This is a genomic window from Microvirga terricola, from assembly GCF_011777495.1.
In the GTDB taxonomy this organism is placed as follows: domain Bacteria; phylum Pseudomonadota; class Alphaproteobacteria; order Rhizobiales; family Beijerinckiaceae; genus Microvirga; species Microvirga terricola.
On record NZ_JAATJS010000003.1, the window covers coordinates 57,672 to 283,934 of the forward strand.

Here is a 226,263-nt window from a genome sequence, read left to right on the forward strand (position 1 = left end):
ATGCCACTCGCCAGCGGTGGCATAGCGCGACACAGTTGAGGCGGAAACGCCCAGCTCCTTGCCGATGCGCTTGTAGGATCGGTCAGTGCCCTCCACCATTTCGCGGATGGTGGCAATGCGGGCGTGGGTGAGTTTTTCCTTTCGTCGAACATCGGAGGTCGTAGTCGAGGGTTGTTTGGGCATGGGGAATAGAAACAATAAATATATAGAACAAAAGAAGAACAAAATAGCAGGGGGGCCGACAATGTCAAGGTCGAGCCGAGGAGACGCGCTCTTTGCGTCTCACAGCGAACTCCGGCCCTGGGGCGCAGGCGATAAAGGTGTGTGCCTCTCAGCCGGCGGAGTAGTTGTCGAAGGAGAGTCAGATCCGTTGTGGCATCGGCAGATGCGGAGAAGGTGCCGATGTGCCAGCCAAGAGGCTGAGCAACGGGATGATAGAGGCAGCCGGCTAGAACGACACTCCATGGATCCATCTGGTTGCGTGCCGGACGGGGTGATCCAATTGAACTGCCTTGGAATGAGCTCAAGCGAAGAGGTCGGCAATGCCTCAGGATGGGACCGCCATGTACTCGCATCTCCGGACGCCAAGGGCGGCGGCCGTTGCCGGAATCGTCTTTTCCATCCTGCTGGTCATCATCTTCTGGGTCTTCCGGAGCACAGTTCCGGCCGACCCGTTGGACCCGGGTGCCTGGCTCGCCTATGACTCCGGGCGCGTGGCACTGGGCTGAACCTCATTCCCTTTGCGGGTATCGCCTTCCTCTGGTTCATCGGCGTGCTGCGCGACCGCCTCGGTTCGGAGGAAGATCGCTTCTTCGCGACGGTGTTCCTGGGCAGCGGCCTGTTGTTCCTGGCTACCCTATTTGTGGCGGCAACGATTGTCGGCGCCTTGCTGCTCATGGCCCCGTCAACCGAGCTGACCGGGACGGGTGCCGCCCCGACGTTCCACTTCGCACGCGCGGTCGCCTATATCCTGGTCAATATCTATGCGATCAAGATGGCCGGCGTCTTCATGATCTCGACATCCACCGTCGTGATCTACACCGGAATCGCTCCCCGATGGATGGCCGGGATCGGCTTCGCGCTGGCGGCGCTTGTGCTGCTCGGCAGCCTCTATCTCAACTGGAGCATCATGGTTCTGCCCGTCTGGGTGTTGCTGATCAGCGTGCATATCCTGATCAATAACTTGCGCCGGAAGGACAGCACCCCCCATCAGCCATAGGGCTGGAGCCATGTCGTGTCGTTGCAGGTTGATAACGGCTTGGGGGACGTGGCGATGCGAACGAGTGATAGCGATGATCTGTCTTCGACCGGTCGGATATGCTAGTCTGTATGTAGGCAGTGAGCATTAGAGAGACCCGCGATCCGAACGAGCAGGAGGGCCGAGATGCCGCTTTTTGCCGAGCTTGTTTCACCGGAGCGCCTCGTATTCTCGGGTGAGGTGGAATCCGTCGTGCTCCCGGCCGTGGACGGCGACATGACCATCCTCCCTGGGCACCAACCGCTGGTGACCCTGCTCAATCCGGGATTTCTGTTCGCAACGGACACCGAGGGACGCGCTCGCCGCGCATTCGTCCTTGGCGGCCTGGTTGAGGTGACAGGGTCGACAGTCACGATCTTGGCTGACCGCGTAACGGCTCTTGAGGAACTGACGCATGAGCTCCTCGATAAAGAAATTCTTCAGCTCACCATGACCCGAGACGCAGCGGCGGATCCGGCTGCACGGTTGCAGGCGGATATCGCCATCGCGCGCTTGGAAGAGTTCATGGCGAGTCTGAAGCAATAGAGGCATGTCACACCCAACGGAGGCGCCGCAGAGCGATGGCTGGCGCCACCTGGGCAGCGGACAAGCCACGCTGGCTCCGGATCGAGACCACCGTTTTGAGGATCATCGCGGTCGTTGCGCTGGCCGCGCAGGTGGTGGCGTTGGTGACCGTGATCCATCAGATCGTCGGCGGTGCCGCGCGGCCCTCCGGACCCACCCTCCTGACCTCCGGTCTCAACGTTTGGACCAGCACCGTACTCGCCTTTGCCGTGCTGTTCTGACAACTCGACCGCGACGGGCCCGCAGGCACCGGTCAGCGGATCGGTGGGATCAATGGCCGGGATGCAGGGCGTCGTTCAGGTAGATGCATGTCAGGACCGTGAAAACGTAGGCCTGCAAGGTTGCGACCAGGAACTCGAACGCAGTCAGCGCGACCGTCATGAACAAGGGCAGGGGAGCCAGCAACGCGTAGCCTAGGCCCGCCGCGCCGAGCGACACGACGAAGCTGCCGAACACCTTCAGGGCAATGTGCCCACCGAGCATGTTGGCGAAGAGACGCAGGCTCAACGAGATGGGACGCGCCAGGAACGAGATCATCTCGATGACGACGACGACCGGCAGCAGCCACGTGGGCACTCCCGACGGGACGAAGAGCCTCAGGAAGTGCATTCCATGCTTCATGGTCCCGTAGATGACCACGGTCGCGATCACCAGCAGGGCGAGGGCGAAGGTGACGATGACCTGGCTGGTGACGGTGAAGAAGCCGGGAATCAGGCCAAGCAGGTTGCACGTCAGCACGAACATGAAGAGCGAGAATACGAAGGGGAAGAACCTCATGCCCTCCTCCCCTGCCGTGTCCCTTATGGTCCCGGCTACAAAGTCGTGCAGCAATTCGGCCATCGACTGGGCGCGACCGGGAACGACGGCGCGCTTGCGGGTGGCAAGCAGCAGGCCACCCACGATGACCACCACGGCGGTTATCATGAACAGTGCCGCATTCGTGACGGCGAAATGCTGCCCCAGGGGAATGACAGGCTTGACGACAAACTGCTCCATAGGGCTTGCCATTGCTGCGTCTCCTGACAGCCACGCCTCAAATGCGATCCGCACCTCATCGGCGACAATGTCCGGCAAGGAGGAATATCGAACATCGCCGACGGTCCTTGAACGTCTCAAATTGGCACATCAGAGACACCGGGACCCTACAACACGTTTGTAGAGAGGGCATTCCAAGGGAAACGAAGGAATTACTGGAAACGAAGGAATTACTTGGAACGTTTCATCAGCGTTCCAACAGAGATTGATAATATTTCATCATTTGCGCTGATGGCTGTTCTGGCGTAACCCGGTTGCCCGTAACTGGGCCATAAACACCATGACGCAAGCCACAGCCATGCCCTCCGCCGCGTCGGCGCGGATCGACGGCACCACTCTCGGGCTTTACGCCGCGACGGTCTTTCTGTGGGGCGTGAGCTGGATCGGCATTCGCGCGCAGCTTGGTGTCGTCGCGCCGGAAATGTCGGTGCTGTGGCGCTTCCTGCTGGCGGCGCTCGTCACCTGGGGCTGGGTGTTGGTGGCGGGAAAACAGGTGCGCTTTTCGCTCAGCGATCACCTGCGTTTCTTCTTCACCGGTTGCTGCCTGTTCTCCTTCAACTTCATCAGCTTCTACTACGGCGGGTTGACGGTGCCCTCGGGGCTTTTATCCGTCGTGTTCTCGCTCGCCTCGATCTTCAACCTCGTTCTCGGCTTCGTGCTGTTTCGACAGAAGGTGGAGCCGCGCGTGGCGCTTGGTGGCGTTGTCGGCGTGAGCGGCATCGGGCTTCTGTTCTGGCCGGAGATTGCGGGCGCGGGTTTCAATGCCGGCGCAGCGTGGGGCCTCGCGCTCTGCACGCTCGGCACGCTGTTCTTCTGCTCCGGCAATATGATCTCGACCATCGTGCAGCGTCGCGGCGCGCCGCTGATTTCGGCCAATGCCTGGGCCATGACCTATGGCTGCTGCATTCTGCTCGCGCTCAATCTCGTGCGCGGGAATGCCTTCATCATCGAGCCGACCTTCAAATATATCGGCTCGCTCATTTATCTCGCGATTGGCGCGTCGGTGCTGGCGTTCGCGTCGTATCTCACGCTGCTGCGCCGGCTCGGCGCGGCGCGCGCGGGTTATGCGACGGTGCTGTTTCCCATCATCGCGCTCGGCGTCTCGACATTGCTCGAAGGCTATGTGTGGACGCCGCTTGCCGTCATCGGCGTGGTGCTGGCGCTGACGGGCAACGTGCTCGTGCTGCGCCGTCCTGCGCCGAAGGCGTGAGAACTACTCCGCCGCCACCGGAAAGACGGTGCGCGTCGAGCCGAGATTGTCGAGCGACTGCTTGATGTGAAAGCCCAGCGCATCCGCCAGCGGGTTCTCCTCGCGGCGTGCGCGGATCAGGCCGATCTTGCACGAGGGCAGGGCAGGGAAGCCGTCCGAGGGACCTAAGATCCGCATGCCGGGACGCACCGCGCTCTCCGGCAGAACAGACACCGCGAGCCCCGCCAGAACCGCCGCGCCGACGGCGTTCGAGTTCCAGCTCACATAAAGGATGCGGAAGGCGCGGTCCGCGCTCTCGAGAGCCTCGGTCGCGGAGTGGCGCCAGTCGCAATTCGGGCGGCCCATGGCGAGCGGGATCGGGGTTTCCTCATGCACGCCGTGGCGCGCCGACGTCACCCAGAGCAGCTGCTCGATGCGCACGATCTCGGAGGGGCCGCGCCGGTCCACATGGGTGATGATCGCGAGGTCGAGGTCGCCGTTCTGCACGCGCTCGATGAGGTGGTGCGTCGGCTCGCAGATCACCGTCACCTCGGCCTTCGGGTTGGAGCGCGAGAAGCGGGCCAGAATCTCGGGCAGGTAGCGGTCTGCATAGTCGTCCGGCAGGCCGAGGCGCACGCGGCCGATCAGCTCCTTGTCGTTGAAGGAGGCCATGCACTCCGAATTCAGTCGCACGATGCGACGCGCATAATCGAGAAGCCGTTCGCCCTCGTCGGTGAGCTTCGACAAGCGCCCGTCGCGCTCGAAGATCGCCCGCCCGACCCGGTCCTCCAGCCGCTTCATCTGCATCGAGACCGCACTCTGTGTCTTGTGCACGATCTCCGCCGCCCGCGTGAACGACCCCGTATCGGCAATGGCGACGAATGTCCGGAGCTGGTCGATATCAAGCAAATGCATGGTTCAGGCCCTACCATCAATATGAATGATGATACGCATCTAAAACAATCGTTTCAAGTGATGTCTGACCTATGTTACATCTAATTTGAGAGCGGGAATTAAATGTAATTATATCAATAAATTACATTGATTTTTCGTCTCAAAACTGGCCTCGATGGGCGCGACAGCCTTCTGATGTTCCAGGTTCATGCCGAGATAAGGAAGCACAAGGAGACCTCCAATGACCCGGTCCACGACCTTTGCTATGAACGTCCCTGCTGCGACGTTTGCAGCGTCGGTGGCCCGAGCTGTCGCGAGCCTGGTCCGCGCGCTCAAACATCGCCGCGAGGTCATGCATCTTGCAGAGTTTGACGATCGGATGCTCAAGGACATCGGCCTGACGCGCGCCGATGTCGAAGGCGCGCTCGCTGAGCCCTTGGTGCGGAACCCGTCATCGGTGTTGGTTCGATGCGCGGCCCGGCGTGCCTGGTCCGAAAGGATGGTGAAGTCGGAGCGCAACGTCCACCTGGTCGCTCCCACCGTGAATTCCGTCCGCCTTTGCGCGTGACCCTGACTTAGGGGCGATGATCGAGAGTTTGATGATGCGGCTTTGAAGCGCGATCAAACTCTCGATTTTCTGTTGTCGCTACTCTCGATTTCTTATTGCCGCATGATCCGGGCGAACAATCGGTGTCCGCTTGTTCTGATCATGCTTTAGCGCTTCGCTTTCCCCGTTTTCCCGGCTTCTCCGAAAATCGATTGAAGAGACGTGAGGTACTGCTGCTGCATCTCCTGCCCTGCAGCCATCATCTCTCCCCAAGCGGCCCAAGGCTGCGCCGTGTTTTTCTGCTCTGGTTTTGCGAAGCCGAATGGCCGGAAAAATGCTGCCGTCGCTTCCTCGAAGGGGTTTTGCGCGGGCTTCTCCTTTGGCGACATGGCATTCAGCCAGGCATCCCAGAATTCGACCCAGGGAGCGTTGGCGTCTTCCTTATGGGCGGCCTTCGCATCGCCCGCCGCGCCCTGAAGGGCTCGCGCTTGCGCACTCATCCATTGATACATGCTGCCGGCCATGATCCCCGCCATGATCGGCATCATCTGCTGCATGAGATCGATGCTCAGCCCGACGAAGTCGGCGGTCTGATGGGCGATCCGCAGGCTCGTTTCGTCGGAGCCGAACAATTGGTCCAGAAGCTTCCGCCCTTCCCGTTGCGCTTGGGTCGAGAAGGACTGCCCCGCTGCTTGCCAGAAGGTTCGCGAAGCGTCGCTGATCATAGATTGAAGGGCGCGGCTTGGGTCGTTCGGGTCGGTCGAACGCTGCAGGCCCAGGGCGAAGGCCGGCAGGAAGGCCGCCATCGCCTTGCGGGATTGGTCATCCGAGAGATTGAATTGGCGCCTGAGCGTGCCGAATCCCGCACTCTCCTGGGCCTGCTGCATCAGATCGAACCAGTTGAACATGGCTGCTCCCCGAGGTCGCTGCCATGTTGGCCCGACCGGCTACAGAGACGTCTTAGCTTGCCTCTCTAAACGTCTGATTGTCCAGAACGCAGTGAAGATGGCGGCAATCCCGAAAGCGATAGAGCCGACGCCGATCCCGAGGAGAGCCCCTTTCGGCCCTCCGATCTGGGCCCCGTAATAGGCAAACGGGATCATGCCCAGCGTGGCCCGTCCCCAATTGAAGAAGGTCGAGAACAGGGGGAAGCCGAGGTTGTTGAATGAGGCGTTGGCGACGAAAACGAGGCCGATGAAGAACCAGATCAGGCCGCTGAGTTCGCAGAAAAACTCGACAAGCTCGGCCGTTAGCCCTTGGGCGCTAAAAGCCTGGGTTAACGGCGTGCGGACGAGGAAGAGCACCAGCCAGACGCAGCCGACATAGATGACGGTGAAAGTCAGCGAGTCTTTCAACACCTGCCTCATGCGGTCATAGCGCTGCGCACCCCAGTTCTGGCCGAGCACGGGGCCGATGGCGCCCGCGAGCGCGAACAGACCGCCGAATGCAACCGGGGTAACCCGGTCGATGATGGCCGAGGCGGCGATGGCCTGATCGCCGAACCGCGACATGACGCTCGTGAAGAAAAAGTTCGCGACGGGAGCCGCGATGTTGGTCAGGATCGCCGGAATGGCGATGGCGAAGAAGGGCCGCGCATCGGCGCGAAGGCTCGGGATGCTGGGGCGCTCCAGGAGGCCGTGGTTGCGCGTCACAAAGCGATAGGCGATGTAAAGATAGGCGATGCGCGAGATATTGATCGTCATCGCCGCGCCGTCGGAATTCAGCCCGAGGCCAAAGATCAGGATCGGATCGAGCACGATGGTGACGGCGGCGACGGACAGCGTCGCATACATACTCCGCTTGGCATCGCCTGCGGCGCGCAGAATGGTCGAAAACGCCATGCCGAACGCCATCAGGACGTTGGTCGGCAGGCAGATCCAGAGAAAGCTGTACGCGACCTGATAGGCTTTTTCAGGCGCTCCCAGAAGATGAAGGATCAGTGGCAGAAGCGGCAGAACGATTAGGCTGACCAGCGTTGCGACGATGGCCATGAGGATGCTGCCCGATGTCGCAAGCCGCCGCGCCTCCTCGCGTTTGCGTGCGCCCAGCGCCCGCGAGACCATCGCGCCGATAGGGATCATCAACCCGACATTGATCGAGATGGTGAAGAACATCATGACCGTCGCGAGGCCCACGCCCGCGGTCATGCTCGGGTCCTTCAGCCACGAGATGTAGAGAAGGGAAATCAGGTCCACGATGAAGATGGCGATGAGACCGGCGGTCCCCGTTCCGGTCATTACCAGAACGTGGCGCATGGTCGAGCCGACGACGAAGCGCGGTACCGGCGCCTGTTCGTCGGGCGCTTTCCTCGCGGTGGTCGCATCCATAATTAGACTCCTTCGCCCAGGATATCCCGGGTCTCGGCGCTGAGGCCGCGTGCTTTGCCGGTGGGGGCGCTTAAGGGCTCGGGCTCGATCTTCGCGCCGACCACAAGTTCGGCGCCTCCCATCGTGCCGCCTTCTTTTTGCAAGATCAGACGCGCGATGTCCCGCTTGCGCACATCGTCCGCCGCTGCCGCCGCTTCTTGCGTCGTCGCACCGAGTTCTTCAAGCGCTGCCCGGCTGAAGGCGATGGCGGATTCGAAGCTCTCGCGCAACTGATAATCCACGTCCATCTTCATCAGTGCGACGGCATGAATGCGGTCGTAGGCACGAACGAAGCTGCGTGCGTTGGCGAAATTCTCGTGAATGATCTCGACGATCTTGTTGGTGACTTCGGGATTGTCCGTGCAGACGCAAATCATTTCTGCCTTGTCCGCGCCGGCAGCGCGCAGCACGTCGAGGCGCATGCCGTCGCCGTAATAGACCTTGAGGCCGAACCGCGCCGCATCTCGAATACGTTCCACGTCCCTGTCGATGACCGTCGCATCGATACCCTGGGCCAGAAGCACCTGGTTCACGATTTGCCCGAAGCGCCCGAAGCCGATCACGAGGACACGGCTTGACCGCTCTCCCTCCTGGGTCTGCATGTTTTCGAACTCGGGAGAAGGTTCGCTTGCGATGTGGTTCGCCAAGACTCGTTCGAGCACCGTCGCGATGATCGGGCCGAGCAGCATCGTGATAGCGGCAAGGGCCGTAACGAGTTGCGCGTCAATCGACGTGATCAAACCCAACCCAGCACCCACGGGGAGCAGCACGAACGCGAACTCGCCGGCAGGGCACAAGAGGATGCCGGAGCGCAGACCATCGCGCCACGTCGCGCCGAACAGTTTTGAGAGGATCGTCAGCAGAAGCGTCTTGCCGAAAATGACGGCGGGCGCGGCAAGCGCCAGGAGCACCCAGTTCTCACGCACCAGCGCGAGATCGATCGACATGCCCACGCTCATGAAGAATAGACCGAGCAGGGTGCCGCGGAAGGGCTCGATATCCGCCTCGAGCTGGTGGCGGAAGTTCGATTCCGCGAGCAGCAGGCCAGCGAGGAACGCCCCCATTGCCATCGACAGGCCCACTTCCTGCATCAGCAGGGCGGCGCCCAGCACAACGAGGAGAGCCGAGGCTGTCATGACCTCGCGTGCGCCGCTGCGGGCCAGGATGCGGAAGAACGGGTTCAGCCCATAGCGACCGATCAGTACGACGGCGGTAATAGCTCCCACGGCTTCACCGACCTTCAGCAGGCGATCGTAGAGCGAGTTGTCCTCCAGCGTCGTTGCGCCCGAGGCCAAAAGCGGCAGGATCGCTAGGATCGGCACCACCGAGATGTCCTGAAACAACAGGATCGCGAAGGAGCGTTGGCCGTAAGGCGTTTGCAGGTCATTGCGCTCGCCGAGCATTTGGAGCGCGATCGCGGTGGCTGACAGCGCCACCGCGATGCCGGTGACGAAAGCGGCCTGCGGCGTGAAGCCGATGGCCACCGCCGCGCCGCCAACGCAAAAGGCGGTCACGGCAAGCTGAGCAAAGCCAAGGCCGAAAATATCCCGCTTCATGGACCAGAGATGCGAGATCTTCAGCTCAAGCCCGACGATGAAGAGCAGCAGGACGACGCCAAGCTCGGCCACGGTCACGATGGATTCAGGGTCGCCGATAAGCCGCAGGCCGGATGGCCCGATGACGATGCCCGCCGCCAGATAGCCCAAAACCGCGCTCAGGCCCACGAATCGGAAAAGGGGCACGGCAACCGCTGCGGCCCCGCAAAAGGTCAGAATCGGGGGCAGAAAACTCACGTGGGAGGCTGGGTTTGCCATCGTTCTTCGAAAAAATGGTTCAGGGGGCCCCATTTCTAAGGGGTAACGGGCCGAAGGGCGAGCCCTTCTTGGGGCCTGATCCGCCGCGAATAAGCGTCACTCCCGCTTGACAGGAAGCCTGCGCTTTCGCCACATCGCGGCATCATGACGAAGCCATCGCTCGACATCCTGCTCTGCGCCCCGCGCGGCTTCTGTGCCGGGGTGGTCCGTGCCATCGATGCGGTGGAAAAGGCCCTGCAGGTCCATGGTGCGCCGGTCTATGTGCGCCACGAGATCGTCCATAACAAATACGTGGTGGAAAACCTGAAGCGGAAGGGCGCAGTCTTCGTTCGGGAACTCGACGAGGTTCCGGATGGCGACGCCCCGGTGATCTTTTCCGCGCATGGGGTGCCCAAATCGGTTCCCGAGGCGGCCCTGGCGCGCCGGCTCTTTGCCATCGACGCGACCTGCCCGCTGGTGACCAAGGTCCACCGGGAGGCGCAGGTCCACTACAAGCGGGGCCGGCATATCATCCTGATCGGCCACGCGGGCCATCCCGAGGTTGTCGGCACCATGGGGCAACTGCCTGAGGGGGCGACAACCCTTATCGAGACCGTGGACGACATCGCCCGGCTTCAGCCTGCAGACGAAAGCAATCTCGCCTTCGTCACCCAGACGACCCTTTCCGTCGATGACACGCAGGATGTGGTCGATGCGCTGAAGGCGCGCTTCCCCGACATCGTCGGTCCGCATAAGGAAGATATCTGCTACGCCACCACGAACCGACAGGGCGCTGTCAAACGCGTGGCTCCGCTCGTCGATGCGATGATCGTGGTCGGCTCGCCGAATTCGTCGAACTCGCAGCGCCTGCGCGAAGTCGCCGAGCGGGAAGGCTGCCCGGTGGTACGGCTCATCTTGCGCGCGGACGATATCGACTGGTCCCTGTTCGGAGACATTCGCCGGCTCGGCATCACGGCGGGGGCTTCGGCTCCCGAGGTGCTGGTCGAGGAAATCATCGATGCTTTTGCCGAGCGCTATGAGGTATCGGTCGAGAGCGTTTCGACGGCGGATGAAAGCGTGTTCTTTCCCTTACCTCGCGAGCTGCGCGAGCAGGCTGCGGAGTAAGCGGTGGCTGTTTATACGGAAGTGACGGACGAGGAGCTTTCCGCATTCCTCGCCACCTATGACATCGGCACTGTTCTCTCCTACAAGGGCATCGCCGAGGGCGTCGAGAATACGAACTACTTTCTCCATACGACGCAGGGCTTCTACATTCTCACGCTCTATGAAAAGCGCGTGAACGAGGCCGACCTGCCGTTCTTTCTCGGGCTGATGCAGCACCTTGCGAAGAAGGGCCTTAATTGCCCGCTGCCGGTGAACAATCGGCAGGGCGTGGCTTTAGGGCGGCTGGCCGGACGGCCCGCTGTCATCATCACTTTTCTGGAGGGCGTTGCTGTCCGTCGCCCGACGGCGCAGCACTGCGCAGCGCTCGGTGGCGCGTTGGCGAGGCTGCATCTCGCGGGCCGCGACTTTGCGATGACCCGGCCGAATGTTCTGTCTCTCAGCGGCTGGGGACCCCTTTTCGCCCAGGCTGAAAAGCAGGCAGACACAGTGTCTTCAGGGCTGGCCGCGAGGACGCGGCGCGAACTCGAGAATCTTGAAAAGGACTGGCCGCGCGATCTGCCCGCCGGCATTATTCACGCAGACCTTTTCACCGACAATGTGTTCTTCATCGGCCCGGATGTGTCGGGGCTGATCGATTTCTATTTCGCCTGCACGGATGCTTTGGCATACGACGTCGCGATCTGCCTGAACGCGTGGTGCTTCGAGGCCGATGCGTCGTACAACCTGACGAAGGGCCGGGCGATGCTCGCGGGCTATCAGGCGGTGCGCGCGCTGGAGCCAGCTGAAATCGAAGCGCTGCCGGTTCTGTGTCGCGGCTCCGCCATGCGCTTCATGCTGACCCGGCTGGTGGACTGGCTCAACGTGCCGCCCGGCGCGTTGGTGAAGCCGAAGGACCCGCTTGAATACGACCGTAAGCTCAATTTCCATCGGCATGTGAAGCATGCCCGCGAATACGGTCTCGACTCATGAGCGAACGCATCCTGATCTACACCGATGGTGCCTGTTCGGGAAATCCCGGTCCGGGAGGCTGGGCCGCCATTCTCGCCTTCAAGGGAAGCGAGAAGGAAGTTTCCGGCGGCGAGGCGCACACCACCAACAACCGCATGGAGCTGATGGCGGCGATTGAGGGCCTCAAAGCCCTCAAGCGGTCTTGCGCCGTCGATCTCTACACGGACTCGCAATATGTCCGGCAGGGCATCACGCAATGGATGCATAACTGGAAACGGCGGGGCTGGCGCACGGCCGACAACAAGCCGGTGAAGAACGAGGATCTGTGGCGCGCGCTCGACGAAGCCGCATCCCGTCATCAGGTGAGCTGGCACTGGGTGAAGGGCCACGCGGACGACCCGACCAATATCCGCGTCGACGAGCTGGCGGTCGCCGCGATGCAGCCTTTCAAAAATGGCGGTCGGGGACCAAAAGCAAAGCCGACGCCCACGTGAGCGTCGGCTTCGTTCTTATCGTTCAGAGACTTTGAAAATCAGAGGCTCTTGAGGAGGTTTTCCGCTCCCGAGACCTGGGCCTTGGCGGGCGCGTCCTCGACGTTGAGCGTCTTCACGACGCCGTCTTCGACGAGCATCGAATAGCGCTGCGAGCGCGTGCCGAGGCCGAAGCCCGAGCCATCCATGGCAAGGCCGAGGGCCTTGGCGAAATCGCCGTTGCCGTCGGACAGAAATTCGATCGCTTGTGCGCCGGTCGCCTTCGACCACGCATCGAGCACGAACACATCGTTGACCGACGTCACGAGAATGGCGTCCACACCCTTCGCCTTGATCGCATCAGCCTTCTCGACATAGCCGGGGAGGTGATTGCGATGGCAGGTCGGCGTGAAGGCTCCCGGAACCGCGACCAGGACCACCTTGCGGCCCTTGAACAGATCGTCCGTGGTCTTCGCCACGGGACCGTCCGCTGTCATGATGCGGAAGGTGACCTGGGGGAGGCTTTCTCCAACCTGAATGCTCATAGACAAATTCTCCGAAGCTGTGCGCGCTTCTTCACTAGCGTGGCTTTAGGATCTCGTCGAGGCTCACCTCGGTTTCAACGGCCCGCTCGCCGGCGACGAGCGTCAGGCGCAATGTCGTCGGGCCGGTGGCGTTTTGCGGCTTTTCCTCGATGGTCACGATGAAGCGGCTGGGGTCGTCGGTCTTCGAGGTCGAAAAATACCAGTTCTCCGGCCCTTCCGCGAAAAGAACCGGCTGGCTCCCGGCAGGGGCACGGGCCAGTACCGAGAAGGCGGCCTGAGAGCCCGACTTGGGCTCGATGCTCACGAGGGACACTTCGCCCGGTGCGCCGAGAGGCTGTGAATTCGGCACCTTCGCCAGGGCTTGTTCGATCACCGCCCGCTGCTCGGCACCCGACAGGGTTGCGGCCAGCTCCGCACGGGCGGGAATGCAGATGTCCTTGCAGATCCCGTAATCGACCGTCAGGGCGAGCTTGAGGGGCTTGCCCGGCTGCGAGGCTTTGACGACGACGGGTAGGATGATGTCGTGACTATAGCCGTAGGCAACGCCTCCAGCGTCTTCGAAGAGCGACGGCGCGGGCCAACGGATCTCGACATCGGCAACGTTCTCCGAACCGGACCAGTCGAAGCGGGGAGGCAGGCCCGATTCCCCGGGAGTGCGCCAGTACGTCTTGAAACCGGGGTCCAGCGCGATCTCGATACCGGCGAGGGCCTCGCCGGTATCGTTCACGCCGCCGGAGATGAGGCGGACGCGGGAGTGGAGCCCGACCGCCCATGCGGGCGCGGATTCGGGCTGGGCAAAAGCCGCGAACGGGAACAGGATCAGAAATGTGATGATCGGAACGACGCGGAGCAAAGTTGCCATGGAACTGACGCCTCCCTGACGCGCTTCCTTTATGCGGTTCTCGTCGGGCTCGCCATCCACAATTCCGTGATAGCTTGTCCGCCGACCCTCTTGATGGTGAGGTACGAGTATTGACGCCGAAACCGGACGACGCTCCCACCTATCTCGACGGCCAGTTTCTGGTCGCCATGCCGGGAATGACGGATGAGCGCTTTGCCCGCTCCGTCATTTATGTCTGCGCCCATTCCGCCGAAGGCGCGATGGGGATCGTCCTCAATCGGCCTGCCACCAACCTGAACCTTCCAGATCTCCTGGTTCAGCTCGAAATCATTCCCGAACACGAGCGGATCCAATTGCAGCAGCGGGTTGGTCCCGTTCCGGTGTTGATGGGAGGGCCGGTGGAGACGACGCGCGGCTTTGTGCTGCACTCGCCCGATTTTCACATTTCGCAATCGACCCTGCCCATCGACGATCAGGTGTGTCTGACGGCGACCGTCGACATCCTGCGCGCCATCGCCCGCGGGGAGGGGCCTCAGCGGGCCATTTTGGCCCTCGGCTATGCGGGATGGGGCGCGGGGCAACTGGAGCATGAAATTCAGGCCAATGGCTGGCTCAACTGCCCTGCGGACGCGGAACTGATCTTCAGCACCTCGGTCAGTGAGCGCTACGAACTGGCCTTGCGCCTGATCGGTATCGATCCCGGCATGCTCTCCGACCAGGCCGGTCACGCCTGAAGGGCCAATCAGGCTGCCTCGGGCGCCGCGCCGACGAGCTGGCGGGCTTGAAGCATCGACATAGGCTCACCGAAAACCGGTCCTTGTGCGTATTCGCAGCCGAGTTGGTAAAGCTCGATCGCTTCCGACTCCGTCTCCGCGCCTTCAGCGACGATCTCCATGCCAAGTTCGTGCGACATCTTGATAATCGAGCGCAAGATCACCGGCTTGCCCGCCGCCATCTGACGCACAAAAGACTCGTCCACCTTGATTGTGTCGAACGGGAACCGCAGCAGATAGGACAGCGCAGAGTACCCGGTTCCGAAATCGTCGAGCGAGAGGCCTGCTCCGAGGTCGCGCAGGCGAGCGAGCACCTGCGCGGAATATTCCGGATTCTCCATGACCAGGCTCTCAGTCATTTCGATCTTGAGCGAGCCGGGGAGGACACCTGTGCGCGCAATGACGGCTTTCACATCCTGCAAGAGATCGTGCCGCAGCAGATGGTGGCTCGACATGTTGACGCTGGCGAAGATCGGAGGATCGACTTCCAGCGCGCTCTGCCACGCGGCGAGTTCGCGCGCAGTCTGCTCCAGCAGGAAGAAACTCAGATTGACGATGAAGCCTGTCTCTTCGGCCAAGGACATGAAGTCGTCGGGACTCATGCGTCCAAGGCGGGGATGATCCCAGCGCAGCATCGACTCGAAGCCGGCGATGGTCCGGTCCTCCAGCCGCACGATGGGCTTGAACAGAACCTTCATCTCGTTGCGTTCGAGCGAGTGACGAAGATCGGTTTCCATCGTGAAATGATCGCTGCGGTCCGAACGCATGGTAGGCCGGAAAACCTCGATCCTATCGCCGCCATGGCGCTTGGCGTGAGCCATCGCAATTTCCGCATTGCGCAGCACTTCTTCGCGTCGCGCGGCGATTTGCGGATCGTGGAGCGCGAGGCCGATGGAGGGCGTGAGAAAAATCTCGCGCTCCGCATAGGTGATGGGCGTCGTCACGGCGCGGCGGACATGGTCTGCGAAGGCGATGATACGGTCTGTCTCGCGCTCGGAGAGCAGGATGATGGCGAATTCATCACCCGCAATGCGTGCGAGCGTATCCTGCGGCCGCAGCAGGCGCCCCAAGCGGCGCGACAGGGTGAGCAGAATGGAGTCGCCCGCAGCATAGCCGACGGAATCGTTCGTGTTCTTGAACTTGTCGATGTCGATGACGAGCACGGTTGGACGCAGGTTGTCGTCCTGGCTCGCAAAGGTGAGCGCGGCCTCCAGGCGGTCATAGAACAGCTGGCGATTGGGCAGGCTGGTCAGGTTGTCATGCACGGCATCGTGCAGCAGACGCTCTTCCGCGGTCTTCGTATCCGTGACGTCCGACAGCGTTCCGATGATGCGGATCACCTCGCCGTCCGAGCCGATGATGGGGCGGGCCTTGAGGCGGAACCAGTGATGCGCGCCGGAAAGCGAGCGCAGGCGGAAATCCTGAGATAGTCGGCCCCGGCGTTGTTCGATCACCGCATCGAGGGATGCGCGGTAACGATCCTTGTCGAAGGGATGGATCAGGTCGAGCCACGCGGAGGCGGGGCCTTCGAGCGTCCCGCGCTTGAGGCCGAGCTGGTGCTCCACTTCGGGGCTGACGAAGATCTTGTCGGACACCACGTCCCAATCGAACACGATGTCGCCCGCGCCCGCGAGAGCCAGCGCCCTGCGCTCAGTGTCGTTCACGAACCCTTGCGCGAACGCGCCCCCCGCAAAGGCGTGCTGCATCACGGTGAAGCCGATGAGCATGACGATGAGGACGAGGCCGCCGACGAGAGCGGGCGGCACGAGTTCGGAGGTCAGGTGCCCGGTGACGGTAAAGCTTGCGGCCACGACCCATGCGATCAGCAGCAGCCAGGTCGGAACCAGCATGACGGCACGGTCATAGCCGTGGGTCGCCAGATGGATCACAAGGACAAAGCCGATGCCGGCGACCGCCGCGATGGAAACGCGGGCCACGCCCGACGCGACCGGCGGGTCGAAGACGGCGAGCGCCACGAGGGCTCCTAAGAACGACAGCCAGAAGGCCGTCACGTGGCTGTAGCGCACGTGCCAGCGATCGAGGTTCAGATAAGCGAAGAGGAACACCAGCAGGGTTGCCGCCAGCACCGCCTCCGCGCCTGCGCGATAGATCTGCTCGGCGGTTTCGGTGATCGGGAAGATGCGCTGGAAGAAGCCGAAATCAATGCAGGAATAGGCCAAGACCGCCCAGGCCAGCGCCGCCGCCGCTGGGAAGATCAGCGCGCCCTTCACCACGAAGACGATGGTGAGGAAGAGGGCCAAGAGCCCCGCGATGCCGATGATGATGCCCTTGTAGAGCGTCAGTCCGTTGACGCGCTCCTTGTAGGCATCCGCATCCCACAGATGAAGCTGGGGCAGGTTGGCGGATTTGAGCTCCGCAACGAAGGTCACCGTCGTGCCGGGGTCGAGGGTGATGAGAAACATGTCCGATTCGCGGTTCTCATCGTTTTCAGGGCGGATGCCCTGGCTCGCGGTGATGGCGGCGATGCGTGACGAGCCGAGATCGGGCCAGAGCACGCCGGAAGAGGTCAGTCGGAAATGCGGCGCGACCAGCAGGCGGTCGATCTGCTCGTCGGAGTCGTTGGTGAGCGCGAAGACGATCCAATCCGGCCGGGTGCCGGCCTCTCGGGCCTTCACCGCGATGCGGCGGACGATGCCGTCTCGCCCCGGAGCCGTCGAAATGCGGATTTCGTCCCCGTCCGAACGGTAGCGCTCGACCATCGGAGTGAGGTCGATTGCCTTCATCTTGGGGTCGACGCGCACGGACTCGACCGCCCAGCCGCCAGTCGGCCAAGCGAGGCACATGAAGGTCGCCACAAGAGCGGTTATGGCGAAAGAAACGATCCGCAACGCTTCGGTCTTTCGTCCGGCACTAGAACGAGGGAACCGGATTGGTACCGGTCGGAAAGCTTGAGGGCAAGGCGAACTCGGCCGTCGGGCTCGACTTGTCCGCAAGACTCAACGGTTGAGCTTACGTAAGCGGCCATGAGGCCACTTTGCGGCGGGATTGAGGAGACCGGGCTCATGACCTTGCGGCAGAGGTCGTCAGCGGCGCAGGGCGGAGGCAATGGAATCCAGGGCGGGTAGGCCTTTGAGGGGGCCAATCGCCGCCAAGGTCGGCGCCCCCTGCAAAAGACGATGCCCGGCCTCGCGCACCTGATCTGCCGTAACCGCATCGACCTTGCGCACGATTTCGTCGCTCGGGACGATCCGGCCCCAGGAGAGCAACTGGCGGGCGATGCGCTCGATGCGCCCGCCGGGCGTCTCGAGCGCGGTCAGCAGCGCGACCTTCATCTGAGCCTTGGCGCGGACCATTTCGATCTCGCTGATGTCCAGCGTGGCTTGCCGCGTGCAAGCAAGCGTCACGTCCATCAATTCGGCCACGTCGGAGCCGGCCGTTCCAGCGCCGATGCCGAACAGGCCGCAATCGGAGAAGGGCCAGTGGAACGCATCGATGGAATAGGCGAGCCCCCGCTTCTCGCGCACTTCGTGCCAGAGTCGGGAGGTGAGGCCGCCGCCCAGAATATGGGCGAAGAGGTGGGCCGCGTAATAACCGGAATCCTTGAAGGACAGCCCCGGCAGGCCGAGGACGATATTCGCCTGTTCCAGCTTGCGGGACAGGCGCTTCTCGCCGCCGAGATAGAGACCGGGCTCCGGCTCGCGGATGTCCGCTGTGGGCATCGCGCCGAAGAGCCGCTCGGCGGCTTTGACGATCTGGGCATGGTCCACGTCGCCTGCGGCAGCCAGAACCATTTTGCCGGGCACATATTCCCGCGCGAGAAAGGCGCGGATCGTCGCCTCGTCGAAATTCTTGATCGTCTCGGGCGTGCCGAGGATCGGGCGGCCGATGGGCTGGCCGGGATAGGCCATTTCCATAAAGGCGTCGTAGATGAGATCGTCCGGCGTATCCTCGACCGCCGCATGTTCCTGAAGGATCACGCCCTTTTCGCGCGCGAGTTCCGCTGCCTCGAAGGCGGAATGAATCAGGATGTCGCCGAGAACGTCGAGGGCGACATCGATGTTCTCGCCCAGCACGCGGGCGGTGTAGCTCGTGTATTCGACGCTCGTTGCGGCATTGATGTCGCCGCCGACATTCTCGATGTCTTCCGCGATCTGGCGCGCGGAGCGGCGCGCCGTGCCTTTGAAGGCCATGTGCTCGATGAGGTGGGATAGGCCGTGCTCATGAACCATTTCATGGCGCGAGCCCGTGCCGACCCAGACGCCGAGGGTCGCGGTTGCGATTTCCGGCATCCGCTCGGTCGCAACGGTCAGCCCGTTGCCGAGACGCGTGATGTCGATGCGTTTCTCGCGAACGAAATGCTCGTTCATGCAGCCACGCCTTTGACCGCGCGGGCGCGGTCGCGGATGAAGCGCTCGACGGCCGCCTGGTCATTAGGCAGCACGGAGAAGCTTTCCTTGCGCTCCATCAGGTCGGCCATGTGCGCGGGAAGCGCGGGGCGCACGCCCGTGGCCCGTTGAACCGCATCGGGGAATTTGGCCGGATGCGCGGTCGAGAGCGCAATCACCGGGATTTCCGGGCGCTTCTTCAGAAGCGTCCGGCCTGCGCGGGTGCCGACCGCGCTGTGCGGGTCGAGCACATAGCCTGTTGCCTTGTAGGTCTTCGCCATCTCGTCTGCGACATTCGTCTCGTCTATTGCGAGGGCAGAGAACTCGTTGCGAATGCGCGCCAGCGGGCCGGGGTCGATGGTGAAGGATTGCGATTGCGCGAGATTGCCCATCAGGCGGCGGATCGCGGCGCCGTCCCGTCCGTAGGCCTCGAACAACAGCCGCTCGAAATTCGACGAGATCTGAATGTCCATCGAGGGCGACGTCGTGGGCTCGACGCCTTTGATGTCGTAAGCTCCCGTCGCCAGCGTGCGCGCCAGGATGTCGTTGGCATTGGTGCCGATCATCAGGCGCTCGATGGGGAGGCCCATCTGCTTGGCGACCCAGCCCGCGAGAATATCGCCGAAGTTGCCCGTGGGCACGGAGAACGAGACTGGCCGGGAAGGCGAGCCCAGAACGGCGGCGGCGGTGAAGTAATAGACCGCCTGCGCCGCGACGCGGGCCCAGTTGATGGAGTTGACGCCGGAGAGCTGCAACTCGTCGCGGAACCGGGCATGGTTGAACATGCCCTTCACCATGGTCTGGCAATCGTCGAACGTGCCCTCGACCGCCAGCGCATGAACGTTCGGCGAGTCCACCGTCGTCATTTGACGCCGCTGTACGTCGGAGACGCGGCCGTGGGGGTAGAGAATAAAGATGTCGACCTGATCGAGGCCTTTGAAAGCCTCGACCGCCGCGCTGCCGGTATCGCCCGAGGTCGCGCCGACGATGGTCGCCCGCGCCCCGCGTGCCTTCAGGACGTGATCCATCAGACGGCCCAGAAGCTGCATCGCCACGTCCTTGAACGCCAGCGTCGGGCCGTGGAAAAGCTCCAGCACGAAGAGGTTATCGTCGAGCTGGGTCAGGGGACAGACGGCCGAATGCCGGAACGAGGCATAGGCTTCATCAATCATGCGACTGAGATCGGCCTGCGGGATATCGCCATCGACCAGCGGCCCCAGCACGGCTTTGGCCACCTCCGCATAGGGCAACCCGGCGAAGCCCTTGATCGTCTCATGCGGCAGGAACGGCCAGGTTTGCGGCAGATAGAGGCCACCATCCCTGGCGAGGCCGGTCAAAAGGGCATCGGCGAAGCCGAGCGCGGGGGCTTCTCCCCGGGTCGAAACATGCAGCACGTTCGATCTCCTGAAATTCGGGCGGACATTAGGAGCCATGACCGGCCGCGGCAAGTCGCAACCGGTCAAGAGTCTTAGGGTTTCAGGCGCGCCATCGCATAGGCGTCCACGAATGCGCCTTCGCGATAGGCGAAAGCCTTGTGCGTTCCTTCGATCACGAAGCCGTTGCGCTCATAGAGCGCGATGGCAGGCGCGTTGTCGGTGTAGACCGTCAGTTCGACCCGCTTCAGGTCGTGCCAGTCATCGGCGAGGACCAAAATTTCGCGCAGCAGGTGCGAGCCGACACCACGGCCACGATAGTCGTCATGGATCCCCATGCCGAGCATGGCGGCGTGGGCGCGCCGGCCTTGATATCGGCCGAAGCCACCATTCCCGACGATCTTGCCGTCATAAACCACGACGAGGCTCGCATCGGCGACTGATGTTTTACTCTCAATCCACTTTCGCGTTTCCTCGGGTGAGGGGTAGGGCAGGCGGAGCGTCCCCCAGCGATAGCCGGGCAAACTCGCGAGCGCTGCGATTTCCTCGAAGTCTGCCGGCCGAACGGATCGGATTGTCAGATCGCGGGCGTCGATTTTTGAGTTTTGTGTCGGTGGCGTGTCCATGTCGCTCTCCTTGAAGTTATCGGAGGCGAACGGACCTTTGATGAAGCCCTGCTCGTCTCCGCAGGGCTTGGGAAATGCTTACGCTCTTATGCGCGCGCAGCCGCTCCCCCGCACCCTGCAAGGTGCGTGGTGACGTGCATGACGACCATGGTGAGGCGCGTAAGCATGTGTGACATGATACACTCGATGCGCCGAATGGCAACGCTTGCCTCACTTTCGGAGGGCCTGCCCGATGAAGATGACGCGGATCGATTGGATGCTGCTGCCGATCCTTGTCGGCGTACTGGCCCTCGTGGTCTATGGCGCTTTTCTGCTCGGAGGCTTTTTCGGATTGGGGCTTCTGGGCCTGATCATCGGCGTCATCGTCCAGCGGATCGAGCTGGAGAAGGATGGCGCGGTCAGCAATTTCATGACCACGTCGCTTTATGCCGAGCAGATCAAGGCGCAGGAAAGGATGACCCGGGCCGAGAAGGCGGAACTGCGTGCCGAGCAGCAGGCGACGGAGAGGTATCGCTTTGTCGCCAAGGTGGTGAGCGCCGGCCTTGTCATCCTCGGCTTCGGCTTCTTCGCGTTATTTCAGCTCCCCTGAACCGCCTTTGAGCCGCCGCCAGGCAAAGGCGCTGAAAACGCCAATGAGGGTCAGGGCGATCCCGAACCACGTGAAAGCGTATTGCAGGTGGTCGTTGGGCAGGTTGAGCCTGGTCTGCCCACCGCGCGGCCAGTCGCCCGGATTGGGAGTTGCGTCCGCCTCCACATAGAAGGGCGCGGCGCGCTCGAGGTTATAGGCCTTGGCGATGGCTTGCGGATCGCGGGTGAACCAGCTCTGTCGGGCTGGATCGTCCGCCGGGGTAAAGGTGTTGCGAGCCTCGGGCGCGCGCACGAGGCCGACGATGATGGCCTCGTCGGCCGGTTGGCTCTGCGGGCGAGTCGCCGGGGCGCGCAATTCGGTTGGCACGAATCCGCGATTGACCATCACGATCGCTCCGTCGGAAAGCCGGAGCGGGGTCATGAGATAAAAGCCCTGGGCCGGTGCGCCGCGCATGGCCGGGGCGAGACCGTAAACGGGCGTCTCGTACTGATAGAGGAAGGTGCCCTTGATCCTGACCTTCCGGAACTCGTCCTGATCGGGACGCCACGTATTCCAGGTCGTCTCGGGAAGGATCTCGCCCGGCTCGCCATAGGCGCGGGCTTCGATCTGGGCGATGAGGTTTTCCTTCCACGCCTTGCGTTGCAATTGCCAGACGCCGAGCCCGAGGAGGATGGCGAGCGCCACCAGCGTCGCGATGCTGGGCAGAAGGAGCGAACCTCGGGAGGAAAGGGACGCGTTGGTCACTTCTGAAGACGCCCTTCCTCGGCCTTGTGATGATATTGAAGCGCTACAAGCACGCCCTTGAGCGGACGCACCAGTGCGAGGCTCAAGATCCCGGTCAGGCTGAACCACATCACGAGGTGCAGCCACAGAGGCGGCTCGTAGGTGAATTCGACCCACAGGGCGAGTGCGACCACGACGAAGCCGACAATCGACATGACGAAGAACGCCGGGCCGTCTCCCGAATCCGCGAAGGAGTAATCGAGGTCGCAAACCTCGCAGGCGGGGCGCATGGTCAGGTAGCCCTGAAACATATGACCCTTTCCGCAGCGCGGGCAGCGGCCCATGAGGCCGGTGATGATGGGAGAGGGTGCGGAGTGGTCTTGCGCCAAGATTGCGCCTCCAATGGGCTTCCCGTCACGGAAGCGTTGCCGGAGAAATAAGTTCGGCAGCCGGAAAAACGAAGGGCGGCCTAAAGCCGCCCCTGTTTGATCGATTGGTTGGAGCGGCGCTAGTGACCGCCCGCTACGTGTCCGCCGAAGCCCCACACATAGATAGCGGCGAACAGGAACAGCCACACGACGTCGACGAAGTGCCAGTACCAGGCCGCGAATTCGAAGCCGAGGTGCTGCTTCGGCGTGAAGTCGCCGCGGTAGGTGCGCAGCAGGCAGACGGCCAGGAAGATCGTGCCGATGATGACGTGCGCGCCGTGGAAGCCGGTCGCCATGAAGAAGGTGGCGCCGTAGATGTTGCCCTTAAAGCCGAAGGCGGCGTGGCTGTACTCGTAGCCCTGGAGCGTGGTGAAGATCATGCCCAGGATGACCGTGAGCCACAGGCCGGCCTTGAGGCCGTTGCGGTCGTTCTGGAGGAGCGCGTAATGCGCCCAGGTGACCGTGGTACCCGAGGTGAGCAGGATCAGGGTGTTGAGCAGGGGCAGGTGCCAGGGATCGAAGGTCTCGATGCCCTTCGGGGGCCACACGCCGCCGAGCGCTTCCGTGCGGGCGTACTGGATGGCCTCGTGCGGGAACAGAGCGACGTCGAAATAGGCCCAGAACCAGGCGACGAAGAACATCACCTCGGAGGCGATGAACATCATCATGCCGTAGCGGTGATGGAGCTGCACGACGCGAGTGTGCGAATGGCCGTCATTGGCCTCGCGAATCACGTCGCTCCACCAGCTGATCATGGTGTAGAGCACGCCGATGATGCCCGCGCCGAACACATAGGCGCCGAGATGCATCCCGCCGATTTGGACGTCCTTCCACCAGGTGACGAAGCCGGAGGCCATCAGGAAGGCGCTGAAAGCGCCAACGAGCGGCCACGGGCTCGGGTCGACAAGGTGATAATCGTGATGTTTGGCGTGGGCCTCGGCCATTCGTGTCGTCTCCGTGCCTCGAAGGTGTCTCGCTTTAAGACGTTTCTGTCTAGCTTGTCACGTCCGTTATTGAACGAGGGGTTTTGTGGATGTCCCCACCTCTGCGACCGGCTTGCCCCCCTTCGAGGGGAAGTAGGTGTAGGAGAGGGTGATGGAATTGATGTTCTTGATGTCAGAATCCTCGACGAGGCGGGGATCGACGTAGAAAACAACGGCCGATTCCAGCGTCTCGCCGGGCTTCAAGATCTGCTCGGTGAAGCAGAAGCATTCGAGCTTTGAGAAATAGGAGCCCGCAAGGTCCGGCTGGACATTGTAGGTGGCGATGCCGGTGGTCGGCTTGTCGCCCACATTCGTGACTTTGTAGAGAACGGTGGTCGTCTCGCCGAGCTTCACCTTCACCTCGGGGGTTTCAGGTGCAAACTGCCATCGGAGGCCGGGAGAAACGTTGGCGTCGAAACGAACCGCGATGGTTCGGTTCATGACGCTGGAATCGTTGGCGTCGCGGACGATAGGGGTGCCGCCGAAGCCGGTGACCTTGCAGAACAGGTCATAGAGCGGCACGGAAGCGTAAGCCGCGCCCACCATGCCCACGACGATGCCGACACACCCGAGAACAGTGCGGCGTATCTTGCGGTCGAGTTCCGGAGTGGTGCTCATCTCAGCCTCACAGCGGGCGGTTCAGGACGCCAGGTCCGAGTTTGGCGATGGTGACCACATAGAACAGCAAGACTAGCGCGCCCAGAGCCAGGCCCAGAGCGACCGAGCGCCGGCGACGGCGCTTCTGCTCCTCAGGGGTCAGGTGGGGAAGAGGGTTCTGCTCCATCGGATCACCCGAAAACCGGCCGGAAGAGGCCAAAACCATGCTCCGCGAGAAGGGTCGCGAAAAGCAGGAAGAGGTAAAGGATCGAGAAGGCGAAAAGCTGCTGCGCCACCCGCATGGCCGGCTCACCCTCGCGGAGGCGATAGACTTGAACGGCAAGCGCCAGCATGCCTAGCCCGCCAATCGTCGCGATGGCGGCATAGGCAAGACCGCCGAAGCCGAAAGCGACAGGCGCAAGGCCGAGCGGGGCCAGGAAAACCGTGTAGGCCAGGATCTGGCGACGGGTCGAATCGGGACCGGCGACGTTCGGCATCATCGGAATGCCAGCGCGCGCGTAATCGCTCGACTTGACCAGGGCCAGCGCCCAGAAATGCGGCGGTGTCCAGATGAAGATGATCGCGAAAAGGATCAGACTTTCCCAGCCCACGTGGCCGGCAACGGCGGCCTGCGCGACGACGGGGGGCAGGGCGCCCGCTGCGCCGCCGATGACGATGTTCTGCGGCGTCGTGCGCTTCAGCCACATAGAATAGATGACGGCGTAGAAGACGATGGTGAAGGCCAGAAGCCCGGCGGCGAGCCAGTTGCTCACGAGCCCCAGCACGATGACCGAACCGGCTGACAGGGTCAGGCCGAAAGCCAGTGCCTCACCCGGTGCGATCTTGCCGGCGGGGATCGGACGCTTGCGGGTGCGGGTCATGACGGCGTCGATATCCGCATCCCACCACATGTTCAGGCAGCCGGAGGCTCCAGCCCCGATGGCGATCATGAGCAGCGAGGCGAAGGCGACCACAGGGTGAATCGTCGGGTGCACGACGACCATGCCGACGAGCGCCGTGAACACGACCAGAAACATCACCCGCGGCTTCAGCAGGGCGAAGAAGTCTGACACGTCGCCCTGCGACAGCCCCACCGTCACGGTGGGCTCGCTGCGAGTGTCGGTCAAACTGTTGGATGCACTGGTCATACTGGTGATCTTTCGACGCGCCCAAGCCGGAGCTTAAGAGCCTTTCGACAGTCAACTCCTCGCCGGAAGGCTTCGCTCGGAAGCCCTCGGGGGAGGAGCGGGCGGCTCGCGCCGCCCGTCCGAAATTTAGTGGCTCGAATCCGCCGCGATGCGCGGCAGGGTTTCGAACTGGTGGAACGGAGGCGGCGAGGGCAGCGTCCATTCCAGCGTCGTCGCGCCTTCGCCCCACGGGTTTCCAGCGGCCTTCTCCTTGCGGACGAAGGCGTAGATCACGCCGAAGATGAAGACGAGCAGGCCGAACGCGAAGATGTAAGAGCCGATCGAGGACACCTTGTTCCAGCCGGCGAAGGCATCCGGATAGTCGGCATAACGACGCGGCATGCCGGAGAGGCCGAGGAAGTGCATCGGGAAGAACAGCACGTTGGAGCCGATGAAGGCGATCCAGAAGTGCAGCTTGCCGATCCATTCCGGCATCACGTAGCCGGTGATCTTCGGGAACCAGTAGTACATGCCGGCGAAGATCACGAAGACCGCGCCGAGCGACAGCACGTAGTGGAAGTGGGCCACCACGTAGTAGGTGTCGTGCATGTAGCGGTCGACGCCTGCGTTCGCGAGCACGACACCGGTGACGCCGCCGACCGTGAACAGGAAGACGAAGCCGACGGCCCAGTGCATGGCCGCGGTGAAGCGGATCGAGCCGCCCCACATGGTCGCGATCCACGAGAAGATCTTCACGCCCGTCGGCACCGCGATCACCATGGTGGCGAATACGAAATAGGCTTGCGTCTGGAGCGAGAGACCAACCGTGTACATGTGGTGCGCCCACACGACGAAGCCGACGACGCCGATGGCCACCATGGCGTAGGCCATGCCGAGATAACCGAAGATCGGCTTCTTGGAGAAGGTCGAGATGATGTGGCTGACGATGCCGAAGGCCGGCAGGATCATGATGTAAACTTCGGGGTGACCGAAGAACCAGAACAGGTGCTGGTAGAGCACCGGGTCGCCACCGCCCGACGGATCGAAGAAGGTGGTGCCGAAGTTACGATCCGTCAGCAGCATGGTGATCGCGCCCGCGAGAACCGGCAGCGAGAGCAGCAGCAGGAACGCGGTGACGAGCATCGCCCAGGCGAAGAGCGGCATCTTGTGCAGCGTCATGCCCGGAGCGCGCATGTTGAGGATCGTGGTGATGAAGTTGATCGCGCCCAGGATCGAGGCCGCACCGGCGAGGTGCAGGGCGAGAATGCCGAAGTCGAGCGCCGGGCCGGGATGGCCGGAGACCGACAACGGAGGATAGACCGTCCAGCCGCCGCCGAAGCCGAGCGAGCCGGGCGCGCCTTCCACGAAGAGCGAGCAGATCAGCAGGCCGAAAGCCGCCACCGTGAGCCAGAACGAAATGTTGTTCATGCGCGGGAAGGCCATGTCCGGCGCGCCGATCATCAGCGGGACGAACCAGTTGCCGAAACCGCCGATGAGGGTGGGCATCACCATGAAGAACACCATGATGAGACCGTGGCCCGTCACGAAGACGTTGAAAGCCTGCGGGTTCGAGAAATACTGCAGGCCCGGCTCCTGAAGCTCGAGACGCATTGCGATCGAGAGGAACGCACCGACGAGACCGGCCGTGAAGCCGAAGATGAAGTAGAGCGTACCGATGTCCTTGTGGTTCGTGGAATAGAACCACCGCCGCCAGAAGGTCGGATGATCGTGGTGATCCGCATGAGCGGCATCAGCTGCATTTGCCATGATGAGACCTCTATGGTCCTTCGTTCTGAAATTACTGAGCGTTGGCGAGCTTGATCGGAGCAGAGACGTCGATCGAAGCGTACTTCTTCTTCGCGTCAGCCAGCCAGGCGGCATATTGCTGCTCGCTCACGACACGGATCGTGATCGGCATATAGGGGTGGCCGTTGCCGCAGAGTTCCGAGCACTGGCCGTGATAGACGCCTTCCTGCTCGGCCTTGAACCAAGACTCGTTCAGGCGGCCGGGGATGGCGTCGATCTTCACGCCGAAGGACGGCATGGCGAACGAATGCAGGACGTCGGCCGCGGTGACCTGGACCTTCACGACCTTGTTCACGGGAACGACCATCTCGTTGTCGACGGTCAGAAGCTTCGGGTGGCCGGGCTTCAGGTCCTTGGTCTCGACCATGTTCGAATCGAACTTGAAGCCGCCACCCTGGTCGGCCGGGTACTCGTAGCCCCAGTACCAGGCATAGCCGGTGACCTTCACCACCATGTCAGCGGGAGGCGTGACGAGCTGGAGACGTAGAAGACGGAAGGAGGGGATCGCAATCGCGACCAGAATCAGCACCGGGACGATGGTCCAGACGACCTCGAGCAGGGTGTTGTGGGTGGTCCTCGACGGAGTCGGGTTCTTCTTCTCGTTGAAGCGGGCGACGATGATGAGGATCAGAGCGAGCACGAAAACGCAGATCGCGGTGATCAGCCAGACCAGGTAGGTGTGGAAGGTGGACAAATCACGCCCCACCTCCGTCACCATGCCTTGCATGGAGTATTCCCATGGGGAAGGTGCGCCGGTACCCGCGGCCGCCTCACTTATGCCCAACACAAGTGCGACCGCCGCCGTCGAGAGGGCAGTCACCGATCGAAGTCCTGAGGTCTCGATCCGCATCGGTGTTCCAAGCTCCTAAACATAGTGATGGCCCATAAGGGGCCACGAAAGCATCGGGGAGGGCGGGGACGTGCAAAAAGCGGCGCCCGGCCTGCGCCATCACCTTTGATCTGCGTCTATGACCACAGGACGCGCATAAGCGCAACGGTGCAAGCGTTGCTATTTGTGCGTCATAACCGCCAAAGAGCAAATTCCGTTCCTAGATTGCGTCCCCTCGCTTGACATTGCGGCCCCAGCCATGGTCCGAACGGGCAAAAGCCGGGCCGGCAGGAACCGCCGCCGGCGTTCAGAAAACGGAGATTCCGATGGGCGTGTCACGATGGGTCCGCTGCGCAGCCGCCGCATTCGTCGGATTGGCGGCCTGGTCCGTCGCGGACGGGGCCAATGCGCAGGGCATGGTGAAAAGCACCTACGGTGACTGGCAAATGCGCTGCGAGACCCCTGCCGGGGCGACCGCCGAGCAATGCGCCCTGGTGCAGAACGTCGTGGCGGAGGACCGCCCGAACGTCACTCTCGTCATTATTGTGTTGAAAACCGCGGACAGCAAAAGCAAGCTTCTGCGTATCGTCGCGCCGCTGGGTATCCTTCTGCCGTCGGGGCTTGGCCTCAAGATCGACCAGACGGATATCGGCCGCGCCGGTTTCGTCCGCTGCCTGTCCACCGGCTGCGTCGCGGAAGTCGTGATGGAGGACAGTCTGATCTCGCAGCTGAAAAGCGGGCAGGCGGCCACCTTCATCGTCTTCCAGACTCCTGAGGAGGGCATCGGCATTCCGGTGTCGTTGAACGGTTTCGGAGCCGGGTTCGACGCGTTGCCTTGATTGATCATAAGGAAGCTCGCAAGAGCGACCAATTGGGGGATCTCATGGGAAATGGATTGCGCGCTAAGGCCGGTTTGGCCCTCGCAACACTCGGCCTGACAGCGCTTGCGGGCTGCGGAGCGCCAGGTGAGAGCGGCACGCTCGGCAATATGGTCCTTTTCGCCGGACCGACCGTGCCACCGCCGCAGAAGGCTGCCGTCGAGGACGTCTATTGCCCGCCCGTCGATATTGTCGACGGCGGCTCCGCCATTCAGGCCTTTGCGGGCGGTCGCGTGGGAGACACGGGCGGTCTGCGCAGCCAGATCGCCATCAGCCAGCTCGCGCGCGAATGCACGGGCCGCCCGGACGGCACGACCGTGGTCAAGGTCGGCGTGGAGGGGCGGGCGCTTCTCGGCGTCGGCGGCGGCGCCGGGCGTTATGACGTGCCGGTCCACATCGTGGTCAAGCGCGGCTCGACGGTCATCGCGAACCGCTCGAAGCAGGTCGCTGTGGCGATCCCCGCCGGCGACAACCAGGCGACCTTTGCCGTTGTCGAGGAGGGGATCGTCGTCCCATCCTCGGACGTCAACAGTTTCGAGATTGAGGTTGGTCTCGGGGGCCAGAAAGCCGCGACTGGCCGCCGTCGCGGCTAAGCTTCTTGCCGGGCCGGGAGGCCCGGTCTCATCTTAGTGCAGGGTCTCGCCCGTTCCGCGTCCGAGCGGCGCGGCGAGTACCTTGTCGATGCGCCGCCCGTCCAGATCCACCACTTCGAAACGCCAGCCGAGGGTGTCCACGTGCTCGCCCGTATTGGGCAGACGCTGGATTTCGCTGATCACCAAGCCGCCGACCGTGTGGTAGTTGCGATTCTCGGGCAACGAAACCCCTAAGACCTCCGCCATTTCGTCAACGGCCATAGAGCCTGACAGCAGCCATGAGCCGTCGTCGCGGCGCACCGCGTCCGGCTCCTGTGTCTCGGCGTCCGAGCGGAACGCGCCGACGATAGCCTCAAGCGCGTCGGCGGGCGTCACGACTCCTTCGAAATGGCCGTATTCGTCGTGGACGAGCGCCATAGGCACCTCGGCGTTGCGCAGCGCCGCCAGGGCATCGAGCGCATCGAGCGTGTCGGGAATAATGGGGGCGGACCGCACGTATTTGCGGACATCGAGGGACTGACCTTCAAGCAATGCCGCCAGCAAGTCCCGCGATTGCACGACGCCAATCATGTTGTCCGAGGCGCCCTCGCTCACTGGCAGGCGTGAATGGGCGGTCTCGATGAGGATCTTGCGGATGGTTTCGATGTCGTCTTCGAGATCGATCCAGTCCACGTCAGTGCGGGGAGTCATGACGCCGCGGACTGGCCTGTCCCCGAGGCGAAGCACGCCCGAGATCATGCGCCGCTCCTCCTCCTCGATCACGCCGGCGCTCTCCGCTTCCCCGACGAGGTGCTTGAGCTCCTCTTCGGTGACGGCGCTTTCGACGTCGGACGACGCGCCCAGCAGGCGGAAGATGAGGCGGGTCGAGGCATTGAGCAGCCACACCGCCGGGGCGGCGACCTTCGACATCACCGCCATCAGCGGGGCGACGAAGCAGGCGATGCCCTCGGCATTACGCAGGGCAAGCTGCTTGGGCACCAGTTCGCCGATCACGATGGACAGGTAGGTGATGAGGCCGATCACGACGCCGTAGCCGACGGGCTCGGCCGCGCCGCGAGGCATCCCCTCCGCGGCCAGGATCTCCGTCAGCTTTTCGCCAAGAGCCGCGCCCGAAAAGGCACCGGCCAGGATGCCGACGAGGGTAATGCCGATCTGGACAGTGGAGAGGAACCGGCCCGGATCCTCCATGAGGGAGAGCGCCGTATTGGCGCCTCGGCGGCCCTGCTCGGCCATCACCTTCAGGCGAGGGCGGCGGGCTGAGACGATGGCAAGTTCGGAAAGAGCGAAGACGCCGTTGAGGGCGACGAGAACGAGAGCGATGACCAGTTCGAGCAACGATGTCAGGAGCTGCCGACCGGTCTGGCCGCGCTTCTCCCCTTCTGTGAAAAGATGCTGCTATACATGGAGCTTCTCGGGCTTGGCGTCAATTAAGGCGTGAAGAGGCCGCTTGCGGTGGCCTGTTTTGTTGACAGGGAGGCGATTCATCGCCAGAGGTTGAGGCTGCCGATGATCCCCGCGGAAGAGACCGGCCCGAAAGGGTCGGCGCCGAAGGCGCAACCGCCCCGGAAACGCTCAGGCAAAAGGACCGCGCGGGAGCTGGCACTCTGGAAAGTGGTGACGTCGCAAGGCGTCGCCCACCGACGGGCGTAACCTTCGCTTTTCGACTGCAGCGCAAGGGAAATCTCTCAGGTCTCGGGACAGAGGGGGCGCGAACGGGCCGTGAAGGCCTGACGAAACGCGCGCCTTTTGAGGGAACCGATGGCCGAACAAGCCCATTCCGACGAGCCTCTTCTCGTCACTCCGCTCCACGCCGAACACGTGAGCCTCGGCGCCCGCATGGTGCCCTTCGCGGGCTATGACATGCCGGTGCAATACCCCACCGGCATCATGACCGAGCACAACTGGACCCGCGAGCATGCGGGCCTGTTCGATGTCTCGCATATGGGCCAGGCACTTCTGGTGGGACCGGATCACGAGACCACCGCCAAGGCTCTCGAAGCGCTGGTTCCCGCCGATATCGTGAATCTCAAGCCCGGCCAGCAGCGCTATTCGCAGCTTCTGAGCGACGATGGCGGCATTCTCGACGACCTCATGGTGACCCGCTCGGCCGATCCGGCTGACGACGGCAAGCTGATCCTCGTCGTCAACGCCTCCATGAAGGAGGCCGATTACGCCCACATGCAGGCGCGTCTGCCCGCCAATGTGAAGCTCGTGCGTGCCGACGACCGCGCTCTTCTTGCCATCCAGGGGCCGAAGGCCGCTGAGGTGGTGGCGCGTCTTGCGCCCGACACCGCCGACATGGCCTTCATGGCGGTCAAGGCGACGAAGGTGGCGGGGCTCGACGTGCATCTGTCGCGCTCCGGCTATACGGGGGAGGACGGCTATGAGATTTCCGTGAAGGACAAGGACGCGGTCGCGCTGTGGCGCGCGCTCCTCGCCGACCCGGAAGTGAAGGCCATCGGTCTTGGTGCGCGCGACTCGCTGCGCCTCGAAGCAGGCCTTTGCCTCTATGGCCATGACATCGACACCACCACTTCGCCCATCGAGGGCGGCCTGATCTGGTCGATCCAGAAGCGCCGTCGCGAGGAAGGCGGTTTCCCTGGTGCGGCGCGCATCCAGCGTGAGATCAAGGAAGGCGCTTCGCGCGTTCGCGTCGGCCTCAAGCCCGAAGGACGCGCTCCGGCGCGCGAGGGCACCGTGATCACGACGCCCGATGGCCGCGAGGTCGGCATCGTGACGTCCGGCGGCTTCGGCCCGACGGTCAACGGTCCGGTCGCCATGGGTTATGTTTCAAAGGACGTTTCCGCTGTCGGAACGGACCTTCATCTTGTGGTTCGCGGCAAGCCGATTCCGGCGAAAGTCGCGGCCATGCCGTTTGCACCACATCGCTATAAGCGTTGAACCTCAGGGGGATCTCACAATGACCACGCGTTACACCAAGGATCACGAATACATCCGCGTCGAGGGCGACTCCGGCGTCGTCGGCATTTCCGACTACGCCCAGAGCGCGCTCGGAGACGTCGTGTTCGTCGAGCTGCCGGCCGTCGGCAAGACGCTTGCCAAGGGCGCTGAAGCCGCCGTCGTCGAAAGCGTGAAGGCCGCGAGCGAAGTTTATGCGCCGGTTTCCGGCGAAGTGGTCGAGGTCAACAGCGTCCTTGAAGACGCCCCCGGCACCGTGAACGAGGATGCCGCCGGTCGCGGCTGGTTCCTCAAGCTGCGCCTCACCAACCCGAGCGAACTCGACGGTCTGATGACCGAAGAGCAGTACCAGGAATTCGTGAAGTCGATTTCCTAAAGGCGAAAGCGATGTCGCACGAATACGAAGCAACGGTGACCTGGACCCGCGAGGGAAGACCTTTCGCGGGCGGCGATTACAGCCGCGGCCATCGTTGGCGTTTCGATTGCGGCATTGAGGTCGCGGCGTCGGCATCACCCTCGGTGGTGCCGCTGCCGTTTTCGCGCGAGGACGCGGTCGATCCCGAGGAAGCATTCATTGCGGCTATTGCAAGCTGCCACATGCTCACCTTCCTCGGCATTGCAGCGAAGAAGCGCTATGTGATCGACAGCTACGACGACCGCGCGGTCGGCGTAATGACGCCGAACGCCAAGGGCAAGCCTTTCGTCTCGAAAGTCACCCTCGATCCGGTCATCGAATTCTCCGGCGACAAGCGCCCGACGGCGCAGCAGATCGCCGAGCTTCATCATCTTGCTCACCAGGAATGCTTCATCGCGAATTCCGTGCTCACGGAAGTCGTGGTGGCGGGCATTGAAAGCCACTAACGCAGAAGGCAAAACCGATGCGCTATCTTCCTCTCTCTGATACCGACCGCGGCGAGATGCTCGCGCGGGTCGGCGTCAAATCGGTCGACGATCTCTTCGCCGACATCCCCAAGGACAAGCTTCTGAAAGCGCCTGTCGACCTGCCGCGCCGCAAGGGCGAGCTGGAAGTCGAGCGCGTTCTCTCCCGCATGTCGTCGAAGAATATCGCCGCATCGAGCGCGCCGTTCTTTGTGGGCGCCGGTTCCTACAAGCACCATGTGCCCGCGACCGTGGATCACCTGATCCAGCGCTCCGAGTTCTTGACCAGCTACACGCCGTACCAGCCGGAAATCGCGCAAGGCACGCTGCAATATCTCTTCGAGTTCCAGACTCAGGTGGCCGCGCTCACCGGCATGGAGGTGGCGAACGCCTCCATGTATGACGGCTCCACCGGCACGGGCGAAGCGGTGCTGATGGCGCATCGCGTCACCAAGCGCCGCAAGGCGGTTCTCTCTGGCGGTCTACATCCGCACTACGTCGATGTGGTGCAGACGCTGTCGAAGATGGCGAGCGACGAAGTCGTCGCCCTGAAGGCCGATGTCGCCGGCACCGAAGACATTCTCTCGCAGATCGACGACAGTGTGTCCTGCGTCGTCGTGCAGTCGCCGGATGTGTTCGGCAACGTGCGCGATTTGAAGCCCATCGCGGAAAAGGCGCACAAGCATGGCGCGCTGCTGATCGCGGTGTTCACGGAAGTCGTGTCGCTCGGCCTCCTGCAATCGCCGGGAAGCCAGGATGCGGACATCGTCGTCGGCGAAGGCCAGTCCATCGGCAACGCGCTGAATTTCGGCGGGCCGTATGTCGGCCTCTTCGCCGCGAAGTCGAAATACATCCGCCAGATGCCGGGCCGCCTCTGCGGCGAGACGGTGGACGCGGACGGCAATCGCGGTTTCGTGCTGACGCTTTCGACCCGTGAACAGCACATCCGCCGTGACAAGGCGACCTCGAACATCTGCACCAATTCGGGCCTCTGCTGCCTAGCCTTCACCATTCACATGTCGCTGCTCGGCGAAACCGGGGTCAAGCGCCTCGCCCGCGTCAACCATGCGAACGCGATCAAGCTCGCCGATGCACTTGCCGGTGTGAAGGGCGCGGAAGTGCTCAACAAGACGTTCTTCAACGAGTTCACCGTGAAGCTTGCAAAGCCCGCGGCGGAGGTCGTGGAGCGTCTGGCGGAGAAGGGCATTCTCGCGGGCGTGCCGGTGTCGCGTCTTCTGCCGAAGGCAGGACTCGACAACCTGCTCGTCATCGCCTCGACCGAAGTGAACACCGATGAAGATCGCGCGGCCCTTGTCGCCGCCTTGAAGGAGGTTCTGTGATGTTGAACCGTCAGGGACGCCCCACCGCAGCCGGTGAAGCCGGCACCAACGAGCATCCGACCTTCACCGGCAACAAGGCGCTGGCGCAGGTAGAGCCTTTGATCTTCGAGATCGGCCGTCTCGACGTGACCGGCGTCGATCTCGACGAGCCCGCCGCCTTCACGCCGCGCCTCGGCGGTCAGGAGCGCAAGGACGCCATCAACCTTCCCGGCCTCTCCGAGCCGGAGGCGATGCGCCACTACGTGCGCCTGAGCCAGATGAACTACGGCATCGACACGGGCCTCTTCCCGCTCGGTTCCTGCACCATGAAGCACAATGCGCGGCTCAACGAGCGCATGGCCCGCTTGCCGGGCTTCTCGGACGTGCATCCGCTGCAGCCGGTTTCCACCGTGCAGGGTGCGCTCGAGCTCATGAAGGAGCTTGCGCATTACCTCATGACGCTTACCGGCACGAAGGCGGTTTCGCTGTCACCGAAGGCGGGCGCGCATGGTGAGCTTTGCGGCATGATGGCGATCAAGGCAGCCATCGAGGCCAAGGGCGAGGGCAAGACCCGCAATGTGGTGCTCGTGCCCGAATCCGCGCACGGCACGAACCCCGCCACGGCTGCGCTCATCGGCTTCGTCGTGAAGCCGGTGCCCGCGCGTGACGACGGCTGGGTGCATGTGGACGACGTGAAGAAGCTTTTGGGGCCCGACGTCGCCGCGATCATGCTGACGAACCCGAACACTTGCGGACTCTTCGAGCCGCAGGTGGTGGAAATCGCCAAGGCGCTTCACGATGCCGGCGCGTACTTCTATTGCGATGGCGCGAACTTTAACGCCATCGTCGGAAAGGCGCGTCCTGGCGATCTCGGCATCGACGCCATGCACATCAACCTGCACAAGACCTTCTCGACGCCGCATGGCGGCGGTGGTCCCGGTGCTGGTCCGGTGGTGCTCTCAGATCGTCTCGCACCTTTCGCGCCTGTGCCGTTCGTGCGCGAGGGCAAGAAGGGTCTCGAACTCGTCGAGCATGAGAGCGATGCGGCAGAAAAGCCGTTCGGCCGCATGACCGCGTTCCACGGCCAGATGGGCATGTATGTGCGCGCGCTCGCTTACATGCTGTCGCATGGCGCCGACGGCATGAAGCAGGCTTCCGAAGATGCGGTGCTGAACGCCAACTACATCCGCGCTGGTCTGTCCGACCTGCTCTCGCTGCCTTTCGGCGACAAGCCGTGCATGCACGAAGTGCTGTTCGACGATGCGTGGCTGAAGGACTCGGGCGTTACGACGCTCGATTTCGCAAAGGCCATGATCGACGAGGGCTATCACCCGATGACCATGTACTTCCCGCTGGTGGTACACGGCGCGATGTTGATCGAGCCGACGGAATCGGAATCGAAGTCGTCGCTGGATCTCTTCATCGCTACCCTGCGCGATCTCGCCATGGCTGCGACTTCCGGCAACGACAAGAGCCGCTTCACCGGCGCGCCCTATCACTCGCCCCGTCGCCGCCTGGACGAAACCCGCGCCGCGCGCTCGCCGGTTCTCAAGTGGACGCCTCCGGCTCCGATTGCGGAAGCGGCGGAGTAAGAGCAAAAGCCGAACGCAAAATGGCCGGGCATGTCCCGGCCATTTTTATTTTGGGCGAACTCAATTGCGAGAGCGCGCCGCCTATAGGCGCGATACGCGTCCTACAGCGCTCTCCAGATCTCGCATGTGTTCGATAATATCGAGCGCGCCCGCGTCACGAAGACGGTCGGCGTGTCCTTCTCTGCAATGGCCGCCGCCGGTAAAGCCGATGACGCGCATTCCTGCGGCTCGCGCACCCGTCACACCGGCGGGTGAATCCTCGATCACGATGCATTCCTGAGGATGTGCGTTCATCCGCGCCGCCGCATGAAGGAAAAGATCCGGTGCAGGTTTGCCGCGCTTCACCTCGACCGCGCTGAACACGCTTTGGAAGAGATCGTCGAGGCCCGTGATTCTCAACGACAGTGCGATGCGGTCGGGCGTCGAAGACGATGCGACGCAGCGTGGATGGGGGAGGGAGAGAATGGCGTCGCGAACGCTGGTGATCGGCTGCAAATCCGTCTCGAAGCGCGCGAAGAGAATTTCATTCGCCCTTGCGCTGAAATCCGGCGGGAGAGGTCGCCCATGATCACCCTCGATCTGCCGGATTGCGTCCGCCAAGCTCTTGCCGACGAACTCGCGCAGAATGTCGTCGAGCGTGTAGGGAAAGCCGAGTTCGGTCAGGAACTCTGCATCGACCTGACAGGCCAAAAGTTCGGAATCGACGAGCACGCCGTCGCAGTCGAAAATCAGCAGCATGGCTTCACATCATCCCAACAAAAAAGCCGCCTCGAAAGGCGGCTTTTGAATTTCGGTCCGGAGCAAGCCGCTTATTGCAGCTTCGAGCGCACGTCGCCGAGGCTCTTGCTCACGAGCGCGGCAGCGGCCGAGCCGGTGATCTCGTTCTTCAGCACGTGCTCGGAGGCCTTCACGGCGGCGTCGACCGCAGCGGCGCGGACTTCGGCGGAAGCCTGAGCCTCGGCCTGCGCGATCTTCGCTTCGGCGGAGGCGGTGCGGCGCTTCACGAAATCGGCGAGCTTCTCCTGCGCGTCGCGGGCGAGGCGCTCGGCCTCTTCCTTGGCGGCAGAAACGATCTCGGCGGCTTCGCGCTCGGCGGCCTGGCGTTTGGCTTCGAACTCCTTCAGGAGCTTTTCTGCGTCCTGGCGCAGGCGGCTGGCCTCCGCGAGTTCATCGGCGATCCGCTTTCCGCGGGAATCGAGTGAGCTCAGGATTTTCCCGGGCACGCCCTTGTAGAACAGGATGCCCCAGAAGATGACGAAGGCGACGGCGACCCAGAATTCAGCGCTCTTAAGCATCTTGGATCTCCTTAAGCCTTGGATTGGTCGAGGGCGGCTTCCACCGTCTGGGGAGCCGGAGCCTTGCCGGTCAGACGCTCAACGATGGCTGTCGCCGTCTCGTGAGCGATGCCGCGCACATTGGACATGGCCGCAGTCTTCTTCTGAGCGATGGTCGCCTCAAAATCGGCTAGGCGCTTGGCGAGGTCCGCCTCAAGCGTCTTGCGCTTGGCGTCGGTCTCGGTCGCAGCCTTGGCGCGGGCGTCCTGTGCGAGGCTCTGGGCGCGACCCTTGGCCTCGGCGAGAGCCTTCTCGTAAGCGGCACCGGCCTCTTCCGCGCGGGACTTCATGGCAGCCGCCTCGTCGAGATCGCCGGCGATGGTCACGCGACGGTTCTCGATGATGCCCGACAGGCGGGGCAGCACCAATTTCGAAATGAGAGTGTAGAGCAGCACGAAGGTGATCGTCAGCCAGATGACCTGACCGGCGAAGGTTTCCGTCTTGAACGGCGGAAAGCCGACGTCTTCGTGAGCGCCGCCATGCGCTTCCGTGGTGGCATGGGTCGTCTGAGCAGCCTGAGCCATTGAGCTGATCCTGAGAGGATTCGTGAATCCTAGAAACAATGAATGACGGCGGTGGACCCGCCGTCACCTTTTGTCGAAGCGAAGCGCGTAATGCGCTTCGCCCTCCCGATCACCGATGTGTCTTAGGTGAAGAGCAGGACGAGGGCGACGACGAGGCAGAAGATGCCGAGACCTTCCGCGAGCGCCGCGCCGATGAAGGCGCGAGCGAACTGGCCGTCGGCAGCCGACGGGTTGCGCAGAGCACCCGAGAGGAAGTTACCGAAAATGTTGCCGACGCCCATAGCGGCGAGGCCCATGCCGATGCAGGCAAGGCCCGCGCCGAGGTATTTGAAAGCAATCGGATCCATCGTGATCTCCTTGAGAGGGGTGTTGACCGGGAGGGGAGGGGTTAACTCAGCGCTGACCTAGTGGCCCGGGTGCAGTGCGTCGTTGAGGTAGATGCAGGTCAACACCGTGAAGACGTAGGCCTGCAAAGCGGCGACGAGGAACTCGAGCGCCATGAGAGCGACCGCCATGAGGAGCGGAAGCGGAGCGAGGATCGAAATCATTCCGCCAGCGCCCAGAAGCGCGACGACGAAGCCCGCGAAAACCTTCAACGCGATATGCCCCGCGAGCATGTTTGCGAAAAGACGCAAGCTCAGCGAAATCGGCCGCGAGAGGAAGGAGATCAGCTCGATCACGACGATGAAGGGCAGAAGCCAGGCCGGCACGCCCGACGGCACGAAGAGGCCGAGGAAATGGGTGCCGTGCTTGACGAAGCCGTAGACGACCACGGTGCCGATGACGAGGATCGCCAGCGAGAAGGTAACGATGACTTGGCTCGTGACCGTGTAGAAGCCCGGGATCATGCCGAGCAGATTGGCGGTCAGCACGAACATGAAGAGCGAGAAGACGAGCGGGAAAAACTTCATTCCCTCGACGCCTGCGGCGTCTCTCAATGTCCCGGCGACGAAATCATGCAGAACTTCCGCGACCGACTGGGCGCGGCCCGGAACGACGGCGCGCTTGCGGGTGGCAAGCAGGAGGCCGCCGACGATGACCGCCACGGCGCCGACCATGAACAGCGATGAATTCGTGAAATTGATGGCAGGAATGATGGGCTTGATCTGGAATTGCTCGATCGGGCTCGCCATGATCCGCTCTTAAATATCGCTGTTGTCTATCGCCGTACGGCGGGTGGATTCGAGTACATCACTGCTTTTGATCATACCGGGCGCCTTTCAGCAGCCCTGCAGCTCGTAGGAGATTGAGCATCCCGGCGCAGAAGCCGAGCATGAGGCAGATGATGAGCCCCCAGGGAGAGACGCCGAACAGCCGGTCGACGAGCCACCCGACGATTCCACCGGCAACAACACCGGAAACGAACTCCGCCGAGAGCCGGAAGGCCTGGCCGAGTGCGTTCGAATCCGATGTCGAACGAGCGGGCGATCCCGTTGTCTTGCTGCGCTGCGCAGTGGCTTGATCCAGCTGCGCATCGAGAGATTTCAGTCTCGCTTTCAGGTTAGCATCGTCGGAGCTGGACGGTTCCTTGCCGTTTTCATCACTCCGCTTCGTGGGATCCGCCATGGCGTTCTCCTTATCAAAGCAGTGCGGGAAAAAGTCTTGGATTCCCGGCCCCGAAAGCCGCGCGAAACATATGGGCGAGGGTCCCCCCTGTCAAGGACCGTCAAGAAAGAGTTAAGTATTTGATTTATAAGAAGAAAGTGCCTTTTGCGGCAGCTCTGTGCGAAATCGCCCATGTTTTTGGGGCCGAACTATGACCGAGCGCTGAAAGCCGACGCCCCCGATCATGCCGGATTGAGGCCGATTCCGACCGGTCTTCAGGAGCTTGATCATGTCCCCTTGAAACATGATCAAGCTCCTGATTCCTTATTGCCGCATGATCCGGGCGAACAACTGGTGCCCACTTGTTCTGATCATGCTCAGGTCGTTTCGAGAATGCGCTCGGCGCTACGCAGATCGACCGAGACGAGCTGCGACACGCCCCGTTCCGCCATGGTCACGCCGAACAGCCGCTCCATGCGCGCCATGGTGATCGGGTTGTGGGTGATGACCACGAAACGCGTCTCGGTCTGGCGCGCCATGTCGTCGAGAAGGTCGCAATAGCGCTCAACGTTGGCATCGTCGAGCGGCGCGTCCACCTCGTCCAGCACGCAGATGGGCGAGGGATTGGTGAGGAACACGGCGAAGATCAGAGCGGTCGCGGTCAGCGCCTGCTCGCCGCCGGACAACAGCGTCATGCTTTGGGGCTTCTTGCCGGGGGGGCGAGCAAGAATCTCGAGGCCGGCTTCGAGCGGATCGTCCGAATCGACCAGAGTCAGCTCTGCGGTGCCGCCGCCGAAGAGAGTGGTGAAGAGGCTCTTGAAGTGGCCATTGACCACGTCGAAGGCTGCGAGAAGGCGCTCGCGCCCCTCGCGGTTAAGGCTGCCGATGGCCTGACGCAGACGCTTGATGGCCTCGACGAGATCGTCGCGCTCGGTGGTGATTCCCGTGTGCTTCGCTTCGAGTTCCGTCAGTTCTTCGTCTGCGCGCAGGTTGACCGCGCCGAGGCGTTCCCGGTCACCCTTCAAGGCGTGGAGCTTCGCCTCGATCTCGGGCTGAGACGGCAATTCCACGCCGTCCTTCAGCCCCGCGAGTTCGATCAGGCCGGCCGGAGTCGTCTCGAGATTTTCCGCGATGGTGCGGGTGATCTCGGCCAGACGCTGAACGGCGGCCTCATGGCGAGCCTGAGAGCCTGCGCGCGCCTCACGCGCTGCGGAGAGTGCTTCCAGCGCTTCGCGGGCGGTGCGGTCGGCCTCGGCGAGTTGTGTCTCGGCATCGGCCAGATGGTCGGCAGCTTCTTTGCGCTTCGCCTCGGCTTCTTCGACTTCGGAAAGCAGGGCGCGGCGGCGCATGAGATAGGTGTCGGGCGCTTCCAGCAGGCGCTGATGCTCGTCCTGCGCGCGCTCCAGGCGCTCGCCCAGGTCTTCGAGCGCCTTGGCGGCGCGGGAGGCGCGCTCGGCCCACAGGCGGACGTCGGCGGCAAGCGATTCCTGCCTGCGGCGGCGCAGGTCTGCCTCATGGACGAGGGATTGCAGGGCGGCGCGCGCTTCCGACGCGGCGGCGCGATGCTCGGCGACGCGGGTGCGCTCTTCGAGCAGCCGACTCTCCAAATCGGGCGCGGGCGCGAGGTCCTGCAAAGCCGCTTCGGCGTCGCGGACGCGTTCCTGCGCTTCGTTCTCGCTGGCGGAAATGCGGGCAAGGCCTTCCTGCAGGGCCGAGAGGCGCTGGCCAAGTTCCGCTTCCTTGCGCTCGGCGGCAGCAAGCCGGGTGCGGGCGGCATCAATTGCTTGGCGCGCCTGCCGTGCCGCCTCGATGGCCTGCATCTCATGCGATGCGGCGCGACGGACGGCCTCCAGTGTTTCCTCAGCCTGCTGGCGCAGGAGCTCGACCTGCTCGCGAGCTGCTTCGGCCTCGCGTTCCAAGTCTCCAAGACGGTTCTTTTCGGCCAGGCGCCGTGCGGCCGCCGAGGGCGCTTCCGCCGCCGTCGTGAAACCGTCCCACCGCCACAGGTCGCCTTCCACGGAGACGAGGCGCTGGCCGGGTTTCAGCAGGCTGCGGAGGCGAAGACCGTCCGCCTTGCTCACAATGCCGATCTGCTTCAGGCGGCGCTGGAGCGCGGCGGGGGCGTTCGCGACATCGGCAAGGGATCGGATGCCTTCGGGCAGCGCCGGATCGCCCGCGCCTGGGCCGGTTTCTGCCCAGTGGGCAGGAGCAGAGGGGTCGGTCGAAGCGTCGAGGTCGTCGCCGAGCGCTGCGCCAAGCGCAGTCTCGTAGCCCTTCTGAACGGTGATCTGGTCGAGCGCCGGGGGCCACAGGTCGCCGGAGGCGGAGGTGAAGAGCTTGGCGAGAGTCCGGGCCTCGGTTTCGAGCCCTTGCGCCTTGCGCTCAGCCTCGTTGAGCGGCTGGCGCAGACGGTTTTCGGAATCACGCGCGGCGCTCAGCGCCTCGCGGGCACCGATGACGGCTTCTTCCGCAGATTGAGCCATCTCTTCAGCGATGGCCGCTTCCTCGCGCAGCATGTCGGCAGAGGGGCCATCATCGGAGACTGAGGCCGACAGGGCTGCAATATCGCGCTCGATCCGCTCTTTCTCGGAGGCGAAGCGCGCGGCGCGCTCCATCTCCTCGCGCATGCTGCGTTCCAGCGCGGCGCGGCGGGCGTTGAGGTCGGAGGTCTGGGCCTGGAGGGCGCTCAAGGCGGCTTCCGCCTCGGCAAGCTCAGCCTCGACGTTCTGGAGCCGCTCCTCGCTCTCGGCGCGGGCTTCGCCTGCGCCGTCGGTCGAAAGCGCGATTTCCGCTTCCTCGGCCTTCAGACGCTCGATAGTGGCCTGTGCGTCCGTGCGCTGGGCCGCCTCGCGGGCGAGGTCGCGGTTGAGGTCGGAAATGTGCCGCTCCAGCTCCGTCACCCGGTCCTTCGAACGGCGCTCTTCCGATTCGAGTTCGTTGCGAGCATGGGTGAGACGCTGAAGGGCCGCTGCAGCAGCGGCTTCGGCCTGACGTAGGGCAGGGATCGCATGGGCCGCGACGGCCTGGGCGGTTGCGGCTTTCGTCTGTTCCTCGGTCCGGTCGGCGACGGCTTTCAGGGTGTCCGTTGCCTGCTGCTCGGCGGCGGCGGCCTGCTCGCGCGCTTCGGCAAAGCCGATGGCGTACATAAGCGCTTCGAGCCGGCGGATTTCGGCGGAGAGATTCTTGTAGCGCGAGGCCTGACGACCCTGGCGTTTCAAGCTGTCGACTTGGGTCTCCAGCTCGCGGATCACGTCCTCGACGCGCAGGAGGTTGTCTTCCGCGCCTTTGAGCCGGAGCTCGGCCTCGTGACGGCGGGCGTGAAGGCCGGCAATGCCGGCGGCGTCTTCAAGGATACGGCGGCGGGCCTGGGGCTTCGCCGAAATGATTTCGCTGATCTGGCCCTGGCGCACGAGGGCGGGCGAGCGCGCGCCGGTGGCGGCGTCGGCAAACAGAATCTGCACGTCGCGGGCACGGACTTCCTTGCCGTTGACGCGATAGGTCGAGCCTTCCTCGCGCTCGATCTTGCGCGAGATCTCGAGGGTGTCCGTGTCGTTGAAGGCGGCCGGGGCGGTGCGCTCGGCATTGTCGATGGTGAGCATCACCTCGGCCGAGTTGCGCGCCGGCCGGTTGCCGGAACCGGAGAAGATGACGTCGTCCATCCCCGTGGCGCGCATGTTCTTATGGGAATTTTCTCCCATAACCCAGCGCAAAGCCTCGACAAGGTTCGACTTGCCGCAACCGTTCGGCCCGACCACGCCGGTCAAACCCGGCTCGATCAGGAACTCCATCGGCTCGACGAAGGTCTTGAACCCTGCGATGCGAAGGCGCGTCAGCTTCATGGACACGCCTCTCCGATCCGCCTCAAGAGGGCGGTTTGAAGGGGATTACTCTCCCAGCAAAGGCTTGATGATCTTCTCAAGCTCATCGATCGACATGCTTCCCGGATAACGCACACCATTGATGAAGAAAGTCGGCGTCGAGTCCACCTTGAACGTGTCCCCCGCCCGGTTCTTCACCGCATTTACCGCGTCATAAAATTTCTGGTCCCGCAAGCAAGCATCAAATTTCTCTTGTGAAAAACCTGCCTGTCGCATCAGCTGACGCAGGGCATCGAGGGGCTTCTCGGTGAAAGCCCAGTTTTTCTGCTGGTCGAACAACATGTCTGTGACGGGGTAGAACTTGCTGTCCCCATCGCAGCGGGCCAGCATGAAACCGGCGGTGGCCAAGGGGTCCAGCGGGAATTCGCGCAGGATGAAGCGCACCTTGCCCGTCTCGATGTAGCGCTTCTTCAGCTCCGGCCAGGTGCTGGCGTGGAAGGCCGCGCAATGGGAGCAGGTCAGCGAGGCGTATTCGACGATCGTGACCTTGGCGTCCGCCGGGCCCATCGTTACATCGCCGAGCGGGCCTGCGACGGCGAGGTCCTTCACCGCGACGTTCTGGGCCGAAGCGGGCAGGCTGGAGGCCAAAAGGGCCGCCGTCGCGGCGGTTCCGAAAAGCTGAAGCGTCTGACGCCGGGTGATCATCTTGAGATTGCTCCGTGAGATTTAATCCCATGCGGTAATGGGGGATCGGTTTCGAGGCAAGCGCCTCACAGCTCACGCTTTCGTGGGCGAGGGGCCTTCGCGGTTCCAATCACCGCTTCGCCCAAACGCCCGAGAGCGGCTTTCAGACCATCGTCGTCGATGGATTCGACGGCGCCGCCGATACGCTTGCGGTCTTCCTCCCCGACCTTGGGGGCAGGCCGGGAAACTGGCTTTTCACGCCGCACCGGGCCTTGCTTCAGCACCAGCTTGCCAATGCAGCGCCAGCCGTAATGGGCGTTGACCCGCTCCATCACGACGGGCGTGAGGTGCTGAAGCTCCAGCGCGAAGGCGCTTTCCACACGAACGATGAGGGTCGCAGGGTCGGGGCGCGCCTCAGGATCGGCATTCGCGCTCCGGCGTTTCCACTCGATTTTCAGAGGTTGAGTGAATTCGGCCAGGCGCTCGCCCACGATCTCCGGCCACGCCACGATGATGTCGGACGTGGCAAAGCCTTGGGCCGCAAGACTCGGGCCGAGGCAGAGGTCGATGAAGTCCGCAAGCGGCTTCGAAAACGGCTTTTGCCGAGAGGCGGGCTGTCGCATGGTCGCTGTCCAAGGATCCCGCCGAAAGCGGTGCTGGAATATTCCTGCAGGATCGGTATTGCAGAGAGCATGTTAACGCCCGCGCCGCACGCCACCAAGCCTCGCGCCGATGATCTTTTGAGCTGGTACGACCGCCACCGGCGCGATCTGCCATGGCGCGCGAAGCCAGGCGAGGCGGCGGACCCTTACCGCGTCTGGCTGTCGGAGATCATGCTGCAGCAGACGACGGTCGTTGCCGTCAGGCCGTTCTATCTCAAGTTCCTCGAGCGTTTTCCCACCGTTCACGCCCTGGCGCAGGCGCAGGACGATTCGGTCATGCAGGCCTGGGCGGGGCTAGGATACTACTCCCGCGCCCGCAATCTTCATGCCTGCGCCAAGGTGGTGGTGGCACGCTTCGGCGGCGTTTTTCCCTCCACCGAGGAGGAATTGCTGAAGCTGCCGGGGGTCGGGGCCTATACGGCAGCCGCGGTCGCGGCCATCGCCTTCAATGAACGGGCGGCCGCCGTCGACGGCAATGTGGAGCGGGTCATGTCCCGCATGTTCGGCATCGAAGAGCCGCTCCCCAAAGCCAAGGCGCAGATCAAAGCGCTGACGGAAGAGCTGGTGCCCACGGATCGGCCGGGCGATTTCGCGCAGGCGCTCATGGATCTCGGCGCGACGATCTGCTCGCCGAAGCGGCCCGCCTGTGCGCTGTGCCCCTGGATGGCGCCTTGCCAGGCGCGCGAGCAGGGTTTGCAGGAGAGCTTTCCGAAAAAGCAGAAGAAGGCGGAAGGCCAGTTGCGGCGCGGCGCGGCCTTCGTGGTGCTGCGCGCCGACGATACGATCCTACTCCGGACGCGCCCGCCGAAGGGGCTTTTGGGCAGCATGGCCGAGCCGCCGACGAGCGAGTGGGACCCGGCCTATGAGCCGTCCCGCGCCGCGCTCGACGCGCCGTTGGAAGCGCGCTGGCAGCGCCTGCCGGGCGCTGTCCGCCACGTCTTCACACATTTTCCGCTGGAGATGACAGTGCTCTTCGCAAAAGTTCCGCGCGAGACGCCCGCCCCGGAAGACATGCGCTGGACGCCGCGCCTACGGCTTTATGAAGAAGCCCTTCCCGGCGTAATGAAGAAGGTGCTGGTTCACGCCCTCGGCGACCTGCCGCCTGAGCCCGCTGGAAAGAAGGCGGCGGATTAAACGGCCTCTCCGTTCAACAGCGCGCTGTGGCGCTTGAAGAGCGCGACAAGCGCATTCGCGACGCGGGCCACATGGGGCCGGTTGCGGGTCCTCGCGTGCCGCATCATGAAAACCTCTTCGACGAACTCGTCGGGGGCTTCCAGGCGCACGAGGTCCGGGTCGCTGTCGCCGAGCCAGCAGGGCAGGAAGGCTGCGCCAAGCCCGGTTTTCGCCGCCTGATAGCGGATCGGCATGTCGCCGATTCTCGCGACGATGGGGACAGGGTGAACCTCGAGGAAGCGTTCGAGGAACGCGGCTTGATAGGACAGGCTCGGGCTCTCCGATGGGGCGATCACCGCCGACGGCGTAGCGGAGCGGTCATACATGCCGAAAGCGATCTGCCCGATACGCCGAGCAGTGAGGTCCGGTTCGTCCGGCAGACGGCGCATACGCAGCGCGATGTCGGCCTCACCTGACACCAGATCGAGCTTGCGGCGGGTAGGAATGTAGACGATCTCGACCGGGCCCGCCGCTTTCGCCAGTTCCGCCCCATGCACGGACAAAAACATCGTGACCGACGCGGTCGCCGTGATTCGCACTGGCGCCGAAGGGTCCGGGCGGTAGGCGGCGGCGACGCGGGGTACTGCGCGGGCAGCTTCCGCCATCGGCGCGGAGGATTCGAGCACTGCGCGTCCGGCTTCCGTCAGCTCGAGCCGGTTCGGTCCTCTCTGAAACAGCGCGACGCCAAGATTTTCCTCCAGAGCGCGAATGCGCCGCGCGACGGTGGGCTGTGTTTGGCCCGTGGCGCGCGCGGCTCCATTCATCGATCCATGAGCCACCACAGCCAGGAAGGTCCGTAGGTCGTTCCAGGATGCTTCCTCGGAAGTGGCCCAGGATGCGTCGAGAGAAGGAGAAGCCATGAGACGATGCTAAAGCTCTTCGGGCGGCCGGCGATAGGGAAATGTTCTGGTCTGTTGTGGGGCGCTGTCATATCCCCACGATCTTTCACTGGGTGAAACAGTGCAGCCCGCTAATTTCGTGGGGGTCTTCTTCATTGCCGGAGGAGTGAGGCCGCGAAAGAAAAAGGCGCGGACCGCTTTGAGGTCGCGCCTTCGGAAATGTGCAGTGCGATGGAGTTTAAGCCGCGAGTTCGGCCCGAATCTTCGCGCGGAATTCGTCGATGCAGACGAGCTTGCCTGCGCGTTCCACGTGCCAGAAGGTCCAGCCGTTGCAGGCGGGCAGGCCTTGCACGAGTGAGCCGACTTTATGGATCGAACCGATGATGGCGCCGCCGAGCGCGAGGGTGCCATCCGCCCGCACGGTCGCGGAATAGCGGCGGCGTTCGTCGACGAGCGTTTCGCCCGCTTTAACGTGGCCGCCTTCGATCAACGACAGGAAGGGCACACGCACTTCTGCGCGCTTTTCGGGCGGCGCGGCGATGGAGACATCGTCGAGCGGAACCACAGCATCGATGCGGGCGCGTGCCGCCTTGGCATAAGTCGGATCACGCTCGAGCCCGATGAAATGACGGCCGAGCTTTTTCGCCACCGCACCCGTGGTGCCCGTGCCGAAGAAGGGATCGAGCACCACATCGCCAGGGTTTGACGAGGATAGAAGCACTCGCGCGAGCAGCGCCTCCGGCTTCTGGGTCGGGTGAACCTTGCGGCCATCCGCGCCCTTCAGGCGCTCTTCGCCCGTGCAGAGGGGAAGGTACCAGTCGGAACGCATCTGCACGTCTTCATTGGCGGACTTCATCGCTTCGTAATGGAAGGTGTAGTTCTTCGCCTCCGGGCTTTTGGACGCCCAGATCATGGTTTCGTGCGCGTTGGTGAAGCGGCGTCCCCGGAAGTTCGGCATGGGGTTCGCCTTGCGCCAGACGATGTCGTTGAGGAGCCAGAAATTCAGATCCTGCAATGTCGCGCCGACGCGGAAAATGTTGTGATACGAGCCGATGACCCACAGCGTCGCGTTCTTCTTCATTACGCGGCGCACGCCCAAAAGCCAGGCGCGGGTGAAGGCATCGTAATCGGCAAAGCTCGCAAACTTGTCCCAGTCGTCGTCGACGGCATCGACGAGGCTCTGGTCCGGACGCGTGAGCGCCTGTTCGAGCTGGAGATTGTAAGGCGGGTCGGCAAAAACCACGTCCACGCTCTCGGCCGGCAGCTTTTCCAGATTGGCGATGCAATCGCCAAGCAGGATCTGGTCGAGGGGAAGGGTGGGCGAGACGGAGAGGGGGCTTTTGAGCCCCGTCCGAGGCGCCGGCGCAGGCCGCCCGGTACGCGAGACAGGAATCCGGGAGGCGGCGCCGGCGGCCCCGGTACGCGAGGTACCCATGGGTGATCACCGGTTACGCAACTGACGATCCGGATCATGGGGCCGTTAAGGTAAAGATGTGGTTTAGAACGCGCGATGAATGCGAATTTTTTAGATCGGCAAACTTTGCCTACCTATTGAATTTATTGGATTTTTTGAGTTAACGACTGTTAAGCTCGGTTACAGGTCCAGTAACCCTTGGCGTAGTGGCGAAAAACTGAGTCGATGGAACGGGCAAGGCCCTTCGCTCGCGAGCACCGAAAGATGGGTTTTGGTGCTGTAGCCCGCATTGCTGGCGAATCCATAGATCGGATAGGCGTCGCTCAGCCGCGTCATCAGCCGGTCTCGCACGACCTTTGCGACGATGGAGGCGGCGGCGATGGAGGCGATCAGCGAATCGCCCTGGATCACGGCCTCCGTCTTGCAGGGCAGCTTCGGCGGATCGTTGCCGTCGACGAAGGCCATGTCCGGAATGCACGGCAAAGCCGCGAAGGCCCGGCGCATGGCAAGCAATGACGCCTGCCGGATATTGATGGTGTCGATCTCGACGTGAGACACGGACGCGATGCCCACATGGGCCGTGGCGAGGATTTCCGTAAACAACGCCTCGCGCTTCGGCGCTGTCAGCACCTTCGAATCGTTGAGGCCCTGCGGCACTGTATTCAGATCGAGCACCACAGCCGCCGATACGACCGGCCCGGCCAGTGGCCCGCGACCCACTTCGTCCAGCCCCACGATACAGGAATAGCCCGCTACGCGGGCGGCAAGCTCCCGGTCGATGCCGGGACCGGAGGGGGCAGGGCGAATCGGCGCGTTCATGGGTCGATTAAAAGCGGCAAAGCGTCGGTATTTCCAGCCCCGGCAGCGTCGCGCCTAAAACTCTCCCGTCATTCCGGGCACGCGTGCGCCCCCGGAGTGACGGAGTACAGCATAGACCCGCAAACGCATCGCTTCATCAAAACAGCGACAACTGTCCTTTATCCCTCGCGGGTGGGGTGAAAAGGTCCGTCCGCATCGCCAGCGAGCGGCGCCTGTTGAGGCCAAGGCGCGCCGCTGCGCTTTCGAAGCGGCGGCCGATCATCCAGGCGTAGGGGCCGACGCCCTTTTGTCTCACGCTCCAATCGGCATCGTAGTCCTTGCCGCCGCGCGTTTCGCGCAGGATCGAGAAGACGTGGTTGAGCTTGTCCGGGTAGTGCTCGGCGAGCCAATCGCGCATCAGGTCCTTCAGGTCGTAGGGGAGCCGCAGCAGCACGTAGCCAGCACTGGTCGCGCCCGCCTGATGCGAGGCTTTCAGGATCGCTTCGATCTCGTGGTCGTTGATCGCCGGAATGATCGGGGCCACGAGCACTGTCACCGGAATGCCGGCCTCCGACAACTGACGCACGGTGTCGAGGCGCTTCGCGGGCGAGGCGGCGCGGGGCTCCATCTTGCGCGCGAGCTTCGGGTCGAGCGTGGTGATGGAAATCGCAACTTTAACAAGCTGGCGCTCGGCCATCTGGCGCAAGATGTCGATGTCGCGTGTGACGAGCGCCGATTTGGTGACGATCCCCACCGGGTGGTTCGTCCGGTTCAGGACCTCCAAAATGCCGCGCGTGATGCGCAACTTCTTTTCCACCGGCTGATAGGGATCGGTGTTGGAGCCGAGCGCAATGGTGGAGGGCTGATAGCCGGGCGCGCGAAGCTCCTTCTCCAAGAGTTCCGGCGCGGTGGGTTTGATGAAAATCTTGGTTTCGAAATCGAGCCCCGAGGACAGGCCCTGAAAGGCATGGGTCGGGCGCGCGAAGCAATAGGAGCAGCCATGCTCGCAGCCGCGATAGGGATTGATCGACTTGTCGAAGCTGAGATCCGGTGAATCGTTTTTCGAGATGATGGTGCGCGGTTTCTCGACGATGAGCTCGGTCTGGAGCGAGGGCAACCCCTCCTCGACCTCCCAACCGTCGTCAAAGCTCTCCTTCTGCATCGGCTCATAGCGCCCGGTTGGGTTCGCCACCGCGCCGCGGCCCCGGCGGCGCTCGGAATCGACGCGATAGGCGGGGTCGTCCTTCCGGCGGCGCGCGGCCTCCGCCGCCTCGGCCGCGCTGCGGGGCGCGGGCTTCAGGCGGGCGGCATCGCGGGCGGGTTCCTTGGCGCGGATATTCATGACGACCTCCAGCGAAAACGAGCTAAGGCCATTTAAGAACAAAAAGTGAACAAATGCAAGTCTCGTGAAGGAGGACGAAAAGCAACGGAGGCGCTATGCTGAGGTCCCATGATCACCGTTCTCATCCGCGCTTCGCGCGGTCCCGAAGCCTTGGCCGTGACCTTGAGCGCCCTCGTCCCCGCCGTCGCGGCGGGGCTGGTGGGGGATGCGGTCGTCCTTGCCGCGAACCAGGACGACACCATCGCCAAGGTCGTCGACGCCGCGGGCGCGACCTTGATTGACGGATCCTGGGCGCAAGGCGCGCGGACCGCGCGGCGGGATTGGCTGCTCTGCCTCGAGGACGGCGATATCCCCCAGGAAGGGTGGATTCAGGCGCTCGAGCGCTTCGCTGCCTTCGGCAAGCCGGAGCAGCGGGGTCGGTTCAAGCGGCGACGGAGGCCGGTCGAGGCGGCGCTGCAATTCGTGCTCGGGCTTTTCGGGCGTGATGCGACCCGCGCGGGCGAACTCGTACACAAGCGCGTGCTGCTGGGCGAGGTGAAGGCGCGCCCGACCATCAGCCTCGCCGCCTTCATCGAGCGCGATCCCTTCTTCGTCTGAGATGGACGAATTCGCCGCCGGGTCTAGTTTTCCGAATAGGGGAGGCGAGGTGATGATGGCGGCACCGCAGGTCTTGATCGTCGGCGCGGGGTCAACCGGCCTCGTTCTCGCCCTGCGTCTTGCAAGTCACGGCATCCCTTTTCGCATTATCGATCACCATTCAGGCCCAGGCTAGGCGTCGCGCGCCATGGCTGTTCATGCGCGCACGCTCGAATTCTACGAACAGCTGGGGCTGGCGCAGGAGGTCGTCGATCTCGGCATCGTCATGAATGCGATGCATCTCTGGGATCAGGGGAAGCTGAAGGCCGATATCCCCATCGGCCATTTCGGCAGGGACCTTAGTCCTTTCTCCTTCGTGCTGAGTTTTCCGCAGGACGATCACGAGCGGTTCTTGAATGAGAAGCTCGGATATTCCGGCATCAGCATCGAATGGGACACGGAGCTGATCAGCTTCGCCGATGACGGCGAGCGCGTCCGCGCCACACTCAGAAAAGATGAGCACGAGGAGGTTTGCGAGGTCGCTTATCTCTGCGGCTGCGATGGCGCGCACAGTGCCGTGCGGCATGGATTAAAGCTCGACTTCATCGGTGGCGCCTATGAGCAGACCTTTTATGTCGCCGATGTGCAGGCGACCGGCGCTGCGACCGCGACAGGCGGCGTCAATATGTGCCTGAACGTCAAAGATTTCTGTCTCGTGCTGCCGATCAGAAGCACTGGCATGCAGCGTCTCATCGGCATCATCCCGGATGCGGTGAAGGATCGGGAAAACATCACCTTCGATGACATCCGCCCGATCACCGAAAAACTCTTCGGCATCAGCGTCCATCAGGTGAACTGGTTCTCGACCTATCGCGTGCACCATCGCGTCGCGGAGCACTTTTCGAAAGGCAGCGCCTTCATCGCGGGCGATGCGGCGCATATTCATAGCCCTGCGGGCGGACAGGGGATGAATACCGGCATCGGCGATGCGGTGAACCTGTCATGGAAGATCGCGCATGTGCTGCAAGGCCGCGCCGATGCTTCGCTTCTGGCGACCTATGAGCCGGAGCGCATCGCGTTTGCGCGCACGCTTGTGAAGACAACCGACCTTGCATTCCAGATCATCGTCAGGCGCGATTTTGCCGGACGTTTCTTTCGTACCTTCGTGATGCCTTATGTGCTGCCGCCACTGTTTCACTTTCGCGCCGTGCGGCGATGGATGTTCAAGACGATCTCGCAGATCCGCATCACCTATCGCGACAGTGCGCTCAGCGTGGGCGAGGCGGGGACGGTTGCGGGTGGTGATCGCCTGCCGTGGGATGGCGTCGGCGGCAGCGACAATTTCGAGCCGCTGAAATCCCTCGATTGGCAGGTGCATGTCTATGGCGAGGCTAACATGGCGTTCAGAGGGGCCGTGTCGGAGCGCGGCATCGCGCTGCATGTTTTCGCGTGGACATCCATGGCCGAGAAGGCGGGGTTGAAGCGCGACGCGTTTTATTTCATCCGCCCGGACGGGCATGTGGGGCTAGCGCATCCGGCGCAGGATATCGCCGTGCTTGATCGCTATCTCGCACAACACGGCATCAGGATGAAGCCGCCTCTCACGCCTTGATCTTTTCGCGCTTCAGATGCTCGTTGAGCCGCGGCATGATCTCCACGAAATTGCAGGGGCGGTGGCGATAATCGAGCTGTCCCGCCAGAATGCCGTCCCACGCATCCTTGCACGCGCCGGGCGAGCCCGGCAGCACAAAGATGAAGGTTGCACCCGCTACGCCCGCCGTTGCGCGGGACTGGATTGTCGAGGTGCCAATGGTGTCGAACGAGATGCGGTGAAAGAGCGCCGAGAAACCATCCATCCGCTTTTCGAACAGCAGCTCGATGGCCTCGGGTGTCACGTCGCGTCCGGTAAAGCCGGTGCCGCCCGTCGTGATGATGACATCGATGGCGGGGTCGAGAATCCAGCTCTGCACCTTGCCGCGAATGGCGGCGACGTCATCGGGCACGATGGCGCGCCCGCCGAGATGGTGGCCGGCCTTGGTCAGCCGCTCGACGAGCGTGTTGCCGGAGCGGTCATCCGTTTCGCCGCGCGTGTCGGAAACGGTCAGCACCGCGATGGTCAGCGGCACGAAGGGGAGGTTTTCATCGATGCCGGGCATGAGGAACACTCTGGCTGTCGGAACAGTGCGTTTATAACCGGCTTGCCCGGAAGGTGTCACAGGCTTGAATCGATCCGCTCTTCAAGCCGGTCGTGAGCCAACGTGTGCGCTGGGCGGACGAGCCGTGCGTGAAGGAATCGGGAACCACTCGGCCCTGCGACTGACGCTGCAGGCGGTCGTCGCCGATGGCCTGTGCGGCGTTGATGGCGTTCTCGATATCGCCCGGCTCGAGCGACTTCCAACGCTGCTCCGAATGGTTCGCCCACACGCCCGCCAAGCAATCGGCCATCAGCTCGACGCGAACGGACAATTGGTTGCGTTCCGTCGGTCCCACTTCCTGCTGGCGCTGCTGCACGCGCGGCAGAATGCCGAGCTGGTTCTGCACATGATGGCCGATCTCGTGCGCGATCACATAGGCATAGGCAAAGTCGCCGCCCGCGTCGAACTTGCTCTTCATGTCCTGGAAGAACGATAGGTCGAGATAGACCGTCTGATCGAGCGGGCAATAGAACGGCCCCATGGCCGATTGCGCCGCACCGCAGCCGGATCGCGTCGCGCCGGAGAACAGGACAAGCTTGGGCGGCTTGTATTGCCGATCGGTCTGCGTGGGCAGAACGTCTTTCCACACGTCTTCCGTATTGCCGAGGATCGCGGAGGCGAAGCGGCCCATCTGGTCCTGCGGCACGCCCTGCTTGCCCTGCTGTTGCTGGTAGTTCTGCTCGCCCTGTCGCGACAGCATCTCCGCGCCGCCGATGAGCAAGCGCGGATCGATGCCGAGCGCCCAACCGAGAAGGCCTAGCACGACGATGGTGCCGATGCCGAGCCCGCCCGCGCCACCGGGGATGGGGAGACCACGTCGGTCTTCCACGTTGTCGGAGGTTCGAAAATCGTCCCAGCGCATCAAGTCATCCTATGGACCGTAAAATCTAAAAGCAGGATCGCCCGAGCGGGTTCCCGCCGCACGCACGGAGCGTTTCTAGCTCGTACCGTCGAGAGCGCGCCTGAGCGCCAAGATGTCCCGCCATGCGAGCCGTTTCTGCAAAGGCTGGCGCAGCAGATAGGCCGGATGCAACGTTGCCAGAGCCTTGATGTCGCGGCCGCCCTCGGTGCGGTAGGAGAACCAGCGGCCGCGCGTACGCAGAATGCCGTCCTTCACGTCCAGAAGGTTTTGCACTGATGGACCGCCGAGGCAGACGAGGATGTCGGGATTGGCGAGCTCGATCTGTCGGGCGATGAACGGCTTGCAGATCGCCACTTCCTGCGGGGTCGGCGTGCGGTTCCCCGGCGGACGCCAGGGCACGACATTGGCGATGTAGACTTGGGTCCGGTCGAGGCCGATGGCGGCGAGCATCCGGTCGAGCAACTGGCCGGAACGCCCGACGAAGGGCTTGCCGATCCGGTCCTCATCCGCGCCGGGAGCTTCGCCCACCAGCATCACCCGGCTTTTCGGGGTGCCGTCGGCAAAGACGAGATTCTTGGCGCTGAATTTCAGGGCGCAGCCGTCGAAGTTGCCCAAGATAGCTTCCAACTCTTCGAGCGATTGCGCGTGGCGCGCCTGCTCGCGGGCCTGGAGCGCAGCATCGTCAGGCGCAAGCGCTGCCGCCTGTGGTATCGCGCGGGGAGGGGCGCTGGGCGCTGCGTCGAGGCGAGGCGCAAGCTGGAGGTCCGGCATCCTGGCCGGAACCGGCGCGGCCTTCGGCTCAGCGAAGCGGTTCTGCGGCGTCTCGTCGAGGGCAAGATCCACCCCCGCCTCGACATGGAAGTCGAGGAGCGCCATCAACGCGTCGCGGTGGGGAGTGAGATCCTGCATGAAGCGTATGTAAGCTGCCCGAGAAGCGTGGACAACTCGATACCGCAAGCGCCCACGCCCTTGTCGCCGGTCGCATTTCGCTCAAATGGAACTCTTTCAACCTTTCCAGTAAGGAAAGTTGAGAAAATCGTCGGGATGGTTCATGTGTAAACCATCCGCCCAAAAGCGCTGTGTTGCGTGCCAGGAGAAGGCCATGGATCTGCCCGCCCGTGAATCGATGGAATTCGACGTCGTGATCGTCGGCGCCGGTCCTGCGGGTCTGGCGACCGCGATCCGGCTCAAGCAGGACGCCGCCGAGGCGGGCGCGGATGTTTCCGTCGTGGTGGTGGAGAAGGGCTCCGAGGTCGGCGCGCATATTCTCTCCGGCGCGGTGATCGACCCCATCGGCCTCGACAGCCTGTTGCCGGATTGGCGCGAGGATCCGGATCGCCCGCTCAAGACCCAGGTCACAGGGGACGAGTTCCTTTATCTCGGCCCGGCCGGCGGCATGCGCATGCCGAACATTCTCATGCCGAAGCTGATGGACAATCACGGCAACTTCGTCGGCTCGCTCGGCAGCGTCGCCCGTTATCTTGGCCGCAAGGCCGAGGAATTGGGCGTCGAGATCTATCCCGGCTTCGCGGCCGCGGAGGTTCTGATCGAAGACGGCAAGGTCGTTGGTATCGCCACCGGCGACATGGGCATTAGCCGCAACGGCGAGCCTAACGCCAATTTTACCCGCGGCATGGAGCTGCGCGCCAAATACACGATTTTCGGCGAAGGCGCCCGGGGCTCACTCACCAAGCAGATTGTCGATACCTTCAAGCTCAATGCCGGCCGCGATCACCAGAAATACGGCATCGGCATCAAGGAGTTGTGGCAGGTCAAGCCGGAGAAGCACCGTCCCGGCCTCGTGCGTCATACCATGGGCTGGCCGCTCAAGAACGAGACAGGCGGCGGGTCGTGGCTTTACCATTTCGACGACAATCTCGTCTCCGTCGGCTTCGTGGTGCATCTGAACTACAAGAACCCGACGCTCTCGCCCTTCGAGGAATTCCAGCGCTTCAAGACCCATCCGATGATCCGCGACGTCTTCGAGGGCGGAAAGCGCATCGGTTACGGCGCGCGCGCCATTATGGAGGGCGGCTGGCAATCGGTGCCGCGCCTGTGCTTCCCCGGCGGCTGCCTGGTCGGCGATTCGGCGGGCTTCGTGAACGTGCCACGCATCAAGGGCAGCCATAACGCCATCCTCTCGGGAATGCTCTGCGCCGACCACGTCTTCGCGGCGCTGCAAGCCGGGCGCTCCCATGACGATGTGACGTCATACGAGGAAGCGTGGCGCGCCTCGCCCATCGGGACGGATCTCAAGCGCGTGCGGAACGTCAAGCCGCTCTGGTCGAAGTTCGGCACGGCTATCGGCGTGGCTCTGGGCGGGCTCGACATGTGGATGAACCAGCTCACCGGCTGGTCGCCCTTCGGTACGATGAAGCACGGCAAGGCGGACTACGAGAGCCTGCTGCCGCTCTCTTCCGTGACGCCGATCCAATACGACCGCCCCGACGGCATCCTGACCTTCGACAAGCTCTCCTCGGTGTTTCTGTCCAACACCAACCATGAGGAGGACCAACCGCCGCACCTTCAGGTGATGGACCCCACGCTCCAGCAGGCGTCGGAGCACGACGTCTATGGCGGCCCCTCGCAGCGTTACTGCCCGGCCGGTGTCTATGAATGGGTCGAAGGGGAGGGCGGTCTACGCTACCAGATCAATGCGCAGAACTGCGTCCATTGCAAAACCTGCGACATCAAGGACCCGAACCAAAATATCAACTGGGTCCCGCCCGAGGGCGGCGGGGGGCCGAACTACGTCAATATGTAAGACGTAAGCCTTTCCCCCGAAGGCGGGCGGCGGGCCGTCTGCCTTCCTATGCGGCAATAGCCCGCTTACAATTTCTTCACGAGAACACGATCTCGTGCGACGTTCCCCTTGCCGCCGCGCCGGGGAGACGCCATTCTCCGGCCTGATTTAGCGCACATCTCCCCTCTCCCCCTTGAGATGTCGCGATGATTGGAGCCGCGCTTCGTGCCCACTTTGAGATTGCCCTCGGTCCGTAAGGGCCTGCCCGCGCTTGTATTTTCGGTCGCCGGCCTTTTGGCCGCGCCCTCTTTCGCGGCCAATACGGATTCGAGCGAAACACTGAAACCGGCGTTGAGCCTCGAGGGCAATTACCTGTCCGCCTATGTGGCAGGAACCGCGCGCGACACGGCGGCGGCCTCGGTCTTTTTCCGGCGGGCCATTCAGGACGACCCGCGGAACCAGGAACTTTTGGAGCGCGCCTTCGTAGCCTTCCTGGCCAATGGGTCGATGCAGGAAGCCTATCAGGCTGCGGAGCGGATTGCGGCCCGTGACGGCTCCAACAACCTCGCCCAGTTCGCCCTGAGCGTCCGGGCTCTGAAAGCGCAAAAATACGCCGATGCCCGCGCCCGGCTGACCCGTGGCGCCAAGGGCCGCGCGGCGGACCTGACGGCGACGCTTCTCGCCGCCTGGGCCTATGCGGGGGCGAAGGACGGAAAGCAGGCGCTGGCCACCGTCGACAAGCTCAAGAGCGAGCGCGCCTTCAACCAGTTTCGCGAATATCACGGCGCGCTGATCGCGGATCTCGTCGGCAACGCCGCCGAGGCCGAGAAGCGTTTCAAGGCGGCCTATGAGGGCGAGCGCAATACGCTCCAGGTCGTGGATGCCTATGCGCGCTTCCTCGCCAAGCGCGGTCGCCGCGACGAGGCTCTGGCCCTCTACAAGTCCTTCAACGAGGCTGTGCCCCGCCATCCGATGGTGCGGGCGGCCATGGACACCCTGAATGAGGGTAAGCCCCTGATGCCGATCATCGCAACGGCGCAGCAGGGGGCGGCCGAGTTGCTTTACGGCCTCGGCGTCGTCGGCAGCAGCCAGAGCGACGAGCTGACGGCCATCATCTATCTCCGGCTCGGACTCGATCTCGATCCCGGTCATTCGCTCGCCCTCGTGACGCTCGGCGATGTCTATGAGCGCTTGAAACAGTATGAGCGGGCGAATGACGTTTTTGCGCGGGTGCCGAAGGATGCGCCGGTGCGGGCAAGCTCCGACATCGCCATCGGACAGAATCTCGAATTGCTCGGCCGCGGCGACGATGCGATTGCCTATCTCCAGAGCCTGATGAAGGAGCGGCCCGACGATGTCGAGGTCGTGATGGCGCTCGGCAATGTCCAACGTTCGCGCAAGCAATTCGCGGAGGCGGCAGAGACTTACAGCAAGGCCATCCAGTTGATCGGCAAGCCCGACCGCGGCCACTGGATCCTCTTCTTCTATCGCGGCACATCCTATGAGCGCTCGAAGCAGTGGGAAAAGGGCGAGCCCGATCTGAAGAAGGCGCTGGAACTGGTGCCCGACACGCTTCCCGCGGCCAAGGCGCAGGTTTTGAACTACCTCGCCTATTCCTGGGTCGACCAGAGCATGAATATCGACGAGGCGTTCAAGATGCTCACGCGCGCCGTCGAACTCGCCCCGCGCGACGGCATGGTCATCGACTCGCTCGGCTGGGCCTATTATCGCTTGGGCCGTTATCCCGACGCCGTGCGCGAGTTGGAAAAGGCCGTCGAACTGAAGGCGGGCGATCCGGTCATCAACGATCATCTCGGCGATGCCTATTGGAAGGTCGGGCGCAAGCTCGAGGCCAAGTTCCAGTGGAACCACGCCAAGGATTCCAATCCCGAGCCGGAAGATCTGACGAAGATCATCAAGAAGATCGACAACGGCATGGATGACGCCGCCCCCGCCGCCGACGGCGCGGCGGCGCCTGCCGCTCCGCAGCAGAGCGGCGGCTAACGCTTCAGCTTCGCCCTTTCCATCCCGCTTCGTCTCGGGCATGGAGAGGGCATGTCTCTCGCGACCCGCGCCCCGGCCAAGATCAACCTGACGCTGCACGTTCTGGGGCGGCGGGCGGACGGTTATCACGCGCTGGAAAGTCTTGTCGCCTTCGCCAGCACGGGCGACGATCTGCGGCTTGAGCCGGCGGAGACGCTTTCCCTCACAGTCAGCGGGCCGACTGCGCCGCTTGCGGGCGTTGACGCCGACAATCTCGTTTTAAAAGCCGCGCGCCTGCTTGCCGAGCGTGTCCCGGATCTTCGCGTCGGCCATTTCCATTTGACCAAGCGGCTGCCCGTTGCGGCCGGGATCGGCGGCGGCTCATCCGACGCGGCGGCCGCCTTGCGGCTGCTCGCCCGCCTCAACGGACTTCCCCTGTCTCATCCTGCCTTGCGGGAGGCGGCGCGCCTGACCGGGGCCGATGTGTCGGTCTGCCTGGAGCCAAGAGCCCGCATGATGCGTGGCGTGGGCGAGGAGCTGGGACCGGCGCTCCATTTGCCGCGTCTCTTCGCCGTGCTGGTCAATCCCCGCGTCCCGGTCGAGACGCCTGCCGTGTTCAAGGCGCTTGGGTTGCAGCCAGGAGACGATCTGCCGGGGGCGAGGCATCCCGATATTGCGGAAGCATCGCAGGCTTCTTTGCTGGAGGTTTTGAAGACGACTCGCAACGATCTCGAACCGGCGGCCTGCCGTATTCTGCCTGTCATCGTCGAGGCGTCGAGGCTCGTGTCCGAAACAAAGGGCTGCCGCCTCGCGCGCATGTCGGGCTCGGGCGCGACGGTGTTCGGGATCTATGACGATGGCAAAACGGCCGTTGCCGCCGCAAGATGGATCGCGCGACGGCAGCTGGATTGGTGGGTGAAGGCGACGATCCTTCGTTGATGGGCCTGGCTTACCAGGCCGGGATGATCGAGCCCTTGAAGCGGGTATCGAGGAAGGCCGCGACTTCCGGCGATTGATAGGACGCGACGAAGGTTTTCACCTCTTCACGGTTCTCATCGCCCTGACGAGCGGCGATGAAGTTCGCGTAGGGATTGCCCTCGCGCTTCTCGACCGCAATCGTGTCCTTGCGGATGTCGAGCCCGGCATTGATGGCGTGATCGGTGTTGATCACGGCGGCGTCGAGATCGGGCAGGGCGCGCGGCAGCTGAGCGGCATCGAGTTCCGAGAACTGAATGTTCTTCGGGTTCTCGGCGATGTCGAGGAGCGTCGGCGAGAGGCCCTTGCCCTCTTTAAGCTTGATGAGGCCCTGTGCAGCGAGAAGGTTTAGCGCCCGGCCGCCATTGCTGGGGTCGTTGGGAATACCAATCTTCGCGCCCCTCTGTAGGTCGGCGACCGCTTTCAGCTTCTTCGAGTAGAGCCCGATCGGCTGCACGAAGGTGAAGCCCACGGGAACGATCTTGTAGCCGCGCGCCGCGATCTGCGCATCGAGATAGGGCTTGTGCTGGAACGCGTTGGCGTCGAGATCGCCGCGGGCCAGCGCCTCATTGACGAGAGCGTAGTCGGAGAACGGGACGAGCTGGACGTTCAAGCCCTTCGTGGCGGCGACCTTCTTGACGACCTGCGCCACTTCTTCTTCCGCGCCGGACATGACGCCGACCTTGATGGTCTTGTCGGCAGCTACGGCTGGAAGCGTGGTCGCGAGCGCCGCGCCCAGGGCAAAGGACGCGGACAGAAGGGTGCGACGGGTAAAATCGAACATGATGAGACCTTTCAGGCAAAGTTCGTCCACGGCTCGAGCAGAGCCGGGCATGTGGTTCAGGAGGTGAGGGGAGAGGATTAAGCCGTGAGGCGACAGCACCCGCAGGCAGGCCCGAAAGTGGGACCCGGTGCGGTCATCGGCATCTGCGAGATAAGGCGCGTCATGGCACATCGATCCTGTGAACCACGAGGCGAAAGTACGCTCCGTGGCGCTTTAGCGTTTGATGACGCGGGGCAAGCTGCTCGTCTCAAATCACCGCGGCTTCCAGGCGGCGGGGCCGTCCGGAAGCAAGGGCACTTTCGCACCGGAGGGATGTGCTGTCAATCAAAACGTTCTTTTAAAAGAACGATCGAAGAGAGAAGGAAGGCGCTCTGAGCCGAAAATTCGGAGAAAATGGCTCTCGCCTTGGCTGCTGGCAGGCTGTCAGGCGTAAAAGTCCCCCGACTTGGCCGAGAATCGACTCGCAGCCAGAATCGAGCGTTTGTCCGAGAGAACGATTGGAAAAGAGTTAGTGCGCCCGCGCGATGCAGAAATCGACCGTTTCCAGAAGCGCCTGCTTCATCGGACCGTTCGGGAAAAGCTCCAGGGCGTCTCGCGCCATGGCGCCGTAGTGGCGGGCGCGTTCGATGGTGTCTTCCAGCGCGCGGTGGCGGCGCATGATGGCGACGGCCTGATCGAGGTCGCCGTCCTCGATCTCGCCGCGTTCGAGAACCCGCTTCCAGAACGCGCGCTCCTCATCCGAGCCGCGACGGAAGGAGAGGACCACGGGCAACGTGATCTTGCCCTCGCGAAAATCGTCGCCGACATTCTTGCCGAGTGTCGCGGCCTTGCCGCCGTAATCGAGCGCGTCGTCGACGAGCTGGAAGGCGATGCCGAGATTCATGCCGTAGGAGCGGCAGGCGGTCTGCTCGGCCTTAGGACGCTCGGCGATGACCGGGCCGACTTCGCAGGCGGCGGCGAAAAGTTCGGCCGTCTTGCCGCGGATGACGGCGAGGTACTCGTCTTCCGTTGTCTCGGTGTTCTTGGCGGCGGCGAGCTGCATCACCTCGCCCTCCGCGATCACGGTGGCGGCGGCGGAGAGAATGTCGAGGGCGCGCAGCGAGCCCACTTCCACCATCATGCGGAAGGCCTGGCCGAGCAGAAAGTCGCCCACCAGCACGCTCGCCTCGTTGCCCCACTTGATGCGGGCGGCGATCTTGCCCCGGCGCATGTCGCTCTCATCCACCACGTCGTCGTGGAGGAGGGTGGCGGTGTGCATGAACTCGACGCTGGCCGCGAGCTTCACATGGCCGTCGCCGCGATAGCCGGACAGGCCTGCGGTTGCCAGCGTCAGCATGGGGCGCAGGCGCTTGCCGCCGGACGAGATGAGGTGGTTCGCCACCTCCGGGATCATGGTGACATCGGAGCCGGTGCGCGACAGGATCATCGCATTGACCCGCTCCATGTCCGAGGTCACAAGGGAGACGAGCCTCTCGATGCTCGCATTCTTCTCGGGATGCTTCTCTTCGAAAGGAACGACGACGCCCACGCCTCAAACCCGGGTTGCCGGCCAGCGATGGCCGGTGGAAACAGAAGTGCACCGTGGCATGATGCCTTCCATGCTGCAATGCAATGATTGCCGGAAAGGAACCAGGCTCAGATGGTCGAAATCGTCCGCACCAACGATCTCGTTCTGATCGGTTTCCTACAATCCTTATTGGAGAACGCCAATATCCCTGTTTTCGTGGCGGACGCCCATATCAGCGCGCTGGAAGGGATGATCGGCGCTTTTCCTCGCCGAATCCTGGTGCCGGACGAGCACGCCGCCCAGGCTCGCCGCCTGATCCGGGAGGCCGGCCACGGGGCCGAGTTGAGGCCATGATCGAGACGACGGACGATTCGCTCCTCGGGGGCCGGGTTCGGCTGCTCCAGCCGGCCAAGGGGCACCGGGCGGGAACGGATGCGGTGCTTCTGGCTGCCGCCGCCCCGGTCAAACCCGGCGACGTGGTGGCCGATATCGGCGCGGCGACCGGCGCGGTCGGGTTGATGGTGGCGGCTCGCGAAAAGGCCGCAAAACTCATCTTCGTGGAGCGCGATCCCGATCTTGCGGACCTTTGCCGTCGGAACGCCGTGGCTAATGGCGTGCAGGCCCATGTGGCGCAGGTCGATCTTTTGGATCGCGCCTCCTGGCCGGAGGTGGGGCTTTTGCGAGAAAGCGCCGACCTTGTTTTGACCAATCCGCCCTTTCTGGAGGAGGGGAGGGCCAGGCTCTCGCCCGATGCGCGCCGCGCCGCCGCCCATGCCCTGCCCGATGGCGGGCTCGAGGCCTGGATCAAGGCCTGCGTGTCGCTGCTGAAACCGAAAGGTCGTCTCGTGGTCATCCACCGCGCCGACCGCACGGCGGATTGCCTGTCGGCCCTTGGCCGGGGCCTCGGCGGCGTCGAACTGCGCTTCGTTCATCCAAGCGCGGACCAGCCTGCGATCCGGGTGCTTGTCTCGGCCACCAAGGGCAGCCGCGCGCCCTTGAGCGTCCTGCCGCCCGTGATCCTCAATGCGGAGGGCGGCTTCACGCCTCAGGCGGAGGCGCTGCACCGGGGTGACGCTCTCCTCACATGAAAACGGGCGCTCTGGAGCGCCCGTATCCCTTCCTATCTTAACGGCAGACCCGAATGGGCCGATCGACCCACACGAAGCCGTTCCAGTAACGCTGCATCCGAGTCCAGCAACGCGGGTAACCGTGAACCGGGCGGTAGTAGCGATAGGGCCGATAACCGGGTCGCTCATAGACGACGTGCGGGCGGTGATGGCGATGCCCGTAGGCATGACCACGACCATGACCGTGATCGGCCGCAGCAGGCTGCGCGGCAAGTGTGCCGAGACCGAGGGCGGCGAAACCAAGCAGGCCAAAAAGCAATTTACGCATATCAAAATCTCCTCAAATGCAAGCCGGCGGGCCGAAATCGCCCCGCGGGCGCGACCGGTATTCCAGGCGGGACTTTAGACAAGCTTAACTGAACGGAACCCGACGCTTTCCCTAAAGGCACGTTCATCTTGGGAAGCCCCGCTGCCTGCACTACATGAAGGCCATGCCTCCCGTGACCCTTTCCGCGATGCTGCCGGAGCGCGTGCAGTTTATCCTTCCCTCCCGTTTCCGGGCGCGTCATCCGCTGGTGCCGGTCGTGCGACTGGCAGGGCCCATCGGTTCGATTCTCCCCTTTCGGACGGGGCTTGCGATTTCGACCGTCGCGCCGATGCTGGAGCGGGCTTTTGATGTCGAGGGAGCGCGGGCGGTGGCCATCGTGGTCAATTCGCCCGGCGGTTCTGCGGCGCAGTCGCACCTAATCTTCAAGCGCATCCGCGACCATGCCGAGGAAAAGAAGCTGCCGGTCTTCGCCTTCGTCGAGGATGCGGCAGCCTCCGGCGGCTACATGATCGCCTGCGCGGCGGACGAGATTTTTGCCGATCCCGCCTCGATCGTCGGCTCCATCGGAGTTTTGTCGGCGAGTTTCGGATTGGACAAATTCATCGAGCGTTTCGGCATCGAGCGACGTGTCCACACCGCCGGCGCTCGAAAAGCGATGCTCGACCCGTTCAGGCCGGAAAATCCCGCCGATGTGGAACACCTGCAGGGTCTGCAGCGCCGGATCCACGAGGTTTTCGTCGATCTCGTCAAAGCACGGCGCGGCGGGAAGTTGAAGGACGAGAACGGGTATCTCTTCTCCGGCGCGTTCTGGGTTGGCACGGAGGCGGCGGAGCTTGGGCTCGTCGACGGTCTGGGCGATATACGGTCCATTATGCGCCAGCGCTTCGGCGAAAAAGTTCAGCTCCGCCTTGTCGAGCCGCCGCGCCCCGCCTTGCTCGGCCGCTTCTTCGGCCGCCGCTCTTTCAGCCAGGGCGGCCTGATCGACCCGGCCGAGGCGCTGGGGGCCTTGGAGGAACGCGCTGCGTGGTCGCGCCTGGGGCTGTGAGACCGCCTCCCGCGCTTGACTTGAGCCGCCCCGCATCCCAAGGGTTCGACCTGACATTTCAACACCCGGACGCCGCTATGACGAGCCAACCCGCGCACATGAATCCCGCGCGCTCCTTCCAGGGCCTGATCCTCACGCTCCAGCGCTATTGGGCGGAGCAGGGCTGCGTCATTCTTCAGCCCTATGACATGGAAGTCGGCGCGGGGACGTCTCATCCGGCGACGGCTCTGCGGGCGCTCGGCCCCAAGCCCTGGCGCGCGGCCTATGTGCAGCCCTCCCGCCGCCCGAAGGACGGGCGCTATGGCGAGAACCCCAACCGGCTCCAGCACTATTACCAGTTCCAGGTCATCCTGAAGCCGAACCCGCCGAACTTGCAGGAACTCTACATCAAGTCGCTGGAAGCCATCGGCATCGACACGGGCGTGCACGACATCCGCTTCGTCGAGGACGACTGGGAGAACCCGACCCTCGGTGCATGGGGGCTTGGCTGGGAATGCTGGTGCGACGGCATGGAGGTGTCGCAATTCACCTACTTCCAGCAGGTCGCGGGCATCGAATGCGTGCCGGTTGCGGGCGAGTTAACCTACGGTTTGGAACGTCTCGCCATGTATCTGCAGGGCGTGGAGTCGATTTACGATCTCAACTTCAACGGCCTCGAAGGCGACCAGAAGGTCACCTACCGCGATGTCTTCCTGCAAGCCGAGCAGGAATATTCGCGCCACAACTTCGAGCACTCGGACACGGAGATGCTCTTTCGCCTGTTCCGCGATGCTGAAGCCGCGAGCAAGAAGTATCTCGAAGCGGGCGATGCGGGAGAGCGCCACCTCATGGTGCTCCCCGCCTACGACCAGGCTCTCAAGGCGGGCCATGTGTTCAACCTGCTCGACGCGCGCGGCGTGATCTCCGTCACCGAGCGCCAGAGCTACATCCTGCGCGTCCGTGAGCTGGTGAAAGCCGTGGGCGCGGCATGGCTGAAGACGGAAGGGGGAGGGGCCGCCGCGGCTTAAGCCGCAGGTCAATCGCGTCCTCCCTCAATTCACGAACAGAACATTCCAATGCCCGATCTTCTCCTCGAACTTTTCTCCGAAGAAATCCCCGCCCGCATGCAGCGCCGTGCGGCGGAGGATTTGAGGAAGCTTGTCACTGACGCTCTCGTCGAGCGCGGTTTCGTCTATGAGGGCGCGAAGGCCTTCTCGACGCCGCGCAGGTTAGCACTCAACATCGTTGGCCTGCCCGTGAAGGGACAGGACGTGCGCGAGGAGCGCAAAGGTCCGCGTGTCGGCGCGCCCGATGCTGCCGTGCAGGGCTTCTTGAAGAGCGCCGGTTTGACGAGCCTCGACGAGGCGAAAATCGAAAGCGATCCGAAGAAGGGCGAGTTTTACGTCGCCATCATCGAACGGCCCGGTCTTCCCACGCAGGACGTGCTGGCCGAAATCCTGCCGCAAATCATCAAGACTTTCCCCTGGCCGAAATCCATGCGCTGGGGTGCGGCTTCCACGCAACCGGGATCGCTGCGCTGGGTGCGTCCGCTTCACTCCATCGTCTGCACCTTCGGGCCTGAGACGGAAGAGCCGGAGGTCGTACGCTTCGAGGTCGACGGCATCGCTTCCGGCGACATCACCTATGGCCATCGCTTCATGGCGCCCGATGCGATCCGCGTGAAGCGCTTCGACGATTACGTGGCGGCGCTGGAGCGTGCGAAGGTCGTGCTCGATGCTGACCGCCGCAAGGACATCATTTTGCACGATGCGAAGGACCTGGCCTTCGCGCAGGGGCTTCAGCTCGTCGAGGATGAGGGCCTGCTTGAAGAAGTCGCGGGCCTCGTCGAATGGCCGGTCGTGCTGATGGGCTCGTTCGACGAGAGCTTCTTGGAAATCCCGCCGGAGGTGATCCGCACCACGATCCGTGCGAACCAGAAGTGCTTCGTGCTGTTCGATGCACGCACCGACAAGCTCGCCAACAAGTTCCTGCTCACCGCAAACCTGATCGCGAAGGATGGTGGCAAGACAATTGTCGCCGGCAACGAGCGCGTGGTGCACGCGCGTCTCTCCGACGCCAAGTTCTTCTGGGAAACGGACCAGAAGACGAAGCTGGAAGACCGCCTCGAAAAATTGAAGCAGATCGTCTTCCACGAAAAGCTCGGCACGCAGTTCGAGCGCGTGGAGCGCATCGCGGCGCTCGCCAAGGAACTCGCCCCCATCGTCGGTGCCGATCCCGCTTTGGCTGCACGCGCCGCGCGTCTCGCGAAGGCCGATCTTGTGACCGAAATGGTCGGCGAGTTTCCGGAATTGCAGGGCCTGATGGGGCGCTACTACGCCGCCATCGAAGGCGAGAACCCATCCGTCGCTCTCGCAGTGGAAGAACACTACAAGCCGCTCGGCCCCTCCGACCGCGTGCCGACCGATCCGGTGTCGGTTGCGGTGGCACTGGCGGATAAGATCGACACGCTAATGGGCTTCTGGCTCATTGATGAGAAGCCGACGGGGTCGAAAGATCCTTACGCGCTGCGCCGCGCGGCGTTGGGTGTGATTAGGCTGACCTTGCAAAACGAGTTCCGGCTTTCCTTTGCCACCGCTGCCCTCAGGGCGATCGCTGCGTTGAAGGCGGACGGCAGGACTGAAAGCGTCGTGATTGGGGCAGACCTCCTCTCCTTCCTCGTCGACCGCCTCAAGGTCTATCTCCGCGAGCAAGGCGCACGGCACGATCTCATCGACGCCGTGCTCTCGCTCGACGGCGAGGACGACCTGCTCATGCTCGTCCGCCGCGTCGAGGCCCTCGGGCGCTTCCTCGATACGGAAGACGGCGCAAACCTTCTGGCGGGGTATCGCCGCGCGACAAACATCCTGCGCATCGAGGAGAAGAAGGACGGCCGGGCTTATGATGGCGAGCCGAATCGCGTGCTGATCCACGAGCGCGGACTCCCTGAGGAGAGGGTGCTTTTCGAGGTTCTGGAGGCGGCCACCCGCCATGCTCGCGAACATGTGAGCAAGGAGGATTTCGAGGGCGCGATGAAGGCGCTGGCCGAGCTTCGCCCCGCCGTCGACGCCTTTTTCGACAAGGTGACGGTCAATGCCGAGGATTCCGCCCTGCGCGAAAACCGTTTGACGCTCCTCAACGCCATTCGCGAAACGACGCGCAGCGTTGCAGATTTCTCAAGGATCGAGGGCTGACAATAAATTCCGGTCTGGCTGTTGCGCGAAGGACACAGCCAGACCGCGCGCTTCGCGTTAGGCAGGCGGCAACACCGTTTCTCCCCAGGACTGCCATGATGCTCCGCCGACTTCTGCTTGCTGCTCTTTTGGGCGCGCCGCTTGCTGCCTGCCAGACCGCACTGCAAGATCCCCAGCCGTTCGAGGTCGCCGCGACCGACGATTCCGGCTGGTATATCGGCTCGATCCCCGACAAGCCCTTCGACGTGCCGGTGGTCGACCGCCGCAAGATGGATGCGAAATACGAGCGCCAGGTCGTCGAGTACAAGGGCGGCGAGAAGCCGGGCTCTATCGTCGTCGATATCGACGAGCGCATGCTTTATCTCGTGCAGTCGGAAGGCAAGGCCGTGCGCTACGGCGTCGGCGTCGGCAAGCAGGGCTTCTCCTGGAAGGGCATCGCCTCGGTCGGCCGCAAGGGCGTGTGGCCCGCATGGTCGCCCACCAAGACCATGGTCGGCATCAAGCCGGATCTGCCGCGCCACCTGGAGGCCGGCCTCGAGAACCCGCTCGGTGCGCGCGCTCTCTATCTGCACCAGAACGGCGCGGACATTCTCTTCCGCATCCACGGCACCAACGAGCCCTGGAGCATCGGCGAGCAGGTGTCCTCCGGCTGCGTGCGCATGCTCAACGAGGACATCGTGGACCTCTACGAGCGCGTTCCCGTCGGCACCACCGTCTATGTGAAGCGCAACGGGCGCTATCGGGTGTAAGAACCCGGCACTTGCATTCGTCGCCGAGCACGAGGAGTGAGGAATGCTTGCCGCGACGATCAAGGCCCTGGCCGCAATCATCATCTATGCCGCGGTGAGCGGCTTTGCGGCCTGGAACGGGGCTGAAATCCTCGGTCGACTCGGTCTTTTCGGCTCCGGCCATGAGAGCGGAAAGGAACTCGGCATCATTTTTGTCGGGTTCCCGGCACTCTGGTTCGTTTTATTCATGCTCCTCTTCGCTGTCCGGGGCTGGCCATTGGTCGGCTTTCTCGAGGGCTGGCGCGGCTTTGCCTTCGCTATCTTGGCATTCCTCGTGATCTGCGTCGCCTTCTATGCCTGGATATTGAGCCGGCCCTGATTAGCGGGTGAAGACGCTGCTTGGCGGCAAGGACGCCAGCCTCGCAAAAACGTCCAAACGACAATGGCCGGGCTTCTCCCGGCCATTGTCGTTTGAGCCTCAGATCACGAAGAAATCGGCGGCGGTCATTTTGAGGTTTTTGGTCAGCTGCGCGATCATGACGGGCGCGATCTTGCCGGTTCCGTCGGCATCGTAGAACAGCGCGCCCGATGCTTTGTTGTAGATGATGCGATCGGAACTATCGTGTGCTTGCGCCCCAACCCAGAAAGCAGCCGATTTGAGTTTCGCCGGTTTGGCGATTGATCCGGTAGAACCCAGCCCCTTGAAGACCGCATCGTCGAGCCAAATGGAATCGTCGACGACGTTGTAGTCGGTGATACGGTCGAGATTCTTGGCCTTGTTGGGTTTCGTCGAAAAGACAAACACGTCCTTGCCGCTGCCGCCGGTGAGAATGTCATTGCCGAGGCCGCCGACAAGTCGATCGTCGCCCGCTTCCCCGCTCAAACGATTGGCGCCTGCGTTGCCGGTGATGACATTCGCAAAAGCGTTGCCGGTGAGGCTGATGGCGGAGGTGTCGTTCGCATTCGCCGTTTGCAGGACCTCAATCGAGGCCGCCGCGCCAACGGTATAGCTGATGCTGCTGATGACTGTGTCGGTGCCTTCGCCTGCTATCTCGACCACAATGTCGAAGGCGTTGTCGACTTTGTAGATGTCGTCGCCCAAGCCTCCAACGAGCGTGTCGCTGCTGCCGCCACCATCGAGCACGTTGCTGAAATCGTTGCCGACGAGCCGATTGGACAGCTCATTTCCAGCCAAGGAGATGCCACCCGCCGCCGTGTCCGCGACAAGCTCCTCGACATGCGTGTTGACGCCGAGTTGATAGCTCACCTTGGTGATTGCGGTGTCGTATCCGCCGCCGGCCAGCTCAACGATGGTATCGAATGCATTGTCCACGACATAACGATCGCTTCCGCCGCGGCCGATCATGAGATCGGCTCCGGCGCCTCCGTTGAGCGTGTCCCTGTGGTCGCTCCCCGGCAGGGTGTCATTGCCGAGGCCGCCGTTGAGGATGAGTTTCGCCCCCTCGACGTCATCGTTAAAGGCCCGCCGCAGCAAGGTATCGGGCGTCATATCCATGATGCCCGACACCCCAATTCCGCCGGTCCGAGAGGTGTTCTCGCCGAGCTCGAAGGTCATGTGCGCCAATTGGCGGGGCAGAAGAACGTCGGGGAAGTGCACGGCGAGGACCGCCGAGCTGAGGACGCCGCCGATGCCGGCATCCCACTCGCTCGCAGCGTGGAATAGCTTACCAGCAGCGATAATCTCGTAAGCTCGCCCCAACTCGTAAACGCCGTCGCGCACCATGGAATAATTGACATGGGCAGACGTGCTGGTGAACGTCATATTTGCGGGCGCCGTCGCAACAAGTCCAGGGAAAAAGAGCGAGAGATCGACAGCCTCTGCGTCGTCGACAGAAACTATAACGGTTGCCATTGGCCATATCCTGCAAGTTGAGACGCGCCATCGGCTCGGCTTTTTGCTGCGCGATTCGGCTTGGATTTTATATCTTTACTTAAGGCGCTCAAGTTTTGATGGTGATGTTACTTCATTACTGTGCATAAGTTCATCGAGCGAGCGGGGCCTCGGGTCGGCTCGGAACCGTGGCCGTTCAGCTTGCGTTTTGGTTCGGCATGCTTCAAGCCATCACCCGTGCCGCAGCACGGGCATCAAAGCCAAAAGGTCGAAAGATGACGCAGTGGGTCTATTCCTTCGGTGACGGCAAGGCTGAGGGCGCGGCGGGCTTGAAGAACCTGCTCGGCGGCAAGGGCGCCAATCTCGCCGAAATGTCCAACTTAGGACTGCCGGTGCCGCCCGGTTTTACGATCACTACGGAAGTCTGCACCTATTACTACGACCACGGCCATAGCTACCCGCAGGAGCTTAAAGGGCAGGTCGAAAAGGCGCTCCTCTTCGTCGGGAAGCTCACGGGGCGCACCTTCGGTGATGCCGAGAACCCGCTTTTGGTTTCGGTGCGCTCCGGCGCGCGGGCCTCGATGCCGGGCATGATGGACACCGTGCTCAACCTCGGCCTCAACGACGTGACCGTCGGGGCGCTGGCGAAGGGCGCGGGCGATAAGCGCTTCGCCTATGACAGCTACCGCCGCTTCATCACCATGTATTCCAACGTGGTGCTCGACATCGGCCATCACCACTTCGAGGAAACCCTCGACGCCTACAAGGACCGCAAGGGCTATACCCTCGACACGGATCTCTCCGCCGACGACTGGAAGGCGCTGATCCCGCAATACAAGGCCATCGTCGAGAAGGCTTTGGGCAAGCCTTTCCCGCAGGACCCGCACGAGCAGCTCTGGGGTGCCATCGGCGCCGTGTTCGGCTCCTGGATGAATAATCGCGCCATCAAGTACCGCGAACTGCACGGCATTCCCGCAAGCTGGGGCACCGCCGTGAACGTGCAGGCGATGGTGTTCGGCAACATGGGCGAAACGTCCGCCACCGGCGTCGCCTTCACGCGCAATCCCTCGACCGGCGAAAAGGAACTCTACGGCGAGTTCCTCATCAATGCTCAAGGAGAGGACGTGGTGGCGGGCATCCGCACGCCGCAGGACATCACGGAAAAAGCGCGCATCGGCTCGGGCTCAGACAAGCCCTCGATGGAACGCGCGATGCCGGATGCCTACAACGAGTTGGTTCGCATCTACGGCATTCTTGAGAAGCACTACCGTGACATGCAGGACATGGAATTCACGGTCGAGAAGGGCAAGCTCTGGATGCTCCAGACCCGCAACGGCAAGCGCACGGCAAAGGCCGCCTTGCGCATCGCGGTGGAGCTGGCATCGGAAGGTTTGATCACGCAGGAAGAGGCGGTGACTCGCGTCGAGCCCGCTGCGCTCGACCAGTTGCTGCATCCCACTATCGACCCGAAGGCGGAGCGCAAGGTTCTGGCGACGGGCCTGCCCGCTTCGCCGGGCGCGGCTTGCGGCGAGATTGTGTTCTCGTCGGATGACGCGGAAGCCGCGAAGAAGGCGAACCGCAAGGTCATTCTGGTGCGTGTCGAAACCTCGCCGGAAGACATCCACGGCATGCATGCGGCCGAAGGCATTCTGACCACGCGCGGCGGCATGACCTCGCACGCCGCCGTGGTGGCGCGCGGCATGGGCAAGCCCTGCGTCTCCGGTGCCGGCGCGATCCGCGTCGACTATGCGGCGCAGACGCTCACCGTCGCCGGACAGACGCTGAAGAAGGGCGATATCATCACCGTCGATGGCGGCAACGGACAGGTGTTGCTCGGCCAGGTGAAGATGCTCCAGCCGGAACTCTCCGGCGAGTTCGCAACCCTCATGGGCTGGGCCGATAAGGTGCGCCGCATGAAGGTGCGCGCCAACGCCGAGACGCCGCTCGATGCGCGCACCGCGCGTTCGTTTGGGGCGGAAGGCATCGGCCTGTGCCGCACGGAGCATATGTTCTTCGAGGGCGACCGCATCGTGGCGGTGCGCGAGATGATTTTGTCCGACGACGAGGCGGGCCGCCGCGCGGCTTTGGCGAAGTTGTTGCCGATGCAGCGCGCCGACTTCGTCGAGCTCTTCACCATCATGAGCGGCTTGCCGGTCACCATCCGCCTGCTCGATCCGCCGCTGCACGAGTTCCTGCCGCATACGGAAGCGGAGTTGCAGGAGGTCGCGAAGGCGATGGGCGCATCACCCGACAAGTTGAAGCGCCGCGCGACGGAACTGCACGAGTTCAACCCGATGCTCGGCTTCCGCGGCGTGCGCCTCGCGATTGCCTATCCCGAAATCGCCGAGATGCAGGCGCGCGCCATCTTCGAGGCGGCGGTTCAGGCGGGCAAGACGACCGGCCAGCCGGTCGTGCCCGAAGTCATGGTGCCGCTCGTCATGACGAAGGCCGAACTCGACCTCGTGAAGGCGCGCATCGACGCCATGGCGGCGGCGGTGATGAAGGAAACGGGCGCAAAGATCGACTATCAGGTCGGCACGATGATCGAACTGCCGCGCGCGGCGCTTCGCGCAGGAGACATCGCGCAATCGGCGGAGTTCTTCTCGTTTGGCACCAACGACCTGACGCAGACGGCGCTCGGCATCTCGCGCGACGACGCGGCCTCATTCCTTGGCGCTTATACGCAGAAGGGCATTCTCGCTGCCGATCCGTTCGTCACGATCGATCAGGAAGGTGTGGGCGAACTGATCAAGATCGCAACCGAGCGCGGCAAGGCCGTGCGTGGCAAGATCAAGCTCGGCATCTGCGGCGAACATGGCGGCGATCCGGCTTCGATCCAGTTTTGTGAAATCACCGGACTCGACTACGTCTCCTGCTCTCCCTACCGCGTGCCGATTGCGCGTCTTGCGGCAGCGCAGGCGGCTTTGGGCAAGAAGAGCGCAAGCCTCGCTTGAACATGACGAGGTCACGCTCGCGTCTTCTCTATATCGCGGCGGTGCTGGTCTCCGGCATCGCCGTCGGCTTTCTCGTTCGGCTCAATCCCGATTGGCGGCAGGCATCCTTGCCACCGGTCATATGGCCTTTGGCGATCTCATTGGTTGTCGATCTCTTTGTCGGCCAGTTGGCGGCGCGAGGCAGGGCTGAACCCCTCACGATGAATGACCGTCTCGTCGCCGTGATCGGCGCCGGGCTCATCGTGACGCTGATGACGACTTTGTAACCGGGAGGAAAGGCACATGACACTGCATCAAGGTTCGTGCCACTGCGGAAAAGTGGCGTTCGAGTTCGAAGCCGAGATCGAGCAGGTCGTCGAGTGCAATTGCTCGATTTGCGCGCAGAGAGGCTATCTGCTGACCTTCATTTCGCACGAGGCGCTGAACCTCAAGCGGGGCGAGAGCGATCTCTCCACCTACACCTTCAACAAGCATGCCATCCGCCATCGTTTCTGCTCAACTTGCGGATCGGGGACGTTCGGCGAAGGTAAGACGCCGAACGGCGGTGAGATGGTGGCGATCAACGTGCGCTGCGTCGAGGGCATCGACCTGACGCAGATCAAGCGCATTCCGTTCGACGGGCGCAGCCTCTGAGAAAAAGCAAGGCGAGCGCTGGATGCGCTCGCCTTGATGATTCATGCCGTCGCGGCGGATGAACGGCGCAGGCCGATGATTTGCAGTTCGGCATACATCAGCACGACCAGCGCCTGCGCAATGACGAAGGCAAAGCCTGCATGGGTCGGCGCGACCCAGCCGCTGACCAGCAGCAACGCGCTGTCCGCCGCCCAGACGAGATTGCCGATCACCACGGCCCAGACGATGGGCCGGGACAAGCGTTCTTTCAGGCCGAGAGTGGCGATCAATGCCGCATAGGGCAGAAGCGCAGCGCCGGAAATGCGCAACAGCGCCTCCGGCAACGCGAGTATTCCGCTCATCGGGTGGGCCGCCAGCAGCATCAGCAATCCGCAGGCCGCGCTCGTGGTGGCATCGGCCAGCAGCGCCTGACGGAGAAACGGGGAGGGGTGAATCATCGACATGATGGGCTCCTCTTTGAAGGGCGTTGCGGTCGGCGGATTGTCCATCGACCTTGCCATCATGATCTGCAGCCTGTGGATCGAAGTCGATTACCTGTGAGGTGATGGAACAAGGACGCCGATCAGGCTATCGTCCGGTCATGACGAACACGACCAAATCTGTCGGCGATTACTTGCGCGAATGGCGGCAGCGCCGGCGCATGAGCCAGCTCGATCTTGCTTGCGAGGCCGATATCTCGACGAAGCATCTGAGTTTTCTCGAAACCGGCCGCTCGCAGCCCAGCCGCGAAATGGTGCTCTTGCTCGCCGAGAGGCTGGAGATCCCCTTGCGCGAACGCAACATGCTGCTCGTCGCTGCCGGATATGCGCCGGTTTTCTCGCAACGATCGCTGGACGACCCCGCGCTGCAAAGCGCACGCCAGGCGGTCGATCTGGTACTGAAGGGGCATGAGCCCTATCCGGCTCTCGCAGTCGACCGCCATTGGTCGCTGATTGCGGCGAATGATGCGCTCAACGCATTGATTGGCGATGTCGATCCCGCTTTGCTGAAGCCGCCTGTGAACGTGCTGCGCCTGAGCATGCACCCGGCAGGCATGGCGCGTCGGGTCGTGAATTTTTCCGAGTGGCGGCAGCATCTCATTGCGCGCCTGCGCCACCAGGTCGATGTCACGGCCGATGCGGCGCTGGAGGATCTAATCCGCGAGATATCCGCCTATCCGACGCCCGACCGTGCGACGCGCGGGCCGGCCGTGAAGCCTGATCCTGCTGCGGTCATCGTGCCGCTTCAGCTCATGATCGAGGAGGGCGTGTTGACCTTCATCAGCACCACAACGGTTTTCGGCACGCCGATCGACGTCACCCTGTCGGAGCTTGCCATCGAAACCTTTTTGCCGGCTGACCCGGAGACGGCGGCGACGCTCGCGCGCATGGCCGAGCGTCGTCGCTCTTAACCACCCATCAACCTTAATCGACGATAACCATACGCAGCCGGAATCTTCCTTCGGAGGTTTCCGAGATGGGCTTCTTGTAAGGTTTGAGTCGCGTGCGTCGTCGGTATTGTCGGTCTCGGATGAAATGGATTTGCGCCACCGTGGCGCCCTGGGCGCTGGCGGCGGGATTATTGATCTCGTTCACCGCATCGGCCAGCAACGACGCGCAATCCGGTGTGAGCTTTGCGGGTGCAGCCCTGCCACGTCCTTGACCAAGGGCGTGCTCGTCCCACCCGTCGCAATACCTTTGCGCGACATTCTCCGCAGCCTGCCGTGCTATGACCTTCCCGTGAGGGAGGCTCTCAACGCCGCTCCGCTTCGCGAGGATAAAAAGGCCGAGGCCGTTGCTGCCTATCCGGCTGCGAACCGCACGCTCAAAGGCGATCCGGTCGTTGAGCCGCGCGCGACCCTCTCTCGCCGCTACAAGTCGCTGCCGGGGCGGACGTGACCCTAGCGTAGCACGCGCTGTCAGTTGGTGCCTTCATCGAATGAAAAAGGCGCCTCGCACTTTTCTGGGTGTCATTTCGCACTTCTTGCCATATTAAACGATATATCATGTAGAGATCGGGCGCAGCGTCCGCGATGCCCGAGATGGGGCTGCGCAACTGGGTGGTGGACAATGGCTGACACAAAGAACGTTTCCGGCTCCGGCTACGGCAATGTGTTCCTGGACGCGCTGATCTGGGGTGGAAAGGCCTGGGATCAGAATACGACGATCAACGTCTTTTTCGGTGATCCGACCGACTATGACGCCTCGGAAGCTTGGATCCCGAACCGGACCGACGCCGAAGACAATGTGGCCATTGGCGTCTTCACTGCAGACAACGTCAATACACTGACGTCATGGGAAGCGGCCCAGAAAAAGTCTTTCGTCTATGCGCTGAGCCTCTATCAAAGCGTTAGTGGGCTCAAGTTCAACATCACTACCAGCATACAGGATGCCGACATCGTGTGGTGGAAGGTCGATCTGGGCCGGGGCACAGACGCTATCCATGAAACCCGCGCATCGCAGGACGTGAAGCAGGTCTGGGGTTATTTCAGTGACTACTACTCCTATTCCAACAATTGGTGGTTTGCTCAACAATTTGGCGGATATGGCCTGAGCTCGCTCATTCGCGAGATCGGCCATGGATTGGGGTTGGCCGATGCACACACGGGAGGGAGCTCGATAGACACTCCGCCCGATGCGACGATCTTTCCGGGCATCGCGTTGGGAGAGACCACGAATTCCGGCGACTACGGCTACAATCGCGCCGTCTATTCCGTGATGTCGCCTCTCATGGGCGCGCCCACGCAGAACGCGGGGACCGACTACGGCAACCAGGGTGGTCTGGGAGCTTTCGACATTGCGGCCCTGCAGGTGCTGTATGGAGCCAACAACAGCACGGCGGCCGGCGACAACGTTTATAAGCTGCCTGTCTGGAACAGTCGTACCGGTTACGACTCGGTTGACTCGATCGTCCCCGGCCTGCTTGACGGCGCCGGCAGGGGCTCCGGTTGGCGGTGTATCTGGGATTCCGGCGGCATCGACGTCATCGACGGGTCGGCGGCATCGGCTCACGTCAGAATCGATCTTCGCTCTGCCACATTGGTTTCCGGAGATCCCGGAGCGGGAGGCTATCTCTCCTATGAAGGGGGGCAGGCGGCCGGGTTCACCATTGCCAAGGGCGCGGTGATCGAGAACGCGATCGGCGGGCCCAGTGCCGACACCCTGATCGGCAACGCTGCCGCCAACCGGCTCATTGGCAATGACGGTGGTGATCAACTGAATGGCTTGGCCGGCAACGATTACCTGTCCGGAGGCGCAGGCATCGACTGGTTGAGGGGCGGGGCCGGCAACGACACGCTCGATGGCGGCGCAGGAAACGATTACTTTATTTTCGACTCGAAGCTCGGCACGTCCAAGACGAACCGGAAGGTGAATTTCGACACGATCAAGGCTTTCACCGTGGGGCAGGACAAGATCTGGCTCGACAACGCCATCTTCACGAAGCTCGGCAAGGGCTCCGAGGCAGCCCCCGGAAAGCTCAACAAGAACTTCTTCAAGGTCGGCATCAAGGCCGCCGACAGGGACGACTATCTCATCTACAACAAGAAGACTGGCACTCTCTCCTACGATGCGGATGGCTCCGGTTCAAAAGCAGCAGTCGAGATCGCCCAACTCCAAAAGAACCTGAAGCTCACCTACAAGGACTTCTTCGTCATTTGATCAAGCGTTTGCGGACGCTCGCTGGTTTCCAGGCTCTGGCTCGGATCACGGCTCAGGGGGAGCAGCGGCTACCTGCGCAACGCCAACGCTCCTCAATCCTGAAATCTGGCCGAGCGCAACGCCTCCGCCAGCGCATCCATGTGACATAAATCACATGATATATCGCTTACCTATAGCATAGGCCTCCCGCAACGAATTGCGGAGGCGGAAATGGCGCGAAGCCTTCGGCCGACCGGAAATGGTGTGAGTATTCGTAAACGTGTGTGATGAAGCACGCGAACGTCATTACGTGTCGTGCATAAAGGAATAGGTCAACATTCTTCGGCAGGTGCAGCGTGGCTGGCGTCAAAACCGTCCCTGGTTCCAATTACGGTAATATTTACGTCGACTCTCTGATTTGGGGCGGGACTGCGTGGGATCCTGCAAACGGGCCGATCAAGGTCTATTTGGGCGAGAGCTGGAATTTTGCGGCCGCAAGCGCCGTTCACGGCCCCAGCGATTATCTGAAGGTGGCGGACACCGCCGTAGACTGGGCACAGGCGGAGGTCGATGCCCTCAACTACGCACTATCCGTTTATTCGAGCGTCTGTGGACTGACCTTCGACGTGGCTAACAGCGTGGAGGACGCAGACATCGTCTGGTGGAAAACAGACCTTGGCGCTGGGACGCTCGGCGTCCACGAGACTCCGACGGGGCACCAAATCTGGGGCTATTTTAACCCCTATGAAACCAGCTCCTGGGACCATCTCGATCCAGGTGGCGATGGTCTCGACACCATCATTCACGAGATGGGCCACGGAATGGGCCTGGCTCACCCGCATGACGGCGGGAGAGAGGACGACGCCACGACGTTCCCGGGAGTGGCGAATTCGAGTGATACGGGTGAGTTTGGTCTCAACCAAGGCATCTGGACCGTCATGTCCTACAACGCGGGTTGGGATTCGACGCCCTACAACACGACCTACGGTGCGCAGGGCGGGCTCGGCGCTCTCGACATCGCGGCGCTGCAAGCACTCTATGGGGCGAACACGACGACCGCGCAGGGCGACGACGTTTATGAGCTTCCGAACGCCAATCAGGCTGGGACAGGCTGGCGCTGCATTTGGGACACCGGAGGGATCGACGCGATCAGCGCTGCCGCTTCGCAAACCGACGTCATCATCGATCTGCGCGCGGCAACTCTCGAGCCCCACACTTCGGGCGCGGGCGGCTATGCGTCTTACCAGCTCGATGTCAGCGGGGGCTTCACCATCGCGAAGGGCGTGGTGATTGAAGATGCCTTTGGTGGATCCGGCAGCGACTATCTCATCGGTAATGCCGTCGATAACGACCTTTTTGGCAACGATGGTGCTGACGAGCTCGCGGGGTTGGACGGGATGGACACGCTGCACGGCGACAAAGGCAACGATATCCTCGAAGGCGGGGCGGGGAGCGATAAGCTCGACGGCGGAGATGGTTTCGATGCGGCCAGCTATGCCTATGCCAAGGGCGCAGTCGTGGTGGATCTCGTCGATCCGTCGCAAAACACGGGCGATGCGAAAGACGATATTTACATTTCGATTGAGGATGTCACCGGCTCCGATTTCGCTGACAAGATCTTTGGTAGCGACATCGCCAACATCCTCGACGGAGGCGCTGGCAACGACACGATCGATGGTCGAGAAAGCGACGATACGATTGATGGTGGCACAGGTGCCGATGTGATGAACGGCAGCGCGGGAAACAACGTCTATTACGTGGACAATATCGGCGACAGCATCAACGATGCTGGCGGTATCGACACGGTCAATGCGTCAATCTCCTACACCATCTCCGCCTTCATTGAGAACCTCACCGCGGGCGGTTTCGCAGCCATCAACCTCACTGGCAATGACTTGTCGAACCTCATCACGGGCAACTCGGCGGCCAACAAGCTCTCGGGCGGGAATGGCAACGATAAGCTTTCAGGCGGTGATGGCGACGACACGCTTGCAGGTGGCGCCGGCAAGGACGTTCTGACCGGCGGCAAGGGCAAGGACTTTTTCCGTTTCGACACCAAGCCGAGCAAGACGAACATCGATCAGATCGTCGATTTCAACGTCAAGGACGACACGGTGCATCTCGCTCGCTCGATCTTCACGAAGCTCGCGAAGAAGGGCGGATTGTCGAAAGCTGCCTTCTGGATCGGTCCGAAAGCGCACGACAGCGATGACCGGATCATTTACGACAACAAGAAGGGCATCCTCTCCTACGATGCCGACGGTTCCGGTAAGGGCGCTGCCGTGCAGATTGCGGCCCTCAACAAGAGCCTGAAGATGACCGCGCTCGACCTCTACGTGATCTGAGCGTCTATTCGACAAATTCTGAATTCCGCGAGCCGCAGCGCGGCTTCTCGGGATGAGATTGGGGAAAGTCTCAACGGCCCGGGCGCGTCTGCGCCCGGGCTTTTCGTTGAGGAAGATCTCGCGCATCCGCCCTTATCCTTAGTAATTACCTAGATATAGTTAGGGAAAATTTTGCTATATCGCGCGTTGTTTCTTTGTCGGGACGATAGCAACTAGTGAATTTTGCAATATAACGATGTAATACATTTTATGTTGCAGCGTTGCGTGCCATTTTAATCGTGTCCCGGCATCGGGTGATGCCATGGCTACGATACGCACGTCCGTTCCCGGGTCGGCTTACGGAAGCGCCTATACGGACGCCTTGATCTGGGGAGGAACCGCCTGGGATGTCACAGGCGGGCCGATCAAGGTCTATTTTGGCGAAGGCAGTGACTATGGGCGGGCCATCACGGCTCATGGGAGCAGCGGCTATCTGCGCAACGCCGACGCTCCGCAGTCCTGGAATCCGACCGAGCGCAATGCCTTCGCCTATGCCCTCTCTGTCGTCTCCAGCGTTTGCGGGTTGACCTTCACGGCGGCGGCCTCAGTGGCGGAGGCCAATATCGTCTGGTGGAAGACAGATATGGGAGGTGGCATCCTCGGGGCCCATGAGATCCCCGCCGCTACGCAGATCTGGGGCTATTTCAACCCCACCTTCACGTGGTCCTGGAGCAATCTGGGGATCGGAGGAGACGGCCTCTATACGATCATCCACGAACTGGGACACGGCCTCGGCCTAGCCCATCCGCATGACGGCGGCGTGCAACCGGATGCCACGCATTTTCCCGGCGTCGTGACATCGGACGACGTCGGCACTTTCGGCCTCAACCAAGGGCCCTGGACCGTGATGTCCTATAACTCGGGATGGGACCAGGCCCCTCGCTCGCCGAGCTTCGGCGCGCAAGGGGCGCTGGGCGCGTTCGACATCGCCGCGCTGCAGGCGCTCTACGGCGAGAACACCTCGACGGCCACTGGAAACAACACCTACATCCTGCCGACGCGAAACGCCGTCGGCACGGGCTGGATGAGCGTCTGGGATACGGGAGGCATCGACGCGATCAACGGCTACAAGGCTACGAGCGGGGTCGTCATCGATCTGCGGCCGGCAAGTCTCGTTGCGGGGGATCCCGGTGCGGGCGGCTACGTTTCGCGGCAATGGGACATCGGCGGCGGCTTCACCATCGCCCACGGCGTAACGATTGAGAACGCTTATGGGAGCCGCCTGGGCGATGACCTGCTCACCGGCAACGACGTCGCCAACATTCTCCGCGGCTACTCCGGGGACGATATTTTGCGGGGGCTTGGAGGCAACGACCTTCTCCAGGGCGGCAGCGGCGAAGACCGGCTTCTTGGCTATGACGGCAACGACACCCTATGGGGTGGGTCTGGCTGCGATGTCATGGCTGGGGGAGCGGGACGCGACGTGTTCGTCTTCAACACCAAGCCGAGCGTTTTCTACAACCGCGACAAGATCAGCGATTTCAACGTGAAGGGCGACACGATCTGGCTCGACAAGGCGATCTTCAAAGCGCTCAAGGCGGGCAAGCTGGCGAAGAGTGCGTTCTGGATCGGCGACAAGGCCCACGATTCGAACGATAGGATCATTTACGATAACAAGAAGGGCGTTCTCTTCTACGACGCCGATGGCACGGGGCTCGGAGCGCCGGTTCAATTCGCGGTACTGTCCAAGCACCTGAAGATGACCGCTGCCGATTTCTTCGTGATCTAACCCTGCCCACGACCTATCACGCCGTCTCATGGCTTACGCTAAAAATATTCAATGTTGCAGGCGCTGGGCATCGGCTATTGTGCGCTCCCTTCTCGCTAGGAGCGCGATCATGCCCGCACAGCCTGTCCGATCCCGCGTCGCTCCGGAAATCATCGTTCTTTCCGGTTGCCTGATCGCGCTCATCACCTTCGGCCCTCGGGCCTCAGCGGGGCTGTTTCAGATCCCCATGACGGTCGAGCACGGTTGGGGGCGCGATATCTTCGGCCTGGCCATTGCGGTGCAAAATCTCCTTTGGGGCGTGGGGCAGCCTTTCGCGGGCGCGGTGGCGGACCGGTTCGGGGCTTTCCGCGTTCTGTGCGTTGGCGCCATTCTTTACGCGGTGGGCCTGGTCGTGATGGCCTATGCGACAACCCCCGGCATGCTTCAGCTCGGTGCGGGCGTTCTCATCGGTTTCGGCCTGTCGGGCTGCTCCTTCAATCTGGTGCTCGGCTCGTTCGGCAAGCTTCTGCCTGAAGAGTGGCGGCCCATGGCCTTTGGTGCAGGCACGGCGGCAGGCTCTTTCGGCCAGTTTTTGTTTCCGCCAATCGGCAACATCCTCATCGATTCCATGGGTTGGCATCAGGCGCTCGTGATCTTCGCGGGCAGTGTGCTGCTGGTGCTGCCGCTGTCGCTTGCCCTCGCAACACGGCCTGGCGCGAAGGGTGCCTCAGCGGGGCCTGCCGCTGCGCCCGGTCAATCGATTGCGCAGGCTCTGTCCGAGGCGTTCCGGCATCGCTCCTACGTGCTGCTCGTTCTCGGCTTCTTCACCTGCGGTTTCCAGCTCGCTTTCATCACGGCCCATCTGCCGGCCTATTTGAAGGACGCAGGCCTTTCCGCCGCCATCGGCGGGTGGACGCTCGCCGTTATCGGTCTTGCCAACGCGTTCGGTTCGCTCACGTCCGGCTGGTTGTCCACGCGCATGTCGAAGCGCTGGCTTCTCGCGTGGATCTATTTGGGGCGCTCGGTTGCGATTGCAGCCTTCATTCTGCTGCCGGCGTCACCCGTGACCTCGATCGCGTTCGGCATTTCCATCGGCCTGCTCTGGCTCTCCACGGTGCCGCCGACATCCTCCCTCGTGATGCTGATGTTCGGCACCCGCTACATGGCGATGCTCTATGGCTTCGCGTTCTTCTCGCATCAGGTCGGCGGCTTCCTGGGCGTGTGGCTCGGCGGGGAACTCTATGAGATCTACGGCAACTATACGCTGGTCTGGTGGCTCTCAATCGGGCTTGGCATCGCGTCTGCCCTGATCAACCTGCCGATCAAGGAAGTGCCGGTGGAACGCACGCCTGGCCTGCAGCCCGCGGAATAACCCTCCGCTTCGCCGAAGGAATGAGACCACAACGCTTGCCGTGGGCACCTTTCACGCCACAAATGTCGAGGCGTGATTGGGGGGTGCGGAATGGGCGTGTTCAAGGCGGTCGTGATCGACAAGACCGATTCCGGTCAGCATGTCGAATTGAAGATGGTCGACGATGCCGACCTCATGGACGGAGATGTCGCTGTTCGTGTCTCGCACTCGACGCTTAACTACAAGGACGGCCTCGCGCTCACCGGCAAGGCACCGGTGGTGCGCCGCTGGCCGATGATTCCTGGCGTCGATCTCGTCGGCACCGTCGAGTCCTCCTCCCATCCGGACTTCAAGCTGGGTGACGCGGTGATCCTCAACGGCTGGGGGTTGGGTGAGACGCATCTTGGCGCCTATGCCGAAAAGGTGCGTGTCAAAGGCGACTGGCTCATCCCGCTGCCCAAGGGACTGGCGCCGCATCAGGCCATGGCTATCGGCACCGCAGGCTACACGGCGATGCTGTGTTTGATGGCGTTGGAGCGCTATGGCCTCTCACCGGACCGCGGCCCCGCCATCGTCACAGGAGCGGCGGGCGGCGTCGGTTCGGTGGCGGTCGCGCTTCTTGCGAAAGCCGGATGGCATGTCATCGCTTCCACCGGGCGGCCGCAGGAAGCGGATTATTTGAAGAATCTGGGCGCCGCGGAAATTCTCGACCGCAGCGAATTGTCGAGCCCCGCGCGTCCGCTCAACAAGGAGCGCTGGGCCGCCGGCATCGATACGGTCGGCTCGCACACATTGGCGAACCTCTTGTCCATGACGAAGTATGCGGGTGCAATTGCGGCCTGCGGTCTTGCGGGCGGCATGGATCTGCCAGTGACCGTCGCGCCTTTCATTTTGCGCAACGTGGCACTGCTCGGCGTCGATTCCGTGATGACGCCGAAGCCGCGTCGGCTCGAGGCGTGGCGACGTCTCGTGAACGAACTCGATCTCGACAAGCTCGCCTCGATGACCACGAGCATCACGCTCAATCAGGTGCTCGAAGCAGGCCGCGCCATCGTTGAAGGGAAGATCCGTGGGCGCGTGGTGGTGACCATCACGTGACGCAACTCATCGGCGCTTCGCCGAGCCCTCAATCCATTTGCGCTGCTTGCCGATTTCCGTCGCCATGAAATCCATGAAGGCGCGCACCCGCGCCGATTGGCGAAGGTCGGGATGGGTCAGAAGCCATAGGCCCGCCGAGAAATCCGGGTTGACGTCCGACAGGCGGACGAGACTGGGCTTCGCATCGGCGATGAAACAGGGCAGGGGGCCGATGCCCGCGCCCGCTTCGACGGCTTCCGCCAATCCGAGAACCGTGTTGACGCGATAGGCGATCAGTTCCGGCGCGACCCGGTCGCGCACGAAACGCGTCGCTTTCAGCGCAGCAAGGTTATCGCCCAGCGCGACCCAGGGGCGCTCATAGAGCTCGGGCGCATCGATGGAGTCCGGTGGGTCCGGGAAATCGACGGCGCGGCCATAGACCGCCCAGGCGATGGTCGCCACGCGCCGTCCCACCAGTGTCTCCGGTGGGCTATCCGTCGCGCGAATGGCGACATCGGCATCGCGCTTCGACAGGTTCAGTGCCTGGTTGGCCAGAACCACGTCGAGCAGCATTTCGGGGCAGGCTTGCATGAAACGCGTGAAGATCGGCGTGAGTAGGTGAATGAGCAGCGTGTCGTTCGTCGTGACGCGCAATTCGCCCGCCGGGGCGACGGCCTGTCCGGCAAGCTTGCGCGTAAAGGCGGTGACGTTCTCATCCATTTGCTCTGCGAGCGTCGCCATTTCCTCGCCGGCAGGCGTAAGCACGTAGCCGGTCCGATGACGCTCAAAGAGCTTTACGCCCAGGCCCTCTTCCATCTGCCCCAGGCGTCGGAAAACTGTCGAATGGTTGACCCCGAGACGATCCGCCGCGCCGGCAAGGCCATTGGCTTCCGCGATCACTTTCACAAGACGGAAGTCGTCCCAGTCGAGGTTCTGTTGCTTTGCCATACGCTTGCATCCGCGCAATGAAACCAGTGCATATCTACCACTGGCCTTGCGTCGAGGAAAGCGTATCGTCCGGCTGTCTTTTGTTCGCCGCAGGATCGTTCTTGGCCCGGGAATATTTGGGTTGCTCAAACGTTTTGCCTGCGGCTTTGACCGTTGGAGATGACGATGACGAAGGTTTTGGTGCTGTATTACTCGGCTTGGGGTCACATCGAGCAGATGGCCTATGCGGCCGCTGAAGGAGCCCGCGAGGCAGGGGCCGAGGTTGTGGTGAAGCGGGTGCCCGAACTCGTCCCGGCGGAAGTCGCAGCAAAGGCGCATTACAAGACCGATCAGAAGGCCCCCATCGCCACGATTGAAGAGTTGCCGGAGTACGACGCCATCATCTTCGGCACGCCGACCCGCTACGGCAACATGACCGCGCAGATGAAGAATTTTCTGGATCAGACCGGCGCGCACTGGGCCAGCGGAGCGCTGGTGGGCAAGGTCGGCTCGGTGTTCAGCTCGTCCGCGACCCAGCATGGCGGTCAGGAATCGACCATCCTCACGTTCCACCCGGTGCTGCTGCACCTCGGCTTCGTCATCGTTGGTCTGCCTTATTCCTTCCAGGGCCAGATGGGCTTGGAAGAAGTGAAGGGCGGTTCGCCTTACGGTGCGTCCACCATCGCAGGCGGCGATGGCTCCCGCCACCCGAGCCAGATCGAACTCGACGGCGCGCGCTTCCAGGGCAAGCACGTGGCGCAGATCGCAGCCAAGCTCGCTGCGAAGTAAAGACTGATATTTGGGGCTGATAGTGTGAGCGGACTGCGATGATAGCAGCCTGCTCACGTCTTCAGAGCGCAGCGCTGGCTGCAATATCTTTTTGCAGCCTCAAAAAGCCGGGTATGACTCGGTACAGATAGATGAAAAATTGGATCGCTGCTGCCGCGGCTATGTAGCCAAAAAGGCTATATCCTGTAAGTTTCGCGGCTAAGAATGCGGACGTCAAAGCAAGTATGTCGAAAACTGCAAGTATCCAAATTGTGTCCAAGATGTAATTGCAGTGGTAAGAGGTTTTTGACCTGTCTTGTGGATCAATGATGATTGCGACAATCCCGGCTATGAAGGGTACGACTGGCAGAATAATGCCGGAAAACATCAGCGCATAGGCTAATTTCAATTGGCGAAGAGACTGCATTGGTGGATCTGTAACTTAAGGGCTGCGACGTTGATTATCACATATAACATTGCAAATCCGTCGTAAACGGATCGTGGTATAGCCTCCTTCGGCTCCTATCGCTCCGCCGCAGCCCGCCTCAGGCGGTCGTTGATGGCGTCTCCAAGGCCCGTTTCGGGAATGGGGGAAACTGCGATGATCCCGGCGCCCGAGGCGTCGAGTTGTCTGAGGTAAGAGAAGAGATGAGCGGCGGCCTCCTTGAGGTCGCCGTTTTTACTGAGGTTCAGCGCAGCTTTTGCGCCATCGACGCCGTCGAATGGCGATGCGCCGAACAGGAGAGCGGCTTCGCCTTCTTCGATCCGCGTCGCGTTCAAGCGTACCCGCGCCCGCGGCGCGTAATGGGAGGCAAGCATTCCCGGTGCGAGCGGATTCTCCCCCTCATCCGATGCTGCCTCGAGTTTTTGGCCGATCAGGTCTTCAATTGCTTCACGCGGGATTCCGCCGGGACGCAGCAGACGCGGCGCGCCACCGAGGCAGGCGATGATGGTGGATTCGACGCCCACCTGCGCATTCCCTCCGTCGAGCACCGCATCGATGCGGCCGTCGAGATCACCGAGCACATGGTCAGCGTTCGTTGGGCTTACCCGTCCCGACCGATTGGCGGAAGGCGCGGCGATGGGGCGACCGGCTTCGACGAGAAGTGCATGGGCCAAGGAATGGGCCGGCACGCGCAGGCCCACGCTGTCGAGGCCCGCGCGGGCGAGATCCGAAACGGTGCAGGTTTTCGCCACCGGTACGACGAGCGTGAGCGGCCCCGGCCAGAAGGCTTCAGCAAGTTTCCGGGCCGTCTCGTCAAAGAGGCCCTGAACCTGCGCGGCCTCGAAATCCGCCACATGGGCGATCAGCGGGTTGAAGCTCGGGCGCTCCTTGGCCGCATAAATGCTTGCGACTGCATCGGCATTGGTCGCATCCGCGCCGAGCCCATAGACGGTCTCCGTCGGGAACGCGACAAGGCCGCCCTGCCGGAGGATCCCCCCCGCGCGGAAAAGGCCCGCCGCATCGGCGGAAAGGCGCTCGGTCTTTGCCATTGACCCGTGATCGTTCACGTCTAAACTATCCTTTATCCCAAGACTATCTTTGTCCCAAGGGATCGTCGCTTTTGGCGGGTTTAGAGCATGATCCTGAAAAAGTGGAATCCGGTTTTCTTGAAAAGAACCGCCCCGAGCCCGAGGCCGGAATGCCCCTGCTGACCTAGAATCGTCCTGATCCGCCACCTGCCGCCTACAACAGAGCCGAAAGCTGAGGAAACACGATGACCTATCGCGCCCCTGTCTCAGACATCCTCTTCACCATGCGCCATGTTGCGGGCTTCGACCGGGCGGCGACCGACGGCCTTTTCGACGATCTCAGCGCCGATCTCGCGGCAACGATTTTGGAGGAGGCGGGCAAGTTTGCGAACGATGTCATTGCCCCCCTCAATCGCGAGGGCGACAAGCGTGGCGTGACCTTCAAGGACGGTGCTGTGACCACCACTCCCGGCTGGAAAGAGGCCTACAAGGCCTGGACTGAGGCCGGGTGGAACGCGCTGCCGGCGCCGGTCGAATACGGTGGGCAGGGATTGCCGGTGCTCCTTAACTCGGCCTGCGTCGAGATGTGGAACGCGGCCTCGATGGCCTTCGGCATCGGCCCGGTTCTGACCCTGGGCGGCATTGAGGCGCTGCACGTCCACGGGACGGAGGATTTGAAGAGCCGCTATCTCGCAAAGCTCGTCTCCGGCGAGTGGACCGCAACCATGAATCTCACGGAGCCGCAGGCCGGTTCCGATCTCGCGGCATTGCGCGCCCGCGCAGAGCCTGCGGGCGATGGCACCTACAGGATCACGGGCCAGAAGATTTTCATCACCTATGGCGAGCACGATATGACCGACAACATCGTGCATCTCGTGCTCGCGCGCCTGCCCGATGCGCCTGCGGGCACGCGCGGCATCTCGCTTTTTTTGGTGCCCAAAATCCTGCCAGATGGAACGCACAACGACGTGCGCTGCCACAGCATCGAGCACAAGATGGGCATCCACGCCTCGCCGACCTGCACGATGATTTTTGGCGATCATGGCGGAGCCGTCGGCTGGATCGTCGGCGGGGAGAACCGCGGTCTCAATTGCATGTTCACGATGATGAACAACGCACGCCTTGCCGTCGGCTTGCAGGGCGTCGCGATTGCGGAGCGCGCCTATCAACAGGCGCTCGCTTACGCGCATGAGCGTCGCCAGGGCCGGGCCGTCGGCAGCACGCAGGAAGGCATGAGCCCGATCATCGAGCACCCGGACGTGCAGCGCAGCCTTCTCACCATGAAGGCGCTCACCGCCGCCGCGCGCGCCATCTGCTATCTCACGGCGGAAGGCATCGACCGTTCGCATCGCGACAAGAGTGAAACGCGCCGCCGCAAGGCAAACGAGCGTGCCTCGCTGCTGACGCCGGTGGCGAAGGCCTTCTCGACGGATATTGGCGTCGAGGTCGCCTCGCTCGGCATCCAGGTGCACGGCGGCATGGGTTTTATCGAGGAAACCGGCGCGGCGCAGCACCTGCGCGACGCGCGCATCGCGCCGATCTATGAAGGCACCAACGGCATTCAGGCCATCGACCTCGTCGTGCGCAAGCTGCCGCTCTCGGGCGGTGAGACGGTGAGGGCGCAGATCGCCTCCATGCGCGCGACGGTGACGCGCGTGATGAAGGAGGGCACCAGCGCCTTCGGCGCCACCGCGCCGCGCCTGCGCGATGCCATCGAAAGCCTTGACCGCGCTACGGGCTATCTTCTCAAGGCCGTGGCCTCCAACGCGCCTGCCGAGGCGCTTGCTGGTGCGACGCCTTACCTGCGCCTCTTCGCGCTCGCTCAAGGCGGCGCTGCCTTGGCGGATGTGGCGCTTGCCGCACATGCGCTGATGGAAGGCGGCGACAAGGATTCGGCGCATGCCGCTCGCATCGCGCTCTGCCGGTTCTTCGCGGAAAACATCGCGGTCGGCGCGAAGGGGCTGGAAGAGACGATCCTGAGTGGTGCCGATTTCCTGCAAGACGCGTCCCTAGCCTTGGCGAGCTGATCCCATGACCCTCAACGGCAAAACCCTCTTCATCACCGGCGCATCGCGCGGCATTGGCCTTGCCATCGGTCTTCGTGCGGCGAAGGACGGCGCGAACGTGGTCATCGCGGCTAAGACCGCCGAGCCGCATCCGAAACTGCCGGGCACGATCTACACGGCGGCTGAAGAGATCGAGGCGGCGGGCGGCAGGGCCCTGCCGCTCGTGGTCGACGTGCGGGACGAGGAGGCGGTGAAGGGCGCAATGGAGAAGACCGTCGAGACCTTCGGCGGGCTCGACATCGTGGTCAACAACGCCAGCGCCATCAGCCTGACGCCGACGCCGCAGACGGACATGAAGCGGTTCGATCTGATGCACCAGATCAACACGCGCGGCACCTACATGGTGTCGAAATATGCCATTCCGCATCTGGAAAAGGCCGAAAATCCGCACATCCTCATGCTCTCGCCACCCCTCGACATGAAGGAAAAGTGGTTCGCGCCGCATCTGGCCTATTCGTTGGCGAAATACGGCATGAGCCTGTGCGTGCTGGGGCTCGCGGGCGAGCTGCGGGGCCGGGGTATTGCGGTGAACGCCCTTTGGCCGCGCACGACCATTGCGACGAGCGCCGTCAAGAACCTTCTGGGCGGCGACCAGATCGTGCGGGCAAGCCGCACGCCCGAGATCCTCGCCGACGCTGCCTATGCGATCTTCCAGAAGCCCTCACGCGCCTTTACCGGCCATTTCCTTATCGACGATGTTTTCCTGACCGGGGAGGGCGTCACCGATTTTGAGACATATCGCGTCGACCCCTCGGTGCCCCTGATGCCGGATTTTTTCGTGCCGGATGATGTTTCGTTGTCCTCACAATCGTCATAAAGTGTGCGCTACAACCGCAGTACAATAAGCGGAGAGGCGCATGATCCTGATCCATCGGCCGGCGGGGCACACAACGGCTTCGAACGAATCCCTTGACCGATACCCGCTACAGCCGGGTGAGCCGATCCCTGACGATACCCTTTGGATCGATATGATCGAGCCGACCCGCGAGGAAGACCGGCTGGTCGAGCGGCATCTCAACATCGAGATCCCGACCCGCGAGGAGATGGCGGATATCGAGCCGTCCGAAATTCTCTACAACGAGAACAACGCCCGCTACATGACCGCGCGCGTGCTGTGCAGCTCCGACACGGACACGCCGAAGCTCATCGATGTGTCGTTCATCCTGACCGACAGGGCGCTCGTGACCGTGCGCTATGGCGAGCCGCGCTCCTTCACCATGTTCATGGCCCGCGCCGTGAAGCCCGGCGGCTGCCGCCACCAGCCGGAGGCAGTGCTCGACGGGCTAGTCGAGACGATCATCGACCGCGCGGCGGAGATTTTGGGCAATGTGGGCAGCCGCATCGACCGGCTCTCGCAGACGATTTTCGAGAACGAGCGTCAGGGCACGCGTCGCGCGGCTTCCTTCCGCGCCGCGTTGAAGTCCATCGGCCGCAAAGGGGATATCATCTCCAACGTGCGCGAGAGCATGGTGTCGGTCGAGCGTCTGCTGCTGTTCCTCTCCGCCAGCATGCCGCGCCCGCAGCGAACGCGCGGCTATCAGGCGGAATGGCGCACCGCCTTGCGCGACGTGCAATCCATCGAGGAACACGCGACGTTCCTGTCAAACAAGATTCAGTTCCTGCTTGATGCGACGCTTGGCCTCGTCACCATCGAGCAGAACGACATCATCAAACTGTTCTCGGTCATGGCCGTGATCTTCCTGCCGCCGACGCTGATCGCGTCCATGTACGGCATGAATTTTCACACCATGCCGGAGTTGCAATGGGAATACGGTTATCCCTTCGCGATTTGTCTGATGATCCTCGCCGCTGTGCTGCCTTACGTGTTCTTCCGCTGGAAGCGCTGGCTCTGATCACTGAATATGTGCGGCCGCTATTCCATCGTTCTGGCTCCGGAGGCTTATCGCGAGTTCTTCGAGTATTCGGAGACGCCGAACTTTCCGGCGCGCTACAACGTGGCTCCGACGCAGCCTGTTCCCATCGTGATAGAGGAGAACGGCAGGCGTTCTTTCAAGCTCGTGCGCTGGGGCTTTCTGCCCGGTTGGCTCAAAGACCCCAAAGATTTTCCGCTCGTCATCAATGCGCGCGGCGAAACGTTGGAGACAAAGCCTGCGTTCAAGGCGGCGGTGAAGCGGCGGCGCTGCGTTTTCCTCGCCGACGGCTTTTACGAATGGCGGCGTGAAGGGCGTGACAAGACGCCGTTTCTGATCCGCATGCGCACGCGCGGTCCGATGCCTGTTGCCGGTTTGTGGGAAACCTACAGCGCCCCCGACGGCAGTGAGATCGACACAGCTGCCATCGTCACGACCGACGCCAACGGTGTTCTCGCCGCCGTGCATGACCGGATGCCGGTCATCCTCTCGCAGGAGGAGCTTCGCCTGTGGCTCGATGCGAGCGACGAGGACACGAAGGCCGCCATGCGCCTCGTGCGGCCGTGCCCCGAGGACTGGCTCGACTTAGTGCCGGTCTCAAGCCGTGTGAACAAGGTCGAGAACGACGATGCGGGTTTACAGGAGCCGTTGGCGGAGCCGGAAGAGAAGGTGGTTGTGCCGAAGCGGAAGAGCGCGAGAGCGGCGCCTGACGATGATGCGCAGGGGAGTTTGTTTTAAGGGCTCAAGAAACGAGCTGAGACTATTCTCTTTGTCATCACCGGGCTTGTCCCGGTGATCCCGATGAGAGGAGCTTTTCCGATCGAGATGGCCGGCACGAGGCCGGCCATGACAGGTAGTGGTGTAATGCGATACTACCGCCGCTTCTTCACAGCTTCGCGCTTGAGCACGCCCACCACTTCCACATGCGGGCTGTACTTGAACTGATCGACGGGGATCACGCGTTCCAGGCGATAGCCTCCCGCAATTAGGATCGTGGCGTCGCGGGCGAAGGTGGCGGGGTCGCAGGAGACGCTGACGATCAGTGGCACCTTTGACGCGGCCAACTGGCGTGCCTGCGCTTCGGCTCCGGCGCGCGGCGGGTCGATCACGACGGCGTCGAAGGCGTTCAACTCGGGACCGAGGAGTGGACGGCGGAAGAGGTCGCGCGCTTCGCTCGTCACGCGACGAAGACCCGGCGTTGCGCGGGCGGCTTTGTCGAGCGCGGCAATCGCGCCCTTGTCGCCTTCGACCGCATGCACTTCCATTTTCTCCGCGAGGCGCAGCGCGAAGGGGCCGCAGCCGGAAAAGAGATCGGCGACGCGCTTTGTGCGCTCACAGGCTTCCAGCACGAACCGCGCCAGCGTTTCCTCGCCAAGCCGCGTCGCTTGCAGGAAAGAGCCCGCAGGCGGTACCACCGCCGCGCGGCCCATAGGGATAGCGGGCGGGCGGCGCTCGACGATCACGTCGCCATGAATCGACAATCGCGCGAGATCGAGGTCGGCCGCGAGATCGATGAGGCTGAGCCGATCCTGATCTTTCAACGGACCGTGTCCGCGCACATCCACATCGAAGCCCGTTTCAGCAGCGGTGATCTGGATATCGAGCGGCTTGCGAGCCGCGCTCAAGTGTTTGCCGATGGCGCGTGCAATAACAGGCGCCTGCCGCTGCAACGCCGGCACGGCGATGGGGCAATGGTCGATCTCGATCACATGATGGCTGCGCGCCGCCATGTATCCCACATGCATCGCCCGGTCGGGAAAGCGCACATGCAGCGTCACACGCCGCCGACCCTCGCCATGCGCGTCGACAAGCGGCTCGATGGAGGTTTCGATCCGCGCTTGGCGCAAGGTGTGCGCGACGATGCCGTGCTTCCAGGATCGATAGAAACCCTCACGCATATGCTGCGTCGCGCAGCCGCCGCATGTGCCGAAATAGGGGCAGAACGGCGCGCCGCGTTCGGGCGAGGGCGCATCGACGCTGACAAGGTTCGCGCGCGGGCCGTCGCGTTCGATGGTGACCGTTTCGCCGGGCAGCACATAGGGCACGAAGACCGGGCCGCTCGCGCTCTCCGCAACGCCGTCCGCCTTCGCGCCAAGGCGGGTGATGGTGATTTGTTCAGTCACGGCGCGCTCCCAATAAAAATTCCTTGTTGCCATCGCCGCCTTCGATGGGCGACGGGATCAGTCCCAGCGGCGTGAGGCCGAGGGACGAGACGAAGGCCGTCATATCCTCGCAGACCGCGCGATGCACGGCCTCATCCCGCACGATGCCCTTTTTCACGTGATCGCGCCCGGCTTCGAACTGCGGTTTCACGAGCACCGCGAGCGCGGCGCGGGGCTTCAACAAAGCGACGGCAGCGGGAAGAACGAGCTTCAACGAAATGAAGCTCACATCCGCCACGAGAAGATCAGCGGGTTCGGGGATCAGTGTTGAATTCAGCGTGCGTGCATCCGTGCCTTCAAAACTGATGACGCGCGGATCGTTCGCGACCTTCGCGTGAAGTTGACCATGTCCGACATCGACCGCATAGACACGCGCTGCGCCGCGCGACAGCAGCACCTCCGTGAAGCCGCCGGTCGAAGCGCCGATATCGAGACAGGTGCAATCCTTCGGGTCGATGTGAAACGCATCGAGGGCAGCCGCGAGCTTCACGCCGCCGCGCGAGACATAAGGGTGCGGCTGTTGGGCTTCGATGACAGCGTCGTCCGGCACGCCCTCGGAGGCTTTGCGCACCTTCACGCCGTTCACGGTCACCAGCCCGGCGGCAATGGCCTCCTGCGCCCGTGCGCGGCTTTCGAAAAAGCCACGCTCGACCAGAACCATGTCAGCGCGTTTGCGGGTCATGTGGGCCTCAAGGTCATAACGCTCGTCTCATCCTCATGATGACAGTCGCTGGAGCCGCCCTATGTCGCTTGCGGGAGCCAAGGGAGGAAACCATGTCGACGATCAGCCGCCGCAACTTTCTGGTCGGTGCAACGGTGTTGAGCGCCAGCGCTGCCATTCCCCGCGCCCGGGCGCAAGCCCCCAGCGGTCCCTATCGGCTCGAACCGCTCCCTTACGCCTTCTCCAAGAACGAGCCGTGGATCGATGCCTTGACCATGGAACTGCACCACGACAGGCATCATGCGGCGTATGTCGCCAATCTCAACGCTGCCCTCAGCCAGCATGGCGAAGCGGCCAAAATGCCGCTTCAGGACCTTTTGGCCAATCTGGCGCAACTGCCTGAGACCATTCGCACCTCCGTTCGCAACAATGGCGGCGGACACGCCAATCACACGATGTTCTGGCAGCTCATGGGCGGTTCGGGTGGGATGCCCGATGGCGAGGTGAAGGCCGCCATCGACCGCGACCTTGGCGGGTTCGAGAAGTTCCAGGCCGATTTCGATGTCGGGGGCCTCGGCCAGTTCGGCTCGGGTTGGGTTTTCGTGACCGTTTCGTCGGAAGGCCGGCTCGCCATCGTCGCGAAACCGAACCAGGACACACCTCTCATGCAAGGACAGCGCGTTCTGATGGGAAACGACGTGTGGGAGCACGCCTATTACCTCAAATACCAAAACCGCCGCGCGGATTACCTGAAAGCGTGGTGGAACGTGCTCGACTGGAGCAAGATCAACCAGCGCTATGCCGCTGCGAAAGCGGGTACACTGACGATTTGAGAGCGCCGGACCTGCCCACCTCTGTCTGTCATGGCCGGGCTTGTCCCGGCCATCTCGATCCTCGACCTGCGGCGGGAATGAAATCGAGATCACCGGGACAAGCCCGGTGATGACAAGGGAGAGGAGAGTACGGACGCTGGAACGGATTGCTGTTAAGCCCGCGCCTTGTGCGGCGCTTGGCGTCCGAGCGCTTCGAACACCTTGGTGACGATCCCCGCTGCATCGAGCCCGGCGGTCGCGTACATGCGCTCCGGCTTGTCGTGATCGAGAAACACGTCGGGCAGAACCATGGAGCGGACCTTCAGCGTGCCGCGGTCGAGCGCGCCTTTGTCCGAGAGAAGCTGGAGCACATAAGCGCCAAAACCGCCGGCTGAGCCTTCCTCGATAGTGATCAGCACTTCATGCTCGCGGGCGAGGCGTAAGATGAGCTCCTCGTCGAGGGGCTTCGCGAAACGGGCATCCGCGACGGTGGTCGAGAGGCCGCGCGCTTCAAGATCCTCTGCGGCCTTGAGCGATTCCGCGAGGCGCGTGCCGAGCGAGACAAGCGCGACACGGTTGCCTTCGCGCACGATGCGGCCCTTGCCGATGGTGAGCGGCACGCCCTTTTCGGGCAGCTCGACGCCGACGCCTTCGCCGCGCGGATAGCGGAAGGCGATGGGGCCGTCATCATAGGCCGCGGCAGTCGCGACCATGTGGACGAGTTCCGCCTCGTCGGCGGCGGCCATCACCACCATGTTCGGCAGGCAGCCGAGATAGGCGATGTCGAACGAGCCCGCATGGGTCGGGCCGTCCGCGCCCACAAGACCGGCGCGGTCGAGTGCGAAGCGCACGGGCAGATTCTGGATCGCCACGTCGTGCACGATCTGGTCGTAGGCGCGCTGCAAGAAGGTGGAATAGATGGCGCAGAACGGCTTGTAGCCCTCCGTCGCCATGCCCGCCGCGAACGTCACGGCATGCTGCTCGGCAATGCCGACATCGAAGGTGCGGGTGGGGAATTCCTTGCCGAAAAGATCGATGCCGGTGCCGGAGGGCATCGCCGCCGTGATGGCGACGATCTTGTCGTCCTTGTGCGCTTCCTTGATCAGGCTTTCGCCAAAAACCTTGGTGTAGGAGGGGGCGTTCGCCTTGGCTTTCGCCTGCGCACCCGTCACCACATCGAAGGTGGCAACGCCGTGGTACTTGTCGGCGGAGGCTTCCGCCGGCGGATAACCCTTGCCCTTCTGCGTCACCACATGGACGAGGATCGGGCCGGTCTCCGAATCTCGCACGTTCTTCAGGATCGGCAGCAGGTGGTCGAGATTGTGCCCGTCGATGGGGCCGACGTAGTAGAAGCCGAGTTCCTCGAACATCGTGCCGCCGGTCCAGAACCCGCGGGCATATTCCTCGGCGCGGGCCGCCTTCTCGTAGAAGAACGTCGGCAGCTTCTTGGCCAGCTGCTTGGCCGCCTCGCGGATGCTGCGATAGGTGCCGCCGGAAACGAGGCGCGCAAGGTAGGACGACATCGCGCCGGTCGGCGGCGCAATCGACATGTCGTTGTCGTTGAGAATGACGATGAGGCGCGAATGCATAGCGCCCGCATTATTCATGGCCTCATAGGCCATGCCCGCCGACATGGCGCCGTCCCCGATAACGGCGATGACGTTGTTGGTCTTGCCCTCGAGATCCCGCGCCACGGCCATGCCGAGGCCAGCCGAGATCGAGGTGGAGGTGTGCGCCGCGCCGAAGGGGTCGTATTCGCTCTCCATCCGCTTGGTGAAGCCGGACAGTCCACCTGCCTGGCGCAGAGTGCGGATGCGGTCGCGACGGCCGGTGAGGATTTTGTGCGGATAGGCTTGATGTCCCACATCCCAGACCAGCCGGTCGCGCGGCGTGTCGAACACGTAATGGAGCGCAACCGTCAGTTCCACGACCCCGAGACCTGCGCCAAGATGGCCGCCGGTGACGGAAACGGCGTTGATCGTCTCGGTCCGCAATTCATCCGCCAATTGCCGAAGCTGGTTTTCGGGGAGCTGGCGCAGATCGTCAGGAACGCGGATCGTGTCGAGAAGAGGTGTGGACAACGGTGTTCTCGCTTGGCCTTGGCAAGCGGCCTGATAGTGGAAATAGGGAATCAAACAAGCTTGGTCAAACGGCAGGCTTGGCCGTTTTCCGCGAAAAACAAGCTATTCGGGTACGTCGAGCGGGGTAGTCCCAGCGGCTTGGCCATCCGGGCCGATGGTGATCTTCTCGATCCGGGCCTCGGCCTTCTTCAGAAGCTGCTCACAATGCTTCTTCAGGGCCTCGCCGCGCTCGTAGATCGCAATCGAATCCTCGAGGGGCACGTCGCCGCGCTCGAGCCGGCGCACGATTTCCTCAAGCTCGGCCAGAGCCTTCTCGAAGGGAAGGGCCTCGATGGAAGTGGTATCAGTCATGCCGTGATCCGCCATTCTCGTGATCTGGCGTTATGCGGATTGCGGGGCCTCATGGCAAGTTGTCCGGTCAAGCCGCCTGCATCGCGCCTTTGGTCAAGGGCAAGGCAAACGGCGTCCCCTCATAGGCATCCGCGCCGCGGCCGATGCGTGAGATGGCGTCGACCATACGGCCCTGGCGGCTCAGAATATCGTCCGCGAGGGCGACAAGCCGGGGATTAGGGGTCGCGCTTGCGGAGGCCCGCCGCAGGGCTGCCGCCACGGCGGCTTCGTCCTGGTCGGGCCCGAGGGCACAGGCCGAGATATAGGCCGCCGCCGTCGAGCGGCTGATTCCCGCGAAGCAATGGAAGACGAGGGGGCGTTGCCGATCCCAAGCGCGGACGAAGGTGAGCAGCTGCTCGATATGATGGGCCTCCGGCAGGATATGGCCCTCCAGCGGCTCCACGATATCGCTGATGCCGATGAAGAGGTGCCGCTCGGCCAGGATCGTCGCCGGGCGCTCGACGGGCGATCCCACATTCATCAGCGTCACCATATGGCTGGCGTCGGTGGCGGCGACAGTCTCGTGCAGGCGCGAAAGAGGGCTCACATACAGGCTCGACATGGTGTGCATCTTTATTGTCGTTTGTCGTTGTGCGCGGCGTACCCGATTTCGATGGCCGTATCAGGGCGGCGTGGCCGTGACCTCGAGAGCCCGGGCGCGAAAGCGCTCCTGCGCCTCCATGACGGGCCAAGGTTCGAGATAGGTCAGGATCGAGCGAGGCAGGGGCTCTGGCCGACCGAAGAACTTGATCGCCTCCTCGCGGGCGAAGCCTGCAAGCGTAGTCGCTTCCAAGAACGCCGCCTGCCTATCCGCACGCTTGATGAAGCGTTTGAGGATCGCCGAGGGCTCCGGCGGCAGGCCGTAATGGATGTGAATGGCCGCGAGCAGCCGCCCCTCGACGGCCTTGTAGGCATCGCCGATCACCGCCTTGAAGGGCGAGATGATGTCGCCGATCACGTATTCCGGCGCGTCGTGCAAAAGCACCGCAAGCCGCCAGGCGCGCGACATGTCGGGGTTCAACTCGTTGGCGATGGCTTCCACCAGCAGGCTGTGCTGCGCCACGGAAAAGATGTGCGTGCCGCTGGTCTGGCCGTTCCAGCGTGCGACGCGCGCAAGGCCGTGAGCGATATCGTCCAGCTCCACATCGAGCGGCGAGGGATCGAGCAGGTCGAGCCGCCGCCCCGAGAGCATGCGCTGCCAGACGCGCGGTTCTTTTGTCATCACAGCTTCTCGGCGAGCGCCGCACATTCCGCGTGGCGGTAGCAGCCGGTCAGGTGATCGTTGACCATGCCGACCGCCTGCATGAAGGCATAGACGATGGTGGGGCCGACGAAGTTGAAGCCTTCCGCCTTCAGCGCCTTGGAGATTTTCCGCGATATATCGGTCTCAGGCTGGATCTGCCCCCGATGCTTGAGGTTGTTCTGGATCGGACGTCCGTCGATGAAATCCCAGAGAAAGTCCGAGAAGCCGCCGCGCTCCTGAATCGCGAGCCATGCACGCGATCCGGCGATGGTCGCCTCGATCTTCGCGCGGTTGCGCACGATGCCAGTGTCCAGCATCAGCGCCTCGACCTTGGTCGGGTTGAAGCGGGCGATCTTCTCCGGCGCGAAGCCGACGAAAGCTTTGCGGAAATTGTCCCGCTTGCGCAGAATGGTGATCCACGAAAGACCGGCCTGGAAGCCGTCGAGGATCAGCTTCTCGAACAGGGCGCGGTCGTCGAATTCCGGCACGCCCCATTCGGTGTCGTGATAGGTGACATAAAGAGGGTCGGTGCCGGGCCACCAGCAGCGGGTCTTGTTGTCGGGGTGAAGGATCAGTCCGTCTGTCATGACCGCAGATGTAGCCGTCTTGCAGACGAACGGGAAGACACCCCCGGCTAGCTCTTCGCGCCCCGAGTCTCCACGAGGTCCGCCATGGCGTGCGCTTCCTCATGCGCGTCGTCCCGCAGGCCCGCCGCCACGCGCTGGCGATCGGTGTCCGACCGGTTCTGGCTGACCTTCCACTTGCCCTCGATGCGGGTGACCTCGATCTCCACGCCAACGATGCCCTTGAGCTGCGCGGCCAGGAAATCGGCGGGGGCATCGGCGGTCGACCAGGGCTCTGGCCGGCCGGCCTCCTGATGGCGGGTCACATCGCTGATCTGGCGCAGCAGCCACTCGGGATCGTCGATGGCGCGCATGCGGCCATAGGCCTGCACGATGACATAGTTCCACGTCGGTACGACCTTGCCGGTCTCGCGCTTCGCCTCGTACCAGGACGGCGTGATGTAGCTCTCGACACCCTGGAAGACGACCAGCGCCTCCTGCGCCGGGTCAAAGTCCCGCCATTGCTGGTTCGCCCGCGAGAGATGCGCCCGCAAGGTTCCGAGTGGCGAGGCCGAGGCATCGAGCGCGAATGGGATCGGGTTGGCGATGAGGCCGCTGCTGCCGTTGGTGACGAGAAGCCCGAGCGGATGCGCCTGGATCAGTGCGTGCTGAACGTCGAGGCGTTCTTCTTTGAAGTGCGGCGGTTGGTACATGGCGGGCCTGCAATGGTGTTATGGACAGGCTAAAGGCAAGCGCCTGCCCCTGACCAATCAAAATTCCCGATTGCCACCATCACACGCTGCGATGGATGTTAAACCTCACCGGGGAAGGGAAAGCCGATCCAGCTCGGCTTTTGCAATTGCACCGGAATGCCGCCTGCGCGGATCGTCTCGCCCGCCGCCAGCGCATCGGAGGCCCGGTCGAGGCGGATCATTAGCAGGCCCTTGCCGTCCGCGCCGGTGCCCGTCTTGCCGAGGGATTTGTCGCCCGCCATCACCTCCGCGCCGACCTCGGCGGCAAAGCCGCCTTCGTAGGTTGCGGGCACCATGCGGGTGCGGGCGGTGCCGCGGTGCTGCATGCGCGACACGACCTCCTGGCCGACATAGCAGCCCTTGTCGAAATCGACGCCGTGGAGCTGATCCATCAGCGCCTCGTGCGGAAAGGCATTGCCGAACAGGAAATCCCGCCCGCCTTCCGGCACGCCGAGCGCGATGCGGTGGGCGTGGTACTGCTCAGCCGGGACTTTCGCGAATTCGGCGGCGTCCTCGGCGGCAACAAGCGCGCGCCAGCCGAGCGCGGACAGGCGCGGATCGCCGGCGATCAGCCCCGCTTCGTCGCCAGGCTTCGGCGCATCCCAACCCGCAATGACCGCAAGCTTGTCCGAGAGATCCTCAATCGCGACCTTTGCCCGCAACTTGTAGAAGGTGAGGCGCTTGGCAAGGTCAGCGGCATAGCCTTTCAGCACATCGAGATAATATCCGCCGCCGATCTCAGCAGGGGCCTCGAAGACGATGAAGTCGAACAGGATTTTTCCCTGCGGCGTCAGCAAGGCGCCGAGCCGGGCCGTCTGCGGCGAGACCCGGTGCATGTCACAGGTGACAAGGTTGTCCAGAAAAGTCTTGGCGTCCTCGCCGGAAACCCGTACCACGCCCCGGTCGGCCAAATGAGCTGACGGCATGTCCCGCTCCAGTTGCTCTCACTGCCTGCGTGACATATGCCTGCCTGGCTCAGGGCTCAAGAGCTTTGCGGCGGCATGCTCTGGAAAGCGTGACCAGCCATCGGTTCGGCGATTGGAGTGAAAAGCGTGTCCCAGACCTTTGATCTGATCCTTAAAGGCGGCGTCGTCGTGAATCACGATGGGCGTGCCGAGCGCGATGTCGGCGTGAGGGGCGGGAGCATCGCTGCCATCGGCGACCTGTCGCGCGCCTCCGCCGGGCGAGAGATCGATTGTCGCGGCCTGCACATCTTGCCCGGCGTCATCGACACGCAGGTGCATTTCCGCGAGCCCGGTCTCGATCATAAGGAAGATCTCGAATCCGGCTCCCGCGCCGCCGTCATGGGCGGCGTCACGACCGTGTTCGAAATGCCCAACACCAATCCGCAGACCACGAGCGCGGAGACGCTCGCGGACAAGATCAAGCGCGGGCATCACCGCATGCATTGCGACTTCGCCTTCTGGGTCGGCGGCACGCATGAGAACGTGAACGACATTCCCGATCTTGAGCGCCTGCCGGGCGCCGCGGGCATCAAGGTGTTCATGGGCTCCTCCACCGGCTCGCTGCTTGTCGAGGATGACGAGGGCATCGCCAACATTCTGCGCCGCACGCGCCGCCGCGCCGCCTTCCATTCGGAAGACGAAGCGATGCTGCGCGAACGCAAGAACCTTCGCATCGAAGGTGATCCGCGCTCGCATCCCGTCTGGCGCTCGGCGGAAGTCGCGCTCACCTGCACGCAGCGCCTCCTGCGCATCGCGAAGGAGACCGGCGCGCGCATTCACGTGCTGCATGTGACCACCGCAGAAGAGATGGCGCTGCTGAAAGACTACAAGGATCTCGCCTCGGTCGAGGTGACGCCACATCACCTCACGCTTGTGGCACCGGATGCCTATGAGCGCCTCGGCACCTATGTGCAGATGAACCCGCCCGTGCGCGACGAATATCATCGTCATGCGCTGTGGGAGGGACTCGACGAAGGCATTGCGGATATTCTCGGCTCCGACCACGCGCCGCATACGCGCGAGGAGAAGGACCAGACCTATCCCAACACGCCTTCCGGCATGACCGGCGTGCAGACTCTCGTGCCGATCATGCTCGACCATGTGAATGCAAGCCGCCTGACGCTGGAGCGCTTCGTCGATCTCACGAGCGCCGGGCCGAAGCGCCTCTTCGGCATCGCGAAGAAGGGCCGCATCGCTGCAGGATACGATGCCGACTTCACCATCGTCGATTTGAAACGCCGCGAGACGATCACCAACGATTGGATCGCCTCCAAATGCGGCTGGACGCCTTATGATGGCGTCACCGTCACCGGCTGGCCCATCGGCACCATCGTGCGCGGCAATGTGGTGATGTGGGACGGCGCGCTCGATGCGTCGTCACAGGGCGAGGCGGTAAAGTTCGAGGAAACGCTGCGCGGATAATCGCGCCAAGGGGCGGTGAGGGCATGATCGAGATGGGCGAAAAGACTGCTCGTCACGATCATGCGGAAAGATAAGAACGAGATCATGTCCGAGCGGACAAGATCGTGCTTAATGCTTCAATGCCATTGAGAACGCGCCGCTGCGGATCTTGTCCGGCAGTCCGGCGGCGTATTGCGCCACGGCTTCCTCGCCATAGGTGGCGACGAGCTCCATGAAAGCGGCGAAGAGCGCCGCATGCGCCATGCAATCGGCGTCGAGTCCGTCGAGCTCGGCCTCGGCGAAAGCCTCGGTCACATAGCTCAAAGCCGCCTGCTTGATGGCGCTCAGTTCGGACAGGTCGGAGAGAAGGACGTCGTTGTCGTTCATTGATCAAGGCCCCTTCTGCAGGGGCGGCGCGCGAGTACGGATTCGAAAACGCAACTTACGCAACGCACCGGCCCAGCGCCAGCATCACCTTGCAAAGAGGTTAACGCGAGAGGGGTGAGTGCGATTTTATGTGGATAATTCAGCTGCCGTAGCGCGCGGCGATGTTTCGAGCCAGCTGTTCGCCCTCCGCCAGATAGCGGGCTGAAGCCTCTTGCGCGGATGGGGTGCACACGCGGTAGGTGAGTGCGTAAGCTTGATAACCCTTATTGTAGGCACCCGCGAGTCGCTCCTTCCGTCCAGGCGTCGTGCCCTCGGCCTCGAGTAGCGTCTGCATGCGCTTGCTCCATTCGGTGCCATCTGCCGCCGCGCATAAAGGACGCAGCAGCGCGAGCGAGCCCATGATCTCGGACAGCCGCAAAAGCTCTTTCTCGTAAGGAGCCGGTGGCGGCTCGACAGGCTTGGCGGGCTCGGCGTTCTGCGGCATGGCCGGTTGGGCCGGTCGCGGATGGGGAGAGATCCGCCGCTGCGGTACGGGGTAGTAGTACGGCTGCTGCTGCCGATATTGCGGCGGCAGATATTGCTGCTGGGGCATTGGCTGTGGTGCCAGGCCGAACAGTCGCTCAAAGAAGTTTTGCGCCGCTGCGGACTCAGGCGATACGAGGATTGCGATGGCCGCAAGGGTGGTCAGCGACCGGCATCGCGCCGCGCGAGCTGAAAAGCCAGATCGAGAATTCCGGCCAGTCCCGGCGTGAGGGGCAAGTCGGCTATGTCGCTTTGCGTGATCCAACGGATCTCCTTGGCTTCCGGTCCTGTCCGGGGCTCGCCCGAAACCCATCGCGCAACGTGGGGAGCGATCACCACATGATGTTTAACTCGGCCGTTCGCTTCTCGTTCAATCAACTCCACGGGAGCGAGAAGGCCGATCAGTTCGGCCTTAACCCCAACCTCTTCCTCCAGTTCCCGAAGGGCCGCTTCGCCCAAGGTTTCTCCCGTCTCAACTTGCCCACCGGGTAAGGAAAACAGGCCTTCACCCGGCGGCTTGCCTCGCGCCGCAAGAAGCACGCGCCCCTCGCGGAAAACGGCGACGGAGGCCGCAAGAAAAGGGCGGGTGGGATAAAGGCGATTGTCGGTCATGAAGAAGCCTTGTCCTGCGCCACCGCATAGCGGGCGCGCGGGCGGATGAGGGTGGCCTGACGGCGCTGTTCGATGGCGTGAGCGAGCCAGCCCGCCGTCCGCCCGATAGCGAAAAGCGCGAAGGCCGCGCCGCGCGGGAGGTTATGGGCGCGCTCCATCATCACCAATCCCGCATCGACGGTCGGGCGCTCGCCCGTGCGGCTTTCGCTTTCGCGCAGAATTGCGGCATCGACGACGCGTAAGGGAAGACGCTCGATGAGCGCTGCCCCGCGTGGGTCGCCTTGCGGGTAAAGGGGATGGTGGAAGCTCGGAAGGGTGCGGTCATCCATCGTGCCGCCGTGCCTGTCGCAGTCTTCCAGAAAATCGCGCACCTCATCGGTCGCGGCCCCGTGACGCGGGCCGCTCAAAGCGGCGAGGCCCGCGATCACGGCATTGCGCAAGGACGCTCCCGTCGAGGCAACGACACGCACCGCGAAGGCGGAGGCGCTGAGTTCATGATCGGCGCAGAGCACCAGGGCGCGCCTGATTGCGTCGGCGGCTTCGGATGATGCCTGCCAGCTTGCGGCGAGATGGCGGTGGAGGGGAGCGGTCCCCGGCTCCCCGCCGCTTGCCGCCGCCACCATCAGCCGAAGGATGGCGGCGATTTCCCTGCTTGGATTTACCTCAGAACCCGGCTCGGAGAGCAGGCGGATTGCTTGCGAAACGAATTCGCTCGACCCGAGAGCAGGACCGGCCAAAGGGCCGACCGGCGACGAGGGCAGGGTGAAAGCCTTTGGATCGACATCGCCGATGAGCAGGCGCACGACCTCTTCAAGTGTCGCGGTTTCCGCAAGTTCGACGGCGTCGACGCCCCGATAGAGCAGGCGTCCGTCCTCGATCTGGGTGAGGGCCGTTTCCAACACCGGCAAGCCCCAATCGAGCGCCGTCGCCGCCGCAGCGGTGGGGCGGCGGAACCGCGTGCGGCGCTTCACCAGCGCCTCTACATCGTCGAGCGCATAAAGGCGCTGGCGTGGATCGTGGGGCGAGGCGAAGGACCGGATCAGACCCCGGCTCACATAGGCATAGAGGCTCGCCCGGCTGATGCCGAGGCGAGAGGAAGTTTCCTGCGCGGAGATCAGGTCGAGCGAGGCGGGCTTCATATGTTGATATGTTGATTCAAGATTGACCGGGATGCAAGTCGGGCGGGACAATCGGGTCAGAAAAAGGAGAAGCTCTATGAAGCTCGGACTTGATGATGTCGTCGCCGCCGAAACCATTCTCAGCCATGTGGACGGCGAGGCGGGCCGCCTGATCATCCGGGGGCACGATCTGGAAGCACTGGCCGGGCGCGTTCCTTATGAGGAAGCCGTCGCGATGCTGTGGGATGGGCTCGTGCCGTCGTCCGGTTCCGACCTGCGCGCGCTTATCGGCGCGGCGCGCGTGCGGGCCTTCGCCCGCTTTGCGCCGATGGCTTCTCATCTCAGTGGCCTGACGCCGGTCGAGGGCATGAGACTTCTGCTCGCGTCATTGCCTGATACGGAGAAGGATCACGCGGCACTCGCCGTCGGCGCGGCGGCGGTGGCTGCCGCCATGGCGGTGCGGGGTGCGAGGGGGTTCTCGCCGGTCGCGCCCGATCCGTCGGCTGGCCACGCGGCCGATCTCCTGCGCATGTTGCGCGATGCGCCCGCCGATGAAGGCGAGGCTGCGGCCCTCGATACCTATCTCGTCACGGTCATCGATCACGGCCTGAACGCCTCCACCTTCACCGCGCGCATTGTCGCTTCGACCGAGGCGGGCCTGCTGTCGTCCGTGGTGGCGGGGCTATGCGCCCTGAAAGGGCCGCTCCATGGCGGCGCGCCGGGACCGGTGCTCGACATGCTCGACGCCATCGGCGGCGCGGACAAGGCCGAAGCCTGGCTCGACGATGCCATCGGGCGCGGCGAGCGGCTGATGGGCTTCGGCCACCGGGTCTATCGGGTCCGCGATCCTCGCGCTGACGTGCTGAAAGCCGCCGCCGCGCGCTTGAAGGGTCGGAACAACCGCGTTGCTTTTGCGGAAGAGGTTGAGTGGGCGGCACTCAAGGCGCTGGCGAAGCACAAGCCGGGCCGCAGGCTCGATACCAATGTGGAATTCTACACTGCGCTGCTTCTGGAAGCGCTCGGCATCCCGCGCGAGGGCTTCACGCCCCTCTTCGCAGCAGGCCGCACGGCCGGCTGGGCGGCCCACGCCATCGAGCAGGAACGGACAGGCCGCATCATCCGTCCGCAATCGCGTTATGTCGGGCCGTGGCCGGCGGAGGCTGCGTAAGGGGACGTTTCTATTCGGAGGCCATTCCATCGCAAGTATTCACGCGCCTCGATACCTTTTCACTCGCTCCAATACATAAGTGCGGTCGGGTGAAGTGGGCTATGAGGACGCTGACTCAGAGCTTTGTTTAGAGATTTGCTTCTGTGCTATAGTGGAAACAATCGCTCCCAAGCTGCCACTGAAGATCACAGACTGAATCTTGGAAAGTTGTTCGCTCTCCAGCCATGTCCACCGTGTCAAATAATGCCAAGCCCAGACGCCGAGAGAGAGACAAAATAGAAGGGCGAAGCAAATCGTCGCCCCAACGAGTACCCACCCATATACCTTTAGCCAGCGTAGATCGTTTTCTATTCTCTGGCCCCGGAGGACGCGCTCATCATCCCAGTTCTTATCTTCCTGCTTCGCCCTTGAATCGTTTGCCCAAGCAGGCTTGTCCTCGATATCAGACGGTGGGAGTGGGACTTCTTGATCGCTCATGCAACAGCTTTTCGTAATGAGTGCGTATCAGGTTATCGGGAATCTCAATTCCCATAATCCCTTCTCGATACACTTGGTCCCAAGGGGTGCCGCTTTTGTGTGTTAGGCTCGACAATGCGTATCCGGACAGATGACCGTACTTCTGGAACACGTCCTCCAGAAAAACCTTCGTGTCCGTGTCTACTCCAGAGGGGGTATTGGCGATTAGCTCAGGCGGTATCACGTTGCGTCCGAAGTGCTTTGTCGCTTGGTATAGGTCCGGAATCACCGGCCCAAATTTCCACGCCTCGATACGGTCGCCAAATAGATCCCTACGTAGAAGCGCCAAGCTCCATCCATGAGCGATGTAGACAAGTTTCATCAATTGCAGCGGCGTAAGGGAGGCTCCTTTCGCTTTTGCAATCTTCAAAATCTCATCAGCGATTATAATCGCAGAATACATCCCGCCTTGCCTTGTAGCCGTGATAGCGAGTTTTCGACTCGCTGCCACAAATCAATTAAAATTAATTCATAGTATGGGGAATAAATAACAAAAAGTCCATCTCAAGAATGAACAGGTAAACACCTAAGCTCGTTCGGCATTGCCTCGATAGCTTATGTTTTCTTAGAGCGGTGGCGCCGTCACTACTTAAACGTGCTGCCCGCCGTTGATGTGCAACTCCGCTCCGGTCACGTAGGACGAGGCGTCGGTGCAGAGAAAATAGATCGCCTTGGCAACCTCGTCCGGCGTGCCGAGGCGCCGCATCGGGATCTGCTCCACTATCTTTTCCGTGCCGGGTGAGAGGATCGACGTGTCGATCTCGCCCGGTGAGATTGCGTTCACACGCACGCCGAGCGGTCCGAAATCGGCGGCCATTTCGCGGGTTAGCGCTGCGAGCGCCGCTTTCGAGGTGGCATAAGCCGCGCCCGCGAAGGGGTGGACCCGCGAGCCCGCGATGGAGGTGACGTTCACCACTGAGCCCTTGGCGCGGGTCAATTCGTCCACGAGGCCGCGCGCCAGCATGATCGAGGCGAAGAAATTCACCTGAAACACCTGCAGCCAATCCTGATGGTCGGTGGCGATGGCGCTGAGCCGCGAGCCACTGGGACCTTTGGGCGAAATACCCGCATTGTTGACGAGGGCATGGAGCACGCCGCCTTCGGCCTCAAGCCGCCCCTTCACATCGGCGATGGCGCGCAGCGTGTCATCCGCATCGGCCAGATCGACCTGCAGGTGATCCTCCGGACCCATTTCCCACGGGCAGTTCTCGGGGAAGGGGTGCCGTGAGCAGGTAATAACGCGCCAGCCCGCAGCCGAGAAGCGCTTCACCGTGGCGTGCCCGATCCCTCGGCTTGCGCCGCTGAGCAACATGACGCGGCGGGGATTGTTGGTCGACGAGGACATCAAAAACCTCTGTAAAAAGGGGCGAACCGTAACGCCGCGGAAGACGGGGGTCTACCGGCAGCCGTCACGATCTCACGGATAAAGCCTGCTCTTGCGCCAGCCTTCGCCTTCGCGCGTGAAAACCACACGATCATGGAGTCGGAAGGGCTTGTCCTGCCAGAACTCGATGGAAACGGGTGCGATGCGGAAACCTGTCCAATAGGGCGGCCGCGGCACCTCGCCGATGGCGTATTTCGCCGCGTTGACGGCGACGGCCTTTTCGAGCGCGAAGCGGCTCTCCAGCGGGCGCGATTGCTGGCTCGCCCAAGCGCCGATGCGGCTGTCGCGCGGGCGGCTCTGGAAATAGGCGTCGGCTTCCGCGTCGCTGACCACCGTCACCGGACCTCGCGCACGAATCTGCCGGCGGAGGCTCTTCCAGTGCATCACCAGGGCGGCCTTGGGTTGGCCGAGCAACTCGCGGCCCTTGTTCGATTCCGTGTTGGTGTAGAAGACGAAGCCGTTCTCGTCGGCGCCCTTCAACAGCACCATGCGCACATTCGGCAGCCCGTCCTTGTCCACGGTCGCGAGCGCCATGGCGTTCGGATCGTTCGGCTCGGAGGCTTCCGCTTCCTTGAGCCAGGACTGAATCAGGGCGAAGGGCTCATTGGCTTCGGTGAAGTCACCGCTTGTTAACTGGTTCAAGGCTTTATCCTGGGATGTGACTTGTACGTTCTGGAGACAAAGACGCGTGACGATGGCTTTTGCGCGCCGTTATAGATCAGACGCTCTCCTGAGCGAAGCCAAGAAAATCCTCGCCGCAGGACTGATCGCGCTGAATGCCGGCGCGTGCAGCCTGACCCTCGGCGTGGCGGGGATTCAGGATGATGAGCCGGAAGTCACTGGCTCGGTGACGCCGCAAGCGGCGCCGTCCCTGTCGCCCGATCTCGACGAGGAGGATTGGCGGCGGGCCAAGGCGGCTCTGGCGCTCGCGCTCGATCCGCAGGGGCCCGGAACGATTGTCTCGTGGGACAACCCAGCCTCGGCCATGAAGGGCTCCTTCGCGGCGGCTGGCGCGCCCTTCGTGAAGAACGACGAGATCTGCCGCGCCTTCTCGGCCAGCCTGGGCAGCTCCTCCATCACGACTCTTCAGGGCACGGCGTGCCGACCTTCAGGCGGCGAGTGGGCGCTTAAAGAAGTCCAACCGGCAAAGCTTTCCGCAAAAGGCTAGCGCAAGCTGGGCTTTAAACGTGACAAAGCGTTGCGAACGCGCCGCAATTTTCCCATATGGTCGTCAGTCCCTCGGGCTGTAAGTCCTTTTTCTGACGGCAACGGATTCTTCCACGATGCGCAACCCCTACGAGGTCCTCGGCGTGCAACGCTCCGCCAGCGAGGCGGAGATCAAGAAGGCGTTCCGCAAGCTGGCCAAGACCTACCATCCCGATCGCAACAAGGATGATCCGAAGGCCAAGGACAAGTTCGCCGAAGCGAACGCTGCCTATGAGATTCTCGGGGATGCGACCAAGCGCGGTCAGTTCGACCGGGGCGAAATCGACGCCGAAGGAAAACCCCGTTTCCAGGGCTTCGAGGGTTTTGGTGGCGGCCCCCGCGGCGGGGCGCGCTACGAGGAATACAATTTCGGTGGCGGCGGGCCCTTCGGCGGGCGCGCCGGTGCCCGCGGCTCCGGGGAGGAGTCGAACGACGACTTCTTCTCGCATTTGTTCGGCGAGGCCTTCCGTTCGGCGGGCGGGGGAGGGGCGCGCCAGCGCGCGCGGCCGCAGAAGGGCGAGGACATTGCGGCAACGCTCTCTGTGACCCTGGAGGAGGTCGCGGGCGAGGCGAAGAAACGGATAAAGCTGCCCAACGGGCGGGATGTGGACGTGGTCATCCCCAAGGGCGTGACCGACGGACAGGTCATCCGCCTGCGCGGCATGGGGCAGAGCGGCGGGCCGGGGGCTGAGCCCGGCGACCTCATGTTGACCATCCAGATCACCACCCACGAGCGCTTTACGGTTGACGGCGCGAACATTCACCTGCGCCTGCCCATCCAGATCGAGGATGCGGTGCTGGGGGCCTCCGTCCGCGTGCCCACGCTGACCGGCGCGGTGGCCATGAAAATCCCGCCCATGACCAATTCCGGCCGCACCTTCCGCCTGCGCGGCAAGGGCTTGCCGACGAAGACCGGGCAGGGCGATTTGCTCGTGACCGCTGAGATCGCGTTGCCTGAGGTCGTGGACGACGACCTGATGGACTATGCTCGCAGACGCCGCGAGGCGAAGGCGGAGTAGGAAACTTCACTCTTCAGCAACGCTGATTCACAACGGCGGGGCCGTTGGGACTTTCCCACCGCCGCAGGGTCGGTTAAGAAGCCCTCTTCTGACGTGTCCAGCGACGATTTAGGTGAATCATGGCGGAGACCAAGGCGCCCGGCATTCTGGCCGGCAAGCGCGGCTTGATCATGGGTGTTGCGAACAACCGTTCCATCGCCTGGGGCATTGCGCAGGCGGCCCGTAACCATGGGGCGGAGCTTGCCTTCACATATCAGGGCGACGCCCTGAAGAAGCGCGTCGAGCCTCTGGCGAAGGAGCTTGATGCCGCCGTCGTCGGCCATTGCGACGTCACCGACGCCGCCAGTATCGATGCGGTTTTCGACGAGGTGAAGAAGCTTTGGGGCTCCCTCGACTTCGTCGTCCACTGCATCGCCTTCTCCGACAAGGACGAGCTGACTGGCCGTTATGTGGACACGACCGAGGGCAACTTCTCGAAGTCGCTTCTCATCTCCTGCTATTCCTTCACGGCCATTGCCCAGCGCGCCGAGAAGCTGATGAACGACGGCGGTTCGCTGCTGACGCTCACCTATTACGGCGCTGAGAAGTGGATGCCGCACTACAACGTCATGGGCGTCGCGAAGGCTGCGCTTGAGGCTTCGGTGCGTTATCTGGCGGCCGATCTCGGCCCCAAGAACATCCGCGTCAACGCCATCTCGGCAGGCCCGATCAAGACGCTGGCCGCCTCCGGCATCGGCGACTTCCGCTACATCCTGAAGTGGAACGAGTATAACTCGCCGCTTCGCCGCACCGTCACCACCGAGGAGGTCGGCGAGACCGCGGCCTATCTCGTCTCCGACATGTCGCGTGGCATGACGGGCGAGGTCCTCCACGTGGATGCGGGCTATCACGTCGTCGGCATGAAGAACCCGGAAGCGCCCGATCTGTCGCTGGATAAAGAAGGCCAGTGATCGAGAGGCGACCCGCGATCTATTTCATCCGCCACGGCGAGACGGACTGGAACGCTCAAGGACGGCTTCAAGGCCAAAAGGATATTCCGCTTAACGCTCTTGGCCGGGTACAGGCCGAGGAGGCGGGGGTGCGCTTACGCGGCCTCGTGCTCGATTATCAGGGCCTCGACTATGTCGCGAGCCCGATGGACCGCACCCGCGAAACCATGGAGCGGATGCGCGAAGCGATCTTTCTCGATCCGACCCAGTATCGCCTGGACGACAGGCTGATCGAGCTGACCTTCGGCTCATGGGAAGGCATGACCTGGAAGGAGGTCCGCAAGGCGGCTCCGCAGGCGGCCGCGATGCGGGAGCGGGACAAGTGGAACTTCGTCCCGCCGGACGGCGGCGAGAGCTATGCGATGCTGGCCACCCGCATTCGCCCGTTTCTGGACGGCCTGACCCGCGAGACCGTCGTCGTCGCCCATGGCGGCGTCGCAAGGGCGTTTCTCGCACTGACCTGCGGCGTCTCCACCCGTCAGGCCGCCAGCATCGACATCTGGCAGGGCAAGGTGCTGGTGATCGAGGGGCGCAAACACTACTGGGCGTAATTCTGCCTCGACTGCTCTTAGAGGTTGCGCTTCGCGGAAAAGCATGGTTCTGGTCGGAAACAATGTTTCATGATTGGAGAGTGCTTATGCGTCGCGTTGCTATCGTCCTGGCGGGATTGGTGCTTCTGACCGGTTCTGCGTCTGCTGAAACGCGTGAGCGCACGGTGAAAGCCAATACCCGTTCCGCTATCGACGGGTTTTTCTCTTATTGGGAAGACACCTGCTATACGGGGGAAGTTGTCAATGTGAAGGTTCGGCAGGAACCGGCAAACGGCAGCGTCCAGATCGTTCCGCACGAACAGGTTTTGGGCAAGGACTCGCGGTGCCCGGGTACGAAGGTTCGCGGGCTGGTCTATGTCTACACGCCGAAGAAGGGGTTCAAGGGTGTCGATGAATTCGCGATCGACGTACCCTGGACGTCGACCGATATCGGCCCCGGCACAGTCTTCACCAATAATTACAAGATCCGCGTGGAGTAAGCCGACCCTCACATGTTGCGACGGACGGCGTTGGTCGCCACCTGGAGGTGACACCAACGCCCATTCGTCCTAAGAGGCGCTGGAACTTAATCGTAGCGCCATGTCCCACAACACCTTCGGTCATCTTTTCCGCGTCACCACCTTCGGCGAGAGCCACGGACCGGCCCTGGGCTGCGTCATTGACGGTTGCCCGCCGATGCTCCCTCTCGATGTCGCCGAGATCCAGGCGGAGCTTGATCGTCGCCGTCCCGGCCAATCGCGCTTCACCACGCAACGCCGCGAGCCCGACGAGGTTAAAATCCTCTCCGGCGTCTTCGTGGACGAACGGACCGGCCAACAGGTCACGACGGGAACGCCCATCGCGCTGATGATCGAGAACGTGGATCAGCGCTCGAAGGACTATTCAGAGATCAAGGAAAGCTACCGTCCTGGGCATGCGGATTTCACCTATGACGTGAAGTACGGCATCCGGGATTATCGCGGTGGCGGGCGCTCTTCGGCCCGCGAGACAGCGGCGCGTGTCGCAGCCGGTGCTGTCGCCCGCAAGATCCTGCCTGGCGTCACCATCCGCGGCGCTTTGGTGCAGATGGGGCCGCATGCTATCAATCGCGACAACTGGGATTGGGAAGAAATCTCGCGCAACCCCTTCTTCTGCCCCGACGCGAAGGCTGCCGCTTTCTACGAGGAATATCTCGACGGTTTGCGCAAGGCCGGCTCTTCCATCGGCGCGGTCCTCGAGATCGTGGCGGAAGGCGTGCCTGCAGGGCTCGGAGCGCCGATCTACGGAAAGCTCGATTCCGATCTCGCCGCTGCACTGATGTCGATCAATGCCGTGAAGGGCGTCGAGATCGGCGATGGTTTCGCCGCCGCCGCCCTGCGGGGCGAGGAGAATGCGGATGAGATGCGCGCCGGCAATGCGGGCGCGCCCACCTTCCTATCGAACCATGCGGGCGGCGTCCTCGGTGGCATCTGCACGGGGCAGCCGGTGGTATGCCGTTTCGCGGTGAAGCCCACCTCCTCGATCCTGACGCCCCGCGCCAGTGTGACGCGTTCCGGCGCTGAGGCGGAAGTCGCAACTAAGGGACGGCACGATCCCTGCGTCGGCATCCGCGCTGTGCCAGTGGGCGAGGCGATGGTCGCTTGCGTTTTGGCAGACCATGTCTTGCGCCACCGGGGGCAGGTCGGCACTAGCGTCGAGTGGCCGATCAAGTAGAGATCGCGGCGGGGCGAGAGATCGAAAGAGACCGATATGACGGGCCATAGCGTCACCGAAGCCATCGAAGCCTTTGCACGCGGCGAGATCGTGATCGTCACCGATGATGACGATCGCGAGAATGAAGGCGATCTGATCGTCGCAGCCTCTCTCTGCACGCCGGAGAAGATGGCCTTCATCATCCGCAACACCTGCGGCATCGTCTGCGCGCCCTTGACCTCGGCGGAAGCCAAGCGCCTGCGGCTCGACCCGATGGTGCCCTCCAACGATGCACCCCTCGGCACCGCCTTCACGGTGACTGTCGACGTGCGCCACGGGCTGACGACGGGCATTTCCGCCGAGCAGCGCGCGAACACCGTGCGCGCGCTTGCGAACAACAATATGGGCGCGGCCGATTTCGTGCGTCCCGGCCACGTGTTTCCCCTCATCGCGAAGGATGGCGGCGTGCTCATGCGCTCCGGCCATACGGAAGCCGCTGTCGATCTCTGCAAGCTTGCTGGCTTGCCGCCAGTCGGCGTCATCTGCGAACTGGCGAACGACGACGGCACGGTGATGAAGGGCGCGCAGATCGACGCTTTCGGCGAGAAGCACGGTCTCAAGCGGATTTCGGTGGCCGAATTGATCGCCTATCGCCAGGCGCGCGAAAAGCTGGTCGAGCGGATCGCCTCCTTCCCGGTCGAGACGGAGTGGGGCACCTTCACGGGTTACGCCTACTCGACACCATTCGACAGCGTGCAGCACATGGCGCTCGTCCATGGCCGCATCGGCGACGGGACGAATCTTCCCGTACGGCTGCATCGCGCCAACGCGCTCACCGACGTCTTCGAGGGTGGCAAGACCATCGCGGCGGCCATGCAGCGCTTCGCCAAGGAGGGGAGGGGCGTTCTCGTCTATCTCCGCGATGGGACGGCGGGCGTACCCACAACCCATTTCAACGAAACCGATGAGACCGCTTCCGAGGCTCTTCGGACCAATCAATGGCGGGAGATCGGGCTCGGCGCGCAGATCCTCAAGGATCTTGGGGTCGTATCCATCCGCAATCTTGCCACATCTTCCCGATCTTACGTTGGGTTAAGTGGATTCGGCATCGACCTCGTAGGTGAAGAGCCACTTGAAGGTTGACTTCGATTCAGTGGAATAAGAAACGGGATCCTCCAAAAGGATGAGCCGTCGGTCCTACCCCGATCGTGGGGGATCGAGGGTGGCCAGCGCTCCTTGTTGCTCCATTTGGTACGGAGTTTCATTCTGAACGACGCGAGCGAGTCCTTGCAGAACGAGTCTTGGTCAAATCAGTCCCGGGCCTGGACGAAGATCGGATCTTTGCGCCAGTTTGCCGACCATATGGTGACCGGCTCTCCTGGGCGTGACGCCGCCGGCTTGGCGATGCGGCTCATGCTGGCGCGCGGCATGTCGATCATGACGCTCTTCGTCACCGCATGGCTGGTGAACATCGAGGCGTTCGCCGAGTTCGGGGTGTATCAGACCCTCGCCGCTCTCGCCTGGATCGCATTGTTTCTGCGCTACGATGCGGCCATCGTCTCTGCTCGCACGGCGGAAGAGGCCGGCGAGGCGCTGCGCCTGTGCATCGGAGTTGGGGCGGTTCTGCTGCTCGTCTTCACAAGCCTGTCCCTGGCTGCGGGTGGGGTCGGCGTCATGCGGATGCAGTTGGCGCTCCTGCTGCCCCTCTCAATTCTGGGCCGCGGCCTGCTGCGGCTGACCTTCGCGACCGCGACGCGGGAAGGCGACTTCAAGGGGATTGGGCGCGCTTCCATGGTCCAGTCGGTCTTGCAGCCGACAATCCTTGTCCTTCTGGTGCTCTCCCCGCTCGAGGACGCGCTGTGCTTTGTCTTTGCCGATATTCTCGGCCATGCGAGCGGAGTGATCTATCTCGGCTGGCGCCGCCGTCATCATTTCCAGGCTGCGACCAGGGATTGGTCGCTCGTGTCGCTCGCCGCGGCCGCGCAACGCTGGAAGAGCTTGCCGCTCTACAATCTTCCCAGCTCGTTCCTTGCCCTGGCCTTCGTGACGTCTCCGCTCCTCATCATGCCGATGACGACCGGCGCTGTCATGGCTGGCCACGTGGCGCTGGCCTATCGTATTTTCGACGTGCCGACCCAGATCATCACCGCGGCATCGACCCCAATCTTCCTGAACCGGCTGCGGCCTTCGCTCGACCGTGCCAATCCGGTTTTCGGCCGCCACATCATGTTTGGTCTCTGCGTCGTCCTTGGACTTGCCTACGCATCCATGGCCGGGATCTTGATGCTCGCAGATCCGCTTCTGTCAGGCACCGCGTTGGACGCGCTGAGCGAAGTCACGCCGTATGTGGCTCTCTTCCTCCTTTTTGTGGCGATCGCTGCGCCGCTCAACGATTCCTGCGGCCTCTATCCTCAGCAGAGGCGCTTGGTCGTGATTCAGGCGTTAGCCCTGGGGGGCAGTTTCCTGGCAGCCATCTTCGCAAGTTGGACGTCGCCGGTCGGAGCCCTCCTGACCCTTGCCGTCATCTCAGGGCTTCGCGCGCTGTCTTTGGGCGAGTTGCTACGGCATTTGTCGAATTTGAGCCGACAGTCCTTCGTCGAAAGCCCGGATCTTAAGTCCGCATCTCCCGCCCCATAAGGGCGTCGACATGCATGGCGACGGATTTCGATAAGCCCTCCAGATCATAGCCGCCCTCCAGCACCGACACGACGCGACCGCCGCAGTGGCGGTCCGCGAGCACCATCATCTTCTGCGTCGCCCAGGCAAAATCGGTCTCGGTCAGGTTAAGGCTCGCCAGAGGGTCGCGCCAATGAGCGTCGAAGCCGGCGGAGATGACGATCAGATCCGGCGCGAAAGCGTCCATGCGCGGCAGAACGATGCTTTCCACCGCTTCGCGGAAGGCTTCGCTGCCTTCGCCCGCACTCAAGGGGGCGTTGACGATGGTGCCATGGTCTCCCGTCTCCGACACTGCGCCCGTGCCGGGATAGAGCGGTGCTTCATGGGTCGAGCAATAGAGAACGCTGGCATCGCTCCAGAAGATGTCCTGCGTTCCGTTGCCGTGATGAACGTCCCAATCGAAAATGGCGACGCGCTCCGCTCCATGGCGGCGTTGGGCATGGCGGGCCGCGATGGCGGCGTTGTTAAAAAAGCAAAAGCCCATCGCCCTGGTGCGTTCTGCGTGATGGCCCGGCGGGCGCATGGCCACGAAGGCGTTCGATGCCTGGCTGGTCATGACTTCGTCGACTGCCTTCACCGCGCCGCCGGCAGCTCTCAAGGCCGCTTCATAAGTCCCCGGCGACATCACGGTGTCCTCATCGACGCGGACGAGCCCCTCGCGGGGGCTGATGTCGCGCAGGGACAGGACGTATTCCTCCGGATGAGCGAGCGTGAGGCTCTCCAACTCCGCTATCGGGGCCGTCTCGCGAACGAGCGAAACGAAGCGCTCCTTCTCAAGCGCACGCTCGATGGCGCGCAGGCGTTCCGGCCGCTCCGGATGCCCGAGGGGCGTCTGATGATCGAGGGCGGCGGGGTGCGTGATGTAAAGTGTGGACATGGAACAGCTTGCGAAATGGGCTCCGCTAGTCTCGCAGCGAGTCGAGCGGCTGTCCATGTTGTCACGATGCAACACATTTTCCACGCAAGCCGTGGCATGGTGCCGGCGATTCGCATCTCCTCCCCTTTGCGGAACGTTTTTTGAGCGTTGCCGCTTTTCACATCCCGTTGCCCCCGGGAATGCGAAGCAGAAGCTTTGACCCATGCGCCTCTCGAGCCTGACCCTCGTTCTCTTCGCCGTGACCGCTCTGGCCGGTTGTACGTTCAAGGGTGTTCCAGACCCCCAGGTGTCCACTCGCGATGTCGACTGGATGGCCCAGGTTCCGACGGCGCAGGAAGAGCCCCGCAACGGCCGCTACCTGCTGGACGATCCGACCGGCGAGAAGCCGGGCACCATCGTCGTCGATACGAAGGAGCGCTTCCTCTATTACGTGCTCCCCGGCAAGAAGGTCATTCGCTACGGCGTCGCCGTCGGCGACGAGGCCTATGGCTGGACCGGCACGTCGCGCATCGCGCGCAAGGCCGAATGGCCGGATTGGAACCCGCCGCCGGAGATGAAGGTCCGCTGGCCCCATGTCCGCTTTACCAAGGGCGGACCTGAGAATCCCTTGGGCGCTCGCGCGCTCTACCTCTACGAAGGCAACAAGGACACGCTCTACCGTATTCACGGCACCAATGAGCCGGAGAAGATCGGTCTGGCGGTTTCCTCGGGCTGCATCCGTATGCGCAACATCGACGTGGTCGACCTTTACAACCGCGCCGACGTGAACGCGACGGTCATCGTCCGCTGATATCAGGGCGCGGTCGCCGCGCCCTCACTTCCATCAGGTAGCTCGCTTCGCGAAGGCCTCGCCGTCCCTCAGACCCATCTCGTAGGCTTCGCGGATGCCTGTCGGGTTCGTAATGTCGAACTGTCCGATGGGCACGGGCTGCGAGGGTTGGATATAGGTCCGGCCTTTAATCTGCGGGAACGCGCGATAGAGGCGCGAGAGGATGACGAGCGTTCGGCCACCCTGCGCTTCGATGTCGAGCAGCGGCTCGGCGGGCACGTTGTCGACGAGTCCGCCGTCGAGGGCTGCCATCCCGCCGACATGCCCGATGGGCATGAAAGGCGGAACGCTGGCGCTGGCCATCAGCGCCGCCCGGAGATCAGCGGGGGAAGACAGGTCCTGCACGCGTACGAATTCCGGCCGGAAGCCGAGGGCGCGCCCGCCCTTCGGGTGAACCGGTTCGCGCCACTTCTTCTCGATCTGATAGGTCGCAATACCAAGAGGAATGGCGAGTGCCAGCGGGAGCCGTTTCGGCTTGCGAGCCAGGCCGATCAGGATGTCGGGACCGTTCCTGAGCCGCGCCAGGGCGGCTTCGTCAAGAAAGGTTTCGATCAGGGAGCGGTACATGCGGGCGACCGGCCAGGGAGATCCCTCCTTGCGCCAGGCGCTCCACTCGAAGTTCCGCCGCCCCAGGCTGCATCCCTGGGCGACCATCTCATTCACGGACCGTCCGAGACCCAGGACGCTGTAGCAGGCCGACCACGCGCCGGCGCTGACACCGACGAGGGTGCTCGGCTTGAGGCCGAGGAGCGGGGCCGCCGCTTCCCAAAAGCCGCCCTGCCAGTAGCACCGATTTCCACCACCTGCGAAAGCGACCGCGTCGAACATGGCGTCTTCCCTAGCTCCGCCCCTTGGCGAGGACCTCGTCCTCGGCCATGCGCGCCTGTTCGCGCCACGCCAGCACGATGCGCTCGAGATCGGCGATATCCGCCGCCGGGAGCGAGCCGAGCGTGCGTTCCACATAGGATTTCTGCAGCGCGATGCCTTTTTCCGCGAGGTCGCGGCCTTTGGCGGTGAGGTGCAACGAGTTGGAGCGACGGTCTCCGGGAATGGCGCGCCGCTCCACGAGACCGGCCTCGACCATCCGGTCCAACAGGCCGGAGACGTTACCCTTGGTCACATAAAGTCGCTCGGCGAGTTCCTGCTGGCTCAGACCCTCCCGCTCGGTCAGGGTCGAGAGCAGGTCGAATTGCGGGACCGACAGGCCCAACGCCTTCAACTCCGTCGCGACCGTGTTCATGGCGCGCCTGTGAAGCCGGATCACGCGAAACCAGACCCGGAGAGGGTCGACCGACGAACCGGCTGTCGGAACGGGGGCAGGGGACGTCAAAGGGCTCGTTTCCTTCCAGAATGTCCCGATAGTTTACATCGAAACCTTGCGGCGCGTCATCCCGTTGTTGGCAGGCTCTTCCGTTGCGCCTGGCGGGGGAACGAAAGCCAAGTTCCTGGTTTCTTAATCGGACATTGTGCTCACCCGCGATCTGCAAAGCCGCCTGATGCGCCATTACATCATCGAGGAACCGGTTTCCCGCCCGGCGACGTGGTCGCCCAAGTTGGCTTGGTTCGCTCTTGCGGTGTCGCTCATGGCTGCGGCCTTGATCCGGTTCAACCGGATCGATTATCCGGCGGGCTTCGTGGCGCTGGGCTCAGGGCTGGTGATTGCGCTTATTGCGGTCGGAATGTCGTTTGTCGCCTTCATCCACATTTGGCGCGAGGGGCGGCGCGGGCTTGGCAGCGCGGTGCGCGGCCTCGTCATCGCCGCGCTTGTGCTGGCCTATCCCGGCTGGATGACGGTGAAGGCTGTCACGCTGCCCCCCATTAACGATGTCTCGACCGACACGGACAATCCGCCGGCCTTCTCGCGCTCCCGGGCGGTGCTCGCTGCCCGCAACGACTGGGTGCCGCCAGAGGTGTCGGCGCAGGCCCGCGAGCGACAGCGGCAGGGTTATGTGAAGATCGCTCCCCTGACCCTCGACACCGACCCCGACGAGGCTTTCGTGCTGGTGCGGGAGGCAGCCAACAATCTCGGCTGGCAGGTGATTGAAGCGGTGCCGCCCGGCGGGCGGGCGGGTGTCGGCCGCCTCGATGCCATTGATCGGACGCTCGTCTTGAAGCTCCCGGAGGATGTGACCGTAAGGGTTCGGCCCCGCGCCGACGGCGCGCGCGTGGACGTGCGCTCCGCATCCCGCATTGGGGCGCGCGATCTGGGCGACAACGCCGCCCGGATTCGGGCTTTTCTGGAGGAAACCTCGAATCTCGCGCTGACAGCGGGAAACTGAGCCTCATCAGGCCCGTCGGAACTCGCTCTCAAGAGAGGGCAGGCCGTCCGTTACCACCTGTCCCTTCGCGATCAGGTCCTCAAGATGGGCAAAGACCGACAGGGCCGCGGCCCCGACCAGGGCCGGCTTCAGTCCCTGATAGATTGCGGCGACGATCTCCGGGATCGTCCGGTCCCCTGCGGTAAGGCGGTTGAGGATCGAGGCCTCGCGTTGGCGACGATGGTGAGCCAGTGCCCGCACGAAGCGCTGGGGTTCGCGCACCGGGCCGCCATGGCCGGGCCAATAAAGGGTGTCATCGCGCCCTTTGAGCTTTTCGAGCGAGGCCATGAAATCGCCCATGGACCCATCCGGCGGCGCGACCACGGTCGTGGACCAGGCCATGACGTGGTCGCCCGAGAACAGCGCCTTTTCCTCGCGCAGCGAGAAGGCAAGGTGATTGGCCATATGCCCTGGCGTCGCCACGGTTTCGAGGGTCCAGCCGGGGCCTCCGATCACGTCGCCTTCCACCAGTTCCCGGTCTGGCGCATAGTCCTTGTCGGTGCTCGCCTCCAGCAGGTTGACCTCGCCTTCGAAAAGCGGGCGGGCGCTGCGGTGCGGGCTGCACCCGACGAGCATGGCCCCCGTCGCGACCTTGATGGCCCGGGCGGCGGGTGAATGATCTTTATGGGTATGCGTGACGAGGATGTGCGAGACCGTCTCGCCGCGCACGGCGTGAAGCAGAGCGTCGACATGCTCGGGAAGGTCGGGGCCGGGGTCGATGATCGCCACATGGCCGGTGCCGACGATGTAGCTGCAGGTGCCCGTGAAGGTGATGGGTCCCGAATTGCTCGCGACGACCCGGCGGATGAGGGGGCTGACGCGCACGCACTCGCCGGATTGCGCCGGCGGATGGATGTCGAAAATAAGCTCGTCTGCCATGACCTTCCTTCAGAAATCTTCTGGGCATCAATATGGAGCTTCGCAGCTGCCGCTTGAGGCCGCGCTTCGACCCCCCTATAAGGCCTAAACAACCGCCCGCGAATGGCGGAACGAGATCGGAGATCTGCTTATGTCGACTGGCGCCATGTCCCTTGCCACGCCGTCCACCCTCGTCGGCCTCCTCTGGCCGTCGCGTGATGACGCCCGATTTGCCGCGCTTCGCGCCATCGTCCTCATGGTCGCGGGCTCTGCGCTTCTCACCATTTCCGCCAAGGTCCAGGTGCCGCTGCCTTACGTGCCCATGACCATGCAGACCATGGTCGTCCTGCTGATCGGCGCGTCCTACGGCCTGCGCCTCGGCGGCGCCACGGTTGCGCTCTACCTTGCCGAGGGCGCGATGGGCATGCCCGTCTTCGCCAACACCCCGCCGATGGCTGCTGGCATTTCCTATTTCTTCAGCCCGACGGGCGGCTTCCTCTTCGGCTTCCTCGCCGCCGCCCTCGTGATGGGCTTCATGGCTGAGCGCGGCTGGGACCGTTCGCTCGGTCGCGTCATCGTCATGATGACCATCGGCCACGCGGTGATCTTCGCGGTCGGTCTGTCCTGGCTCTCGGCTATCATGCCCTTCGCCAAGGCCTGGACCGTCGGCGCCGCGCCGTTCATCGCCGCGACCCTCGTCAAGACCGCGCTCGCCGCCGCCCTGATGCAGGCCGCCTGGACGGTGACGCGCCGCAAGAACGCTTCCCGCTAAGATCGGTATCAGTTCGCATTTTGGAAGCCGCCCCACGGGGCGGCTTCTTTGTTTTTAATTCGCCGATCAGGCCGCGCGCCGTTGCCACAAATTGTCGAGGCTCCATGCCCCGCCGCCGGCAGCGACGAGATACAAAAAGACGAAGCAGTAGAGAATAGCCGCGTCGCCGCCATTCAGCGCCGGGAAGAAGCTTTTAGGCGCATGCACCATCCAGTAGGCGACAGCCATCTGGCCCGAGAGAATGAACGCGACAGGGCGCGTGAAAAGGCCAAGCGTCAGAAGCGCGCCGCCGACGATCTCAAGAATGCCGCCGAACCACAGCAGCGTGAACAGCGTCGGCGCAGGATTCGCCGAAGCGGGAAAGCCGAAAAATTTTTGCGTGCCGTGCTCCAGGAAGATCAGCGCGGCGACGATGCGCAGCACGCTCAAGAGCCGCGGAGCCCAGACGCTTTCAAGGGAAGGAGTTCCGTTCATCAATTCATCTCCAAAACGGCGAGTGACAGCCGCGGGGCCTCTCGGCGCGCGGCTGTTCGACAACTCGTTAGAGACGTGCTGCCGATCTTACCAGCGAGCGAAGCGGGCAGTCTGGTAACGAGTTGCTTACCATGTTCGAAACTCGCGTTGATCCTCGGCTGCGCCACCGCGTTCTTCTGATGTGCAGGAATGAGCGGAGGGACCTCCCCATGCTGATCCTCGATCCGAGAACCGGACAAGTCGTTGCGGTCGATCCTCGGCCGAAGCGCATGCGTCTTGCTTTGCTGGGTATTTAGGAAAAATTGGGCGTCGACGTGCGCGGCAACGCATCAAACAAGCCCCTCGAAAGAAGCTTCGCGAAAACCGTGAGAAGTCTCGGGAAGAAATGGTCGGAGTGGCAGGATTTGAACCTGCGACCCCCACGTCCCGAACGTGGTGCGCTACCAGACTGCGCTACACTCCGACACCGAAAATCATCGGGAGGCCGGTCTTATAGCGGCGGTGGCGGAGGGCCGCAAGAGGCGAAATGAACCTTGACGTCGATATCTGCTCCGCTTGTGAAACTCGGCGCAAAACGGAGTTGCCAGCGACGTTTCCGCCGACTATGTACAGCGCCACGCCGACGGTGGGGCGTCGCCAAGCGGTAAGGCAGCGGTTTTTGGTACCGCCATTCCCAGGTTCGAATCCTGGCGCCCCAGCCAATCTCAGAAAATCGAGAAACCGGCGCCGGTCCGAGTGGACACTGGAATCTGATACTCTTCCCTACACCAACGCCTTCACAAGAAGCGGCAGACTGATGTCCATGCGATAGTCCACGGACGAGTGGTTGTCGCGGAACTCTTCGTAAATGTGCGGGACGCCTGCGGCATCGAGCTTGCGATGCAGGATGCGGGAGCTGTAGACCATGTTGTATTGGTCGATGTCGCCGCAATCGATGAACAGCAATTTCAGCTTGCGCAAAGCATCGAGATGCTGCGCTTCGTCTGCCATGCGCAGCGGGTCCCAGCGCAGCCAGTTGGCCCAGCGCTCCGCGATCAGCTCGCCCGTGTAGGGATCGACGGGGAGGCGGATGCCGTAGAACTGGCTTGGATCGGGGTCGAAGGTCGCGCTCTGCGCGAGGATCATCAACGTGTGCCAGTCGGCGTCTTTCGCCTTCGGGCCGGCCTCGAATTTGCGGATGAAGGTTTCAATCGATCCGTTGTGATCGACGAGGTGGCGCAGGGCGCCGGCGAACTCGCCGAGATGATAGAGATATTCGAAGCCCACATCGCCTGAATGGGACGCGGCTGCGGACCAGACCGAGCCGCCGTGGCGCAAGGCATGGACGAGGGCGCCATAACCGCCTGAGCTTTTGCCGAAAACGCCGCGGCGTCCGTCGCCGCCGCACGCGAAGCGGTTTTCGACGAAAGGCAGCATTTCGCGAATGAGGAAGGTTTCCCACGCACCCGTCGCCGCGCTGTCGATATATTGGTTGCCGCCAAGGCGCGTGAAGCAATCGGGAAAGGCCACCACGACCGGAGGCATGGCCCCGGTGCCGATGAGGCGGTCGAGCCGCTCTGGGACGTTTTCGCCGTAGTTCTTCCAGTTGGTGTGCGACGGTCCGCCCGCGGTATAGCCGACGAGGTCGACGAGGAGCGGGAGGCCGCGTCCGTCATGCCCGGCCGGGACGTAGACATCCACCCGCCGTCGGGAGGGATCGCCCAGCAGGTTGCCCTTCAGGCTGTCGCTGTCGATCCAAAGCCGGTGTACGACGCCTTCCGGCACGCTGTGGTCTTTCCGCATCGTCATTCTCGCGAAAGGGCAGGGGCTTCTGGTGTGGCCGGGCTGCGGGGATTTGTCCAGAAACGAGCGCCATCGCAATGGTTAATAAGTCCTTAGCCGACCTAGCCATTTGAGGGGGGCTGGCGCTAGGGTGCCAGCTGCTCGCGTGGGGGAAACACCAATGACAGACAGCTTCTTGCCTCGATGGACCCTGAAGACGGAAGGGACCATCATGCCCGACGAACGACTGCCCATGGGGCAGACGGTCGTCGTCGGCCTTCAGCACGTCGTGGCCATGTTCGGCTCGACGGTGCTCGCGCCCATTCTGATGGGCTTCGATCCGAATGTGTCGATCCTGTTTTCCGGCATCGCGACGCTGCTTTTCTTCCTCATCGTCGGCGGTCGGGTCCCGAGCTACCTCGGATCGAGCTTCGCGTTCATCGGCCCCGTGCTCGTCGCGACGGGTGCGACGGTTGGAAGCCCCAACCCGAATATCCCCCTCGCTCTCGGCGGCATCATTGCGGCCGGTGCGCTCTACTTCCTCATCGGCCTTGCGGTTCAGATGGCCGGCCATCGCTGGGTGGAGCGGGTCATTCCGCCGGTCGTCACGGGCGCTATCGTTGCGGCCATCGGCCTTGTCCTGGCACCCATCGCCATTTCGAGCGCGTCCGGCGTGACGCCGGATAATCAGGCCGGGACGGCCTTCGCCCGCTGGATCGCCGTCACCACCGTCGTCGCGGTCGGCCTTGTCGCCGTCTATGCGCCGGGCATGTGGCGGCGTCTGCCGGTTCTCGTCGGCGGCGCGGTTGGCTACTTCGCCTATTACGTCTGCGCCAACATTCTTGGGTTTGGCCAGCCCATCGACTTCGCGAAGGTCGGGCAGGCGGCCTGGTTCGGGCTGCCCACGTTCCAGAGCCCGGTCTTCGACATGCGCGCCATCAGCCTGATCGCGCCCGTCGCGATCATCCTGGTTGCGGAGAATCTCGGTCACATCAAAGCCATCGGTGCGATGACCGGCCGCAATCTCGACCCCTATCTCGGGCGCGCCTTCATGGGAGACGGCCTCTCAACCATGCTCTCCGGCGCCTGCGGCGGTACGGGCATGACGACCTATGCGGAAAACATGGGCGTTATGTCGGTGACCCGTATCTACTCGACGCTGATCTTCGTGGTTGCCGCGGTGATCGCGCTGCTCCTCGGCCTGTCGCCGAAGTTCGGCGCCTTCATCGGTACGATCCCTGTGCCCGTCCTCGGCGGCCTGTCGATTGTGGTCTTCGGCCTCATCGCGGCGGCGGCTGGGCGGATCTGGGTCGAGAACCGGGTCGACTTCTCCAACCCACGTAATCTCATCACCGTGGCGGTGGCCTTGGTTCTGGGCGCAGGCAATTTCAAGCTGACCGTCGGTGGCTTCACCCTCGACGGCATCGGCACCGCGACCTTCGGCGCCATCATTCTCTATCACCTGCTCCATCTGAAGCAGACCGCCTCTGTGGTGGAGCGTCCTCAAGCCGCAGAGTAAAACTGGCTTGGACCTGAAAACGAGAAAGCCCGCGTTGAGCGATCAACGCGGGCTTTCTCTTTGAAACTGCAGTGAAAAGCGACCGTCAGCGTCTCCGGCGGACCCGCGCGGGGAGGGGATCGTGAGACGGGGAGGCGAGGGCGATCAAAAGCATCAGCGCGGAAAGGGACCCAGCGATGAGGGCAAGCGCCCCGGCAATCGCGACCTGGGAGGCCAGGCCCGTTACGCCAGCAAGTGCCGTAAGGATCAGAAAGATCAGGAAAGCTCTGTACGCGACGGAACGGTTCATCGACTCGGTCTCCCAGCGGATTCTGGAAACGTACTGCCGCGCTTTCGGTTCCATCCTTGAGTTCCTTTCCTTGAATACTTCGCGATCTCTTTAAGGAATAAGGTGAATGAGTCTTTTTCACGGAACCATACAGTCGCGCTTGGCGTTAGTTCCGGAACACGCTCAGACACATTCCGCGAGGTGATGTCATGTTAGGCTGGGCAATTACCTTTCTGATCATCGCGCTCGTCGCGGCCGTCTTCGGCTTCGGCGGCATTGCGGGTACGGCCGTTGAAATGGCGAAGCTCATCTTCTTCGTGGCAATCGTACTTTTCGCCATCTCCGCGGTGATCGGCCTCCTGAGGGGGAGAAATCCCCTCTAGCGCGACACGACCGAAACGCCGCCTTCAGGGCGGCGTTTCGTCATGGGCTTGGTGACGAAGGAAGGTCTTTAGGAGTTTTGAAGCGCCGCGCGGGTCATGCTGTCCGGGCCCAGATCGTCCACGTCGTCGACGTTCAGCAGCGAGGCGAGGCGGAAGCGCGCGCGATTGACGCGGCTTTTGATGGTTCCCACCGCGCAGCCGCAGATATGGGCGGCTTCCTCATAGGAGAAGCCGGAGGCGCCTACGAGGAGCAGGGCCTCCCTCTGGTCGGGCGGCAACTTGGCCAGGGCGCTGCGGAAATCCTCGAAGTCCAGGCGCGCGCCCTGTTCCGGCTGCACCTTGAGGCGGCCTGCATAGGATCCGTCCGGGTCTTCGACCTCGCGCCGGCGCTTGCGATATTCGGAATGGAAAAGGTTGCGCAGGATCGTGAAGAGCCAGGCATTCAGGTTGGTGCCGCGCTCGAACCGGTGCAAGTTCGACAGCGCACGCAAGAGGGTGTCCTGAACGAGATCGTCGGCTCGATCGACCTGGCCGGACAAGGAGATAGCGAAAGCACGGAGGCTGGGAACAGCGGCCAAAAGAGCGTCTCGGAGATCCGGCTCCGGCGTCATTCAGGCGTCTCCAGGTCTTTCTTGTCGAGCTGTTCCAGCAACTCCTTGAAACGATCCGGGACAGGCTGCTGCATCAATTCGTCGTACATGGCACGTAACTGATCGCCGATACGCTTTTGACTGGTGCTGTCGAGTTTGGGTTCTGCGGTCAACTTTTCGTCCAAGAATTCCTCCGGAATCACCCGAGCCAGCTTGTTCCCCTTCTCACCTGTCATCTAAATCCCCTTGCGGTCCCTATCTTAAATGGTTCGGGACCGCGAACCTTGGCAGTACCTGCACGCCGAATTTCGAGCAATAACGTCTGTCCTTGCCTTCGGTTCCAAAGAATGGAACTTTCTTATCCCTGTGGAGTTGAAACGTCCGTATCCGCAAGAAACGAGTTCAAAAGCACATAAGGGGAAGCGAATGTCGACAGCTCAGCTTGTCGTCCAACACTTGCCGTATCTTCGCCGTTACGCCCGCGCCCTGACGGGGAGCCAGATCGCCGGCGACGCCTATGTGGCTGCAACGCTCGAGACGCTGGTCAGCGAGCCTGAAACCATAGGGCCTTCCGGCAACGTCAAGGTTGAGCTGTTCCAGGTTTTTACCCGTATTTGGAATTCCCTGTCCGTGAACGGCCGCAGCGAGCTGATCCAGCGCGATCTGCCGGCGGAGGTTCGCTTAGGGCAGATCACTCCCCTGCCGCGGCAGGCTTTCCTTCTGTCCTGCCTTGAAGGCTTCAGCGAGGATGAAGTCGGCCAAATCCTGGGGAGCCACGTGGCCACCGTCCGCGACCTAGTGGACGAGGCGGGCCGCGAACTGGCCGCCGATATGGCGACCGACATCCTCATTATCGAGGACGAGCCCTTGATCGCCATGGATCTCGAGGCTCTCGTCGAAAGCCTGGGGCACAATGTCACCGGCATTGCGCGCACGCGTACCGAGGCGGTCAAGCTCGCCTCCGTCAAACGTCCCGGTTTGATCCTGGCCGATATCCAGTTGGCTGACGGCAGCTCCGGCCTCGACGCGGTGAACGATCTTCTCAAGGCCTTCGAAGTGCCGGTCATCTTCATCACGGCCTATCCGGAGCGCTTCCTCACCGGCGAACGGCCCGAGCCCGCCTTCCTGATCGCCAAACCCTTCCAGCCCGCCAACGTCTCGGCCGTCATCAGCCAGGCGCTGTTCTTCCAGCAGAGCGCGCGGCGTCGAGAGGTTCGCGCGAGCGCCTGACAGATTTTCTGATGATCTCAGCAAGCAAAAGCCTAGCTTTAGAGCTAGGCTTTTTCTTTGGCGTGCGCCTTTTGAGAAAATAAAAAAGACGGGCCACGAGGCCCGTCTCAAGGTGCCGGCCAATGCACAAGGGGAATGCGGGGAGGACCAGGAGGCCGGTATTCTACGAACGCAGAGCTGACAACAAAAGTTCCCCTTGGCTTTTTAAGCAAACAAGCTTTGCTGGTCGGATATTTGCTTCAGGAACATCGTCGATACGGCCGCGTTGTTTTTCCAAACGGTTTAGCTGGGGAAACAGGAGGCGCGCGTGGTCGGAACACCTGCCTTGTTGACTGGAATTGTGGGTGCCGCCTTCTTCGCTGGCGCCTTCGTTGCCGACGTTCTCAATAACCAACCCCTTGGCACACCTGGGAAATTCCCCGACGGCGCGGGGATGATCCCCCAGGCTGCCGCAAAGGGTGACCGTATCGCCGAACCTGCTCCTTCGCGTGAGAGGGCGAGCGTCTCAGCCGTGGAATTGGTCGGCGTGTCTCACGCCATTGTGATCCTGCGCGATGCGAGCGGTGCGGTGCTTTATCGCTCCGACCCACAGGCCGGCACGACGATCCTCGCCAAGAACACCGAGCTGCCCGTGGTCACCTTGAAAGAACAGGCGAAGGGGCCGGCGACACAACATCCGGTCATTCGGAAGGAAGGAAACGAAGCTCCGCTCCCGGCGCCGAGCAAACCTTCACGCGATTTCGTCGGCTGTGTGGGGGACGTCAGCAGCCTTGTCAGCGCCAGCGCGAGGAGGGGACCCAGCCTATGCTTGGCGCAGAGCGAGCGCTTCCTTTTCTAAGATTGGAAGGGATCGATGCAGCTGAGGTCCTTGGACGTAAAGAGGCCTCGCCGAACGAGAGCAAGGGGCGCGACGCAACGCCCTGATCGTCGTCAGCTTTTCGGGCGTTTCTGGCGGACCGCATCCGGGTTTTGGACCGGACAATCGAGGCGAGAGGCCTGGTTTCTTACGCTCACACTGCTCGCCATCATTCTCTGTCAGCTCTTCGTGCAAATCAGGCTGAACATCTGGAATCGGGACATCTTCGATGCGCTCGACAAACGCGACTTTGAGGCCGTCGCCTGGGTCGCGCTTCTCTTTGTGCCGCTGGCGCTTGCGGCGGTTGTGTTCAATGTGGCGTCCGTCTGGGGGCGCCTCACCACCCAGCGCGCCTGGCGCGCCTGGATGACCGATCATCAGGTCGATGCGTGGCTCAAGAACGGGCGCTACTACCAGCTGAACTTCGTGAAGGGTGAGCATCAGAACCCGGAATTCAGGATCGCCGACGATACGCGCATCGCGACGGAATCGCCGGTCGACTTCGCTTTTGGCGTCACCACCGCCGTTCTCACCGCGATCACCTTCATCAGCGTTCTCTGGGCGGTCGGCGGCACGCTCGATGCGGAGTGGAAAGGGTACCAGATCGCGATCCCCGGCTATCTGGTCCTTGTTGCCATTCTCTATTCCCTCGTCTCGACGACGGCGATGGTGTTCATCGGCCGGCGCTTCGTCGAGGTCGCAGAGCGGAAGAACCAGGCGGAGGCGGAATTCCGCTATGCCGCGACACGCCTGCGCGAAAATGGAGAGAGCATCGCGCTGCTCGGCGGAGAGCCGGAAGAGCGCAGCGGTCTCAGCATCGCGCTGGGCCATGTCATTATGCAATGGCGCGCGCTCTGCGGGCAGTATTTGCGCACCACGGTTGTCTCGTATGGCAATTTCGTTCTTGCCCCGGTCATTCCGCTTCTTCTCTGCGCGCCGAAGTATCTCGCCAGCACGATGTCGCTAGGCGAGGTCATGCAGGCTTCCACCGCCTTCGTCACGGTGCAGCAATCCTTCAACTGGCTCGTGGAGAACTACCCCAACCTTGCCAACTGGACAGCCTCGGCCAACCGGGTCGCGGGCCTTCTGGTGTCTCTCGAACGATTACAGCTGGCAGAGCAGCCGGGCATCGGCCACATCCACCGGTCGGAGAAGGATGAAAAGGCGGCATTGGAGCTGCATCGCCTGTCGGTCAACCTCGACGACGGCACCGCCGTCGTCCGCGAAACGCAGGTCGAGATCAATCCGGGCGAAAAGGTTCTGGTCGTGGGGGAATCGGGCGCGGGCAAGAGCACGCTGATCCGCGCGATTGCCGGGCTATGGCCTTGGGGAGACGGAGAGATCGCCATCCGTCGGGGCTCGCGCCTCTTCTTCATGCCGCAGCGGCCTTACGTGCCTATCGGTACGCTCAAGCACGCGGTGGCCTATCCCAACCCGACCGACAGCCTGGACGATCGGGAGGTCGAGCAAGCGTTGGCCGATGCGGGGCTTTCGCATCTCGTCGACCGCATTCACGACAAGGGCGTGCCGTGGGATCGGACCTTGTCCGGCGGCGAGCAGCAACGTCTGACCTTCGCGCAGCTCTTCATCCAGAAGCCCGACATCATCGTCATGGATGAGGCGACTTCGGCTCTCGATCCGGAAACGCAGGCCCGTCTCTTGAGAAGGGTGAGCGAGCGCCTGCCTCGTGCCGCCGTCATCAGCGTCGGGCATCGTCCAGAACTCGAAGCGTTCCACAATCGCCGCCTCGTCCTGGCGCGCCGGAAGGATGGCGCGCGGCTCGTCGCCGACGAGGCCTTGCCTCCCACGAGCTTTGCCCTGCGTCGGGCGCTGGCGCTCTTGTTCCGCAGGCACCGGCTGCCGCAGGATCAGGAGGACGAAATTTGAAGGCAATAGGCGCGGCCTTCGACTGTCATGCTTTGTTGATCTTGACCTTAAAGTTCCGCGGCCTGGCTATAATCAAAGATAACAGCCTGTAAGCTTCAGGTTATGATCTATCTATCCCGGCCCTTATCGCCCGCTTTTCCGGCACGATATCTGCGCGAAGCGCTTTAAAATAGTGGGAACGGCCCTTTGGCGGCCGCGTTAGACAACGACGCGCATTCTGCGCGGCATTCGATAACGCGAACGATTCCGCTAAACTAGAGGGAGACATCCAATGCTGACGAAGCATATGGCAGCGTGTCTTGTCGTGACGGCTCTTGGCGCTGCGCCGGCTCTCGCTCAAACGTCGACCATGCCCTCCGCATCGCCCCCGGCGTCCGGCTCCTATCTGACGCAGCTTGGGCAGAATCATTATCTCGCCTCCAAGCTCATCGGCACGAAGGTGGTCGGCTCCAGCAACGAATCCATCGGCGACGTCAACGACGTGATCGTGGAGCGTGACGGGCGGCCCATCGCGGCGATCATCGGTGTCGGTGGCTTCCTCGGGATTGGCGAGAAATATGTCGCCGTTCCCTTCAGCGCGCTCCAGTTCGCCACCCGCGAGCAGGCGAACGCCATGGCCGCAAATCCGCCGGCGACGGGCTCGACGGCGACAGCCCCTTCGACCACGCCAGCGCCGTCAGCGCGCTTGGGGGCCGGTCCGGAACTCATCATTCTGCGCATGACCAAGGTCGATTTGCAGAACGCCCCGAGCTTCAACCCTGAGCGCAGCCCGGCGCCCGGAACGACGGCTCCGAAGCAGTAAGCCCTCTTTGAGAACGAGCGGCGCGATCCCGGTGCCGCTCGTCAAAGAAAAAGGCGTGGCCGCGAACGGCCACGCCCTGAAGGTGCCGGCCCGAGGGGGCATTCGGATCCGGTCGAGCAGCCAACGCTGTCATCCGGCAAAAGGTTCCCAGGAAAAGCTCATCATCCTAGGAATTTCTCGCAAGCCATGTTTCGGGCGGGTCGTCGGCCCGATTGGACGTCTTGCCGCAGCAGGAACCGGGGCTTTCCAGGCACGTTGCACCCCGACACCACAAGGAGGATGGGATGACAGCCACGAACGAGCTGGACGCTGTGTTGAGCAAGGAAGATCTGCCCGATGAGTTCTGCCGGCTGGCCTCAAGCTCGGCCCCGGGTGACAAGCCGTCCGTCGCGTCCATGCTGAGCGGCATCGTTCCCTCCGGCGAGGAGGACGAGGTGATGTGCCCGCTTCTGCTGCGCCGCCATCTCATCGTTCCAGCATGGCGCCACAGTTTCGCCGCCGGGACGGGAGATCGCATATAAGCGATTCCAAAAAGCCCATAGGTTCATTCGTTGCAGCCGGCCCCCCTTCAAGACGAACCGATATCCGTTCTTTTGCACCCGAGCGTCGTGCCGATCCTCGATGTCTTCCGATATTTCAATCGGCTCGAGGATCATCACGATCTGACGCTGCTCGATGGGCCGGAAGGGACTCTGGCGGCCTCCACCGGCCCTGATCTTGCGAAAACCATCGTTTCCGACGCGCTTTTGCTCGCCTTCTCCATTGCGCGGCAGCGCCGGCGGCCGCTCGATCACCATCCGGTCGGGTCGCGTCGCGGCACGTTGGACGAATATTGCCTGGTCGTGCTGATGATCGCCTCCCGGCTGCCGGACTCCAGCCTCGCCACGGAAGCCGCTAGCGCGCTTGGGCTCGACGATGCAATTTTGTCTCTCGTTGCGGACCTCATGCGGCAGATTGACCGGACCTATCTTTATTGGAGGGTCCCGAGCCTTGCGGAGTTCCGCGCGGTCATCGGCAACAGGGCGTGGCGCGACGTCGAGGTCGAGGAATCGCTGAACCAATCCGGTTTCCGGTTCCGTTTCTGACCCTGTGTGACGTAGGCAAAAATAAAGGGGCCGTCACGCGGCCCCTTTTCGCGCGCCGTGCCAGCCATCAATCCTGAGGGTTTCGGCTGCCTCCCGACGCTTGGCCGCCCTTACGTCCCGCTTCGGACGCAAGCTCACGGTCCTGGGAAAACGACCGCTTCTCCGCCGGAACGCTCTTGCCGCCCTTGCTGGCAATCTCGCGCTGCCGGTCGCCGTCCATCGATGCAAAGCCGCGCTTTGAAGTAGAACCTCCTGTCGCCATCACATGCCTCCTAAGCAGTTGATCTTCTGACTTGAAAACCGCCTGCTGGTGGGATGGTTCCGGACCGTCTTAACTGCTCGCCAAGGAGAGTGGATGACCTTTCGTAAGGTAGGTGATCGTTCCTGCGGCGGATGTGGACTGCTTTCAGCAAAATAAGATTATTGTCCTTCATATGGGCGCGAGAGTAGTAGGACCTTTTGGGAAGACCGAACCTGCCGTCCGCTGACAATCGCGGCATTGGCGTCACCGCCGCCGTCGCATCCATCTCGATCAACGATGCCCACGCCTAGACAGGTGGAAGGCTATATTCTATTGCGTCCAGTTTCTCCTCGGGACTCAAGCGCCGCCTCTTGAGCAACACGTCGTTATTCATCATGGATGAAAGTAGTTCTTTGCAAATTTCCAATGAAAATGCGCCTCGGAAAGGCCTCTCGATTGGAATCATCGCGCTTTCACAGATTGGCGACGATCCCCGTGTGCGTCGACAGGGCGATGCCTTCTTGAAGGCCGGATGGAATGTGGTCGCTATCGGACTAGCGGGCTCCAAATCTGCCCCGCCGGCATGGCCAATTCTCGATGAGACGCATCTTGAGCCCGTTAAGCCGGCCGGTGAGAAATGGATTGCTCCTTCGCCGCCTCCTCCTCCGAGAATCCTGCCCGCCGGCCTGACGACGGGGCAGAAGATTGTCCGGCTCGCGGTGACCCCCGATCTGCTCTATTTCGCCGTTCGCAAGCGCGTGATCCAAGCGGCAAAGCGAGCAGGCCTGAAGGCACCGGACATGGCACGCATGGCAAGGGCGGCAGCCCACTATTCGGGGTTGGCCTGGACCAAGCGGCAAGGCGTGCGGCGCCTCGGGCAACTCCGCTATGTGATCCGTATGCAGGCCCCGCGGCTCTTCCCCCAGGCTGCTGAAACCGCATTCTGGAGACTCAACAGCCGCTTTGACGACCTCTATCGGCTGGGCGCGACGCGCAAGCCCGACATCTGGCTTGCCAACGACTGGACGGCGCTTCCAATCGCCCGGCGTCTCGCTCGGGAGCATGGCGGGATTCTTGTCTACGACACCCATGAGCTTGCGGCGGATGAGTATACCGAGCGGCTTCGCTGGCGCCTTCTCCATCGCCCGGTCACCGTGGGCGTCGAGCGCGAGTGCATGAAGGAGGCTGCCCTTGTCACTTGCGTCTCGGACGGAATCGCGGACCGCCTCCAGGAATTGTACGGATTGAAGGAGCGCCCGCTCGTCATCCGCAACACCCCTAGCTATCAGGAGATGCCGTTCCGCCCCACCGGCGAGCGGATCGAGGTTCTCTACCATGGCATCGTCTCTCTGGGACGTGGCCTGGAGGAGTGCATCCGCAGCGTTGTCGATTGGCGTCCCGAGTTCAGCCTGACCATCCGCGGGCCTTGTTCGGAAGAATACAGGACCCAGCTCGAAAGGGCCATCTCGGTGGCCGGCGTCGCGGGTCGTGTCAGGCTTGTCCCGCCGGTCCCCATGGTCGACCTGGTCAGAGAAGCGAACGCTTTCGATGTCGGGCTTTTCGCTTTGCCGGACCACTCGCGGCATAACCGCTTTGCCCTTCCCAACAAATTCTTTGAATACACGATGGCGGGTTTGGCCTTGTGTGTCTCGGATTTGCCAGAGATGGCACGTCTCGTGAAGAAGCATGATCTCGGCGTTCTCTTCGCGGGAATGGAGCCGACCGTCATTGCTGCGGCTGTCAATTCGCTCGACCGGGCGTCAATCGACCGATACAAGCGCCTGTCACTGGAGGCGGCCCGGCAGCTGAACTGGCAGAAGGAAAGCGAGACCCTCGTTTCTCTTTGCGCGAATCTCGCCAACGCCAATCGAAAGACCTGAACGATGTGCGGACTCTACGGATCTATCGGCTTTCAGCCTGACCGCGATCGGATCGATCGCATCTCCCATAGAGGCCCCGACGGCACGGGTTGGCAGGAATTCGCCTCGACCGCCGGTCCGGTCGCGCTCGGCCACCGCCGCCTGGCCATCATCGACGTCAGCGATGCCGGCCTTCAGCCGATGGCGGACGATTCCGGCCGCTTCAATCTCGTATTCAATGGCGAGATCTACAACTATCTCGAGTTGCGTGAAGAGCTCCGCGCCAAGGGGCATTTCTTCAAGTCTGACAGCGACAGCGAGGTGCTGCTGGCTGCGTATAAGGAATGGGGCGAGGCCTGCCTCGACCGCTTCCTGGGCATGTTCGCCTTCCTGATCTGGGATGCCCGCGACAAACGCCTTTTTGCGGCGCGCGACCGCTTCGGGATCAAGCCGCTCTACATCGTCTCCAATCCTCGTGGCATCGCCTTCGCTTCCGAGATCAAGCAGCTCCTTGGCCTGCCGGGTATCGAAAACCGTATGAACCTGGCGCGTGTGAGGGATTTTCTTGCGTCAGGCATCAGCGATCATACGCCGGAGACGATGTTCGAGGGCGTCGTGCAGCTCCAGGCTGGCTGCTGCGTCACCGTCGATGCCTCGCGCTCCCTCTCCGGGAATTACGAACCCCGCCGTTGGTACAAGATCCCCACCCACTCAACGCTTGATATCCCCGAAGCGGAGGCTGCTGATCGTTTCCGGGAATTGCTCACGGATTCCGTCCGCATGCATCTGCGCTCGGATGTTCCGATTGGGTCGTGTCTCTCGGGTGGCCTCGATTCCTCGGCCATCGTCTGCCTCATGTCGGACATGCTGGCGGGGGAAGGCAAGGGCGCGCGGGTCAACACGGTATCCGCCTGCTATGCCGAGAAAAGCGTCGACGAGAAGCCTTTCATGGAGGCTGTTGTCGGCAAGACCGGCGCCAATCCTCATTACATTTTCCCCCGTGCCGAAGAGGTCTTCAAGCGGGCAGGGGATATCACCTGGCATCAGGATGAACCCTTCGGCTCAACCTCGATTTTCGCCCAGTGGTGCGTGTTCGAGGAGGCGAAGAAGGCCGCCATCAAGGTCATGCTCGATGGTCAGGGGGCCGACGAGCAACTTGCCGGCTATCACTCCTCCTACGTCTATTACATGTCGGACCTGATCCGGCAGCGCGACTACGTCACCCTGTTGCGCACCATGGTCGAGCGCGACCGGATCCACGGGGTCTCCTTCATGGAGCAGTTCAAGCGCTTCATCGGGCCGGTTCTGCCTCCGCAGTTGCGCACTTTCCTGCTTCGGCAGCGCCAGGTTCTCGTCAATCACGACTGGATGGGTTCGGAGGCGCTGCGGCCGCTGCAAAATCAGCCCGGCGCACTGGAAGTGGCAAGTCAGGTCAATGGTTTGCCGCCGATCACGGATATCGCCTCTCTCTGTGTCGTCCTGACCTTCGCGTCCAACCTGCAGATGCTTCTGCATTGGGAAGACCGCAATTCCATGGCCCATTCGATCGAAGCGCGGGTTCCGTTCCTCGATCACCGTCTGGTCGAGTTCAATCTCGCGTTGGGCAACGCGCATAAGATCGTCCGCGCGGATACGAAGCGGGTTCTGCGCCGGGCCATGAGCCACACCCTTCCGGAAAGCGTTCGGGAGCGCCGCGACAAGCTCGGTTTCTCCACACCGGAGGAGGTCTGGTTCCGCGGCCCTCTCAAGGGCATGATCCTGGACGGCGTCGAGGCCACCCTCAAGCGCTACCCGGATCTCCTGGAACCCAAGGGCACTCGTGCTCTCGTGTCGGACATGCTGGAAGGCCGACGCAACGTCGACTTCACGCTCTGGCGGATCGTCAACATGGGAATCTGGGGCGAGCGGTTCGGGGTCAGTTTGTAACGACCTTCCTGGCTGCCGAGTCTTTCGCTAGGCGCCCGCCTCTTTGAGGCGGGCTCTTTCCGGATGCACTGCGGTAACCGCACGTCCCGTTCCGCGCTGCGCAACGGGCTAACTGCTCGAACACCGTCAGCAGCCGTACATGCTGCACCATTCCTTACCAATTCTCGGGGTCATGCGTCGCGCGACCTCTGCAAAGCGACGATCTTTGGTGATCGTCGCGGCATGCTGCAGCAAGGCCCACATTGGCCAGCGATAGCCTGCGGGGAGATCTTCAACATACTGTGCAAATAAAAGGTCTCCATCCGGCTTGGTATAGCTCTCCATCTGCATAGCGAGACTGGCCAGATAGCGAAGCGAAGTTTGCAGCATTGCGCTGTCCCCGAGGAGACGGGGACCATTGTAGAGCGCGATCGCAACCGCAAACTACGGCTTAATGCTGTGAACGTTAGGTCGATCAACGACCGCAGGAATCCCCAAGTATGGAGCAATTTCCGTCGACCTTCTGTCCAGCGGCGGAGAGGAGATCTCCGAAGTCGCCGATTCAGAGGCAATGCGCTGTGGAGCTTGTCTTCGGGCCGTGACGGCCACGTCATAGACCGTGACCGCTAGGATCAGACAGGCCTCTCCAAAGCCAAGCAGAATTGTGCGAACAGGTTGAATAGACATTGTTTTTCCGACGCGTGACGAATGGCGATGCAAAATAGCGAGGCTAGAGCGAGGAACTCGTGCGTGATGGCGCGGGCTATTCGCGATGCATGCTGGGGTCCTCAGCACACTCGCTGCACAACTGTATCGAAGGGATAAGAAGCACGTTCGTGCTCGTTGGGGGCGGCACTACCCATGCTCCGTTCGATAACAATTGCAGCCATATTGGCCTCTGTCTGTTTAAAAGCGTTATGCCATGGAGGGGTGGACTAGACCAACGGTTAGTCAACCCTCTGCTTCCACTCCCGCCAGTAATCGAGAAGCGAGACATCTCCCCCTTGGGCTTGCGTCAAATGGGAGCGTCCATCGCTAGGTCGGAGGTCCGCCTCAATCATCTTCGCCTTGGCCGCGATTTCCTCAACCGGGTAGCGCTGTGAGGGGCAGAGAATGGATGATGCCGACGCCCAGCAGTCCCACTCGCCGATTTCTACCGAGCCGAGTGCTCCGGTCTTCCGGTTGTAGACCAGCACGGCAGGGGAGGAGTTTGCTGCAACTGCGATCCAATCGCCTGCGCTGGCTATGGTCGTGATGTAGAATAGCCACCTGTTTTCGGGCAGTTCTCGGCGCACAGGCATAAGGAGCCTCGTTCCGTCGGATGCCTGCAGGGAACCGTAACTTGGGCGGACGGTTGTTCCAAACATACTGTAGCTTGGGCTATCTGCCTTCAGCAGTCCGCGCCACATATCAGTGTTGTGGCGGTATGCGGAGGGTATGGATACATATCCCCACCGAGGGCCGCCGAACTCAAAAGAACGGGTTCCGTCTCGGCCAATCTTGATAACCCGATCCTGGTAAGTCGACAAAACGTAGATGTCATCGCCGTCGCGATAGGCGCAGTAGGGCATCGAAAGGTTGACTTGCGTCGGGCCGTTGGCTCCGAATGTTTCCTTTAATTCTAGATCCTTCGTCAGCGTGAAGACCCGGCCCGCCATAGCATCTGAGCCGATCAAGTCTCCAGTTTTCACGTCTTCGCTGATGCATGTCGCAAACAGGATGGGTCGCTCACCAATCTTCGAAACGCGTGCCAACTCTTTGCCGGTCTCCAGGTCGAACTTTGCTATGGTCTTTCCGCTGCCATAGACATGGTCACCGACTATCGCCACACCGTGAGACGATACAACGGGCCTTTTCCAGCGGTAGATCCAGGCGTCGTTGACACGCTCGAAGACTGAAAGAGCGCCGCCGTCGTAGTCGGCAATCGCCATGAACCGCCCGCCTCGCGAAACCTGGACGCCTTCAGGCCCTTTGATGCCATCCTCGTGGGTCAGGCGCTCGGCGAGTTTCAGGGTTACCCGTCCGGCATCGCGAAGGATTTCCGCAACGAGAACGTCTCCACCAGTGTAATTCGCAATGAAAACCCGGTCATAGAATGCCGAATAGTGAACGGCCGTTGGGCTCCAGACCGGCACGGGCATGTCCAATTGGACAAGCGCAGCCTCGCGGCGAGATATATCGAACAGGTAGATGTTGCGATAATTGACGACAAGGAATTCGTCGGGCCCGATTCTGGTCATAGAGACAGGAAGGAAGGGCTCGTCAGGAACGCGCTCAATTGATACGAATTCCGAGTGCCCCTTCAGATCAGGCTCGGGCGTCGTCGAATGGATTGCGCGTAAGCGCGTGTCTTGTGCCCGATTGCGATCCCGAGTTTCCGCGATGAAGGCGTTGAGTTGTAGCGCAAGATCGCTGACGGCTTTCTCAACCTGGACGGATCGTGCACCGGTTTGGGCAGAACGCGAATCCAGCCCCATGATCGAGCTGATGATCACTTTGTGCCGTTTGGAACCGATCGATTGTGCCGCAATTGCAAGCACAATCACAGCGATTACCGCTGCTCCAAGCGATGCCAGTTTCCACCGTTTCACCGGCTCCCCCAAGCAATACAGCGCCTGCCTAGCTGATCGGTCCGCCCAAGGCAACGATATTAACCAAGGTCAGGGGGCGGATAAGATCGAGCCGAAATGCTGGGTGGATGCCGAAGAGGTGGCGCTGGGCCGCGAAGCATAGTTCGGCCGACGGGGGCGCGCGCCCCAAGTCTCACTACACAAATGAAAAAGTGGCGATCTGTGAAAATTCGGGCCGAGTTTGTCTCGAAAATTCGTAAGATTAAAAACCTACACAGGGTAACCATATGTTGACAAGACCGTAGCTGGAGCTTAGTGAGCCCGATCGTTTGAAATGAATTCGAGGGCGTGGCCAGATATGGATATTCGGGGCAAAAAACTTGTTGTGATCGGCGGCGCGGGCTTGATCGGATCGCATGTCGTCGACGAGCTCCGGAAAGAGGATGTCGGCCAGATCCTCATCTATGACAATTTCGTCAGAGGAACCGTCGAAAACCTTGCCGATGCCCTGCGCGACCCCCGCGTTAAGATCTTCGAAGTCGGAGGGGATATCTGCCAGACCGACATCTTGAATGCGGCCTTGAAGGACGCCGATGGCGTCTTCCATCTTGCCGCTCTCTGGCTTCTCCAGTGCCACGACTATCCTCAGTCGGCGTTCCGCGTGAACGTTGAAGGAACGTTCAATGTGATCGACGCTTGCGTGAAGAATGGGGTCAAGCGTCTCGTTTACTCCTCGTCCGCATCGGTTTACGGCGATGCCGTCGAGGAGCCGATGACCGAAGATCATCCGTTCAATAACAAGAATTTCTACGGCGCCACCAAGATCGCCGGGGAAGCGATGGTCAGGTCGTTCCACCACCGCTACGGCCTTGACTACGTCGGCTTGCGTTACATGAACGTCTATGGCCCCCGACAGGATTACCGCGGAGCCTACATCGCCGTCATCATGAAGATGCTCGATGCCATCGAACGCGGTGGCGGGCCGACGATTCTCGGCGATGGTACCGAAGCCTTCGATTTCGTCTCGGTTCGCGACTGCGGTCGCGCGAACGTGTGCGCCATGAACGCCGATGCGACAGACCGCTTCTACAATGTCGGCACGGGCCAGCGGACCTCTTTGCGGGAGCTTGCGGAGATTCTTCTGCGCTTGACTGGTTCCAATCAACAAATCCAATACGCCCCCCGTAGCCAGGCGACACTGGTTCGCAACCGTATCGGTTGTCCGAAGCGCGCCGCGGAGGAAATTGGATTCGTTGCAGGCACCACGCTCGAACAGGGATTGGAAGCACTCATCACCTGGAGAGCGCAGCATATTGAAGAGGTTGAGAAGCGGCGACAGAAGTCTGCCGCCTAAGGCCGTTTTCTCCAAAATCCTGGGAAGCATTCGACATGTGCGGAATCGCCGGCATCTTTCATCGTAATGGCGAGCCTGCATCGAGTGCCCGTCTGAAAGCGATGTGCGATGCGATTGCGCATCGCGGTCCCGATGGTGAGGGGCAGTTTGTGTCCGGCCCGGTCGGGCTTGGTCACCGTCGTCTCGCGATCATCGAGCTGTCGTCGCTCGGACGGCAGCCGATGGTGACCCAGGACGGCCGCTACACCCTCACTTTTAATGGGGAGATCTACAACTTTAACGAGTTGCGGGCTCAACTTACGGCACGCGGCCGCACCTTCGTATCTCGATCTGACAGCGAGGTACTGCTGCAGGCCTTCGCGACTTGGGGCCTTGATGCCCTCCCCCGGTTGAACGGGATGTTCGCCTTTGCGATCTGGGACAAAGAGACGGAGGTCCTGACGCTTGCCAGGGATCGGTTCGGCGTCAAGCCGATCTATTATGCTGAGGCCAAAGGCACGTTTCTCTTTGCATCCGAGATCAAGGGGATTCTCGCTCATGGCACCATCGGTCCTGAGCTGAATGCTGAGGGGCTCGTCGAGTACTTCACGTTCCAGAACTTCTTCACCGACAACACGCTTTTCCGGAACGTCCGGTTGCTGCCGCACGGGTGCTACATGCAGATCCGGCGCGGGTCTCAGGAGGCTGTCCCGGTGCGGTACTGGGACTATCATTTCGAAGAGCCGGCTCACGCGGCGAGCAAGGGCGAACTCCTTGAGCAGCTGGATCACCTCTTCCGGCAGGCGGTCTCTCGGCAGCTTATCAGCGACGTCGACGTCGGTTGCTATCTTTCGGGCGGCATGGATTCCGGCTCGATCGCTGCCGTAGCGGCGAGCCAGCTGCCCTATATGAAGACCTTTACCGTGGGCTTCGACCTCAGTTCGGCATCGGGCGTGGAGCTCGGGTTCGACGAGCGTACTGCCGCGGAATACATGTCCTACCTGTTCAAGTCCGAGCATTACGAGATGGTCTTGAAGGCGGGTGACATGGAGCGTGTGCTTCCTAAGCTCGCCTGGCACCTCGAGGAGCCGCGGGTAGGTCAGTGCTATCCGAACTTTTATGCCGCGAAGCTCTCAAGCAAGTTCGTGAAGGTTGTGATGTCAGGGGCAGGGGGCGACGAACTCTTTGCCGGATACCCGTGGCGATACTATCGCGCCGTCACGAGCGACAATTTCGATGACTACGTCAATAAATACTATGCCTTCTGGCAGCGGCTGGTCCCTGAGCAGCTGCTGCCGGAGGTCCTGGCGCCCATTTGGGGCGATGTCAAACACGTCTCCACGAAGGAAATCTTCAGGAACGTGTTCCAGGAGCATGCGAGCACGCTCACGCGCCCCGAAGACTATGTCAATCATTCGCTCTATTTCGAGGCGAAGACATTCCTGAACGGCCTGCTCGTCGTTGAGGACAAGCTGAGCATGGCCCACGGGCTCGAAACCCGAGTGCCATTCCTGGATAATGATCTCGCTGACTTCGCGATGCGGCTGCCAGCTGGCTTGAAGCTAGGAAATCTCAGCGAGGTCATGCGCATCAACGAGAATGAGCCAGGCGGAAAGCATGAGCGATATTTCGAGCGGACCCGCGATGGAAAGCTCATCCTGCGCGAGATGATGGGCCGTTACATTCCGTCGGAAGTGGTGAACCGCGTCAAGCAAGGTTTCTCGGCGCCCGACGCGAGCTGGTTCAAGGGCGAGAGCATCGACTACGTTCGCCGACGTCTGTTCAATAATAATGCGCGAATCTACGATTTCTTGGATAAGCAGAAGATCCAGAGCCTCGTTACGGACCACCTCGAAGGGCATGAGAACCGGCGCCTGTTGATCTGGTCCCTTCTCAATGTTGAACAATTTTGTGAGGAATACCTTTGACCGCCTCAAAGCTGCTATCGGTTCCGTCGACTGTGCTGAGCCTTTTCTGGCGCGGCCTCTCGCCCAAGCAAATGTTTGCTGCTTCCAAGGATGCGCTGCGTTCCCTCTGGACGTATCGTGCTCTCTGTCGGGAACTCGTCCGTCGTGACCTCATCGGTCAGTATGCGGGCCAGCTTCTGGGCTCGTTCTGGGTTGTCGGTCATCCCCTGTTTCTGCTGCTGGTCTATATTTTTGTGTTTGTCGTCGTCATGAAGGTCAAGCTGACGATGTCAGTTCAGATGCCTCGCGACTACACGAACTATATTCTTGCCGGCCTTGTGCCGTGGCTGTGCATTCAGCAACTCCTGACGCGAAGCACGACTGTCCTTATCGCCCAGGCGAACCTCGTGAAGCAGGTTGTGTTTCCGATGGAATTGCTGCCGTTCGGCGCGGTCTTCGTGACGATGGTCCCGCTCTTCGTCGGTATGGTCGCGTTGGTCGTCTATCAGCTTCTGGGCGGCCTTGGTGTGCCGCTGACCGTTTTGCTCGCGCCTCTCTTCGTTGCTGGCCTCTTCTTATTCCTTTCGGGCCTTTCGTTCATCATATCGGCGATAACGCCATTTTTCCGTGATTTGAAAGACTTCATCGTCGCGTTCACGGTCGCTGGCGTGTTCCTTGTTCCTGCCGTTTACTTGCCCGATTGGGTCCCCGAGACGTTCGCTCCGCTGATCTACGTCAATCCATTTAGCTATCCGATCTGGGTTTTTCAGGACATTTTCTACTACGGCCGGGTTGAACATCCGTTTGCTTGGGGGCTGTTTTTCAGCCTCGCCTTGATCGTTTTCGCTGCCGGATGCCGGCTGTTTCGGCGGATCCGACCCTACATTGCCAATGTTCTTTAAGGTTTCGCACGATGCTCCTCGCTACTAACACGGCGGATCTTCAAGAGGCTTCGGCTCCGATCGAGCCGGTGATCACCGCCAAAAAACTCTCCAAGGCCTTTCAGATCTACGCCAATCCGCGGGATGTCCTCTACGAACTCGTCACACGACGGTCGCGGGCCCGCGAGCATTGGGCTCTGTCGGACGTATCATTCGACATTTATCCGGGCGAGGTGATCGGTATTATTGGTGCGAACGGCGCCGGTAAGAGTACATTGCTCAAGATCCTGGCCGGGACTTTGACCCCCACGAGCGGAATGGCCCGGGTCAACGGGCGCATGTCGGCGATTCTTGAGCTCGGCACCGGCTTCCACCCGGAGTTCAGCGGCCGCGAGAACATCATCACGGGCGGAATGTGCCTCGGCATGTCGCGCGAGGAGATCGAGGAGAAGATCCCCGAGATCATTGAGTTCGCGGAGCTGGGGCATGTGATCGATTATCCGTTCAAAACCTATTCGAGCGGAATGCAATCACGCCTTACGTTTTCGACTGCGATCCATGTCGATCCCGATATCTTGATCATCGACGAGGCCCTGGCAGCCGGCGATGCGTATTTCGCAGCCAAGAGCTCCCGGCGTATCCAGAAAATCTGCGAAAGCGGCGCGACGGTGATCTTCGTGAGCCATGGCTCTGCGCAGGTCGCGCAACTTTGCGATAGAGCCATTTGGCTGGACGGAGGCCGCGTTCGCGAGATTGGCCCTGCGCGGGAAGTCACACGCAACTACGACTATGAAGTTCACATGCGGATCTCCGGCGAGCAGGGTAGGCTCGTTGAAGTTGCCTCCAATGAGCTTCGAGCCGACAACGAAGCTGCGGTCGTCAATTATGCCGCGTCTGCTGGCACTGGCAGGCGAGCAGATGAAGCTGCGAAAGTCGCGGCATTTCGACGGGGTCCCATCGTCATTGACCGTGTCTCTTTCAGGGGCGCCGACGGAAACGAGCGTTATGCCTTCCGCACCTGGGAGGATATCGTGCTTGATGTTGAGTATCATTGCGAGGGTGAGGTTCCGGAAGGAACCCTTGGAATGGCGGTTGGCATAGAACGAGCAAAGGATCTGGTTCTCGTCTCGCAAATCGGCACCTGCAACCTCTCTGGAAATGAGGCGCTGAGCTTCGATCAGGATTACAACGCAGCTCCTTTCCGGAAGCGGGCGGGGCAGAAGGGGCGCATTTCGCTGACCTTGCCTCAGAACCAACTGCTCGCGGGGGACTATATTTTGTCCGTCGGGCTTTTGGAGAATGTTCCTTACAATGTGGAGTTCTACGAGTATCATCACCGCGTTTATAAGGTGAGGATTCTCCAGACAGGATACCCGTCCGAAGCTCTCTTCTTTCCGATCGCAAAATGGGAACACCAGACGGATGACTCCTCATCCGACAGTGAGAACCGTGATGTCTGATGCCATCTCTGCTACGAAGTCGCGCAATCCGCTGTTTCGCGTGGTTAGAGGGGCATATCGGTTCGCAAGAAGCCTGGTGGATCTCCCGCGCCAAGTCGAGAGCGTTCAGAAGTCGTCGCTCGTCCTCTCGCAGCAGCTTGAAGAGTGCTTGCGCTTGAGTTCACTCGTGTCGCAGCACTCGGCCAGTGTCAGCGCAACGGCAAGCAATATCGACAGAGTTCTGTCGGACCTGACTGAAAAATTCGGTGACGTCCGCGAATTCGCGATCCGCCTCGACTCGATGGCCCGGAGTTTGCATGCGGCGTCGACGGAAGTGGAAGCGCTCGGACGCGAAGCGCGGCGCAACGCGAGGCGCATGCCGTTTTTGCTTAACGCAAAAGCTCCTACGCTTTCGGAGCCTGATCGAAGCGCTTCGTTTCCGGACATCCTCAAACGTTTGGAGCGTGACTACCCCAAGGTCTATCCGATTTGGAAGACCTTGTTCGATAACGCAGTTCCGCTTTATCAGGATGATCCCGACGCAAATCTGAGCACGGTGAATCACCCAACGGCGACTCGTTTCAGGGATTGGGTAAATCTATACGCATACGGGAGGCTGCTCGACATCGGGTGTGGTCCCGTGGCTGTGCCTCACTATCTCGATGGCTATGACCTCAGCCTCGTTGCCGGCCTCGATCCGCTCGACGGGCGGGAGCCCCATCCGTTTCAATTCTACCGCGGCTGCGCCGAGTACCTCCCATGGCCGGACGGTTCGTTCGAGACGGTTGTCATAGCCACCTCTCTCGATCACGTCATCTCTCTGAGAAAGACGCTCTCCGAAATCCGGAGAGTGCTGTCACCTTCGGGCGTTTTAATCCTGTGGCTCGGGTTTATCCCAGGGGGTAAATATTTCGATCCGCATCCCGAGGAAGAGCCGGTTCCGATCGACAACTATCACCTGTTTCATTTCGATCGGCCATGGTTCGAAGAAATCATGGCTGAGTATTTCACGCTTGAAGCTGTTCAACAAATTGACATTGAGCAAAGCTTCTATGTCTATTCGCGGTCTGAGGCGTGATCCGAGAGACCTTACCTGAGTTGTTCAGATGCAATCGGTGAGGAGTTACAGTCAATAGAGGTTGTTGATGCAACCGCATCGATTGGCTCTGATTATTGAGGTGGCTGGGTCAGGGAGGGGCGAGAAGCCCAAGCGGTTCCTGCATGGCTCTAGTCATTTGGGGCTTGTGAGCAATGACGCGTGCTTCAATTGAAACATCATATGGCGCGAGGAATGCCGCCAACGATGCCGTAGAGCGGCATCGTTCGGCATACGAGGCCCTCCTTGAACCGCTCGCCGATGTCGCCACTCGTTTGAGCTTGGCGGAAACTCGCCTTGATCGCGTGCCGGGCGAGCTAGCGGCCTTGCGGGCCGAGCACGCAGCCGAGATGGACCGACTTTGTACGGCGCATGCGTCGGAAGTTGCGCAGCTGAGGGGAGAACTCGACACCGTCTACCAGTCAACATCGTGGCGGATTACGAAGCCGCTTCGATCTGCTGGATGGCGGTTTCGGGGCCTCAAAGGATTCGTGAACCGGCATACTGCCGGGATGTTGCGCTTGGTGAAGAGCATCGTGCCATGGGGGCTGGGACTGGCGGTCCGCAGTGCCAATCTCGGCTTGAATGCTCTGACGGCCGGTGCTGCCGGGTGGCGACGCCGGTTCGGCACACCTCGCACGATGTGGGGAGTAACGCCGATCCTCACGCTGCCGCTGCTTGCTCGATGCGATCGCCTCCTTGGATTGCGATCCGACAGTCTCGTATTCACGACATACTACACGACCAGTTCGTTCGACGTTAATCTGAAAAGACTCTGCGAGTACATCTACACGAAGCATCCAAGCTGGACCATTAGACTGCACAAGATCATCTTGCGCATCGCCCTTATGCGCTACGATGTGTTTCATTTGTTCTGCGATCGGAGTGTCTTGCTCCCGACGCGGCGGATGGAAGTCAACGAAGATGAGATGAGGGCGATCACGGTGTTCGATAAATCCCTCTATACGTATACTTACGGTGCGGACGTGCGCACGCGGCAGGTGACCCTGTCGTTGGGGCGCTACAATCTCTGTGCCGAGTGTCCGGAGCCCGGTCGTTTCTGCATGTGCGATGATGCGGAAGGACGCGGTAATATTGAGCGCATTAGCAAGTATGCCACGGAAATGCTCGCGATGGGCGACATGCTGGCCTACGTGCCTAGCGCGACTAATCTGCACTTCTGGCCTCTCGATATAACGAAGTTTCGCTACACCGAGCCGACGTGGACAAATGACCGCCCGTTGCGTGTCGCGCATGCGCCCAACCATCCTCACTTCAAGGGAACTCAATTTCTGCTCGATGCGATCGAGCGACTTCAGTCGGAAGGGTACGCGATCGAACTCGTCCGGGTGCAAGGGGTCCCCAATACTGAAGTGATCCGCCTGTTTGAAACCTCCGATCTCGTCGCCGATCAGTTCATCGCGGGCTTCCACGGATACACCGCGCTTGAGGCAATGGCCCTGGGCAAGCCCGTTCTCTGCTATCTTCGCAGCCCGGACATGGCGCTTGATCCGGTTAATTGCCCCATCATCAATGTTTGGCCGGACACGATCTATTCGACATTGAAGCGTTGCCTGGAAGGGGAGGTTGACCTTAAGGAATTGGGCCGCAGGAGCCGCTCCTATATCGAGCACTACTATTCGCTTGATGCCGTTGCGGGTCGTCTTGGAACAATGTATCTCAGGTCGGCGCGGTTCCCTGAGCGGATCAACCGGCGGATCGAACGGCGGCTGTCCGAGATTCAAAGCCGTCTGCCCGATTTGCTCCGCGGAGCGCCTCCTGTTCCTTGGCATCTTGTTGAGCAAGCTAGCCCCGAAATGGGCCTCGGAGTGGATCCAACGTTAAAAAAGGTGCCCGATTGAACGCAGATCGCCGCCAGGCACAAATCGAGCAGCTGAATGATACCGACCCGGCACCACAGTCCGGAGTGTTAGGGCTGTCGGATAGTGACACAAGCTCGACGATCGCTTCCGCGCACGGTGTTCGTGGCGCAGCAGATTCCGCGCTTCAGGAGCGCGAGCAGTTGATGCGGCGTCTGGAGATCGCAGAGGCGGAGCGTGACGATCTCGCCCGGCAGCTTGATGCGATCATGACAAGCCGCTCCTGGCAGCTGACCTCTTCGCTTCGCGCCGGGCTTGCCTCGTACGCGACATCTCGGGCGAGGTTGAAGATCGCTTTGCAAAGGGCATGGACGTCCGTTCGGAATCCTTCGCTTCCGAAGTTTCGTGATATTTTCATTGAACGATACCAGTCGACTGCGCTCGCCTCCAATCTCAAGCGGCTGAGCAGAACCGCCGACACGATCAAGGAATTTGTGGTCCCTGCGTTGCGGGCACCTCGTAGCGTGGCGCCCGCTGATGATGCGGCGCCGCTCATACTGATGATCGTGTTCTCCGACTTGCGCGTCGATCCACGCGTCATGCGCGAGGCGCGGGTGCTCGCCAATGCGGGTTTCCGGGTCAAGATCGTTTATCCTGACGCAATGAGTACGCCCGAGGCTCCTGTCGTTCTCGATTATGGGCCGGGTGTTGAATTCCGTCCGCTCCCGCCGAGCGCCATGAGCTATCTTGGCGTCCCCCCTTATCTGATGGGCCACGAGTTCCTTGAGGCTATTTGTGAGGAGCGTCCCTTCGCGATTCACAGCCATGACCTTTCGACGGCGCTGATCGGCCTCGCCGCCGCAGGCCGGCTACAGGTTCCTTGCGTTTGTGACTTCCACGAATGGTACTCGGAAAACGTGTCGTGGGATCATGAAAAGGCAGCTTACGTCCAGCATCCCCGTCCTATCAAGATCGCCTATCGTCGGGTCGAGAGGCTCGCGATGGCCCGCGCTGCTGCCGTCGTTACGGTGTGCGAGTCCATTGCGAGCGAACTGGAGAGCAATTTCTCGTTCGGGCGCAAGAAAGTTCATGTGATCCGAAACATTCCGTCCTCCGGTCAGGCACCAAGCCGGGAGTACGCTTCGCTTCGCGAAGAGCTCAACCTCCCTGCCGACAAGATGCTGGTCCTATGGCAGGGCGGAACGGGTCCATCCCGACTCCTCGAGCCGGTCATCGAGTCATTGGGGCATTACGAGCATTTCGTCCTGGTGATCCGGGGGCCCAGCCTTGACATTTTCGGGGACGCGTATCGCGAAATTGCTGCTCGGGCCGGAGCGCCGGACCGGCTGATACTTCTGCCGCCAGTGCCGTCCCGAGACGTCGTTGCGGCGGCCAAGGGAGCTGATTGCGGAGTGTGGACACTGCCCAACCTCTGCAAGAACTTCTCCTACGCATTGCCTAACAAGGTTTTCGAATACCTGTATTCGGGGCTCCCGATCCTGGCAGCGGACTATCCTGAGGTTCGCCGGCTCGTCGATGGAAGCCAAGTCGGGCTTCTCTTCGATCCCTATGACCCGCAATCGATCGCGCAGGCGGTCAAGCGCCTTCATGAGGAGAAGGGGCTGGCCGAATCCATGCGAGCAAGAATGCCGGAGTTGATCGCTGAGCTGGATGCCGATCGTGAATGGCAGAAGCTTGTGACCCTTTATCAGACCCTTGCGAAGCAAGGTTCAACCAAGTCGCTTCGCGCGATGGGGCGTGTCTGATGCGCGTACTTCATGGACCGGTCAATATCGGCAATCAGCCGTGGGTCCTCTCCAGACATGAGCGGCAACTTGGAATCGACAGCGAACTTGTCGTGAACTACACGCCGTCCCTTGGCTACAAAGCCGATCGCGTCGTCAGCCCGCTCGGCTGGGTATCCGAAGAGGAGATGCGGGCCAGGCTATTGAATGGCCTGCGAGCGCCGTTCGACTACGATGTTCTGCACTATTATTTTGGCCGCTCTCTCATGTACTGGGATGATTACGGCTCAAGGAATTACCTTCCTTTTCTTGACGTTGAGGTGGCGCGGCGCCTAGGGCGTAGTATCATCTTCACGCTCCAGGGATGCGACGTTCGCATTGCCGGCGACTCGACCATCAGAAACCGGTTCACCCCATGTCGCGCAGGCCATTGCACGGTGTTCGATACCTGTCTTGCGACGTTGGATGACCAGCGGAGGCATTTCATCCGCGATATTCTTCCAAAGGCCGATCGTGTCTTCTTTCTCAATCCGGAGCTAGGTCATTTCTTGGGCCGGGGAGAGTTTCTGCCTTATAGCAGTGTCGAGATCGACCGGTTCGAGGTCATTCCGCCGGTCACGGGCCGTCCGCCGAGGATCCTCCACGCGCCGACTAATGGCGAAATCAAGGGAACGCCAGCCATCCTCGAGGCGATCGATCAATTGAGGCATCGCTACGAGTTCGAATTTGTCCTGGTCCGCAACATGACGCATGAAGAGGCGCTGAAAGCGTATCAGACGGCCGATCTGGTCATCGATCAGGTGCTCGCCGGCTGGTATGGCGGGTTTGCGGTCGAGGTCATGGCGATGGGCAAGCCGGTTCTGTGCTATTTGCGAGAGGAAGATTTCGAGTTCGTTCCGAAGGAAATGTTTGCAGATATCCCGATCATAAATATCCGCCCGGATCGATTGGCTGCTGATATCGCGCAGGCTCTCGACCGACGAGCCGAGTGGGGGGAGTGGTCCGCCCGTTCAAGGCAATTCGTCGAGAAGTGGCATAACCCCGCCGGCATTGCTGCCGCCCTAGCTCGGGTGTACGAGGACCCTACGGCACCCCTGACACTGCAAAAACTCTCGTAAAAGGGCGGAAATCGGCCAAAGATGATACGCTCTGCCTCGTCGACTAGCTTGGTTCGCCTGGAAATTGGAGGTTCCTTGGAATGTGCGGAATAACAGGAATCCTCCACTTCGGTCGGGATTCTCAGGCGCCCGGTCGCGTGCGCCGGATGGCGGATTCCGTCGTTCACCGGGGCCCGGATAGCGACGGTTATTGGTCGGACGATGACGTCGCGCTCGGCTTCCGGCGTCTCGCCATCGTCGATATCGCCGACGGCGAACAGCCAATGGCGAACGAGGACAAGAGCGTCTGGATCGTCTTCAACGGGGAAATTTACAACCATCGCGAACTGCGGCGCGAACTCGAACTGGCCGGGCACCAGTTCAAGTCCGACCATTCCGATACCGAGGTTTTGGTTCACGGATGGGAGGAGTGGGGCGAGCGTCTGCCGGAGCGGCTGAACGGCATGTTCGCGTTCGCGATCTGGGATTTGCGCGCGAAGAGTCTGTTCCTCGCCCGCGATCGGTACGGCATTAAGCCTCTCTATCTTGCGACGGCCCGGGATGGTTCGCTCGTTTTTGCATCCGAGGTGCGGGCATTGCATGCCAGCGGACTTGTTCCTGTCGAGGCGGATGCAGCAGGTGTCATCGAATATTTCAGCCTGATGAATTTCTGGCATGGGCGAACCCCATTTCGTGGTGTCTCCATGCTGCAAGCGGGGCACTGCGAGTTGGTGACCTCGTCCGGTCGCCGGCAGCGCAAGTACTGGGATTTCACGTTCTCGCGGAATCGTGGATCGGAGATGGGGCGAGCGACGGACGAGTTCCGCGAGGTCTTGCATCAATCGGTCAATCGTCAGCTCGCGGCGGATGTCCCGGTCATGTCCTATCTGTCGGGAGGAATCGACAGCTCATCCATCACCGCCGTCGCCCATCAATTGCGGCCGGGTGTTCGGGCATATTCCTGCATCTTCAATCTCGACCAGGTCGGCGAAGATCGCTTCGTGGACGAGCGCGAATTCTCGCGTGCGGTTGCGCAGTCCTTGGGGATCGACCGCGTAGAGCTCGAGATCCCGCAGGATGCACTGATCCAGAACCTTGATGCGACGATCGCTGCGTTGGAATATCCGCGCATGGGCATGGCGTATGTGAACTACCTCATCGCCAAGCGTGTCTCTGCGGACGCGAAGGTCGTCCTCTCCGGAATGGGGGGCGACGAAGTCACAGGAGGCTATGTCGGGCGCTACGCGATCATCCCGCGGATGCACGGCTCGGAAAGCGTGTCGCTGGCAGATGGGGCGAGTGCCGATGCAATCTTCCAGACATTCCGCGCAATGCTCAATGTGCCGATCCGCGCCGAAGAGCTGACGGAAGCCTTCACGCCGGATTTTCTCCGGATGGCGGGAGGCTTTGATCCCGTCTACGAGATCCGCCGGGCCTTCCGGTCGGCGCCCTCGGACGACCCATGGGACGCGTTGATGTATGTCGACGCGAAAACCTATCTCCACGGGCTCTTGGTTCTCGAGGACAAGCTGTCGATGATCCATTCCCTGGAGACGCGTGTTCCGTTGCTTGACAATGAGGTCGTCGATTACGCGCTGGAGGTTCCGTGGCACCTTCTGTCGGACGGCCAGACTGGAAAGATTCTGTTTCGTGAGGCCGTCCGACCGTGGGTGCCGGACGCCATCTATACGAAACCCAAGATGGGCTTCGGCCCGCCTGACGCGTCGTGGTATCGCGGCCGTCTGAGACCCTGGGTCGAAGCCCAACTCTCCCGGCTCACATCACAGGGCGTGTTTCAACCCAGCTTCATCCGCCGAAAACTCGACGAGCATTTCAGCGGCGCGGCCAACCATGTCGCGTTGATCTGGTGTCTTTTGAGCTTCGAGAGCTGGTGTCGTCAAAGCGGAGTTCTGGGCGGTCTTTCGACTGACCAGAGACAGATCGCATACAATTAAGAGGTTACTATCGTGCGTAAGGCAGATTCATCGCAGTTTCGACCGGCCGGTGTGGCCGATGGCAAGCTTGAATTGGTCTCATTCCGTGAGGACGGAGAGCATGTCATCGAGGGAATTCTGAAGGTCGGCGGTACCGACAATTGGTTCCCGATTCTCCAAGGCGTCCCGTCTTTCCTCACCGGCCCGCTCCGGCCGGACCTCCAGGATTTTTGCGGCCGTCACGGTCTGGCGCTGCCCGCCGACGCGCCCGCTGCCAGCACGAAGCTGGAACAGGCGAAGACCAATGAAACCTTCTCCGACAAATGGAGACGGTTCAAAACCTATGGTCTCCAACCCGAGCACGAAGACTTTCTCTTTGGCTGGTACTGCAAGAAGTTTGCGCTGCCCGACAGAGAGGCATTGAAAGCGTTTTACCGTGATCGGGAACGGGTGCTCGAGGTGGGGCCTGGCTCGGGCTTCAACACGCGCTTCATCGCCCAGAACTGCAAGGGCCATGTTACGGCGCTCGACATTTCCGATGCTGCGTTCACGACCTTCGGCAATACATCCGCTCTGCTGAATTGCACGACGGTTCAAGCCGATTTGATGGATGCGCCGTTTGCTGACGGAACCTTCGACTTCATCATTGCCGACGGAGTGCTGCACCACACGCCGGACACGAAAGCGGCCGTAAACGCCCTCTATCGCAAGCTGCGTCCTGGCGGACAGTTCTTCTTCTATGTTTACAGGAAGATGGGCGCCGCTCGTCAGTTCTGCGATGCCATGATCCGTGAGCATTTCACCAAGCTCACGCCAGAAGAGTGCTATGCTGCTTGTGAGGGCCTGACGGTGCTCGGCCGGGAGCTGTCCAAGCTCAATGCGACGATCACGCTCGACACGCCGATCCCAGTGCTCGGGATTCCGGCCGGTACGCACGACGTTCAGCGGTTGATCTACTACAACTTCGTCAAGTGCTTCTGGAATGATAGCTTCGATTTCGAGACCAACAATATGGTCAACTTCGACTGGTATCATCCTCATAACGCTTGGCAGCACACGCAAGAGGAAGTTGCCGGTTGGCTCGAGGAACTGGGCGTCACGACCTACCAGTTCAACGACTCCAATCCGAACGGAATCTCCGTGCTTCTCACCAAACCGAAGGTGTAACTTCGAATGCGTGTGATCGTCACTGGGGCGACGGGATTCATCGGCACTCGGCTGATCCGCTCGCTGTCGGAGAGCGGGCATGAGATCATCGCGATTGTGCGTGAACCGGGAACGCGGCTTCAGTATGCCGAGACGGTGGTCTGGGATCTGAGCCGTGACGAACGCCCGCCTGGACTTCCGACGAGCGCCGATGCGGTGATTCACGCCGCTCAGGCCCGGAATTATCGGAACTTCCCTGCGGATGTAGCAGACATGGTTCGGATCAACGTATCTGCGACCGCCGCATTGCTGAGCTATGCGGGCGATATCGGCGCGGAGCGGTTCTGCCTTTTGTCGAGCGGCACAGTCTATGAGCCCTACCATGCGGAGCTCCTGGAAAGTGCCGCGCTCGATCCGACGAGCTATCTCGGGATCACGAAGCTGGCCGGTGAGAAATTGGCGCGACCCTTCGAGCGCCTCATGTCTTTGTCGATCCTCCGTCTGTTCTTTCCCTACGGTCCGGGCCAGGAAAACCGCCTGGTCCCCGACCTGATCCGCCGGGTCAAAGGACGAGTTCCTGTCCAACTGGCCGCAGACGGGCAGGGGATGCGTTTTGTTCCGACTTACGTTGATGACATCGCACGCGTTATCCAGCACTCGCTCGCGGAGAACTGGACCGGGGTTTTCAACGTTGCTTCCCCATATGAAGTGAGCATTCGCGAACTCGCGGCCTCGATTGGACAAGTCGTGGGAGAAGAGCCGATTTTTTCGGTTCAAGAAGGAGGCTCGCCCCGCATCGTCCCCAATCTCGATCGCTTGGGGGCTCACTTCGATCTAAACCAGTTCACCACGCTTACCGATGGACTGCGGCAGACCATTGGTAAGTAGACTAGGCAGCGAAAGCGACCCCCTGGGGAGTTGCCGCCCAGTCAGTCGATGACTTGACTACCAATTATCGAGACGCGCTATGTCATATGATGAAAACAACGTCTTCGCTCGCATCCTCCGAGGGGAGCTGCCGAGCTACAAGGTGTACGAGACAGAGCACGTCCTTGTTTTCATGGACGTCATGCCCAGAAGTGCCGGGCACATGCTCGTGATCCCAAAGGCGAAGGCAAGAAATATCCTTGATATTGGCCAGGGCGAGCTTCAGCACGTCTTCAGCGCAGTCCAGCTGATGTCGCGCCTCGCAAAAGAGGCACTTGGCGCAGACGGCGTATCCATCATCCAGTCCAATGAGGGCGCCGGAGGACAGATCGTGTTTCACATGCACGTTCACGTGATTCCTCGCTGGAATGGAATCGAGTTGAAGCCCCATAGTGGAGTGATGGAAGACGCCGAAGTTCTCGCCTCAACGGCGGAACGGTACAGAGAGGCTTTGAGCCGCCTAAAGGGATAGACTGCGTCATTTCGACCATGGTGTAGCCGGGGCGACGAGCGGCCCTGCCATCCGCCTGTCCGTTAGGGCTTTATCAGAGCCGCAAAACAAGACGTCAGCCCGATTCTGGCCTTTCGGTGATGATATGGGCTGTAGCTTTTGGATTTAATTCTTAACAGATCTTTGGGAATCAATTCTGTAATACAATAATGTGATCTGGCGCTCTAGGCCGGCGTGTGGACTTCGAGTCGGTGGGTCTGTAATAGCGACTCTGACTAAGATAGAAGTGAGCACCAGGACCGTGCCGAGCGCATATAGCAAACTCGCCGCATTCATGCAGGCAAAGAAATCCAATCCTCTTTCGCTGGCCAAGATCATGACGGGCTGGCTTTGGACATCGTTGCTACCCGCCGGAGCAGGGCCTGAGCCGACAGGCGCGGGGAACGTTCCCAAGGTCATGAACGCATCCTGCGGTTGGCGTGATGTCCTGATGGAGTCCCTGTTCGAGCACATTGGGATTCAGCATCGCCGCGTCAATTTTTACGATGTTCCTTTCCAGTCCAATCACACGGCTACAGAACTCTTCATCAACGGCAAGTGGATGTTCTTTGACTCCACGTTCGGCATCTATTTCACCCGCAAAGGAAGTAGCGTGCCTCTTTCGATGGAGGAAGCGCGGAACTCGTGGCCGAACGTCGTCATTAATCAAAGCTCGTTGAAGGGATGGCAAGGCGTTTTCGTCGATCCGAATAAGATCAGCGCGAACGCATATAAGACCACGACAGACACCTTCGCCTATGCGCCTTCGAATTATACCGGCGCCGATGGCGTCGTCGCGGGCGAACTATACGCTTTGTATTTCGTGAAGAAGGCGACCTACCTCGATGACAAGGGGGAGAGGCCAATCGGCGACGATGCGCGAAGCTGGAAGATCATGACCGACACCAGCAACACGAAGTCGTGGCGGCAGAACACATATTTTTATGATGAGAAGGGGCGCAAAGACGCTCAATACATGCTCATGGACAACAAGAGCCATGTGTTTACGCATTGGGATTTGGACAATCAATACGACTGGCTGCAGAAGACCACGAAAGTGACGGCCGCGAGTCGAGTCGAGCAGATCGCAATCCTTTATGACGACCGATCCAAAGATGTCACGGATTATGATGCGAAGTCAGCGCGACCCTGGTCCAGCGTCCAAAATCACTACGGCAATGATGGCAAAGTCGATTACGCCATTGTGAAGTACGACAACGGACAAACGCTAGAAACAGAGTATGACGAGAAAGGTTTCTATGCCTGGGCGCGATACGACGACCTTTTCGACGCGTCGAGGCAGACGCTGAGCACGACCATCACCTTTGATGACGGCACCATCAAGTTCTACGATTGGGCGACAGCTGCGAAGATTTCAGGCACTCCAGGCGACGATGCCCTTTCCGGTGCGGCTGGGGACGACGCGCTCTTTGGCGGCGACGGAAATGATGTGCTCAGTGGAGGGGGCGGATTGAACCGCCTCGAAGGCGGGAATGGCAGTGATGTCTACTACGTCGATAATCCGAGCGACATCATCGTAGAAAAAGCGAATGGTGGCCACGACACCGTAGTGGCAAGTGTAAACTTTATCCTCACGCGGAACGTCGAGGATTTGGTTCTCACAGGAGATGCCATCTACGGTACGGGGCAGGAGCTCAACAACTGGGTCGTGGGCAATACTCAAAACAATGTTCTTACCGGTGGAGGTGGGAACGATAGGCTCATTGGAAACGAGGGGAACGATTTTCTGACCGGTGGCTCCGGTCGGGACACGCTCCAAGGTGGTCTTGGTCAAGACACCCTGTGGGGCGGACCCGATGCCGATGTCTTCCTTTGGAATAGCATCGAGGAAATCGGGTCTTGGGTAAAGGACGCCGACATCGTGATGGATTTCTCCCCGCTGCAGGGCGATAAGCTCAATTTCAAATACATTGATGCGGATACGACGCGGGCTGGAAAGCAGTCTTTCACTTTTATCGGAGATAAAGGTTTCAGCGCGCCCGGTCAGATCCGATATGTGATCAGCGGAAACGAAACGCTTATCTACCTCAACACGGATCGCGATTCCTCGGGAGAGGCGGTTCTCAGGCTGGCTGGCAAGTTGAAGCCGGATGCTTCTTGGTTCACTCTCTAGCGCCCCTTCGCTTGAGAAGATCTGTTTTCGATTGAGAGCCGTCTCCGCTGGCGCGGGATCGGCTCTTTTTCTTTTGTCTGAGCGCGCTGTCGATCACGTAGCAGATCCACTTCGCTTCAAATATATCTAGGTCTTGGATGATGCGATCAGACTGGCGATCTTGCTGCTGCTGTCGCCGGAGCCGTAATCAGTGATATCTCTGCGCGGCTTGTACTCGGCGGTTGTCCAAAGTCTGTTCCACCCGGCCTCGACCGTCTCGACCCACTCCGTTTCGTCGCGGAGAGTGACGCAGGGGACACCATGGAAATAGGCTTCCTTCTGCAGGCCGCCTGAATCGGTAAAGACCCCCGACGCGTTGTGCGTCAGCCATGCCATGTCGAGATAACCCAACGGGTCGATCAGGCGCACACCCGTCGGGTTGACGCCGCTCTTTTCCATCAGTTTGCGCGTGCGCGGATGGACCGGCATGATCACCGGCATCTCACGTCCGCGATCCGACAGCCACTGGATCACCCGTGCAAAGCGCTGAGGATCATCGGTGTTCTCGGCCCGGTGGATGGTGGCTACCGCGTAAGTCTTTGGCGCCAGCCCGTTCCTTTCGAGAATCTTAGAGCGCCCCTTGCCCCGTTCGACGGCCGCGAGTGTCACGTCGTACATCACGTCGCCGACATGGTGGACGCCCTTCGTGATGCCTTCCGTCTTGAGGTTGGCGACCGCAGTCTGGGTCGGGCAGAAGAGCAAGGTGCTGACATGGTCGGCCATCACCCGGTTGATCTCTTCGGGCATGCGCCGATTGAAGGAGCGAAGGCCGGCTTCAACGTGAGCGACGGGGATGTGGAGTTTCGCGGCTGCGAGCGCTCCGGCTACCGTGGAGTTGGTATCGCCGTAGATGAGGACCCAATCGGGCTTCTCGGCGATCATCACTTCCTCGAGCTTTTCGAGCATCCGCCCGGTCATCGCGCCATGGCCGAGACTGTTGACCTCGAGATTATGGGCCGGAGGTGGGATATCGAGCTCTTCGAAGAACACGTCGGACATGGCCGCATCGAAGTGCTGGCCGGTATGGACGAGGATTTCGCGGATTCCGCCATGCGCCGCGAAGGCGTGGCTGACAGGCGCCGCCTTGATGAACTGGGGGCGTGCGCCGACAACGGTCAAAACGGTCAATGACATGGAAGATCCTTCGTCGAATAGCCCGGGCGTTACAGGCAACGCGGTGCCAAGTCTATCCCACCCAGTCGAGCGAACGTGTCACGGCCTTGGCCCATTCGGCATTCAGGCGGTTGCGCTCGGCGGTTGCCATGGCCGGCGTCCAGCGCTTGTCGACGGCCCAGTTTTGCACCAGCGCCTCCGTGCCGCTCCAGAAGCCGGTGGCGAGGCCGGCGGCGTAGGCTGCGCCAAGCGCGGTGGTTTCTATGACTTTGGGGCGCACGACGGGGACGTTGAGGATGTCGGCCTGGAACTGCATCAGAAGCTCGTTGACCACCATGCCGCCATCGGTGCGCAGTTCCTTGACGGCGATGCCGGTGTCCTTCGCCATCGCGTCCAGAACCTCGCGGGTCTGGAAGGCGGTCGATTCCAGTGCGGCACGGGCGATGTGGCCCTTGGTGACGAAACGGGTCAGGCCGCCGATGAGGCCGCGGGCATCCGCGTTCCAGTGGGGAGCGAAGAGTCCGGAAAAGGCTGGGACGATGGTAACGCCGCCGTTGTCCTCGACGCTGCGGGCCAGGGCTTCGATGTCGCTGCTGGCCTGGATCAAGCCCAGATTGTCACGCAGCCATTGCACGAGCGCGCCGGCAATGGCGATTGAACCTTCGAGGGCATAGACCGTCTTCGCCGTTCCGAACCGATAGCCGACGGTGGTCAGAAGACCAGCCTTCGAAGGGTAGGGCGTTTCGCCGGTATTCATGAGCATAAAACAGCCGGTGCCATAAGTGTTCTTGGCTTCGCCCGGCTGGAAGCAGGTCTGGCCCACAAGGGCGGCCTGCTGGTCGCCGAGAATGCCCGCGATGGGCACGCCGGCGAGCACGCCCTTGGCCTCGCCATAGACCTCGCTCGAGGAGAGGATTTTAGGCAGGCACGCTTCGGGAATGTCGAAGAGACGCAGGATGTCTTCGTCCCATCCGAGGCTGTGCAGGTTCATCAACTGCGTGCGACTGGCATTGGTCACGTCGGTGATGTGCCGTCCGCCATCCGGGCCGCCGGTGAGGTTCCAGACAAGCCAGGTGTCGATATTGCCGAACAGTACGTCGCCGGCTTCCGCCTTCGCGCGCGCGCCGGGCACGTTGTCGAGCAACCAGCGCAGCTTGAGGCCGGAAAAATAGCTCGCGAGCGGCAGGCCGGTCTTGCTCCTCAGTCGGTCCGGTCCGCCCTGCTTGGCGAGCGCATGAACCATGGGGTCCACGCGTGTATCCTGCCAGACGAGGGCGTTGTGTAGCGGTTTGCCGGTGCGCCGGTCCCAAATCAGCGTGGTTTCGCGCTGATTGGTGATGCCGATGGCGGCGAGGTCTTTGGCACTCAGGCCCTTCTTGTCGAGCGCCTGAGCGATGACCTCTTGCGTGTTGCGCCAGATCTCGAGCGGGTCATGCTCCACATAGCCGGGCTTGGGGTAGATCTGCTCGTGCTCTTTCTGGGCGACGGAGACGATGCTGCCTGCCTGATCGAACACGATGAAGCGCGAGCTGGTCGTGCCCTGATCGATGGCGCCGACATAGTGAGCCATGGCCTGCTCCCCAAAAGCCCGCGAGGGGCCTTGTTGTTATTGCGCGGCGACGGCAGCCGCCTTGCGCTTGGAAAGATACGCGTCGATCTTCTGGGCCGCGTCCGCAGGCACATGCAGGCCGAGCTTGGAGCGGCGCCAGAGAATGTCTTCGGCGCTGTGCGCCCACTCCCGGCGGACGAGATAATCGACCTCCGCGCTGGTCAAACCAGCGCCGAAATCCTCGCCAAGATCGGCCATGGACCCTGCGGAGCCCAGAAGCTCCTCGAGCCTCGTGCCGTAAGCTCGCGACAGCCGATAGGCAAGGGCTTCCGGTAGGAACGGCCAGCGCTTCCTCACGCCCGCAAAGAAGCGGTCGAAATCCGCATCCGGCATGTCGCCGCCGGGCAGTTTGGCCTTTTCCGTCCAGGAGGGCTTCATCGCCGGGAAATAGGCTTTCAATTCGTCGAGCGCATGCTCGGCGAGCTTGCGGAACGTCGTGATCTTGCCGCCGAAGATCGACAGGACCGGAGCCTGTCCGGCAGCGCCGTCGAGATCGAACACGTAATCGCGCGTCACCGCCGAAGCGTTGATCGAGCCGTCGTCGAAGAGCGGGCGGACGCCCGAATAGGTCCACACCACATCGGCTGGTGTGACCTGCTTTTGGAAGTGATGGTTCACGACATTGCAGAGATATTCGATCTCAGTGTTGCTGATCGTCACCTTCTTGTCGGGCACGGATTCGACCGGAATGTCCGTGGTACCGACGAGCGTGAACTTGCTCTGGTAGGGGATGGCGAACACGATGCGCTTGTCCGTGTTCTGCAGAATGAAGGCCTGTTCGGTCTCGAAGAGCTTCGGCACAACGATGTGGCTGCCCTTCACGAGGCGCACGCTCTTCGTGGTGTTCAGTCCGAGCTTGGAATTCAGCACATCCGCAACGAACGGGCCGCCCGCATTGATGATGACCCGCGCGCGGACTTCCGTCGTTTCGCCGGTCTCGATGTTCTGCAGGCTTGCGACCCACGCATCGCCTTCGCGGCGAGCCGACACAAGCTTCGTCCGCACGCGGATATCCGCGCCACGTTCCGCGGCATCGAGCGCGTTGAGCGCTACCATGCGGCTGTCTTCGACCCAGCAATCGGAATAGACAAACGCGGTGTCGAAACCGGGCTTCAGGGCTTGGCCCGCCGGATGCCGGGTCAGGTGGATCGTCTCCGTGCCGGGCAGGCGCTTGCGCGGGGCGAGGTGGTCGTAAAGGAATAGACCGAGGCGCACGAACCACGCCGGGCGGATGCCCTTTTCATGCGGCAGGATGAAACGCAGAGGCCAGATGATGTGCGGTGCGGATTCCAACAGGCGCTCGCGCTCGAACAGGGCTTCGCGCACCAGCCGGAACTCATAATATTCCAGATAGCGCAGGCCGCCGTGGATCAGCTTTGTGCTGGCGGATGACGTGTAGCCCGCGAGATCGCCCTGCTCGCAAAGCACCACGGAGAGGCCTCGGCCCACCGCATCGCGCGCGATGCCCGCGCCGTTGATGCCGCCGCCAACAATTAGAAGATCGGTCACTGTCGTCACGAAACTTGGTCTTTCCTTCAACGCCGGGCGTTCCCGGCGTCCTGCACATGATTCCTTTAGCCAACTAACGCAAGCGGAATCTGAACAATGTTCACGTCTTCCGGGCCAGGGCGAGGTTTAGCACAAAAGCGATGAGGGAGCAGAGGGCCATGACGAAACAGGCGACGAGAACCGCCCCATAGCCGCCCCACCACGTCCAGAGCGCGCCAAAGGTGAAAGGGGCGGTTGCCATGGCCAGCCTGACAGGCGTGGCAATCATGCCCTGGATCGCGCCATAATTGTCCCGTCCGAACAATTCCGGCGGCAGAAGCGCCTTTACAATCGTCATCATGCCGTTGGACGCCCCGAAAACCCCTGCGAAGATCGCGACCAGCCATGAGCCGGGCGGGATGAAGGGCAAAAGGGCGAAGGCGAGGACGCTCAGAACCATGGTTAGGACGCCGAGCGCCCTCAGGCTCAAAACCTCCTCGCCGAAGGCCATGGCGAGCCGGGCGGCAACCTGGGCCGGTCCGATGATCGAGAAGGCGGCGACGGAAGCCTCGAGGGTGAAGCCCTTCTCGGTGAGGATTGGGATGAAGTGAAGGGGGAGCCCGGTCGAGATCATCCCCTGAGCGACCGAAGTCGCAACGAACAGCCAGAAGGAAGCGCGCCGCAGGAGATGCCTGGGATGCGGGGCAGGGCTCGTTCCCGAATGGACGCTGGCCGCATGCGGAGCCGGCTTTTGATGCGGTGGAATCCAGATGGCGTGGACGACCGCGCAAATCCCGAGATTGAAGGCGGCTAGGACAAGAAGCGTCCCGCGCCAGCCGAACATTTCGATGAGGAGGTGGGTGAGGGGGATGAACACCGTGCTGGCGAAGCCGCCGATCAGCGTCATCGCGGTCAGCCCGCGCCGCGCGAAAAACCCGAGACGGCGGGCAAGGACTGCGAAACCGGGATCGTAGAACACTGCGCTCATGGCTGCGCCCATCCCGATCCAGATCAGGACGAAAAGCGGGTAGCTCTCGACCTGCGACCAGAGGGCGAGAAGAAGAGCCGCGAGAATGGAGCCGGCGGTCATAATGGTCCGGCCATGGCCTAAGTCGATCAGACGCCCGACGGGGATCGCGAAGAAGGCCGAGGAGATCAAAGCGCTCGAATAGGCCGCCGTCAGTTCGGATTTCGACCAGCCAAGGTCCTGGCCCATGGGCTCGATGAAAAGGGCGAAGGCGTAGAAGATCGTGCCATAGGAAACGAGCTGAGCCGTCGAGAGGGCAACGACGAAGCCCCAGGGCATACGGTCGGGGGAGGACATTCGAACAGGCTCGCATCCGCGCCTCATCCAGGCTCGCGAGGCGCGATCCGGGCTTTATGACAGCGGTGACGGTTGACGGATAGGTCCCCATGGCGCATATGCACAGCACGGCGTCAGCGCTCTTCGTGAGCCGCTTGGATGGGCTGCGTGACGGATATTCGCCTCCGGATAGGCGAAGGCCCGGCCCATTTCTTCAATCGCCCAGTCATCTGACAGCCCCATCACGCGGGCCGTCGCCTTGAGCCCGGCGGGACCTGTTTTCCTCATCGACCCGTCTCGCGGCTCTTCGCATCTCTTTCGAAAGACAACCGTTTTGACACTCTTTACCGATTTCGGATTGGCCCAGCCGATCCTGAAGGCCTTGGCTGCCGAGGGCTATGAGAAGCCCACGCCCATCCAGGCCCAGACCATCCCCTATGCCATGGAAGGCCGCGACGTCTGCGGCATCGCCCAGACCGGCACCGGCAAGACGGCGGCCTTCGCGCTGCCCATCCTGCACCGCTTGTCGCAGAGCCCGAAGCCACGCCAGCGCAAGAGCGCCCGTGTGCTCGTGCTCAGCCCGACCCGCGAACTCTCCGGCCAGATCGCCGACAGCTTCCGCGCCTATGGCCGCAACCTTCGGCTCACGACCACGGTGGTGTTCGGCGGCGTGACCATCTCCCGCCATGAGAAGGAGCTGGCGAACGGCGTCGACGTGCTCGTCGCCACGCCCGGCCGCCTGCTCGATCTCATTGACCGCAGATCGCTCTCTTTGCGCGATATCGAGATCCTCGTCCTCGACGAGGCGGACCAGATGCTCGATCTCGGCTTCATCCATGCGTTGAAGCGCATCGTGACCCTGCTGCCGAAGGATCGTCAGAGCCTCTTCTTCTCCGCCACCATGCCGAAGACCATTTCGACACTGGCCGAGTCGTTCCTGCGCAATCCGGCGCATGTGGCAGTGACGCCTGTCGCCACCACCGCCGAGCGCGTCGAGCAGAGCGTCATGTTCGTGTCCACCGGCCGGAAGCAGGCGCTGCTCGAAGTGGTGCTGCGCGATCAGTCCATCGATCGCGTCCTCGTCTTCACCCGCACCAAGCACGGCGCCGACAAGGTCGTGCGTTCGCTCGACAAGGCGGGCATCGTTTCCGCCGCGATCCACGGCAACAAGTCTCAGCCGCAGCGCGAAAAAGCGCTTGCCGCGTTCCGCGCCGGGACCTGCCGGGTGCTTGTCGCGACCGACATCGCCGCGCGCGGCATCGACGTCGAAGGCGTTAGCCACGTGGTGAACTACGATCTGCCGAACGTGCCGGAATCTTACGTCCACCGCATCGGCCGCACGGCCCGCGCGGGTGCTACGGGTCTGGCGATCTCGTTCTGCAACGATGAAGAGCGCGCTTATCTGCGCGACATCGAAAAGCTGACCCGCCTGCAAGTGCCGGTGATGCCGTTGCCGGAAGGCTTTTCCGCTGGTCCGATGGGTGGCGAAGCGGCCGAACCACGCCGCGAGCAACAGCGCGGACGTCCCGCCGGGCATTCGCGTGGGCATCAGGGACACGGCCAGCCGCGCAACACCGACCCGAATGCGGAGCGCGGCCCGAAGCGCCGCCGCCATCGCGGGCCGAAGCCTGCGAATGCGGGACAGCCGAATGGCGGCCAGCGGCCCGCTCAGGCTCAACCGGCTCAAGGACAGCGCAAGCCGCAAGGCCAGCCCGCGCAGAAGCGCTCCGAACATCGGGGCGACGGCGCGCAGGTGGCGTGGCTTGACAAGGGGCCGCGCCGCCGCTGAGGGCAGCTTTAGTGAATGCGAGAGGCGCCGTCTTCGGACGGCGCCTTTTTCATGCGCAAGCGGCTACAAGCAGATACCTATGCAAGGCCAGGGACGATAGTAGGGGTAATAGTACCTGTACGGGTAATAGTACCTGTAAGGGCGATAATACCTGTAGCGGTGATAATACCCGTAATGGTGGTAATGCCTGTAGCGGTGATAGTAGCGAGGTCCTCTCCACCAGCAACGATAGGGGCCGCAGACCCATCGGGCTTGCGACACCAGATTGCCGGCTTCTTCAGCGATGCGAGGATTCGGGCCGAATGGCGTTGCATGGGCGGGCATGAGCGCACCGGCGAATGCGAGACCTCCCACCATTGCGATTGCGGCGAGCGCAGACTTCATGGCGGCCTCCTCAAAAGGAGTAGGGCAGACCGCGCATGATAGGAGGTCAGCTTGGTGTGAGGTTGATCTTTGTCAGCCGAACGCTGCCTGTGACGAAGAGCAGCGGGTTCAGGTGCTCAATGATAGGGGTCTGCCGCGTCGCGTAATCCGTCGCCCATGAAGTTGAAGGCGAGCACGATAATCACCACCGGCACGATGGGGAAGAGAAGCCACGGATGAAGCTGCACGGCAGCGAGATTCTGCGCCTCGTTGAGAAGAACGCCCCAGCTTGTGACAGGTGGGCGCAAGCCCAGGCCCAGGAAGGACAGAGCCGTCTCGCCTAAGATCATCGACGGGATCGAAAGCGTCGCCGACGCGATGAGATGGCTCATGAAATTCGGAATGAGATGGCGCGCGATGATGCGCTGCTTCGATGCACCCATCAGCTCCGCGGCTTTCACGAAATCCTCCTCGCGCAGAGACAGAAGTTTTGAGCGCACAGCCCGCGCAAGGCCCGGCCAATCGAGAAGGCCGAGAATGATGGTGATGCCGAAGAAGACGAGGACCGGGCTCCAGTTCGGCGGCAGCGCCGCCGACAAAGCGAGCCATAACGGCAATTCCGGCAGCGACCGCAAAATCTCGATCATGCGCTGAATGACGTGATCGACCCAGCCGCCAAGATAACCGGCGAGCCCGCCGAAGAAGAGCCCCAGCGCAAACGACACCGCAATGCCGACGATGCCGATGGTGAGCGAGATGCGGGCGCCATAGATGATGCGCGAGAGAAGATCGCGTCCAAGGCGGTCGGTGCCGAGAATGAACAGCGTACCATCCGTCGGCGGGCAGAAGAGATGCACATCGCCCGGCACGAGCCCCCAGAAATCGTATCCTTCGCCGCGACAGAAGAAACGGATTGGCTGTGGCTTCGACGTATCGACAGTGTAGACGCGCCTGAACGTGTCGAAGTCAAAGCGATATTCGTAAGGATAGACGAAGGGCCCTACGAGCTTTCCTTCATGCATCAGGTGAACGCGTTGAGGCGGCGCATAAAGAAAATCGCCGTTGCGTTGGCTCTGATTGTAGGGCGCGATGACTTCGACAAAGGGCACCAACAAGTAGAAGCCGAGCAGGATGAAAGCCGCCGCGAGCGCCACCTTGTGCCGCCGGAACTTCCACCACATCAACTGCCAGGAGGACGCGCGGTAGTAGCTTTCGTTCTCGGACCCTACCGGTTCCGATGCGCCGGGGTCGAAAGGCGCGGGGTCGACATAATGCTGCTTCGATAGTGCGGCCTTGTTCATCGCCTGCCTCCCAGCCGGATGCGCGGATCGAGCCACGCGAGCAGGAGATCCGAAATCAGCATTCCAACCACCGTGAGAACGGCGACGAACATCAGGATGAAACCGGCGAGAAACTGATCCTGGCTTTTCAGCGCGCTGAGCAGGATGGGTCCGACCGTCGGCAGGCTGAGCACCAACGACACCAACACCGAACCGGAAATGAGATGCGGCAGGAGATTGCCAATATCCGCGATGAAGGGATTGAGCGACATGCGGAAGGGATATTTCAGAAGAGCCGTGCGCGGCGCGAGGCCCTTCGCCTTTGCCGTCACGTAATATTGCTTGCCGAGTTCATCGAGCAGGTTGGCGCGCATGCGTCGGATCATCGCTGCGGTGCCGCCGAGCCCGATCACGAGCGTCGGCACCACGAGATGCGACAGGAGCGAGCGGACCTTCTCCCAGGTCCAGGGCTGCCCGGCGAATTTTGCATCATAGAGCCCGCCGATGGACACATCGAACCAGCGGTTCGCATAATACAGGAGGATCAAGGCGAGCAGGAAGCTCGGGGTCGCCAGCCCAATATAACCGATGAAGGTCGCGATGTAGTCGCCGAGCGAATATTGCCGCGTCGCCGAATAAATCGCGATGGGGATCGAGACGAGGTGAATGAAGATGACCACCGCGAGGTTGACGAGAAGCGTCAGCCACAGCGCATCGCCCAGAACCTCGGTCACCGGCTTGTCGTATTCGAACGACCAGCCCCAATCGCCCTGCAGCAGGCCGGAAAAGCCGTTGGGGCCGGGCATCACGCCGATCCAGACGAGATATTGCTCCCAGGCGGGACGGTCGAGGCCGTATTGCTTGATCAGAAATTCCGCTTTGGCGATGGAGGCGGATTCACCTTGCGCGCGCAGCTCCGCGATCTGGTTCGTCAAAAAGTCGCCGGGCGGCAGCTTGATGATGAAGAACACAAGCGCCGAGATGATGACGAGCGTCACGGCCATAGTGGCGAAGCGGCGCAGCAGAAAGCGGATCATCGGCTCGCCTCTTTGGCGACGGGTTTGCTCCAAAACATTTCATCGAGCCGGTAGATGCCGATCATCGCTGTCGGCTCCCAGCTATAGATTGCCTTTTCGGGCAGTCCCTGCAATCCCTCGCGGACCACGATGGGCTGGAGAGCGCCGGCGACCGTGCCGATGGTCCATTGGTTCTCGACATGGTTGCGCAACATCTCGCGCCACGCATCGTTCTGGACAAGGTCATCGTCCGTATCGAGCCAGGTCTGGTAGAGCTCGATCAGACGTTTGGCCTCGGGGATGTCGATGGGTTCGCCGTTCTTTCCTTGCGTTTCGACGTACTGCCCCCATTTCGGCCAGGCGAGATTATCCTGTCGCATCGGCGCGAATTCCGTCGGCGGCATGACATCGGTTGGAACCGCGTTGTCGAAGCCTTGGCCCGCCGTCATGATGGTGAGGCCGGCAAAGGCTCGGTTGCGCAGCACCGTTCGGTCCTGCGGCTTCACAAAAAGTTTCACGCCGATTTCGCGCCAGAATTCGCCAATCAGGGTCAGTCCGTCGACGACCAAGCTGCTCTCGCCATCCGTCTCGACGATGATTTCAAGCTCGCGTCCGTCAGGCAAAAGGCGGATGCCTGCGCCGTTGCGTTTGGTGAGCCCGATCCGGTCGAGGAGGTTGGAGGCGAGGACGGGATCGTATCGGGCATTGTCGGTCCGCAGCTCGGGGGAGAAGAGCGGGCTCTGCGACATGACAGTGTTGTTGCCCTCCGTTCCAAGGCCGAAAAGCAGAGCGTTGTTCAACGTCTTGCGGTCGATGCCGAAAGAAAGCGCCCGGCGGAAACGCACATCGCGGTTGAGCTTGCGCCAGACCGGGTCTGTCGTGTTCAGATTAGGATAAAGCGCAAGTTCCGAGCCGCGGGCATAGGGCCACAACAAGGTTCTATAGTTGTGGGCCTTCTCACCCTCCTTGAGCACCGGCACGTCATTCATCGACAAACCCCGGAACAGAAGGTCGACCTCGCCCGCGTTGGCCTTTGCCGCAAAAAGCCCGGGGGACGCGACATCCATGATGATGCGGTCGATATAGGGCAGCTGGTGCCCCCGGCTGTCGATGCGGTGGTAGTAGGGGTTACGCTCGAAGATGAAGCGCGTCGCGGGTGCGTTGGTCGTGACTCGCCAAGGCTGAAGCGTCGGCAGATCCGGGTTCGTCTGCTCCTTCATGTCGTCGATGCGGTTGTGCAGGGCGGCCCAGGATTTCAGCTTCTGCTTCTTGGCTAGTTCTTCGAGCTGCGCCTTGTCAGCGTATTTCGCGTGGAAGCGCTTGAGATAGGCGGAGGCGCGGAAGATGCCGGGGTCCAGCGGCCCCGCGAGTTGCGGCAGGAAACGCGGATTGGGCTTGTCCCATGTGTAGCGAACCCTGCGAGCATCGAGCACCTCGAAGCGCGGCAGCTTGCCATCGCGGATCATGAATTCCGGCGGCCCGGAAGGCGACAGGTCTTTGTTGAGCGCCACGTCCTCCCAGTAGTAGCGGAAATCCTCCGAGGTGAAGGGCGAGCCGTCCGACCAGCGATGGCCTTCGCGGATGGTGAAGGTGAAAACGCGGTCACCTTCGTCATCGACTTTTTCCAGTAGATCCGGTTGGAGCTTCAGATTGCGGTCGTAGCCGATGAGCCGCGTATAGGCGTAGGCCGAGATGTAGCGGATGTCGCGGGCGCGCGGCACAAGTGTGACGATGTCCCCGCCATAGCGCCCGTCCTGGCCGCTTTGTGGGTTGGCTATCAGCGGCGTTTTCGGAATGCGGTTTTCAAGGGGCGGCAACTTGCCTTGTAGAACCTGCTCCGCAAAGAAGGGCGGCTCGCTGTAACGCTGGGCGAAAGCTGGCAGCGTCAGAAGGCTGAAAATCACGGCGACGCAAAAAGTCCTGATGCCAAACATTACGCCGCCTCCTGCGCCGCCCGGTAACTCAAGCGCACCTTATGGCCGGGCTCGATCTCCTTCATGACACCGGCTTCGCCGTGCAGCAGGCGGAAAGGCTCCGGCCATTGGGAGGGGGCGGAGAAACGATCCGCGCGCAGCTTCGCGAAATCGAGCGGCCGGTCGATGTCCGGATCGGGAACGGCGGCGAGCAGCGCCTGCGTGTAAGGATGGACCGGGTTACGGAAGAGTGAGATTTTTGGCGCTTCCTCGACGATGTAGCCGCGGCACATCACGGCAATGGTGTCGGCGATGTAGTCCACCACCGCGAGGTTGTGCGAGACGAAGAGATAGGAGAGGCCGAGCGCCGATTGCAGGTCCTTCAACAGGTTCAAAACCTGCGCCTGCACGGACACGTCGAGTGCGGAAACGGGCTCGTCGCAGAGAAGAACACGCGGTTCGAGCGCAAGCGCGCGTGCAATGCCGAGGCGCTGGCGCTGGCCGCCGGAGAAGGAATGCGGATAGCGCCGCAGCGAGCGCTTATCGAGCCCGACCATGTCGAGCAATTGCTTGGCCCGCGCATAGCGTTCGTCGGGCGTGCCGATCTCGTGAATGCGCAAAGGCTCGGTCAGGATTTCATAGACCGTCATGCGCGGGTTGAGCGACGAGAACGGGTCCTGAAAGATGAACTGCACGGAACGACGATATTCAGTGAGCGCATCGCCTTGAAGCTCGAAGACATCGCGCGGGCCGAGGCCATTGTCGAACAGGACACGCCCGGAATCCTGATGCATCGCCCGCATGATCATCTTGGACACGGTCGTCTTGCCGCAACCCGACTCGCCGACAAGGCCGAGCGTCTTGCCCACGGGCAGAGAGAGGTTGACGTCGCTGACGGCGCGGATTTTCAACATCTTACCGGAGAACCAACCCGCGCGTAGCGTGTAGCTCTTGGTCAGGTTCTCCACTTTCAGGATCGGTCCCTTGGGCTCGATGCGCTCCGGCGCGTGGGCCGAGGCGAGGGTGGCGCTCTTGATCTCGCGGATCGGCGTCAGGCGCTCGTCCGGGGCCATAGCGAAGCGCGGCACGGCGCGCATGAGCGCCTGGAGATAGGGGTGTTGTGCGTTGCGAAAAATATCCTCGCGCGAGCCTGTTTCCGTGACACGCCCGCGATACATCACCACGACCTCGTCGGCGATGTTCGCCACGACGCCGAGATCGTGGGTGATGAGCAGCACCGACATGCCGGTCTCGGCCTGCAACTCCTTGATGAGGTCGAGGATCTGCGCCTGCGTCGTCACGTCGAGCGCGGTGGTCGGCTCGTCCGCGATGAGCAGGGCAGGGCGGGTGATGAGCGCCATGGCGATCATGGCGCGCTGCCGCAGGCCGCCGGATAGCTCGAATGGATAGGTGGTCAGCGCGCGCTTCGGATCGGGGAACCCGACGCGCGCCAGCTTATCCATGGTCCTCTTGCGAGCCTCCCCCCGACTGACGCGGGCGTGAATGAGGAGCGCTTCGGAGATCTGATCGCCGATGGTGTGGAGCGGCGAGAGCGAGGTCATCGGCTCCTGGAAGATCATGGCGATGCGCCCGCCGCGCAGCGCGTGCATGGCGTCGCTCTCCGCGCCAAGCGCGGCAATATCGTAAGAGGCGTTCTGGGGGTCGTTGAAGACGATGGAGCCGCCCGAGATATGGGCTTTTTTCGACAGGATCTGGAGAATGGCGTGCGCGGTGACGGATTTTCCGGAGCCGGATTCCCCGACCAGCGCCACGGTTTTGCCCTTCGGAATGTCGAAGGACAAACCGTTTACCGCCCGGAAGTCTCCGGTCTCAGCCTTGAAATCGACCGTCAGCTGACGGATCGACAGGAGCGGCGTCTCCATAGGCTCCTCCAGCGGCCTTGAGCATAACGCATTAAGGCCCAACCGTGATCCTGTCTGGGTTACGAAACAACTCGTCTATTCGCAAGAAATGGATGTTCCTTGCGGCGAAATACGCCAGTAGCCGCTCACAGAAGATCCAGATCGCTTCATCATGGACCAGATGATGGGTTAAAATTCCAATCGGCTCGTTTCTGTCCGCTGCGCCAGTGAAGCGGCGGCTGATCGCCTCGGAAAGAGCGGTGAGGATTTGCGCGGGCTCGAGAACGCTTCGCGAGCCGTGCCAGTCGATAGGATCGACGTGCGTGTTGATCTGGACGAGGTCTGGAGCCGGACACAACGTTTTCCGGTCCGTGAAGGTCGAAAGCGCCCGGTATCCCTCCCGCGACAAAAGTGGCCCGAGGCTGGGAGAGATCCGGTTCCAGGGCGGCACGAAGACGGGCAGAAGCTTTTCTCCCAGAGACATTCTGGCGGTCCTGAGCGCTTCTCCCGCCTCGTGCGCCATGACATCGACCGGACGATGGTCGCCGAACTCGGCCTTTTTCTCGCTCGGCGGCGCGTGATTGGTGTGGCGCGATCCATGGACGAGCGCGAAAACCCGGTCTTCCCCCGCCAGCCGAAGGGCGAGAGAAGGCGTAAGAGCATGCGGAATGGCGGCAAGTGCCAAGCCGGCCTCGTAACGGCCGACAAGATCGAGCAGACGGTCAAGTTCGGGCGTATGGGCCACCGCATCATCATCCCGCCACCAAAAGCCGAGGGCGCAGCCTTCGTCCTTCGCACCGTCGAGCGCATCGGTGAGCGTAGACCAGTTGACCGCGCGATGAAGCGCGGGTGTTGAGAGGACAAGATTCTCGACAATGGCGACGCTTCTCTTTGCTCCGTCGAGCGATACCGCAGGCGCGTCCGGCGCAGGGCGCGCCAGGCTTGAGCGAATGGCGTTGGCCAGATGTTCGGGAGAGAGGGCATCCTCCGGCACGATTTCAGCCAGGCCGATTTCCTTGAGGCGTTCCGCGCGGAGGCGTTGCTCGGTTTCGTGACCCGCCTCGAACGGCACGAAGACCGGCCTGACACCGGCGCGGAGAATGTCGACGACCGTATTGTACCCCGCCTGACTGACCGACAGCGCCGCGCGGGAGAGCAGAGCGCGGAAATCGGATCGCGCCCGTTCGACGCTCACATGCGATGGAGCGAGTGCGCGAAGCGATAGGAAATCCGCGTCCTCCACTCCGGGGCCGATCAGGATGCGCCACGCCCTGTCAGCGACAAGCCACGCTGCCTCGATGCTTGTTCGATAGAGCGGAAGGCTCGCTGCGCTCGACCCGCCGGAGACAATGATGCCATCTCGCTCCGCTTCCGGCAGTGTAGTGCCGTTCTCGTCCACATAGCCGGTGTAGTGCAGGAGGGGGCGGGTGCGGTCGTCCACCGGCCAGGACGCTTCGAGCGGAACGAGCGCCGGATCGCCGTGGACGAGCACGGCGTCGTAATCCCGCACGAGCCGCGTATGCGCTTCCGCAATCCGGTCCGGTTTCGTCGGAGCGACGAGGATGTCGCGGATCGAGCAGACGATGAGCGGCCGGGGCGACTGTTGACGTGCTTCCTCGATAAGCGCGTCAAATTCGCTCGCCAGCACACGACGGCCGAAAGGAAAAAGCTCGGTGATGACCACATCGGGTCGGGCGGCGTGGAGGGTTTTGAGCAGAAGATCGCGGCGGTCGGCAAGGCCCCGTTTGTTGATCGGCTGGCCTTCTTCATCCAGCAGCGTCCGGAAGTCGGTGTCGCGCGTCTTCACGGGCGGCAGTTGCACGAGTGAGATGCCATCCGTGGCAGAGAGTGGGATGGCGCTTCCGCCGGAAATAAGCGTCACCTCGTGTCCTGCCTTCGCGAAGGCGCGCGCGAGGGCGGCGGCGCGGGTGAGGTGACCGGCGCCGAGAAGATGCGTGACGGCGATCAGCACGCGCATGTCATGCCTCGACTTTCGCGAGAAGCGGGGTCAGCGCCGCGCGCAGCCGCAGCGCCGCGTGATCGAGCCCACGCTCTTCCGCAACGAAGCGGCGAGCGGAAAGAGCGAGACGTTTTCTCCGGTCTTCGTCGAAAAGCAGTGTTCTCAGCGCATCCGCAAACGCAGCAGTGTCTCCGGGGTCGGTCAGGAGGCCGGTCGTTTCATGCTCCACCACGCTCGCAACGCCGCCATAGGCTCCCGCTACAACCGGGCAGCCGAAGCGCTGCGCCTCCAGCAGAACCATTCCGTAGGCTTCATTGACAGCGGGCCAGACAAAAAGATCGGCTTGCTCGTAGAGCGCGCGCAGGTGCGCTTTGTTCTCGACCTGCCCATGAAAGCGCACGCGTGGGCCAAAGGGCGCGAAGAGGCTTATGACCTTGCCTCGCGCCTCGCCATCACCGACGATGTCGAGTGTCCACGGCTGAAGGCGCACGTTGTTGAGAGCCGCGGCAAGAAGGCGATAGGATGCGAGTTTGTCACCATCGCGCATCATCGCGACGGTCAACAGGCGCGGTTCGAAATCATCGCGAGGAAGCGGCGCGGCCTCAGGCCATTCCTGCACATCGAGGAACGGCGGCAGGTCGATGAGAGCTTGGTGGGACGGTCGCGCTGTCTCCAGTGCCGCACGGTCGTGAGCTGTCATGACCAAGATGACGTCCGCACGGTCGAGCGCCGCTTCTGCTCCCTGGTGATTGAGCGCCCACGGACCTTGAGCGCGTTTTGCCGCGCGCGATCCCTCGGCGATGACATAGGGAATGTGCAGCGCATCCGCGACGGCAGGGCCGATCCAGTCGGGCGCTTTGTAATAGACGTGGTAGGTAAACCAGAGACAGGGGCGCTGATCCGCAGCAAGACGGCGAGAATGTGTGATCAAACGCGATGCGGCCTCAAGCGACTGTTCCTTGATCCGTTGTTGAACCTCCGCGTCTCCCGCCTTGTCGAGTGTACGAATTTCGCTGGCGAGAGCAGGGGGAAAGCCTGCCCGGTCGAGAGCCTTCATCAGCAAGCGCGCCATGGTGCGATCGCCCGAGGGAGAAGGGGAGTTCGGGCTCTTCAAGGGCGCATAGAAGGCGACAGGCCTTGAGAGGTTCACGCGGGCACCGGTTCTCTCAGTTGGGGAGCGGTGGCGCCGCGAAATCGTCTCTCCAGATCGTCGATGCCACCCTCCATCGAGAAGTCGCGCCGCAACCGCTCGAAAGCCGCTTCGCCGAGGGCCTTTCTCCGCTCGGGATCGCGAGAAAGAAGGTTGAGAGCGTTCGACAGCGCTTCCCAATCGCCTGGCGGAACGAGTTGTCCCTCGATGCCGTCGCGGATGAATTCGGGAATGCCAGCAAAATCGGTCGCGACCAGCGGAAGCTTCTGGCTTGCGGCCTCCATCAGCACGTTCGGCAATCCGTCTCGATCACCGGACGCAGCCTTCTTCGAGGGCAACACGAAAAGATCCGCCTCGCGCAAAAGCGCAATCACATCGGGTTGCGCCTTCGCGCCGAGGAATGCCACTTTGTCGGCGATACCCGCGCGCTGCGCCTGCGCCTTCAACGTGTTGATCAACTCCCCGCCGCCGACATGCGCAAAGCGCCAATGCAGGCCGGGCGGCAGCGCGGCGAGCGCCTTGATGAGATCGTCAAAACCCTTCTTCGCCACGGCCCGCCCGACGGACACGATGCGGACGGGGTCGGCAGGGTTCGCGCCGTCGCGTACGGAATGGCTCTCCGGCGGCGCGGGAAAACGGGACAGGTCTAGACCGTGATAGACGAGCGAGACGTGATCGGGCGAAGGGCTCAACGCCTTCAGGTTTTCCGCGCCATGCGCCGTGCATGTCACGCCCCAGCGCGCTTCGGCGAGCTTTTCGCGCTTTTCCCATTCAGGCGTCGTCCAGATGTCCTTGGCATGAGCGGAGAACGTCCACGGCCTTTCCGTCAGCAAAGCCGCGTAACGCACGACGGACGCGGGCGTGTGGAGGTAATGCACATGCAGATGCCCGACCTCCGCGGGCAATTCGCGCGCCATGACGAAAGCCTGTCCGAGACGCCGGACCCGGTTGGCGGTAAAGTCGCGTCGCAAGTCTGTCCAGAACGCGCGCATCAGCGCGCCGAAGCGCGGTTGCTTCAGGCTCCAGAACGCGCTTTTCAACACACGCAGCGGCTCCTCGTAGAGGTATTCAGGCAGATAGGTCACGCGCGCCTTGATCTTGCGATTCATCGGATGCACGGCCCGCTCCGTCGGATGACGGAGAGACCAGATCTCAAGCGCCAGGCCGCGCCCTTCGAGCGCAAGAATTTCCTGGGCGATGAACGTCTCGGAGAGGCGCGGATAACCTTTGACGACGACGGCGATGCGTCGGGCTTCGGGCGAAGGATGCATTCTAACTGTTACTCGGCCGCCTGACGATAGGCGGCAACATGGGTGTGTTTCGGCTCGATCAAAGCCTTAAGGCGCGTCTGCACCCGGTCAAGACCGTCGAGCAGGTCGGGTATCACCACCTCTGACGGGCGCGGCTGCGTGGACAGGCTCCGCAGGGCCGCCGCCATGCGTTCCGGCGTGCGCGGTTCGGCGTAGTCACTCAGCATCCGTACGAGCCCGAGCCGCTGGGCTTCGACGGCGCGGATATATTGCTCCAACCGGGGCCGGGTGCGCGGCACGATGAGCGTGCGCTTGTTGAACGAAAGCGCCTCGCAGAAGGTGTTGTAGCCGCCCATGGCGACAATCGCCTCGGCCTTCTGCATCAACAATTCGATCTTGTTGTCGAAGGACAGGGCGTCGAGCTTGAGCTGGCGGTTGATGCGCTCCATGAAGGAGCGCCGCTTGTCCCGGTCGATGAACGGGCCGAACAGGATCAGCGCCGGCATTTCCAGCGCCTTGTCCGCTTCGTAAGCCGAGATGACCCAGTCGATCAGATCATCGCCGTCGCCGCCGCCGCCGGTGGTGACGAGGATGAAGGGCTGCTTCGTGATCTTGGGATAACGGGTCAGGGACGGCGTGGCCGGAATTTCCCGGCGCAGATAGCCGGTATAGGTGATGCGCCGCTCTACATGCGGGGGAAGGTCGAGCGCGGCGAGCGGCTGATAGACATCCTTCAACCCATAGACCCAGATCTCGTCATAATAGCGAATTAGGGCCGCCTTGGCGTCTTTGCGCTCCCACTCGGGAACGAGGAGCGCGGGCTCGTCCATCACGTCCCGGATGCCCAGAACGAGCCGGCAGGGCGTGCCCTGGAGGTAATCCAGCGCGGGCAGGACCTCGCCGCGAAAACCCGTTGGTTCCTTGTCGACAATGAACACGTCCGGCTGGAAGGACTTGACCGCCTGCAGGATGAGTGCCTGACGCAAGCCTACTGCTTCGTCGAGCTCCACATTGAGGTTGAGGCTGCGGTAGTCCCCATCCGGCAACTTTGTCACGCCTGGAATGCGAATGTAATCGACGCCGCTGCCGAATTCGAAGCTGCCGATGAGGGGCGAGCCCGAAATGATCACGACCGACGCGCCGGGGCTGTCCTCGACGATCGCGTTCGCGATGGCGCGCGACCGGCGCAAATGCCCGAGTCCGAACGTATCGTGGCTGTAAATGAGGACACGCGCGCCATCATAGCGCCGGGTCGAAGCCTTGATGACAGGGGCGACGGCGGCCTCGCGGGCTACGACCAAGTCTGCCATGGGGGACGTCCTATAATAGGAAAGGTGATATTGACGCTACGTCAATTGGTGTCGATCCCGAGCCTTGCAATAGCCTCCAGGTCAAATTATGGCGACGTCACCATTCGGAAAGAGGCCTTCGTCCATGGCAGTGAAAATGGTATCGTCGCGCTGATGGAAAAAAGCCTTTTTCGCTATATCTGGACGCATTCCAAACGCGACCAAATGATTGTCTGCGCAGTGGTTCTCGCTTCGCAGCCGTTCTATTTCCTGTCGCTGGACCTGCCTCGCCAAATTGTGAACCAGGCGATCCAGGGCGAGGCTTTCAGGGACGGCAACGCCACCGCGCCTTTCCTGAAAATGACCCTCCACTGGCCGGAGTGGCTCGGCGGTGGCTCGACCTTGTTGTTCGACGGGTTTCAGCTGAGCCGCGTCGGCCTGCTGCTCGGGCTGTCCTGCCTTTTCCTGTTCTTCGTCATCGTCAACGGCGCATTCAAATATTGGATCAACGTCGCCAAGGGCGTGCTCGGCGAGCGCATGCTGCGCCGTCTCCGATTCGACCTGTTCACGATGGTGCTGCGCTTCACGCCGGATGCCCTGCGCACGGTGAAGTCGTCGGAAACCGCCACAATCATCAAGGACGAGGTGGAGCCCATCGGCGGTTTCATCGGGGATGCCTTCATCACCCCGGTTTTTCTCAGCATGCAGGCGTTGACCGCCCTGTTCTTCATCATGGTGCAGAACGTCTCGCTCGGCCTCATGGCGCTCGCCGTCGTGGCGATTCAGCTGGTGGTGATTCCGCGTCTGCGACGCGAACTTCTCGTCCTCGGCCGGGAACGCCAATTGGCCTCGCGTGAACTGGCCGGACGCATTGGCGAGGTCCTCGACGGCATCGAGGTCGTGCATGTGCACAACGCCTATGACTGGGAGCGGGCCGAGATCGGCAATAGGCTCTTCACGCTCTATGACCTGCGAGTCAAAATCTACAACCGAAAGTTCGTCGTCAAATTCCTCAATAACTTCCTGTCCCAGCTAACGCCGTTCTTTTTCTACGCGGTCGGCGGTTATTTCGCGTTGCGCGGCACGCTCGACATCGGTCAGCTCGTGGCCGTCATCGCCGCCTATCGCGAATTGCCGCCGCCGTTGAAGGAATTGATCGACTGGGACCAGCAGCGCCTCGACGTGCAGGTGAAGTACGATCAGGTCACCCAGCACTTCGCGGAGGAGCGCCTTGCGCCCCTGCTCGAGGCGAAACCTGTCATAGTCGACGACACTCCGCTGACCGGCCTACTCGAAGCCGAAAGCCTTCGCGTGCCGGACCCGCACGGGGGCATGGTTCTCGATGGAGCCGCCTTCCGCCTGGAGCTTCCCACCAGCGTCGCGCTGATCTCCAACGGAGGCACGGCGGCGAGCGTCACGGCTCAGATCGTGGCGCGGCGCGTGTCGGGCTTCGGTGGCCAGGTCCACATCGGCCACCGGGACCTGACGCAGCTTCCGACCTCGGTCACGGGCCACCGGATCGCTTACGCGGGTCTCGACCCCATCCTGTTTCCCGGCAGCATTCGCGACAATCTCGTTTACGGCCTGCGGAGGAAGCCGGAGGTCGGTGCCGAGGATGCCCGCTGGAAGGACCGGCGCATCGCTGAGGCGCTGCGAACGGGCAATCCGGTCGATGACATTGCGGGGCCCTGGATCGACTATGACCAGATCGGCGTGAGCGACGAGGATGACCTCGACCGGGTGCTGGTCGAATGGCTGAATCGCATCGGCATGGGCACCGAGATCTATCTCTTCGGTCTTGCCGAGCAGATGGACCCCGAGCGCTATCCGCACGTGGCGGAGAGGATCGTCGAGGCGCGGCGGCGCCTGCGCGAGACCTTTCAGGCGGACGACATGAGGGGCCTCGTCGTTCCATTCGATGCAAACCGCTATAACGATCAGGCGACGATTGCCGAAAACCTCTTATTCGGGGTGCCGGTGTCGGAAGACTTCATGGGGCGCAATCTTGCCCTCAACAAGGATTTCAGCGGTGCCATCGACCGCGCCGGCCTGACGGATGATCTTGTGACCATGGGCATCCAGATCGCCGAGACGATGACGGAAATCTTCGAGGGCCTGCCTCCGGGGCATTCCCTATTCGAACAATTCTCCTTCATCGGGGCGGACGAATTGCATGACTTTGAGGCCATCCTGCGTCGCCGCCGGAGGACGGACGTGCTCGGTAAGGACGACCGAGTGAAGCTCCTCTCACTGCCTCTGGACTATATCGAGCCGAGGCATCGTCTCGGGTTGCTCGACGACGGTTTGAGGCTCCGCCTCGTCCGGGCGCGGGCGCTTGTGCGCGAGACACTGGAGCGGTCCGGCATGAGGGGGGTCGAGTTCTACGATCCCGACCGGATCTGCGCGGCTGCGCCAGTACGGGACAATCTTCTGTTCGGCCGGGTCAGCTACCGGGTTGCAGCAGCTCGGCACCGCGTCGCCGCGGCGGTGTCCTCGGTCGTTGCTGAACTCGGGCTGCGAGAGGATATCGAGCGCATCGGCCTCGACCACGAGGTCGGCACGGCCGGACGCCTGCTGACGGCACAAGAGCGCGCCAGCATCAATCTGGTTCGCTGCCTCGTGAAGAAGCCCGACATCCTCGTGGTCGATGGGGCGCTGGCGCCCTTTGACGAAAGCCGTGCTCGACAGATGACCGATCTCCTGATCGATCTTTTCGAAAAGCAGAGCCTGTTTATGGTGGTGCCGAACGACCGGCAGGCGCAGGGCTTTCAAATTCAGATGCGGTTTCGTGACGGACAGATTACGACAGAGAAGACAGGCGGCCCGGCTCGTGGGGACAACCCCAAGCCGGAAACCGCCTCACGGATAGCGGGAGAGGTGGTATGACCCTTGAAACCGAGGTTCAATCCTTGCGGCAGGTGCCGATGTTCCGGGACATCGATCCCGCCCGACTGAAGCTTCTCGCCTTCACGAGCGAGCGAGTGCAGTTCGCCGACGGGCAGCGCTTTTTCTCGCAAGGGGACGCCTCCGACGCGGCCTATGTGATCCTCGACGGGCGGGCGCACGTGCTGCTCAATACGCCGAACGGGGAAATCCAGGTGGCCGAACTGTCCGGTAATGCCCTTGTCGGGGAGATGGGCATTTTGTCCGACACGCCACGCTCCGCGACCATCATGGCGGCCGAGCCGACGACGGCTCTGCGCATCGACAAGCGGGTTTTCCTCGAGCTTTTGGCCCAATTCCCGCAAATGTCGCTCGCCGTCATGCGGGAATTGGCGCAGCGACTTGAGCGGACCAATGCTCAGCTTGTCGCACAGTCGTCATCTTAAGTTTCGCTGAAAAATAAGGATTTTCGGAGAGGTAATCCGGAATTTCGACGGCCTGCTCCGTGCTCTTACGGCCAAGCTGACCGATTCTCGTCACAACTGCCCGCCAAGCCTTGTCGCATAACGACACAAGGGAACGATCCGGCTTTTCGGCCTGATCGAGCGGGAAAACGTGATGCCGACCAACGCGAGCACGCCGCCAGGCGCGACGCTGCCGCAGCCCGTTCAGGCTGCGCGCGCGAGCTTCGGGCGACGACAACGAACCTCTTTCGGTCCAGTCCAGGAGATCGGAGCCTCAGGAGCATGGCTGTACAGCCGCGTGTTCCGCGTTCTCGCCTCCGTCGGACTGCTGATCGGCTTTCAGGGCATGACGGTGGCCCCCGCGGCGGTCGCAACTCTGCCCAGCGCGTTGATCGCGAGGCCGTTTGCCCCTGCACCGCGCGATATCGAAGCCGACATCAAGGTGGAACTGCCTCCGCTGATCAACGCTCCGGAAATCTTCGGAGCCATTCCTGAAACGGCCTTCACTCCCAAGGAAAAACCCCTCGCCAAACTGCCGCCAGTGCCGGCCGATGCTGAATACTCCGTCGAGAACCCCGATGAGATCATCCCCTTCAGCGGGCGAAACGCACCGCGCTGGCTGGTTCATTCGATCCTGAAAGCCGCCCGCGTGACTGGCGTCGATCCGGTCTACATGATGACCCTCGCCGACATTGAATCGAGCCTGTCGCCGGAGGCGAAGGCCCCGACCTCCACCGCCGAGGGCCTTTTCCAGTTCATCGACCGCACCTGGCTGGAGACCGTATTCAATCACGCCAGCGACTATGGCTTCTCCGCCGCCGCGGAGGCGATCCGCATGGTCGATGGCGAGCCGGTTGTCATCAAGGCGAAGGATCGCGAATGGATCATGAATCTGCGCTGCGATCCTTACTTCTCGGCGCTCATGGCGGGCGAGTTGATCAAGGACATCGAGCGCGCGCTGCAGGCTCAGGGCGAACGGGAGTTGTCGGAAGCAGAACTCTACATCGCCCACTTCCTTGGGGCGGGAAGCGCGGTGCGGTTCCTCGAGGTCCTCGACAAAGACCCCAACATGAAGGCGTCGAAGCTTTTCCCGCAGGCGGCGAAAGCCAATACCGGCCTGTTCATGGAAGGCCGCGGCCGCAAGCGCCGCTCAGTCACCGTCGCCGAGTTCTACAACAACATCGATTCCAAGATCGTCAAACGGATGGACCGCTACGAGGATATCGGCCCCTACATCGCCGAAGTCACGCGCATGTCCGGACGGACGCAGCAGGCGACCGTCATCGCACGATAGAGTATCCGATCTGACAGGATCAGATCGGAAAATGCTCTGATCAGAAAGCCTTGAACGTGATGATCGTGTGCGTGTCCGCGATGTCGGAGATCGATTGCACGTTTTCGGCGATGAAATGGCCGATATCGACCCCATCATCCACGTGGAACTTGGCCAGGATGTCGTAGTTTCCGGCGGTCGAGTAGATCTCGGACGCGATCTCCCGGTCGGCGAGCGCGTTGGCGACGTTGTAGGTCTTGCCGAGTTTGCATTTGATCTCGACGAAGAAGGTTTGCATGGGGCGCTCCCGGTGACGCTGATTTGGAGGGGCTCGCTCAGGCCCGTCCGACGCTCATATAGGTAAATCCGCGCCGCTGCATCTCGTCGGGGCGGTAAACGTTGCGCAGGTCGACGACGACCGGCTCGGCCAGCGCGGCCTTCAGGCGGGTCAGGTCGAGCGCGCGGAACATGTCCCATTCCGTCACGATGACAAGGGCGTCGGCGCCGCGAGCGCAGTCATACGCGTCCTTGGCGTAATCAACATTCGTCAGCACCGCCGTGGCGGCTTCCATGCCCTCGGGGTCGTAGGCGCGAACCTTTGCGCCCGAGTCCTGGAGGGTGGTGATGATGTCGATGGAGGGGGCGTCCCGCATGTCGTCCGTGTTGGGCTTGAAGGTCAGCCCCAGCACGGCGATAGTCTTGCCCCGCACGGTACCGCCGCAGGCCGCCACGACCTTGCGCCCCATGGCGCGTTTGCGCTGGGAATTTACCGCCGCCACCGTCTCGACGATGCGGATCGGTGCATCGTGGTCTTGGGCGGTCTTAATCAGGGCCAGCGTATCCTTCGGGAAGCACGAGCCGCCATAGCCCGGACCCGCGTGGAGGAACTTCGAGCCGATGCGGTTATCGAGCCCGATGCCGCGCGCCACGTCCTGCACATTGGCCCCCACCTGCTCGCAGAGGTCCGCGATTTCGTTGATGAACGTGATCTTGGTCGCCAAAAAGGCGTTGGCCGCGTATTTCGTCAGTTCCGCGGTGCGCCGCGACATGGCGAGCAGGGGCGACTGGTTCAGGTAGAGCGGGCGGTAGATCTCCGTCATCACGCCCTTGGAGCGCTCGTCCTCGGCACCGATGACGATGCGGTCGGGGCGCTTGAAATCCGAGATGGCCGCGCCTTCGCGCAGGAATTCGGGGTTCGAGACGACGGAGAATTCCGCATCGGGCCGGATTTCACGGATGATCCGCTCCACCTCATCGCCGGTGCCGACCGGGACCGTCGATTTGGTGACGACGACCGTGTAGCCGTCCATGGCCGCCGCGATCTCCCGCGCGGCCTGATAGACGTAAGTGAGGTCGGCATGACCGTCGCCCCGGCGGGAGGGGGTGCCGACGGCGATGAACACCGCCTCGGCATTCTTCACCGCCTGGGAAAGGTCGCCGGCGAAGGACAAGCGCCCCTCGCGCACGTTATTGGCGACAAGGCCTGCCAGGCCAGGTTCGTAGATGGGGATTTCGCCGCGATTGAGGGCCTCGATCTTGGTCGGATCCTTGTCCACGCAGCAGACGTCGTGTCCGAAATCCGCGAAGCAGGCGCCCGAAACTAGGCCGACATAGCCCGCCCCAATCATCGCAACACGCATCAAGAGCTCTCCGACTGTCAGAGCGCTGGATTTAAGGCGGCAACAGCCAAGCCGCAACCCGAACCTGCGGAATCTGCTCTACATGGGCTATGCGACTCTTTTGAAACAAGGATTCCTTTGACTTCCGCCCTCATCGCGGACAAAACACCGCCCTTCAACGTGAGGCTGCCTATGGACAATCCCTTTCTCGTCGAGGTTACGCGCGGAAATCTGGTCGAATCGCGTCACCGGGGCTCGATTGCCGTCGTCGACGCGGATGGGGGGACGGTTTTGTCCCTTGGCGATGTCGAAAGGCGCGTTTTTCCGCGCTCGGCGGTCAAGGCAATCCAGGCTCTGCCCCTGATCGAGAGCGGGATTGCGGACAAATACAGCCTTTCGGATGAGGAAATCGCGCTGGCCTGCGCGTCCCATTCGGGCGAGCCGGAACATGTGCGGGTCGCCCAATCCATGCTGGCAAAGGCGGGCCGGGACGCGACCTGCCTTGAATGTGGGGCCCATTGGCCTTCGGGCGAGGCAGCGAAACTGGCGCTGGCGGCGCAGGGCGAGAAACCGAATGCCCTTCACAACAACTGCTCGGGCAAACATGCCGGCTTCATCTGCCTTGCCTGCGGGCTTGATGAGGACCCGCGCGGCTACGTGAAGTCCGCGCACCCGGTCCAGCAGGCCGTCCGCGCTGCGCTGGAGGACCTGACCGGCGCCTCGCACACGGAGGAGGTCAGCGGTATCGACGGCTGTTCCATCCCCACCTACGCTATTCCGCTCCCCTCCCTGGCTTTCGGCTTTGCGAAATTCGGCGCAGGCGTCGGCCTGTCGAGCGGCTACAAAAGCGCTGCCGAGCGCATCCGCCAGGCGGTGGCGCGGCACCCGTTCATGGTGGCGGGAACCGACCGCTTCGATACGAAGCTGATGACTGTGCTCGGGGAACGGGTCTTCGTAAAGGTTGGGGCTGAGGGCGTTTTTTGCGCGGCTTTTCCGGAACTCGGATTTGGCGTCGCGCTGAAGGCCGACGATGGTAACGGCCGTGCCGCTGAAGCTATGATGGCTGGCCTCGTCCTGCGCTTCCTGCAGCTTGCGGACGAGCAACGCGCGGCGGTCGAGGCGCTGGCGCAGCCCGTGCTGAAGAATTGGAACGGCATCGAGGTCGGACGCATCCGGCCTTCTTCCGATTTTCTGCAGTAGCAGTCAGGTCGGCCAGACGCGTCGCGCCCAGCCGACCTGAGGATCGTTCAGAAAACGAAGAAGTCCGCCGCGGTCATCTTCAGTTTCTTGCTGATTGTCGCGAAAGCAATGGCTTGCCCCGCGCCATTGCCGTCGGCGTCGTAATAGAGAATGCCCTTCTTGTTGTCGTAGATGATGCGGTCATCCGCATCATGGGCCTTCGCGCCGATCCAGAACGCGCCCTTGGCGAGAGCGCCTTTCTTGGCGATCTTGTCGAAGATCTTCTTCGACAAATAGATCGTGTCGTCCTTCACGTTGAAGTCGGCGATCTTGTCGAGGTTGGTCTTGGCGTTCAGCTTGGTGTCGAAGACAAAGCGGTCCTTGCCAGCGCCGCCGATCAAGATGTCGTTGCCGAGGCCACCGGCCAACTTGTTGGCTCCCGCATTGCCGGTGATCGTGTTCTTGAGCGCATTGCCGGTCAGGGAAATCGCGTCGGCACCAAGGGCGGTGAGGTTTTCGACGTAGTTCGCTAGGATATAGCTGACGCTCGTATAAACGAGGTCTGCCGTGCCGCCGGTTGAGGTTTCGACGATCACATCCTTGGCATTGTCGACATAATAGACGTCATTGCCCGTGCCGCCGGCCATCTTGTCCGCACCGGCGCCGCCATCGAGCGTGTCATTGCCGGCTTCGCCGTTGAGCACGTTGGCTGCGGCGTTGCCGATGATGACGTTGTTGGAAGCATTGCCGGTCAAAGAGATTGCGGCGGTGCCTGTCGCAGTCAGGTTCTCGATATTCGCCGACAGGGTGTAGCTGGCGCTGGTGAAAACCTTGTCGGCTGTACCGCCTGTGGAAGTCTCAATGATCTGATCGCCGGCGTCGTCGACATAGTACGTGTCATTCCCCACGCCGCCGACCATGGTGTCCGCACCCGTCCCGCCATCGAGCGTGTCATCGCCCAAGCCGTCGCCGCTGCCACCATAGAGCTTGTCGTTGCCTTCGCGGCCGGTGAGGTGATCGTTGCCATAGGCGCCGCCGCTGAGGGTGTCGCCGAAAGCCGTTCCGATCAACTGGTCGTTATCGTCCGAGCCTGGAAGGTTGATCGCCTTGAACCGAGCGTCAATCACCTGTCCGCGAATACCGTCCATATCGTCGGTTCGTCCGGGGATCGCCTCGTCCCACGCGGCGATAAGACGACCGTCGGTGAGTTCGACCACCGTCGGAACAGTGCGATCACCCTCGCCAAAAGCTTTGCTCAGCACGGTGTCTGTGCCAATGCGGTTCTTGCTTTCATCGAAGACAGCGAGCTTGACCTGCGGAATGCCCTCGGCACTCCCATCGAGATAGGTGATTGCGAAGCCGCCCTGAGACAAAGCCGTCACGGTCGGGCTGCTTTGATCGCGCGCTCTGATCTGGTTCACGACGAAGGCATCGCCAACCTCCGTTCCATTCGCCTCATAGACCTGAGCCATGACATTCGTGCCATCGTCGGCCCCGTCACCGTCGGCATCTTCGCGGCTATCCGTGGTCCAAGTGACGATGAAACGGCCGTCGGACAGGGCGGTCGCCGTCGGCCGGGTCCCCTGCTTGATCACTCCGGAAAGTGGAATTTCGTTTTCCAGGGCCAGCGCTGTGCCGTTGACCGAGAAAAGGCGGATAACGACATTCTCCGCTTTCTCGCCGACAATCGCGCCGATCTCGTTGTAGACGGCGACGAGATGGCCATTTTTCAGGGTGATGATCGAGCTATTCGTCTGTGAGCCGCCTGCCACTCTAATATCGGCTGCCGCGTGCGCCAGTGTGCCGTCGAAGACTACGGCCTTGACGTCGTAATCGGTGGGGATCGCCGGATCTTCGGAAACCGTGCCGTTGATGCTCGTATATGAGACGACGAAGCCTTTGCCGGACGTCGCGGTGATCTGAGGCTTCGTCAGAGGGCCGGTCGTGCTTGAGGCAATCTCGAAATCGTCCGTCCCGCCTTCTTCCGCTCCATTGAGATCGACGGGCGTGCCATCCGTATTCAGGATGCGGCCCCTGATCGAATAGGTCACAACGCCTTCGACGACGCTGCGGCTTTCCCATGCATAAAGGACGTTGCCATCCTTCAGTTGCGTCACGACAGGGTTCGTGTTCGAGCCGCCTTCATTTGTGCTCACGACGATCAGGTCGCCCTGGCTCGCGGCGCCGGAATAGAAGCGCTGTGCGTAAATGGTGCTGACTTCCACGCCAAGCTCGTTCACGGTCGTGTTTTGCCAGACGGCCATGAACTTGCCGTTGTCGAGCGCCTGCAACTGCACGCCGGACTGAACGCCGCTCTTCACCGTGTTGACGAGAAATTCGCCCCAGAGGATCGCCGCCATAATATGCCCCGATAAATCCTATGCCTGAATGGCACTTTATAACGTATCTTATGGAGGCTTCCGATATGGAAAGGCAAGTCACTTTTGGTCTGGAACGGATTGGATTGTGCGTCGAGCAAAGTCCGTGTGTAAGGGCTAAAGACCCAGCAACTTTACGATTTCGGTTGCACCGGCGTCCGGCGACAAAGAGCCCTCGGCAATAGACCCTTCGATTTCAGGCAGCCGCTTTTTCAAAGCGGGATCATGGGTCAGCCGGTCGTGCAGGCGCTCATGGACGAGGGCCCACATCCACTTCGTGTCCTGCGCGTGGCGCTTGGCGGCCAACTCGCCCGTCGCCTCCAGCCGCTTGCGGTGATCGAGGATCTTGCTCCAGACCTCGTCGAGCCCCTGGCCGGTGAGGCCCGAAATGGTCAGGACCGGGGGCGTCCAGGCCGGGGAGGCCGGGGTGAGGATATGCAGGGCCGATTTGTATTCGGCGGCGGCGGTCTTCGCTTTCGGGCCGGCGTCGTCCGCCTTGTTGACCGCGATCATGTCGGCGAGTTCGAGGATGCCCTTCTTGATCCCCTGCAACTCATCACCTGCGCCCGGCAGCATCAGGACGAGGAAGAAATCGGTCAGATCGGCCACCGCGGTCTCGGATTGTCCGACGCCGACTGTCTCCACCAGAATCACATCGAAGCCTGCGGCTTCGCATAGCAGCATCGTTTCGCGGGTTTTCGCGGCAACCCCGCCGAGAGTGCCGGAAGAGGGCGAGGGGCGGATGAAGGCGTTGGGGTCGATGGCGAGCCGCGCCATGCGCGTCTTGTCACCGAGAATCGCCCCACCGCTGCGGGTGGAGGAGGGGTCGACGGCCAGCACGGCGACCTTGTGGCCCCTCTCGGTCAGCATGGAGCCAAGGCTGTCGATGGTGGTCGACTTGCCGACGCCCGGCACGCCGGTAATTCCAACCCGCACGGCCTTGCCCGTATGGGGCATCAGCTCCTGAAGCAGTTCCCTGGCCGCCGCCCGATGATCGGCGCGGCGCGATTCCATCAAGGTAATCGCACGCGCCAGGGCGGCGCGGTCGCCCTTCAGAACAGCCCCGACGGTCACTTTCGGCTGGGTTGAAACTTTTGTCATGGCCCGAGGAGTACCACCCTTCGGTACTGCTGTAACCGATGGTTCACCAAGACGGGAGAGGAAGAATAGGAAGGTTCCCCTTCGCCTTGCGCTCGCCATCTTCGCGCGCAACAGAGCGTTGTCCTCTTCTTTGTTCTCACCCGCCTAGACTGATGCTTCCTTCTTTTTCCCGCCTCTCCCGCCTTACCGTCGTCTGCCTTGCAGGTCTTGCCCTCTCGGGTTGCCTGGGTGGGGAAACGCCGCTTGCGGGCGGCTCCGGCATCCTGCGCGCGCCTCGCCCTGGCTTGCGCAGCGATCCGACCCTTCTTGTCGCGACAACCCGCCTCCCGGTGTCTGGAACGCTGCAAAAGCCCTGGTTCACCAGCGAGCGCTCGCCGGATTTCATTTTCGCCCAGGCACGCCTGACGCCACCGGACCGTTCGCTGCTCGGACGCGTGACATCAGGCGGGTGGAGCATCGCCTCCGTCGATTCGCTTGAGAAAAAGAGCGCCGCGCAGGCCTTCGCGCAGGCGGCCTTGGGGCGGGATCTTTTGCTCTACATCCACGGCTATCGCGAGAGCTTCGAGACCGCTGCGGCCTCGACCATCGAATTGTCGGAGGGCATCAAGTTTCCCGGCGCGACGGGCCTCTTCACCTGGCCGTCCGCCGCCTCGACCTTCGGCTACGTGAGCGACCGCGAAAGCGCCATGTGGTCGCGCGATGCACTGGAGGATCTGTTGACCGCCATCGCCAATTCGCCGAGCGGCGGGCGCATCAACATTGTCGCGCACAGCATGGGCACTCTGCTGACGCTCGAAACGCTGCGGATGCTGCGCGCGTCCGGCGGCGAAAGCGCCATGGCGCGCATTGGTTCGGTGGTTTTGGCTGCTCCCGACATCGACATCGACCTTTTCGCGCGCGGGCTGGAGCGCCTGGGGCCGGATGCGAAGAAGATCACGGTCATCAGTTCGACCAACGACCGCGCTCTCGCGGTGTCAAGCCGTCTCGCCGGCGGCATTATCCGCGCCGGCGCGGCGGACCGCGAGCGGCTGGAATCGCTCGGCGTGCGTGTCGCCGATGCGTCGGAGTTCAGCAGCGGCATTATCAACCACGATCTGTTTCTGTCGAACAAAGACGTACAGCAGGTCGTAAAGCGCGCCATCGAGCGGGAGCACCAGTAGCCCGGCGCAAGCTTTTTCCTAGGTCGGATTGCGCGGAAGAGCTGGCGAGTAAATGGTGACCGTCACGTCGCCGTTGACGGCTTCTGGCTTGACCGAGGCGAAGGATAACTCGATCTCTCCCAGCCGAGGATGGCGCATCCGCTTCGTGCGGAGCTCCGACTGCGCCACCGCGCCCTCGCGCCAGATGCGCCTGAAGTCTGCGCATTCCTCCAACATCGTATCGACGAGAGTCTGAGCGCGTGCGGGATTGGGCGCGCGCATCATGGCGGCACGAAATTGCGCGACGGCGGATGCGACGATGACATTCCAATCAACGAACAATTGCCGCCATGCGGGCTGACGAAACAGAAGTCGCAGGAGATTCCGCTCACCCGGTGCGACGGCACCGAAATTGCCGAGAAGATCGGTCGCCGCCTCGTTCCAGGCGATGACGTCCCAGACACCGTTGAGCGCATAGGCCGGTTGCGGGTCCAGGCTGTCGATCCAGGCGGTCAGCGCGGGAGAAGCCTGCTGTGTGAGGGCGCCGGCCTTCGATGCGGGGCGAGCCAGGAGGTGAAGATACTCGCGCTCGGCATCGCTCAACAATAGAGCGCGCGCCAGCCGCTCCACCAGATCCGATGAGGCTTGAACGTCGCGGCCCTGTTCCAGCCATGTGTACCACGTGGTGCTGGTGCCTGCGCGCTGGGCCACTTCTTCTCGTAGCAGGCCTTTGGTTCGCCGACGGGCGGACATCGGTAGTCCAATGGCGACTGCGGAGACGGCGGACCGCTTGAGCTTGAGAAACTCGGCGAGTTCCTTGCGGCGTTCCCATCCGAGATCATTTTGCTCTGCTGATGCTGGTACTGCGGGTACTAGCATAACAAGACTCCTGTTCCGCCGAGATCGGCTCTGCGATTTCACGCTGCCTCATCTACTGGAGATTAGCATGATGTCGAGAAGAGATCTTTTGGCAACAGCGGCGGGTACAGTCGTCGCCATGTCCACAACTGGCGTGGCCGCAGCGGCGGAAAGCCCACTAAAAGCAATCGGCAAGATTGACTACACAGTCGTCTTCGCGCGCAACATGGCGGCCATGCGCGCCTTCTACAACACGGTGATGATGTTTCCGGTCAAGTACGAGCTGTCTGCCGACTGGATCGAGTACAAGGTCGGAGACAACGTTCTCGCCCTCGCTCACCCGTTCTTCAACAAGGACGATGCCCCGGTTCCGCCGCAGGCTGCCGCGCTGCAACTCGCATTCAAGGTCACGCCGAGCCAGGTCGACGAATGCGCTGAGGCACTCAAGAAGGTTGGGGTTGCAATCGTCTCTCCCCCTACGAACCAGCCTTGGGGACATCGCACGCTGTTCTTCCGCGATCCTGATGGCAACTTGATTGAGATTTTCGCCGATATTTAAGCGTTGAGAAGCATTTAACGCAGAGCAGGGGCAGAACATTAAACGATCTGCCCCTTCTTGCTGTTCTCGTCCGGCTGAAATGACGGATGACTACTCCGCCGCCTGCTTCGGCCCGTAGCCGAGGCGTTTGTTGAGATCTTCGATCAGATCGGCAGCCGCATCGGCGATCACGGTTCCCGGCGGGAAGATGGCGGCGGCTCCGGCTTCCTTAAGCGCGTCGAAATCCTGCGGCGGGATGACGCCCCCGACGGCGATCATGATGTCCTCGCGGCCATATTTGGCGAGCTCGGCGCGCAGCTCCGGGACGAGGGTCAGGTGGCCCGCCGCGAGCGACGACACGCCGATGATGTGGACGTCGTTTTCGATGGCCTGACGCGCGGCCTCGGCAGGGGTGGCGAAGAGCGGGCCGATATCGACATCGAAGCCGAGATCCGCGAAGGCGGAGGCAATGACCTTCTGGCCGCGGTCGTGTCCGTCCTGCCCCATCTTGGCGACGAGAATGCGCGGGCGACGGCCGTCATTGGCCTCGAACTCCTCGACCAGATGGCGGATGCGCTCGATGGCTGGCGATTCCATGCCGACCTCCCGTTTGTAGACGCCCGAGATGGCCCTGATCTCGGCGCGGTGGCGGCCCCAGACTTTTTCCAGCGCATCGGAAATTTCGCCGACCGTGGCCTTTGCACGCGCGGCTTTCACGGCAAGGTCGAGCAGGTTGCCATTGCCAGACGCCGCTCCTTGCGAGAGTGCATTGAGCGCCGCATCCACATCGGCCTGAATGCGCTCGGCGCGCAGGCGCTTGAGCTTTTCGATCTGGCGGTTGCGCACCGCTGCGTTGTCGACCTTCAAAATCTCGATGGAAGCTTCGTCCGTCGGGCGGAAGCAATTGACGCCGATGATCTTCTGATGGCCTGAATCGGTGCGGGCCTGTGTGCGCGCGGCGGCTTCCTCGATCTTCAGTTTCGGGATGCCCGCCTCGATGGCCTTCGCCATGCCGCCGAGAGTCTCGACTTCCTGAATGTGACTCCAGGCCTTCTCGGCGAGCTCCTGCGTCAGCCGTTCGACGTAATAAGAGCCGCCCCATGGATCGATGATGCGCCCGGTACCGCTTTCCTGCTGCAGGAAGAGCTGCGTGTTGCGGGCAATGCGCGCGGAAAAATCGGTCGGCAGAGCCAGCGCTTCGTCGAGCGCGTTGGTGTGCAGCGACTGCGTGTGGCCTTGCGTTGCCGCCATCGCCTCGATGCATGTGCGCGCCACGTTGTTGAACACATCCTGCGCCGTCAGCGACCAGCCGGAGGTCTGCGAGTGGGTGCGCAAGGGAAGCGACTTCTCGCTCTGCGGGTTGAAGCCTTTCACCAGCTTCGCCCAGAGCAGGCGCGCGGCGCGCATCTTGGCCACTTCCATGAAGAAGTTCATGCCGATGGCCCAGAAGAACGAGAGGCGCGGTGCGAACTGATCGATGGTCAGCCCCGCGGCAAGTCCTGCGCGGATATACTCGACGCCGTCGGCGAGCGTGTAGGCGAGTTCGAGATCCTGCGTCGCTCCGGCCTCCTGCATGTGGTAGCCGGAGATCGAGATGGAATTGAACTTCGGCATATTCGCGGAGGTATATGCGAAGATGTCCGAGATGATGCGCATCGACCCCTTCGGCGGGTAGATATAGGTGTTGCGCACCATGAACTCTTTGAGAATGTCGTTTTGAATCGTGCCGGAGAGTTTGTTTGCGGGAACGCCTTGTTCCTCCGCCGCAACGATGTAGAGCGCCAGCACCGGTAGGACCGCGCCGTTCATGGTCATCGACACGCTCATCTGATCGAGCGGGATGCCCTCGAACAGGGTGCGCATGTCGTAGATCGAGTCGATGGCGACGCCCGCCATACCCACATCGCCGGCGACACGCGGGTGGTCGCTGTCATAGCCGCGATGGGTCGCGAGATCGAAGGCGACGGAGAGGCCCTTCTGCCCCGCCGCGAGATTGCGGCGATAGAAGGCGTTGGAATCCTCAGCCGTAGAGAACCCGGCGTACTGGCGCACGGTCCACGGCTGGTTCACATACATGGTCGGGTAGGGGCCGCGCAGGAACGGCGCGACGCCCGGATAGGTGTCGAGAAAATCGATGCCCGCCCGGTCCTCGGGACCGTACGCCCCCTTGACCGCAATGCCCTCCGGCGTCAGCCAGGGCTCCCCAGCGGGAGGAGGGGAGGGCAACGCGACGTCCGCCCAAGCGATGCGCGAAAAGTCGGGGATGCGGGTCATGCCTTTTGAAACACTCACGGACACGCTGATCGAAACATGAATGCATTCTAAGACATCCGCTACCGGGATGCTATCGGCCTGTCATTCGAAGATCGGCCGGGACGCTAACGCAGCCTCGTCCTGGGAGACCAGCAGCAGCGGCCTTGTTAGCGTCGCGCTTAGCCGGAAACCGTGCTCGATCGCTTCTGCGCCGTCCAGCGGCCGGAGCAGCCGAAGGAGGCGAGCCTCCAGGTCCCGGCGCCGGATCGGCCGTTGAGGCGGCCATTAGCGTCGACCTTGGCGATGCTGCGGCGGATGTCGAGATTGACCGCGCCGTCCGCGTTGATGCGGCCATAGACGGTGGTTGGTGAATCGCCTGGCGAAAGAAGATAGCGGACGTTCCCGTTCTCGATGGCGATGGAATAGTTGTAGCTGGCACTGCAGAGGCCGGAATCCGTCACCATGCGGACGCTCCAGGTGCCGTCATTATGGCTGGGGGCGGCCATGGCGTTGCCGCAAATGGCTAGGCCCAACGTCAGGGCCAAAATGGATGGTTTCGCGAAGTTCTTCACAGTGCTTTCTCCCGGGTTCAAGGCCGGAAGAACGCCTCAAGCCTCTGCGCAGGCCGCTTCGAGCGCCTCGCTCAAGACCTTAAGGGTGTCGCACCCGGCAAAGATAAAAGTGGTAATGCCGGCGCGGGACAGCTTCTCCTGGCTTTCTCCGGGGCGGCCGGCGAGAAAAATACGATCCGCTCCGGCATCCCGCAAGGTCGTTGCTGTCGCAGCCGCCTGATCTTCATAGATCTCATCTGTCGAGCAGATGCAGGAAAGCTTCGATCGACTGTCGATATAGGCTTTCTTGAGACCTTCTTGCGTCGTAAAGCCATCGTTGGTGATGGCTTCTATTCCTGCCGCCTCGAAGAAATTTTTCGCGAAGGTTGCGCGGGCGGTGAAGGCAGCGACGGGGCCGAGATTGGCGAGAAAGATCTTGGGGCGCGAGTCCGTGCGTGCGCGATAAGCGTCGGACGCATCGCGCAGGCGCTCGAAGGGCTCTGCCAATCGGATGGAGGGCAGGGGCGCGATGCTCACGCCGCCTTCCTCTGCTGAGGGCGTGGGTGCGGCCTCCCGGCGGGGGAGGAGGACTGCCACATCCGCTTCTGCGATGTTGGGGAATTCGCTGGTGCCGGTGATCGGCTCTTTACGCGTGGCGACCGCCTTTTCGCGTTGGGCGCGGACGGCGGCGATGCGGCCTTGTAGGAGGCCGTGGGTCAGGCTTTCCACGATGCCGCCTTCGCGCTCGATTTCCTGGAACAGTGCCCAGGCCTTGTCGGAAAGCGCTTCCGTCAGCGCCTCGAAGCCGCCTGCGCCGGCAGCAGGGTCGGCGACGCGCCAGAGATTGGATTCGTCGAGCAGGATCAGCTGCGTGTTGCGCGCCACCCTTCGGGCGAAGGCATCGGGCAGACCGAGCGCGGCGGTGAAGGGCAGGACCGTGATGGCATCCGCGCCGCCGATCCCGGCGGAGAAAGTGGCGACTGTTGCCCGTAGCATGTTCACCCACGGGTCGCGGCGCGTCGTCATTCGCCATGCCGTTTCAGCTTGAAGACGGATCGGCTTCGGGGCGAGCCCGCAGGCCTGCTCCACGCGGGCCCAAAGCAACCGTAGGGCGCGGAATTTCGCGACCGTCAGAAACTCGTCCGCATCGGCGACGAGGAGGAAGGAGAGCGCATCGCGCGCGGCTTCGAGCGAATGGTCCTGCGCTTCCAGCGCGCGCAGATAGGCGACGCCGGTTGCAAGCACCGCAGCCAGCTCCTGCGCCTCGCTCGCGCCTGCCTCATGATAGGGTCGTCCGTCGGCGAGGAAGGCGCGTCCCTTGAAGCCACGCCCAGCTAGGTCTTCGAACGTCGCTCCCATGCGATGAGCCACTTCGTCCCACGCGACGGAGAGCGAGCCCAAGGCGGCGAGGCCGCCGATGGGATCCATGCCGAGGTCGAGGGAGAGGTCCGAAAGGGCATGGCCGCGCCGTTCCGCGAGAGCAATGAGCTTTTCCGCCATCGGTCGGCCGTGGCCGCCCGTATCGAGGCGCAGATGGATCAGATCGAGCATCACGCCGGAAAGCGCGCGATCCAGATCCTCGACCGTCTCGGCGTGAACGCCGAAGCCGCGCGCGGCGGGCGCTCGGCTGGTGACGAGGGTCAGCGCGTCCGCGCCGCCTTCGAGGTCGAGAAGGGCGAGTTCGTTCGCCTTGGCCGGGTTGGGATGATCGACGCGTTGCGACACCCGCCAGCGGCCGGATTCAGGGCGCGCGATATGCGCAGCACCTTCCGCCTTAGGATAGAGCGGCTGGATGTCGAGGCCGTCATAGGTGCGCCCGACAAGCTTCTTCTGGAAATCCGACCCTTTGAGCACGCCCTCGACCAGCGCGAGCCATTGCTCGCGTGTGGCGGGGGGGAAATCGGCGGCGAGAGAGAGAGCGTCCATGATGGCCTTCGGAGGCGGGCAGCTTGAAATTGCGCGGGAAGATATAGGTTCGGCTGAGGCGTGAAAATGCCTCTAATGGCCACTCCGCGAATCTCCGCGAGATCGGCCACACAGGAAGGCTAGAAAGCGATCGACCATGGTGGCCGGCTCTGTCACCTTCGAGGACCTATCGGTTCCCAGTTCGCGAATGGTGGGGCCTGATCCTGAAAGGGCAGTTTCCGGTTCGAGATTGAGAGCACTCCTCCGTCATTGTACCCAACCAAGACGAATGCGATTGAGGTCGCTTGGGCTTCAGCCTGCCTCACGGCTTCGTACACTGAGACTGGGCGGTACTGACTCTCGTGCGTGACGATGAAGTATGTATCCGGGAAAGCGCCCCGCAGATGTTGGGTCTCCCAGAGATAATCATCAAGAGAAGATAGATTTGCCAGCTGTGGCAATTGCTGGCCCTCCACTTCGAGGCGGAGCAGATTCAGATTGTTTCCTTCAATGAACTTCGCAATTTGAGCTACGCCTTCATGAAAATATCTCATTTTTCTTCCGCATGTGGCCGTTCCGTACGGTCACGTCGTCCGGAACGGCCTGAAAACCTGACTCAAACGAATTGCGACAGGCCGGGGATGGAGCCGACGATGGGGCCCATCACGTCCTCGCCCGCCTTTTCGCGGCCATAGGCAAAGAGTTCGCGACCCAAGGGCTGCATCTGGCCCATGGAAACGCCGGCCCCCATGAGCTGGCCGCCGAGCGCCATGACGCCGCCACCCATGGCTCCCATCATGCCCATAAGGCCGCCCCCGCCGCCTTTGCCGGCCTGCGCGATGGCATCCTCGGCCCCGGGCAGCGCGGCGATGAGCTGGTTCACTTCCGCCGTGGGGCCTTCCTTGCGCAGAAAGGCCAAAATCATGCCGATGGCCTTGGTCGAGGTCGCGGCATCCAGGCCCGTCTTTTGTGTGACGCGGGCGATGAGTTCTTCCATGTGATTCTCCTGCAAAGGCTCGCGCGCGATACTTCGGGCTGGACGGTTGTAAATCAAGTGAGCGGCGGAGTGGAAACCGGCGCGAGAAGTTTCTACACTCAAGGGGCACCCGCAAAGAGGAACGCAATGCTTCAAGACGGCAACATCTTCATCGGCAAGAGCACCAAGCCGGAATATCTGGATCTGGCGCTCGCCAACCGGCACGGCCTGATCACGGGCGCGACGGGCACGGGCAAGACCGTGTCCCTGCAGGTGCTGGCGGAGGGCTTTTCCGAAGCGGGCGTTCCGGTTTTCGCCGCCGACATCAAGGGCGACCTTTCCGGCATCGGAGCCCCCGGCACGCCGAAGGACGCCTTCCTGAAGCGCGCCAAGGAGATTGGCGTCGACTACAAGCCGGATCAGTTTCCCGTCGTGTTCTGGGACCTCTTTGGCGAGCAAGGGCATCGCGTGCGCGCCACCGTGTCGGAGATGGGCCCGCTGTTGATCTCGCGCCTGCTCGATCTGAACGATGTGCAGGAAGGCGTGCTCAACATCGCGTTCCGCGTCGCGGACGAGCAGGGGCTTCTGCTCATGGATCTCAAGGATCTGCGAGCGCTCTTGCAGTTCGTTGCTGAGAACGCGCAGGAGCTGACGACGACTTACGGCAACGTGTCGAAGGCGACCATCGGCACCATTCAAAGGCAGCTGCTCGTTCTCGAAAACCAGAAGGGCGACGAGTTTCTGGGCGAGCCCGCGTTGAGCATCAAGGACCTGATGCGCACGGATCGCGACGGGCGCGGCATCGTCAACATTCTGGCGGCGGACAAGCTGATGAACAATCCGCGCCTCTACGCCACCTTCCTGCTGTGGCTGATGTCGGAATTGTTCGAGGAGTTGCCGGAGGTTGGTGATCTCGATCAGCCCAAGCTCGTGTTCTTCTTCGATGAGGCGCACCTGCTTTTCAGCGATGCGCCGAAGGCTCTCATCGAGACGGTGGAGCGCGTCGTGCGTCTCATCCGCTCGAAGGGCGTCGGCGTTTATTTCATCACGCAAAATCCCATCGACGTGCCGGAGACCATTCTCGCGCAATTGGGCAATCGCGTTCAGCATGCGTTGCGCGCGTATACGCCGCGCGAGCAGAAGGCGGTTCGCGTCGCCGCGCAGACTTTTCGCCAGAACCCGGCTTTCGATACCGAAAAGGTGATCACCGAACTCGGTGTCGGCGAGGCGCTGGTTTCGACCCTTGAAGGTAAGGGAGCGCCCTCGATGGTGGAGCGCACGCTCATCGCGCCGCCCATGGCGCAGGTTGGCCCCATCGATCAGGCGTTGCGCCGGCAGATCCTCGCCGCAAGCCCGCTCGGCGCGAAATACGATCAGGCCATCGATTCCGAGTCCGCTTATGAAATGCTGACTGCGCGTGCACAGAAGGCCGCTGCCGATGCGCAGGCGGCCCAGGGCGGAGGCGGCATTCTCGACATGCTCGGCAACCTTTTTGGCACCAATGGCCAACGCAAGGGCACGATGACCGTCGGCCAGCGCGTCACGCGCGAAGTCACCCGCACGGTCGTCAACCAGACCATCGGCAGCCTCGCGGCGGAACTCGGCAAATCGATTGCGGGCCGCCAGGGCGGCTCCATCGGCCGCGCCATCGTGCGCGGAACGCTCGGGGGAATTTTGCGGCGGTAGAAGCGCGGGAGGGGCATGCCATTGCCCCCCTTGCGACCACCTCCGGTTGGGGGCACCTTGTCGCCGCCTCAGATTCTCGAACTCTCACGGAAAACCATGTCCCACCTCGACAAAGTCCTCGCCAAGATCGATTCCGATCTCGATACCTCCCTGGAGCGCCTGTTCCATTGGCTCAAGATCCCCTCGATCTCGACCGATCCGGCCTACAAGGACCATTGCCGTAAGGCCGGGCAATGGCTGGTCGATGAGCTGAAGGGGATCGGCGTCGATGCCTCGTTGCGCGAGACGGGCGGGCATCCGGCGGTGGTCGGTCATGCCAAGGGCGATACGAAGCCGCATGTGCTGTTCTATGGCCACTATGACGTCCAGCCGGTCGATCCGCTGGACCTGTGGGATACGTCGCCCTTTGAGCCGAAGATTGCGATGCTTCCCGATGGCCGTAAGGTCATCAGCGCGCGCGGCTCGTCCGACGACAAGGGGCAGGTTCTGACCTTCGTGGAAGCCTGCCGCGCGTGGAAGGCGGTCACGGGCTCGCTGCCGATCAACATCACCTTCCTGGTTGAGGGTGCGGAAGAAGATGGCTCGAAGTTCCTGCCCGAGTTCATCCAGGCCAACAAGGACGAGCTGAAGGCCGATGTCGCGCTCGTCTGCGACACAGGCATGTGGGACCAGAACACGCCCGCCATCACCTCCTCGCTGCGCGGCATGGTCTATGAGGAAGTGATCGTCCGCTGCGCCGACCGGGACCTGCATTCCGGCACCTTCGGCGGTGCGGCGCAGAACCCGATTCATGTGCTCTCCAAAATCATCGCCGCGATCCACGACGAGAACGGCCGTATCACCATCAAGGACTTTTACGAAGGCGTGCCGGAAACGCCGACGCAGATTCTGGAGCAGTGGAAGAAGCTCAATCTGACGGAGGAGGACTTCTTGGGCCAGATCGGCCTGAAGCATTCCGCCGGTGAGAAGGGTCGTATGCTGATCGAGCAGGTCCAGTCGCGCCCGACTTGCGACGTCAACGGCATCATCGGCGGCTACACGGGCGAGGGCACCAAGACCGTGATTGCGGCGGAAGCGCGCTGCAAGATCTCCTTCCGCCTCGTGGGCGATCAGGACCCGGCGAAGATTTCGAAGAACTTCCAGGAGTTCGTGGAAGCCCGCGTCCCGGCGGATTGCTCGGTGGAGTTCATCCGCCACAAGGGCTCGCGCGCTCTCGCCCTGCCACACGACTTCCCGGCGCTCATTGCCGCGAAGGCCGCGCTGCATGACGAATGGCAGGCCGATCCCATCATCATCGGCATGGGCGGCTCGATCCCGGTCGGCGGCGACTTCAAGCGCACGCTCGGCCTCGACACGCTTTTCGTCGGCTTCGGTCTCGACGACGACCGCATCCACTCGCCGAACGAGAAGTACGACCTGAAAAGCTTCCACAAGGGCACGCGCTCATGGGCGCGCATCCTGGCGGCTCTGGCGAAGTAACATCCGCCGCTTTCAGCCTTCTGTTCTCTTAAAATCGCCGGGCCAGTGCCCGGCGATTTTCGTTTGGGGCGCCCACCGATCACTTTTTCCGATACGATCAATCAAAAGGATTGATTGCCCTTGGACCTCTTGCGCCATTGACGGCGGCGGAGGCGAGGGCTGGAATAAGACAACAACACTGACCGATAGGGAGAGCGCGGTGGCTTGGTATTCGCAGACATGGAACTGGTTCAACGGTGCCTGGCATGAGGGCAATCCGCCGCTCATCGGACCGCGCTCGCATGTCTCTTGGCTCGGCTCTTCCGTCTTCGACGGGGCCCGGGTCTTCGAGGGCGTGGCGCCGGATCTCGACCTGCATTGCGCCCGTGTGAACCGCTCGGCCAAGGTGCTTGGGCTTGAGCCGACGATGAAGTCCGAGGCGATCATCGATCTCGTCCGCGAGGGCGTGAAGAAATTTGCCCCCGGCACGGCTCTTTACGTGAAGCCGATGTATTGGGGCGAGGCCGAGGGCATGGCCACCATCGCCCCGGATCCGGAATCGACGCAGTTCTGCCTCAGCCTGTTCGAGGCTCCGATGCCGGTCCCGGGCGGGTTGTCGGTGATGAAGTCGAGCTTCCGTCGTCCGACGCTCGATTCCATGCCGACCGATTCCAAAGCGGGATGCCTTTATCCCAACAACGCCCGCGTCATTCGCGAGGCGAAGGCCAAGGGTTTTGACAACGCGCTTGTCTGTGACGCGCTCGGCAACGTGGCCGAAACCGGCACCTCCAACGTGTTCATGGCGAAGGACGGGGTGGTTCATACGCCGGCGGCGAACGGCACGTTCCTCAATGGCATCACGCGCCAGCGCGTGATCCGGCTGCTGCGCGAGAACGGCGCCACGGTGGTTGAGGGCACGCTGCGCTATGAGGATTTCGCGGAAGCGGACGAGATCTTCATTTCGGGCAACTATTCCAAAGTCATGCCTGTGCTGCGCATCGACAGCCGTGAGCTTCAGCCCGGCCCGTTCTATCGCAAGGCGCGCGAACTTTATTGGGCGTTCGCGCACGACAAGAAGATCTAACCGTTGTCGTCATGGCCGGACTTGATCCGGCCATCCACGGCTTGGAAACGCTGAGCTTAAATCGTGGATGCCCGGGACAAGCCCGGGCATGGCGGTGGAATGGCTTCTATCGCCGAGCTAGCCGCACACCGAGGGCTTTCAGCCCACCCAGCAGGGTCGCTCCGTAGAGCGCGGCCCCCGTGGCTCCCAGCATTGCAAGCAAAGTTTCGTTTCGCCACGCAGGCAGCGAAGCCGTCCAGCGTGACAGCGGCTCGGGCGCGAACCAGGCGAAAAGGCCGAGCAGGAGGCTGGCAACGACAACCGCCGCGCAGGTGCGGCCGAGCGTATGGCTCGGGTCGGTCCAACCACGGCGATAGGCCAGCGCAAAGAGCAGCAGCAGGTTGACCCAGACGCCGAGCGACGTACCGAGCGCCAAACCGACGACGCCGAAGGGGCCCATCAGAACGATTTTCAGAAGCACGTTCACGGCCACCGCCGTCAGCGAGGCGTAGAGCGGCGTCACCGTGTCGGCACGCGAATAAAAGCTTGCTAGTGCCGAGCGGATCAGCACGGCTGCGGGCAGGCCGATGGAATAGGCCGCGAGTGCTGCGCCCGCGCGCCGCGCCGCCTCCGCATCGAAAGCACCGCGCTGGAAGAGGGCGGTCATGATGAGATCGGGCATCGCCACGAACGCGACGAGGAAGGGAGCCGCGAGCGCCAGCGTCAAGCCCACCGCGCGGTTCTGCGCCGCATGCGCGCCGGTGACATCGCCGCCCGCGATGCGGCGGCTCATTTCCGGCAAAAGCACGGTGCCTGCCGCGATGCCGATAACGCCGAGCGGGAGCTGATAGATGCGGTCGGCGTAATAGAGCGAGGACACCGCGCCCGTCGGCAGGAACGAAGCGATGATGGTGTCCGCGAAGATCGCGATCTGAACGCCTGCGGAGCCGATGATGGCGGGCCCCAACGTCTTGAAGAAGCTTTTCATCGTGGGATCGAGACGCGGCTTCTCCAGCCCCGGCGCGACTTTCAGGCGCTGCGCCGCGACCCAAACGAGCACGAGTTCCAGCACGCCCGCGACCGCGATGCCCCAGGCGGCGGCGTGGCCTGCGCTCGGGAAGCGGAAAGCGACCGCCAGCGCCGCAATCAGCGACAGGTTCAGCAATACTGGTGCCGCGGCAGCGGCGGCGAAACGCTCATGCGCGTTCAGGATCGCGGAGAGGATCGTGACGAGGGTGATGAAGAGGAGGTAGGGGAAGGTGATGCGGGTCAGCGTCACCGCAAGGTCGAATTTTGCCGGATACTCGGCAAAGCCCGGCGCGAGCAGCTGCACGACGACCGGCATCGCGAGGAAGGCGAGCACGAGCAGTACGATCTGCACGATCAGCATGAGGCTCGTGATGCGGCCTGCAAAAGTGCGAGCGGGCTTTTCGCCCTCTGTTTCGAGCACGCGCGCATAGGTCGGCAGAAACGCGTTGTTGAACGCGCCTTCGCTAAAGATCTGGCGAAAGTTGTTGGGGATGCGGAAGGCGACGACGAATGCATCGGCAATCGGCCCTGCGCCCATCACGGCGGCAATCACTACGTCGCGGACGAAACCTGTAAGACGGGAGACGAGGGTCCAGCCGCCGACGGAAAGGATCTTCTTGAACATGGATCAAGACCGCCGCAGCCGCGGATCTTCAGGCACCAGCGTATCGCTGACATCCGCCGCTCCGCCGACACGCTCGGCCACCACATAGAGCGGCCGCCGTTTCACCTCGGCGAAGATGCGCCCGACATATTCGCCGACGATGCCAAGCGACATGAGTTGGATGCCGGAGAAGAACATGACGGAGACAATCAGGCTCGGGAAGCCGGGGAGGTCGCTGCCGTACAAGAGCGTGCGGATGAGAAAGTAGATCGCGGTGGCGATGGAGAGGAACGAGATCAGGAAGCCGATATAGGTCCAGATGCGCAGAGGCACCGTCGAGAACGCGGCAATGCCGTCGAACGCGAAGCGCACGAGCTTGCGGAAACTCCACTTGGTCGTTCCACGCTGCCGCTCCTCGACGATGAAGGGCACGCCGGTGTTCTTGAAGCCGATCCAGGCATAAAGCCCCTTCGAAAAGCGCGCCTTTTCGCCAAGCGAACGCAGGACCTCGACGCCTTTACGGTCGATAAGCCGGAAATCGCCCGCGCCTTCGGGCAGGCTGACTTCTCCGAACCGCGCGAAGAGCTGATAGAACAGATGCGCGAAGCCGCGCTTCACGCGGGTCTCGTCCGAGCGGTCGGTGCGCTGGCCATAGACCATGAGGTATCCATCTTTCCAGCGCTCGACGAAGGCTTCGATCATCTCCGGCGGGTGCTGAAGGTCGGCGTCCATGATGACGACGGCATCGCCCCGCGCATGGTCGAGCCCGGCGGCGATGGCGATTTCCTTGCCGAAATTGCGGCTGAAGGAGACCGCACCGATGCGTGGCTCCGTCTTGCTGATGGACTTGATGATCGCGAGCGTATCGTCCCGGCTGCCGTCATCCACGAACACCACGTCCCAGACGGAAGTGATCCGGTTTAGGACGGGGAGGAGACGTTCACAGAGCGGTGCAATGTTCGCACTCTCGTTATGGACGGGGATGATAACGCTCAGTTTGGGCGAGGCCACGCAAAAGTCCTTCTTTGTCGCGCGCATTGAGAGCCGAGTTTGCAGCTTTGCTCAAGGGGATTAGGCTGCGGCAAAGCCGTTTTTGGGGATATTCATGGTTTTGCCACGTTCTGCCGTGCTCTGCGCCGACGATTTCGGCCTCTCCGATGGGGTCAGCCAGGGCATTCTGGAACTGGCCGAGGCGGGCCGGCTCTCGGCGACGGGTGCGATGACCAACATGCCCGGCTGGCGGCGCAACGCCCCGGCCCTGACGGCGGTGAGAGGGCGGATCGGGATCGGCCTGCACCTCAACCTGACCACGGGCTCTCCGCTGGCGCCCATGCCTTATCTGGCGCCGGGGGGAGGCTTTCCTGCCTTGAAGGACCTGCTCGTGAAGGCGGTGGCCGGGCGGCTGCCAGCCGCCGAGGTTCGCGGGGAGATTGCCCGGCAGCTGGACGCCTTCACCGAGGCCCATGGCGAGCTGCCATCCTTTGTCGACGGGCATCAGCATGTCCATGTCCTGCCGGTGATCCGCTCGGCTCTACTGCGGGTGCTGGAGGAGAAAGGCTATGGCGGGCGGCTCTGGGTGCGCGATCCGTCCGACCGGGTCTCCGCGATCCTGCAGCGGCCCATCGGGCGGGCGAAAGCGCTGGTCGTGAAGGGGCTGGCCTCCGGCTTCGCACGGCGCGCCCGTGCGGCTGGGTTCTGGACCAATGATGGCTTTTCCGGCTTTTCGCCTCTGGACTTATCCGTTTCAGCGCAAAGCGTCTTCGAGAGCGGGTTCGCCGATCTGGGCACGATGCCCCTCATCATGTGCCACCCGGGCTATGTGGATGAGGAATTGCGCCGCCTCGACCCGGCGGTGGAGAGCCGCCCGGTCGAACTCGCCTATCTCAAGTCCGAAGCCTTCGGCGCGCTGCTGGAGGAGAGGGAGATCAGGCTCGTCCCCGGCCCGACCTGACAACAAAAAAGGGCCTCCGGAGAGGCCCTTTCGATGTCGGTTTGAGCCGCGCTTACTTCGTCGCCGCTTCATACATCTCTTCGACGTAGGCCCAGTTCACGAGGTTTTCCAGGAACGCCTTGAGGTAATCGGGACGGCGGTTGCGGTAATCGATGTAGTAGGAGTGCTCCCACACGTCGCAGCCCAGGATCGGTTGCGCGCCGTGGACCAGCGGGTTCTCGCCGTTCGGGGTCTTCATGACGGTGATCCTGCCGTCCTTGATGGCGAGCCAGGCCCAGCCGGAGCCGAACTGGCCGGTGCCGGCGGCGATGAAGTCCTCCTTCATCTTGTCCACCGAGCCGAGGTCGGACACGATCTGCTTCTCGAGCTTGCCCGGCAGCGCGCCGCCGCCATTGGGCTTCATCCAGCGCCAGAAATGAATGTGGTTGTAGTGCTGGCCGGCATTGTTGAAGAGCGCCTGATTCTTGCCGAAGGAGCCCTTCACGACCTCCTCGACGCTCCTGCCCTCGAACTCCGTGCCTTTCAGCAGGTTGTTGCCGGTGTTGACGTAGGCCGCATGGTGCTTGTCGTGGTGAAACTCCAGCGTTTCTTTCGACATGTAGGGCTGCAGCGCATCGTAGGCGTAGGGCAGTTCGGGCAGTGTGAACGACATCGGAGTCTCCTTTGAGAGATTGAGCGACCCGGCTGCTTAGTTAAAGCGCGATGGCCCGCAGGGCAACGGCCAAGCTTCTGACTTTTTGGGGCGTAAGCTTTTCTTAATATTGCCTTTCGCCTATAGATACCTAGCTTCCGCGGTCGGTAGCATTTGGTTTGCGTTTCGGAGTTTTCATGATCGTCGCTCTTTTCACCCTTTCCCTTGCGATGATTGTGGGTGGACTTCTCTCGGTTTTCCTGGGCTGGGACATCGTCCTGATCGAGCGCGGGTGGACCATGGTCATCGCCGGCGCGGTCACCGCGGCGAGCGGCGCCGTTCTCTTAGGAGTCACCGCCGCCGTCTCGAAGCTCTCCAAAATCCAATCGGAACTGGCGCGGCTGCATTCGGGACTTAACGAGGTCCCGGCTGAGCCTGCCGCTGTTGTCCCCGCGGCCGGCCTCTCGCTTGCCGCGCTTGCCGGCGGCTTGTTCGGTGGCGGCCTTTTGAAGGGTCGGGCGGACAAGGCCGAGAAGACCGAAGAGCGCCCACTGCCTTTCTTCGGCACGGACAAGCACGGGCAGGGGGACGAGGTGGCCCTCGCTTCCGAAGGGCTCGAGGAAACCCGTCTGCCGGAGGAAACGCCATTCGGCTCCAAGGTGTCCTTGGAGGAGGAGGCCGCCGAGGTTGCTCCCCCCGCTGAGGACGAGTTCGCCCCGGCGAAAGTGCCGGAATTCCTCTTTGCGGAACGCTACCGGGAGACGAGCTACACCGAGACCCGCGTCACCGAGGTCGACGATGGGCTCTACGTGTCGCAGAAAACCGTCGAGACCTTCACGAGCGAGCCTGAGGAGAAGGCGGAGGCCGCGCCCGAGGCTGCCGAGTCTGCTCCCAAGGCGACCGTCATCGGCACCTATAATTCCGGCGACAACAAATACGTGATGTATTCGGACGGCTCGATCGAGGCGGAGACGCCGCAGGGGATGTTTACGTTCAAGTCCCTGGACGAGCTGAAGGAGTTCATCGCCTCCGGCGGCGAAGGTCCGGCTTCAGCTACTTGAGAAGCGGCGAAAGGGTGCGGAAGTCCTCCGTCCCCGCCTGTTCGAGCCATTCGAACACGACCATCTCCATCGTCACCCAGTGACACCCCGCATGCAGAAGCCGCCCGCGCGTGGCGTCGATGCTGTGCGCGGCGCGACTCGAGATCGCGTCGCCGATCGTAAAGACATGTAGGCCGCTCTCCCTGAAACCCAGGGCGCTTTGCAGCACGCAGACGTGGGCCTCCGTTCCGCAAATCAGGAGTTGATCCCGGCCCTGTCCCCGCAGGGCTGCAACATGCGCTGCGATGGCTGGATCGCCGGCTGCCGAAAAACTCGTCTTCGGTAGAATGATCGTTTCGATGGGCAGCGCATCCGCGATAGCCGGAACGGTCGAGCCGAGACCTCGGGGATATTGCTCGGTGACAGTCACGGGAACGCCGAGACGCCCCGCCGCCTGAAGCAGGACTTTCGTGCGCTCGATAACCTTTTCGCTCTCCAGTATCGCAGGCAGCAACCGCATCTGGAGATCGACGACGAGAAGCTGCGAGCGGGCTGCATCGAGAAGCATGGCTCAATGATCCGGGTTGAAGGGTGGCGGCTCACCGGGGATTGGCATGGTCATCGTGAAGCGCAGGCCGTCGGAACGGAAGTCCATCTTCACGTCGGCCTGCAACTGCGTCGTCAGCACGCGTTGGAGAAGTCGCGAGCCGAAGCCTTGCTGTGATGGCGCGGCGACACGCGGGCCGCCTTGTTCCGTCCATGAAAAATGGAGGATTGGCTTCTCGCCGCTATGCTCGACGCTCCACTTCACTTCCACCGCGCCGCCGAAGGTCGACAGCGCGCCGTGCTTCGCAGCATTGGTCGTCAGTTCATGAATCGCCATACCCACCGGCACCGCGGCCTCGGAGGGGAGTTCGACGAAGGGGCCCTCCACCGTCACCCGGTTCCGGGCCTCGTCCTCATAAGGGCCGAGTTCGGTGCGGATCAGATCTTCAAGCGCCGCCTTCTGCCAGAGATCCTCAGTGAGAAGATTGTGCGTGCGCGCGAGCGAGACAATGCGGCCGACGAAACCCTGATAGAACTCGTCGATGCTCGTTGCGGTGCGCGCCGTCGAACCGACGATGGCCTGGACGGTTGCCAGCGTATTCTTCACACGGTGGTGCAATTCGCGAATGAGCAATTGCTGCCGCAGTTCCGCCTGCTTGTAGCGCGTGATGTCGAGATTGACGCCGACCATGCGCAAAGGGTTTTTCTGGTCGTCGTAGAAAATCAGCGCGATAGTGTCGATGACGCGTAAGGCTCGATCCGCGCGGTGGATGCGATAGGTCACGTTGATTTCGGGAGCGTGACGAGCCAGTGCCTCCTGAACCTCTTTGTTATATGCCACGAGATCGTCACGATGGACGCGCTCTTCCCAGGCGGCGAGGTCGCCCTTGAAAGTTCCCGGATCCACACCGAACAGGCGCTCCTGCTCAGGCGTCCAGGTCACTTTGCCCGAAGGAATATCCCAGTCGAAAACGCCGATTCCGGCGGCTCTTTGCGCGAGCGCGAGACGTTCTTCGCTTGCACGCAGCGCTTTCTCGGTTTCCTTCATGTCGTGGATATCGACGCTGGTGCCGACCCAGCCCTTGAACTCGCCTCGGGCGCCATGGAGCGGAGCGGCTTGAAACAAATGCCAGCGGTATTCGCCATCGGCGGATCTGCAGCGCGCCTCGGTCTCATAGGACGACTCGTTGCGCCGGACTTCCTTGGCGTCCTCCATGATCCGGGCGATATCGTCGGGATGAATCGCGCCCATCCAGCTGTGGCCAAGCGCCTGTTCCGCCGGCATGCCCGAATACTTCACCCAACGTTCGTTCGCGTAGGTCAGCTGGAAGTCCGAATTGAGGATCCAGACCAGCGCGGGCAACGACTCCGCAATGATGCGGAAGCGTGCCTCCGTTTCGCGAAGGCCGATTTCAGCTCTCGCTTTCTCCACCGCGGCCCAAGTGCGCTTGGCCACGTCCTGAATCAGCGAAATATCCTCATCCGACCAGTTCCGGGGCTCGGATGAGCTCACATAGAGCATCGCTTCCAGTCGGCCGTTTTTGAGGAGGGGCGTAGTCAGAATCGTCCTGATGTTTGTAATGGAATAAAGAGACTGAAGCGCGGGGTCACTCACACGTGGGTCCATCTTGACATCCCGTGAGACGACGACGCGACCCTGCTTGAACTCCTCGGCCATCCATGAAGGAAGATCATGCAGACGGTAGCTCCGCCCTTCATTGCTGATCGCGCCTCTGGACCACTCCCGTTCTGAATGCACAAGATCGGTGACTGCGTCGTACTCTCCGTAGCCGGCACTATCCACCTTCAGAAGGCGCCCCAGGCTCCGTGCCATTGCTTCCATGATCTCATGAGGATCATCGAAGCTCTGCAACTGGTCGTTCAAGTTCAGCAGAAACTCTTGCCGGCGTTGGGCAAGATGGCTTTCCTCCTTCGCCTTCGCCCGCTCGGATGTATCCTGCGACACGCCGATCAGGCGGACCGGCTGATCGTTTTCATAAACTGCGAGGCCGCGCGTCAGAACACGCCCGCTACGTCCGTCGGGCTTGATGATGCGGTGCTCGACGTTGAAATCGGTTTTCGTCGTGAGGGCGAACTCGATTGCCAGATTGATGCGTTCCACATCATCGGGGTGCAGGATCTGCTGCAGCTGCGCATAAGTCATCGACTCGTTCGGAGAGAGGCCGAACATTGCCTTGAAGCTTGCGCTGGCGCTGAACTCGTCCGTTTCGAGGTCACGCTCCCATGAGCCGAGCTTGCCGACCTCCAGCGCCATACGCAACTTTCCGTTGCTGTTGTGGAGATCTTGCTCGGCTTGGGCGAGGCGTTGTTCAAGATCAGCAAGGCGCTGCTTGTCCGTGGACTCAGCGGCCGGAGTTTTTTTTGTGATGGGCGTCTTGCCTCGATTGTTCATGAGCGCACGCTTTCTTTGATCTCATGGCTCAATCGTGACCGCGCTCCGACTCCGGAGCGCCGTAAAATGGTACTCAAGTGTTCTCTCTCAAAAACCGTCGATGCTCTTAATAGCAAATGTATAAGCTAATGCGACCTCTTCCAGCCGGTCGAAACGACCGGCTGCGCCGCCATGCCCAGCCTCCATGTTCAATTTAAGCAGGATAGGCCCGCCGCCCGACATCGTTGCGCGTAACCTTGCAACCCATTTCGCCGGCTCCCAATACGTGACGCGCGGGTCTGTGAGGCCGCCGAGCGCCAGGATCGCCGGATAAGCTTGGATCTTCACATTGTCGTAGGGCGAATAGGATAGAATGGTTCGGAAGGCCTTTTCATCTGCGCCGGGATTACCCCATTCCGGCCATTCGGGCGGCGTAAGGGGAAGCTCCGCGTCCAGCATGGTGTTGAGCACGTCGACGAACGGTACCTCAGCGACGATGCCCGCAAAAAGATCGGGCGCGAGGTTGGCGACCGCTCCCATCAACATGCCGCCTGCGCTGCCGCCATGCGCGACGATGCGTCCGCGCGACGTATAGCCCGCCTCTACAAGCGCTTCGCCGCAGGCGATGAAATCGGTGAAGGTGTTCGGCTTCTTCTCGCGCTTGCCGTCGAGATACCAGCGCCAGCCCTTTTCCGTGCCGCCGCGAATATGCGCGATGGCATAAACAAAGCCGCGGTCGACGAGTGAAAGAATGTTCGTGCGGAAGCCCGCCGACATGGACATGCCATACGAGCCGTAGCCATAGAGTAGAAGCGGAGCCGAGCCGTCGAGTGCCACTTCGCGGCGATGAACGATGGATACGGGCACCCGCTCTCCATCCGGTGCGGTGGCGAAGAGCCGATGCGTGACGTAGTCGTCGGAGTTGTGTCCGCTCGGCACTTCCTGGCGCTTGCGAAGCGTACGCGTGCCGGTGCGCAAATTGTAGTCGATCACCTCGCTCGGAGTCTTCAGCGACGAGTAGCGATAGCGGAACACATCGGTGTCGAACTCGTATCCGGGGTCGACGCCGAGCGAGTACGTGTCCTCATCGAACGCGATCGTTTCCTCCCGGCCCGTTGCGATCTCGCGCAGCACGATGCGGGGCTTTGCGTCCTCGCGCTCGAGCCTGAGGAGGTAGCGCGAGAGTGCAACCACGAAGAGGATCATCACGCCCGGCCGATAAGGCACCAGGTCACGCCAGTTGGCGCGCGCAGGTGCGTCGACCGGTGCCGTCATAATCTTGAAGTCTTCGGCCCCATCCGCATTGGTGAGGATGATGAGGCGGTCGCCGTGATGCTCCACGTCGTATTGCAGTTCGCGCGTGCGCGGCTCGATCAGGCGCGGCGTGCCGGTCGGGTCGGCGCGGTCGATCATCCAGACTTCAGACGTTTCGTGATCGCTTACCTCGATCAGCACGAACGCATCCGATTGCGTGACACCAAGCTTCACGAAGAAGCCGGGATCCTTCTCCTCGTAGATCGTCTCGTCCTCTGTGGCGGCCGTGCCGAGGAGGTGACGTTTGACGCGCACGGGGCGGTGATTTTCGTCGAGCTCGACGTAGTAGAAGCCGCTCGAATCGCCGAGCCAGACAACTCCGCCGGAGCTGTGCGGTACTTCGTCGGCCAGCTCATCGCCGGTCTCGAGGTCTCTCACACGAATTGTATAATATTCCGAGCCCTTGATGTCGGCACCCCAGGCCATCAGGCGGTGGCTTGGCGAATGATCCGCGCCGCCGAGGTCGAAGAAGGCGTGGCTTTCGGCTTCCCTGTCGCAATCGAGTAGAACGGCTTCGTCCCCGCCATCCCTGGGGCGGCGGCATACCAACGGATGCTGCCCGCCTTCGCGGTAGCGCGTGAAATAGGCGAAGGGGCCGTCCGGTTCGGGAACGGACGAATCATCCTCCTTGATGCGGGCCCGCATTTCGGCGACGAGGCGCTCCTGAAACGCTTCCGTTCCGGAAAGAGCCTCTTTCGCGTAAGCGTTTTCTTGTTCCAGACAGGTGCGGATGGCGGAATCGAGCGTGTCCGGATCTTTCAGCACGTCCTTCCAATTTTCGGCCTTCAGCCAAGCGTAATCGTCCCGAACCTGCACGCCATGGACGGTGAAGGCATGGGCCTTGGCGGGAATCGAAGGCGCCTGCGGCAGCGGATGGGAAGGAAGGCGTTCAAGTTTCATGGAAGGACAATCTCGCTCGGAGCATCTTAAAGTTGAAGGAATGCTTTGAATGGCATTCTTACATAACTCGGATTTGACGGGACAGGTCCGTCAAAAAGGCTCAAGCTTTCGCAGCGTGGCTTTCCAATTCCCTTTCTAGCTACTTCTTCGGGGCAGGTCAGGCAAAGGCCCGAGTCGCGACGTGACCTATGGTTATGTCAACCCTGGCAATTGTGGCGTTTTATTACAATCCGAAAGTTGATACACAGTTTTCCAAAGTTTTCCTTTTGAACATCTTGTCATCCGACCGAATTTGACATACGTGGACGGTCAGGCACGATATTCTGTGCGATTACGGTGCGGTTCGATGAAGATGCAAGCATTGCATCGGAAAAGAATGCACAAATTTCAGCTTGAAAGCTTATTTGTGGCCGTTCTTGAGAGCCGGAAAGGAAGAAAAGCAAAATGAGCGACAACATCGCTGCTGCAAACTATATTGAACTGGCTGCGGATATCGTATCGGCGTATGTGAGTAACAACTCGGTTCCGTCGGGCGATCTTCCGACCCTGATCAGCGACGTTCACTCGGCTCTTCTTCGCGTCGGCGGCGGCGTGGTGGAAGCCCCGGTCGAGGCTCCGAAGCCCGCCGTTCCGGTCAAGAAGTCGGTGACGCCGGACTACATTGTCTGCCTGGAAGATGGCAAGAAGTTCAAGTCGCTGAAGCGCCACCTGCGCACGCAGTACAACATGACCCCCGAGCAATACCGCGAAAAGTGGGCTCTCCCGGTCGATTATCCGATGGTCGCCCCGAACTACGCCAAGGCTCGTTCCGAGTTGGCGAAGGAAATGGGCCTCGGCCAGCAGCGCCGCAAGCGCCGCTCCTCGCGCGGCTAAGAGCCGGTCTTTCGCGATGAAATCAGCCGCCCTCGGGCGGCTTTTTTCTTTGAGGCCATCCGCGACTTGGCGGTATTCGGCTTCGCGCTTTTGCGGCTTTTCTGCCGTCGGGAGGAGGTGTCTCCTTCGTTATCCTCACAATTAACAATTGCGCCTTGAGCCTTGACAGATAGGAATGGGGCCCACTATCGGGGCAGAAAGGACGCGTCCTTTCGTTCTTTTACTTTAGGAACAAAACATGAACAAAAATGAAAATTATTGGTCTGGGTCAAAGGTTTCAGGACAAGGCAAGAAGGCTGGAGCGGGAGCTGAAAAAGGCGGAAAGCCTAAGAAAAAAGCAAAAAGCGCGCCTGAGTCGTCCAATCTCCGCCGCAACGACGCGCTGACCCGGGAAGCCAAGCGCCTTCTGACGGCGCTGGGGCTTCCGGAGGCGCGCGTCTTGGTCGATCCCACGGATGAAAACGACGTCATTCTCCACAAGAAGCGGGCAGGGGTTTCGATGGGGGCGGGGCGGTTTTCGCGCGCTGCGGCCGAGTCGCTCGACCGCAACGATCTTGCTCAATGGCACAAGTCCGAGACGGGGCAGACGACGCTGCAACTGACCGAGGCCGGGCTGGCGCATCTTCGCCGGGCAGAGGTGCCGGGGGCGGAAGAGGGCTTCTTTCATCAGCATCGCGAAACGGTTGTCGGTGAAGTCGAAACCGAAGCCCGAACGAAGCGGGTGCGGATGGATGCTGAGGAAAGCCCCCTCGACTGGCTTCGCCGCCGTAAAGGCCGCGATGGCGAACCGATGATTGATGCGGCCTGTTATCAGGCCGGCGAGCGTCTGAGGACCGACATCATGCTGGCGGGCCTGCTGCCGGGCGTCACGGCGCGGTGGGATGCCATGCCGCGAGGTGGCGGCCCGACCTCACCCTCGGAGGCGACCGACCGCATGATCGCGGCCCGCCAGCGGCTCAGGAACGCTTTCGACGCTCTGGGTTCCGATTTCAGCGACCTTCTGGTGGATCTCTGCGGCTTCCTCAAAGGGCTGGAATTGATCGAGCGGGAGCGGCAATGGCCGGCGCGCTCGGCCAAGATCGTAGTGCGGCTCGCACTGGCGCGGTTGGCCGAGCATTACGGCATCGAAACCGCGGCGCGCGGGCCCGCCGCGTCACGTGGCATTCGCACCTGGCAGGCTGTGGTGATCGAGGGAGGGCGGCGCGCTCGGGCTTGAGCATGCGTTACGAGGCGGTCAGGGCCACCTGCGCATCGCGGCGGATGCGCTCGACCATGGCCCTGACACCGTTTGACCGTTGCGGCGTCAGATGCTCGACGAGGCCGAGGCCCTTGAAGAGGCCGAGGGCGTCGACATCCAGCGCCTCGGCGGGCGTCCGGCCGTTATAGAGTGCGATCAGCAGGGCGGTCAGGCCGCGGACGATATGGGCGTCGCTGTCGCCCACGAGATGCAGCCGGGGCTCGCTCTTCGACTCGTCGAGCGTCGTGACCAGCCAGACCTGGCTGGCACAGCCACGGACCTTGTTGGCGTCGACGTGCTGCTCCGCCGGCAGCGGCTCCATCTGGCGGCCGAGCTCGATGACGTAGCGATAGCGCTCTTCCCAGTCGTCGAGCAGCTCGAAGTTGGAGATGATTTCGTCGATGGTTGGCAGCATGGCGTTCCCGCTTAGAGCATGATCAGAACAAGTGGACACCGGTTGTTCTCGCCGATCATGCGGCAATAAGGAATCGAGAGCTTGATCATGTTTCAAAGAGACATGATCAAGTTCGATAATCTGCCGGTCATATAATCTTTTGGCGATGTCTTGGCGATGGGAGAGGGGCCATCAGCTCCGCGGCTTGTTGGCGTCACCACGCCATGCAGGGTGGCGGTCGGTCGCCTGGAGCGTGTCCGTGGGCTTGGCCTCGGCGGTTGCCCCCGAAGCGGTCAGGATTTTTCCGATCACCGCCTGCTTCGCGCTCTCAGGGAGAGCCTGCCACATATCCTCCAAGCGCGCGGCGGTCTCCGGCGTCGGAGCTGCTGCCTTCGCGTCCTGGGCGCTCTTAGTCCAGCCGAGGAGCGAATCGAAGGCTGCCGCTCCATCGCCCGTTTGACGGACGGGCGAGTAATAAAAGATCGCGCCGACGATGGCGATGAAACGCAGGATCGAGAACATGTCGTGCCTGTGTCAGGGCTGGTTGGTGACGTGCAGCATCATAACGCCAAGGCAGCCCGGCGCGGCGGCAACCTCGAAAGAGGATGAACAAATGGTTGCAGCGTTGCGCTGCTGCCCTAAGTGGCTGAAAACGAAGAGAGAATAATTTGCCGGTGATCGTGTGCGCGGCATTGTGACGAGTCAGGGGCGGTCTTGCGGGCGATCAGGCCGGGTGGCTTTAGGGTTCGTTTAAGTCGCCTCTGCCACGCTCCGGGCGAATAGGACGATAGGGATTAAGAGACGTGCGTGAAGCCCTTGCAGCCCGCCCGGACGAGGACTTTGTCATCTCGGCGCCGGTGCGGCGGAAATCCGTGGCGAGAGCGAAGCCGAGGAAGCTCGGCGTCGGTGCGCGCGTCATGGCTTTCGTCATGGACCATCCGCGGGAGATGGTGGCCGCTGCCTTCCTGACAGGATGCGCCGGAATCATCGCCTGGAATGCGCTTGTCCTGCAAAGCGCTCGCCATCCCGCGCCGCTCTTCAACCATCGGGACGGTAACGCCGCATCGGCGCGGCCGGTGCCGCCGGCGCGTCCTGCGCCACTCCCCGCGATGCCGGAGCCGCAGGCTGCCATGCCGGCACCCGCCCAACCCGCTCTAGCCGCACCGGCTCAAGCAGCTCCGCCTGCGGCGGCTGCACCGAAGCTGCCGTCGCGCAGTGCGATTGCCGATCTGATCCGCAACGGCGGTGAAATGCCGGCTGCGCCGCCGCGTCCTGCTGCTGTTCCATCTGCGCCAATACCTCTCGCTGCGCCTGCTCCGGCGATGCGCGATCCCATCGGAGACATCATCCGCATGGGCGGTCCTGTGCCGACGCCGCCCGCCAATGTCGGCAAGAGCGACGTCGTCCTTTCCGGCCAGCGCGCGCTCGCGAAACTGGGCTACAACGTTAAGCCCGATGGCGTGATGGGAGCGGGGACACGTCAGGCCATCGAGCGCTTCGAGCAGGAACGCCGTCTGCCGGTTACCGGCGATTTCAGTCCGCGCACAATCCGCGAGCTGGCGGCGGCCTCCGGAATCGCGGTTCAATAGTGGCGCGGCTTCGCTCCGATTTCTGGGTGTCGGCCTATCTTCGCCGCTGCGCAATCGAAGGCGTAGAGGCCGTCTTGCGCCGGCGCGGTTCGGCGGAGGCGGGTGCGATCTTCGTCAAGCTCGATCATCTCGACGGTACCGCGAGTCTTTTTGCGCCCGCGCCGCAGCTTTTCGTCGAGGACAGGGACGAGCGCCTTTTCTCCGCGGTCATCCTGAACGGCACGCCGCTCGATGTGGAAGAGCGGATGACGCGGGAGATTCGATTCGATTCCGACCTGTGGCTGCTGGAAGTCGACGACCGCGCCGGGCGTCATTTCCTCGATCTCGCGCCCGGGACCTGAACCGGCTTCACGATGTCGGGAGTCCGGCAGCAGGGCCGGAATATCTTGCTTTCCTTCGGGAACTGAAGCGCGGCCGTGCCTGTTATTTCCCTGCCAGGCGATGTTTTCGACAGCGCCCGCCGGAGCGGAAACGGTCTGTTAACCATAACGCTATTTTCTGACGTGGTGGTCGAGCAGACGGGCCCAGCAAAGGGAGGTCATCATGCACGAGGTTTCGACAAGATCGCCGGGAGCTGTCGTCGCATTCCCCGACGCCGCTTCACGCCCCAATCGTCCGAATCTGTCAGCGGACGAACCGAGGGGTGAGATCCTGCTCTTCACCGGCGTGCGTTATGAGCGGCCGGCGCCCAGTCCCGGTCCTTCGCGCCCTTTCGCTTCCCATGGTCCAGGACGCCGTAGAAGGTCCTGACGATCTCGCGTTGGCGCGAAAGAACTCGGTAGTCGTTCACGCGAGTTCGCGCACCATCATCACCGCATCCGCGCCGTAACTGAAAAGTTTCGCTTGCAGGCCCGGTACGGTCCTCACCTTAAAACCCAGCTTCTCCCAGAACGCCTGCGATTTGTTGACGGCAACCAACGACATGTTGGCAAAGCCGGCTGAGCGCGCATGCGCCGCCAGAAGCGCGCCGGCCTGCGCCGCATATCCCTTGCCGCGCGCTTCCGGCAGCAAGGCGACATCGTGGACGTAGTAGGTCGCCGCGTCGCGCGGAATTCCACCGAGGCGCGAATTCAAAGCCGGCGGTTCGTCGAAGCGCCAGGGATGCGTCAGCGCATATCCGATCAGCGCATCGCCTTCGACCAGAACATGGCAGCCGTCGGGATAGATGGCTTGCCGTTCAACAAAAACGTCCCGGTCCTCAGGATGATCCAAATGAATTCGGTCCGCCAAAACCTTCACGTCGTCGAGGTCATGCGGTGTCATGGGGCGCCAGGGCATCATTCTTCGTCTTCGTCTTGATCCACCGTGCAGGACACGGCCTTTGCGGCTTCTTCCGCCTGCGCGCGTAAACTCGCCATTGGCGCGACCACGCGCACTACCACATAGCCTCGGTTGCCGGGCGCGACAATTCTCACATCGCGGGAAGGGGCATTCTCGTCATCGTCCGCGCGCGCTTCGTCGAGCTGGCGGGGTGTCATGACGACGAGCTCGAGTTGCCCGCGCGCCGCCGCCTTGTCGGTCACCGCGAAGAAAAGATCGCCCGTCTTGGCGTGAAACGACACCATCATGAGAAGCGGCCCGGTTCTGGCCGCGACGCGCGTCGGCCCCAAGTCGAGATCGAAGGGACAGACAGCCACCACCGCCGCGGGATCAGGCTTCGGAAGCCATGTCGGTGCGCCGCCGGGAGCGCTGATGATCTGCGCTGTTTCTGCAGGAGGGAGTGCGGCGATTCTCGCAAACGCGTCTTGCCGCGCGAAATGCGGACTCGCCAGAATGACGGCGATGTGCACGCCCGCCGCGAGCACGAGGCCTATCGATGTCGCAATGATGAACCGGCCGAGCAATCTCATGATGGGCACCCCACGCGTTCGATGGTGGGGAGTGAGCCTGCATCGAGATTGGAACCCGCAGCGCCCGGCGTATCGTAGAGACGCAGCACGATGTTGAACGATCCCGCGGCCGGAAGCTGGATCCAGTTTCCGGGTTGAAGGTCGCGGGACAGCGTGATGACGAATTTGTTGTCCGCGTTTCTGATGATCTCTCCCGACGTGAAACCGCGGCGTCCGAGGTCCGTGACGGCGAGATTGTTCGCCCTGTCGTAGATCGTCATCGTCCACAGCCGCGCGGGCGGTGTGACGGAACCGACGCGATAGGAACAGCTCGTGTCGAACCTGCGCCCCTGGTTGTCGAAGCGCGCGATCAGCGCGACGCCTTCGCCGGTCGCCAGCGGAATGTCGCCGCGTCGCGCCACGATGGCGCGCATGTAGGGATCGGCGTCTGTGGAGCCGAGTTTGAGCCATGTCTGCCAGGGGCCGAGGCGCAGGACCCCGAAGGGCGGATCTTCTTTCAGCACTGCATAAGCCGAACCGAGCCCGAGCCCCAGCGCCAGCAGGAAAGCATAAACGATGAGCACAGCCGTTAGGTTCAGGCGGGGTTTTCCGGCGTGCGCCTGACGGGGAGAAACGCGCATCGAAGCCAGCGCCGGAGTTTTCCTTAAAATGGCCGCGCCCTCCCATCTTCAAGCTTGACCATGTCTCTTTGAGACAAGATCAAGCTCTCGATTCCTTGTTGCCGCATGATCGGCAAGAACAACCGGTTTCCACTGGTCTCGATCATGCTCTAAGGCATCGCGACTCGACGCGGTGATGCGGTCACGGAAGCCTCGCTTACCGAGGAACTAGGTCGTTCCGCGGACTGGAACAGGGCGCCGATCTGGCTGAGCGCTTTAACCGACCGGCGCGTCAGCGTGCCGGCGGCATAGGATTGCGATAGAGCCTGGTCCGTCAGGCTGTTGGCCGACGCGACGCGCGCTCCGTTGTCAGGTGTCAGACCGGGGATCGGACGAAGCTCGAGGTTCTGATGAGCCGCGAGCATGACTTCGTGCCATGTCATGGCGGGCAAGGTGCCGCCGGTCATGTTGTTCATCGGACTGTGATTGTCGTTGCCGTACCAGACACTCGCGACGAGATTGCCGGTAAAGCCTACGAACCAGGCATCACGGTACTCGTTGGTCGTGCCGGTCTTGCCCGATGCGGGAATGCCATCGAGACGAGCCCGTCCGCCCGTTCCTTCCTCGATGACTCTATTGAGCATGAAGTTCATGTCCTGCACGACGCGGGGCTGCAAGACCTGCTCGGGAACGACGTCGCGCTCATGGCGAAAGATTACATCGCCGGATGAATTGCGCACTTCCCATGCGGCGTAGGGCGCAGCCCGCTTGCCGCCATTCGCAAACACCGCATAGGACGCGGCCATGTCGATGGGCGTCACTTCAGCTGCGCCGATGGGCAGCGAACTGGAATCGGCCAGCGGATGGGTCAAGCCCATCTTCTTCGCCATGTCGATGATGAATGCGCGGCCTACCTTCGCATTGCCCTTGCCCATCTCGACCGAGAGGTGGACGGGAATGGAATTGATTGAGCGCGCAAGCGCCGAGACCAGCGGCACCGCCCCGGAGAACGAGCGGCCGTAGTTCTGCGGGCACCAATTGCCGAGGCAGATGGGCCGGTCCACCACGATGGAGTTGGGACGAAGCTTGGGAAGCACGGTGAGCGCCGTTGCATAGACGAAGGGCTTGAACGAGGAGCCGGGCTGGCGCAGGGCGTCGGTCGCGCGGTTGAACTGGCTCTGGCCGTAGTCGCGCCCGCCGACGATGGTGCGCACGCCGCCATCCACGTCCGTGACGACGATGGCGCCCTGCCCCGCGTGGTACGCGCGTCCGTGCTGGCGCAGCATGTCCTCCAAGGTTTTTTCCGCATGCCGCTGGAGTCCGGGGTCGAGCGGCGTCTTCACGATCAGCACGCGATCGTTGCCGAGTTTCTTTTCGGCGGCGAGTTGCTTCACCTGCTCGAAGGCCCAGTCGAGATAGAAATCAGGCGTGCTTTCGCGCGCGCGATTGACGGGCGTCGCGGGGTTGCGGCGCGCGGTCTGGATCTGGCCCTCGGTGAGAAAGCCCGCATCGACCATGTTATGCAACACGTCGTTGGCGCGAGAGCGTGCTGCGGGCAGGTTGATATGCGGTGCGAACCGGGTCGGAGCCTTGAACAGGCCCGCCAGCATGGCCGCTTCCGCAAGCGTCACATCCTTGGCCGATTTGCCGAAGTAATAATCCGCTGCGGCCACTACGCCATGCGCGCCGCCGCCCATATAGGCGCGGTCGAGATAGAGTTTCAGAATCTCGTCTTTTGTCAGGTGAAACTCGAGCCAGGCCGCGAGGAACGCCTCCTTGATCTTGCGCTCCAGCGAGCGCTCGTTGGTGAGAAAAAGATTCTTGGCGAGTTGTTGCGTGATGGAGGAGCCGCCCTGCACCACGCCGCCGTCGCGCGCATTGACCATGAGTGCCCGCATCGTGCCGACGGGATCGATGCCCCAATGCTCGTAGAAGCGCCGGTCTTCCGTCGCGATCACGGCTTTCACGAGATAATCGGGAAAGTCCGACAGCTTGTAGGAATCGTCGAGCCTGAGGCCGCGCCGCCCGACTTCCTGCCCGTAGCGGTCGAGGAAGGTCACGGCGAGATCCTGCGTGCGCAGCCAGTCGCTGTCCGTCGCGCGGAAGGCGGGAAGCGCAAAGGTCAACATGACGACCCCGCCGACGAAGCCCAAGGTGAAGGTTTCGCTTGCGAGATCGAGAAAGACCCTCGGAAAGCCGTGAGCGCGCAGATGCCTGGACTTGCGCGAGTAGGAATCCCACCCCGCTGCGATGGCCCGTCCGCTTTGAAAGAGAAAGGAATTGAGCCAAGCGTCGAAGGCGAGCGCGGCGCGCTTGATCCGCGTCACGAGGGGAGGGGGAGGAACCGAGCGCACGGCGATCCCTTCAAGCAGGCAGGCAACCGGTGCCTTGAGTATCGTTCCCCTACGGCGGAGCTTGCGCGCGCCGTGGTCTTCCCTGAACAACTCCGAAGGAGCTTTCCGGGTTCATCCTTTCTGGGGAGTCTGGGAAATGGTTGGCGAAGCCTGTAAAGCGGCGTCGTCCTGAAACCGCCGCAAAGAGAGCGTCAAGGCAAGCGCATGAAAAACAAGGTGCCCGTCACGTCCGAACAAGAGCCCGAGCCGTTCTGGCGGCGAAAGTCGCTCGAGGCCATGAGCGTTGAGGAGTGGGAAAGCCTCTGCGACGGCTGCGCGCGCTGCTGCCTGGTGAAGCTCGAGGACGAGGACAGCGGGGAGATTCTCTACACCGATGTCGGCTGCACCCTGCTCGACGACAACACCTGCCGATGCCGCGACTATGCGAACCGCCAGGCGAAGGTGCCCGATTGCGTGCGCTTGACGCCGGATGCGGTGCGCAGCCTGCCCTGGCTGCCAGAAACCTGCGGCTACAGGCTCGTTGCCGAAGGGCGCGATCTCTATTGGTGGCATCCCCTCGTTTCCGGCGATCCGGAGACGGTGCACGCGGCTGGAATCTCCGTGCGCGACCGGGTTGTAGGGCCGGAAGAGAATTTCACGATCCAGGAATTGCTGGAGCGGATCACCAATTGGCCTGCGGAAAATAATCAATCTTGACGCCATAGAAAATAAGGAAAAGCATAAAGTTGTAATTCAAAAGCGGGAGGATAAGAGAATGACGCCACCGCAGAAGAGCACTTGAGAGATCTTTGCGCATCCTGGGCATGGAGACGCGAAGAAGCTCTCCTTTGAAAGAAAATCGAGATAACGACTTTCCGGTGTTCGACCGGAAATTTTAAATTGTCATACTGACAACCTTGTCAGGAAGGGGTTTTACACTCGTTGTGTAAAGCCCCTTTTTGTTTGGGCGTCCTGCCTAGCTGTATTGCCAAGTTGTCTCGACCAAGCTCAAGTATTCTGCTGCTTCATCAGAGAAACAATCGAGGAACGGTTTGTGATTTCGTCAGTTTGTCTGGCGAAGGAGGGCGCTGCCGTGGCCTCTACCGTGGTCTGCTTTCTTTTGGGGACGGTGTTTCCCCTCGTGATGGTGGGCTGGTTGCTCGTCCATCATTAACGAGAGTGAGATAAGTCGAGCGAAAATATAGAAATTTTTCTTATCTTGGTCGTTGAGCACCAGCGCCGAATACATCGGGCACCGCCTCATGCCTTGAGCTTCGCGCTAGTCGGCATCGCGCGCGCGGCGGGTAAGCAGGTCTTCACGCAGGGCCTGCGGAAGGTCCAGGCCCGTCAGCCGCCATGTGCTCCCGCTGAGGCGCAAGGTGACGCGAAACTGGCGCTCCTTCGGCTCCTGGGCGGGCAAGCTCATGGAAATACTCCTGAACCCCTGCGTCTGCGCATTGATGAAAAGCTTCCAGGCTTGCTTGGCGGAGCCGAAGCTGAGGCTGACCGGGAAAGGTAGTCCGCTCCCCGCTCCGCCGGCCCCCAGGCGCCGGCCTTCTTCCAGCAGGTCCGCAAGGGCGTAGGGGGTGACCAGCTCTTCGATGCGAGGAGCAAAAGCTTTCGATCCTGCATCGACCGCGAGTTGGCGATGGATATCGGTCAGTTCCATCTGGCCATCAGGCGTCTTCATGTAATCGTCGACGATCTGCCGCGACAGGGAGGTCCGCAGGGCGTGGAAATTCACCCGCTCGTCGATGCGGGCGACGTTGCGCCCCTCGATCGCCTTCCCGAGGTCGTAGAGCGCGACGAAGGGCGAGATGATGAAAAGCACCCAGGCCAGGAACAGCACGAAGCTGACACGAAGCGTCCAGATCACGGTGGCCGCCCTCCCTTTGAGCCGACATTCGCGGCAGGCGACCAAGCAAAGGCCTGCTCCCGCGCCGGCAACCCATATGGGTCACTGTTACGAAACGGCCAGTCCGGAAGGGGTGGGTAATAAAAAAGGGCGACCGGATGGTCGCCCTTTCTGAGGAGTGGAGAAGACCGTTCTTAGCCGCGCGCGCGCTGGCGGATCATGAACGTGTCGTAGGCGTACTCAGCCACTTGGAACCAGAGATATTCCTCGTTGCGGAAGCCGCGGACGCTCTCATAGACCTTCTTGAAGTCGGGGTTCTTGGCCGAGACTTCGTCATAGACCTCGTTCGCCGCCTTGTAGGCCGCTTCCAGGATCTCCGGCGAGAAGGGACGAAGCTGGGTGCCGGCGCCAAGCAGGCGACGCAAGGCGGCTGGGTTGCGGGCGTCGTACTTCGCCAGCATGTCGGCGTTGGCATAACCGGCGGCGGCGGTCAGGATCGCCTGATAAGCCTTCGGCAGTTCCTTCCACTTCGCCTGGTTGATGAAGAGATGGATGGCCGGGCCGCCTTCCCAGAAGCCGGGATAGTAGTAGTAGGGCGCGACCTTCGCGAAGCCGAGCTTCTCGTCATCGTAGGGGCCGACCCACTCGGCGGCGTCGATGGTGCCGCGCTCGAGCGCCGGATAGATGTCGCCGCCAGGGATCTGCTGCGGCACAGCGCCGAGCTTCGCCATGACCATGCCGGCGAGACCCGCGATGCGCATCTTCAGGCCCTGCAAGTCCTGCGGGGTCTTGATTTCCTTGCGGAACCAGCCACCCATCTGCACGCCGGTATTGCCTGCGGGCATGCCGTACAGATTATGCTTGGCGTAGAACTCGTTGAGGATGTCGTTGCCGCCGCCGTGATAGAGCCAGGCATTCATCTGGCGGGCGTTGAGGCCGAAGGGCAGCGCCGTACCAATGGCGAAGGTCGGGTCCTTGCCGAAATAATAATACGAGCAGGTATGGCCCATTTCGATGGTGCCATTGCCGACGGCGTCCGCCACCTGCGGCGTGCCGACGATTTCACCGGCGGCGAACGGCTGAATCTGGAACTTGCCGTCTGTCGCTTCCGACACGAACTTCGCCATCACTTCGGCCGCGCCGTAGATGGTGTCGAGGGACTTCGGGAAGCCCGACTGCAGACGCCACTTCAGCTCCGGCATCGATTGGGCGATGGCCGGGGCGGCGATCGCGGTCGAGGCGGCGCCGACGGTAGCGGCCTGTAAAAATTGACGACGTTTCATCGTTCTGTTCCTCCCAGGAATCGTGACTTGGTCACTTGCCCCGCAATTGACAACAAAACTTGCCGCACCCGCAAGAAGGTTTCGGGTCAACCTCGACGAATGGTGTATGCCCGACGAGCCAAGTCCCTTGAATTGCTTAGAAAAGAGGCATGCCGAGGCTCCCGCGCGGCCCCAATCGGACATTTCGGCGGGTCTTTGCTTCCATTCGCAGGTGAGGCGAGGCGCGGTTAACCTTCGTCAGTTGAAGGCTTCAGCCGCGCACACCAGGGCGAAAAGGGCGATCACGCCCAGGAGTTCGCCGACATTGACGGCAAGGGAAAAAAGATCGCCGCTGATATAGGCAAGGGCGCCCGACACGAGCGCGACAATGACAGCCCAAGTGATCATGGGCCTTCTCCCAGCATAGCTTTTTTGTACATCCGACAAACCCGAGCGGGGTGAACATTGTTCCCTTTGCGCGCGGGTTTCCGACAGGCGGGATTTATATCACAAAAGCCTGGCAAAAGCCTATGGTGCAAAACGATTCTTTTGCGCTCCAACCCTTGTTTGAGAACCATGCGGCCCTTGATCACGACAGTTGTGCGAAGCCTTGACGGGCCGGGTAACACTATCCTCGCGCAAGCGAGCGAAGCGACACCCTCAAAGGAGGAGCACAGCCGCTTCATCACGCGCATCGGAGCCCTTCACGCCATCGAACAGGAACCGCCATCGCGGCCGATAGCATGGCCGGGGCGGCTGCGGGTCGCGGCGTTCAACGCCGAGCGCATGAAGAGCCCACCTGCTGCCGCGCGGGCGCTGCTCGACAGGGCCGGGGCTCAGGTGGCCTTGCTCAGCGAGGTCGATGTCGGCATGGCGCGCTCCGGCAATGTCCACACCGTGCGTGCGCTAACCGCCCCGACGGGCGAGGGGCATCTCTACGGCGTCGAATTCGTTGAACTCGGTCTCGGCGATTCAGCCGAGATGAAATCGCTTACAGGCGCGCGCAACGCGGAGAGCCTGCACGGCAATGCCATCGTCACGGCTCTTACGTTGACGGAGCCCCGGCTCATCCCGCTCGAGGAAACCGGGTTCTGGTTCGCCGGTCGCGAGGGTGCGCAAAAACGCGTCGGCTCACGCATGGCCCTTGCTGCGCGAGTTGCAGATGCGCCGCGGCCCCTTTGGGTTGTGAGCGTCCATCTGGAAAGCAAGACCGACCCCGCCGACCGTCAGGCGCAAATGCGCACGCTGTTGCGCGCGCTCGATCATTTCGCGCCGCATGAGGCTTGCGTCATCGGCGGGGATCTCAACACCAAGGCGTTGCCGACGGGGGAAGGTGAGCGGTCACAGCTTCTCGAAAATCCTGAGCGGTTCGAGCCGCTTTTTGCGGACTTGCGCGATGCCGGTTTCGAATGGGCTCATGCCAATGTCGCGGCCCCGACCCAGCGCACCGGACCCGGCGGCAAGCCGATGCCGCCCTTCGGCAAGATCGACTGGATTCTGACCCGCGGGTTGCGGGCGGAGAACCCGGCGGTCGTTCCGGCTCTCGACGAGCAGGACAGGCCGATTTCGGACCACGAAATGGTGGCGGTCGATCTTCTGATATAACGATTCAACATTGTATATCTCGCTCGCCGCGGAAGGGATGACCGAAGTGTCTTTCTGCGAAGAGGGGCGACCGCCACGAGCCGAGAAGCCTCGAGGCTCTGTGCGCCCTCGCGCCTGACTTGCCAAGCTTTCACCACATTATCAGTTAGCCTACCTCCCATCAGCCGGCGGATTTTTGTGATCCGGCTGATCCATCCGCGGCATTTGCCGTACCAACCGGCGTCATCTGTGGCTTCGCCACATCCGGTGAGGCGACGGTGGCTGGCCCAGGTTGGCCAGCCAAAGTTACGCCTGACGTAAGCATTCCATGAGAGGACTATATTTAAGCATGGCCAACACTATTACTCTGAATAAAGATTACGGTTATACAAGTTATAAGGCTCCATCGGGGCTTGCCGCTGACACCATCATCGACGCGTCGGCAGCCTCCTGGATCGTTGCCAACAGTCACAACAGCAATCCCACATCGAGCAATCCCGCCACCGCAGGCAGCCTGCCGATCAATCTCTATCCCTTCCAGGTCACCGGTGCAGGCGACGGACTGGTCGTCAGGGGCGGCACTATCCACGGCGAGGTGCCGCAGAACTCCGACTGGCAATACACCTATGTCAATTCCGCCGCTGTCCGGGTGAATTCGGCGAATAGCTTCGTGATCGACGACTGGACGATCACCAATCCATGGGATGGCATCCGGGTCGGCGGGACCGGTACGTTCAGGATCGAGGACACCTATGTCGCCAATTCCCGCGACGATGCGGTGGAGAACGACGATGTGATCGGCGGCACCATCACCGACAGCCTGTTCGACAACGTCTTCTCGGGCATCAGCCTCGGCGACGGTGACGTCGACGGTTCCCACAATGTCGTCACCATGGATGGGATGCTCCTGCGTTCCAAGTCATACTTCTACAAGGGCGAGATGACCCACGGCTCGCCGTTCAAACTCGACAAGGGCACGGGGGACGCGGACGTGGTGCCGAGTCTGCGCTTCATCAACGATGTGGTGGCCATCGAGGACGTGCATCACTTCGGCCAGGAGCGCCTGCAGCGGGCCTGGGACAAGACCATCGAGTCTCACGGTAATGTCTTCCTGAATCTGTCCGACACGCCGCTTCCTTCCGACTATCCGAAGCCGGGAGCTGGCTGGACGATCCTGCAGGGTCAGGCTGCACGGGACTATTGGGCGAAGGCGCGCGCGGCGTGGATCGACGACCACAAAGGTGCCCTGACGCCGACCGACCCGTCGACACCAACCGATCCGACGCCGTCGCTCAACAAGATCGAGGGCAACAGCAGCTCCAACACCCTGAAGGGGACCTCCGGGGCCGACGACATCTACGGCCATGGCGGTAACGATAAGATCTACGGCAAGAATGGCAGCGACGTGCTGACCGGCGGATCCGGCAAGGATACCTTCGTGTTCGACACCAAGCCGGGCGCCAATAACGTCGATACCATCACCGACTTCAATGTCTCGGATGACCGCATCTGGCTCGACAACGCCGTCTACACCAAGCTGGGCTCCGGTTCGACGTCCAGCCCGCGGACTTTGAGCAAGTCGTATTTCGAGATCGGCAGCAAGGCCGACGACAGCAACGACTACATCCTCTACGACAAGGCCACGGGCTCTCTGTACTACGATGCGGACGGTTCGGGCAAAGGCGCAGCGGTGGAGATCGCCAAGCTCGCGAAAGGGCTCAGCCTGACCTACAACGACTTCTACGTCGTCTAAAGCCGTTTCCCTTTACGTGGAAACGCGGCTCAGACCCATTTTCAGGGAACCGAATCTGCTTCGCCTGAACATGCTTTGAGCGGGAGCACTCCGGAGCGGCCCTGTCCAGACGGGGCCGCTTCCTTTTTCAAAGCAGCGGTATCGTTTCCATGGATCCGACAGGCGTCCGGACGCAGCTGTCCCGCCCGATTTTCCAAGGGCATCCCGCATGAAGGAGCAAAGCATGCGACAATGGGCTTGACAGCGTGACGCTCTTTGAGTACAAAACAAGAACGCTGACGAAGTGTGAGCGAACCGATCCGGCTTCGCCGCTTGCCGTCAGGTCCCGCCGCCCGGTTTGTCCGAGCGGCTTTTTTATTGGTTTTTCAAAATGGCTTCGACCGTTGAGGTCCCCGCTGACTTAAAGCAGCGGGCCCATGATCATTACTTTCATCGCCGTTCGGTCACCATTCCGGACATCGCGATGTTCATCGGCGTGAGCGAGACGAGGTTTCGCCGCTTGCGGGAGACCTGGGGCTGGCCGCCGCGTCGTGAAGCGCTGGCGCAGGCCGGGAAGGGCGGCGCAACTGATGCGACAGCTGAACCCGCTGAAGGCGAGCGCGCCATCGATGATCGGACTAACTCTGCACTATCGCTGCGTGAAGCGGCTCTGTCGCTGGCGCAGGTCACGCGGCGGCGCATCGAGGCGCTGGTGAGGGACCAACGCTCAGGCCGCCGGACGGATCACGATAAAGCCGCCCGCACACTCGCATCTCTCGCGAAGACGCTGACAACGGCTCAGGCGCTCCTGGAACAAGAAGACACCAAGGATGACATCGAGCCCAAGAACGAACCCCACCGCAGCATCAATGATCTCCGCGACGAGCTTGCTCGACATCTTGAGCGGATTGTTGCGGAACAAGAAGCTGAAGGAAGTAACGGCTGCGTGGTCTGAAGCGGATTTTCTCAAGATTTTGCGCTACTGGCCTCTCCGCTGTCGGCCCGAGCAAAGGCCGCCGCTTCTCTCCCGTTCAGGCGATCCCTGGACGACGTGGCTGATGCTTGGTGGACGCGGTGCGGGCAAAACCCGCACCGGCTCGGAGTGGGTGCGCGGCATCGCTCTCGGTGAACCTGATTTCGCTGAGTCTGCCATGAGGCGCATTGCACTGATCGGCGAGACTTTTGC

At 62.1% G+C, this 226,263-nt stretch carries 212 protein-coding genes, 2 tRNA genes, 1 pseudogene and 1 riboswitch (2 of these 216 running past the window's edge); of the genes and pseudogenes, 105 read left to right on the top strand and 110 right to left on the bottom strand.

Annotated elements, in window-relative coordinates; all coding sequences use genetic code 11:
• Positions 1–183, bottom strand: the 5' end (the start) of a protein-coding gene (locus HB375_RS08610; protein ID WP_167672596.1) for a helix-turn-helix domain-containing protein. The gene continues 360 nt to the left of window position 1, outside the view; only the first 183 of its 543 coding nucleotides appear in the window; it begins with the start codon at positions 181–183; its stop codon lies off the left edge, out of view.
• 380 nt (positions 184–563) lie between these two features.
• Here HB375_RS08610 and HB375_RS18165 point away from each other — a divergent pair, with 380 nt between their 5' ends.
• The 4 genes from HB375_RS18165 (at position 564) to HB375_RS08625 (ending at position 2,043) form a co-directional block, all read left to right on the top strand.
• A complete protein-coding gene (locus tag HB375_RS18165; RefSeq protein WP_246728428.1) occupies positions 564–728 on the top strand; it encodes a hypothetical protein in 165 nt (54 codons plus the stop codon).
• A gap of 44 nt (positions 729–772) precedes the next feature.
• Positions 773–1,219 carry a hypothetical protein gene (locus HB375_RS08615; protein ID WP_246728429.1) on the top strand — a complete coding sequence of 149 codons (447 nt, stop codon included), beginning with the start codon at positions 773–775 and terminating at the stop codon, positions 1,217–1,219.
• 165 nt (positions 1,220–1,384) lie between these two features.
• Positions 1,385–1,783: an ATP synthase F1 subunit epsilon gene (gene atpC / locus HB375_RS08620; RefSeq protein WP_167672597.1), complete on the top strand. Its 399-nt coding sequence runs from the start codon at positions 1,385–1,387 to the stop codon at positions 1,781–1,783.
• A 35-nt stretch (positions 1,784–1,818) separates the two neighbouring features.
• Positions 1,819–2,043: a hypothetical protein gene (locus tag HB375_RS08625; RefSeq protein WP_167672598.1), complete on the top strand. Its 225-nt coding sequence runs from the start codon at positions 1,819–1,821 to the stop codon at positions 2,041–2,043.
• Between the two features lie 49 nt (positions 2,044–2,092).
• Here the strand turns inward: HB375_RS08625 and HB375_RS08630 are convergent, their stop codons facing one another.
• A complete protein-coding gene (locus tag HB375_RS08630; protein ID WP_167672599.1) occupies positions 2,093–2,830 on the bottom strand; it encodes a F0F1 ATP synthase subunit A in 738 nt (245 codons plus the stop codon).
• Between the two features lie 307 nt (positions 2,831–3,137).
• On the opposite strand from HB375_RS08630, the gene HB375_RS08635 reads away from it, so the two are divergent.
• A complete protein-coding gene (locus HB375_RS08635) occupies positions 3,138–4,067 on the top strand; it encodes a DMT family transporter (protein WP_167672600.1) in 930 nt (309 codons plus the stop codon).
• A gap of 3 nt (positions 4,068–4,070) precedes the next feature.
• Here HB375_RS08635 and HB375_RS08640 read toward each other — a convergent pair whose 3' ends face one another.
• Entirely contained in the window at positions 4,071–4,961 is an 891-nt protein-coding gene (locus HB375_RS08640; RefSeq protein WP_167672601.1) for a LysR substrate-binding domain-containing protein, read from the bottom strand.
• A gap of 220 nt (positions 4,962–5,181) precedes the next feature.
• Between HB375_RS08640 and HB375_RS08645 the strand changes: the two genes are divergently transcribed.
• The gene (locus HB375_RS08645; protein ID WP_167672602.1) at positions 5,182–5,508 is read left to right on the top strand and encodes a DUF1127 domain-containing protein; all 327 of its coding nucleotides are present in this window, start codon (positions 5,182–5,184) and stop codon (positions 5,506–5,508) included.
• Between the two features lie 146 nt (positions 5,509–5,654).
• Here HB375_RS08645 and HB375_RS08650 read toward each other — a convergent pair whose 3' ends face one another.
• From HB375_RS08650 to HB375_RS08660, 3 genes are read right to left on the bottom strand one after another with little or no spacing between them, the layout of a single operon-like run.
• Entirely contained in the window at positions 5,655–6,395 is a 741-nt protein-coding gene (locus tag HB375_RS08650) for a DUF937 domain-containing protein (protein ID WP_167672603.1), read from the bottom strand.
• Between the two features lie 39 nt (positions 6,396–6,434).
• Positions 6,435–7,814, bottom strand: coding sequence for an MATE family efflux transporter (locus tag HB375_RS08655; RefSeq protein WP_167672604.1), 1,380 nt, complete (start codon positions 7,812–7,814; stop codon positions 6,435–6,437).
• A gap of 2 nt (positions 7,815–7,816) precedes the next feature.
• On the bottom strand, positions 7,817–9,667 hold the full coding sequence (locus HB375_RS08660) for a monovalent cation:proton antiporter-2 (CPA2) family protein (protein WP_167672605.1): 1,851 nt from the start codon (positions 9,665–9,667) through the stop codon (positions 7,817–7,819).
• Positions 9,668–9,811: 144 nt separating this feature from the next.
• On the opposite strand from HB375_RS08660, the gene ispH reads away from it, so the two are divergent.
• From ispH to rnhA, 3 genes are read left to right on the top strand one after another with little or no spacing between them, the layout of a single operon-like run.
• A complete protein-coding gene (gene ispH / locus HB375_RS08665; RefSeq protein ID WP_167672606.1) occupies positions 9,812–10,771 on the top strand; it encodes a 4-hydroxy-3-methylbut-2-enyl diphosphate reductase in 960 nt (319 codons plus the stop codon).
• 3 nt (positions 10,772–10,774) lie between these two features.
• Positions 10,775–11,740 (top strand): homoserine kinase, encoded by a 966-nt coding sequence (locus HB375_RS08670; RefSeq protein WP_167672607.1) that lies wholly within the window; start codon positions 10,775–10,777, stop codon positions 11,738–11,740.
• Entirely contained in the window at positions 11,737–12,213 is a 477-nt protein-coding gene (gene rnhA / locus HB375_RS08675; protein WP_167672608.1) for a ribonuclease HI, read from the top strand. The genes HB375_RS08670 and rnhA overlap by 4 nt, the downstream gene beginning before the upstream one ends.
• 38 nt (positions 12,214–12,251) lie before the next feature.
• Here rnhA and HB375_RS08680 read toward each other — a convergent pair whose 3' ends face one another.
• Together HB375_RS08680 and HB375_RS08685 are read right to left on the bottom strand one after the other, a co-directional pair.
• Positions 12,252–12,734 (bottom strand): peroxiredoxin, encoded by a 483-nt coding sequence (locus HB375_RS08680; protein WP_167672609.1) that lies wholly within the window; start codon positions 12,732–12,734, stop codon positions 12,252–12,254.
• A gap of 34 nt (positions 12,735–12,768) precedes the next feature.
• Complete coding sequence (locus tag HB375_RS08685) at positions 12,769–13,596, bottom strand: protein-disulfide reductase DsbD domain-containing protein (protein ID WP_167672610.1); 828 nt, start codon at positions 13,594–13,596, stop codon at positions 12,769–12,771.
• 110 nt (positions 13,597–13,706) lie between these two features.
• Here HB375_RS08685 and HB375_RS08690 point away from each other — a divergent pair, with 110 nt between their 5' ends.
• The gene (locus HB375_RS08690) at positions 13,707–14,309 is read left to right on the top strand and encodes a YqgE/AlgH family protein (RefSeq protein ID WP_281409338.1); all 603 of its coding nucleotides are present in this window, start codon (positions 13,707–13,709) and stop codon (positions 14,307–14,309) included.
• An 8-nt stretch (positions 14,310–14,317) separates the two neighbouring features.
• Here HB375_RS08690 and HB375_RS08695 read toward each other — a convergent pair whose 3' ends face one another.
• The 4 genes from HB375_RS08695 to HB375_RS08710 all read right to left on the bottom strand — a co-directional run bounded on the left by HB375_RS08695 (position 14,318) and on the right by HB375_RS08710 (position 20,693).
• A complete protein-coding gene (locus tag HB375_RS08695; RefSeq protein WP_167672611.1) occupies positions 14,318–17,152 on the bottom strand; it encodes an EAL domain-containing protein in 2,835 nt (944 codons plus the stop codon).
• Positions 17,153–17,392: 240 nt separating this feature from the next.
• Positions 17,393–18,676: a M16 family metallopeptidase gene (locus tag HB375_RS08700; protein WP_167672612.1), complete on the bottom strand. Its 1,284-nt coding sequence runs from the start codon at positions 18,674–18,676 to the stop codon at positions 17,393–17,395.
• On the bottom strand, positions 18,673–20,088 hold the full coding sequence (gene thrC, locus HB375_RS08705) for a threonine synthase (RefSeq protein ID WP_167672613.1): 1,416 nt from the start codon (positions 20,086–20,088) through the stop codon (positions 18,673–18,675). The genes HB375_RS08700 and thrC overlap by 4 nt, the downstream gene beginning before the upstream one ends.
• Before the next feature lie 74 nt (positions 20,089–20,162).
• Positions 20,163–20,693 carry a GNAT family N-acetyltransferase gene (locus tag HB375_RS08710; protein ID WP_167672614.1) on the bottom strand — a complete coding sequence of 177 codons (531 nt, stop codon included), beginning with the start codon at positions 20,691–20,693 and terminating at the stop codon, positions 20,163–20,165.
• Between the two features lie 232 nt (positions 20,694–20,925).
• Here HB375_RS08710 and HB375_RS08715 point away from each other — a divergent pair, with 232 nt between their 5' ends.
• Positions 20,926–21,282, top strand: a complete 357-nt coding sequence (locus HB375_RS08715; protein ID WP_167672615.1) for a hypothetical protein — start codon at positions 20,926–20,928, stop codon at positions 21,280–21,282.
• Here HB375_RS08715 and HB375_RS08720 read toward each other — a convergent pair.
• The 8 genes from HB375_RS08720 to coxB all read right to left on the bottom strand — a co-directional run bounded on the left by HB375_RS08720 (position 21,265) and on the right by coxB (position 27,796).
• On the bottom strand, positions 21,265–22,026 hold the full coding sequence (locus tag HB375_RS08720) for an SURF1 family cytochrome oxidase biogenesis protein (RefSeq protein ID WP_167672616.1): 762 nt from the start codon (positions 22,024–22,026) through the stop codon (positions 21,265–21,267). The two genes, HB375_RS08715 and HB375_RS08720, sit on opposite strands and share 18 nt — an antisense overlap.
• A complete protein-coding gene (locus HB375_RS08725; protein ID WP_167673237.1) occupies positions 22,023–22,349 on the bottom strand; it encodes a DUF983 domain-containing protein in 327 nt (108 codons plus the stop codon). The genes HB375_RS08720 and HB375_RS08725 overlap by 4 nt, the downstream gene beginning before the upstream one ends.
• Before the next feature lie 164 nt (positions 22,350–22,513).
• A complete protein-coding gene (locus tag HB375_RS08730) occupies positions 22,514–23,377 on the bottom strand; it encodes a cytochrome c oxidase subunit 3 (protein WP_167672617.1) in 864 nt (287 codons plus the stop codon).
• Between the two features lie 66 nt (positions 23,378–23,443).
• Positions 23,444–24,034, bottom strand: coding sequence for a cytochrome c oxidase assembly protein (locus HB375_RS08735; protein ID WP_167672618.1), 591 nt, complete (start codon positions 24,032–24,034; stop codon positions 23,444–23,446).
• A 7-nt stretch (positions 24,035–24,041) separates the two neighbouring features.
• Positions 24,042–24,200: a hypothetical protein gene (locus tag HB375_RS08740; protein ID WP_167672619.1), complete on the bottom strand. Its 159-nt coding sequence runs from the start codon at positions 24,198–24,200 to the stop codon at positions 24,042–24,044.
• 4 nt (positions 24,201–24,204) lie between these two features.
• A complete protein-coding gene (locus tag HB375_RS08745) occupies positions 24,205–25,161 on the bottom strand; it encodes a heme o synthase (protein WP_167672620.1) in 957 nt (318 codons plus the stop codon).
• A 126-nt stretch (positions 25,162–25,287) separates the two neighbouring features.
• Positions 25,288–26,907: a cytochrome c oxidase subunit I gene (gene ctaD / locus HB375_RS08750; protein ID WP_167672621.1), complete on the bottom strand. Its 1,620-nt coding sequence runs from the start codon at positions 26,905–26,907 to the stop codon at positions 25,288–25,290.
• 31 nt (positions 26,908–26,938) lie between these two features.
• Positions 26,939–27,796 carry a cytochrome c oxidase subunit II gene (coxB, locus tag HB375_RS08755; RefSeq protein ID WP_167672622.1) on the bottom strand — a complete coding sequence of 286 codons (858 nt, stop codon included), beginning with the start codon at positions 27,794–27,796 and terminating at the stop codon, positions 26,939–26,941.
• Between the two features lie 305 nt (positions 27,797–28,101).
• Between coxB and HB375_RS08760 the strand changes: the two genes are divergently transcribed.
• Entirely contained in the window at positions 28,102–28,614 is a 513-nt protein-coding gene (locus HB375_RS08760) for an invasion associated locus B family protein (protein ID WP_167672623.1), read from the top strand.
• A gap of 56 nt (positions 28,615–28,670) precedes the next feature.
• Complete coding sequence (locus HB375_RS08765) at positions 28,671–29,246, top strand: hypothetical protein (RefSeq protein WP_167672624.1); 576 nt, start codon at positions 28,671–28,673, stop codon at positions 29,244–29,246.
• Positions 29,247–29,279: 33 nt separating this feature from the next.
• Here the strand turns inward: HB375_RS08765 and HB375_RS08770 are convergent, their stop codons facing one another.
• The gene (locus tag HB375_RS08770) at positions 29,280–30,581 is read right to left on the bottom strand and encodes a hemolysin family protein (protein WP_167672625.1); all 1,302 of its coding nucleotides are present in this window, start codon (positions 30,579–30,581) and stop codon (positions 29,280–29,282) included.
• 171 nt (positions 30,582–30,752) lie between these two features.
• Positions 30,753–30,844, top strand: a riboswitch (glycine riboswitch).
• Between the two features lie 160 nt (positions 30,845–31,004).
• Between HB375_RS08770 and gcvT the strand changes: the two genes are divergently transcribed.
• From gcvT to gcvPB, 5 genes are read left to right on the top strand one after another with little or no spacing between them, the layout of a single operon-like run.
• A complete protein-coding gene (gene gcvT / locus HB375_RS08775; RefSeq protein WP_167672626.1) occupies positions 31,005–32,147 on the top strand; it encodes a glycine cleavage system aminomethyltransferase GcvT in 1,143 nt (380 codons plus the stop codon).
• Positions 32,148–32,166: 19 nt separating this feature from the next.
• Entirely contained in the window at positions 32,167–32,541 is a 375-nt protein-coding gene (gene gcvH, locus HB375_RS08780) for a glycine cleavage system protein GcvH (protein ID WP_167672627.1), read from the top strand.
• Between the two features lie 11 nt (positions 32,542–32,552).
• Entirely contained in the window at positions 32,553–33,026 is a 474-nt protein-coding gene (locus tag HB375_RS08785) for an OsmC family protein (RefSeq protein ID WP_167672628.1), read from the top strand.
• Positions 33,027–33,043: 17 nt separating this feature from the next.
• The gene (gene gcvPA, locus HB375_RS08790; RefSeq protein ID WP_167672629.1) at positions 33,044–34,384 is read left to right on the top strand and encodes an aminomethyl-transferring glycine dehydrogenase subunit GcvPA; all 1,341 of its coding nucleotides are present in this window, start codon (positions 33,044–33,046) and stop codon (positions 34,382–34,384) included.
• Positions 34,384–35,955: an aminomethyl-transferring glycine dehydrogenase subunit GcvPB gene (gene gcvPB, locus HB375_RS08795; protein WP_167672630.1), complete on the top strand. Its 1,572-nt coding sequence runs from the start codon at positions 34,384–34,386 to the stop codon at positions 35,953–35,955. Before gcvPA ends, gcvPB begins: the two co-directional genes overlap by 1 nt.
• A gap of 81 nt (positions 35,956–36,036) precedes the next feature.
• Here gcvPB and HB375_RS08800 read toward each other — a convergent pair whose 3' ends face one another.
• The 9 genes from HB375_RS08800 to HB375_RS08840 all read right to left on the bottom strand — a co-directional run bounded on the left by HB375_RS08800 (position 36,037) and on the right by HB375_RS08840 (position 44,483).
• Positions 36,037–36,693 carry an HAD family hydrolase gene (locus HB375_RS08800; protein WP_167672631.1) on the bottom strand — a complete coding sequence of 219 codons (657 nt, stop codon included), beginning with the start codon at positions 36,691–36,693 and terminating at the stop codon, positions 36,037–36,039.
• A gap of 71 nt (positions 36,694–36,764) precedes the next feature.
• Positions 36,765–37,250, bottom strand: coding sequence for a F0F1 ATP synthase subunit B family protein (locus HB375_RS08805; protein ID WP_167672632.1), 486 nt, complete (start codon positions 37,248–37,250; stop codon positions 36,765–36,767).
• Positions 37,251–37,261: 11 nt separating this feature from the next.
• Complete coding sequence (locus HB375_RS08810) at positions 37,262–37,813, bottom strand: F0F1 ATP synthase subunit B family protein (protein ID WP_167672633.1); 552 nt, start codon at positions 37,811–37,813, stop codon at positions 37,262–37,264.
• Between the two features lie 122 nt (positions 37,814–37,935).
• On the bottom strand, positions 37,936–38,160 hold the full coding sequence (locus HB375_RS08815; protein WP_099508815.1) for a F0F1 ATP synthase subunit C: 225 nt from the start codon (positions 38,158–38,160) through the stop codon (positions 37,936–37,938).
• 57 nt (positions 38,161–38,217) lie between these two features.
• A complete protein-coding gene (locus HB375_RS08820) occupies positions 38,218–38,946 on the bottom strand; it encodes a F0F1 ATP synthase subunit A (RefSeq protein ID WP_167672634.1) in 729 nt (242 codons plus the stop codon).
• A 58-nt stretch (positions 38,947–39,004) separates the two neighbouring features.
• On the bottom strand, positions 39,005–39,379 hold the full coding sequence (locus HB375_RS08825; protein WP_167672635.1) for an AtpZ/AtpI family protein: 375 nt from the start codon (positions 39,377–39,379) through the stop codon (positions 39,005–39,007).
• A gap of 356 nt (positions 39,380–39,735) precedes the next feature.
• Positions 39,736–43,197, bottom strand: a complete 3,462-nt coding sequence (locus HB375_RS08830) for a chromosome segregation SMC family protein (RefSeq protein WP_167672636.1) — start codon at positions 43,195–43,197, stop codon at positions 39,736–39,738.
• A 45-nt stretch (positions 43,198–43,242) separates the two neighbouring features.
• Positions 43,243–43,881, bottom strand: a complete 639-nt coding sequence (locus tag HB375_RS08835; protein WP_167672637.1) for a DsbA family protein — start codon at positions 43,879–43,881, stop codon at positions 43,243–43,245.
• 65 nt (positions 43,882–43,946) lie between these two features.
• Positions 43,947–44,483 carry a DUF721 domain-containing protein gene (locus tag HB375_RS08840; protein ID WP_167672638.1) on the bottom strand — a complete coding sequence of 179 codons (537 nt, stop codon included), beginning with the start codon at positions 44,481–44,483 and terminating at the stop codon, positions 43,947–43,949.
• A gap of 69 nt (positions 44,484–44,552) precedes the next feature.
• Here HB375_RS08840 and mutY point away from each other — a divergent pair, with 69 nt between their 5' ends.
• The gene (mutY, locus tag HB375_RS08845) at positions 44,553–45,656 is read left to right on the top strand and encodes an A/G-specific adenine glycosylase (RefSeq protein ID WP_167672639.1); all 1,104 of its coding nucleotides are present in this window, start codon (positions 44,553–44,555) and stop codon (positions 45,654–45,656) included.
• Here mutY and HB375_RS08850 read toward each other — a convergent pair.
• The 4 genes from HB375_RS08850 to HB375_RS08865 all read right to left on the bottom strand — a co-directional run bounded on the left by HB375_RS08850 (position 45,653) and on the right by HB375_RS08865 (position 50,088).
• A complete protein-coding gene (locus HB375_RS08850; RefSeq protein WP_167672640.1) occupies positions 45,653–46,555 on the bottom strand; it encodes a LysR family transcriptional regulator in 903 nt (300 codons plus the stop codon). The genes mutY and HB375_RS08850 overlap by 4 nt on opposite strands.
• Positions 46,556–46,772: 217 nt before the next feature.
• Positions 46,773–47,969 carry a site-specific DNA-methyltransferase gene (locus HB375_RS08855; RefSeq protein WP_167672641.1) on the bottom strand — a complete coding sequence of 399 codons (1,197 nt, stop codon included), beginning with the start codon at positions 47,967–47,969 and terminating at the stop codon, positions 46,773–46,775.
• 159 nt (positions 47,970–48,128) lie between these two features.
• Entirely contained in the window at positions 48,129–48,767 is a 639-nt protein-coding gene (locus HB375_RS08860; RefSeq protein WP_167672642.1) for a ribonuclease HII, read from the bottom strand.
• 136 nt (positions 48,768–48,903) lie between these two features.
• Positions 48,904–50,088: a PA0069 family radical SAM protein gene (locus tag HB375_RS08865; protein WP_167672643.1), complete on the bottom strand. Its 1,185-nt coding sequence runs from the start codon at positions 50,086–50,088 to the stop codon at positions 48,904–48,906.
• A gap of 108 nt (positions 50,089–50,196) precedes the next feature.
• Here HB375_RS08865 and HB375_RS08870 point away from each other — a divergent pair, with 108 nt between their 5' ends.
• Complete coding sequence (locus tag HB375_RS08870) at positions 50,197–50,685, top strand: glycosyltransferase family 2 protein (protein WP_167672644.1); 489 nt, start codon at positions 50,197–50,199, stop codon at positions 50,683–50,685.
• A gap of 55 nt (positions 50,686–50,740) precedes the next feature.
• Positions 50,741–52,276: pseudogene (locus HB375_RS08875) on the top strand (FAD-dependent monooxygenase).
• Here HB375_RS08875 and moaB read toward each other — a convergent pair.
• The 3 genes from moaB to HB375_RS08890 form a co-directional block, all read right to left on the bottom strand.
• Positions 52,266–52,820, bottom strand: coding sequence for a molybdenum cofactor biosynthesis protein B (gene moaB, locus HB375_RS08880; protein WP_167672645.1), 555 nt, complete (start codon positions 52,818–52,820; stop codon positions 52,266–52,268). The pseudogene HB375_RS08875 and the gene moaB overlap by 11 nt on opposite strands.
• A gap of 31 nt (positions 52,821–52,851) precedes the next feature.
• On the bottom strand, positions 52,852–53,721 hold the full coding sequence (gene ypfJ / locus HB375_RS08885; RefSeq protein WP_167672646.1) for a KPN_02809 family neutral zinc metallopeptidase: 870 nt from the start codon (positions 53,719–53,721) through the stop codon (positions 52,852–52,854).
• 75 nt (positions 53,722–53,796) lie between these two features.
• On the bottom strand, positions 53,797–54,630 hold the full coding sequence (locus HB375_RS08890) for a uracil-DNA glycosylase (protein WP_167672647.1): 834 nt from the start codon (positions 54,628–54,630) through the stop codon (positions 53,797–53,799).
• Between the two features lie 193 nt (positions 54,631–54,823).
• Here HB375_RS08890 and HB375_RS08895 point away from each other — a divergent pair, with 193 nt between their 5' ends.
• The 3 genes from HB375_RS08895 (at position 54,824) to HB375_RS08905 (ending at position 59,386) form a co-directional block, all read left to right on the top strand.
• Positions 54,824–56,485, top strand: a complete 1,662-nt coding sequence (locus HB375_RS08895; RefSeq protein WP_167672648.1) for an electron transfer flavoprotein-ubiquinone oxidoreductase — start codon at positions 54,824–54,826, stop codon at positions 56,483–56,485.
• Between the two features lie 204 nt (positions 56,486–56,689).
• Positions 56,690–58,468, top strand: a complete 1,779-nt coding sequence (locus HB375_RS08900; protein ID WP_167672649.1) for a tetratricopeptide repeat protein — start codon at positions 56,690–56,692, stop codon at positions 58,466–58,468.
• A gap of 51 nt (positions 58,469–58,519) precedes the next feature.
• Positions 58,520–59,386, top strand: coding sequence for a 4-(cytidine 5'-diphospho)-2-C-methyl-D-erythritol kinase (locus HB375_RS08905; RefSeq protein WP_167672650.1), 867 nt, complete (start codon positions 58,520–58,522; stop codon positions 59,384–59,386).
• Between the two features lie 10 nt (positions 59,387–59,396).
• On the opposite strand, the gene HB375_RS08910 is transcribed toward HB375_RS08905, so the two are convergent.
• Entirely contained in the window at positions 59,397–60,206 is an 810-nt protein-coding gene (locus HB375_RS08910; RefSeq protein WP_167672651.1) for a MetQ/NlpA family ABC transporter substrate-binding protein, read from the bottom strand.
• Positions 60,207–60,714: 508 nt separating this feature from the next.
• Positions 60,715–61,734 (bottom strand): polyprenyl synthetase family protein, encoded by a 1,020-nt coding sequence (locus HB375_RS08915; RefSeq protein ID WP_167672652.1) that lies wholly within the window; start codon positions 61,732–61,734, stop codon positions 60,715–60,717.
• A 111-nt stretch (positions 61,735–61,845) separates the two neighbouring features.
• Between HB375_RS08915 and HB375_RS08920 the strand changes: the two genes are divergently transcribed.
• Together HB375_RS08920 and HB375_RS08925 are read left to right on the top strand one after the other, a co-directional pair.
• Entirely contained in the window at positions 61,846–62,067 is a 222-nt protein-coding gene (locus HB375_RS08920) for a putative signal transducing protein (protein ID WP_167672653.1), read from the top strand.
• Positions 62,064–62,801 carry a tRNA1(Val) (adenine(37)-N6)-methyltransferase gene (locus HB375_RS08925; protein ID WP_167672654.1) on the top strand — a complete coding sequence of 246 codons (738 nt, stop codon included), beginning with the start codon at positions 62,064–62,066 and terminating at the stop codon, positions 62,799–62,801. The genes HB375_RS08920 and HB375_RS08925 overlap by 4 nt, the downstream gene beginning before the upstream one ends.
• 37 nt (positions 62,802–62,838) lie before the next feature.
• Here the strand turns inward: HB375_RS08925 and HB375_RS08930 are convergent, their stop codons facing one another.
• Positions 62,839–63,108 (bottom strand): hypothetical protein, encoded by a 270-nt coding sequence (locus tag HB375_RS08930; RefSeq protein ID WP_167672655.1) that lies wholly within the window; start codon positions 63,106–63,108, stop codon positions 62,839–62,841.
• 163 nt (positions 63,109–63,271) lie between these two features.
• On the opposite strand from HB375_RS08930, the gene HB375_RS08935 reads away from it, so the two are divergent.
• From HB375_RS08935 to HB375_RS08955, 5 genes are all read left to right on the top strand, one after another.
• The gene (locus HB375_RS08935) at positions 63,272–64,153 is read left to right on the top strand and encodes a S49 family peptidase (protein WP_246728430.1); all 882 of its coding nucleotides are present in this window, start codon (positions 63,272–63,274) and stop codon (positions 64,151–64,153) included.
• 77 nt (positions 64,154–64,230) lie between these two features.
• On the top strand, positions 64,231–65,160 hold the full coding sequence (locus HB375_RS08940) for a glycine--tRNA ligase subunit alpha (protein ID WP_167672656.1): 930 nt from the start codon (positions 64,231–64,233) through the stop codon (positions 65,158–65,160).
• A 48-nt stretch (positions 65,161–65,208) separates the two neighbouring features.
• Positions 65,209–67,323: a glycine--tRNA ligase subunit beta gene (glyS, locus tag HB375_RS08945; protein WP_167672657.1), complete on the top strand. Its 2,115-nt coding sequence runs from the start codon at positions 65,209–65,211 to the stop codon at positions 67,321–67,323.
• A gap of 95 nt (positions 67,324–67,418) precedes the next feature.
• On the top strand, positions 67,419–68,072 hold the full coding sequence (locus tag HB375_RS08950; RefSeq protein ID WP_167672658.1) for a L,D-transpeptidase: 654 nt from the start codon (positions 67,419–67,421) through the stop codon (positions 68,070–68,072).
• A 43-nt stretch (positions 68,073–68,115) separates the two neighbouring features.
• Positions 68,116–68,430, top strand: coding sequence for a hypothetical protein (locus HB375_RS08955; RefSeq protein WP_167672659.1), 315 nt, complete (start codon positions 68,116–68,118; stop codon positions 68,428–68,430).
• Between the two features lie 99 nt (positions 68,431–68,529).
• Here HB375_RS08955 and HB375_RS08960 read toward each other — a convergent pair whose 3' ends face one another.
• Complete coding sequence (locus HB375_RS08960; protein WP_167672660.1) at positions 68,530–69,924, bottom strand: calcium-binding protein; 1,395 nt, start codon at positions 69,922–69,924, stop codon at positions 68,530–68,532.
• A gap of 254 nt (positions 69,925–70,178) precedes the next feature.
• On the opposite strand from HB375_RS08960, the gene ppdK reads away from it, so the two are divergent.
• Genes ppdK through HB375_RS08975 form a run of 3 tightly spaced genes read left to right on the top strand, consistent with a single transcriptional unit; the run spans position 70,179 to position 73,490 of the window.
• Positions 70,179–72,857, top strand: a complete 2,679-nt coding sequence (gene ppdK, locus HB375_RS08965) for a pyruvate, phosphate dikinase (RefSeq protein ID WP_167672661.1) — start codon at positions 70,179–70,181, stop codon at positions 72,855–72,857.
• A gap of 2 nt (positions 72,858–72,859) precedes the next feature.
• On the top strand, positions 72,860–73,123 hold the full coding sequence (locus tag HB375_RS08970) for a hypothetical protein (protein ID WP_167672662.1): 264 nt from the start codon (positions 72,860–72,862) through the stop codon (positions 73,121–73,123).
• A 16-nt stretch (positions 73,124–73,139) separates the two neighbouring features.
• Positions 73,140–73,490 carry a GFA family protein gene (locus HB375_RS08975; protein ID WP_167672663.1) on the top strand — a complete coding sequence of 117 codons (351 nt, stop codon included), beginning with the start codon at positions 73,140–73,142 and terminating at the stop codon, positions 73,488–73,490.
• A gap of 41 nt (positions 73,491–73,531) precedes the next feature.
• On the opposite strand, the gene HB375_RS08980 is transcribed toward HB375_RS08975, so the two are convergent.
• Positions 73,532–73,933 (bottom strand): hypothetical protein, encoded by a 402-nt coding sequence (locus tag HB375_RS08980; RefSeq protein ID WP_167672664.1) that lies wholly within the window; start codon positions 73,931–73,933, stop codon positions 73,532–73,534.
• Positions 73,934–74,070: 137 nt separating this feature from the next.
• On the opposite strand from HB375_RS08980, the gene HB375_RS08985 reads away from it, so the two are divergent.
• From HB375_RS08985 to acuI, 7 genes are all read left to right on the top strand, one after another.
• The gene (locus HB375_RS08985) at positions 74,071–74,880 is read left to right on the top strand and encodes a helix-turn-helix domain-containing protein (protein WP_167672665.1); all 810 of its coding nucleotides are present in this window, start codon (positions 74,071–74,073) and stop codon (positions 74,878–74,880) included.
• 124 nt (positions 74,881–75,004) lie between these two features.
• The gene (locus HB375_RS08990) at positions 75,005–75,367 is read left to right on the top strand and encodes a hypothetical protein (RefSeq protein WP_167672666.1); all 363 of its coding nucleotides are present in this window, start codon (positions 75,005–75,007) and stop codon (positions 75,365–75,367) included.
• A 171-nt stretch (positions 75,368–75,538) separates the two neighbouring features.
• Positions 75,539–77,128, top strand: a complete 1,590-nt coding sequence (locus tag HB375_RS18375) for a M10 family metallopeptidase C-terminal domain-containing protein (RefSeq protein ID WP_167672667.1) — start codon at positions 75,539–75,541, stop codon at positions 77,126–77,128.
• 335 nt (positions 77,129–77,463) lie between these two features.
• A complete protein-coding gene (locus tag HB375_RS09000; protein WP_167672668.1) occupies positions 77,464–79,452 on the top strand; it encodes a M10 family metallopeptidase C-terminal domain-containing protein in 1,989 nt (662 codons plus the stop codon).
• A gap of 301 nt (positions 79,453–79,753) precedes the next feature.
• Positions 79,754–81,220, top strand: a complete 1,467-nt coding sequence (locus HB375_RS09005; protein ID WP_167672669.1) for a M10 family metallopeptidase — start codon at positions 79,754–79,756, stop codon at positions 81,218–81,220.
• 109 nt (positions 81,221–81,329) lie between these two features.
• Positions 81,330–82,571, top strand: a complete 1,242-nt coding sequence (locus HB375_RS09010; RefSeq protein ID WP_167672670.1) for an MFS transporter — start codon at positions 81,330–81,332, stop codon at positions 82,569–82,571.
• A gap of 90 nt (positions 82,572–82,661) precedes the next feature.
• A complete protein-coding gene (acuI, locus tag HB375_RS09015) occupies positions 82,662–83,648 on the top strand; it encodes an acrylyl-CoA reductase (NADPH) (RefSeq protein ID WP_167672671.1) in 987 nt (328 codons plus the stop codon).
• Positions 83,649–83,654: 6 nt separating this feature from the next.
• Here the strand turns inward: acuI and HB375_RS09020 are convergent, their stop codons facing one another.
• The gene (locus HB375_RS09020; RefSeq protein WP_167672672.1) at positions 83,655–84,575 is read right to left on the bottom strand and encodes a LysR family transcriptional regulator; all 921 of its coding nucleotides are present in this window, start codon (positions 84,573–84,575) and stop codon (positions 83,655–83,657) included.
• Between the two features lie 165 nt (positions 84,576–84,740).
• Between HB375_RS09020 and wrbA the strand changes: the two genes are divergently transcribed.
• Positions 84,741–85,343, top strand: coding sequence for an NAD(P)H:quinone oxidoreductase (gene wrbA, locus HB375_RS09025; RefSeq protein WP_167672673.1), 603 nt, complete (start codon positions 84,741–84,743; stop codon positions 85,341–85,343).
• 61 nt (positions 85,344–85,404) lie between these two features.
• Here wrbA and HB375_RS09030 read toward each other — a convergent pair whose 3' ends face one another.
• Complete coding sequence (locus HB375_RS09030) at positions 85,405–85,749, bottom strand: hypothetical protein (RefSeq protein WP_167672674.1); 345 nt, start codon at positions 85,747–85,749, stop codon at positions 85,405–85,407.
• Between the two features lie 95 nt (positions 85,750–85,844).
• The gene (locus tag HB375_RS09035) at positions 85,845–86,816 is read right to left on the bottom strand and encodes an L-threonylcarbamoyladenylate synthase (protein WP_167672675.1); all 972 of its coding nucleotides are present in this window, start codon (positions 86,814–86,816) and stop codon (positions 85,845–85,847) included.
• 224 nt (positions 86,817–87,040) lie between these two features.
• On the opposite strand from HB375_RS09035, the gene HB375_RS09040 reads away from it, so the two are divergent.
• Genes HB375_RS09040 through HB375_RS09055 form a run of 4 tightly spaced genes read left to right on the top strand, consistent with a single transcriptional unit; the run spans position 87,041 to position 91,470 of the window.
• Positions 87,041–88,822 carry an acyl-CoA dehydrogenase family protein gene (locus HB375_RS09040; RefSeq protein ID WP_167672676.1) on the top strand — a complete coding sequence of 594 codons (1,782 nt, stop codon included), beginning with the start codon at positions 87,041–87,043 and terminating at the stop codon, positions 88,820–88,822.
• Positions 88,823–88,826: 4 nt separating this feature from the next.
• Entirely contained in the window at positions 88,827–89,678 is an 852-nt protein-coding gene (locus tag HB375_RS09045; RefSeq protein WP_167672677.1) for an SDR family oxidoreductase, read from the top strand.
• Between the two features lie 40 nt (positions 89,679–89,718).
• On the top strand, positions 89,719–90,714 hold the full coding sequence (locus HB375_RS09050) for a magnesium transporter CorA family protein (RefSeq protein WP_167672678.1): 996 nt from the start codon (positions 89,719–89,721) through the stop codon (positions 90,712–90,714).
• 9 nt (positions 90,715–90,723) lie between these two features.
• Positions 90,724–91,470, top strand: coding sequence for an SOS response-associated peptidase (locus HB375_RS09055; RefSeq protein WP_167672679.1), 747 nt, complete (start codon positions 90,724–90,726; stop codon positions 91,468–91,470).
• A gap of 134 nt (positions 91,471–91,604) precedes the next feature.
• Here the strand turns inward: HB375_RS09055 and HB375_RS09060 are convergent, their stop codons facing one another.
• Both HB375_RS09060 and HB375_RS09065 read right to left on the bottom strand, forming a co-directional pair.
• On the bottom strand, positions 91,605–92,888 hold the full coding sequence (locus HB375_RS09060; protein WP_167672680.1) for a class I SAM-dependent RNA methyltransferase: 1,284 nt from the start codon (positions 92,886–92,888) through the stop codon (positions 91,605–91,607).
• Positions 92,848–93,576: a TlyA family RNA methyltransferase gene (locus tag HB375_RS09065; protein WP_167672681.1), complete on the bottom strand. Its 729-nt coding sequence runs from the start codon at positions 93,574–93,576 to the stop codon at positions 92,848–92,850. Before HB375_RS09065 ends, HB375_RS09060 begins: the two co-directional genes overlap by 41 nt.
• 92 nt (positions 93,577–93,668) lie before the next feature.
• Here HB375_RS09065 and HB375_RS09070 point away from each other — a divergent pair, with 92 nt between their 5' ends.
• Complete coding sequence (locus tag HB375_RS09070) at positions 93,669–94,388, top strand: superoxide dismutase (RefSeq protein ID WP_167672682.1); 720 nt, start codon at positions 93,669–93,671, stop codon at positions 94,386–94,388.
• Between the two features lie 152 nt (positions 94,389–94,540).
• Here the strand turns inward: HB375_RS09070 and dxs are convergent, their stop codons facing one another.
• The 7 genes from dxs to ygfZ form a co-directional block, all read right to left on the bottom strand.
• Positions 94,541–96,448: a 1-deoxy-D-xylulose-5-phosphate synthase gene (dxs, locus tag HB375_RS09075; protein WP_167672683.1), complete on the bottom strand. Its 1,908-nt coding sequence runs from the start codon at positions 96,446–96,448 to the stop codon at positions 94,541–94,543.
• A gap of 102 nt (positions 96,449–96,550) precedes the next feature.
• A complete protein-coding gene (locus tag HB375_RS09080) occupies positions 96,551–96,799 on the bottom strand; it encodes an exodeoxyribonuclease VII small subunit (RefSeq protein WP_205800126.1) in 249 nt (82 codons plus the stop codon).
• A 67-nt stretch (positions 96,800–96,866) separates the two neighbouring features.
• A complete protein-coding gene (locus HB375_RS09085) occupies positions 96,867–97,400 on the bottom strand; it encodes a tyrosine phosphatase family protein (RefSeq protein ID WP_167672685.1) in 534 nt (177 codons plus the stop codon).
• 60 nt (positions 97,401–97,460) lie between these two features.
• The gene (locus HB375_RS09090; protein ID WP_167672686.1) at positions 97,461–98,060 is read right to left on the bottom strand and encodes a YfbR-like 5'-deoxynucleotidase; all 600 of its coding nucleotides are present in this window, start codon (positions 98,058–98,060) and stop codon (positions 97,461–97,463) included.
• Positions 98,060–98,668 carry a DNA-3-methyladenine glycosylase I gene (locus HB375_RS09095; protein ID WP_167672687.1) on the bottom strand — a complete coding sequence of 203 codons (609 nt, stop codon included), beginning with the start codon at positions 98,666–98,668 and terminating at the stop codon, positions 98,060–98,062. Before HB375_RS09095 ends, HB375_RS09090 begins: the two co-directional genes overlap by 1 nt.
• Before the next feature lie 47 nt (positions 98,669–98,715).
• Positions 98,716–99,357: an FMN-binding negative transcriptional regulator gene (locus HB375_RS09100; protein WP_167672688.1), complete on the bottom strand. Its 642-nt coding sequence runs from the start codon at positions 99,355–99,357 to the stop codon at positions 98,716–98,718.
• Positions 99,358–99,455: 98 nt separating this feature from the next.
• The gene (gene ygfZ / locus HB375_RS09105; RefSeq protein ID WP_167672689.1) at positions 99,456–100,322 is read right to left on the bottom strand and encodes a CAF17-like 4Fe-4S cluster assembly/insertion protein YgfZ; all 867 of its coding nucleotides are present in this window, start codon (positions 100,320–100,322) and stop codon (positions 99,456–99,458) included.
• A 126-nt stretch (positions 100,323–100,448) separates the two neighbouring features.
• On the opposite strand from ygfZ, the gene HB375_RS09110 reads away from it, so the two are divergent.
• Positions 100,449–101,783, top strand: a complete 1,335-nt coding sequence (locus HB375_RS09110) for a dihydroorotase (RefSeq protein WP_167672690.1) — start codon at positions 100,449–100,451, stop codon at positions 101,781–101,783.
• A gap of 108 nt (positions 101,784–101,891) precedes the next feature.
• Here the strand turns inward: HB375_RS09110 and HB375_RS09115 are convergent, their stop codons facing one another.
• The 4 genes from HB375_RS09115 to HB375_RS09130 all read right to left on the bottom strand — a co-directional run bounded on the left by HB375_RS09115 (position 101,892) and on the right by HB375_RS09130 (position 104,422).
• Complete coding sequence (locus HB375_RS09115; protein WP_167672691.1) at positions 101,892–102,149, bottom strand: hypothetical protein; 258 nt, start codon at positions 102,147–102,149, stop codon at positions 101,892–101,894.
• Positions 102,150–102,288: 139 nt separating this feature from the next.
• Positions 102,289–102,741, bottom strand: coding sequence for a TIGR02301 family protein (locus HB375_RS09120; protein ID WP_167672692.1), 453 nt, complete (start codon positions 102,739–102,741; stop codon positions 102,289–102,291).
• Between the two features lie 92 nt (positions 102,742–102,833).
• Positions 102,834–103,283 carry an NUDIX hydrolase gene (locus HB375_RS09125; protein WP_167672693.1) on the bottom strand — a complete coding sequence of 150 codons (450 nt, stop codon included), beginning with the start codon at positions 103,281–103,283 and terminating at the stop codon, positions 102,834–102,836.
• Positions 103,280–104,422, bottom strand: coding sequence for a citrate synthase (locus HB375_RS09130; protein ID WP_167672694.1), 1,143 nt, complete (start codon positions 104,420–104,422; stop codon positions 103,280–103,282). The genes HB375_RS09125 and HB375_RS09130 overlap by 4 nt, the downstream gene beginning before the upstream one ends.
• 76 nt (positions 104,423–104,498) lie before the next feature.
• Here HB375_RS09130 and HB375_RS09135 point away from each other — a divergent pair, with 76 nt between their 5' ends.
• Positions 104,499–105,569, top strand: coding sequence for a citrate synthase/methylcitrate synthase (locus HB375_RS09135; RefSeq protein ID WP_167672695.1), 1,071 nt, complete (start codon positions 104,499–104,501; stop codon positions 105,567–105,569).
• 442 nt (positions 105,570–106,011) lie between these two features.
• On the opposite strand, the gene HB375_RS09140 is transcribed toward HB375_RS09135, so the two are convergent.
• The 3 genes from HB375_RS09140 to pdxH all read right to left on the bottom strand — a co-directional run bounded on the left by HB375_RS09140 (position 106,012) and on the right by pdxH (position 108,111).
• Complete coding sequence (locus HB375_RS09140) at positions 106,012–106,488, bottom strand: Panacea domain-containing protein (protein WP_167672696.1); 477 nt, start codon at positions 106,486–106,488, stop codon at positions 106,012–106,014.
• Between the two features lie 186 nt (positions 106,489–106,674).
• Positions 106,675–107,397 (bottom strand): SDR family NAD(P)-dependent oxidoreductase, encoded by a 723-nt coding sequence (locus tag HB375_RS09145; RefSeq protein ID WP_167673239.1) that lies wholly within the window; start codon positions 107,395–107,397, stop codon positions 106,675–106,677.
• A gap of 105 nt (positions 107,398–107,502) precedes the next feature.
• Complete coding sequence (gene pdxH / locus HB375_RS09150) at positions 107,503–108,111, bottom strand: pyridoxamine 5'-phosphate oxidase (RefSeq protein ID WP_167672697.1); 609 nt, start codon at positions 108,109–108,111, stop codon at positions 107,503–107,505.
• 52 nt (positions 108,112–108,163) lie between these two features.
• Here pdxH and HB375_RS09155 point away from each other — a divergent pair, with 52 nt between their 5' ends.
• From HB375_RS09155 to HB375_RS09190, 8 genes are all read left to right on the top strand, one after another.
• A complete protein-coding gene (locus HB375_RS09155; RefSeq protein WP_167673240.1) occupies positions 108,164–108,637 on the top strand; it encodes an RT0821/Lpp0805 family surface protein in 474 nt (157 codons plus the stop codon).
• A 115-nt stretch (positions 108,638–108,752) separates the two neighbouring features.
• Positions 108,753–109,694: a DnaJ C-terminal domain-containing protein gene (locus tag HB375_RS09160; protein WP_167672698.1), complete on the top strand. Its 942-nt coding sequence runs from the start codon at positions 108,753–108,755 to the stop codon at positions 109,692–109,694.
• Positions 109,695–109,813: 119 nt separating this feature from the next.
• A complete protein-coding gene (gene fabI / locus HB375_RS09165) occupies positions 109,814–110,644 on the top strand; it encodes an enoyl-ACP reductase FabI (protein WP_167672699.1) in 831 nt (276 codons plus the stop codon).
• Positions 110,641–111,234: a histidine phosphatase family protein gene (locus tag HB375_RS09170; RefSeq protein ID WP_167672700.1), complete on the top strand. Its 594-nt coding sequence runs from the start codon at positions 110,641–110,643 to the stop codon at positions 111,232–111,234. Before fabI ends, HB375_RS09170 begins: the two co-directional genes overlap by 4 nt.
• Positions 111,235–111,320: 86 nt before the next feature.
• Positions 111,321–111,713: a hypothetical protein gene (locus tag HB375_RS09175; protein WP_167672701.1), complete on the top strand. Its 393-nt coding sequence runs from the start codon at positions 111,321–111,323 to the stop codon at positions 111,711–111,713.
• Positions 111,714–111,813: 100 nt separating this feature from the next.
• A complete protein-coding gene (gene aroC / locus HB375_RS09180) occupies positions 111,814–112,926 on the top strand; it encodes a chorismate synthase (protein WP_167672702.1) in 1,113 nt (370 codons plus the stop codon).
• Positions 112,927–112,962: 36 nt separating this feature from the next.
• Complete coding sequence (gene ribB / locus HB375_RS09185; protein WP_167672703.1) at positions 112,963–114,048, top strand: 3,4-dihydroxy-2-butanone-4-phosphate synthase; 1,086 nt, start codon at positions 112,963–112,965, stop codon at positions 114,046–114,048.
• Positions 114,049–114,246: 198 nt separating this feature from the next.
• On the top strand, positions 114,247–115,542 hold the full coding sequence (locus HB375_RS09190; RefSeq protein ID WP_167672704.1) for a polysaccharide biosynthesis protein: 1,296 nt from the start codon (positions 114,247–114,249) through the stop codon (positions 115,540–115,542).
• Here the strand turns inward: HB375_RS09190 and HB375_RS09195 are convergent.
• Positions 115,517–116,458: a histone deacetylase family protein gene (locus tag HB375_RS09195; RefSeq protein ID WP_167672705.1), complete on the bottom strand. Its 942-nt coding sequence runs from the start codon at positions 116,456–116,458 to the stop codon at positions 115,517–115,519. The genes HB375_RS09190 and HB375_RS09195 overlap by 26 nt on opposite strands.
• A 202-nt stretch (positions 116,459–116,660) precedes the next feature.
• On the opposite strand from HB375_RS09195, the gene HB375_RS09200 reads away from it, so the two are divergent.
• Positions 116,661–117,248, top strand: coding sequence for a L,D-transpeptidase (locus HB375_RS09200; protein ID WP_167672706.1), 588 nt, complete (start codon positions 116,661–116,663; stop codon positions 117,246–117,248).
• Positions 117,249–117,281: 33 nt separating this feature from the next.
• Here the strand turns inward: HB375_RS09200 and HB375_RS09205 are convergent, their stop codons facing one another.
• Together HB375_RS09205 and HB375_RS09210 are read right to left on the bottom strand one after the other, a co-directional pair.
• The gene (locus HB375_RS09205) at positions 117,282–118,115 is read right to left on the bottom strand and encodes a patatin-like phospholipase family protein (protein ID WP_167672707.1); all 834 of its coding nucleotides are present in this window, start codon (positions 118,113–118,115) and stop codon (positions 117,282–117,284) included.
• A 10-nt stretch (positions 118,116–118,125) separates the two neighbouring features.
• Entirely contained in the window at positions 118,126–118,527 is a 402-nt protein-coding gene (locus HB375_RS09210; protein ID WP_167673241.1) for a MarR family winged helix-turn-helix transcriptional regulator, read from the bottom strand.
• Between the two features lie 256 nt (positions 118,528–118,783).
• Here HB375_RS09210 and HB375_RS09215 point away from each other — a divergent pair, with 256 nt between their 5' ends.
• On the top strand, positions 118,784–119,566 hold the full coding sequence (locus HB375_RS09215; RefSeq protein WP_167673242.1) for a DUF1499 domain-containing protein: 783 nt from the start codon (positions 118,784–118,786) through the stop codon (positions 119,564–119,566).
• Positions 119,567–119,572: 6 nt separating this feature from the next.
• On the opposite strand, the gene HB375_RS09220 is transcribed toward HB375_RS09215, so the two are convergent.
• On the bottom strand, positions 119,573–120,484 hold the full coding sequence (locus HB375_RS09220) for an MBL fold metallo-hydrolase (protein WP_167672708.1): 912 nt from the start codon (positions 120,482–120,484) through the stop codon (positions 119,573–119,575).
• A gap of 130 nt (positions 120,485–120,614) precedes the next feature.
• On the opposite strand from HB375_RS09220, the gene HB375_RS09225 reads away from it, so the two are divergent.
• Positions 120,615–121,235 (top strand): biotin transporter BioY, encoded by a 621-nt coding sequence (locus tag HB375_RS09225; RefSeq protein WP_167672709.1) that lies wholly within the window; start codon positions 120,615–120,617, stop codon positions 121,233–121,235.
• Between the two features lie 66 nt (positions 121,236–121,301).
• On the opposite strand, the gene HB375_RS09230 is transcribed toward HB375_RS09225, so the two are convergent.
• Positions 121,302–121,709: a DoxX family protein gene (locus HB375_RS09230; RefSeq protein ID WP_167672710.1), complete on the bottom strand. Its 408-nt coding sequence runs from the start codon at positions 121,707–121,709 to the stop codon at positions 121,302–121,304.
• A gap of 386 nt (positions 121,710–122,095) precedes the next feature.
• A tRNA-Pro gene (locus tag HB375_RS09235) sits at positions 122,096–122,172 on the bottom strand.
• A 163-nt stretch (positions 122,173–122,335) separates the two neighbouring features.
• On the opposite strand from HB375_RS09235, the gene HB375_RS09240 reads away from it, so the two are divergent.
• A tRNA-Gln gene (locus tag HB375_RS09240) sits at positions 122,336–122,410 on the top strand.
• A gap of 61 nt (positions 122,411–122,471) precedes the next feature.
• Here HB375_RS09240 and HB375_RS09245 read toward each other — a convergent pair.
• Positions 122,472–123,491, bottom strand: a complete 1,020-nt coding sequence (locus tag HB375_RS09245; protein ID WP_167672711.1) for an alpha/beta hydrolase — start codon at positions 123,489–123,491, stop codon at positions 122,472–122,474.
• A gap of 160 nt (positions 123,492–123,651) precedes the next feature.
• On the opposite strand from HB375_RS09245, the gene HB375_RS09250 reads away from it, so the two are divergent.
• Positions 123,652–124,989 (top strand): solute carrier family 23 protein, encoded by a 1,338-nt coding sequence (locus HB375_RS09250; protein WP_167672712.1) that lies wholly within the window; start codon positions 123,652–123,654, stop codon positions 124,987–124,989.
• 85 nt (positions 124,990–125,074) lie between these two features.
• Here HB375_RS09250 and HB375_RS09255 read toward each other — a convergent pair whose 3' ends face one another.
• The gene (locus HB375_RS09255) at positions 125,075–125,278 is read right to left on the bottom strand and encodes a hypothetical protein (RefSeq protein ID WP_167672713.1); all 204 of its coding nucleotides are present in this window, start codon (positions 125,276–125,278) and stop codon (positions 125,075–125,077) included.
• A 188-nt stretch (positions 125,279–125,466) separates the two neighbouring features.
• Between HB375_RS09255 and HB375_RS09260 the strand changes: the two genes are divergently transcribed.
• Positions 125,467–125,640 carry a DUF1328 domain-containing protein gene (locus HB375_RS09260; RefSeq protein ID WP_167672714.1) on the top strand — a complete coding sequence of 58 codons (174 nt, stop codon included), beginning with the start codon at positions 125,467–125,469 and terminating at the stop codon, positions 125,638–125,640.
• Between the two features lie 68 nt (positions 125,641–125,708).
• On the opposite strand, the gene HB375_RS09265 is transcribed toward HB375_RS09260, so the two are convergent.
• Together HB375_RS09265 and HB375_RS09270 are read right to left on the bottom strand one after the other, a co-directional pair.
• Positions 125,709–126,251, bottom strand: coding sequence for a sigma-70 family RNA polymerase sigma factor (locus HB375_RS09265; RefSeq protein ID WP_167672715.1), 543 nt, complete (start codon positions 126,249–126,251; stop codon positions 125,709–125,711).
• The gene (locus tag HB375_RS09270) at positions 126,248–126,466 is read right to left on the bottom strand and encodes a NepR family anti-sigma factor (RefSeq protein WP_167672716.1); all 219 of its coding nucleotides are present in this window, start codon (positions 126,464–126,466) and stop codon (positions 126,248–126,250) included. The genes HB375_RS09265 and HB375_RS09270 overlap by 4 nt, the downstream gene beginning before the upstream one ends.
• 190 nt (positions 126,467–126,656) lie before the next feature.
• Here HB375_RS09270 and HB375_RS09275 point away from each other — a divergent pair, with 190 nt between their 5' ends.
• From HB375_RS09275 to HB375_RS09300, 6 genes are all read left to right on the top strand, one after another.
• Complete coding sequence (locus HB375_RS09275) at positions 126,657–127,460, top strand: response regulator (protein WP_167672717.1); 804 nt, start codon at positions 126,657–126,659, stop codon at positions 127,458–127,460.
• Between the two features lie 307 nt (positions 127,461–127,767).
• Entirely contained in the window at positions 127,768–128,298 is a 531-nt protein-coding gene (locus tag HB375_RS09280) for a hypothetical protein (RefSeq protein ID WP_167672718.1), read from the top strand.
• 15 nt (positions 128,299–128,313) lie between these two features.
• Complete coding sequence (locus HB375_RS09285) at positions 128,314–130,203, top strand: ABC transporter ATP-binding protein/permease (RefSeq protein ID WP_167672719.1); 1,890 nt, start codon at positions 128,314–128,316, stop codon at positions 130,201–130,203.
• A 271-nt stretch (positions 130,204–130,474) separates the two neighbouring features.
• Positions 130,475–131,005, top strand: coding sequence for a PRC-barrel domain-containing protein (locus HB375_RS09290; protein ID WP_167672720.1), 531 nt, complete (start codon positions 130,475–130,477; stop codon positions 131,003–131,005).
• 284 nt (positions 131,006–131,289) lie between these two features.
• Positions 131,290–131,526: a hypothetical protein gene (locus HB375_RS09295; protein WP_167672721.1), complete on the top strand. Its 237-nt coding sequence runs from the start codon at positions 131,290–131,292 to the stop codon at positions 131,524–131,526.
• A gap of 87 nt (positions 131,527–131,613) precedes the next feature.
• Entirely contained in the window at positions 131,614–132,090 is a 477-nt protein-coding gene (locus tag HB375_RS09300) for a hypothetical protein (RefSeq protein WP_167672722.1), read from the top strand.
• A 67-nt stretch (positions 132,091–132,157) separates the two neighbouring features.
• Here the strand turns inward: HB375_RS09300 and HB375_RS09305 are convergent, their stop codons facing one another.
• Positions 132,158–132,352: a KGG domain-containing protein gene (locus HB375_RS09305; RefSeq protein ID WP_167672723.1), complete on the bottom strand. Its 195-nt coding sequence runs from the start codon at positions 132,350–132,352 to the stop codon at positions 132,158–132,160.
• A gap of 698 nt (positions 132,353–133,050) precedes the next feature.
• On the opposite strand from HB375_RS09305, the gene HB375_RS09310 reads away from it, so the two are divergent.
• Positions 133,051–134,211, top strand: a complete 1,161-nt coding sequence (locus HB375_RS09310) for a glycosyltransferase (protein ID WP_167672724.1) — start codon at positions 133,051–133,053, stop codon at positions 134,209–134,211.
• A 3-nt stretch (positions 134,212–134,214) separates the two neighbouring features.
• Entirely contained in the window at positions 134,215–136,116 is a 1,902-nt protein-coding gene (asnB, locus tag HB375_RS09315; RefSeq protein ID WP_167672725.1) for an asparagine synthase (glutamine-hydrolyzing), read from the top strand.
• 126 nt (positions 136,117–136,242) lie between these two features.
• Here the strand turns inward: asnB (HB375_RS09315) and HB375_RS09320 are convergent, their stop codons facing one another.
• Both HB375_RS09320 and HB375_RS09325 read right to left on the bottom strand, forming a co-directional pair.
• Entirely contained in the window at positions 136,243–136,485 is a 243-nt protein-coding gene (locus HB375_RS09320; RefSeq protein WP_167672726.1) for a hypothetical protein, read from the bottom strand.
• Between the two features lie 557 nt (positions 136,486–137,042).
• On the bottom strand, positions 137,043–138,686 hold the full coding sequence (locus HB375_RS09325) for a hypothetical protein (protein ID WP_167672727.1): 1,644 nt from the start codon (positions 138,684–138,686) through the stop codon (positions 137,043–137,045).
• Positions 138,687–139,023: 337 nt separating this feature from the next.
• On the opposite strand from HB375_RS09325, the gene HB375_RS09330 reads away from it, so the two are divergent.
• The 13 genes from HB375_RS09330 to HB375_RS18495 all read left to right on the top strand — a co-directional run bounded on the left by HB375_RS09330 (position 139,024) and on the right by HB375_RS18495 (position 156,614).
• Entirely contained in the window at positions 139,024–140,019 is a 996-nt protein-coding gene (locus HB375_RS09330; protein ID WP_167672728.1) for an NAD-dependent epimerase/dehydratase family protein, read from the top strand.
• Positions 140,020–140,054: 35 nt separating this feature from the next.
• Positions 140,055–141,926, top strand: coding sequence for an asparagine synthase (glutamine-hydrolyzing) (asnB, locus tag HB375_RS09335; protein ID WP_167672729.1), 1,872 nt, complete (start codon positions 140,055–140,057; stop codon positions 141,924–141,926).
• Positions 141,927–141,958: 32 nt separating this feature from the next.
• Complete coding sequence (locus HB375_RS09340; RefSeq protein ID WP_167672730.1) at positions 141,959–142,807, top strand: ABC transporter permease; 849 nt, start codon at positions 141,959–141,961, stop codon at positions 142,805–142,807.
• Positions 142,808–142,818: 11 nt separating this feature from the next.
• On the top strand, positions 142,819–144,246 hold the full coding sequence (locus tag HB375_RS09345) for an ABC transporter ATP-binding protein (RefSeq protein ID WP_167672731.1): 1,428 nt from the start codon (positions 142,819–142,821) through the stop codon (positions 144,244–144,246).
• Positions 144,239–145,303: a class I SAM-dependent methyltransferase gene (locus HB375_RS09350; protein WP_167672732.1), complete on the top strand. Its 1,065-nt coding sequence runs from the start codon at positions 144,239–144,241 to the stop codon at positions 145,301–145,303. The genes HB375_RS09345 and HB375_RS09350 overlap by 8 nt, the downstream gene beginning before the upstream one ends.
• Positions 145,304–145,476: 173 nt before the next feature.
• Positions 145,477–147,183 (top strand): glycosyltransferase, encoded by a 1,707-nt coding sequence (locus HB375_RS09355; protein ID WP_167672733.1) that lies wholly within the window; start codon positions 145,477–145,479, stop codon positions 147,181–147,183.
• Positions 147,180–148,907 carry a glycosyltransferase gene (locus HB375_RS09360; protein ID WP_167672734.1) on the top strand — a complete coding sequence of 576 codons (1,728 nt, stop codon included), beginning with the start codon at positions 147,180–147,182 and terminating at the stop codon, positions 148,905–148,907. The genes HB375_RS09355 and HB375_RS09360 overlap by 4 nt, the downstream gene beginning before the upstream one ends.
• Positions 148,907–150,004 carry a glycosyltransferase gene (locus HB375_RS09365; protein ID WP_167672735.1) on the top strand — a complete coding sequence of 366 codons (1,098 nt, stop codon included), beginning with the start codon at positions 148,907–148,909 and terminating at the stop codon, positions 150,002–150,004. The genes HB375_RS09360 and HB375_RS09365 overlap by 1 nt, the downstream gene beginning before the upstream one ends.
• Positions 150,005–150,084: 80 nt before the next feature.
• Positions 150,085–151,938 (top strand): asparagine synthase (glutamine-hydrolyzing), encoded by a 1,854-nt coding sequence (gene asnB, locus HB375_RS09370; RefSeq protein WP_167672736.1) that lies wholly within the window; start codon positions 150,085–150,087, stop codon positions 151,936–151,938.
• A gap of 12 nt (positions 151,939–151,950) precedes the next feature.
• Complete coding sequence (locus tag HB375_RS09375) at positions 151,951–153,084, top strand: methyltransferase domain-containing protein (protein ID WP_167672737.1); 1,134 nt, start codon at positions 151,951–151,953, stop codon at positions 153,082–153,084.
• Between the two features lie 6 nt (positions 153,085–153,090).
• Complete coding sequence (locus HB375_RS09380) at positions 153,091–153,951, top strand: NAD-dependent epimerase/dehydratase family protein (protein ID WP_167672738.1); 861 nt, start codon at positions 153,091–153,093, stop codon at positions 153,949–153,951.
• A gap of 79 nt (positions 153,952–154,030) precedes the next feature.
• A complete protein-coding gene (locus HB375_RS09385; RefSeq protein ID WP_167672739.1) occupies positions 154,031–154,462 on the top strand; it encodes an HIT family protein in 432 nt (143 codons plus the stop codon).
• 265 nt (positions 154,463–154,727) lie between these two features.
• Positions 154,728–156,614 (top strand): calcium-binding protein, encoded by a 1,887-nt coding sequence (locus tag HB375_RS18495; protein WP_167672740.1) that lies wholly within the window; start codon positions 154,728–154,730, stop codon positions 156,612–156,614.
• Positions 156,615–156,740: 126 nt separating this feature from the next.
• On the opposite strand, the gene wecB is transcribed toward HB375_RS18495, so the two are convergent.
• From wecB to HB375_RS09410, 4 genes are all read right to left on the bottom strand, one after another.
• On the bottom strand, positions 156,741–157,787 hold the full coding sequence (wecB, locus tag HB375_RS09395) for a non-hydrolyzing UDP-N-acetylglucosamine 2-epimerase (RefSeq protein ID WP_167672741.1): 1,047 nt from the start codon (positions 157,785–157,787) through the stop codon (positions 156,741–156,743).
• Positions 157,788–157,839: 52 nt separating this feature from the next.
• Complete coding sequence (gene glpK, locus HB375_RS09400; protein WP_167672742.1) at positions 157,840–159,336, bottom strand: glycerol kinase GlpK; 1,497 nt, start codon at positions 159,334–159,336, stop codon at positions 157,840–157,842.
• Between the two features lie 36 nt (positions 159,337–159,372).
• On the bottom strand, positions 159,373–160,893 hold the full coding sequence (gene glpD, locus HB375_RS09405) for a glycerol-3-phosphate dehydrogenase (RefSeq protein WP_167672743.1): 1,521 nt from the start codon (positions 160,891–160,893) through the stop codon (positions 159,373–159,375).
• 91 nt (positions 160,894–160,984) lie between these two features.
• The gene (locus tag HB375_RS09410) at positions 160,985–162,187 is read right to left on the bottom strand and encodes an MFS transporter (protein WP_167672744.1); all 1,203 of its coding nucleotides are present in this window, start codon (positions 162,185–162,187) and stop codon (positions 160,985–160,987) included.
• A 313-nt stretch (positions 162,188–162,500) separates the two neighbouring features.
• On the opposite strand from HB375_RS09410, the gene HB375_RS09415 reads away from it, so the two are divergent.
• Positions 162,501–163,955 carry a DEAD/DEAH box helicase gene (locus HB375_RS09415; protein ID WP_167672745.1) on the top strand — a complete coding sequence of 485 codons (1,455 nt, stop codon included), beginning with the start codon at positions 162,501–162,503 and terminating at the stop codon, positions 163,953–163,955.
• 500 nt (positions 163,956–164,455) lie between these two features.
• Here HB375_RS09415 and HB375_RS09420 read toward each other — a convergent pair whose 3' ends face one another.
• From HB375_RS09420 to HB375_RS09455, 8 genes are all read right to left on the bottom strand, one after another.
• Positions 164,456–165,619: an ABC transporter permease gene (locus HB375_RS09420; protein WP_167672746.1), complete on the bottom strand. Its 1,164-nt coding sequence runs from the start codon at positions 165,617–165,619 to the stop codon at positions 164,456–164,458.
• A complete protein-coding gene (locus tag HB375_RS09425; protein ID WP_167672747.1) occupies positions 165,616–166,635 on the bottom strand; it encodes an ABC transporter permease in 1,020 nt (339 codons plus the stop codon). Before HB375_RS09425 ends, HB375_RS09420 begins: the two co-directional genes overlap by 4 nt.
• On the bottom strand, positions 166,632–168,548 hold the full coding sequence (locus tag HB375_RS09430; RefSeq protein ID WP_167672748.1) for an ABC transporter substrate-binding protein: 1,917 nt from the start codon (positions 168,546–168,548) through the stop codon (positions 166,632–166,634). The genes HB375_RS09425 and HB375_RS09430 overlap by 4 nt, the downstream gene beginning before the upstream one ends.
• A complete protein-coding gene (locus tag HB375_RS09435) occupies positions 168,548–170,410 on the bottom strand; it encodes an ABC transporter ATP-binding protein (protein ID WP_167672749.1) in 1,863 nt (620 codons plus the stop codon). Before HB375_RS09435 ends, HB375_RS09430 begins: the two co-directional genes overlap by 1 nt.
• Before the next feature lie 31 nt (positions 170,411–170,441).
• Entirely contained in the window at positions 170,442–172,367 is a 1,926-nt protein-coding gene (locus HB375_RS09440; RefSeq protein WP_167672750.1) for a glycosyltransferase, read from the bottom strand.
• A gap of 1 nt (position 172,368) precedes the next feature.
• Positions 172,369–173,421 (bottom strand): glycosyltransferase family 4 protein, encoded by a 1,053-nt coding sequence (locus HB375_RS09445; protein WP_167672751.1) that lies wholly within the window; start codon positions 173,419–173,421, stop codon positions 172,369–172,371.
• Between the two features lie 74 nt (positions 173,422–173,495).
• Positions 173,496–174,770, bottom strand: a complete 1,275-nt coding sequence (locus HB375_RS09450; RefSeq protein WP_167672752.1) for a glycosyltransferase family 4 protein — start codon at positions 174,768–174,770, stop codon at positions 173,496–173,498.
• 8 nt (positions 174,771–174,778) lie between these two features.
• The gene (locus HB375_RS09455; RefSeq protein ID WP_167672753.1) at positions 174,779–176,059 is read right to left on the bottom strand and encodes a glycosyltransferase family protein; all 1,281 of its coding nucleotides are present in this window, start codon (positions 176,057–176,059) and stop codon (positions 174,779–174,781) included.
• Between the two features lie 30 nt (positions 176,060–176,089).
• Between HB375_RS09455 and HB375_RS09460 the strand changes: the two genes are divergently transcribed.
• The 3 genes from HB375_RS09460 (at position 176,090) to HB375_RS09470 (ending at position 180,679) form a co-directional block, all read left to right on the top strand.
• Positions 176,090–178,924 carry an ABC transporter transmembrane domain-containing protein gene (locus HB375_RS09460; RefSeq protein WP_246728432.1) on the top strand — a complete coding sequence of 945 codons (2,835 nt, stop codon included), beginning with the start codon at positions 176,090–176,092 and terminating at the stop codon, positions 178,922–178,924.
• Positions 178,921–179,367 carry a Crp/Fnr family transcriptional regulator gene (locus HB375_RS09465; protein ID WP_167672754.1) on the top strand — a complete coding sequence of 149 codons (447 nt, stop codon included), beginning with the start codon at positions 178,921–178,923 and terminating at the stop codon, positions 179,365–179,367. The genes HB375_RS09460 and HB375_RS09465 overlap by 4 nt, the downstream gene beginning before the upstream one ends.
• Before the next feature lie 172 nt (positions 179,368–179,539).
• Entirely contained in the window at positions 179,540–180,679 is a 1,140-nt protein-coding gene (locus tag HB375_RS09470) for a transglycosylase SLT domain-containing protein (protein ID WP_167672755.1), read from the top strand.
• A gap of 40 nt (positions 180,680–180,719) precedes the next feature.
• Here the strand turns inward: HB375_RS09470 and HB375_RS09475 are convergent, their stop codons facing one another.
• On the bottom strand, positions 180,720–180,956 hold the full coding sequence (locus HB375_RS09475; protein ID WP_167672756.1) for an Lrp/AsnC ligand binding domain-containing protein: 237 nt from the start codon (positions 180,954–180,956) through the stop codon (positions 180,720–180,722).
• A gap of 37 nt (positions 180,957–180,993) precedes the next feature.
• Positions 180,994–182,298, bottom strand: a complete 1,305-nt coding sequence (locus tag HB375_RS09480) for a UDP-glucose dehydrogenase family protein (protein WP_167672757.1) — start codon at positions 182,296–182,298, stop codon at positions 180,994–180,996.
• 171 nt (positions 182,299–182,469) lie between these two features.
• On the opposite strand from HB375_RS09480, the gene HB375_RS09485 reads away from it, so the two are divergent.
• Positions 182,470–183,477: an asparaginase gene (locus HB375_RS09485; protein ID WP_167672758.1), complete on the top strand. Its 1,008-nt coding sequence runs from the start codon at positions 182,470–182,472 to the stop codon at positions 183,475–183,477.
• A 47-nt stretch (positions 183,478–183,524) separates the two neighbouring features.
• On the opposite strand, the gene HB375_RS09490 is transcribed toward HB375_RS09485, so the two are convergent.
• Together HB375_RS09490 and meaB are read right to left on the bottom strand one after the other, a co-directional pair.
• Positions 183,525–185,816: a calcium-binding protein gene (locus tag HB375_RS09490; RefSeq protein WP_167672759.1), complete on the bottom strand. Its 2,292-nt coding sequence runs from the start codon at positions 185,814–185,816 to the stop codon at positions 183,525–183,527.
• A 135-nt stretch (positions 185,817–185,951) separates the two neighbouring features.
• Positions 185,952–186,935, bottom strand: coding sequence for a methylmalonyl Co-A mutase-associated GTPase MeaB (meaB, locus tag HB375_RS09495; protein ID WP_167672760.1), 984 nt, complete (start codon positions 186,933–186,935; stop codon positions 185,952–185,954).
• Between the two features lie 152 nt (positions 186,936–187,087).
• On the opposite strand from meaB, the gene HB375_RS09500 reads away from it, so the two are divergent.
• The gene (locus tag HB375_RS09500) at positions 187,088–188,095 is read left to right on the top strand and encodes an alpha/beta hydrolase (RefSeq protein ID WP_167672761.1); all 1,008 of its coding nucleotides are present in this window, start codon (positions 187,088–187,090) and stop codon (positions 188,093–188,095) included.
• 18 nt (positions 188,096–188,113) lie between these two features.
• Here HB375_RS09500 and HB375_RS09505 read toward each other — a convergent pair whose 3' ends face one another.
• Positions 188,114–188,953 carry a helix-turn-helix transcriptional regulator gene (locus HB375_RS09505; RefSeq protein WP_167672762.1) on the bottom strand — a complete coding sequence of 280 codons (840 nt, stop codon included), beginning with the start codon at positions 188,951–188,953 and terminating at the stop codon, positions 188,114–188,116.
• A 67-nt stretch (positions 188,954–189,020) separates the two neighbouring features.
• Between HB375_RS09505 and HB375_RS09510 the strand changes: the two genes are divergently transcribed.
• The gene (locus tag HB375_RS09510; protein WP_343232382.1) at positions 189,021–189,491 is read left to right on the top strand and encodes a VOC family protein; all 471 of its coding nucleotides are present in this window, start codon (positions 189,021–189,023) and stop codon (positions 189,489–189,491) included.
• 90 nt (positions 189,492–189,581) lie between these two features.
• On the opposite strand, the gene scpA is transcribed toward HB375_RS09510, so the two are convergent.
• The 4 genes from scpA to HB375_RS09530 all read right to left on the bottom strand — a co-directional run bounded on the left by scpA (position 189,582) and on the right by HB375_RS09530 (position 195,176).
• The gene (gene scpA / locus HB375_RS09515) at positions 189,582–191,744 is read right to left on the bottom strand and encodes a methylmalonyl-CoA mutase (protein ID WP_167672763.1); all 2,163 of its coding nucleotides are present in this window, start codon (positions 191,742–191,744) and stop codon (positions 189,582–189,584) included.
• A gap of 158 nt (positions 191,745–191,902) precedes the next feature.
• Positions 191,903–192,295 (bottom strand): hypothetical protein, encoded by a 393-nt coding sequence (locus HB375_RS09520; RefSeq protein ID WP_167672764.1) that lies wholly within the window; start codon positions 192,293–192,295, stop codon positions 191,903–191,905.
• A gap of 36 nt (positions 192,296–192,331) precedes the next feature.
• Entirely contained in the window at positions 192,332–194,200 is a 1,869-nt protein-coding gene (locus HB375_RS09525; RefSeq protein WP_167672765.1) for a methylmalonyl-CoA mutase subunit beta, read from the bottom strand.
• 595 nt (positions 194,201–194,795) lie between these two features.
• Positions 194,796–195,176 (bottom strand): DUF2267 domain-containing protein, encoded by a 381-nt coding sequence (locus HB375_RS09530; RefSeq protein ID WP_167672766.1) that lies wholly within the window; start codon positions 195,174–195,176, stop codon positions 194,796–194,798.
• Between the two features lie 126 nt (positions 195,177–195,302).
• On the opposite strand from HB375_RS09530, the gene HB375_RS09535 reads away from it, so the two are divergent.
• The 3 genes from HB375_RS09535 to HB375_RS09545 all read left to right on the top strand — a co-directional run bounded on the left by HB375_RS09535 (position 195,303) and on the right by HB375_RS09545 (position 199,383).
• Positions 195,303–196,841, top strand: coding sequence for a helicase HerA-like domain-containing protein (locus HB375_RS09535; protein ID WP_167672767.1), 1,539 nt, complete (start codon positions 195,303–195,305; stop codon positions 196,839–196,841).
• Between the two features lie 96 nt (positions 196,842–196,937).
• Positions 196,938–198,320, top strand: coding sequence for a M20/M25/M40 family metallo-hydrolase (locus HB375_RS09540; protein ID WP_167672768.1), 1,383 nt, complete (start codon positions 196,938–196,940; stop codon positions 198,318–198,320).
• 199 nt (positions 198,321–198,519) lie between these two features.
• A complete protein-coding gene (locus HB375_RS09545; protein WP_167672769.1) occupies positions 198,520–199,383 on the top strand; it encodes a branched-chain amino acid aminotransferase in 864 nt (287 codons plus the stop codon).
• Positions 199,384–199,489: 106 nt separating this feature from the next.
• Here HB375_RS09545 and murJ read toward each other — a convergent pair whose 3' ends face one another.
• Both murJ and HB375_RS09555 read right to left on the bottom strand, forming a co-directional pair.
• On the bottom strand, positions 199,490–201,016 hold the full coding sequence (gene murJ / locus HB375_RS09550; RefSeq protein WP_167672770.1) for a murein biosynthesis integral membrane protein MurJ: 1,527 nt from the start codon (positions 201,014–201,016) through the stop codon (positions 199,490–199,492).
• A gap of 3 nt (positions 201,017–201,019) precedes the next feature.
• Positions 201,020–202,006, bottom strand: coding sequence for a glycosyltransferase family 2 protein (locus HB375_RS09555; protein WP_343232383.1), 987 nt, complete (start codon positions 202,004–202,006; stop codon positions 201,020–201,022).
• A 94-nt stretch (positions 202,007–202,100) separates the two neighbouring features.
• Between HB375_RS09555 and HB375_RS09560 the strand changes: the two genes are divergently transcribed.
• Positions 202,101–202,946, top strand: a complete 846-nt coding sequence (locus HB375_RS09560) for a ChbG/HpnK family deacetylase (protein ID WP_167672772.1) — start codon at positions 202,101–202,103, stop codon at positions 202,944–202,946.
• Positions 202,947–202,998: 52 nt separating this feature from the next.
• Here the strand turns inward: HB375_RS09560 and HB375_RS09565 are convergent, their stop codons facing one another.
• Positions 202,999–203,598 (bottom strand): superoxide dismutase, encoded by a 600-nt coding sequence (locus HB375_RS09565; protein WP_167672773.1) that lies wholly within the window; start codon positions 203,596–203,598, stop codon positions 202,999–203,001.
• A gap of 176 nt (positions 203,599–203,774) precedes the next feature.
• Here HB375_RS09565 and HB375_RS09570 point away from each other — a divergent pair, with 176 nt between their 5' ends.
• The gene (locus tag HB375_RS09570; RefSeq protein WP_167672550.1) at positions 203,775–204,638 is read left to right on the top strand and encodes a hypothetical protein; all 864 of its coding nucleotides are present in this window, start codon (positions 203,775–203,777) and stop codon (positions 204,636–204,638) included.
• Here the strand turns inward: HB375_RS09570 and HB375_RS09575 are convergent.
• The 3 genes from HB375_RS09575 to HB375_RS09585 all read right to left on the bottom strand — a co-directional run bounded on the left by HB375_RS09575 (position 204,631) and on the right by HB375_RS09585 (position 209,769).
• Positions 204,631–205,185 carry an isochorismatase family protein gene (locus HB375_RS09575; RefSeq protein ID WP_167672774.1) on the bottom strand — a complete coding sequence of 185 codons (555 nt, stop codon included), beginning with the start codon at positions 205,183–205,185 and terminating at the stop codon, positions 204,631–204,633. The genes HB375_RS09570 and HB375_RS09575 overlap by 8 nt on opposite strands.
• Before the next feature lie 3 nt (positions 205,186–205,188).
• Positions 205,189–207,438 (bottom strand): PAS domain-containing protein, encoded by a 2,250-nt coding sequence (locus HB375_RS09580; protein WP_167672775.1) that lies wholly within the window; start codon positions 207,436–207,438, stop codon positions 205,189–205,191.
• Between the two features lie 225 nt (positions 207,439–207,663).
• Positions 207,664–209,769: a S9 family peptidase gene (locus HB375_RS09585; RefSeq protein ID WP_167672776.1), complete on the bottom strand. Its 2,106-nt coding sequence runs from the start codon at positions 209,767–209,769 to the stop codon at positions 207,664–207,666.
• Between the two features lie 444 nt (positions 209,770–210,213).
• Here HB375_RS09585 and HB375_RS09590 point away from each other — a divergent pair, with 444 nt between their 5' ends.
• Together HB375_RS09590 and HB375_RS09595 are read left to right on the top strand one after the other, a co-directional pair.
• Complete coding sequence (locus HB375_RS09590) at positions 210,214–210,642, top strand: Ros/MucR family transcriptional regulator (protein ID WP_205800128.1); 429 nt, start codon at positions 210,214–210,216, stop codon at positions 210,640–210,642.
• A 238-nt stretch (positions 210,643–210,880) separates the two neighbouring features.
• Positions 210,881–211,858 (top strand): DUF6456 domain-containing protein, encoded by a 978-nt coding sequence (locus tag HB375_RS09595; RefSeq protein WP_246728433.1) that lies wholly within the window; start codon positions 210,881–210,883, stop codon positions 211,856–211,858.
• A gap of 7 nt (positions 211,859–211,865) precedes the next feature.
• Here HB375_RS09595 and HB375_RS09600 read toward each other — a convergent pair whose 3' ends face one another.
• Both HB375_RS09600 and HB375_RS09605 read right to left on the bottom strand, forming a co-directional pair.
• Positions 211,866–212,294 (bottom strand): SufE family protein, encoded by a 429-nt coding sequence (locus HB375_RS09600; protein WP_167672777.1) that lies wholly within the window; start codon positions 212,292–212,294, stop codon positions 211,866–211,868.
• A gap of 171 nt (positions 212,295–212,465) precedes the next feature.
• Positions 212,466–212,795, bottom strand: a complete 330-nt coding sequence (locus HB375_RS09605; RefSeq protein ID WP_167672778.1) for a hypothetical protein — start codon at positions 212,793–212,795, stop codon at positions 212,466–212,468.
• Between the two features lie 281 nt (positions 212,796–213,076).
• Here HB375_RS09605 and HB375_RS18500 point away from each other — a divergent pair, with 281 nt between their 5' ends.
• Together HB375_RS18500 and HB375_RS09615 are read left to right on the top strand one after the other, a co-directional pair.
• Positions 213,077–213,862, top strand: a complete 786-nt coding sequence (locus HB375_RS18500) for a peptidoglycan-binding protein (protein WP_167672779.1) — start codon at positions 213,077–213,079, stop codon at positions 213,860–213,862.
• Positions 213,862–214,203 (top strand): DUF1491 family protein, encoded by a 342-nt coding sequence (locus HB375_RS09615; protein WP_167672780.1) that lies wholly within the window; start codon positions 213,862–213,864, stop codon positions 214,201–214,203. Before HB375_RS18500 ends, HB375_RS09615 begins: the two co-directional genes overlap by 1 nt.
• A gap of 445 nt (positions 214,204–214,648) precedes the next feature.
• Here the strand turns inward: HB375_RS09615 and HB375_RS09620 are convergent, their stop codons facing one another.
• The 4 genes from HB375_RS09620 to HB375_RS09635 form a co-directional block, all read right to left on the bottom strand.
• Positions 214,649–215,143: a GNAT family N-acetyltransferase gene (locus HB375_RS09620; protein WP_343232384.1), complete on the bottom strand. Its 495-nt coding sequence runs from the start codon at positions 215,141–215,143 to the stop codon at positions 214,649–214,651.
• Positions 215,140–215,712 (bottom strand): DUF1254 domain-containing protein, encoded by a 573-nt coding sequence (locus tag HB375_RS09625; protein WP_167672781.1) that lies wholly within the window; start codon positions 215,710–215,712, stop codon positions 215,140–215,142. Before HB375_RS09625 ends, HB375_RS09620 begins: the two co-directional genes overlap by 4 nt.
• Positions 215,709–216,332 carry a DUF1214 domain-containing protein gene (locus HB375_RS09630; RefSeq protein WP_167672782.1) on the bottom strand — a complete coding sequence of 208 codons (624 nt, stop codon included), beginning with the start codon at positions 216,330–216,332 and terminating at the stop codon, positions 215,709–215,711. The genes HB375_RS09625 and HB375_RS09630 overlap by 4 nt, the downstream gene beginning before the upstream one ends.
• A gap of 149 nt (positions 216,333–216,481) precedes the next feature.
• Positions 216,482–218,665: a PBP1A family penicillin-binding protein gene (locus HB375_RS09635; protein ID WP_167672783.1), complete on the bottom strand. Its 2,184-nt coding sequence runs from the start codon at positions 218,663–218,665 to the stop codon at positions 216,482–216,484.
• 204 nt (positions 218,666–218,869) lie between these two features.
• On the opposite strand from HB375_RS09635, the gene HB375_RS09640 reads away from it, so the two are divergent.
• Positions 218,870–219,361 carry a YcgN family cysteine cluster protein gene (locus tag HB375_RS09640; protein WP_167672784.1) on the top strand — a complete coding sequence of 164 codons (492 nt, stop codon included), beginning with the start codon at positions 218,870–218,872 and terminating at the stop codon, positions 219,359–219,361.
• Positions 219,362–219,923: 562 nt separating this feature from the next.
• Here the strand turns inward: HB375_RS09640 and HB375_RS09645 are convergent.
• The 3 genes from HB375_RS09645 to HB375_RS09655 all read right to left on the bottom strand — a co-directional run bounded on the left by HB375_RS09645 (position 219,924) and on the right by HB375_RS09655 (position 222,169).
• Positions 219,924–220,565, bottom strand: a complete 642-nt coding sequence (locus HB375_RS09645; RefSeq protein ID WP_167672785.1) for a DUF2939 domain-containing protein — start codon at positions 220,563–220,565, stop codon at positions 219,924–219,926.
• Positions 220,566–220,693: 128 nt separating this feature from the next.
• Positions 220,694–221,782 (bottom strand): TRAP transporter substrate-binding protein, encoded by a 1,089-nt coding sequence (locus tag HB375_RS09650; RefSeq protein ID WP_167672786.1) that lies wholly within the window; start codon positions 221,780–221,782, stop codon positions 220,694–220,696.
• Positions 221,783–222,019: 237 nt separating this feature from the next.
• On the bottom strand, positions 222,020–222,169 hold the full coding sequence (locus tag HB375_RS09655) for a hypothetical protein (RefSeq protein ID WP_167672787.1): 150 nt from the start codon (positions 222,167–222,169) through the stop codon (positions 222,020–222,022).
• Between the two features lie 168 nt (positions 222,170–222,337).
• Here HB375_RS09655 and HB375_RS09660 point away from each other — a divergent pair, with 168 nt between their 5' ends.
• The 4 genes from HB375_RS09660 to HB375_RS09675 form a co-directional block, all read left to right on the top strand.
• Positions 222,338–223,366 carry an endonuclease/exonuclease/phosphatase family protein gene (locus HB375_RS09660; protein ID WP_167672788.1) on the top strand — a complete coding sequence of 343 codons (1,029 nt, stop codon included), beginning with the start codon at positions 222,338–222,340 and terminating at the stop codon, positions 223,364–223,366.
• Positions 223,367–223,694: 328 nt separating this feature from the next.
• Positions 223,695–225,098 carry a calcium-binding protein gene (locus HB375_RS09665; RefSeq protein ID WP_167672789.1) on the top strand — a complete coding sequence of 468 codons (1,404 nt, stop codon included), beginning with the start codon at positions 223,695–223,697 and terminating at the stop codon, positions 225,096–225,098.
• 337 nt (positions 225,099–225,435) lie between these two features.
• Positions 225,436–226,032, top strand: coding sequence for a hypothetical protein (locus HB375_RS09670; RefSeq protein WP_167672790.1), 597 nt, complete (start codon positions 225,436–225,438; stop codon positions 226,030–226,032).
• Positions 225,947–226,263 carry the start of a DNA-packaging protein gene (locus tag HB375_RS09675; protein ID WP_167672791.1) on the top strand. The gene runs 1,030 nt beyond the window's last position, so the window shows 317 of its 1,347 coding nt (coding positions 1–317); the start codon lies at positions 225,947–225,949; its stop codon lies off the right edge, out of view. Before HB375_RS09670 ends, HB375_RS09675 begins: the two co-directional genes overlap by 86 nt.

What these genes read in the sequence shown, in the direction of transcription:
- HB375_RS18165 (WP_246728428.1), top strand. Translation starts at nt 564, where the DNA reads ATGTACTCGCATCTCCGGACGCCAAGGGCGGCGGCCGTTGCCGGAATC.
- atpC (WP_167672597.1), top strand. Translation starts at nt 1,385, where the DNA reads ATGCCGCTTTTTGCCGAGCTTGTTTCACCGGAGCGCCTCGTATTCTCG.
- HB375_RS08625 (WP_167672598.1), top strand. Translation starts at nt 1,819, where the DNA reads ATGGCTGGCGCCACCTGGGCAGCGGACAAGCCACGCTGGCTCCGGATC.
- HB375_RS08630 (WP_167672599.1), bottom strand. Translation starts at nt 2,830, where the DNA reads ATGGCAAGCCCTATGGAGCAGTTTGTCGTCAAGCCTGTCATTCCCCTG.
- HB375_RS08635 (WP_167672600.1), top strand. Translation starts at nt 3,138, where the DNA reads ATGACGCAAGCCACAGCCATGCCCTCCGCCGCGTCGGCGCGGATCGAC.
- HB375_RS08640 (WP_167672601.1), bottom strand. Translation starts at nt 4,961, where the DNA reads ATGCATTTGCTTGATATCGACCAGCTCCGGACATTCGTCGCCATTGCC.
- HB375_RS08645 (WP_167672602.1), top strand. Translation starts at nt 5,182, where the DNA reads ATGACCCGGTCCACGACCTTTGCTATGAACGTCCCTGCTGCGACGTTT.
- HB375_RS08650 (WP_167672603.1), bottom strand. Translation starts at nt 6,395, where the DNA reads ATGTTCAACTGGTTCGATCTGATGCAGCAGGCCCAGGAGAGTGCGGGA.
- HB375_RS08655 (WP_167672604.1), bottom strand. Translation starts at nt 7,814, where the DNA reads ATGGATGCGACCACCGCGAGGAAAGCGCCCGACGAACAGGCGCCGGTA.
- HB375_RS08660 (WP_167672605.1), bottom strand. Translation starts at nt 9,667, where the DNA reads ATGGCAAACCCAGCCTCCCACGTGAGTTTTCTGCCCCCGATTCTGACC.
- ispH (WP_167672606.1), top strand. Translation starts at nt 9,812, where the DNA reads ATGACGAAGCCATCGCTCGACATCCTGCTCTGCGCCCCGCGCGGCTTC.
- rnhA (WP_167672608.1), top strand. Translation starts at nt 11,737, where the DNA reads ATGAGCGAACGCATCCTGATCTACACCGATGGTGCCTGTTCGGGAAAT.
- HB375_RS08680 (WP_167672609.1), bottom strand. Translation starts at nt 12,734, where the DNA reads ATGAGCATTCAGGTTGGAGAAAGCCTCCCCCAGGTCACCTTCCGCATC.
- HB375_RS08685 (WP_167672610.1), bottom strand. Translation starts at nt 13,596, where the DNA reads ATGGCAACTTTGCTCCGCGTCGTTCCGATCATCACATTTCTGATCCTG.
- HB375_RS08695 (WP_167672611.1), bottom strand. Translation starts at nt 17,152, where the DNA reads ATGTGCCTCGCTTGGCCGACTGGCGGCTGGGCGGTCGAGTCCGTGCGC.
- HB375_RS08700 (WP_167672612.1), bottom strand. Translation starts at nt 18,676, where the DNA reads ATGAACGAGCATTTCGTTCGCGAGAAACGCATCGACATCACGCGTCTC.
- HB375_RS08710 (WP_167672614.1), bottom strand. Translation starts at nt 20,693, where the DNA reads ATGGACACGCCACCGACACAAAACTCAAAAATCGACGCCCGCGATCTG.
- HB375_RS08715 (WP_167672615.1), top strand. Translation starts at nt 20,926, where the DNA reads ATGAAGATGACGCGGATCGATTGGATGCTGCTGCCGATCCTTGTCGGC.
- HB375_RS08725 (WP_167673237.1), bottom strand. Translation starts at nt 22,349, where the DNA reads ATGGGCCGCTGCCCGCGCTGCGGAAAGGGTCATATGTTTCAGGGCTAC.
- HB375_RS08730 (WP_167672617.1), bottom strand. Translation starts at nt 23,377, where the DNA reads ATGGCCGAGGCCCACGCCAAACATCACGATTATCACCTTGTCGACCCG.
- HB375_RS08735 (WP_167672618.1), bottom strand. Translation starts at nt 24,034, where the DNA reads ATGAGCACCACTCCGGAACTCGACCGCAAGATACGCCGCACTGTTCTC.
- HB375_RS08740 (WP_167672619.1), bottom strand. Translation starts at nt 24,200, where the DNA reads ATGGAGCAGAACCCTCTTCCCCACCTGACCCCTGAGGAGCAGAAGCGC.
- HB375_RS08745 (WP_167672620.1), bottom strand. Translation starts at nt 25,161, where the DNA reads ATGACCAGTGCATCCAACAGTTTGACCGACACTCGCAGCGAGCCCACC.
- ctaD (WP_167672621.1), bottom strand. Translation starts at nt 26,907, where the DNA reads ATGGCAAATGCAGCTGATGCCGCTCATGCGGATCACCACGATCATCCG.
- coxB (WP_167672622.1), bottom strand. Translation starts at nt 27,796, where the DNA reads ATGCGGATCGAGACCTCAGGACTTCGATCGGTGACTGCCCTCTCGACG.
- HB375_RS08760 (WP_167672623.1), top strand. Translation starts at nt 28,102, where the DNA reads ATGGGCGTGTCACGATGGGTCCGCTGCGCAGCCGCCGCATTCGTCGGA.
- gcvT (WP_167672626.1), top strand. Translation starts at nt 31,005, where the DNA reads ATGGCCGAACAAGCCCATTCCGACGAGCCTCTTCTCGTCACTCCGCTC.
- gcvH (WP_167672627.1), top strand. Translation starts at nt 32,167, where the DNA reads ATGACCACGCGTTACACCAAGGATCACGAATACATCCGCGTCGAGGGC.
- HB375_RS08785 (WP_167672628.1), top strand. Translation starts at nt 32,553, where the DNA reads ATGTCGCACGAATACGAAGCAACGGTGACCTGGACCCGCGAGGGAAGA.
- gcvPA (WP_167672629.1), top strand. Translation starts at nt 33,044, where the DNA reads ATGCGCTATCTTCCTCTCTCTGATACCGACCGCGGCGAGATGCTCGCG.
- gcvPB (WP_167672630.1), top strand. Translation starts at nt 34,384, where the DNA reads ATGTTGAACCGTCAGGGACGCCCCACCGCAGCCGGTGAAGCCGGCACC.
- HB375_RS08800 (WP_167672631.1), bottom strand. Translation starts at nt 36,693, where the DNA reads ATGCTGCTGATTTTCGACTGCGACGGCGTGCTCGTCGATTCCGAACTT.
- HB375_RS08805 (WP_167672632.1), bottom strand. Translation starts at nt 37,250, where the DNA reads ATGCTTAAGAGCGCTGAATTCTGGGTCGCCGTCGCCTTCGTCATCTTC.
- HB375_RS08810 (WP_167672633.1), bottom strand. Translation starts at nt 37,813, where the DNA reads ATGGCTCAGGCTGCTCAGACGACCCATGCCACCACGGAAGCGCATGGC.
- HB375_RS08815 (WP_099508815.1), bottom strand. Translation starts at nt 38,160, where the DNA reads ATGGATCCGATTGCTTTCAAATACCTCGGCGCGGGCCTTGCCTGCATC.
- HB375_RS08820 (WP_167672634.1), bottom strand. Translation starts at nt 38,946, where the DNA reads ATGGCGAGCCCGATCGAGCAATTCCAGATCAAGCCCATCATTCCTGCC.
- HB375_RS08825 (WP_167672635.1), bottom strand. Translation starts at nt 39,379, where the DNA reads ATGGCGGATCCCACGAAGCGGAGTGATGAAAACGGCAAGGAACCGTCC.
- HB375_RS08830 (WP_167672636.1), bottom strand. Translation starts at nt 43,197, where the DNA reads ATGAAGCTGACGCGCCTTCGCATCGCAGGGTTCAAGACCTTCGTCGAG.
- HB375_RS08835 (WP_167672637.1), bottom strand. Translation starts at nt 43,881, where the DNA reads ATGATCACCCGGCGTCAGACGCTTCAGCTTTTCGGAACCGCCGCGACG.
- HB375_RS08840 (WP_167672638.1), bottom strand. Translation starts at nt 44,483, where the DNA reads ATGCGACAGCCCGCCTCTCGGCAAAAGCCGTTTTCGAAGCCGCTTGCG.
- mutY (WP_167672639.1), top strand. Translation starts at nt 44,553, where the DNA reads ATGTTAACGCCCGCGCCGCACGCCACCAAGCCTCGCGCCGATGATCTT.
- HB375_RS08850 (WP_167672640.1), bottom strand. Translation starts at nt 46,555, where the DNA reads ATGGCTTCTCCTTCTCTCGACGCATCCTGGGCCACTTCCGAGGAAGCA.
- HB375_RS08855 (WP_167672641.1), bottom strand. Translation starts at nt 47,969, where the DNA reads ATGGGTACCTCGCGTACCGGGGCCGCCGGCGCCGCCTCCCGGATTCCT.
- HB375_RS08860 (WP_167672642.1), bottom strand. Translation starts at nt 48,767, where the DNA reads ATGAACGCGCCGATTCGCCCTGCCCCCTCCGGTCCCGGCATCGACCGG.
- HB375_RS08865 (WP_167672643.1), bottom strand. Translation starts at nt 50,088, where the DNA reads ATGAATATCCGCGCCAAGGAACCCGCCCGCGATGCCGCCCGCCTGAAG.
- HB375_RS08870 (WP_167672644.1), top strand. Translation starts at nt 50,197, where the DNA reads ATGATCACCGTTCTCATCCGCGCTTCGCGCGGTCCCGAAGCCTTGGCC.
- moaB (WP_167672645.1), bottom strand. Translation starts at nt 52,820, where the DNA reads ATGCCCGGCATCGATGAAAACCTCCCCTTCGTGCCGCTGACCATCGCG.
- ypfJ (WP_167672646.1), bottom strand. Translation starts at nt 53,721, where the DNA reads ATGCGCTGGGACGATTTTCGAACCTCCGACAACGTGGAAGACCGACGT.
- HB375_RS08890 (WP_167672647.1), bottom strand. Translation starts at nt 54,630, where the DNA reads ATGCAGGATCTCACTCCCCACCGCGACGCGTTGATGGCGCTCCTCGAC.
- HB375_RS08895 (WP_167672648.1), top strand. Translation starts at nt 54,824, where the DNA reads ATGGATCTGCCCGCCCGTGAATCGATGGAATTCGACGTCGTGATCGTC.
- HB375_RS08905 (WP_167672650.1), top strand. Translation starts at nt 58,520, where the DNA reads ATGTCTCTCGCGACCCGCGCCCCGGCCAAGATCAACCTGACGCTGCAC.
- HB375_RS08910 (WP_167672651.1), bottom strand. Translation starts at nt 60,206, where the DNA reads ATGTTCGATTTTACCCGTCGCACCCTTCTGTCCGCGTCCTTTGCCCTG.
- HB375_RS08920 (WP_167672653.1), top strand. Translation starts at nt 61,846, where the DNA reads ATGGTCGAAATCGTCCGCACCAACGATCTCGTTCTGATCGGTTTCCTA.
- HB375_RS08925 (WP_167672654.1), top strand. Translation starts at nt 62,064, where the DNA reads ATGATCGAGACGACGGACGATTCGCTCCTCGGGGGCCGGGTTCGGCTG.
- HB375_RS08930 (WP_167672655.1), bottom strand. Translation starts at nt 63,108, where the DNA reads ATGCGTAAATTGCTTTTTGGCCTGCTTGGTTTCGCCGCCCTCGGTCTC.
- HB375_RS08935 (WP_246728430.1), top strand. Translation starts at nt 63,272, where the DNA reads ATGCCTCCCGTGACCCTTTCCGCGATGCTGCCGGAGCGCGTGCAGTTT.
- HB375_RS08940 (WP_167672656.1), top strand. Translation starts at nt 64,231, where the DNA reads ATGACGAGCCAACCCGCGCACATGAATCCCGCGCGCTCCTTCCAGGGC.
- glyS (WP_167672657.1), top strand. Translation starts at nt 65,209, where the DNA reads ATGCCCGATCTTCTCCTCGAACTTTTCTCCGAAGAAATCCCCGCCCGC.
- HB375_RS08950 (WP_167672658.1), top strand. Translation starts at nt 67,419, where the DNA reads ATGATGCTCCGCCGACTTCTGCTTGCTGCTCTTTTGGGCGCGCCGCTT.
- HB375_RS08955 (WP_167672659.1), top strand. Translation starts at nt 68,116, where the DNA reads ATGCTTGCCGCGACGATCAAGGCCCTGGCCGCAATCATCATCTATGCC.
- HB375_RS08960 (WP_167672660.1), bottom strand. Translation starts at nt 69,924, where the DNA reads ATGGCAACCGTTATAGTTTCTGTCGACGACGCAGAGGCTGTCGATCTC.
- ppdK (WP_167672661.1), top strand. Translation starts at nt 70,179, where the DNA reads ATGACGCAGTGGGTCTATTCCTTCGGTGACGGCAAGGCTGAGGGCGCG.
- HB375_RS08970 (WP_167672662.1), top strand. Translation starts at nt 72,860, where the DNA reads ATGACGAGGTCACGCTCGCGTCTTCTCTATATCGCGGCGGTGCTGGTC.
- HB375_RS08975 (WP_167672663.1), top strand. Translation starts at nt 73,140, where the DNA reads ATGACACTGCATCAAGGTTCGTGCCACTGCGGAAAAGTGGCGTTCGAG.
- HB375_RS08980 (WP_167672664.1), bottom strand. Translation starts at nt 73,933, where the DNA reads ATGTCGATGATTCACCCCTCCCCGTTTCTCCGTCAGGCGCTGCTGGCC.
- HB375_RS08985 (WP_167672665.1), top strand. Translation starts at nt 74,071, where the DNA reads ATGACGAACACGACCAAATCTGTCGGCGATTACTTGCGCGAATGGCGG.
- HB375_RS08990 (WP_167672666.1), top strand. Translation starts at nt 75,005, where the DNA reads ATGGATTTGCGCCACCGTGGCGCCCTGGGCGCTGGCGGCGGGATTATT.
- HB375_RS18375 (WP_167672667.1), top strand. Translation starts at nt 75,539, where the DNA reads ATGGCTGACACAAAGAACGTTTCCGGCTCCGGCTACGGCAATGTGTTC.
- HB375_RS09005 (WP_167672669.1), top strand. Translation starts at nt 79,754, where the DNA reads ATGGCTACGATACGCACGTCCGTTCCCGGGTCGGCTTACGGAAGCGCC.
- HB375_RS09010 (WP_167672670.1), top strand. Translation starts at nt 81,330, where the DNA reads ATGCCCGCACAGCCTGTCCGATCCCGCGTCGCTCCGGAAATCATCGTT.
- acuI (WP_167672671.1), top strand. Translation starts at nt 82,662, where the DNA reads ATGGGCGTGTTCAAGGCGGTCGTGATCGACAAGACCGATTCCGGTCAG.
- HB375_RS09020 (WP_167672672.1), bottom strand. Translation starts at nt 84,575, where the DNA reads ATGGCAAAGCAACAGAACCTCGACTGGGACGACTTCCGTCTTGTGAAA.
- wrbA (WP_167672673.1), top strand. Translation starts at nt 84,741, where the DNA reads ATGACGAAGGTTTTGGTGCTGTATTACTCGGCTTGGGGTCACATCGAG.
- HB375_RS09030 (WP_167672674.1), bottom strand. Translation starts at nt 85,749, where the DNA reads ATGCAGTCTCTTCGCCAATTGAAATTAGCCTATGCGCTGATGTTTTCC.
- HB375_RS09035 (WP_167672675.1), bottom strand. Translation starts at nt 86,816, where the DNA reads ATGGCAAAGACCGAGCGCCTTTCCGCCGATGCGGCGGGCCTTTTCCGC.
- HB375_RS09040 (WP_167672676.1), top strand. Translation starts at nt 87,041, where the DNA reads ATGACCTATCGCGCCCCTGTCTCAGACATCCTCTTCACCATGCGCCAT.
- HB375_RS09045 (WP_167672677.1), top strand. Translation starts at nt 88,827, where the DNA reads ATGACCCTCAACGGCAAAACCCTCTTCATCACCGGCGCATCGCGCGGC.
- HB375_RS09050 (WP_167672678.1), top strand. Translation starts at nt 89,719, where the DNA reads ATGATCCTGATCCATCGGCCGGCGGGGCACACAACGGCTTCGAACGAA.
- HB375_RS09055 (WP_167672679.1), top strand. Translation starts at nt 90,724, where the DNA reads ATGTGCGGCCGCTATTCCATCGTTCTGGCTCCGGAGGCTTATCGCGAG.
- HB375_RS09060 (WP_167672680.1), bottom strand. Translation starts at nt 92,888, where the DNA reads ATGGCAACAAGGAATTTTTATTGGGAGCGCGCCGTGACTGAACAAATC.
- HB375_RS09065 (WP_167672681.1), bottom strand. Translation starts at nt 93,576, where the DNA reads ATGACCCGCAAACGCGCTGACATGGTTCTGGTCGAGCGTGGCTTTTTC.
- HB375_RS09070 (WP_167672682.1), top strand. Translation starts at nt 93,669, where the DNA reads ATGTCGACGATCAGCCGCCGCAACTTTCTGGTCGGTGCAACGGTGTTG.
- HB375_RS09080 (WP_205800126.1), bottom strand. Translation starts at nt 96,799, where the DNA reads ATGACTGATACCACTTCCATCGAGGCCCTTCCCTTCGAGAAGGCTCTG.
- HB375_RS09085 (WP_167672685.1), bottom strand. Translation starts at nt 97,400, where the DNA reads ATGTCGAGCCTGTATGTGAGCCCTCTTTCGCGCCTGCACGAGACTGTC.
- HB375_RS09090 (WP_167672686.1), bottom strand. Translation starts at nt 98,060, where the DNA reads ATGACAAAAGAACCGCGCGTCTGGCAGCGCATGCTCTCGGGGCGGCGG.
- HB375_RS09095 (WP_167672687.1), bottom strand. Translation starts at nt 98,668, where the DNA reads ATGACAGACGGACTGATCCTTCACCCCGACAACAAGACCCGCTGCTGG.
- HB375_RS09100 (WP_167672688.1), bottom strand. Translation starts at nt 99,357, where the DNA reads ATGTACCAACCGCCGCACTTCAAAGAAGAACGCCTCGACGTTCAGCAC.
- ygfZ (WP_167672689.1), bottom strand. Translation starts at nt 100,322, where the DNA reads ATGCCGTCAGCTCATTTGGCCGACCGGGGCGTGGTACGGGTTTCCGGC.
- HB375_RS09115 (WP_167672691.1), bottom strand. Translation starts at nt 102,149, where the DNA reads ATGAACGACAACGACGTCCTTCTCTCCGACCTGTCCGAACTGAGCGCC.
- HB375_RS09120 (WP_167672692.1), bottom strand. Translation starts at nt 102,741, where the DNA reads ATGCCCCAGCAGCAATATCTGCCGCCGCAATATCGGCAGCAGCAGCCG.
- HB375_RS09125 (WP_167672693.1), bottom strand. Translation starts at nt 103,283, where the DNA reads ATGACCGACAATCGCCTTTATCCCACCCGCCCTTTTCTTGCGGCCTCC.
- HB375_RS09130 (WP_167672694.1), bottom strand. Translation starts at nt 104,422, where the DNA reads ATGAAGCCCGCCTCGCTCGACCTGATCTCCGCGCAGGAAACTTCCTCT.
- HB375_RS09135 (WP_167672695.1), top strand. Translation starts at nt 104,499, where the DNA reads ATGAAGCTCGGACTTGATGATGTCGTCGCCGCCGAAACCATTCTCAGC.
- HB375_RS09140 (WP_167672696.1), bottom strand. Translation starts at nt 106,488, where the DNA reads ATGTATTCTGCGATTATAATCGCTGATGAGATTTTGAAGATTGCAAAA.
- HB375_RS09145 (WP_167673239.1), bottom strand. Translation starts at nt 107,397, where the DNA reads ATGTTGCTCAGCGGCGCAAGCCGAGGGATCGGGCACGCCACGGTGAAG.
- HB375_RS09155 (WP_167673240.1), top strand. Translation starts at nt 108,164, where the DNA reads ATGGCTTTTGCGCGCCGTTATAGATCAGACGCTCTCCTGAGCGAAGCC.
- HB375_RS09160 (WP_167672698.1), top strand. Translation starts at nt 108,753, where the DNA reads ATGCGCAACCCCTACGAGGTCCTCGGCGTGCAACGCTCCGCCAGCGAG.
- fabI (WP_167672699.1), top strand. Translation starts at nt 109,814, where the DNA reads ATGGCGGAGACCAAGGCGCCCGGCATTCTGGCCGGCAAGCGCGGCTTG.
- HB375_RS09175 (WP_167672701.1), top strand. Translation starts at nt 111,321, where the DNA reads ATGCGTCGCGTTGCTATCGTCCTGGCGGGATTGGTGCTTCTGACCGGT.
- aroC (WP_167672702.1), top strand. Translation starts at nt 111,814, where the DNA reads ATGTCCCACAACACCTTCGGTCATCTTTTCCGCGTCACCACCTTCGGC.
- ribB (WP_167672703.1), top strand. Translation starts at nt 112,963, where the DNA reads ATGACGGGCCATAGCGTCACCGAAGCCATCGAAGCCTTTGCACGCGGC.
- HB375_RS09195 (WP_167672705.1), bottom strand. Translation starts at nt 116,458, where the DNA reads ATGTCCACACTTTACATCACGCACCCCGCCGCCCTCGATCATCAGACG.
- HB375_RS09200 (WP_167672706.1), top strand. Translation starts at nt 116,661, where the DNA reads ATGCGCCTCTCGAGCCTGACCCTCGTTCTCTTCGCCGTGACCGCTCTG.
- HB375_RS09205 (WP_167672707.1), bottom strand. Translation starts at nt 118,115, where the DNA reads ATGTTCGACGCGGTCGCTTTCGCAGGTGGTGGAAATCGGTGCTACTGG.
- HB375_RS09210 (WP_167673241.1), bottom strand. Translation starts at nt 118,527, where the DNA reads ATGAACACGGTCGCGACGGAGTTGAAGGCGTTGGGCCTGTCGGTCCCG.
- HB375_RS09215 (WP_167673242.1), top strand. Translation starts at nt 118,784, where the DNA reads ATGCGCCATTACATCATCGAGGAACCGGTTTCCCGCCCGGCGACGTGG.
- HB375_RS09220 (WP_167672708.1), bottom strand. Translation starts at nt 120,484, where the DNA reads ATGGCAGACGAGCTTATTTTCGACATCCATCCGCCGGCGCAATCCGGC.
- HB375_RS09225 (WP_167672709.1), top strand. Translation starts at nt 120,615, where the DNA reads ATGTCGACTGGCGCCATGTCCCTTGCCACGCCGTCCACCCTCGTCGGC.
- HB375_RS09230 (WP_167672710.1), bottom strand. Translation starts at nt 121,709, where the DNA reads ATGAACGGAACTCCTTCCCTTGAAAGCGTCTGGGCTCCGCGGCTCTTG.
- HB375_RS09245 (WP_167672711.1), bottom strand. Translation starts at nt 123,491, where the DNA reads ATGCGGAAAGACCACAGCGTGCCGGAAGGCGTCGTACACCGGCTTTGG.
- HB375_RS09250 (WP_167672712.1), top strand. Translation starts at nt 123,652, where the DNA reads ATGACAGACAGCTTCTTGCCTCGATGGACCCTGAAGACGGAAGGGACC.
- HB375_RS09255 (WP_167672713.1), bottom strand. Translation starts at nt 125,278, where the DNA reads ATGAACCGTTCCGTCGCGTACAGAGCTTTCCTGATCTTTCTGATCCTT.
- HB375_RS09260 (WP_167672714.1), top strand. Translation starts at nt 125,467, where the DNA reads ATGTTAGGCTGGGCAATTACCTTTCTGATCATCGCGCTCGTCGCGGCC.
- HB375_RS09265 (WP_167672715.1), bottom strand. Translation starts at nt 126,251, where the DNA reads ATGACGCCGGAGCCGGATCTCCGAGACGCTCTTTTGGCCGCTGTTCCC.
- HB375_RS09270 (WP_167672716.1), bottom strand. Translation starts at nt 126,466, where the DNA reads ATGACAGGTGAGAAGGGGAACAAGCTGGCTCGGGTGATTCCGGAGGAA.
- HB375_RS09275 (WP_167672717.1), top strand. Translation starts at nt 126,657, where the DNA reads ATGTCGACAGCTCAGCTTGTCGTCCAACACTTGCCGTATCTTCGCCGT.
- HB375_RS09285 (WP_167672719.1), top strand. Translation starts at nt 128,314, where the DNA reads ATGCAGCTGAGGTCCTTGGACGTAAAGAGGCCTCGCCGAACGAGAGCA.
- HB375_RS09290 (WP_167672720.1), top strand. Translation starts at nt 130,475, where the DNA reads ATGCTGACGAAGCATATGGCAGCGTGTCTTGTCGTGACGGCTCTTGGC.
- HB375_RS09295 (WP_167672721.1), top strand. Translation starts at nt 131,290, where the DNA reads ATGACAGCCACGAACGAGCTGGACGCTGTGTTGAGCAAGGAAGATCTG.
- HB375_RS09305 (WP_167672723.1), bottom strand. Translation starts at nt 132,352, where the DNA reads ATGGCGACAGGAGGTTCTACTTCAAAGCGCGGCTTTGCATCGATGGAC.
- asnB (WP_167672725.1), top strand. Translation starts at nt 134,215, where the DNA reads ATGTGCGGACTCTACGGATCTATCGGCTTTCAGCCTGACCGCGATCGG.
- HB375_RS09320 (WP_167672726.1), bottom strand. Translation starts at nt 136,485, where the DNA reads ATGCTGCAAACTTCGCTTCGCTATCTGGCCAGTCTCGCTATGCAGATG.
- HB375_RS09330 (WP_167672728.1), top strand. Translation starts at nt 139,024, where the DNA reads ATGGATATTCGGGGCAAAAAACTTGTTGTGATCGGCGGCGCGGGCTTG.
- asnB (WP_167672729.1), top strand. Translation starts at nt 140,055, where the DNA reads ATGTGCGGAATCGCCGGCATCTTTCATCGTAATGGCGAGCCTGCATCG.
- HB375_RS09345 (WP_167672731.1), top strand. Translation starts at nt 142,819, where the DNA reads ATGCTCCTCGCTACTAACACGGCGGATCTTCAAGAGGCTTCGGCTCCG.
- HB375_RS09350 (WP_167672732.1), top strand. Translation starts at nt 144,239, where the DNA reads ATGTCTGATGCCATCTCTGCTACGAAGTCGCGCAATCCGCTGTTTCGC.
- HB375_RS09355 (WP_167672733.1), top strand. Translation starts at nt 145,477, where the DNA reads ATGACGCGTGCTTCAATTGAAACATCATATGGCGCGAGGAATGCCGCC.
- HB375_RS09365 (WP_167672735.1), top strand. Translation starts at nt 148,907, where the DNA reads ATGCGCGTACTTCATGGACCGGTCAATATCGGCAATCAGCCGTGGGTC.
- asnB (WP_167672736.1), top strand. Translation starts at nt 150,085, where the DNA reads ATGTGCGGAATAACAGGAATCCTCCACTTCGGTCGGGATTCTCAGGCG.
- HB375_RS09380 (WP_167672738.1), top strand. Translation starts at nt 153,091, where the DNA reads ATGCGTGTGATCGTCACTGGGGCGACGGGATTCATCGGCACTCGGCTG.
- HB375_RS09385 (WP_167672739.1), top strand. Translation starts at nt 154,031, where the DNA reads ATGTCATATGATGAAAACAACGTCTTCGCTCGCATCCTCCGAGGGGAG.
- wecB (WP_167672741.1), bottom strand. Translation starts at nt 157,787, where the DNA reads ATGTCATTGACCGTTTTGACCGTTGTCGGCGCACGCCCCCAGTTCATC.
- glpK (WP_167672742.1), bottom strand. Translation starts at nt 159,336, where the DNA reads ATGGCTCACTATGTCGGCGCCATCGATCAGGGCACGACCAGCTCGCGC.
- HB375_RS09410 (WP_167672744.1), bottom strand. Translation starts at nt 162,187, where the DNA reads ATGTCCTCCCCCGACCGTATGCCCTGGGGCTTCGTCGTTGCCCTCTCG.
- HB375_RS09420 (WP_167672746.1), bottom strand. Translation starts at nt 165,619, where the DNA reads ATGAACAAGGCCGCACTATCGAAGCAGCATTATGTCGACCCCGCGCCT.
- HB375_RS09425 (WP_167672747.1), bottom strand. Translation starts at nt 166,635, where the DNA reads ATGATCCGCTTTCTGCTGCGCCGCTTCGCCACTATGGCCGTGACGCTC.
- HB375_RS09430 (WP_167672748.1), bottom strand. Translation starts at nt 168,548, where the DNA reads ATGTTTGGCATCAGGACTTTTTGCGTCGCCGTGATTTTCAGCCTTCTG.
- HB375_RS09435 (WP_167672749.1), bottom strand. Translation starts at nt 170,410, where the DNA reads ATGGAGACGCCGCTCCTGTCGATCCGTCAGCTGACGGTCGATTTCAAG.
- HB375_RS09440 (WP_167672750.1), bottom strand. Translation starts at nt 172,367, where the DNA reads ATGCGCGTGCTGATCGCCGTCACGCATCTTCTCGGCGCCGGTCACCTC.
- HB375_RS09445 (WP_167672751.1), bottom strand. Translation starts at nt 173,421, where the DNA reads ATGGCGCGCTTGCTGATGAAGGCTCTCGACCGGGCAGGCTTTCCCCCT.
- HB375_RS09450 (WP_167672752.1), bottom strand. Translation starts at nt 174,770, where the DNA reads ATGCATCCTTCGCCCGAAGCCCGACGCATCGCCGTCGTCGTCAAAGGT.
- HB375_RS09455 (WP_167672753.1), bottom strand. Translation starts at nt 176,059, where the DNA reads ATGGCAGACTTGGTCGTAGCCCGCGAGGCCGCCGTCGCCCCTGTCATC.
- HB375_RS09465 (WP_167672754.1), top strand. Translation starts at nt 178,921, where the DNA reads ATGACCCTTGAAACCGAGGTTCAATCCTTGCGGCAGGTGCCGATGTTC.
- HB375_RS09470 (WP_167672755.1), top strand. Translation starts at nt 179,540, where the DNA reads ATGCCGACCAACGCGAGCACGCCGCCAGGCGCGACGCTGCCGCAGCCC.
- HB375_RS09475 (WP_167672756.1), bottom strand. Translation starts at nt 180,956, where the DNA reads ATGCAAACCTTCTTCGTCGAGATCAAATGCAAACTCGGCAAGACCTAC.
- HB375_RS09480 (WP_167672757.1), bottom strand. Translation starts at nt 182,298, where the DNA reads ATGCGTGTTGCGATGATTGGGGCGGGCTATGTCGGCCTAGTTTCGGGC.
- HB375_RS09485 (WP_167672758.1), top strand. Translation starts at nt 182,470, where the DNA reads ATGGACAATCCCTTTCTCGTCGAGGTTACGCGCGGAAATCTGGTCGAA.
- HB375_RS09490 (WP_167672759.1), bottom strand. Translation starts at nt 185,816, where the DNA reads ATGGCGGCGATCCTCTGGGGCGAATTTCTCGTCAACACGGTGAAGAGC.
- meaB (WP_167672760.1), bottom strand. Translation starts at nt 186,935, where the DNA reads ATGACAAAAGTTTCAACCCAGCCGAAAGTGACCGTCGGGGCTGTTCTG.
- HB375_RS09500 (WP_167672761.1), top strand. Translation starts at nt 187,088, where the DNA reads ATGCTTCCTTCTTTTTCCCGCCTCTCCCGCCTTACCGTCGTCTGCCTT.
- HB375_RS09505 (WP_167672762.1), bottom strand. Translation starts at nt 188,953, where the DNA reads ATGCTAGTACCCGCAGTACCAGCATCAGCAGAGCAAAATGATCTCGGA.
- HB375_RS09510 (WP_343232382.1), top strand. Translation starts at nt 189,021, where the DNA reads ATGATGTCGAGAAGAGATCTTTTGGCAACAGCGGCGGGTACAGTCGTC.
- scpA (WP_167672763.1), bottom strand. Translation starts at nt 191,744, where the DNA reads ATGACCCGCATCCCCGACTTTTCGCGCATCGCTTGGGCGGACGTCGCG.
- HB375_RS09525 (WP_167672765.1), bottom strand. Translation starts at nt 194,200, where the DNA reads ATGGACGCTCTCTCTCTCGCCGCCGATTTCCCCCCCGCCACACGCGAG.
- HB375_RS09530 (WP_167672766.1), bottom strand. Translation starts at nt 195,176, where the DNA reads ATGGAAGAACTCATCGCCCGCGTCACACAAAAGACGGGCCTGGATGCC.
- HB375_RS09535 (WP_167672767.1), top strand. Translation starts at nt 195,303, where the DNA reads ATGCTTCAAGACGGCAACATCTTCATCGGCAAGAGCACCAAGCCGGAA.
- HB375_RS09540 (WP_167672768.1), top strand. Translation starts at nt 196,938, where the DNA reads ATGTCCCACCTCGACAAAGTCCTCGCCAAGATCGATTCCGATCTCGAT.
- murJ (WP_167672770.1), bottom strand. Translation starts at nt 201,016, where the DNA reads ATGTTCAAGAAGATCCTTTCCGTCGGCGGCTGGACCCTCGTCTCCCGT.
- HB375_RS09560 (WP_167672772.1), top strand. Translation starts at nt 202,101, where the DNA reads ATGGTTTTGCCACGTTCTGCCGTGCTCTGCGCCGACGATTTCGGCCTC.
- HB375_RS09565 (WP_167672773.1), bottom strand. Translation starts at nt 203,598, where the DNA reads ATGTCGTTCACACTGCCCGAACTGCCCTACGCCTACGATGCGCTGCAG.
- HB375_RS09570 (WP_167672550.1), top strand. Translation starts at nt 203,775, where the DNA reads ATGATCGTCGCTCTTTTCACCCTTTCCCTTGCGATGATTGTGGGTGGA.
- HB375_RS09575 (WP_167672774.1), bottom strand. Translation starts at nt 205,185, where the DNA reads ATGCTTCTCGATGCAGCCCGCTCGCAGCTTCTCGTCGTCGATCTCCAG.
- HB375_RS09580 (WP_167672775.1), bottom strand. Translation starts at nt 207,438, where the DNA reads ATGGCGCTGGAGGTCGGCAAGCTCGGCTCATGGGAGCGTGACCTCGAA.
- HB375_RS09585 (WP_167672776.1), bottom strand. Translation starts at nt 209,769, where the DNA reads ATGAAACTTGAACGCCTTCCTTCCCATCCGCTGCCGCAGGCGCCTTCG.
- HB375_RS09590 (WP_205800128.1), top strand. Translation starts at nt 210,214, where the DNA reads ATGAGCGACAACATCGCTGCTGCAAACTATATTGAACTGGCTGCGGAT.
- HB375_RS09595 (WP_246728433.1), top strand. Translation starts at nt 210,881, where the DNA reads ATGAACAAAAATGAAAATTATTGGTCTGGGTCAAAGGTTTCAGGACAA.
- HB375_RS09600 (WP_167672777.1), bottom strand. Translation starts at nt 212,294, where the DNA reads ATGCTGCCAACCATCGACGAAATCATCTCCAACTTCGAGCTGCTCGAC.
- HB375_RS09605 (WP_167672778.1), bottom strand. Translation starts at nt 212,795, where the DNA reads ATGTTCTCGATCCTGCGTTTCATCGCCATCGTCGGCGCGATCTTTTAT.
- HB375_RS09620 (WP_343232384.1), bottom strand. Translation starts at nt 215,143, where the DNA reads ATGATGCCCTGGCGCCCCATGACACCGCATGACCTCGACGACGTGAAG.
- HB375_RS09625 (WP_167672781.1), bottom strand. Translation starts at nt 215,712, where the DNA reads ATGAGATTGCTCGGCCGGTTCATCATTGCGACATCGATAGGCCTCGTG.
- HB375_RS09630 (WP_167672782.1), bottom strand. Translation starts at nt 216,332, where the DNA reads ATGCGCGTTTCTCCCCGTCAGGCGCACGCCGGAAAACCCCGCCTGAAC.
- HB375_RS09640 (WP_167672784.1), top strand. Translation starts at nt 218,870, where the DNA reads ATGAAAAACAAGGTGCCCGTCACGTCCGAACAAGAGCCCGAGCCGTTC.
- HB375_RS09650 (WP_167672786.1), bottom strand. Translation starts at nt 221,782, where the DNA reads ATGAAACGTCGTCAATTTTTACAGGCCGCTACCGTCGGCGCCGCCTCG.
- HB375_RS09655 (WP_167672787.1), bottom strand. Translation starts at nt 222,169, where the DNA reads ATGATCACTTGGGCTGTCATTGTCGCGCTCGTGTCGGGCGCCCTTGCC.
- HB375_RS09660 (WP_167672788.1), top strand. Translation starts at nt 222,338, where the DNA reads ATGCGGCCCTTGATCACGACAGTTGTGCGAAGCCTTGACGGGCCGGGT.
- HB375_RS09665 (WP_167672789.1), top strand. Translation starts at nt 223,695, where the DNA reads ATGGCCAACACTATTACTCTGAATAAAGATTACGGTTATACAAGTTAT.